This is a genomic window from Rhizobium sp. WSM1274 (genome assembly GCF_025200775.1).
Lineage (GTDB): Bacteria > Pseudomonadota > Alphaproteobacteria > Rhizobiales > Rhizobiaceae > Rhizobium > Rhizobium leguminosarum_I.
The window spans coordinates 458,598-689,283 of sequence record NZ_CP104139.1; the positions used below are offsets into that span (position 1 = coordinate 458,598).

Consider the following 230,686-nt stretch of genomic DNA (forward strand, 5'->3'; position numbering starts at 1 on the left):
CGGTCTTCGTCGTGTCTCAAATGTCTGGCGGCGATCGCCTGCGGGATACCGCTACCACCAGAATTTGGAAACAGCGTCGCCGCCAGATAGGCCGACAGCATAAATCCGGCCGGCGTCAGCACCAGCGGCAGCAGAAAAGCCCATTCGCCGGAAGAGGTGAGAGACCCAAAGCCCTTCTGCGCCAGATCCGCAAGCTTTGCGAACCCGACGCTGATCACCCCGATCGCCAATGCACCGCACCAGAAGACCAGCCTCGGCCGCCACAGGGAAAAGGAACCCCAGAGAACACGGGAGCGGCGAAGAAGCTTGGAATAGCGATAGGGAATGGGCATGATGGACTCAATACATGACGCAGATCAGGAACTCTTCTAATGCCAAATGCGCGGGAAGATCACCCCCTCATTTCCGAACATGTCGGATGTGGGTATGCCAAAGCGCGGAGAGTGTCATGTCCAACGCATTCGGGATAGGGTTGCCGTCCCTCGGGCGGGACGACGTCACCATGGTTCAAAGCCTGGTGAGGGAACACTGCCGGACGAATGCAATAAAACCGGACAGAAAAGAAGCGCATGACGTCGCGCGCGAACTGCGCAAATGGTTCAGGCCGGTGCGACCGACCGCAACCGTCTGCGCAAGCTCGTTGCTTCCCCGGACTGATACTGTCCTGACACCCTGCGCCGCCCGGGTTTCGAGGCTGGTCGCCTCCGTGCCGAGCCCGTCAGCACGAGGCCACGCAACCCACGGCGAGCGAAGCTAAAAAAGGATTCCGATTTTCTGTGAACTTGAGACGATGTCACTCGGAAGGCGGGCGCCGATGAAAGGCTCATCGTGGATCCCGATGTCGCTGCAGCATGGATATGGATCTGTCGAAAATCACAGTTTTACTGAACCGGGGCGATGTCCTGCCGACAACATCAGTGCTCGGCGCTGGAGACAAAGGTCACATCATCATGGTGATTGAGCGTCGACAGCCCGACAAAAACGATGGCCGACCAGATCAAAACACAGATCGAATAGGCGAACAAAAGGATTTTCAACCGTTTACTCATGGCAATTCTCCTCCCTATTGAAGTAGCGTTTGAAGATTCTGGTTCAATCGTCTCGGGTGTCGCTCTCGCCGAGTTAAAGGTGGTGGAATGAAGATCGAGACGAAGGCGGAGCAAGATACGGGAGGTTGACGAGGCTAAGAGCCTTGAGGAGCTCGTAGTTCTATATGGCAGAAGACCATGCACGAGCGGTTATGAAGACAGGCGCAATACTCGCGGCCGAACCGGCGAGGAGCAGCCTGTGCGCCTGCGGAATGTCGCTGCCCTGCGAGTTGGCGAAGAGCGCTTTTCGGTATGATGCGTCGAAAAGGGCCTGCCCGAAATCATTCCGGACAGGCCCGCTCCAGCACGACATCTCACCAAGTCGAGCCGAACATTTAGCTATCCGTCACGGGGCATTCGGCGAAGCAATATCCTTCATGTCAACCATCCGATGTGCATAGGTCTCCGCGGCGTTTGGAACCGTGTCAAATGGCGGCGATCGTTGTCCACCGCCGTCTTGAATAAGTTCAACCCGTTCCCTCGACGGGCAGAATTCCCGGCGATCGACCAGATCCAGAGCGTCTTGGAAGGTCGGTGGGCCCAGCCGTTGAGTCCTACACAGCTGTTCTCCTTGTTTCAATTGCATCATGGAATGATATAATAATTCACCCGAAACACAAGCCTGATCTGCTTTCATCGAAGGCGACCCAAATGCTCACCCTTGTTCCATCCGGGTCTCTGGGATTGGCCGGCCACGCCTTTGTATAGTTGGCAGAAACAGAAATTCGCCTACGCTCCCTCTGGTGGTTCCCACGGAATGACGGCTCCCAGGCGCGACGGCCACAAGTGACCGTTGTCGCGGACTCCAATGGGGCGTGCATCTCGTTGACGGAACAAAAGGGCGCGGTAGATCGCAGCTTCCAACGCTTGCTCGCACGGCTCTGGCACCCGCCCGTATGGAGTGAGGACGCCAGTCGTCCGGTCGCGATCGCCTCCTACACAGATAACGTGGCCTGGATATTTCGCGGCAGACACGTCGGAAACCAAATCAAATCGATACGCCGTCATTCTCTTTGTCCTGTCTAATGGTGTGGCAGTCACTATTAGAGCGGTTCCGTCACCAGATCGGTCGGCTGGATCGGCGGGACAGGCTGATCATTTTGGAGCGACAACGTGGCCTTAAGCTCCTCTATCGTGCCGCCATTAGCGCGCAACTCGATCATCCGTATCACAGCCGCCTTGGTCGTCGCATCGGCGTGATTATATCCATGTCTCTTGCACCATTTATCAAGCAACACGCTAAGGGCAACGAGCTCACCAGGGTCCATTGCCGATCTCTTTCGTTTAAGGAACTCGAGCACCGCTTTTCTCCGCTGCATGAGGGCATCCGCATTATGGAAGATGGGACCCAACGCTCACAACAATATCATGTCATGATATTATTCATCTAGATCGAATTGTGTCAATTATGAATATAGGATGAACAGACGCATAATCTGCGTCCGCAGCCGCAAATGAAAATTTCAGCCAGCAAGATAATGACTTAGCCCAGGCGGCGTCGCCGGAGAAGCACTTCAAAAAACCGTGATTGCTCTGCTCCAACGTCAAATTTGGATTCGAGAGAATTCCGAAGATTGTGGCGGGCTTGGCCACCTACGAGAAGGCTTTGGCTATGGCTGGCGATCTCCCGAACTCATGGGTTTGACCGCCTTTTCGACCGTCGGTTTGATCTGTCGGCGTTGAAGTTCCCGAAAGAAGTTCAATTAAAGTGGGAACACGTTGCCGTGAATTCCGGCCGCGACGCTTGCCGATGCCCTTTGGTCATCTATGTCACGTGATGATATAATGGGCATCCGCCTCGATGCGGCGGACATCAGTTCCAGCGCAGAGGAGTTCAAGCTTATGTTGCAATTCCGCTACTCCATGGGTCGCGGCAGCATTTTCGTGTTTGTCATCGCTCTCATCATTCTTCTGATAGGCTTAGTGCTTGCTGCGGGTGGCGCGTGGCTGGCGACGCTTGGGGGGAGCTGGTACTATGTGCTCAGCGGCCTCGGCTTGATCGCGACCGGCATTTTGCTTGCCGCGCACAGGCGCAGCAGCGTCTGGGTTTATGCACTCATCGTACTGGCAACGGTCGCATGGGCCTTTAACGAGGCCGGTTTGAATGGCTGGGCACTCGTTCCCCGCATTGTCGCGCCTCTCGTGCTTCTTGCCGTCCTGCTCCTGACATTGCCATATTTGCGCCCGGTCAGCAGCTGGCGTGCTGCGGTTCTCCTTCTTGCCGGATTGATCATGATCGCGGTCATGGGAGCTGCGGGAATTGCCTTGCTTGCGCCTCGTCAAGGCGCGAATCCTGTTACCGAGATGGCGGCTCGGCAGATGCCTGATCCCTCTCCTCTCCAGCCAGGAGCCGACTGGCCAGCTTACGGCGGCAGCTACAGTGCACGGCGCTACTCGCCGCTGGGGCAGATCATGCCGGCCAATGTCGGGCAGCTCAAGCGCGCTTGGATCGTTCATACCGGCGATTTGCCGAGTGAGCGCGCGAAGGGGACTTATGGGGCGGAAACTACCCCACTGAAAGTGGGAGATTCGCTTTATCTCTGCACGCCAAAGAACATCATCATCTCACTTGACCCCAGGACCGGAAAGGAGAACTGGCGCCACAATCCCGGAGTTCCCGACGAAAACATTCCCTATACGGCGGCTTGCCGCGGCCTCGCCTATTATAGCGTTCCAGGCGTGAACTCCGCACAGCTCTGCGCAAACCGCCTCCTTGAAGGGACTCTCGACGCGCGCTTGATCGCCATCGATGCCAATTCCGGACAACCTTGCCCCAACTTCGGCCGAGCAGGCACCGTCGATACCACGACCGGCATTGGTGAACACGATCCGGGCATGTTCTCCATAACCTCTGCGCCGACTATCGTGCGAGGAATTGTCGTGGTCGGCCATCAAGTGCTGGACGGGCAGAAGCGCGATGCGCCCTCGGGTGTCATTCAAGGCTATGACGCGGTTTCCGGCGAGCTTCGGTGGGCATGGGACATGGCGCGGCCTGACATCACCGTCCTGCCGCCAGAGCATGAAACTTATACGCGCGGCACTCCCAACATGTGGACGACGGCGTCAGCCGATGAGCAGCTCGGTCTGGTCTATTTGCCGCTCGGCGTGTCGGCCGTCGACTATTGGAGCGGCAGCCGTTCGCCGGCTGAAAAAGAGTTCGCGACCTCACTCGTGGCCCTTGACGTCACGACAGGAAAACCGGTGTGGCATTTCCAGACAGTTCACAATGACGTATGGGACTATGATCTCGGATCGCAGGCGACGTTGGTCGATTATCCGGCCGATCAGGGGCCTGTCCCTGCACTTGTCTTGCCGAGCAAGCGCGGCGACATTTTTGTGCTTGACCGCCGCACCGGCAAGCCGCTGACGCCGGTTGAGGAGCGCCCGGTGCCAAGCGGCGGTGTTGAGCCTGAACAACGCGCGCCGACCCAGCCTTTCTCTACCTTCCACACGTTGCGCAAACCCGACCTGACTGAGGCGATGATGTGGGGCATGTCGCCGATCGACCAGATGATCTGCCGCATTCAGTTCCGTCGGGCGAGCTACCAAGGTTTTTTCACGCCACCCACGAGCAACCGTCACAGCATTGAATATCCCGGCTATAATGGCGGCTCCGACTGGGGCGGGGTCGCAATGGATCCGCGCCTCGGCGTGTTGATCGCCAACTACAACGACATGCCGAATTACAACCGACTGGTTCCAAGGGCGGAGGCCGACAAGCTCGGCTGGGCGCCCCGCAATCAGGCACGCGGCAAGATTGGTGGTGCCGAAGGCGCCGGCGACCCACAAGCGGGCGCTCCTTATGCCATCGACGTCAATGCCGGATGGCGGCTGCCGTTCACAGGGCTTCTGTGCAAGCAGCCACCTTACGGCGGCATCCGTGCGATCGATTTGAAAACCGGAAAGACGCTTTGGGATCGTCCATTGGGACAAGCCCGCACAAATGGTCCCTTCGGCATTCCATCCATGCTGCCAATCACGATCGGGACACCCAACAATGGCGGGTCCGTTGTAACGGCTGGTGGATTGGTTTTCATCGCCGCAAGCACCGACAATCTGATCAGGGCCATTGACATCAAGACAGGGAGGACCCTCTGGACTGATCGTCTCCCAGCCGGAGGTCAGGCAACGCCAATGACCTACTCCGTCGATGGCAAGCAGTACGTCGTCATCATGGCTGGCGGTCATCATTTCATGGAGACCCCGGTAGGAGATACTCTCATCGCCTATGCGTTGCCTTAGGATCGGGTCAGGTCGGCCAGGTGGCAGTCATCAAGAGATTAGCGCAACCCAAAACCGCTGGCACTCTTGGATCCTGCTCTGGGCATGCTTGGACTTCCTCCGAATTTCTGCGATTGCAACCCACGCAGCGAACGCCCGGGGATGATTATGTTGCCTTCGGCCTGCGAACGGCCGCAACCACAGCCGGCGACGGCATCACTTGCCGGTTGTCCCGCTATCGTGGGATCTGTTCGACGGAAGATCGCCAGGCTTTATCACCGGCATAGTCCCGGTCGAAGGCGCCGGGGTAACGATCTCGTCGCCGATCTTCGGCGGCTTTAAGACGCCATTACAGTCGTCCAACTGGCCACTCAGGTTTTTCGCTCCCTCCGTGTCGGGCTTGACCCTGCAGTCTTTCGCGACCTCGTTGGTCTGCGCCATTGCCGAGCCAGACATGCCAAGGACCGAGAGCGCCAACACGAATCCGCAGAGCGACCCTGCCGACTTCGCAAAAATACACGTCGATTGCATTGTTGCCTCCTTCTAGCTTGTAAGAGCAAAGGCGGTTGTGGCCAGCTTGTTCCATGTGCGTTCCCGGCGTTATTGCAAAGGATGTGCGATCGTCGGCCTTGGTCGATGCTACGGGTTGCGGATCCGGCAAGAAAATGTGCGTCTGCAGCGACTGGAATTCCAACGGCTGCGAAAGCGGTCCCCAAGTTCAAAATTTCGTGAGGCTGAATCAGTGTTAATTCCCGCCGCTATTCTTTGCAGCGGAGTTGGACAAATAGCACCTGGATATCCACCCCAGCCATGCTTGCGCTCCGAGCGCGTTTATCGGTCATTCCTTGCGGACAACAAGTTGCCAAGGCCGCGCAGGCTTTCGACGTGCTCACAAAAAACGCTAACCGTGACTAGGAGCGGTACCGCCACCAGCATGCCGACAATGGACCACAGCCAAGCCCAGAAAGAAATTGCTACGAAAACCACCACCGTATTCAACCGCAGTCGCCTGCCGATAAAGTAGGGTGTTATGATCTGGCCTTCGATCGTCATGACCAAGAGATAAAGCGATGCGATCGCGACCGCAAACCCAACGCCGCTCGACGAAATCAGGGCGACGGCGCAGGCGGCCGTCATGCTTACCAGAGGTCCAAGATAAGGAACGAAATTGCATATGAACGCGAGCACTCCAAACAGCAACGGGTTAGGCATCCCGCTCAGCCAAAGGAGAGCCGCGATAACGCCACCGAGACACACATTGATCGTCGTGATGGTCAACAGGTAACGCGAAAGTTTACGCTCGATATCGTGCGAAATCTCGACGGCCCGGTTTTTGTCTTGCACCGTTGGCAAGATTTCAACCAGTCTCTCGTGAAGAATGTCTCCCGACGCCAGAAGAAACAACAACAAAACCAGCGTAAATAGCGTCTGCGCAATCAGCGCCGGAACGAAAAGCGCAGCGCTGGTGATCAGTCCGTTTCCACGCAGCTCGACCTGCTGAACATTTGCGGCATGGCTCCTCAAAAAGTCTGTCAGTCGTCTGCTGGCCTCGAACAGTCCTGATAGCGCCTGCGACATCCCTGCAAGCTTTTCCTGAATGGCTTGCTCTATCCTGGGCAAACTTTCGACATAGCCGCTCACCGGCACGATGATTGCACCTAGAATGATGGCAAGCGCCGCTATCAGCGCCCCGACGATGATCAGGGATGTGGCAACCGACGGCACACCCCTTTCATCGAGAAAGCGTCTGATCGGGCTAAAAACCAGGGCAAGCAGAAAGGAGAGCACGATCGGGACGAGGAATTCTCTGGCAAAGCTGAGAAAAAGTATGGATGCATAGATGAAGAGGGCAATGGCTGTCCATCGCGGAAGCACCGTCCCAAATGCGGACATAGCCTTCGCCTCGTTCTCCGGTGTTCGTTCGCCATGACGAAGATGGTCCAACGGATTGGTCCTCCACTCGCAACGTCAAACCCGGAACGGCGTGACCTCAAGAAGAGTTCCTCGATCTAGATCGCCATTGCGGCCCTTGAACTAAACAAGTCCCGAGCCAAGCTCCGCAAGTCGACCGAGACGCGCCAGCGATTCGACCAGAAGGGGTTCGTTGGCGAGCATCCCGTGCATATGGACCTTTGCCAAGGAGGTAAGAAGTTCGTCTCCAGCGGACGTCAGGGCGATCAGCACACTGCGTTTATCTTCCGACGACGGGACGCGCACTACCAGTCCCGCGGCTGCTAGTCTGTCTGCAAGCTGAACCGCGCCGTGATGCTGCAGGAGCAAGATGTCGGCAAGCTCACGGACCATCATCTGGCCAGAGGCGCTAGCCTTTATCGCCAGCATTGCTTGGTATTGCTGGGAGGTCACATCCCATTGCGAAAGCAGCGCTTCGCTAAAAGCCAGGAAGCGGCGCATGGCAAGCCTAATGCCGGCAAGGCTTTCGAAAACTCCTTGTGGAAGTTGGGAGCCCTCGTCGGTAACCGCGACACTCCTGATTGCTGACATGTTCAAATCCTCTGTTTTCATCATAACATGATATATCTCGTCTCGTCTACAAAGGAGGAGGTTCGCGAGCGCTTAGCGGGGGTCGTATTGCAATGCGCTCGCGACCACTGCGGATCTTTGCCAATAAAAAGCGGCATCTGTTGGACAACTGATTGTGAATGTAATGCCTTCTGCAACCGACAAAGTCTCACAATCGCTCGGCGCCAGCCCAGTCAAATGAGAGCGTCTGCTTTGCTGGCGCAATCGTACCGCGAGACTATTGCGACCACAGGCCAATCCGCGCGATCGAAATCGGCGTCCTTAAGGGCTTTTATTCAAGTCTTTCGACGGCCTTTATTTCTCCCTGATTTCTTGGCGCGCTTCATTCGCCAGCGATACCCGGGAGTGGGCTCCTAAATTGAACCCATTTAATTCGAGTTGCAAAAACTCGATCTCCCCGGCATATCTTTGAGCAACGGGCGATTGGGGGACGGCACTTGATGGACGATATCTCGGGCTTGAGAAACAGGTCTCGGCTACTCAACCGAAGCTTCAAAATACTCCTATTTTCCTTGTGTGCCACTTTGGCGGTTTGCTGCTTGCTTGTGTCGATGATGCGCCATTTCGGCCCGTTGGCGGTGGCGAGTCATATCTTAAACGAAAGGCAAATAGTGACATTGGTCGAGGAGTAGTGGCCCCGCATTCTCCTCTGCTTGCTGCAGACCTCCTCAGAGGGAATGCCGGGTCAGGCCGACTCCGAACGCTGCTTCAAAAAATACGATATATTGGTCTCGCAGCAGAGGAATGGTTTGTTTCGCTTGGCCCGCCGGCTCCCCTGACAACGAGACGTCCTGCGAACGACGATGAAGCGAATGCCACGCAACCACTGATACGCTGTAAAAGCTCACCACTGTATGCAAAAGCTGCAAGCGGCGGCGGCATGCCAGTCGCCGACGCCGCACTTGGCAGGGATGGCCTTCGTCCGCAACGCCCCGTAATCGCAATCAAACAACACCTGACTGGTCTGGCCGTAGCATGGGAGCATAGCAACTAGCTCACTGACATTTGGCGATACGCTTCAATGCTGCGGTGACGCCGCTGAGAGAAAAGCTGTATCGCGTTGCCGTCCCACGCTTGGACGTTGCACTCAAAACCATGTCACTGCCTGCTCGCATCGCATCGACCAGTTCCGGCTCGCGAGTTTCATTTTGCATCCAGGCGCGATTTCCCCTGCTGAACAGCCAAAAGGTTTTATCTCCGATGTCGAGTTTGATCCTTGAATCGTCTTTCAATTGGTAGCCCATTTGTGCCTGCGGCTCATATTTGATCAGAGGATCAGGGCCGGGACCGACAATGAAATAATTTTTGCCGTGATCCACATTGGGGGGCTCCGACGTCACCGGCGTGGTCAAAATGTAGCAGAGGGTCTTTGTGCCGTCTCGATATGAGTAGGCGCCCCAGTCGCCGAATTGCTTGAGCATAACCGGCTGAGCATTGGCTGTACCCGTCGTTAAATGGGTGAGAATAAGGGCGAACATCAATCGCTTCATTAGGTTAAATTCCCCGATGACAATGTTGAGAGGTGCTGGCCTTTCATCGGCCGGCGGCATATCCGAACATTCAAAAAGCTCGAGGTTACCGATATCTTAATGAAAGCTGTTTTTCTGAGCCAATCACAGCGACCTTGCTAGCGCAGCATTACCAAACGTTCTGACAGATCCTCAGTGCCGCTCGGCAGCAAAGGCCTGCAGGGTCGACGATCGGCCGCGAAGGGGAAGGCGGCGTGCTGGATCAGGATAAAAGCGGGGACCGACAAGCCGGACGCGTTTTCCGGACACGTCGGTGATATAAACAGGCTTGCCGACGTTGACATTGTCGACTTGGCGAGCGGCATCGAGCTTGGACTCTTTATTCGCAACTGGTCCCGGCGCTGCATCGGCGGCAAGTAGAAGACAAATTATCGCTGGCAAACTGCAGAGGAATATTTTCTCTGTCATCGACCGACCCATTGCTGAACCCGATCTGGCTTAACGCATTGCCAAAGTCCCGGGTTCCCGTCGATTTATCGAAACGCCGTCTAAGAGCATGACAGAGGTCCCGCCAATGGCTGCTCTGACGCGCACCCATTCCCAAATTTCCCTGAGTCATCGCACCAGTGAGATACATCATACTCAAGCTGATGATTCATCATCCGCCAGCGTTCTCGGCGTTCCTCGATTGGGTGGTCTGGCAAGCGAGTTAGCCGCGCCTTCGAATCGCAGAGATCATATCCAGCGCATCTTTCAACTCGCACCTCCCGAAGCCGGAGAGAGCCAGGATGGGAATCTTGTGCTGCGACATTCGCGACCGTGGTCATCCATGCGCAACGGCGTCATCGACCGGTTGCCGCAAAGCACGAGAGACTATCGCGCGCCAGGGTTCGAAGCCTGCAAACCTGATTCACAAAATTTTTCTTCTTTATTTATATCATGCCGTGATATATAGTACATGAACTTGGGAGGAGGTCCGCGATCGAGTTGAAGTCACTCGCTGTCATTATCGAATTTTTGCCAAGGGACGTCTGAAGCCCGTGCATTGAAGGATGAGTCGGTGAGTGTCTGTGATCGCGGACCTAGATCATAAGCACAGTTTTCGGGCGCAAAGGCCGTGACCGGTGGTATCGAGCGAAAGGAACTGAAATGGTGGATCTGGACATCAAGATAGACGGCTCAATAGCCTTTGAGCGGGATGTTCGTTTCTTTGGCACAATTACCGGCACCGTCACCGTCCGTCGTGGCCGCAGTTTCGAACTTTTTGGTGTCGTCGATCACGATTTGGTTGTTGAACCCGGAGCCGTCGCAGTTGTGCACGGGATCGTACGAGGCGCGTTGATCAATAAGGGCGGCGATGTTTTCGTCAGCGGCGTCGTTGGCACGGTCGATGATTGGAATGAATTGAAGCCCACCCAATCGTTGTCTGAGGCTAAATCGAAAATGTCGTAATCCGAAGGCGCCATCCGGGCTGTTTCCAGGTTGGTGGGAGTGCGTAATAGCCGCCGACTTCACAGCTGATTTTAGTAGGCGATTTTCATCACGGATCAGAATCCTTGAGGAAGGAAGAGGTATAAGCGTGTCTTACAGCGAACCGATTTTGAACGACGCGGTCGTTGCAGAACGATTCGGCCTTTCGATTTCGGACTATCGCAGATATCGAAAGCTGCAGTTGATTTCCGTCACGGTGGAGACTGGTTCGAAAGAGAACGACGGCCTCCGGAGGCTTTTGGTCTGTTTTGGCAATCGGGTCTGGCGAGCCGACCTCGGCGCAAACGATACTATCGTCCAAGAGGAGATGACATTCCTAAGAGGGAAGCTGTCGAGAGCGCTTCGCTAGGGGCAAAAGCTCGCAGCGGATACAAGGTGGCGGACGTCGCAAAGCATTGGTACCAGACTGGCTAGGCTCGAGAGTGGAGTGCCATTGCTGCGGACGACATTGGCATGCCGTCGGCTTCTATCGATAGCGGCGAGGAGCATTGTCACTGCTGGCCCACCCCAATGATCAGCACGGGCTCTTAGTCGTCGCTCTGCCCTTTTTACTCGAATACATTCAATCAACGACCTCCTGAGGGTAAACACCCCAGAGAGCGGACTTCTCGACGAAGCCGCTAATATGATCCTTGTTCAGGGCCACGTTGCACCACGAAAGCGTGCATGAAAGGATCTGAACGCGCACTCGGGATTCGAGTTCGGCTTTTGCGAAACTGTTCTGTCGTGCTTGTGCTCTCAGTGCTGTGGTCTCTTTGAGCCACGGACCGATGACGGCCGTGCGATTGCTGGAGAGCAGCGACTGGTGCATCCAACCGGAGACGCCATCGCTGTCGCGAACCTGTCGCCAGTTTCCATATTCTTCGGTGATCTCCAATGGCAAACCGGGTGCTTGGTAAAGCCATTTGACGGCGTATTCGAACGCTGGCCCGATCCGCATCCGCGCCCGGGTGGTCTTCAGTGATACAAATCGTGGAATGGGAAGGCCGGTTTCGCGTCCCTTTTTCATCCAAGTTGACGATGCAAGTGCGGAAGGTGCTGCGTTTGAAACACTGTGAAATGAGGCAATTGCGGCGCTGGACAGCAGGTATTTCAGGAGTATCTTGCCAAGCAGCATCGGTTTTCCCCTGAAACGCGTTGTATAGGACCTTGAACTACGTTGCGTGAGAGGGTCTGGATCGGTCGGTCTTAGATCGAGCATGCGCGATAGGACCTCGTCAGAGCGCTAGCCAACTGGTTTACATCGGCCAATTGATTCTCACCTCACCGCATCGCGCAGATTGTTGCGACGGAGATGCAGGAATGTCGGCAACGTGATTGCACAGCGATACCGAATATTGCTCGTGGACGGCAATTTTCCCATCTCCCATTCCCGTTTATGTCATGCTATGATATTTTATAAAATCGCGATGTTGTCAATTGTGAACGAGCGGAGCAGCCGGGCCACAGGAATTGAATGAGAGTAATGGACGATTGTGAGGTTCCAGAGCGCATCTAGAATTTTTTGGCGAGCCGGAGCCACGATGCCTTGCCTGCTCAGAGCGGAAATCGCGGTGCGGGTTGGTTAGCCAAACGATGTCTCAAGATTCAAGCGAGCATTTGTGCCCCTTGATTTAATGGTTTGGCACTTAATATGAAGCGTGTGTAGCCCTTGGCGCTGGCATCCTCGTCAGAAGGGCAATTGGGATCTTCCCCCAGTCGGAAAGTACTTGGGAACTAAACCGGGGCATCGGCGTTCGGGCGTGGGCGGATGCGCTAAGTTATCGCCGACCAAAAGGCTGAGCAAGGGGGCGAAGTGGCTCAAGTATTCACTGCTTCAGCTGACACACGCTTACGAGCTCTGATCTTAGCCGCCTTTCTCGTTTTCATGTTCATCCTGCTGGGAGCTTACGCAATGGAGGGAGCGGGGTTCAAAGTCGGCTGGGCGCTCGATCAGCCTGTGCCATTCAGCCACCAGCATCATGTCGGGGGACTTGGGCTGGACTGCCGCTATTGTCACACCTCTGTCGAAGTCAGCAGCAGGGCGGGACTGCCTCCGACCCACATCTGCATGAGTTGCCATTCGCAAATATGGACAAACGCTGACGCGCTGGCGCCGGTACGGAATAGTCTTGCTAACGGTCAACCCATTCCTTGGCAACGTGTCTCGCGCCTGCCGGACTATGTCTACTTTAACCATTCCGCCCACGTCGCCAAAGGCGTTCCCTGCGTTACCTGTCATGGACGGGTAGACGAGATGCCGCTTCTTGCTGCGGCGCATCCTTTCCAAATGGGGTGGTGCCTCGACTGCCATCGCAACCCGACACCGCAGCTTCGGCCGCCAGAAGAGGTAACACGAATGGACTGGACGGGATGGAAGCCGAGCCCATCTTCAGTGGGAGAGGTGGATAAGCTGAAACATGACGTCAAGTCGCGTCATCCACAAACGCTTACGGAATGTCATACTTGCCATAGGTAGAGAATGAACGCGCGTGATCCAAGACGACCAGATCCTCGCTTGCCGATCGGCGAGACGAGCGTCGACCGCCGAACGCTCCTGAAACTAATGGGCGCGTCGCTGGCAATGGCCGGCCTGGTCGGCTGCAAAGGCGAAGAAGACGAGGCTGCTCTTCCCTATGTCGTGCAGCCGGAGAATGTCGTACCTGGTATAGCAAAATGGTATGCGACCGCCGTTACTTTGTGCGGGTACGCGCAACCGGTTATCGGCAAGACCTTCACCGGCCGTCCGGTCAAGCTTGAAGGAAATCCAGATCATCCAGCATCCGCCGGGAAGTCGGATTCCTTTACCCAGGCGGCGCTGCTGAACCTTTATGATCCGAACCGCTCGCGCTCACCACTGCAACAAGGCAAACTCAGTACGTGGGACGCCTTTGAAGGCGCGATGGTTGATAATGCTGCGCGCCTTGACGGTCAAAAGGGGCGTGGGCTGTGTCTTGTGATCGGCGCCTCCACTTCGATCACGCTTGGACGCCAACTCGACGCCGTGAAAGCGCGTTGGCCGCAAGCTCTGATTCTCGGCATTGATCCCGCGCGACCTGGAGCCTCATCCAAGGCGGCACAGGCTCTTTTCGGTCGCTCCCTTGTTCCTCAGCCGCGATACGACGCAGCTGAGGTGATTGTCAGCTTTGACGATGATTTCCTGGGTGCTGGACCTTTTCAAACAAGGAATGGAGTGCTGTTCGGCAGATCCCGGCAGCGACGGCAGAGCGGACAGGGGCGATCTCTGCTGTTCGTCGCTGAAGCGGTTCCGAGTGCCACAGGCGCCATTTCCGACCGTCGGCTAGGCGTCGCGCCGCAGGCGCTAGACCCGCTCATGTGCGCGCTCGCAGCCGGAGTTGGGCTGGAGGTAAATGCAACCGATGACCTGTCACCGGCGGCACAGGACTGGCTGACTTCCGCCAGAGCGGCATTGCTTTCCGCAAGGGGACGTTCGCTCGTCACTGTCGGAGACTATCAACCGGAGCGCCTCCAGCGTCTGGCCATTCTCATCAATGAGCAGCTTGGCAATATTGGCAGTACGATTGGTTATATTGATCAACCGCCGCTGCTGAAGGGAGATCCGGAGCAGGCTTGGCGGCTGATGGCGCAAAGAATCGAAGCGGGTGAAGTCACGACGCTCGTCTGCCTCGGTTCCAATCCCGTCTATGCTGCGCCCGGGCGGCTCGCATTTGCCGACCTAGTCCGGAAGGTTCCGCTCGTTGTTCATGCAGGTCTTCATGTCGATGAAACTGCGCAAGCAGCCAACTGGCATGTGCCGCTCCAGCACGATCTGGAATCCTGGAGCGATGCAGTTGCCGTAGATGGTTCAATATGCATCCTGCAGCCGCTTGTCCGGCCGTTCTTTGACGTGCGTTCCCAGCATGCGGTGCTTGATCGCATGATGGGCGGGCAAATCGCTGAACGAACGCTGGTCGAAGACACATGGCGCGTGCGCTGGGGTGACGATTTCAACAGCAGGTGGCGCGAAGCGCTTTTGAAGGGAATTGTACCAGGTTCCAAACCTTCTCCGATTTCACCTCCGATACAAGATCGAAGCCTTCCACCTGCTCCACCGCAAGGCCCACAACCGACTGTCCTTGTTCGACCGGATCCGAGCGTCTGGGACGGAAGCTTCTCGGAAAATGCCTGGATGCAGGAGACGCCACGCCCCTTGAGCAAGATTGTCTGGGACAATGTCATCCAGATTTCGCCGGAGCTTGCGCACCGTGAGGCCATTCTTGATGGCGATGAAGTCACTCTCTCGGTTGGTGAGGCCGCGATCACGGGGGCCGCATGGATCGCCAAGGGGCAGGACCCCGATACCATCAGCCTGACCATGGGCTATGGCCGAACGGTGCTCGGCGGAATTTCGAGCGGCGCTGGGTACAACGTTGGGCCCATCCTAACCATGGATGCCGCGTGGGAGATAAGGGGTGCAAAACTCGCCAAGACTGGCGTTCGGCGGAAAATTGCCACGACCCAGCCGGATCACGACATGGGTGAGCATGATTTTTCCCGCGTGATAACGGCGAAAAAGCAAGTTGAACCGAAATCCGATCAGCCATCCTTCTATCCCGAAAAGCCGATGCCCGACCCCAGCTGGGGCATGGCGATCGATCTCGATCTTTGCATCGGCTGCAATGCCTGCATCACCGCATGCCAGGCAGAGAACAATATTCCAGTGGTGGGGCGTGACCTCGTTGCTGAAGGCCGCGAAATGCACTGGATGCGGGTTGATCATTATTTCGCCGAGAGTGGCGGCGAGCCCTCTTCGCGCTTCCAGCCAGTCCCCTGCATGCACTGCGAGCAGGCGCCATGCGAGATGGGGTGTCCTGTTAATGCCGCTGTCCACAGCACGGATGGATTGAACCTGCAGGTTTACAACCGTTGCATTGGCACACGAACCTGTTCGTCCTTCTGCCCCTACAAGGTGCGACGCTTCAACTGGTTCGATTTTACGGCCGACGGTCCTCAGTCTGTGCAAGCGATGCGCAACCCGGATGTGACGGTACGCAGCCGCGGCGTTATGGAAAAATGCACCTATTGCGTCCAGCGCATCGCGCAAGCGCGCATTACGGCTGACAAGGAGGGAAGGCAGATTGGTGAAGGTGAGGTGGTAACAGCCTGCCAGCAAGCCTGCCCGTCCGAAGCTATCGTCTTCGGGAATATTGCCGATCCCAACTCAGCCGTCAGCCGCAAAAAGGCTCAGTCGAGAGATTATGCACTCCTGGAGGAAGCCAATACCAGGCCTCGCACCACCTACCTCGCGCGCATCGGCCCCGATCTGGCGGAGGAGGATGGGAAAACATGACCGATCGCCTTGCAGATCCCGATCAGGAGATCACAAGTGAGATCGTGTCAATCCCGCTTGATTTCCCACGCCCGCGCGCCTGGTGGCTGCTCTTTGCAGTTTCGCTTCTGCTGCTAGGCTGTTTCGTCGTCGCGGTTGCCGTTCTGTTTTGGCGCGGTGTCGGCGTCTGGGGAAACAACATTCCCGTCAACTGGGGGCTGGCGATCTCCAACTATGTGTGGTTCCTCGGGATCGGACATGCAGGCACTCTGATTTCCGCACTGCTGTTGATCGTCAACGCCCACTGGCGCAATTCACTCAATCGGTTTGCCGAGGCGATGACACTTTTCGCCGTGTTATGCGCTGGGCTCTATCCGATCCTTCATCTCGGGCGGCCTTGGTTGTTCTACTGGATGGCCCCTTATCCTAACGCGATGCAGATCTGGCCGCAGTTCAAGAGCCCGCTGACCTGGGACTTTTTCGCCGTGCTCACCTATCTGACCGTCTCGGTGCTATTTTGGTACATCGGTATTATCCCGGATCTTGCCTCGGTACGCGACCGGGCAAAAACGAGGCGCAAGCAGGTTTTTTATGGTCTCTTTGCGCTTGGCTGGCGAGGCTCCGCGCGACACTGGGCAAAATGGCAGCAGGCCTATCGACTGACCGCCGCAATTGCCGTGCCCCTGGTGATCTCTGTCCATTCGGAGATCTCCCTTCTTTTCGCCGCAGGTCCGATTCCCGGCTGGAATTCAACCGTCTTTCCACCTTATTTTGTCATGGGCGCGGCTTTTTCCGGGTTCGCGGTCGTTATCATGATCGCCACGGTGATCCGCCATCCTCTCGGCCTCGACCAACTCGTTCGCTCGCGCCACCTCGATCTCCTCGCGGTCTTCCTGCTCGTGACCGGTCTGATGACCGCCTACGGCTACCTCGCCGAAATTTTCAATGCGCTGTATTCCAGCGACGTGCAGGAAATGGAAACCCTGCGCGACCGGATCGCGGGCGCTTATTCCTATAGCTATTGGGGCGCTGTGGTTTTGAATTTCGTGCCGCTGCAGCTTCTGTGGTTCCGGTCTAGCCGCCGATCGCCCATTGTAATCTTTCTGGTCGCCCTCTCAGTCACAGTCGGCATGTGGTATGAACGCTTCATGCTGCTGACCAGCGCGCTTTACCGCGACTGGCTCGTCTCGTCCTATGGCGAATATCATCCCAGTTTTTGGGAATGGTTGCTTTTCGTCGGGATGTTGGGCGTGTTCTTCGCGCCCTATCTCCTGTTTGTCCGCTTCCTTCCGGTCATCTCTGCCTTCGAAGTCAAGGAGGCCTATGAGGAAACGGGGAGCTTGGACCATGCGTGAACCCAGCGCAGACATTGAGCCTTTCGGTATCCTTGTGGAATTCGACGCGGCCGAGAGGTTAGTCGAGGCAGCAGGAAGGACCCGCGCAGAAGGCTTCTGCTCGCTGGATGCCTACTCGCCATTTCCCCTTCCAGGCCTGTCGGCGGCCCTGGACGTAGAAGACAACCGCGTACCTTGGATCACATTTCTGGGCGGCGCTTTCGGCGCGGCTGCAGGCTATGGAATGCAGATCTACACCAATTGGGATTTTCCGATCGATATCGGAGGACGCCCGCTTTTTGCATGGCAGCCTTTCATGCTGATTACCTTCGAAACCTGCGTGCTCTTTGCTGTGCTGGCCGCCGTATTGGGAATGCTTCTTCTCAATCGGCTACCCCGGTTGCACCACCCGGTGTTTGACATTGACAGGTTTAACCTCGTCAGCACTGACCGGTTCTTTCTGATCGTGTTCGGAAACGACCCGCGTTTTGACGTAGAGGCGACGGCAGAGTTCCTGCGTTCGCTGAATCCGGTGATGCTTTTCATCGTGGGCCAGACGGAGGAGCCGGAATGAAATGGATGCTGTTCGGCGCCGCCATCCTGCTGCTGTCGTCATGCGATAATATGGATCATCAGCCGCGCTATGATTCTTACGAGAAGAGCGGCCTTTTTGAAGATCGGAAGTCCTTGCAAGCGCCGCCAGATGGCGCAATTTCCCGGGATGACGATGCTTACCGCAATGCAGTGGAAGACAAGCCGCCAATGTCGCTCGCGCTGCTAAAGCGTGGCCAGCAGCGCTATATGATTTATTGCACGCCCTGCCATGATCCAGCTGGGTATGGAAACGGCCGGATCCCCTCCCGCGGGTTTCCCCATCCGCCGAGCTTTCACACCAAGAGGCTGAGAGATGCTTCCAGCGGCTATGTCGTAGACGTCATCACCCATGGGCATGGCGTCATGTATTCCTATGCCGATCGGGTGGAACCGCATGACCGGTGGGCGATTGCTGCTTACGTCAAGGCTCTGCAACTCAGCCAGAATGCTCCTCCGGCCACCTTGGCTGGGGTGCAGGTAGAGGGAAAGGTCGCGAAGCCATGAAACCCCGGATCGTCTTGGACCCGCAGCTGGGGCTGGGATCTGTCGCACTGGCGCTTGTCTTCGCTGCTTCGTTCGCTGCTCCTCGCGAGGCGCTTACCGGCTGGCTTGCTGCCTTCGTTCTCCAAAGCGCGCCTGTTCTCGGCGGGCTGTTTTTCTTGATGCTCGCCGACGTCATTCCCGGCTTCTGGCGCACGGTAATCAGGCCGCCGGCTAGCTTGCTTGCGGGGCTTATGCCGGTGCTGGCGCTTCTCGTTCTTCCTGTCCTTCTTGGCATGAAGGCCATCTTTCCCTGGTATTCAGGTGAGGGTCTTTCCGGTTTCCAGGCCGATTATCTGACGCCTCTGGGTCTTGCGGCAAGATTGGTGGTCTTCGTCGGGGGAGGCGTTTGGATCGCATTCCATCTTTCACGTGGGCAGCACAGGGCTTTGGCAATTGGCGGCCTCGTCTTCTTCGTTCTCCTGGATGGCTTCTTCGCCACCGATCTTGTGCTTTCCCTCGATCCTAAATTTCACTCGTCGGGTTTCGGGCTCTATTTCCTCGCCATACAGACGCTGACCGCGTTCGCTGCAATCGTCCTCATCCGGTGCTTGCGGTCGTCACCCGCTGCCAGCGAGCAATCTCTCCTTGGTTCATTGTTTCTGACGTTTCTGCTGTGCTGGGCCTATTTCGATTTCATGCAATATTTTATTCTCTGGTCGGGCAACCTTCCCGCACGGGCCGCCTGGTTTGCGCGCCGCTCCGAAGGCGCCTGGTATTGGCTGGTCCTGATCCTGCTCACGCTGAGACTGGTGCCGGCGTTTCTGCTGCTCTTCCCGCCGGTCCGACAGAATGGGCGTTGGCTGATATTTTTCGCGGCGCTTACGCTGGCCGGCACATTCCTGGAGATTGGCTGGCTCGTGCTCCCGGAACTGGACCGACCCGCCTGGGCATGGCCATCCTATGCAGCGGCCAGCGCGGGCATGGCCTTGGTGGTCTTCGGCCTCGGATCAGCTGGACGCGGAACCGCCCGACGTCAGGAACAAGACGCTCATGAAAGCACTTGAACATCTTCCTGCAGTCGAGACCAGAGACGTCGCCCCCCGGCGAGCCCTCTTTGCGCTTTTGCTCGTTTTTATACTCATGATCGCCTGCGTGGCAGTTGCCACGGCAGTCCTCGCTTGGGCAAGGCCTGCAAGCCAGGTGCCCCAGCAGGGTGAGCTTCGTCTTGGCGTGAGGCTCGAAGTCGATCCGCAAGCTGATAGTCACCGTATCGAATCCGAGGCGGCCGAACGCCTCGCACAAACAGGTTGGAATGACGAGGCTCGCAGTTCCGCGCATATTCCAATCGATGAAGCCATGAAGCTCCTGGCGCAGCGGGGGTGGCCGGACCTCGAACCAACCAGCAGGCAGGGAGCCCAACCATGATGGGTTTGCTCAAAGGCCTCCTGACGTCGCTGGTCGTAAGCCTGGTCCTTGGACCGACCTCGACGCAGGCTTTCGATCCCTTCATGCAGGCCGGCATAGATCAACATCCCGATGCACAGATTCCCCTGTCGAGCAGTTTTGTTGATGAAACGGGCCGCGACGTCAGCCTCGACAGCCTTGCTCGCGGGCGGCCGATGCTGCTTGTTCCTCTCCTTCACCGGTGCCCCAACATCTGCGGCGTAACCCTTTCCGGCCTCATGGATGCTATTCGCAGCCAGTCCTACCAACCTGGCGATGACTTTGCCGTCGTCGCAATGAGCATCGATCCGGCGGAAACACCAAGTGACGCTCAGCAATCGATGGTGGAACTTCGCAAGCGCTATCCCAATCTTGCACTTAAAGTTCATGCCTTGACCGGCAGCAGGAAAGCCATCGCAGGGGTGACCCAGGCACTCGGGTATCGCTACGCCTGGGACCCAGAAATCGGGCAATATGCGCACGTCGCTGCCACTGCAGTGGTGACGCCGGCGGGTCATCTTAGTCACTGGTTGTACGGACTGGCGCCGACGCCGGACGACCTCAAGCTGGCGCTAACGGAAGCGGGGCAGGGGCAGATAGGCTCATGGGCAAACCAGCTCCTTCTTCTCTGCTACCATTACGATCCTACGACCGGTCAGTATTCCCCAATCATCTGGGACGCGTTGCGTATCTTCGCCGGCGTGACGGCCGCACTATTGCTAGGATGGCTTGGCCTTTCCGTGATGCGCGAGCGGCGGAAGGAGGTGGAGCGTGATGGCTGACCTGTTTGCATTTCTGATGCCGGTCGAAAGCTCCACCTACAGCCAGCAGGTCGACATCTTCGCTATCGCTTTTTCCGCGCTCATCCTCGCCATGGCGGCGCCTGTCTTCATCCTTATCATCGTCTTTGCCATTAAGTATCGCCGTGGCAAACCAGCCAATCGCGTTCATCCGCCGAAACGAGATCTTCGGCTGGAATTGTCATGGTCTATCCTGCCTTTCCTATGCCTTCTCGGTTTTTTCGGCTGGTCGACAGCGCTTTTCGCTACACGCTATTTCCCGCCGGCGAATGCGCTCGATATCGACGTCGTCGCCAAGCAGTGGATGTGGAAATTTCAGCATCCTGAAGGGCAGGGTGAGATCAACGAGCTTCATGTGCCAGTAGACCAGCCGGTCAAGCTTACCATGGCCTCGCAAGACGTTATCCATAGCCTGTTCGTTCCCGCCCTACGTCTGAAGCAGGATGTGGTTCCGGGTCGTTACACGGTGATGTGGTTCACGCCCGACAAGGTCGGGACCTTCCGTCTAACCTGTGCCGAGTTCTGCGGCACTGATCATTCCGAAATGGGCGGCCAGATCATCGTCACCACACAGGCGCAGTATAGCCGGTGGCTGAGCCGTTTTTCCGTCGACCAAACATTGGCGGCTGCAGGCGCGGCGCTCTTTCGCAGTCACGGCTGTAGCGGCTGTCATGATCCCTCGGCGAGCGTGCACGCACCGAAGCTCGATGGCGTCTACGGTAGCCCGGTGCCCCTCTCAGACGGGACGACCGTAAAGGCGGATGATCAGTACATCCGCGACAGCATTCTGCTGCCGCAGAAGCAGCTCGCCGCCGGGTACCCGCCGATCATGCCGACGTTCCAGAACATCCTCTCGGAAGAGGAGGTGCTGAAGCTCGTCGCCTACATCAAGTCGATTGGAACAGGGGGCGCGGCCGATGCCACGCAATGATGCAACGCACTTAAACACCAATCTCCATCGCGAGGGGCTTTCCCAGACTCGGGAGGAGCGCGTCAGCTATTTGAGGGCAGGCCACAGTCTGCGCTCATGGCTTCTATCGACGGACCATAAGCGGGTCGCGATTCTTTATCTCATCGCAATTACGTTCTTCTTCTTCATCGGCGGCGTCGCCGCTGCCCTTTTGCGCGCGGATCTCCTGACACCGCAAGGAGATCTGCTCACCAATGAGGGCTACAATCGTGCCTTCACCCTCCACGGCGTGATCATGGTCTGGTTCTTCCTCATTCCGTCTATCCCGAACACGTTTGGCAATTTCCTGATCCCGCTGATGATCGGCGCGCGCGAGCTTGCGTTCCCGCGCCTTAATCTCCTGAGCTGGTATATCTTTGTACTGGCTGGCTTTTTCACATTGATCGTGGTGGTCACCGGCGGCGTCGATACCGGATGGACATTCTACACGCCGCTCTCCTCCATGTTTTCGAACGGAAACGTTGTTCTTGCAGCGACAGCGGTTTTCATTGCCGGGTTCTCGTCCATTCTGACCGGGCTGAACTTCATCGTCACGATCCACAAGCTTCGATGCCCGGGTATGACCTGGGGTCGTCTGCCGCTCTTTGTCTGGTCGCACTACGCGACATCGCTTGTTCTTGTCCTGGCGACGCCCGTTTTGTCGGTCACGCTGGTGCTGATCGTCGCTGAACGCTTTTTCCACCTCGGCGTCTTCGATCCTGCTCTGGGTGGCGATCCTCTGCTTTACCAGCACCTGTTCTGGTTCTACAGCCATCCTGCGGTTTATATCATGGTGCTCCCGGCACTCGGGGTGGTCAGCGAGCTGATAGCTGCGGCCGCCCGCAAACCCGTGTTTGGTTATCAGTTCGTGGCTGGGTCCTCCATGGCGATCGCCGCAATTGGCTTCCTTGTCTGGGGGCATCACATGTTCGTTTCCGGCCAGTCGATGTATGCCAGCGCCGCGTTCTCATTGCTGAGCTTGGCCGTCGCGGTTCCGTCAGGCATCAAGGTCTATAATTGGACCGCGACCCTCTATAAGGGCCACATAGGCCTCGATCCGCCGTTTCTCTTTGCCATGGGCTTCATCGGTCTGTTCGTCGTCGGCGGACTGACTGGGCTCATGCTCGCCATGCTGGCCATCGACCTCCACGTCCACGACACCTATTTCGTGGTGGCGCATTTTCACTACATCATGGTTGGCGGTACCGTATCCGCCTTCTTCGGCGCCCTGCATTATTGGTGGCCGAAGATCATCGGCCGCCGCTACAACCACATCTGGGGCAGCATTACTGCCATTTTCATTTTTCTTGGCTTCAACATGACTTTTTTCCCGCAGTTCCTGTTGGGTTACTGGGGCATGCCACGGCGCTATCATGTATACCCGCCCGAGTTCCAGACCCTGCACGTATTGTCGTCTGCCGGAGCGACCATCCTTGGCTTCGCCTACCTAACGCCCTTCGTCTACCTGTTCTATTCCATGCGTTATGGCCAACCTGCGGGCGATAACCCTTGGGATGCACGAGGACTGGAGTGGACGGTGCCATCGCCGCCGCCGAAGCACAACTTCGACCACCTGCCGGTCGTTAGCGGCCCCCCTTACGATTATCCGGTGGAGCGGGAGGGCGAACAATGACCGAAATCACCCGCGTGAGGGTTCCTTATGACGACCCTGACCGCCAGGTCGAAGCGGTGATGATGGGGGTCTACATCTTCATCGGCACCGAAACCTTGCTGTTCGGCGGCATTTTCCTGACGATCGCCTGGCTGCGGCTGGAGCATTCGGAGCAAGTCGTGGCTGCGTCGAAGACGATGCATTGGCTGCTGGCGGGCGTCAACACCGCCGTTTTATTGACATCCAGCGCTGCGATCGCGATGGCGGTGGAATGCGCCAAGCGCGGTCGGGAAAAGCGTACGGCATGGTGGGTGGCGTTGGCCGCTATCCTGGGTTTAGGATTTCTTGGTCTGAAGGCTTACGAATATTGGACGGAATACCAAGAGGGTCTGTTGCCGGTTTCCGGAAGCGGCGCAGCTTTGACTGAACCAACCCACCGCTTATTCATGGACCTTTATCTGATTTCCACGGGACTTCATGCGGTTCATTTGTCGCTCGGCCTGCTGCTTATGGCCGGTATCCTGATCAGGATATTCTTCCAAAAGCTAGTTTTGCCTCAGCGCAGCATCATCATCGTGGTCTTCGGGATTTACTGGCACTTCGTCGATGTCGTCTGGATCTTCCTCTATCCACTCCTCTATCTGGCGAGGTAGGGATGACAAAGGAATTCTCGATCCTAACCGTCTGGGCTCTCGTGCTCCTATTGCTTGGACTGACAATGATCTCAAGCACGGTGCTTTCCGGAGCAATCGGACTTGTCGTTGCATTAGGCATCGCTGTGGCCAAAAGCGCGCTCGTGGCCTGGCGCTACATGCATCTGGATGAGCAGCCTGCTCTGGCAAGGCTCTCGGCTTTGGGTGCGGTCGCCTGGCTCGCGATCCTGTTTACGATGACTGCTTTCGACTACTTGACCCGGTGAACGCCGAAATTGCTCTTCAGGCGGCGAAGGCGTGTTCGACTTCTGGTCCGCACACGGAGGTTCACCTGTCACGATCTCCGAGGGGTCCGGCGATGTGCTGCGCTCCGACGCCAGCCGAACCGGGCCTATCGAGCATCTCGTCCCCTATTTGACGCTTGCGCTTGGAGAACGCCCGGCTGCCCCTTTTGCCCAGCGGCTGATGCTTCCCGCCAGTAACGATACCTTGCCACGAGCCATGCGCAAGCAAGGGTTACCTCGGAGTAAATGCTTGCGTGGCTTGATCCTGAGGATCAACTCGGGTTCGCAGCAGGTGCGGTATATGCGCGACGCCGCGCTCTAACGTCGCTGTTCACGCTCAGGGCTCACGTGAGCCCATTCCGCAGCGCGCGGGAAGGGAATTTTGCAGTTTGCCGCTCGCCTGCGAACTTATCCTCGCGAACTGAGTTAGCTCTCTACGGGTAGAGAATGGCATGGCATGGTGGAAATTTTGAAACAAGAAGTGGTGGTGATAACTGGAGCGTCCGCAGGTGTTGGGCGGGCAACGGCTCGCGCATTCGCACGGCGCGGCGCAAAGCTAGGATTGATCGCCAGGGGTATCGAGGGGCTCGACGCGGCAAAGCGCGATGTGGAGGAGTTGGGCGGCCAGGCCATCGTCATTTCCTGCGACGTGGCTGACGCAAAAGCCGTGGAGCAGGCGGCAGAGCAAACGGAAGCTGCGTTCGGACCGATCGATATCTGGATCAATGCGGCTTTTGCCGGGGTCATGGCACCGTTCCTCGAAGTATCGCCCGAAGACTACAAGCGCGTGACGGAGGTTACCTATCTGGGCCAGGTCTACGGAACGATGGCCGCGGTGAAACGCATGACGCTACGCAACCGAGGCACCGTCGTTCTTGTTGGATCGGCGCTCGCCTATCGCGGCATTCCGCTACAGTCGGCCTACTGTGGGGCCAAGCATGCGATCCAGGGTTTCCAGGATTCACTGCGCAGCGAGCTGCTTCATGCCCGGAGCAAAGTGCACGTCTCGATGGTGCAGCTGCCAGCTGTAAACACGCCTCAGTTTGATTGGATCAAAACCACGTTGCCGCGCAAACCCAAACCCGCCAGCCCTCCCTATCAGCCCGAAGTTGCTGCCGACGCGATCTATTACGCGGCTCATTCGAGGCGCAAGTCAGTGGTGGTGGGTTTTCCGACGTTGAAAGCGATCTGGGGTGACCACCTGTTTTCCTCTCTGCTTGATCGTTACCTTGCCCGGACTGCCTTCAAAGGGCAGCAGGATAGGGAGACAATCGAACCCGGCAGGCAGAACAACCTCTATCAGCCGGTGCCTGGCGATCATGGTGCCCATGGTCGTTTCGACCGGATCGCCCGCAAACGTTCATTGCAGCTTCTCCTCGACAAGAACCGGTTGATCTTGGGCACCGCTGCCACGCTACTCGTCGCTCTGGCGCTCGATCGCTGGATGAACCGCGACGAGGAAGCCGGTGTTTTACAAAGGCGCAACTGGCCGGAATTTCGCCGTTAGCCATTCGCGGGGCGGCTGGCCAGCACTTGCGGCGCAACCGCGCCGAAAGAAAACAAAGACGAGCTTGCCTCAGTGCCAAGCACCAAGACGTGGATGGCTATAATGTTTCCCAGTTGGTTTGAAACTCTTTCCATCGCTTTCCTATCGCTGGGCGCCGTATCAGCACTTTTTATCGCTGCCGATGTTATTGCGCATCCACAGCGCATGGCTGTGATGAACATCGTTTGGCCTGTAACAGCCCTATTCGGTACATTGGCAGTGCTATGGGCCTACTACCGCTATGGAAGGCTGGCGACGCGGGAGACGATGCAAAAGTCGGACTCGCGGCACGAGGAACTCCAAGGCAAGAAAGGACCCCCGTTCCCTGTCATGGTGGCAAAGGGTGCGCTCCACTGCGGCAGCGGCTGCATGATAGGCGATGTCGCCGCAGAGTGGCTTGCCTTCGCGATGCCGATGATCGCCGTCTGGTTCGGCTGGCACTCGATATTCTCGGAGAAGATTTTCGCAGTATGGGTCCTTGATTTTGTCTTTGCTTTCGTCCTCGGCATAGTTTTTCAATATTTTGCAATCGTGCCGATGCAAAAGCTCTCGCCGCGGCAGGGCCTGATCGCCGCTTTGAAGGCAGATGCTCTCTCGCTTGTCGCATGGCAGGTGGGAATGTATGGGGCGATGGCTGTTCTTCAGTTCATTGTCTTTCCGCACATGTTCGGCGATCGGGCCCCAGTCGATAGTCCCGTGTTCTGGTTTGCAATGCAGATTGCTATGATCGCGGGGTTCATCACCAGCTATCCGGTGAATTGGTGGCTGATCTCTGCAGGCATCAAGGAGCGCATGTAAGCTGTTGCCATAACTGCCGCTCTGGCGAGCACCTGGCGAAGCGTCAACGGACTGGAGCTTAGCTGCGGCAATTTGTCCACGTCTGGGAACCCGGCGCCGCATAGGCGGTTCCATCTGGATAGCGCCAATCAGAATCCGTGGAGAACCGTCATGTCGATGACTGTGGGTGATTTCATTGTCCAGCGCCTGCATGCTTGGGGCGTGCGCAGAATTTTTGGTTATCCGGGTGACGGGATCAACGGAGTGTTCGGCGCGCTCAATCGCGCAAAGCAATCGTTGGAATTCATCCAGACGCGACATGAAGAGATGGCCGCTTTCATGGCATCCGCGCATGCGAAATTTACCGGACAGCTCGGCGTCTGCATCGCAACCTCAGGCCCTGGCGCTTCCCACCTGGTTACTGGACTCTACGACGCCAGGCTGGATCATCAACCCGTCCTGGCTATCACCGGCCAGCAAGCTCGGAGCGCGATAGGCGGTCACTATCAACAGGAAATCGATGTCGTCTCTCTGTTCAAGGATGTCGCTGGCGACTTCGTTCATCAGGCAAGCACGCCCGCGCAAGTCAGGCACCTGCTCGATCGTGCCATCAGAATCGCGCTCGCCAACCGCACCGTCACCGCACTCATCCTCCCCAACGACCTCCAGCAAATGCCCTACGAGGAGCCGCCGCGCCTGCATGGGACGATCCACTCCGGTCTCGGCTTCAAAGCACCGAAAACCATTCCCCATGCAGACGATCTTAGGCAGGCGGCCGACGTTCTGAACGCCGGAAAGAAGGTCGCGATACTGGTTGGCGCCGGCGCTTTGGGCGCGACTGATGAGGTGATCGCAGTCGCCGACCGGCTGGGAGCGGGTGCAGCCAAAGCGCTGCTCGGAAAGGCCGTCCTGCCGGACGATCTCCCCTGGGTCACTGGATCGATCGGTATGCTGGGCACCAATCCCTCATGGAAGCTGATGACCGGTTGCGACACGCTGTTGATGATCGGCTCGGGCTTTCCATATTCGGAATTCCTGCCGGAGGAAGGTCAGGCCAAGGCGGTTCAGATCGACATCAATCCCAACATGCTGTCGCTGCGCTACCCTATGAATGTCAATCTCGTCGGAGACGCTGCCGAGACGCTGAAGTCGCTGTTGCCGCTGCTCGAGCAGAAAAAAGACCACTGGCGCCGCGAAATCGGCAAGGAGATCGAGGAGTGGTGGGACACGCTCGATGAGCGGGCACAGGCGGAAGCCAATCCCATCAATCCCCAAAGGGTCACCTGGGAACTGTCGCCGCGCCTTCCGGAAGGCTGCATTCTCACCAGCGATTCAGGTTCCTGCGCCAACTGGTACGCTCGTGACCTCAAGATGAGACGCGGAATGAGCGCTTCACTGTCGGGCGGCCTCGCCTCCATGGGCGCCTGCGTTCCCTATGCGATCGCCGCCAAATTCGCCCATCCCGATCGTTCGGTGATCGGGCTCGTGGGCGACGGTGCCATGCAGATGAACAACATGGCGGAACTGATCACCGTCGCCAAATATTGGCAAAAATGGTCCACGCCCCATTTTGTCATCGGCGTCTTCAACAATGAAGACCTCAACCAGGTGACCTGGGAACAACGCGTGATGGAGGGGGATCCTAAATTCGACGCCTCGCAGCGCATCCCGAACGTGCCATACCATCGGTTCGCAGAGCTTATCGGTCTCAAGGGCATTTATGTCGACCGGGCAGACCAGGTGGGTGCGGCATGGGACGAGGCGCTGAAGGCCGACAGGCCCGTCGTCATTGAATTCAAGACCGACCCAGAAGTGCCACCATTGCCGCCGCACATTACTTTTGCGCAAATGCAACACCTGACGGAAGCGCTGGTGAAGGGCGACCCTCACGAGGGCGGCATCATTACCGGCACCGCCAGACAACTGCTCGGCGCGCTGATGCCGGGCGGAGGCGACAAGTGATCGTTGAAGCGCCGATCGACCACCTCGAATGTGCAGCCTACCGCATTCCAACCGATATGCCGGAAGGCGACGGCACGTTTGAGTGGAACGCAACAACAATGATCGTCGTCAATCTACACGCCGGCAACAGCGCGGGAATCGGCTACACGTATGCAGACGCCTCTGCCGCGCACCTGATTATCGACTCCCTGATGGACATAGTCGTCAGTTGCGACGCCCTCGACATCGACCGAACCGTACAGCGCATGTGGCGGCAAGTTCGTAATTCCGGCCGCTCGGGGATCGCCGCCTGCGCGATCTCAGCGGTCGATCTCGCTCTATGGGATCTGAAGGGGCGACTGCTTGATATCCCATTGTGCAGATTGCTCGGCCAGGTGCGGGATATTGTGCCGATCTATGGCAGCGGCGGCTTCACCACCTATTCTGACGATGTGCTTTGTCAGCAGTTATCCCGCTGGGTCCATGATGACGGCTGCCGTTTCGTCAAGATGAAGATTGGCGCAGAACCCGAGCGCGATCCCCAGCGCATCCGGGCGGTCAGGCCCGCGATCGGCGATGCGGAGCTATTCATCGACGCAAATGGTGCTTTCAAGCCATCTCAATCGGTGCGTATCGCCAACCAAATCCGCCAATATGACGTCCGGTGGTTCGAAGAACCTGTCTCCTCGGACGATGAAGCGGGTCTACGGTTCGTCCGGCTGTCGACACCCCCTTCAATGGAAGTGGCCGCTGGAGAGTATATTTTCAATCTCGACGACGCTCGCCGACTGCTCGACGCGGGCGCCGTCGACGTTCTCCAGGCAGATGCCACACGCTGCGGAGGCATAACCGGCTTTGTGAAGATTGCCGCGCTGGCCGAGGCCCATCACACCGATATCTCATGCCATTGCGGACCATGCGCACATTTGCACGTTGGGTGCGCGACGGCCGGTATGCGCCATATCGAATGGTTCCACGACCATGTGCGGATCGAGCAGATGCTGTTCGATGGGGCGCCGAAACCGCGGAATGGCGCCGTCAAGCCCGATCTTACACGGCCTGGCCACGGCCTGGAGTTCAAATCACGCGATGCCGAGAAATACACAATTTAGGGAAGAGAGCATGTCACTTGCCATGCGCGGAGTTGGGGATGTCAGCGGCGTGCACACCATCCTCGCCGACCTCGGAAGGCACGACAAGCTCTCTCGTTTGGCTGTTACTGCTCCAACAAGCAGACATCGCGACAACAATTTCCTCGATAGCGGCAGGCAGTTGAATGGCGCAGCCGCCATCCTCTCACTTTCGGTGCTTTGCGACAGCGCCATCGAACATTATCGCGGCAGCTTCCACAACCGCGCGATGTATGCGCCGCTGATCATCTCAGCGATGACACTAGCTGCAAGCCTTGAGGGAATCGCAAACAACAAGGCCGAGCAGCATCCCGGCCGCGATACGGTCTATGCGACAGCCGGCCTGGTCGGTCTCGCGGGCCTCGGCTTTCACGGCTACAACGTCATGAAGCGGCCGGGCGGGCTCTCGTGGCTCAATCTCTTCTATTCGGCGCCGGTCGGCGCGCCCACAGCCCTGGCATTAGCCGGAGCGCTCGGTCGATGTGCCGAGATCGTTCGCGGGACGGAGCCCGGCGCGACGGCAAAAATTCTGAGACACCCTGCTGGCGAGCTTCTGAGCGCATTTTCTGCGCTGGGCATCTGGGGCACTGTGGCGGAAGCCGCCCTGCTGCACTTCCGGGGATCGTTTCACAATCCGGCAATGTATCTTCCGATCAGCATTCCACCCGCCGCCGGTCTGTCGCTTTGGCGATGCATCCGGCGAGCCTCGGGTCCGCGGGTTCGCCTCGCCCGAACTGCACTGCGAGCCACCGCAATGCTCGGTTTTGCGGGATCGGCCTTTCATATCTACGGCGTCTCCCGCGGCATGGGCGGCTGGCGCAATTGGACGCAGAACCTTCTCAATGGCCCACCGATCCCCGCCCCACCCAGTTTCACCGGCCTTGCCCTCGCTGGCCTGGCGGCATTGCGCCTGCGCGAGAGGGAGCAAGGCCATGGCTGATCGCTATCCGGGCTATGAAGTAATGGCAAAACGCGACAGCGTCTCGTGGAACGACAAGACACGCGAGATCATCGACCAGCGTCTGGCGCAGGCGGCGGATCATAGGGGAACCCTGTCGGAAACCCGTTGGCATACGCTTACGGCACTCTGCGAATGCATCCTGCCTCAGGCCGGGCGAGACAGAAGGCCGATTCCGCTCGCCGCCGTCATTGCCGAAAAGATCAGTGAGGATTTTTCGGAAGGCTATCGTGATGCACGACTCCCAACGTTTCGCGAAGCATGGGAGCGCGGCTTGGACGCGTTGCAGGACGAGGCCTGCCGACGCAACGGAGTAGCGTTTGCCAGTCTCGCCGAGGCTCAGCAGCGAGCGCTTCTTTCTGACGTTTCCAAGGACGTAACCCTTTCGCCTCATTGGGACCATTTGCCGGCCAAGCAATTCTTCGCGAAGCGCGTGCTGCACGACCTGGTCAGCGGCTACTATGCCTTTCCGGCGGCGTGGAACGAGATCGGATTCGGTGGCCCGGCGAGCCCAAGAGGCTATGTCCGGCTCGGCTTTGATCGCCGTGACCCATGGGAAGCGGCCGAGGCGAAGCCCGGCCACGAAAAGCAGGCGAGAATGAAAAATGCCAGGCAGCGATGACCCAGAGGTCACACCGCGGGCCACGAAGGGACGCGCCCCCGATGTCTTCCGCGAAGAGGGATGGGTTCCGATGCGCCAGTACGATGACGCGGAGACCGTCGATTTCGCCATCGTTGGAACCGGCGCCGGTGGCGGAACCCTCGCCTGCCGGCTCGCCGAACATGGCTTTTCCGTCGTCGCCTTCGATGCAGGGCCATATTTCCGGCCGTTGGAGGATTTTGCATCAGACGAAAGCCATCAGTCAAAACTCTTCTGGACCGACGAACGGTTGGTCGACGGCGAAGATCCAATCCAGCTTGGCACAAACAATTCCGGCAGGGCGGTTGGAGGCTCGACCGTCCACTTCGCCATGGTGTCACTGCGCTTCCGTCCCGAATGGTTCAAGTCGCGCAGCCTTCTCGGCTATGGTGCCGACTGGCCACTCGACTGGCGGGAAATGTGGGCCTATTACAGTAAGGTCGAACAGGCGCTCTGTATTTCCGGCCCCGTACGTTATCCTTGGGGGCCACATAGGCCGCGTTATCCCTACCGCCCCCATGAGCTGAACGCGGCAGCTCTCGTCCTCGCCAAAGGCGCGGAGGCAATGGGAATCGACTGGTGCCCGACACCGCTTGCCACACTGTCGGCGCCCCGGGGGCTGGCCCACCCGTGCGTTTATCGCGGCATGTGCGTTATTGGCTGCGCCACCAATGCCAAGCAGAGCGTGCTTGTCACCTGGCTGCCGCGGGCGCTTTCGGCCGGAGCGGAAATCCGCGATCTTGCAATGGTCGGCCGGATTGAGCACGACAGCAATGGCTTGGCAAGTGGCCTGCACTATCACCGGGAAGGAAAGTGGCATTTCCAGAAAACCCGCAATGTCGTGGTCGCCGGCTACGCCATCGAGACGCCCCGATTGCTGCTCAATTCGGCCAGCCCGATGTTTCCCGACGGCCTCGCCAACAGTTCCGGGCTCGTCGGCAAGAACCTGATGGTGCAATCCAACCAAGCGGTCTGGGGGCGCATGGACCAAGAGGTGAGATCGTACAAAGGACCACCCTCCTTGGCGATCACCGAACACTGGAACTATACCGATGCCGGAAAGGACTTTTTTGGCGGCTATTGCTATATGAGCCAAGGTCCGCTGCCGATCGGCTGGGCCAAAACTCTTGCGAAACGCGGACTGTGGGGGCACGCTTTGCTTGACGCGATGGAGGACTTCAACCATCAAGTGGGCCTGAAAATTGTCGGCGAATGCCTGCCGCAAGAACGCAATGGCGTCGGCCTCGTCGAGGAGCGCGACCGCTACGGCCTGCCGATTGCCCGCGTGACTTATTCCTATTGTGACAACGACAAGCGTCTCATACGTCACGCCCTGAACTTCATGGGTGGCGCACTTGAGGCCGCCAGCGTGCAGGATATCTGGGAGGAGACGGATGATACCTGTCACCTGAACGGGACCGCGCGCATGGGAGACGATCCGCGATCGAGCGTGGTGAACGCCGATTGTCGGAGCTGGGACATGCCCAATCTCTGGATTTGCGACGGCTCCGTTTTTCCGACAGTCGGGGGAGCCAATCCGTCGCTGACGATCCAAGCAATAGCCTATCGTACGGCTGATCGCATCAAAGCGATGGCTCGTCGTGGTGAGCTATGAACAGCTCCCCATCATGCGGCCGCCGATTGAGCGAGCTGAGACTGGAGGCAGCCTTGGGCAGCTGGGAAGCTTCAATCGAGTCCATCTGGTTGCCGGTGCGGCCAACCATTTCGATTTCACTCCTGCAGCCCAGCAACCCTTTCTACCAGCGGACGCTGCAGCGACGACAAATTACCCAACACGCGGAAGGCCAAATTGCGCATGGTCACGACACCAGGTCCAGTGCACTGCGCAACGGCCAGAATGCGCTCGCTGAGCTTCATCCACCTCGCCCCGATGGGCGACCGCTCGCCGGTGTAACCGTCGAGGCCACTCCGGGCCAGCCGACTGGCAAAACACGCCGCATCCTCAATGCCGAGGTTCATGCCGCGCGCGCCCACGGGCGAGTGGACATGAGCAGCATCTCCCCCCAAAAAGACGCGACCGTCTTGATACCGCGGCGCTTGGCGCACCGGAATGTGAAAAGTGTCTGTGCGTAGAACCCGGTGTCGTCCGGGTATCCGAGCAAGCGCATCGTGAGTGTTGGAAACCACCCGGAACCGCTTGTCGCCGATTGGAATGGCAAACCCGAGATCGCCGCCGGCGTGAAGAAACAACTGCGCTACGTCTCGCTCGTAAGGCCAGTCGACGATCTCCGCGTCGGCGATACTCCATATCCGACTATGCGTATATCCATCGAAGCTGAGCCCGACAGCCTTGCGCACCGTACTGTCTACGCCATCGGCACCATATACGTAATCATAGTTCGCCTCAACTCGTCCTTCGGGCCCGTCCAGTGATACGTCAACCCGATCGCCAGCCTGCCTGAGGGCGACAAGCGCAGTGCGCCGTTTGACGTGAGTGCCCATCGTGCTCAAGACATGCATCATCGTCGTTTCAGTTTCGCTCTGTGGCAGCGAGAGCAGGAAATTGAACCGATGCGGAAGGATTGAAAAGTCGATCGTTGCAAGCTTGCGGTCTTCATACCAGGCATGTCCACGGGTCACCTTGATACCATCGGCAAGCAATCTCGGCGTCACTCCGGAAGGCTCCAAGACGTCAAGGCTGTGGGAGCTGATGCCGACTGCCTTGCTGAGTGGTGTCGGACCGTTGTCGCGATCAATGATATCGACCGCGATCCCGCGGCGTGCGAGCTCAAGAGCAGCGGTGAGCCCCGTCGGACCGGCGCCAACGATCAAGATCTTGTTCGTCATTGCCATTCTCCAGGTGCAATCGTCGTTCTGACTCTGTTTACGGACCAGATTCAACGCTTCGAACCGGGTTTCGATCCGGCATGCCAGCTGAATGGCCGTAAAGTGATGTCGCCTCCAACGGCTCCCAAGCCATCCGCGTTGCTGCTCCTATACCGGCTCTTTAAGTCGGCATAGGACTCACCGGTAATTTGCAGTGGTCTTTTGAAGTCGCGGGGGTATCCCGGCAGACAGCGAGGAGAGAGTGGCGTCCTCCCGCGGAAGCTCCAGGGATCACGATCATCTCTTGTTGGGTGCTTTTCGCGACGCCGTCCTATTTTTGTGTCTGTTCGAAAGCAAGCCCCGGATCGGAAGGATAAGTTCGCCGAGCAGGATCAGAAATGGGTTTGCCGCGTTATACCGTTTCTTGTTTCGAAATCAGGAAGCTCAACTGGTTTTGCCACATAGCCGCAAGGATTAAAAATGGCATTGCGCATCGAAGATTATGCGGTGATCGGAAACTGCGAGACTATGGCGCTCGTTGGCCGGGACGGTTCCATCGACTGGCTTTGTCTACCACGATTTGACAGCGACGCCTGCTTTGCCGCTTTGCTCGGGACAACGGAAAATGGACGCTGGTTGATTGCGCCGACCGTGCAACAAACAGCCGTCGGACGCCGCTATCTGGGAAACAGCCTCATTCTTGAAACGACGTTCCAAACCGAGACTGGCAGCGTGCAGGTGATCGATGGCCTTTCGCGTCGTGACGGCGTCACTGATCTGATGCGGGTCGTCAAGGGTGTAAGGGGGTCGGTTGAAATGTACACGGAGATCGTTCTCCGCTTCGACTATGGACGCTCGATTCCGTGGGCATCACGAAATGAGGACGGCAGGCTGGAATTCATATCAGGACCCAATCGCGTCGTTCTCGACACCTCCGTGGCTGTGCACGGAGAAGAAATGCGGACCGTCGGCAAGTTCGATGTGCACGCGGGCGAGGAGCATTGCTTTGCCATGAGCTGGACCTTGTCATTCCACCCTCTGCCGAACATCTTGAATCCAAAGGAGGTTCTCGATGAGGAGCGACGGGCGTGGGAGAGTTGGGCATCACAGTTCAGACAGATAAAACGCTGGTCCGAACCGGTCATTAGATCACTGCTGACCTTGAAGGCGCTGACACATCGCGAAACGGGCGGCATTGTTGCAGCTGCTACTACGTCGCTACCCGAGCAGATAGGCGGTTCAAGAAACTGGGACTACCGGTTCTGCTGGCTCAGGGATGCGACCTTCACCATCTATGCACTGATCAATGCTGGCTTTTTGGACGAGGCACGCCGATGGCGGGACTGGCTTCTGCGTGCAGTGGCCGGCAACCCGGAGGATCTGCAGATCATGTATGGCCTTGCCGGCGAACGGCGGCTCACCGAATACGAAATTCCATGGCTGGCAGGCTACGAGAACTCCAAGCCGGTCCGTTTGGGGAATAAGGCGGCAGGTCAGTTGCAGCTCGACGTGGTTGGTGAGCTTCTGGATACTCTATACGTGGCGCGCAAGGCCGGCCTTCCGCCAAGTGAGGCCACATGGCCCGTTGAGGCGACCTTGGTCGCCCACCTCGCTAATGTGTGGGATCAGCCCGACAGCGGCATTTGGGAAGTTCGAGGTGCAAAACGCCACTTTACTCATTCCAAGGTCATGGCCTGGGTCGCGTTCGACCGGGCGATCCGCATGATCGAGGAGTTCGGACTCGAAGGCCCGGTCACCGACTGGAGGCGCATCCGGGACGTCATTCACTGTCAGGTGTGCGAAAGGGGCTACGATGCACGAATGGGCTCTTTCGTCCAGTCCTATGGTTCATCTGCGCTCGACGCTAGCTTACTGCTCATCCCACTTGTCGGCTTCCTGCCGCCTGACGACCCGCGAGTCATCGGCACTGTCGAGGCGATCGAGCGCCGGCTCATGCGTGACGGTCTCTTGCTCCGTTATGAGGATGGCCGAGGTTCCGACGAGCTGCCGCCGGGGCAAGGAGCGTTTCTGGCATGCAGCTTCTGGCTGGTGGACAATTATGTGCTGCTCGGACGAGTGGACGATGCGCGCAGCATGTTCGAACGGCTGGTGGCCCTTTGCAACGATGTCGGGCTTCTGGCCGAGGAGTATGATGGCCGTACGTGTCGGCAGGTCGGCAACTTCCCACAAGCCTTTTCTCATCTTGCCCTGATCAACAGCGCTTACAACCTGATTGATCACAGGGGACCCGCCAACGACCGGTCGAAGACTTAAAGGTTTTCTTGCGAGCGCCGCACGAATTGCGATCTTTGATGCGCCGACTATGCCGCCTTTGCATCGCGGCGGATGAATTTGAAGTTGTGCGCAGGTCAGCATGCGATTGGGTGGCGCACCCGATGGCAACTTCCAGCCTGCTGGGCATGAGACAAACCAGCCTGCGGGCGTCATCATGATGACGGATCCGCTCTACGCAACTGCATCGGCGAACGTCAGTAAGGCTGTGCCCAGCGGCAGCCGACCACAGCAATCTTCCTGAGTTGATTGGAGCTGTCGTTCGACGCCTAGGCAGCAAGCCGCTGGTTCAAGCGGCGCTCTCACATATTAGAAAAGATGGCGCTAAGCGGGCGATTTCACATCGCCATCGCGCATGGTGTGTCCTATCTCGTCTATAGATTCCGCCAGCACGACTTCCTCCGGAAGCAGCGTCATGCCCGTGCGGATTTCTTCCGTGTGCCACCACATCGCAGCTCGTTTCAACGAGGGTTTTCACAGGTTGCTTCGGAAGCGAACGCGAGCGAAAATGCGGCGTTGCTGGGGTCAAATCTTCGGGCGATGGAGAGCGATGTGAGGCAGCGAGAGAATTTAGCGCGCGCGCCGGCGACCGTTGCGTTCATAGATATCGCGGGTTTCAGCGCGATCTCGGATGTTTACGGAGACGCCGCCGCGCTTGACGTGCTTCAAGTATTCGAGAGCATGGTCGGCGACGCCCTCAGCGACTACGAGCCGCCGATCAAATGGATCGGCGACGAGGCAATGCTATCGTTCCCCGAACCCGGCACGGCGATCCAGGTACTCGGACCGCTGCTGCAGGCCTGCCGTAAGGAGCCGCGGCTGCCGCTCACAAGGACCGGGCTGAACCACGGGCCGGTCGTCCGCAGAGCAGGCGATCTCTTTGGATCGACGGTCAACATTGCAGCACGAATTACGGCGCTCGCGTCACCCGGCCAGTTGCTCGCCACCCAGCCCGTTGCCGAGGCGGCCGCCGCCAGAGGCATCCTGGTGCGGGACCTCGGAATGGTGGCGCTTAGGTCGGTTGCAGGGGAAGTCGCTCTCTATGAGATCGAGCTTGCTCCGTCTGCGGACCCCGCCTGGATCGACCCGGTGTGCAAGATGCATGCGCCGTACTCGTCCTACAGCCGGGCTGCCCCCGAAGGGCCGTGGTTTTGCTCGCCGCAGTGTGAAGAAGCGTATCGCCGGTCGCCGCAGACTTATACGTTGCCGCGGTGACGGCGCCTCGGCTTTGGTGGGTAGCACCTGTCCTACCCGGTGCCCCCACCGGAAATCAAGCCTGTTTGAAACTGGCCGAATAGCCAGCTTTCTCGATGGCAGTTTGATCGCCTGGACCGCTCGTCGTGCCCGGCGCTCTCCCAGAACCGGCTCGTGTCCTTTCGGGCTATGGGAGGGACCGGGGGAGCCAGAAAGAGGTTCGAGGAGGCGCTCATCCGGCCGGTTTTCCACCCCGAAAGCCGGTATCTCCTGTCATGCCGGGCGATCGCCATTTTGCAGGAGGCTTAATGTCCGGTCTTTTTAACAGCTCTTCAGCGTCCTCTCGTCGGCCGCATTGCGGCTGCGCAATGCCGATGACTTCCCGCTGAGGACGCTGTTTTCTCCGGCAACTGGCCCGACGAGACGCGGGGTCGTCTCCTCGAACGCTTCCTCGCCGCAGCTCCTTCGGACTGCCCGGACCTTGAGGATGTTGCCCGCCGGCGAGTGGCTGGGCCGGACCACTATGCATTCAAGATCGGTAATTCCGGCCTTTGGACCGACTTTCTGCGCGAATTGGGCGTGAAGCGTGGGTTGCATCCTGTCCAAAGACCCGTGTCAGGAACACATCGCGGCCACACGCTCGATGGTTCGGCGTTCTGGCGCGGGCAGGGCCTGACCGAGGCCGCGGCGGTCGCGTGGAGGGCGGCGATTGCAAGTGCCAATCCCTCGCCACTCACTGTGAGCAGCACCTATTCCATAAGTGGCAGTCTACAATGGATGCCACATAAACGATCCCGCGTACAAGCGGATCCTCGGCGATCTCCGTTATACAGCTCGCTCGACGATACGGGCGTCGTACAGCACTCGGATGCGACCGCCATTGTTGCGCTATCCAAGCAGGATCGGCAGCTCCAGCGCATAGAGAGCACCGCAGCTGGCGCTCCTTGCTCGCCCCGAGTTCGAAAGATGCGAATTGCTTATCTGCGAAGAAAAGCGTCGGATGGAGCTGAGGCTGTGGTCAACGTTTCAAAGATTGGTCGCGACTATAGAATCGGATATGATTTTAAGATCATCTGTGCCATCCGTCCGTCCGAGATATCGACGGCGTAAGGCGTGAGGCATTTCTTATCTTCGACGTTCGTGACGCAACTTACCAGTGAATTTGAATGGGACACAAAGCGTCAATAGATTCGCGAGCTGGCTGAGTGGTGAAGGAGATGAAAGGGCATGGCTAGATGCACTGCACCAGTAAGGGGCCATCGCTCATCGGCCGCCGCAGCCGACTGTCCTGCATGCGGGAGTCGCTATAGCCGCTTCACCGGTTACGCCGGGTATGGCGGCGGAAGAAGCCAAGACTGCGTGAGGGATCAATGCTGAAGACAATCCGCGAGGCGACCGTCGGCATGGCAACGCTTCGTCTCGTCCAAACACAGAACGGCTACAGCGGCATCGTCTTTCTCGATGGTAAGCGCAAGGCTCTTGAGGAAGGCGACGACGCAGACGATGTCTGGCGTCGAATCCACGACGCTGCCGCGCGCTCGAGCCCGCACTTCTTCGGTTACGACGGTGCGCGGGCTCGGTTCCTGCACTTCTTTCCGCAAGGATTCGAGGGCGACGTCTACAGCGGCCACGAGCGCGCCTACAAGCTGAAAGCTAAGGCCAAGCTCGACGAGGCCGCTCCGATCGCGGACGCCGCCAAGGGACATGGTTTCGGCGAAGCGGTGCTATCAGCCTACCGCGCCACCAACCTCCTGTCTCCCTTCGAGAAGACGCGTCTTCAGCCGGTGCTGAGGAGCCAGGAGGCCGACGACTTTGTTCAGGCCGCGGCCGCCTTCGCCAACGGCGACATTCGGCGTGCCCTGGGCGCCATGGCCTCAGTCTTAAAACGACACGACAGTGCCAAATGGACGGTCGTTACCTATCTGCCCTTCCTGTGGAAGCCCGAGGAGAATGTTTTCCTGAAGCCGACCATGATCACTGCGTTTGCCCAGCGGGTCGGCCATCCCTTCGCCCACGCGTACAAACCGGAACTCGACCCCGCCGTCTACGAATCCCTGATCGACCTGGCGCGGACCACAAAGGAAAAGATCGCCGATCTCGGCCCCCTCGACATGATCGACGTGCAGAGCTTCATGTGGACGGCCGTCGAATACGCCGAGGAGGACAAGGCCGACTATTAGTAACTGGTCAGACCGCTGTGGGCGAATACACGTTGTTCAGGACAGGCCACACACCATGGATGAGGGCATAGCTGTTCAGCCAGGTGCGCTCCACCTTCTCCAGGGTTATGCACTCCAACCAGAAGAACCAGACGGCGCGCCCGTTGGCCGTGGCGGAGACCTTTTCCGGCGTATCAAGGTGCTGGCCGAACCTCCTCCGCAGGTTTCTAGCCAACCCCACATAGAGAATGTCCTCTTCGAAGGTTGCGAGCACGTAGCAGCCGGACTTTTGGCTCACGAAACGCATGTGGGCGCGTCGGAATGGCTCCTTCGCCGCCGGCCGGGGTGACAGATCGCCGACCTTCATACCTGGATCATTTCCGCCATCGATGCGCTGTTGAGCGCTCGCGTCATTTCCTGGGCCACAAGCCGCAGCGCGCCCGAATTGAGCCGGCCGGCTTGGCCGCCGGTCCGCCACCATTCAGGATGTCCAGCCCCCGCATACTCACCCTCCAGATTATCGAAGCAGGCCTGCAGAAGGGATCCCATGGTGTCTACCCTGTAATCCCCACCAGTCTGTAGCTTCAGAAAGAATGGGATTGAAAACTGACAAAACAGTTCGACGCCGCCGTACTTATAGAGGGTTTCGGAATCGCGATTCTCGTCCAGAATCGCAGCGATCGCCTTCCAGTAATTCAGGAATATTCGCCTCTCCCGGTCGAAATCCCTGATCGCCGTGATTGGGTTATTCGCCGTCAAAACGTATTTGACGATCGATTTAGCGAAGCTGCTCTGATTGATCAGGCCTGCACCGGAGTCGTCATTCGCCTTTCGAATGCGGTTGTGCCAGGGAGATTCGGGCTGGTCGTTCAGGTAATCGACGTAGCGAACTGCTTTCTCGACCTCACCTTTCTCCACCGTGTTCAGGATCCATTTGGGGAGGCTAGGCATCTCCTCGATGTCGAGAGCATCGGTCAGTCGCGCGATGATGCGCTGTTCCACCGACTTGTCGACGCTCTTCTGCGTCGTGTTCACGATCAGAAAATGGCACATCTGGTGGATGGTCGGCAGGTCGATCGCGATATTCACGGGCACCTCGAAGTCGAGGACCCGAGGATCCTTCTCGGCCGCGATTTTCAGTCCTTCCAAGCGATGCTGCCCGTCGACGACATTGAAGGGGCCAACTTCGCGTATATCGATCGCGACCGTGTTGGTGGACGGGTCGAAAGGTACAGACTTGTCCGTGGCGAGAAAGACAGAAGTGGGCAGGAATGCGTCACGCGAGTCCTGTCCTTTCACCACGTAATCGGCAAGCTTCTTTGCTCGTCCCTTGTTGAGGAGCCGTTGGTAGCCCCTATCGTCATCGTTCGCCGGATCGAGCGTTTCCACCGTATAGAAACCAGGCCGGATCAGATCGCTCACCTTCAGCGCAGTGGTATACAGGGTCAGGTCACCTTGCCGAACGCGAGCCGCTGGAATGTTTAGTACAGCCATGTCTTCAAAATCCCCCTTTATATGAATTGATGATGTCGAACTGGAGCGCCGCCAATTCGGAACATGGGCCTCAGAGCTACCGCCTACGGATAATCGCAGCGAGGCTTCGATAAAGCGCATTCCGTCATCGAGAGACGAAAGATCTTCAAAGCGAAGTTCCTTGTCGTGCTGCCACCCATTCTTGGCAGCATGGTCGATGTGATGGAGCAACCGCTTGGGATCGGGTGTGTCAGAAGCAAAGACCCGTACGAGTACGCGCTTTTTCTGCACTTTGACTTCCGCGAAGATCCGGTCAACAAGGTAGACGATTCGCTGGGCAGGAGTTGCCCTTTCCTGGATCCTTCCGTCCAACTGCATGATCCTTGACCTGAGTTCGCTCAGAACTGGCCTGATTTCGGGCTCCGCATATGAGATGTGTCGCTCGATCAGTGTCATTGCCATCCTTCCCCTTGCCCTATTTTAACATCATTCCAATAAACGAATTCTTGATAGAAGTTGAACAACGCTGTCGTTGGTAGAGCGGAAGGAAGACGAGCTCGCTTGAGATCCTACACACAATATATGCGGCAATATATACGGCAATCCGTCCACACCAGTCATGTCTACTTGTGAACAGGGGCGGCGCAGCCATCTACGATCGAAATGGTGCGCGAAGCGGAGATTGACTGCCGACTTCAAGGCGATTTCTAGCGGTGTTGCCGGAAAGGTCTGCGTTCAGGAAGCCGAGAAGCCGATCGATCTGTACGACCGAGATGAAGGCGCAATGCTATCGTTTGCATGGCGCGCCTTACGGGCCGGACTTGCGTCCAAGAGCCCTGCAGGCCTTGTTGCTTTGATGTTCACCCTTTAGGCCACGAAGATCGCATAATGGATCGAAGGGAACCGGCCTTGAGGCGAATAGAAAAAGTGCTGCTTGCAGAGCACACAGGAAATTCGCACTAGCGGCCCGCGAGCGAATCCATTCAAGACTCGAATAAGGTAGTCGGACGTTGCCCGTCGCTACAAAGCCTATCGGCCAATATGGATTTGGGCGACATTGAATAATCGGCAAAATCGTTCGACGTACCGTTGGAGGTTCATTCACCCCAGCCAATACCTCGCCCCCGGCCCTTTGCGTCCTGCCACGTCGGCAGGGTTCGCCAAGCTACATCGGTCGATCGATAGGCAGCCGCAACCGATGCATTCGCCAAGCCCAGACCGCAGGCGCTGTAACTCGGCTATGCGCTGGTCGATACGCTTTGCCCACGCGCTCGACAACCGCGACCAATCCCGACGTGACGGCACGCGATCGGCTGGCAACTTGGCAAGCTCGGCGCCGATCTCCTCAAGCGTCAGCCCAATCCGCTGTGCAAAGACGATAAAGGCGATTCGCCGCAATGCGGACCGGTGATAGCGTCGGTGTCCCGAGCCGGCGCGCTCGGATGCGATCAGCCCACGCTCCTCGTAGAAGCGCAGAGCTGATGAGGCAACGCCGCTGCGTCGTGACACGTCGGTGATAGTCAGCATCGGATCCATGCAGAAACAAAAGCACGAACCTCACTTGACTTCAAGTTAACTGGAACTTGTAGCAATTATTCGTACCCATTGAAGGAGCACCGCAATGCAGGCGAATATCGATCTTCAAGAACTTCGCGTAGGGATCACCGGCGGCACTTCCGGCCTCGGACTGGCGCTTGTGCGGCAGCTTGCCAAGAAGGGTGCGAGCATTGCCTTCGTCGCCCGCACCGCCGCGAATGTCGAATGCGTCGCAGCCGAGACGGGCGCGCATGGCATTGTCGCCGACATCGGCAAAAAGGAAGACATCTACCCGATCGCGATGCAGATCACTGCCAATCTTGGCGGGGTCGACGTCCTGATCAACAATGCATCGAGCCTAGGACCTGTGCCTCTGGCGCTTCTTGCCGATACGGAGTGCGAGGAGCTGGAAGCGGCGCTTGTAGTCAACGCTCTAGGCGCCTTCCGGCTGACGAAAGCCCTGTTCGGTGCGCTTGCCGCGTCCGCGCGCGAGGGCCGCGGCGCGCTGGTGATCAACATCTCCAGCGACGCGGCGGTCAACGCCTATCCCGGTTGGGGCGCATACGGCGCGAGCAAGGCAGCACTTACCCATCTGACGGCGATTTGGGACCAGGAGTCGAAAGGCGATGGAATACGGTTTCTTGCGCTCGACCCTGGCGATATGAACACCCCGCTGCACGCGCTGGCGCTACCGGACGCCGATCCGTCGACCTTGAAAGACCCGGAATTGGCCGCTGCCGAGATCCTCGAAAAGATGCTCGACGCGTTGCCGGGCCACGCTGCGCTTACCGCCGGAGCCCACGCGTGATCGCCGCCGATCGGCTCGATCGGCAATCGGCCAGGCTGTTCGTGGTTGAGGCGGATGGCACGATGCGCGACCTGCCGCGGGCTCACCTCGGGACGTTATTCGATCCTGGCGATCTAGTTGTCGGCAACGACGCCGCGACCTTGCCTGCCAGTCTGCACGGCACGCATCTCCAATGCGGAAAGACCATCGAGATCCGCTTAGCCGGCTGGCTGTCACCTTCCGCTCCAGTCCGCTTCGTGGCAATCGCCTTCGGCTCTGGCGGTCACCGCACCCGCACGGAAGATCGGCTCCCGCCCCCTGCGCTGTCATCAGGCGATCGCCTCCAGCTCGGTTCACTTGAAGCCAATGTCGAGCGCGTTCTCGACCACCCTCGCCTGCTCGAGCTGGGCTTCCAAGGCACCCGCGCAGCCATGTTTGCAGGACTGGCGCAGCATGGCAGACCGATCCAATACGCGCATGTTCCCGAGCCGTTGGCACTATGGGATGTTTGGACGAGAATTGCCGCCCGGCCGGTCGCGTTCGAGGCGCCATCGGCTTCCTTCGCGCTCGACTGGCGCACACTGCAAGATTGGCGTCGGCGCGAGATCGGTTTTGCAACACTCACGCATGCCGCCGGCATTTCTTCGACTGGCGATCCCGCACTCGACTCGCGCCTTCCCTTCGATGAGCCGTACCGCATCCCCGAATGTACCGTGGCGCAGATAGCGCGGGCGCAGCTCAGAGGCAGCCGCATCATCGCGATCGGCACCAGCGTCGTGCGCGCACTTGAAGCAGCCGCCAATCCCGATGGCAGCGTGCGTGCCGGAGATGGCATTGCGACAGGGCGTATCGCGCGGGGCACTCCGCTCCGCGTCGTCGATGCGGTCCTCACTGGCGTCCACCAGCCCGGCGAAAGCCATTTCGAGCTGTTGCGCGCCTTTGCCGACGACGGCCTCCTCGCCAGCGCCTCCGCAGCTCTCACTGCATGCCGCTACCGTGCGCATGAATTTGGCGATTCCATGCTGCTCAATCGTCAACCGCCACTTTATTGGCGCGAACCTTAGATGGATAGAGCAGTTTGCATCGCCGTTCCTTGGCTGGCCCGCCGACACTGAAGCGTCGCGTGAGGCCGTTTGGAACATCGGCTCGCTCGCGCAAGGTGGTGCTCGGCGCCATCGTGATCAATGGCAGGATTCAGCAGGAGGCCGACGTGGAACACCTGGTCGCTCAGTAGATCTTCGATCTCTCGGCCGATCTGTCGTCCTGCCGGGCGCGACAGTGAATTCTGGCCGCCGACCGGACGCCGCGGCGACGTGTTCGCGCACGGCTCTTCATGCAGCCCGGATTCTCGCGAACGGCTGGCGCCGGGGCTTCGGCTGAGGGATAAGTTTGTGCCGGACCTTTGATATCGATACCCTGAAGATCAAGGGCAGGAAATTTCAGTAGATTTGCTGCTGACTAATGGTAGCCACGGCGCAGCAGTGGTTCGATTCCCATCAAGGCGTGCGAATAAAAAGGCCGGATTTCAATAAACCAAGCTTTGCCTTCGCATCAGCGAAGCACACGCCAGACTGCCAAGTCCGCCGATCGCAACCACTACCCCCATCGGCCAGGGTGTCCCATTGGCAAAAGTCCCGGCGACTGCTGATCCGACCACGCCGCTCCCGTACTGGATGGCGCCCATCAGCGCGGACACGGCGCCGGCTCGCGTCGGGAAGTCGGCCAGCGCTCCGGAGATCGCATTGGCGGTGACGAGGCCGTTCATTGCGGTGAACAGCCACAGGCTTGCGGCCATTCCATAGACGCCCCCGAAATCCGTCGCGGTGACGAAAGCAAGAACCAGACCGCTGACAGCGGCGCCTGCCGCGCCTAGCTTCAGCATCCTATCGCTACCGTATCGCGCGACCAGTCGCGCGTTGGCGAAGTTCGTCGCCATCAGGCCGACCGTGCCGACTGCGAAGACCGCTCCAAAGAGCTGGGGCGAGAGATGATGGTAGTCGATATAGGCGAAGGACGAGCTGGAGATGCCGGCGAAGACACCGGCATAGTAGAAGCCAAGGGCTCCGGCATATGCCAGAAGCCGAGCGTTCAGTATCAGGCCGCCATAGGCGGCGAACGCCGCACCAAGGGATTCGTCGTTGCGTCGCTCCGCGGGAAGCGTCTCCGGAACGGTGAAGAGCGCGACCAGGGTGACGAGACCGATGCCGACGAGCGTCCAGAAGATTGCCTGCCAAGGTGCGACCCGGAGGATCAGGCCGCCGACGCTGGGACCGAGGAGCGGCGCGACCGCCATGACGGTCATCAGGGTCGAAAGGACGCTTGCCGAACGGTCGCGGCCATAGAGGTCACGCACCATGGCGCGGGCGAGCACGACCCCGGCGCATGCGCCGACCGCTTGCAGAACCCGGAAGGCGATCAGTTGGACGACGTCGGTTGACAGGGCGCAGCCCGCGCAGCCGGCCATGAAGAAGACGAGGCCGACAGCTACGGGTATGCGTCGACCGAACCGATCGCCCACCGGGCCCCAGATCAACTGGCCGACGCTGAACCCGATCAGATAGGCCGACACCGTGTATTGCAGACTTCCCTGACTGGTCTGCAACGCGGTAGCCATACCTGGCATTGCGGGCAGGTAAAGGTCCGTCGAAATCGACGCGAAGGCCAGCAGCGTCCCCAGCACGGCCATCAGCCAAATCTGTGATGCCGTCGAAGCGGGATGCGGCTTCACTGTGGCAACGTCGATTTCGCGTCTCATTCGACCGGGTCCTCCATGCGCTCGAGCATCGTCAACGCACCGTATAGCCACCGTCGACCGGCAGCGCATGTCCGATGACAAACGTCGAGGCCGGGCCGCACAGCCACAGGACGGCGTCGACGATCTCCTCGGCACGACCAAGACGGCCGATCGGAACGTCCTTCATCATGGCATCCATTGCCTCCGGCTGCGTCTCCAGCATGGTCGTGACCATAGGGGTGGCGATGATGCCGGGGCAAATGGCGTTGATCCGGATGCCCTTCGGCGCGTATTCAAGGCCGGCGCTTCTCGTCAGGCCGACCACGCCATGCTTGGAGGCATGGTAGATGCCGCGCTCGGCGATGCCGACCAGGCCGCCCAGCGACGAGTTATTGACGATCGTGCCGCTTCCTTGTTCGCGCATGTGCAGCAGTTCGTACTTCATGCAGTTCCAGATGCCACGAAGGTTGACGCCCATGACGAAATCGTAATCGCGAGGGTCGGCGAGGGCGGTTTCCGCGACGGGGCTTTGGACACCGGCATTGTTGAACGCGGCGTCGAGACCGCCGAAGGTGGCGATCGTCTCGGCGACCATCGCCTCGACCTCCTCCATGTTGACGACATCGCATCGGATGCTCCTGCGCCAAAACAGGTGTCGCGAGCATCAAGCTGGCGATAATATACAGAATTGGCCTCATGGCGTGCATCTTGAACTCCAACCGTAGGGACGATGGGTCATTGGCGGGTTCGTGGTTCACGGCGAACACCCGTGGACGGGATGTAGGCGCCGTGCCCCAAATGTTGAGCACGGGCCATATGAGACGTGGCTGTCATAAGGGGCCTCAAGGGGAAGAGGGGACCGAGTTCGAAGCGCTGCCTACAGTCAGAGCCTCCCAATTCTGGTGCGCAAACTTCAGTTTTTCGCCGCCGTCGAGAGAGAGCCCTTCGACAAACAGCCCGGCGTCGTTTCCTGGACGATACTGGTAGGGATAGTCAGTGGAGAACAAGATCCGATCGACGCCGACCGCATCAACGGCCTGGCGCAGATAGGCCTCATTATACATGCCGCTTGGGGTCAGATAGAGGTTGTTGCGTACGTAATGAATGAAGGGATGCTTCAATCCCGACACGCGATCGAGCATCACAAGGCGCTCGAGATAAAAGATGACAAGCTCGCCCCAGTGGCCAAGGATCACCTGTAGGTTGGGATGTCGGTCGAAGACGCCGGCCAGAACGATGCGAACGAACTGCATGCCGGCTTCATAATGCCAACCAAGTCCGAACGTCGAAAGCGCGAGGTCGACCGGCGCGCCGAAGCCTGAGTAGTAGGCTTCGCGAACACTCGATTGAGGGATTTGGGGGTGAATGAGCAGCGGGACACTGAGTTCGGCGGCGACGGCAAATGTCGGCCCGAAGATCGGGTGATCCATGCCCCTTTCTCCAACCCGGCCATACAAAATGGCTCCTTTACACCCGAGGTGCTCAACGCTGCGCTGCAATTCCCTCGCAGCGGCATCAGCGTCCGCAGATGGCAGCACCGACAGCGCCTGGAAGCGGGATGGATGGGTCGCAACGGCTTCGGCGAGCATGTCGTTCGTACGACGTGCGAGATCGATGCCGTGATCACCGAGATTGTTGAGACCCGGCGTCGTGACGGAGAGCACCTGCACATCGACCCCGGTCTCATCCATGAGCGCCAGCCGCTTTTCGCCGAGATCCGCGAGGCGTTCTTCGATAATGCCACGGTTCAGCCCTAAGGTTCCGTCGTCTGCGCCAGGGGTCGTGCTCCAGGCGTTTTTCACGTCATTTGGCAGCACATGCTCTTCTATGGCGATAATCTTCATAGTCGCTCCAATTGCTTTCGACGCCATTTTGCTTGGCGAGCGACGTTGGGGCGGCGATGCGTGAGCAATGTCGCCCCAACTATATGAGAACTCGGCCGATCAGCTTACGGCTGTGAGCTTATCGACGATTGCTTTGCCAACCCCATGTGCCGATGCTGGACTTTGGCCTGTGATCAGGCGGCCATCGGTGACGACGTTCTCAGACCAATTGGGTGCGGCCCGATGCAGCGCACCGCGTTCCTTGAGAGTGGTCGCGAGGAGATAAGGCACCACCTTCGTGTACTTGACCTCGGCTTCCTCGTCGTCGGTGAAGGCAGCAAGCTTCTTGCCGGCCACGAGATAGCTGCCGTCGGACAGTGTCGCGTTCACTAGCGCGGCCGGGCCGTGGCAGACCGCCGAGACGATGCCGCCGGCCTCCCAGATCTTGCGGATGACGTTCTGCACCGCTTCGCTGTCGGCGAAGTCCCACATCGTGCCGTGGCCGCCGGCGAAGAACACCGCCGAATAACGCGACGGATCGAGATCCTTCAGAATCAACGAGTCCGCCAGCGCGCTGCGGAAGTCCTGGTCCTTCCAGTAATGGGCGTTGGCCGCATCGGACAGATCGAAGAAGTCGATCGGCGGGTGACCGCCGCGGATCGAGGCAATCTCATAAGGAATCCCCGCCTTGTCAAAGACGTCGAGCGGATGGGTCAGTTCGACCATCGCGAAGCCGGTCGGCTCGCCGCTGTCGCCGCGGATCGGGTGGCTGGTCACCACACACAGGATAGGCTTGATCGTGAATGTCATGGATTCGGATTCCTCAGGATTTAAGCGAGGCCATGTCGATGACGAAGCGATACTTCACATCACTCTTCAACATGCGCTCGTAGGCTTCATTGATCTTCTGGATGGGAATGATCTCTATGTCCGACACGATGCTGTGCGCTCCGCAGAAATCCAGCATCTGCTGGGTTTCTGGCACACCGCCGATGAAGGAGCCCGAGATCGCCCGGCGGCCGCGCACGACACCCCCAGCATTTACCGGCGTACCGAGCGGACCGAGGTAGCCGACCAGGACAAGTACGCCTTCCAGCGCCAAGGTTGGCATGTAAGGATTGACGTCGTGATCATAGGGAACAGTGTCGATGATGACGTCGAAGCGGCCGGCAACGGCTTTCATCTGCTCCGCATCGCTCGACAACACGACATGGTCCGCGCCGAGGCGGAAGGCGTCTTCTTCCTTGCCGGCCGAGCGTGTGAACAGGGTGACATCGGCGCCAAGAGCTTTGGCGAGCTTCAGGGCCATGTGACCGAGCCCGCCCAGGCCGATCACCGCGACTTTGCTATCCTTGCCGACGTTCCAGCGGTGCAGCGGCGACCAGGTGGTGATGCCTGCGCACAACAGCGGAGCGGCGCCCGCCGGATCGAGCCCGTCTGGCAACGACAACACGAATTTGTCGCGCACGACGATGGACTCCGTATAGCCGCCATAGGTAGTACTGCCATCCTGCCGGTCGCTGCCGTTATAGGTAAAGGTCGGCCCCTCGACACAGTCCTGCTCCCAGCCCTTGAGGCAGGGCTTGCAGTGTTGGCAGGAATCGACCATGCAGCCGACCCCGACCATGTCTCCCGCCTTGAAGCGCGACACGCTAGTTCCAACCTCACGCACCCGGCCGATGATCTCGTGGCCCGGCACGATCGGGTAGGTTGTGAAGCCAAAGTGGTTACGAGCCAGATGGACGTCCGTATGGCAGACGCCGCAATAGAGTATGTCGATGACGACGTCATCCGGCCGTGGCGCGCGCCGTTCGAAGGCGAAACGTTCTAGTGGGCCAGTGGCCGATTGAGCGGCAAAGCCTAGTGCGTTCATGGTGGTTCTCCGTTCATGTCTGCTCCGCAGGCGTGATTGCCCAGGTCATGCCAAGACAGCGTGACCTGGGCTGCGAGCTGGAATCAGACGTTGCCGGGTGCAAAAAGGTCTTCCCAGTTTGCAAACGGGCCGAGCGGGATGACTTCCCAGTCGATGAGGCCGGCCTTGGCAAGCGGGAAGTCGGCAAGCGACGCCTTGGCTGCCTCAACGGACTCAGCTTCCGCGATGATGGCCACGCCTGGGCGGTCTTGTCGGAAATAGATGTCGCGGATGACGCCATCCTTGTACATCTTCCAGGAGTGCCGGACTTCATCCAACATGTGCGGCTGGTACTTCTCGAGGCTGGCGCCGGGCTGCGGAATATCAAGGCAAAGCAGTTTCATCTCAAGGATCCTTTTGTGTGTTATGCGGATTGGGTGGGTGCAAATCTCCGCGTGATCTCGGCCACGCGGCGGCCAAGATAGCGCGCGGTCCGAAGGTCGCACTCTGGCGGCGCCACATCCGGTGCCTGGTCAATGTTGGCGTGGGTCATCACACCGAGCCAGCTCCCAAGTCGATTGAGGTCGTCCCGGCTCGATGTGCTGCTGTTGTTTCCTGGCATCAGGTCGAGACCGACCCAGATCATGCCGTGCTGGGCGGCGAACAGCGCCATGGAGACAAGCGAATTCAGCTTGTCTCCATGCTGCGCGCCCGAATTGGTGAAGCCGGCGCTGATCTTGTTACGCCATTTGAGCTCAGTCCAGGCGGCCTTCGTGGACTCCTCGAAGAACTGCTTGAGCCGGGCGCTGATCATCCCATTGTAAGTCGGGGAGCCGAAGATGATCGCATCGCTCTTCTCGAGAGCTTCCCAGTCGATCGGCCGATCGGCGACGGGGATCAGCTCTACCTGAACATTGTCCACGTCGTCCACGTCTCTGGCACCTTCGGCGACTGCCTGGGCAACACGCGCCGTGTGTCCGTATCCGCTGTCAAATACGATCGAAACCAGCAATTGTCCGTCCTTCTTGATGATGAATGCCCGTGCTCTGGCGCGATCACCGATCTTGGGCGGTTCAAAACTTGTTTACCGGTTGGTTCTATCGTAGAATTTGTGTCAGCAGTGGCGATAGTTTTTCCGTTGCATGCTTCCTCATATTCTACATCAGAGGCAGAAATGGTTGGTTCAAAGTCGGTTCGCGACAGATTTGACGGTATCGAAGTATTCGTCGAGGCCGTCGAGGCAGGCGGATTCGCCAAGGCGGCAGACCGGCTGTCGCTGACACGCTCGGCGGTCGGCAAGTCGATAGCGCGACTGGAGGAACGGCTCGGCGTCCGCCTTTTTCAACGGACGACCAAAATGCAGTGCCTCACCGAAGACGGTCAGCAATATTATGAGCGGTGTCTGCGCGCTATTGAAGAACTACGTGCAGGAGAAGCGATGCTGGAGACCGGCCGTCAGGAAGTCGCCGGTCGACTCAGGGTGTCGGCTTCGGTCCTATTCGGGCGCTATTGCGTCGCCCCCATCTTGCGATCCTATGCTCGTCAACATCCCCGACTTGAACTCGAACTGAGTTTCAGCGACCGCCAGATTGACTTGATCGCCGATGGCTTTGATTTGGCGATACGCAACGGTGCGCTGGGTCATTCATCAGCCTTACGCGGACGCCGGTTGGGCAGCCAGCGCAAAGTCCTGTGTGCGTCGCCAAGCTATATTGCGACAAGAGGCGAGCCTCGTTCGATCGAGGACCTTACCAATCACGACCTGCTGGTCTACTGGAGAGGCGATCATGGGTTGGCTTGGCAATTACCCGACCAAACGGGCATACTCACAGACGTTGCGGTAACGGCGCGGCTGCGTGTCGACGATCTCGAGGTGATAGCGGACGCGGCCGTCGAAGGCATGGGCCTTTGCTGGCTGCCTTACTGGCTTCTTCGCGATCGGATAGGGCAGGGTGAGTTGGTCGAGATTTGGGCAGATCGCCCGAGCGCATCAATGGAATTCTACGCTGTATGGCCCGCAGCCCAGTATCTGCCACTTCGCTCCAGGCTGGCGATTGACGTGCTTGCCGCTGAACTACCCAAAAGCTTTGAAGGATAGGATAGGATTTTGGGCCATTGCCCAGACTCACGCCAACATCGCCATGAAGCAGGAGACGCCGAGGCGCAACTGCCGGTCTGTGTTAGTCGGTTAGCATAAGCGGCAGTTGGTAGGCGGCAAACACGACCCAATTGTACATTCTCGGAATGTCTGATAAAAAATCCTTGTCGAAAGAGTGCTGACCGGATGGTAGCCCGGTCGTCGTCTTAGTGGACGGCAACTCTTCCCCTCGGGGTATCCGCGACACCTGGACCGGCTTGCCGGTTGCAAAGGTGTGTCCGCTGATAACCCCACGTCATCGTCGGCGCACCTTCTCAATTCGTTAGAAGGAAGTACGCCTTTGAAACTTACAGGAAACACAATACTCATCACCGGCGGCGCAACGGGCATCGGCTTTGCGCTCGCGCATCGCTTTTCCGACAACGGCAACCAGGTCATTATCTGCGGCAGAAGCCAATCCGCGCTGGAGAAGGCGAAAGCCGAGGTGCCGGCAATAGTGACGCGCGTTTGCGATGTAGCCGACACAGATAGCCGCCGCGCGATGGTCGAATGGCTGAAAGCCGAATACCCGACCCTGAATGTCGTCATAAATAATGCAGGTGTTCAGGTGCGGCGTGACTTCACTGCCGATCCGGAGATCGGCACGCTCGACCAGGAAGTTGCGATTAATCTCACCGCCCCCATCCATCTGATCGCAGAGCTATTACCCACACTGAGACAGCAGGAGCAGGCGTGCATCATCAACGTCAGCTCTGGTCTGGCCTTCTCGCCGATGGCGGATGTTCCTGTCTACTGCGCAACAAAAGCCGCGGTACATTCCTTCACGCTCAGCCTGCGTCACCAATTAAAATCGACAGGCATCCGGGTGGTGGAAGTCGCACCACCGATTGTCGACACCGGGCTCGGTGGCAAGACCCGCAGTGGAGGCACAGCCAATCAAATGATGGTGACCCCTGAAGACTTCGCCACCGAGGCGCTTTCACAGCTCGAAGCGGATAAGGACGAAGTCTTGGTCGGTGTTTCCGCCAAGACACGCGAGCTAGGCGAAGCCATGTTCGAGCGCATGAACAGCCGCGCCTAAGGTATTGCGGATTGCTGCGATCGTCGCGGCAATCGTCTCTGCGTTTCGAGCTGCACCGGCTCGGAAGATAGTTCCGCCGAACAGTCAGATCAGGAGAACGATTTCATGAAAATATTGGTCGTGGGTGCCGTGGGCGAAACCGCCGGTCTCGTTGTCCCGGCACTCGTCGAGCGCGGCGTCGTTGTGCGTGGCCTTGTCCGCCACCCCAAACAGGTCCAGCTCGCAAAAGGCCGCGGCGCTAGCGAAGTGGTCGTGGGAGACCTTGCTGACCCTGAAAGCCTCGACGCCGCCTTGGCGGATGGCGTCGAGGGCGTGTTCCACATCGGTCCCGTCTTCGCGCCGAACGAAGCGCAACTCGGCCTTAACATCGTGGAGGCTGCACGGCGCGCGGGCGTTCGTAAGTTCGTGTTTTCGTCGGTGATCCACCCAATCCTCGACTTGCCCAACCACGAGGCCAAAGCGCCAGTCGAAAGGGCGCTCGTCAATTCGACGCTGGACTATACGATCCTCCACCCGACCATGTTCTTTCAGAACTATGCATCGTCATGGGCCACCATACTGGAAACTGGAGTCCTCGCCGAGCCCTGGGCGCCCGAAACCCGTTTCAGTCGCGTCGACTACCGCGATGTCGCCGAGGTGGCCGCGATCGCGTTCACCGAGGCTCGGCTCGCTTATGGTACCTTTGAACTTTGTGCGCCGGGTATTCACTCCCGCCCGGACCTGGCCAGGAAGCTGAGCGAGATTTTGGGCCGCGATATCGGTGTCGGAACAGTTGACCGTAGAGAACTTTCACAAGTCCCCAGCGATATGATCAAGATGTTCGCGCATTATGACCGTGGCGGCCTGCTCGGCAGCCCGCTTGTCTTACGGTCAATTCTTGGACGCGAGCCACGCACCCTCGATGCGTATTTCAAGGAGCTCGCTGCGGCTGGTGGGCGGATGCGATGAATGACCCGCTCAAAGGTGGCTATCTGTCCTGTTCCCGAGTGAGCGAAGCTGTGACCACTCGAAATTGGCAGTTCAAACGTCGCGAAAGTATGGTGCCAGAAATTGTCACGCAGATGTGCATATTGGTTTTCGACCAGAGCGAGACTCCACAACAAGTTTGCGGGGCTCGCGACATCTCGACGCGAAGGATGCTGGCGTGCAGGTAGGCACGCGGCCGCACGGAGATTGCGCTAGTTGCGCGATCAGGTCCCAGCACCACGGGTGTCGGAGCGCCTGCTTCAAAAAAAGGAAAATATATGAAAGCCGTTAAATTCAACGAATATGGTGGCACCGAAGTCCTGCGGGTCGTTGAGGTGGAGGCGCCGCACCCGGGCCCGGTCCGCAGGCGTCAATCCGATCGACTGGAAGCTGCGGGCAGGATATGTTCGCGACTTCATGCCGCTTACCTTTCCCGCGGGCGTTGGTTCCGAAGCGGCGGGCATCGTCGATGAGGTCGGGGTTGGCGTCTCGGGCGTCGCCATTGGTGATGCTGTTTTCGGTTACGGGCAGAATACGGTGGCCGAACAGGCGGTGTTGAGGGCCTGGGCACGCATACCGGACAACATGCCGATCGAGGTGGCCGGTGGCCTACCGGTCATCGTTGAGACGGCCACGCGCATTCTTGATCACGTTAATCTTAAGGCCGGTGAGACGCTGTTGATAGCAGGTGCCGCCGGCGGAGTGGGAACCGCCGCCATCCAGCTTGCGCGCCACCGTGGCGCCATTGTGATCGGTACGGCGAGCGAGCCGAAGCATGATTACATCGGCGAGCTAGGCGCTATCCCGACGACCTACGAACCCGGGCTGGCCGCGCGGATACGCGAATTGGCGCCTCAGGGCGTGGACGCGGCGCTCGACCTTGCTGGCGCCGGCGTCATCCCGGAACTCGTCGAGATTGTCGGCGATCCCGCGCGCGTCGTTTCCATTTCCGACGTCACGGCCCCGCAACATGGCGCGACCTTCTCGGGGCGATCGGCCGATCATCCCGAGCACGCCTTTGCCGAGGCGGCGCGGTTGTACGGCGAAGGAGCGCTTCATCTCCACATCGAGCAGACCTTCCCGATCGAGCAAATCGCCCTGGCACAGGAGGTTAGCGCTGCGGGGAGGGCGACCGGCAAGCTCGTCATCACAGTGGCCTGATCCGGCCTTCGGCCCGCGTGATGGTTGCAACTGTGGGCCGGAATGTTCAGTTTACTGGCCGCTTGCTGGCTACCGATCGCTCGCTACGATGGGAAAAACGACAGTTGCAACGAAAAACCCTCATCTTCCAAGGATCTAGAACCATGTCTAGTGTCGAGCCACTCGACCCGTCATTCCCGTTGACCCGCCAAATGAGCATTGACGCCGCCCGCATCGTGTTGGTCCATCTTTGCATCATGGCCGCCTGAAGATGAAGCATCGTTTATGGCCGCTTGGGCCGCTGATGCCGCCTTTATGAAGAGCCAGCCCGGCTTCATCTCGACGCAGCTTCACCGCGCGCTAGGAGACAGTCCAACCTACCTAAACTATGCGGTCTTTGAATCTGCAGCGACATGGCGCGCGGCCTTCAGGCATCCCGGTTTTCGGGAGATTACTAAGGCGCATCCGGCGTCGGCGGTCTTTCGGCCTCATCTCTTTCAGAAGGTCGCTGTAGCGAACTTGTGCACCGCATAGCGGAGAACAATCCGACGATCACGTTTTCGCGCGCTGACCAACACTTGATGCCCAATTCGAAGACCTTGCTGTGCGGACATGATCAATTCGTGTTTGAACGCTCACGAGCATGGTGACAGAAACTGTCACCATGCTCGTGTATTGTGACTTCACACAGAAATGTCCAACTCTTTTGTTCATGCCAGATAGGATTTGAAATTATGTCCAACCAGAGACCAACCAACATCTGTTCAGTCGTTTGCCCGAAGACACCGCCAGTTCGCCTGTATCGCGGCACTCCGATTTCCGATGCATGGCTTAAGGCACTCTGATGAAACGAATTCAATATAGCCGGTATGGCGGCCCGGAGCTGATGCGGGTCGAGGATTTCGAGTTGCCAGCGGTCGGGACAGGTGAGGTTGCCGTCCGGGTCAAGTTCGCGGCGATCAATCCGATCGACTGGAAGCTCCGCGCTGGCCAAATGAAGATCGTCACCGGCAGAACCTTTCCCCGCGCCATGGGAATGGATTTTTCTGGAATAGTCACTGCAAGGGGCTCGGACGTCTCCCGGTTTAAGATCGGCGATGCGGTATTCGGTCTTGCAAAGTTCAAGGAAAGCGGTGCATTCGGGCAGGCCGTCGTGACAAGAGAAACGTTCTTGGCTGTAAAGCCGGAGAACATCTCGTTCGAGGATGCTGCATGCCTCGGAACGCCGGGCGTTACGGCTTGGAACGGACTTATCGACAAGGCAAAGCTGCGGCCTGGCCAGCACGTGTTTATCAACGGCTGCGCAGGGGCGGTCGGCGAAGCGTCCGTGCAGATCGCGTTGCTGTTCGGCGCAACGGTTTCGGGAAGTTGCAGCGCACACGACATGGAGCGTGCCAGATCGCTTGGTGTAAAGACGGTCTATGACTATCGTACCACCGACCTGGCGAAGATCGCTGCTCGCTTCGACGTCGTCTACGATACGGCAGCCACACTGACAGTTTCCGTCGCGATGAATATGCTGAACAATGGAGGCGTATTCCTTGATTTGAACCCCGGACTTGGCAAGTTCGTGCGCGCAGTGTTCGATCGCCGGCTAAAGCCCATAATTGGTTCTCCTCGAGCCGAAATACTGGAAAAAGTTGGCGAAGCAGCGGGCGCAGGAAAATTTAGAATTCCGATCGGGAAAACTGTTGCCCTGGATAGCGCGATCTCACTAATTGGTGAGCTTGAGAGAGGCGGCAAACTTGGTGGCAAGGGCGTCGTGGCAATGGAGTAGAAATGGCAAGAAGTCATCGACTGTTTGACCTAATGCAAGTACTTCGCAGGCATCGCGCAACGGTGTCGGGGCAAACACTTGCCGATGAACTCGGCGTGTCTCTGCGTACGATACGCAGAGACGTGGCCACCCTGCAAGACATGGGTGCAGACATCGATGGTGAAGCCGGTGTCGGCTATATCTTGCAACCCGGCTTCTTGCTTCCACCGCTGTCCTTTACGGACGAGGAGATTCAAGCTCTGGTGATCGGCGCGCAGTGGGTAAGTCGCCAGACAGATGACTCGCTGGCGTTCGCCGTGAAGAATGCGCTGGCTAAGATCAATGCAGTTCTTCCGGCAGACATGCGATCCGCTCTCAACGAGGACATGATCTATGTCGGCCATCCGTTGAAAGGCACCGGCCCACTGGTTAGCGAAATCCGCAGGTCGCTGCGAGAGCAACGCAAGCTGCGCGTCACGCTGTCTCTCAAGCATGTCAACCTGGGAAGGGAGATCATCTGGCCCATCATGCTGGGGTTTATAGACTCAAAACGTTTTATTGCGGCTTGGTGCGAGCTGGACGAAAAGTTTCGTGTGATCGGATTGGAAGATATCGCTAGCGCAGAGGTTCTGGTCGAGCGGTATACACGCAGCCGCCGTCAGCTTGTCAAGGAATGGCGAGCGCAAGAAATCAGACCCTGTAACAGCCATGGCGACATTTGCTGACCAAACAAACGTCCGCAGTCTTTCCGGCGCAATCCCGGCGGGCATCAAGTCTTGTGAAGAAATTCATGCGGCAGAACGCGTTTTTTCTTCGGATGTCCATCGTATCGGGATCGGTCAGCCATTACGACAACACATAACGCGTCAAGGCAAATGACGACGCGAACCCGGCCGCCAGTCATTGATCGGGCAGCATGATCCTGGCCGCAAGCTCCGGCGCTCATTCGGTGCTTACACCTGCGTGAAGCCATGTTCGGAGCCTTCGTGTAGGTGGATGTGATCCCCTCAGACGTCGCTGCGCTGTCGCTCACATTACGTCAAAATCGATGACAGACCGCTCCGGCAGGAGAGCGTTGCGCTTTCACGCAAACTCTGCTTGCGCCCGTGTCCTTATTGAACTAGCATCTACGCAATCGATTGCACTGAGCATTGAGAAACTTCGTCCTGGGAGGAAACAAGGCCGATGAATGTTAAGGAGAGTAAGCTGCGCTCGCTGCAGCCGGGCACTTCACGTGCCGTTCCGGTGATCGTCTCCAAGGGGCTCACCGTGGGATACGAGCTCTTCCGTGAACGGCAGAGACTTACGGCGCTGAGCGACATCGATCTGACGATTAATCGTGGTGAGTTCATCGTACTGGTCGGGCCATCCGGCTGTGGGAAGACAACCTTTATCAACGCCATCTCGGGCTTGGTTAAACCGTGGGCGGGCAGCATCAGCGTTAATGGCCGGCAGGTAACCGGGCCGGGTCCTGACCGCGCCATGGTTTTTCAGGACTATGCGCTAATGCCGTGGCGGACAGTGGAATCGAATGTCCGCATGCCGTTCGAGTTTCAAAATCTCGGGCTTTCCCAGGAGGAGATGGACGAGCGTGTACGCCGATACATCAGTCTCGTCGATCTGACGGGTTTCGAAAAGTCCTTTCCTTATGAATTGTCGGGCGGGATGAAGCAGCGGGTCGGTATCGCTCGCGCACTGGTTTCCGAGCCGGACATTCTTCTGGCGGACGAGCCTTTTGCTGCCATCGACGCGATGACACGCGAAGCCATGCAAAGCGAGATGGAGCGTTTTGTCGCCAAGACGCAGCAGACAGTCGTTTTTATCACTCATTCGATTGACGAGGCAATCATGCTGGGCGACCGCGTCGTGGTGATCTCATATCGGCCCGGCCGAATTAAGGAAGTGGTTGACGTAAACCTTCCACGGCCGCGCTTCAACGACGACGTCAAGACACTGCCTGAATATACCAGGCTGCGCGATCACATCTGGCGGCTGGTCAAGGAAGAGGCAATACAGTCTTCTCGGGGAGGAAAGCGATGAGTGTGAGTGGAGAGGCTAAAACCGTGCTCTCAACCGATGCGCCGGATCGTATCACCAAGACGAAATGGTCGTTTCGCGAGTTGTGGAAGCGCTACGGCGCTTGGGGCATAACAGCTGTCAACCTAACCTGCTTTTTCCTCATTTGGGAAGCTTTCGTGAGGATGGGCTTTGTCAATGAGCTCTTCCTGCCCAAGGCGAGCGACATGTTCGTTGCGCTGTGGCAGGGGCTGACCACCTCAGCACCGCCGGGCGCCTCAGTGTCCGGGAGTATCCGCGATCACCTGTTCTTCACATTGGGAAATCTCGGCATCGGGCTTGTCATCGCATGCGTATTGGGCATCCCGGCGGGACTGCTCATGGGCGGTAACAAATATGTCGAGACCATCCTTAGTCCATACATCTGGGCGCTTGCCTCAGTTCCGCGGGTGGCGCTTGTACCGCTGTTCATCCTGTTGCTTGGTTTCACCGTGAAACTGCAGGTGACGATCGTCGTCCTGTCGGCGATCTTTCCCATCATCATCAATTCGTGGGCGGGAGTAAAAACGACGGACAAGTCGCTTTTGGCGGCCGCTAGGGTTTTCGGGGCAAACCGCTGGGAGCTGTATACCAAGGTCGTGCTCCCCTTTACGCTGCCGTTCATTATCGCCGGCGTCCAGCAGGGAATCGGTCGTGGGCTCGTGGGCGTCGTCATCGCCGAGATCTTTGGAGGCTCGAGCGGCCTCGGCTATTTGATCAAGCGCGCGGCCGATACGTTCAACTCGTCGCTGATGTACTCCGTCCTCTTCGTATTGGTGGTGGTCTCCCTGGGGCTTGTTCAGGCGACTCGCTGGTTGGAATCCTATGTTGCGCCATGGCGCCGGATCGACAGCCTCTGACGAGATTTTAAAACTAGAGAATGAATGGGAGGGTATGAAAATGTCAAAAATCAACGACAGCGAAATTCCGGGCGCGGTCTTGCGGCGCCGCGACGTGCTCCAGCGCGGTGGCTACAGCGCCCTCGGCGTCATGCTGGCCTTGGCCACTGGCCGCGGTGCACTTGCGCAGAGCATGGGGCCAAGCTTGGGCAATATAAAAGCCAACCTGAGCACGCTGCGCTACGGCGAGATAAGCCCGAACTATGCCGACGCTTGGCCAACGACGATCGGTACCGTGAAAGGATATTTCAAGGAGGTGGGCATAACCAATATGAAGGCCACCATGACCGAGGAATATATTGCCGGCCTGGTGAGCAACAGCCTCGACATGACCCACAGCGACACCGACAAGGCCCTGTCGGCCGCTGTCGCCAGCAATATGCCGATCAAGTTTATTGGCTGTTTCCGCCAGCGGGAGCGGTGGATTCTTGCGGCGCGCAAGGGCATCAACACACCGGCAGATCTGAAAGGTAAGAAGGTCTCTGGTGGTGCGCTCGATGGCCACAATACCTGGGTCCTGAAACAGATTCTGATCAAGATGGGTCTAGACCCCAACAAGGACGTCGAGATCGTTCCCATGACCGGCGCTTCAAACACCCGACAGATGGCCGTTATAACCGGCACTATCGACGCCGCGGTCTTGTTCCCGCGACATCGCGCCGGCGTCGAGGGTGCGGGCGGGAAATTCATCCATGACGAACTTGTTCCGGCACCATCGGAAGCAGTCATTGCACTGGAACCATGGCTTGCCGCGAACAAGGATACTGCTATTGCATGGATGGTCGCCGACATCCGCGCGAGGCAGTGGCTCTTTGATCCCGCCAACAAAGACGAAGCCTACAAGATCATGCGCAATGCCGGGTATGAGATCCCACCGGCGTTCGAGGCACAATACAAAGAAGAGCTCGACGTTATCAGCCCGGACGGAGGGTTTGACAGCGCCAAGGTTATGGACGCGTTCATCACGGAGTTGAAGGAGGCCGGGGACATCTCGGCAAAGATCAACTGGCGTGATCATATCGATCTAAAATACCTATGGGCAGCGCAAGACGCGCTCGGCTTGCCGCGGCGCCCCGCATCGCTTTAGTCAACTTGGCGCGCGGCGAACAGGCGCGCGCCAACGGACACATATTGGCCGGCCGAGTGGTAAGGTGCCGCGGCCGGCGTGACCGCCGAAAAGGAAGCCCGCTTCATGACCGATGCCTTCGTGCAAAACACCACACAGGGGTGGACTACGATTTATGATCATCCGGAAAGGGTGCAAAGTAAGTTCATTACGGTAGACGGCTATCGTACGCATTACCGCGAAACCGGTTCCGCCTCGAGCCGGCCGCTGGTGCTAGTCCACGGCGCGAACATACAGACCGGCTTGGGCAGTGACCGCTGGTTTCCAAACCTTATCCCCCTGGGCGAGCATTTCCATGTCTTCGCCATCGACGAACTGGGCGGCGGGGATACCGAAGCGCCGCGCAATATCGACGATATCGGGCACATTCGAGTGCGGGCAGACCATGTGCTCGCCTTCATTGAAGCCCTTGGCGTCGGGCCCGTTCATTTGCTAGGTCAATCTCAAGGCGCCTGGATTGCCGCCTATGTCGCCTTGCAGCGGCCCGATCTCGTCGACGAACTGATCCTGGTCGACAGCGCCAGCCTGGCTTTGCCGGCGGGTGGGATGGGCTCAAAGGGTGTCGACAACAAGTATACCGACGCTTTCGTGCCGGGCACGGCGGTCCGCAGGGGGCTTGAACCCACCCGGGACGGAATGCGCCGCTGGCTGGCCACCATGACCTACGACGCCGCAATCCTGCCAGATAACTTCCTCGATCGATGCGCCGAGCTTACTACGAAATGGATGCCGATCTGGCAGGAGCCCTGGAGCAGGTTCTGGACTGATGGGGGCAAGCGGAACATCGAGCAGTATGAGGTGGATGGCGTCCATATCAGTGAACACCTGGTCAATCTGACCAAGCAACCACTCGTCATCTGGGGCAACAACTCGGTCAAGGGCCTGGACAATGGCGTGTCGCTCTACAAGCGCATGCCCGGGGCCGAGTTCTACGTCTTTGACAAGGCAAACCATTTTCTCTGGATAGACCGGTGGCGCGATTTCAACAGTCTCGTCAAGTGGTTCCTGACCCGAAAGGACTAATCGGCGCGCTACACTATCGTGTGGATGGTACCTCGTGAAGGATGTTTAGGAAGGCGCAGTTCTGTCGCTTGAGGATCCGCGATAAACTCCCCACCGTCAGCCGGGCAACGTGCCGCCAGGAAGATCAGGCGAATATGTTGCTCGGCGGTCGGATGTCAAAGGAAGTCTGAACATTAGCGTGGCGGTACAGAGCTTTTGCGAAGTTTTACCCTTTGCCGCCTCGGGCTTGTGCACCAGTCACTTGGGGTCCGTATTTCATAAGTCCTGGACCCGCTATTCTGTAATGAAGACTGTCCTTCTTTGCAGCGGGCCGTGTGTGGCAAGATGTTGTCTGAAAGCAGATTCACTTTGGTGTCTTGGCAGTTGACTCACGAACGATCAGGGTCGGGCGCATTACGATCCTACTGCCGGGTGTCTCTTGTCCATTGATCAGAGCCACGAGTAGGCGCCCGGCCGCTTCGCCCATCTCGCGATGGCTAATCCTGATACTCGTTAGCGCGGGACTGACCATATCAACAAGCGGCATGTCGTTGTGACCGACCACCGAAACATCCTCTGGGCAGCGGCGCCCCTCCCTTTTCAGGGCTTCGTAGACACCCAAAGCCAGCAGATCGTTCGCCGCGACAATAGCAGTCGCATCCGGATTTCGCTTCAGAAGCTCCGCCGCAGCCGACGCCCCGGCTGCGCGCGTGAAGGCCGTGGACTCGACAATGGCATGGCGACCGAGGGAAAGCCCCGCAGCCTTCATCGCGGACTTGAAGCCCTTCCGTCGTAGAGATCCCGTGGATAGTGCCTTCGGACCTGCGAGATGGACAATGTGCTGATGTCCAAGGCCAATCAGATGCTCGACGGCCAGCTTCATGCCCTCGACATCGTCCGAGACAACCGACGGAGCACGGTCGCTTTCCTCGGCCCGGTTCACAAGCACGACAGGCACGCCCCGTCGAATACAGCGTTCGACAGCGTCGTCCTTCAGTGCAGCGGTGGCGAGCACCAACCCATCAACGCGACGCGCGGCAAGTGTCTCGATGATATCCACGCGGCTTTTCGCGTCGGGCGGTTGATCTGCCACGATCAGCGCATAGCCGACCTCGGCCAATGCATTCTCCAACCCCCCGATGATGGGCGAAAACACTGGATTGGCGATGTCCGGTACGATCACTCCGATCAACTTTGACCTGCCCCGGCGCAGCGTGGCGGCGGCGGCATCGGGTGTGTAGCCGAGCCGCTGCGCCGTTTCGATGACCCGTTGAACCACGTCCTTGCCAACGAGGGCTCGCTTTGCGGGGTCGAGGGCTCGTGAAACGGTGGATGGATGAACACCGAGTGCGTTCGCAACGTCCTTGATAGTGACTGCTTCGTTCATCAGGCGACAATATGCGATGGCTGTGATCAGTGCAATCTTCCCACTCTCCATCTTCGGTTGAACATTCGCGTATGTTCGGAGATGGATGCGATCACTGCACGGGCTCCTGCCTCATCGATGGATTTCGGGATCGGCTGACGGGAAAGGCGGCGCCATCACCTCAGCAATTTCACCAGTTGCCCACATAAGTTGTGAGCCGTGGATAAAAACAGTGCCCGAACGCTGCGCAGGAAGCAACAAACGCGCTTGCCTGCGACGCAGGATCCATGTACAACGCAATCGATTGCATAGCCTCGACAGACGCTGTGTATCGAGGAGCCGAACGACAGGACTGGAACTTTCTGAAGGCCGTGGCCGCAGTCGATGGTCGGAGGCTTTGAGCACCTGGCGCTTTGCCAGGGCCGCTCGAAGGCATGCGAAGTGACGACCGATGATCGTGACGGAGTACTAGGGCAAGAGAGGTAGCGCAATGGGTATCAAGCAGGCGACTGTTCCGCCTCGGAATAACTTGAACGTCATCACGGACGAAAGCTCGGTAACAAATGTCGTCCTCGACGCTATGGCTCGTACGCCTGACGCGCGGCTGCGTGAGGTGATGGTGTCTTTTGTCCGCCACATGCATGCATTCGCCCGAGAGGTTCGTCTCACGGAGGAAGAATTTCATCTTGGCATCGATGTATTGAACCGCATCGGACAAGCGAGCAACGCCTCCCACAATGAAGCGGTGCTCTTTTCCGATGCCATCGGTTTTTCCACTCTCGTTTGCCTTTTGAACAACGGAAAGAACGGTGCGACGGAGACGGCCGCTGCACTGCTTGGGCCATTCTGGCGCATGAACTCGCCCTTGACGCCAAACGGTGGGTCAATCGTCCGGTCTGACACCCCAGGACCGGCGCTTTTCGCGAATTGCCTCGTCACGGATACGCAGGGCCACCCGCTCGCCGAAGTAGAAGTCGACGTCTGGCAGGCCTCCCCAATCGGTCTTTATGAAAACCAGGATGCGAACCAGGCCGAGATGAACTTGCGCGGCAAGTTCACCACCGACTCCGATGGACGCTTCTGGTTCCGCTCGGTCAAGCCGGCGGGGTATCCTGTGCCTACGGACGGGCCCGTAGGAGATTTGCTTCGGGCTCAGGATCGTCATCCCTATCGCCCTGCCCATCTTCATTTTCTGTGCTTCAAGTCCAGCTACAAGACCCTGATCACACAAGTCTTCGTCAGCGGCGATCCTTATTTGAGCAGCGACGCAGTGTTTGGCGTCACCGAACACCTCATTGGCAACTACCGCCAAGGCGAGGGGGCGCCGCCAGCTGCTGACGTGACCGGACCGTGGTTCGTGTTTGATTACACGTTTCTGATGGAACGCGGCAAAGCCGAGCTCCCAAAGCCACCAATCAAATGACCGCATCTACGGTTTACAACGAGCGCAAGTATGCCGTACGCCGCCCTCTAAATCCCAGAAAACGCGCCGCGAGAGCCAGTCGCTCATCGTTTCCAAGTTCTCCCGCTCGCATTCATTCGATCGCTTCGGCATCGGGATACAGGACGCTGATCATGGAGGGTCTCGCTTGCGTTCTAAATAGCCGCTCTTCTCGGGAAGGACGAACTGAACAATGACCATGCAGTATTTCAATCGCCCACTTGAGGGCAAGGTCGCCATTGTCGTCGGGGGCTCTGGGGGAATTGGCCGAGAGACCTGCCGGATGCTGGCGGATGCCGGCGCGACTGTCGCCGTCGGCTATCGTTCGGACATGCAGCGAGCCGAGGAGGTTGTGAACGGGCTTGCGGGCGACGGCCATTTCGCCGCGCCGGTTTCGATCGAGAACACGGCAACAATCGAAAGCTTCAGGGACAAAGTGATAGAAAGTCTCGGGAGGTCAGACATTCTGGTCAATTCTGCGGGTGTCACCGAGCAGGTGGCTCATTCTGACCTTGACGGTCTTAGCGACGAAATAATCGACCGGATCTTTATCAACAATTGGCGCGGAGTTTTTGCCACGATTCGAGCGTTCGCGCCGGCGCTTAAGGCGAGCGGTGACGGGTTGATCGTCAACGTCTCATCTATCGCTGCGTTTACGGGTATCGGCTCCAACATCGCGTATTGCGGCGCAAAGGCCGGCATCGACATCATGACCAACTCGTTGGGCCGTGCATTGGCACCCACGGTTCGAGTGATGGCGGTATCACCGGGCGCAGTCGATACGCAATTCGTGCCTGGCCGCGGCAACGAATTCGCCGAAAAGGTTGCCGCGACGACTCCGCTCAAGCGGATTACCAGCGCGGCCGACGTCGCCGAGGCGATCGTCGCCTGCGCAACGCATCTGAAATTCTCGACCGGCAGCCGGATTGTCGTCGATGGAGGAAGGCACCTGTGATGCAGCCGAAAGTCATCATCACCTGTGCCGTGACCGGCAACCTGACGACACGGGAAAACCATCCCGGCCTGCCGGTCACTCCGGAGGAGATTGCGAATGCCTGCCTGGAGTCGGCGGATGCCGGGGCCGCTATCGCCCATATCCATGTGCGCGACCCCGAGACCGCCAAGCCATCGATGGAGTTGAAGCACTACCGCGAAGTGGTTGATAGGATCCGGGCCAAGAACACCGCTTTGATCCTCAACGTCACGACTGGTCCGGGAGGGCGCTACCATCCGAGCGATGAGAATCCGGCGGTGGCCGGCCCGCGCACGACGCTGATGCGGCCCGAAAAACGGGTCGAGCATATCGTCGCGCTGAAGCCGGACATCGCCACGCTCGACCTCAATACCATGACCTTCGGCAATGAAGTGGTAATCAACACACCCGGCAACGTGAAGATCATGGCCGACATCATCAACGAGGCCGGGTCCAAGCCGGAGCTCGAGGTCTTCGATACCGGCCATATCGTCCTGGCGCACGATCTGTTGAAGGCGGGCGTACTGAGTTCGCCGCCGATGTTCACCATCGTAACCGGCGTCAAATACGGCTTTCCCGCGACGACCGATGTCATGGCGACCGCCGCGCGCATGCTGCCAAACGATGCTGTTTGGACGGGTTTCGGCGTCGGCCGGATGTCGTTCCCGATGGCTGTTCAGGCCTATCTGCTCGGCGGGCATGTCCGCGTCGGCCTTGAGGACAATTCCTATCTCGCCAAGGGCGTACTGGCGAAGGGCAATGGCGAATTGGTCGAACGTGCCCGCGACCTCATTGAAAAACTAGGCGGACAGATTGCCGCCCCATCGGAAGCCAGAGAAATGCTGGGGCTTGCGGCCTGAGCGGCGCAGCGGGAGCAAAGGAGATTGAAGAATATGAACATTCAAGCAAACGCCAGGACCGGTAAGGCTCTTAGAGTTTCCGAAAAATCGCCGGATCTCGACAACCTTCTGATCGAGGTGGTCGAGATGCCGATACCGCGCCCGGGGCCGGGACAGGTTTTGATCGAGATTGTTGCAGCGGGCGTGAACCCCAGCGACGTCAAGGCGTCGCTGGGTCATATGCCGCATGCTGTCTGGCCTCGCATACCTGGACGTGATTTCGGTGGTATCGTCCGAGAGGGGCCGTCGCAGATGATCGGCATGGAGATCTGGGGCGGTGGCGGCGAGCTCGGCATCAGCCAGGATGGAAGTCACGGCAAATGGATGATTCTCGATCAGAAGGCAGTGCGCGCCAAGCCGAAGAATTTCACCATGGAAGAGGCCGGATCGGTCGGCGTGCCGTTCATCACCGCGTATGAGGGGCTACGTGAGGCCGGCGGTGCCCAGCCGACCGACGTCGTGCTGGTTTGCGGGGGCAACGGAAAAGTAGGGCAGGCGGCGATCCAGCTCGCGACGATGGCCGGAGCAAAGGTCTTCGCCGTCGAGTACAACGACCAGCCGTTTAGGGGCCACGCCAACGGACCGGTCACGATGCTGAACAGCGCGGTAGACGATGTTGCCGCGATCGTCGGCGACATGACCGACGGCCACGGCGCAGATATCGTCTTCAACACCGTCGGCAGCCCGTATTTCGAAATCGCAAACAAGGCGATGGCCAAGCAGGCGCGCCAGATCTTCATCTCGACATTCGACCGTGGCGTGCCCTTCGACATTTTCAATTTCTTCCGTGGCCGGCACAAATACATTGGTATCGATACGCTTGCTCTGTCCTCCGTCGACGGTGCGCGGATATTCGACAGGCTGAAGCTGAAGTTCGAGGAGGGGCTGCTCAAGCCGTTCCCGATCAATCCCGCCTGCTGCTACGGGCTTGAGGATGCCGCAAAGGCCTACGCCTCGGTATTACGCGGTACGCCCGAGCGAGTTCTGCTCAAGCCATAAAGGAGCGGTCATGCAGGTCACCCGCTACAATGAAGCCAAGCCCTATGAGGCGCCCGAACATTACGACATGCTTTGCCTGCGCCTGCAGGGCAAGGAGGCGACAGCGACAGATGCGATCTGGATCGGGCTGTCGCATCTTCTGCCGGGCGGTCGCACCTCTCTCAAGGAGGCAGCGGTCGAGAAGATCTATATCGTCGTCGCCGGGGAGGTGACCATCGAAACAGTCGATGTCGCCGTAACGCTCGGCGTGCTCGACAGTTGTCGCCTGGCACCAGGCGAGGCGCGCGCGCTGGTCAACCGCACCAACGCGCCGGCATCGATTCTTCTGGCGATGCCGACTTGAATTGATAAGAAATCAGAAAAGCGTTCGCTTTAACTTAAGGCGACCGATCTGCGACCAGCGACCCCCGAAGGGCATCACGAATGAGCGAGACAGAGAGCAGACTACTAAGCGTGGTGAAACACTGGTTGCCCCGGATTGAGGTCGCCGGTATTCCCTCTGCTACGGCTAAGGCGGTAATAGAAAAAGCGGGTGCTTGGGAAAATTGGCTCAAGGCCTGGAGCGATGAGGGCGACCGGCACGCCGAGATGGGCGAAGCAGCTCTTGCTCGGGGGCGACGGGTTACGGCTGGCGAAGCCTTCGCCCGTGCCAGTCTTTTTTATCATTTCGGACAGTTCATGGCCTTCGACGATCTCGAAGCAAAGTACGCTGCGGCGGCGCGCAAGGTCGCAGTCTTCAGAAAGGCGGCACCGCTGTTCGAACACCCCGCCGAATTGGTCGAAGTGCCGTTCGAGGACGGTTTCTTGCGGGCCTATCTCCGCCTGCCGCATGGGTTGGACCCGCACCCCCTTGCGATTATCGTCCCGGGCTCGGATTCCACCAAGGAGGAGTTTCCGGCGTTCGAACGGCATTTCCTGAGCCGCGGCATCGCAACGTTGTCGTTCGACGGGCCGGGACAGGGGGAGGGACGTTCGCACGGCCCGCTACGACCCAACATTGCTCCGGCACTTGCCGCGGCGATAGCGACAATCAAGGGCAAACCCGGCTTGTCGGACGCTGTCGGCCTGGTCGGAATGGCCTTCGGCGGCTTATTGGCGCTCCGCGCCGCGGCGGCGCTGGATGGGCTTGCCGCCGTCGTCTCCATCAACGGCTTTTATGATCTCGGCGCGCTCTGGCCGACACTACCAAGTGTCTATCAGGACAACATGACCTTTGCACTCGGCGGAACCGATGTCGTTGAGCAAGCTCACCGCTTTACTCTGCGCGGCTCTAATGGTCCGGCAGTCCCGGCGCTGATCGTGCACGGCGGTCGCGATACGATCTTTCCTCCATCAGAGGCGGAAAAATGTGCCAGCATGTGCAGGGCCGGCAGCGAACTGCATGTCATCGCGGCCGGAAACCATGTCTGCAACAACATTCCTTGGATGTATCGGCCACTGGTTGCAGACTGGCTGGCGGAGCAGTTCCAGGCATGACGATCACCAGCGAGATCCGTAAGCTATGCAGGACCGATACGTACATCTCTGCGATCGCAGCACAATATGAACCTTGAGTGGAAGGATCGTTTCGATGATCATTCGCGATGAGGAAACCGATCGAGCAATTTCTCCAGTGTGATCGGATATTGCCGCACCCGCACGCCGGTTGCGTTGTAGACCGCATTTGCGACGGCCGGCGCGACACCGGTCAGTCCCAGTTCCCCGACGCCTTTCGCTTTCACCGGCGATATGGCTGGATCTACTTCGTCGAGGAACACGGCCTCGAGATGAGGGATGTCGGCGTGGACCGGAACCTCGTAGCCGGCGAGATCGTGATTGACGAAGAAGCCGGATCTCTGATCGACCACCATCTCTTCCATCAGGGCCGCCCCGATCCCCATCGTCATCCCGCCGATCACCTGGCTGCGCGCGGTCTTGGGGTTGAGGATGCGGCCGGCGGCGCATACGGCGAGCATGCGGCGAACGCGGATTTCGCCGGTATAGACGTCGACGCCGACCTCGGAAAAATGCGCCCCGAAGGTCTGGATCGCGAAGCGCTTCGCCAGATCGCCGAATTCCATGATGTCTTCGGCGACGAGATCGCCGTCGGCGGCAGCGCTGGCGAGCAGCGCCCTTCGATTTCCAGACCGAACCTCACCGCCAATGAATTCTGACTCTGCGGTGTTGAAGCCCAGACGCTGGGCGACCACCGCCCGCAGCTTCGTGCAGGCAGCATAGACGCCTGCGGTGACGGAAGGCGCGCCCTGCTGTCCTCCAGATCCCGGTGTCTCCGGAAAGCTCGAATCCCCGAGCTTTGCCACCACGCGCTCGATCGGCAGACCCATCATCTCGGCCGCCGTCTGCTGCACAATCGTGTAGCTGCCGGTGCCAAGGTCCGTCATGTCGGTCTCAACCGTCAGCATGCCCTGGCGATCGAGCCGAACCCGCGCTCCGGCCTTTGAAATCGGCGCCCCACGGATCGCACCCGCCATGCCCATACCAATCAACCAGTCACCATCGCGGACTTGACCCGTCTCAGTTTTTCGCATGCTCCATCCGAAATTTTCGGCGCCCGTGCGGAGACATTCGACGAAGGGACGCGAGGAAAAAGGTCGATCGGCATTTTCCGGGTCGACCTGGGTATCGTTCAGGATGCGGAACTCGACCGGATCCATGCCGAGCTTCTCGGCCATCTCGTCCATGGCGATCTCGAGCGTCATCAAGCCGGGCGCCTCTCCCGGCGCACGCATGGCATTGCCCTCGGCCAGGTCGAGCGTCGCCAGCCGGACAGCGGTCATCCGGTTCGCTCCGGCGTAGAGCGACCGTGTCGAAAGGGTGGTCGGCTCGGTGCGGCCGCCGGCGAGATTGCCCGACCAGCTCTCATGCCCGACCGCCGTCAGCCTACCGTCGCGCGAGGCGCCGAGCTGGATCCTTTGGATGGTCTTCGGTCGATGGATCGTATTGTTGAACATTATCGGACGTTGAAGTGCGATCTTCACCGGTCGCCGCACCATTCGCGCGGCAACGGCCGCCAGCACCAGATCTGACTGCACCGTGCCCTTGCCGCCGAAGCCGCCGCCGATGAACGATGAAATCAGCCGAACGTTTTCGCGCGGAATGCCGAGAATGAGGCCGAGATCGCGGGTTCCCCAATTCATCTGCTGGATCGAAGTCCAGCACGTCACTCGATCGCCATCCCAGGTCGCGATCGTGGCATGCGGCTCCATCATGGCATGCGCCTGGTCGGGAACAGTATATGTCTCGTCGACCTTCACCTCTGCGGCTGCGAAAGCCTGATCGAAGTCTCCGACTTGCGTCTCGGTCGGTCCACCAAACTCCATCTGCGGTGCAACCGGGGCGCTGTCCAGTTGCTCGGCGAGATCGAAGCGGCCCGGGCTGCGCGCATAGTCGACGCGGATCAGCGAGGAAGCCGCGCGTGCCTGTTCGAAGGTTTCGGCCACCACGACTGCAACAGGCTGATGGTAGTGATCGACATCAGGGGCAGCCAACATGCGCTGGACATAAAATTTTCCAACACCAAGCGGACCGGCATTGCGGTGAGTAATGACAGCCATCACGCCGGGCGCAGCCTCGGCGCGCCGGGTGTCGATCGATGAGATCCGGCCCTTGGCAATTGCCGCGCCAAGGATATAGCCGTAGGCAGCGTTCGGTGCGACGCCGTGATATTCGTAGGCATAGGTCGCCGTCCCAGTCGTCTTGAGCTCTGCCTCGAAGCGGTCGTGAGGCTGGCCAACGACGGTCATCCGGTCAATCGGGTTCGGTCCTGCAGGTGTGTCGAACTTCATGGATCAGCCCTCGCTTGCGCTATCACGTTGCTGAGCGTCCGCTCTACCACCAACAGCTTGAACGGGTTCTTGACGTGGCTCCGCGCCCTCGGCAGTCCGTCAGCCGGAATAGTCGATGCTGGGACCGGTGATCAGGGGCGAAGCAGTGGATCGCTCGCGTGAGTAAATGGGTCACGCATCGGAAAGGATTACCGGCGTCAAATTGCAAGACCTTATGAGTCTGCCTCACGAAACGGGACCTTCCTGCCAGGATCAGGCGAGCAAGCGGCCTGCGGTGGGCGCTCCCAGTTCGCATGAGCGAACTTTACCCTGTCGGCGGCGCCGACTGGCGATCGATGCGCTTGCCACCGAATTGCCGAAGCGTTTCGTTGTCTGAAGCGGATCCCTTTGCGCTTCATTTCCCGCAAGAGCCGCGCAACGGTCCCTAAAGTGGCTCTCCACGGTGTCGTCGCAGCCGCTCACGTTGAATAACGCAACGCGTTCACGAGAAGGGAAAAAGCGGGCGAAGACTGGCGTCGGCTTGGGTAGTAGAGGTGGAAGCCCTCCCAATAGGGCGAAAAATCTTGCAGAAACCGGTGGAGGCGACCGGTTCCGAGATGGAGCTTGGCGATATCTTCCGGGACATAGGCAAAGCCGAAGCCGTCGAGAGCCGCCTCAAGAACGTTGTAGATCGTGTTGAAGACCAGCTGTCCGTCCACCCGAACCTTGATCTCGCGGCCGTTCTCTTCGAACTCCCAGGCATAGAGACCGCCATAGGTGGGCAGGCGCAGATTGATGCACCTGTGCTGCATGAGGTCCTTCGGATGTGTTGGAATATCGCGTGAGGCAAAGTAGGATTCTGCGGCGACGACCGCGAAGCGAACATCCGGCCCGATCCTCACCGAGATCATATCCTTGGCGATCTGCTCGCCGAAGCGCACGCCCGCGTCGTAGCCTTCGCTGACGATGTCCTGCAGACCGTAGTTCACATCCAGTTCGAGCCTGATGTCGGGATATTGTTGGAGAAAGGTTCGAAGCTTCGGCCATATGTAGCACTGGATCTGGTAGTCGCCGGCGGTCAGCCGGACGGTTCCAGCCGGCTGGTCCCGAAGAATGTTGAGCCCATCGAGCGCAGATCCGATCTCGTCGAAAAGCGGACCGATGCTCTGCAGCATCCGTTCGCCTGCCTCGGTCGGTGAGACGCTACGCGTCGTCCTCGTCAGCAGGCGCACGCCCAGCCGCTGCTCGAGCTGACGGAGCGTATGGCTCAGCGCCGACTGCGAGACGCCGAACTTGGCTGCGGCTTTGGTGAAACTGCGCTCCCTCGCAACCACCAGGAACACCATCAGGTCGTTGATATTCTGGCGCTCCACTGATGATTCCTCCTCATAGACCCATCATAAACGCCTGCCTATGAAATGGTAGCAATCAACTCTGGAGCAGCAAGCACGCCGGACCCCTTTGCGCCAGACCAGCGTGCTTTTGCTGCAGGCTGGAGCTTCACTTCACACGGCTACGCAACACCTCTCCGACAACCGACGATGCAGAGAAGGCGTTTGGCCAGCCGGCGTAGAAGGCCGTATGGGCAACGACCTCGCCGGCTTCGTCGGCGGTCAAGCCGTTATCCATGGCGCGGTTGAGGTGATAGGTGATCTGGGCGCTCTGGCCCGATGCGATCAGAGAGCTGACCGTCACAAGGCTGCGGTCTCGCGGTGGAAGATCCGGCCGTTGCCAGAGATCGAGGAACAGCGGGTCGGTCGTGAACTGCACCAGCCCCGGAGAGATCGGGCCGACATTCTTCTCGACGCCGGTGGCGCGTTGGCGCTCGACCTCTTCGTTGAGCGGCAGCAGTTGCGGAGCGGCCGCAGGCAGCTGGTCGGCCGTGATGCCCCGATCTTTGAAGACGTCCTTGGTCGCGGCGACTGCCGACATCGCGTTCGACCAGCCCGCGTAGAAAGCCAGATGCGTGATGATCTCGGAAGTCTCCGTCGGGGTCACCCCGTTATCGAGAGCGACGTCGAGGTAGTGCTTCAGATCAATCGCCTGGTTTCGGGCGATCAGGACGGCGAGGGTGACGATGCTGCGATCGCGGCGTGACAGTTGCGGCCGCTGCCACAGATTTCCGAGCACGTCCTCTTCAGCGTATCGGCCAAGAGCCGGGGCTACGGACTGGATGTCGCTGACCGACAATGATGAAGCACTTGCCGGCATGGCCCCGCCTCCACTTCCTTCCTGGGCCATGAGAGGCTCGCCCATCGTGAGCGAGATAGCCGTGGCCGCCAAAATTCGTTTCATGATGATATCCTTCCAACTTGGTTGTTCCGGCATCGCCTGGAATGGGCCTGTAACGGCGCAACGACGAAAGCTGCAAAGCGCCGTCGTCAGCGTCGAAGCGGGGTTCTGTGGTATCGGCTGCTGCAGAATGTGCCGTTAGAGACCGGATCGGCGCAGCATTTCTTCGGGGTAACGAGCTCCCTGAACGACGATGTTGGTCTGCTCGATCTCATCGAGATCGGCCTTGTCCAAGGTGACGTTCAGCGCCCCGATATTCTCCTCGAACCGTTCGAGCTTGCGCGTGCCGAACAGCGGAACAATCCAGGGCTTCTGCGCCAGCAGCCAGGCTAGCGCGACCTGCGCCGGCGTCGCGCCATGCTTCTCGCCGATCTTGCCGATCAGCTCCACCAGCTTCAGGTTGGCAAGACGCGCTGTCTCGGAGAAGCGGGGGATTCCCGCCCGGATATCGGAACTGTCGCGCCGCAAATCGCATGAACTTATGAGCATGAATCATCAATGCAGGCCGGTCGCAGGCGGAGGTTCGGCCTGCGATGCAGACCTTTTGCTCCTACGGCGCTCTGCTGGATAGGTGGCTGAAACGCACATCCGTCATCGCTCACGTCAACAGGCGACGTAACCCGGCGCAAGGGGGACATGGCGACTGATTGCGGTATGATCGGCATTCTGCTACGAACGGCCCGTCGAAAGAGTGCTGACCGGATGGTAGCCCGGTCGCCGTCTCAAGGGACGGCAATTCTCCCTCCAAGGGTATCCGCGACACCCGAGACCGCCTTGCCGGTCCCAAGGTGTGTCCGCTGATAACCACGTCATCGTCGGCGCACCTTCTCAATTTTTTGGAAGGATGGACGACCATGAAGCTCACGGGAAACACAATTCTCATCACTGGCGGCGCAACCGGCAGCGGCTTTGCGCTCGCACGAAGCCTTTCCGAAAAAGGCAATCACGTCATCATTTGCGGCAGAAGCGAAGCCGCGCTCCGCAAGGCACAGGAGGACGTGCCTGCGCTGATCACCCGCATTTGCGACGTTGCAGACGGCGAGAGCCGCCATTCAATGGTCGAATGGCTGAAGGCGGAGCATCCGGCACTCAACGCCGGCATTCAGCATCGGCGCGATTTCAGTACCGATCCGGCGATCGACACTCTCGACCAGGAAGTGGCGATCAATCTTACGACGCCGATCCATCTGATCCCCGAGCTGCTCGCCGCCTTGCGGCAGCAAGAACATGCGTTCATCATCAACGTCAGTTCGGGCCTCGCTTTCTCGCCCATGGCCGATGTGCCGGTCTATTGCGCCACGAAGGCCGCGATCCACTCCTTTACGCTCAGCCTGCGCCATCAGTTGAAATCCACAGCAATTCGGGTGATCGAGGTCGCACCGCCGATCGTCGATACCGCTCTCGGCGGTGATACGCGTAGCGAAGGCACAGCAAGCCGCATTATGGTCTCCTCGGAAGAGTTCGCTGCCGATGCGCTGGCGCAGCTTGAAGCGGGTAAGGATGAGGTCCTCGTCGGCATCTCCGCCGACACGCGCCGGACGGGCGAAGCACTGTTCGAGCGCATGAACAGCCGCTCCTGATGGGTGCGGATTGCCGTGACCGGTCGCGGCAATCCGATCCCCTCCGAAGATAAAAGAGCGGCCGAAGCCTATTCAGCCTCGCACACGCGACGAATAGCTGAAGCAGCTGCTCTCCCGGCTAGAAGCTCAGGTCTAGAGAGACGCATTCGCACTCGGCTCCGGGGATATTGTCGCCATATGTTCAATGGCGAGGGTGACCGCTTGGGGTGCCGGAGTCGACGCGGTCAGCCCAGCATAGAAAAGAAGGCCTGCAGCGTCGGCACTTCTCGCGGCGAGGCCTGTTGAAGGCGCGGATCGTCTTCCAACGTATAGGTCAGGCCGTCTCCTTCCCAAAGCCACCAATAGACGATTTCACCCTTCTTGCCGCGGATCGGCATCTTGAAGGTCGGGAACTTCTTGTCTGGTTTCGGGATTTCAGCCGTCCCGATCTTCGCGCCGTTGATCTTTCCATGTTCCAGGGCACCGCTGAGCGGTATCATCACTACGCTTCTGGTTTTTGCGGATGATACGGTTGCAAGTGCGGGACGTTCCTGATGGAAGCCGGGCAGGATGCGCACGACTTCCGGATAGGCGACATGCGTGTGGGTGACCTGCACATAGGCCAAACCCTCCGGGGTCGAAATCTCCACCACGTCGCCAGGGCTGAACTGCATCTCTTTCTCCTCGTCTCGTTGACGATCTGGCCCTACCTAAAGGCTGTAGGCTTCGGTCGTCGCCTGATGGAAAAGTTCGTCGGCCGAGACCAGGCGCGGCGACAGGCCCTGATCATAGTGATAGCGCAGAAACGCGTCCAGCACATGGCGGTTCGGCTGCAGGCCGTAGCTCCACATATCCGGTCCCATCAATGCACGGGCGCGGCTCAGAGTGTCTTCTACGAATGGCATGGTCATCTTAGTTGCTGACGTGTCCATCAATGCTTCTTCAGCAATGGATTTTGCTCGGCTGAAAGCCTTCAGTAAAGCTCCGGGAAGCCAGGGATGTGCATCGGCAAGCGACCGGCGCAGCCCAAGAACGTGCATGATCGGGAATATGCGGGTCTTACGAAAATAGGTTTCCGCTTCCGCGATCGTATCCGTGAAAAGTCGTCCGATTGCGAGATTGCCCTGATCGAAGCAGCGCGGCGAGCGGGGACCGACGAAGCCATCAATATCGCCCCTCTCCAGCATCGCATTCAGCGTGTCGCCATCCGGCGCATCGACGATCTTGATGTCGGACGGCAGGTCAACCCTGATCTTCTCCGGTCGGCCAGGCGTATCCATGCCTCCGCGAACCCAGGTGATTTCCGATGAATGCACGCCGTATTCGTCCTGGAGGATACCCCGGAACCAGACATTGGCCGACAGCTGGTATTCGGCAATACCGATCTTGCGGCCCCGCAAAGCCGCCGGGCTATCGATGCCGCGATCCTTGCGGATATACATCGACGTGTGACGGAAGGCCCGCGACAGAAAAACCGGCAGCGCGATGTAATGCGGCTCGCCGCGGGCGACGGAGATGGAGTAGGACGAAAGAGACAGTTCGCTGATGTCGAAAGCGGCATGGCGAAAGGCCCGGAAGAACATTTCCTCCGGCGACAGCAGCATGCAGGTCGGATCAACGCCGTCGATCTTGACGATCCCGTCATAGATAGCACGCGTGCGATCGTAATTTCCCATCGCCAGGGACAATTTAAGATCAGACATGGTCGTTCGCTCCCACTTGATGTTCCAGCCTTACCGGCGCTTTGTCCGCAGCCGATTTCAATATTGCCTGGCAAACTTCAAGGCTTGCCAGGCCCCAGCGGCCACTTTGCACCGGCGGGCGGTTCAATCGGACGGCGGAATGGATCGCCGCGGTCATCTCGGACCGGGAAAACCGGAAAGGCGGCGCTGGCCGAAATTCGCGCCGATCCTCCGCATAGACATGTAACCCCGCAGGGGTGAGCCGGAGATCGGCTTTCTCCAGCGACACGATGATCGGGCCGAAATGCTCATAGGATTCTGGAGTGGACGGCTTGTCGGGAAGGCCATAGGTGCGGGCTGCCTTCAATTCCATCTCGCTTGCGGCGCCGCGTGACTTGAGTGCACGCCGGGCGCTGCCATAGGCCTGCATGTTCTTGCGGGCTCCCAATTCGCCGAAGCCGTCCATCCATTCGTCGCTGTCGAAAAAACCATAGCCGGAGTAGGTGATCGAGGCGATGCATCCGTCGAAAGCGAGTTGAGCGATATAAGCCCCTTCTGTCGGGCGTTCCGGATCCCAACTGCCCGTGTAAGCTGATACTTGCCGAGCCAAGCCGCCGGCGAGCAGGCGGACGATGTCAATCTGGTGGACGCCCTGGGAGAAGACAACGCCGCCACCGCGCGCGGTATCGAGCTCTTCCGGACGACGGGGCCGATACAGGAAATCCGTATAATTGAATGCATTGATGAGCCGGAGGCGACCGAACTCGCCCTCTCTTATGATGGCACGGGCCATCTGAACCGGCATATCGAAGCTGTGGCTGGGGCCAATGAGGAGATGCACTCCGGCGCCGCTACAAGCCTCCGTCATCCGAATACCGTCGTCCAGCGAGATGGCGAGCGGCTTCTCGACCAGCACATGCTTGCCGGCCGCCGCAGCCTTGCAGACATGTTCGAAGTGGAATTCATGTGGTGTCGAGACGTAGACCAGTTCGACGTCGGCATCGCCACAGAGGTCATCGACCGTCTGATAAGCCTTGCCGCCGAATTCCTGAACGAAGGCCTTTTGCGACGCCTCTCGCGGCTCGGCTGCCGCGACAAGTCTGACCCTTGGGTCCTCCACGAAAGCTGCGCGACTGAGGACGAAAGCCCGCCCAAGTCCCGCGACGCCAACGCGCACTGGCGATACTGGGGCTTCATCAAAGGTCAAGGACCAGACCTCCGGTCTTCGCGCGCGAGACACAGATCATGACGAAGTCGTCTCTTTCATCGTCCATTAAGACCATGTCCCGGTGATCCGGATCCCCGTCTAGAAGCCGGCACTTGCAGGAGCCACAGGTGCCGCTTTCGCAGGAACTCGTCGTCCTGATGCCGCTTTCGCGGATCGCTTCGAGGATCGACTTGTCGGCCGGAACGGTAACTGTGCGGCCCGACCTGGCAAGCTCCACATCGAAGGCAACGTCGTCCACGCGGACGACCTCGACCGGCTTGAAGTCCTCGAAATTCACCCGGCCTTCTGGCCAGTGGCCGGAAATCGATAGGATCTCGTCCATGAGCGGCTTTGGACCGCAACAGTAGACGTGCATGTTCTTGATCTCGGCGAAATGGTCCCAAAAGTCGTAGGCTTTAGCAGGATCCCCATTATCATGGTGAACTTTCAGCCGCCGGCCGAAAGCCTCTTTCATTTCCGCCAGGTACGCAGCCTCCTCTACGCTACGCGAACAGTAGATGATGTCGAAATCCTTGCGGTCAGCCGCCAATCGCGATGCCATGGAGTAAATGGGCGTAACGCCGATACCGCCCGCGATCAGCAGGTATTTCGGGGCGGGCTTCAAGCTGAAATTATTTTCCGGCGGCTGGACCATGATGGTCTCGCCGACCTGTGCCTGTTCATGCATCGAGGACGATCCGCCACGCGATTCCCGTTCGCGCTTTACGGCGATCACATAGGTTTCCGGATCCAGGCCATCGCCAACGAGCGAATAGCGGCGCATCGCGCCCGACGGAGTCTCGACTGTGACATGTGCGCCAGGTCCGTAAGGCTCCAGCGGCGCTCCGTCCGTCGCGACCAGCGTGAACTCGGTGATGTAGGGAGTGAGATCGCGGCGGCCGGTTATTTTCAAAGCGCGCGCGTTTGTATGCTCAGTCATTCTTACGTCCTTGCCACGCCAAACCCAAAGTGGCTCTCCTCGCCGTTTACTTAGGTATCTAATTAATTTCTGTCAAGCGCTGGACGAAATGGCGATCACGGTGGTAAATTACTTAGGAAGCTAACTTGGAGGATTGATCTGTGCTAACCCCCGAAGAAAACGAAGTTCTGACGCAGGTATCGGCGGACAAGCCGATGGGCAAACTGATGCGCCAGCACTGGACGCCAGTTTGCCTGGTCGAGGAGGTCGCTGAACGTGACGGGACGCCTTTGCTGGTGGAAGTTCTCGGCGAACGTTATGTAGCCTTCCGCGATACGGACGGCAAACTCGGCCTGCTGGACGAACTATGTCCTCACCGGCGAGCTTCGCTGCTCTACGGCCGCAACGAGGAATGCGGTCTGCGCTGCCTCTATCACGGCTGGAAGATGGACGTTGAGGGCAATATCGTGGCGATGTCGTCCGAGCCGGAAGGCAGCCCGCTAATGAACAAGATCAAACACCGTTCCTATCCCGTCAAGGAATGGGGCGGCTTCGTCTGGGCATGGTTCGGAGACAAGGATCAGGTTCCGACATTCGATCCCCCGGCATTCGCTCCGACGAAGGATACGCAGGTTTCCATCCTGAAAATTCGGATCCCGTGCAATTGGGCCCAGATCCACGAGGGCCAAATTGACAGTGCGCACTCGTCCAGCCTTCATTCGTCGGACATGGTACCTGCGCGCGTTGAGGGCGCGGCCGCCGACGACAAATCCTGGTATCGCCCGTCTACCGACAAGTCGCCACGGATGCAGACGCAGACGACGAGCTACGGCTTCCATTACGCCGCCATTCGCAGACCCATCAAGGGCGCTGATACTCATAACTATCTGCGCATCACTCAATTCGTGGCTCCCTATTACTCCCTCATTCCGCCCAACAGCTCTTACAATGTCGCCAGCGTCATCGTCCCGATCGACGACGTCACGACGGCTTTCCACTTCATCGCCTGGGGGGGGCAAAGACTGCCCGAGCACCGAAGACTGGCGCAAGTTCAACCATGCACAGAAGGGCATTCATCTCAACGAGAAATGGGAGAGCTCCCGGACGAAGGAGAACAACTTCCTCCAGGACCGCCAGGCAATGAAGCTCGGCAATTTCACCGGTATCAAGGGCATTCCGAACCAGGACATAGCGATGTGGGTCGGGATGGGCCCGATCGTCAACCGAACAAATGACGTCCTAGGCGCATCCGACCTCGCCATCGTTGAGTTCCGGCGCCTAATGGTCGATGCGGCCCGCAATGTCGCGGCCGGAGGAAGCGCAATCGGTACCGAGGCACCGCGACTGCCACAGGCGCGTATCGCATCTCGCGAAGGCGTTTACCCCAAATCGGTAGACTGGCGCTCGCTGGTGGATCCGGATCAGGCAATCGCAGCGGAATAAGCAGAAACCGGTGCCGTCCGCGCTCATTCATCTTAACATTGAGCGAGCGTTGATGCGCAACCGGGGCCGTAGATGACACATGGGTAGGCCAGTGGATCGGCGATCCGAACATCAATATCGCCGCCATCGCCAGGCGCAGGATCTGGAAGACATTGGCCCGGTCAGCCGCTGGGAAGAACTCCCATCGGCCGTGAAAGCCGCGGTGGTCCGTGCTCGGGAGGGCAAGAGCGTCATCACAGACGCCGGCATCCCCCGGATACAATCACGCCATGACCTCGGGCCTGACTCGGGGGAACTACCGCGTCCTAAGCCTCGGTGTCCGGCTGGATTTTCGTCGCCATGTTTGCCTGAATGGCACCGAGAAATTGCATCAGCATCTGAATTTCCCTCTCCGTGAAGCCGGATGCGGCCGCATCGACAACGTCCTTGGCGATGGGCATCAACTCATCCTTTAATTGCTGGCCGCGCTCGGTGAGGAAGATATTGATCTTGCGCTTGTCGTCACTGTTGCGGCTGCGTTTGACCAGTCCGTTCAGCTCCATCGCCTTGATTGCGGACAGGGTGGTTGGCTCCATCGTCCCGACGATCAAAGACAGTTCCTTCTGCGTCAGCCCGTCCTCGTTCCAAAGGGCTCGAAGGAAATACCACATGCCCAGCGTAACGCCGTGAGGTTCAATTCTCTGCTGTAGATACTTCTGGATGAGCCTGTGCGTCAGGCGCACTTGATAGCCTAAGCTTTCGGCGAACGGCAGGGAGACATGTTCTCGTGCTTGGATATCGAGATAGGCGCTTCGAGCCGCATCAACTTTCATGTCTAAGGAACTCCATTTCTTCTCAATATCACATGGCTGGGAATCGATGGCAATGACAGGGTGCGGAAGGTCAGAGGGAAGTGCTTAGTGCACGAAGGAACTCCTGCTCCACGCTTTGCGACGGCCGGAGTGCCGGTTCAGAGCCGAAAAGCTTGAATTCTTGTCGGTCGAACCACGCTCTACCAAGCGAAATCGCTCCCAGGATTTTGCTCCCTTGACAAATACTAAGATACCTAAGAATTTATTGGTGGCCATTCGCAGAGGAGCGGAATGCTTCAGGCGGACGCCGTTGAGTTAAGGGAGGTTTGGTTTTGGGTCGGGTTCAGACTATCATCGCAGCATTGGCTTTTTCTGCATCGGTGAGCGCGCACGTCGCCCATGCGGAAACCCTCGACATCAATGTCGTTCTGCCGCTTACCGGTGGTGGCGCGTTTCTGGGCAAGGCCGAGCAACAGGCGCTGCAACTGTTTGAAAAGGCAGCCGCGGCCGATACAGTGCACGGCAAGCCGGTCAAGTTCGTCTTCCATGACGACCAGTCCAGCCCGCAGATCGCAGTCCAGCTCGTCAACAGCATCAAGGTCAGCGCCCCGCCGGTCATTATCGGTTCGGCTTTGTCGGGGCTGTGCAACGCCATGGGTCCGCTGGTTCGCAACGGCCCGGTTCTGTACTGTCTTTCGCCATCCATGAACCCGAAGCCCGGGGAATTCGTCTTCAGCTCGAGCGTTTCCACCAAGGGGCTTGCTGAAGGCCTGCTTCGCTATTTCCGCGATCGCGGCTGGAAAAATATTGGGCTGATCACCTCCACCGACGCAACCGGACAGGACGCCTACAAGAATATCACCGCTTCCGTGGGCAACGGTGATCTTGCCGACATCAAGATCGTCGCCGAGGCGCAGTTCAATCCCACCGAGGTGAGCGCAAGCGCTCTGGTGCAGAGGATCAAGGGTGCCAACCCCGATGCCGTCATCGCGTGGTCTACAGGCGCACCGATCGGAACCATCTTCAAGGCGATCCGCGATGCAGGTTTCGAAGTTCCGGTGGGAACGACCGACGGCAACATGACCTACGCGCAGATGGAGCAATATGCGTCCTTCCTTCCAAAGGAGCTATATATCCCCGCGCCGCAATGGCTGAAGTCAGAGAATGGCGATACGTCTCCCAAGGCAGCCGCGGCGAAGGCTTCGTTCTACAAGGCGTTCGAAGCCGCCGATGTAAAGCCTGACGGCCCATCGACGTTCGCCTGGGACCCCGCGCTGCTCGTGGTCAGTGCCTTGAAGGCCCTCCCTGAAAAGGCGGACGCGGACACCTTACGCAACCACCTGAATAATCTTCAGGAATTCGGTGGCATCAACGGCGTCTATGACTTCAAGCGGGATCCTCAGCGCGGCCTCGACAAGTCCAACGTCATCGTCACCCGTTGGGACACGTCCGCAGGGATCTGGATCCCCGTAAGTGACGTTGGCGGAGCCGCGCTGAAGTAATTCCAGTCGAACTTGGAGTCCATTCATGGCTGAGGTCCTACAAATTTCCGTAGGCGGCGTTCTGCTGGGCGCGATCTATGCATTGATCGCTCTCGGATTTTCGCTGATCTATCGCGTGACCGGTGTCGTGAACCTGTCTCAGGGCGGGTTTGCGGTGCTGGCAGCACTCGCTGGTTACACGTTCAGCCAACAGCTAGGGTTTCCTCTTCCCATCGCGCTTCTTTGCGCTGTGGCGGGAACCACGATCGCCGGACTGGCAATCGGATGGTTCACGTTCGTGCCGGCGCTGAAGAAATTGTCCAACGCCAACGTTCTGATGCTGAGTGTCGGTATCTTGACTCTGATCGAGGGATTTTCGCTTATCACATGGGGAAGCCAGCCCTATTCCGTTCCCGCATTTTCCGGCGAGCGGCCGCTGGAATTCTTGGGGCTGAGGATCACCACACAAACGTTCTGGATTCTCGGCACGGCCCTGGTCATTTTTCTGGCGGTTTGGTTCCTGATCGCACGCACGAAAATCGGCAAGGCCTTGCGGGCATGTTCGGAAAATCCATCTGCAGCGGCGCTGATGGGCATCAATGTCAAGCGGATGACGTTGCTGAGCTTCACGCTCGCGACGCTGATTGCGGCGATTGCAGGTGTGGTCGTCGCTCCGACGACGACGCTCCAGTTCAATACGGGGCAGTTGTTCACCATATCCGGCTTCATAGCCGTGGTCATCGGCGGCATTTCGTCGTTTCCCGGTGCGATCGTCGGGGGGCTGTTCCTCGGACTCGTCACCCAGTTCGCAACAGCTTATGTATCGTCGCTGTTCAGCAATGCGATCGCGTTGATCCTCCTGCTTTTCATCCTGATCTACGCACCAACAGGGCTTATCCCTTCCAAGACAATCCGCAGGCAGGACGTTCGCGAAGAACCGCGCGCCTGGAGTCATCTTACGCGGCTCACTCCGCGGACCGCCTGGACCGCCGCCAGTGTGGGCATCGCTATCGTCGTCATCCTGCCGATGCTGATCCCGGCCGCCTATATTTCCAGCCTCACGATCGCCGCGATCATATTCCTGGCCTTGATCGGTCTGGATCTGCTGATGGGTTATACCGGACAGGTCAGCCTCGGGCAGGCAGGCTTTATGGCGATTGGCGGTTATACCGCCGGATATCTTTCCATCAATTACGAGATAGAGCCGATCGTCGGGATAGCTGCCGGCATCGTGCTTTCGCTTCTTTCTGCACTCGTGCTGTCGATCGTGACATTACGGCTTCGTGGTTTGTACTTGGCTCTTGCGACATTGGCGTTCGGCTTGTTGATCGATTCCTGCGCCATCGGCTTCATCGACGTTACCGGGGGGCCGTCGGGTATGGTCGGCATACCGTCATTTTCGGTCGGATCCTTGTATTTCGATACACAAATGTCGATGTATTTCCTCGTCGTCGCGATCGACATCTTGGTCCTTTTTGCTCTCTTCGGCGCATTGCGGACAAGTTTCGGCCGTGCCTTGCAGTCGATCCGTTCGGATCAGATGGCTGCGAGTGCACTTGGCATCAACATTGTCCGCTACAAGCTTGCGGTGTTCATGATCAGCGCCGCCCTCGCGTCGGTCTCCGGCAGCCTGTTGGCCTATTCATTCAATTTCCTCGCACCTGAAATGGTCGGCACGGCGCGGTCGCTCGAACTGGTCTCTATGCTGGTCATCGGCGGGGAGGGAACGCTCGTCGGGCCTGTGCTCGGAAGCGTGCTCTTGACCATGCTGCCGACGATCTTCCAGCCGCTGGCGATCTACAAGACCTTCTTCAGCGGTGCGCTGTTGATCATCTGTTTCCTCTATCTGCCGCCCGGCATGTACGGCGTCATCGCAACGATGATGACCCGCATATCGAACGAGAAACCCGTCGCGAACGGCCACAAAGTGGCAGAAGGAGGCGCTCGATGAGCTACAATGCAATGCAGGGCCACGACGCAAATATTTTGAGGGTCACCGGCCTGTCCAAAAAGTTCGGCGGGTTGAAAGCAACAGAGGGCGTCAATTTTTCCGTGAAGGAGAATTCCATCACCGCGCTTATCGGTCCAAACGGTGCGGGGAAAACAACGGTATTCAATCTGCTCACCAACCTGTTCCCACCGGACGCAGGAACTGTCGCCTTCTTCGGCCAGGAGATCGTCGGCTGGAGTTCCATGGCCATCGCCAATCTCGGCCTGATCAGAACGTTCCAGTCAGCGCGTGTCTTCCCGGGCCTCACCGTTTTGGAAAATGTCATGGTCGGCCGCCATCGTCTGGTCAAGAGCGGCGGTCTCAGCCAGATGCTGTGGAGTTCCAGCAGTCGGCGCGAAGAAACTGCGATCCGAACGCAGGCCCTGGCGATACTGAAAATCGTCGGTCTCGACCGCTTCAAGGACTCACATGCCGTCGATCTGCCGATGGGCGCGCAGAAACTTCTGGAAGTGGTCCGGGCCGTCATGAGCAATCCCAGGCTTCTGTGCCTCGATGAGCCGGCCGCAGGGCTTAATGACACCGAAACGGAAGAACTCGCCGCTCTTCTGAGGGCGATCCGCGCCGCCGGAATCTCGATCCTCGTAGTGGAGCACAATATGTCGCTGGTCATGAACGTGGCAGATCATGTGGTCGTTCTCGACGCCGGCAAGGTGATCGCCGCAGGGCCGGCCGCTGAGGTCCAAAGGAACCCTCAGGTCATTGAAGCATATCTCGGGAGGGAACAGCATGCCGCTGCTTGAGTTGAAGAGCGTTTCCGCAGGATATACGAGCGCCAGCGTGCTGAGCAAAGTCAATCTGTCACTGGACGCCGGTGAAATCGTGACCCTCGTCGGGTCCAACGGTGCCGGCAAAAGCACCATCGCCAAAGTCATCTCAGGCATACTTTCACCGATGCAGGGCGAAGTGATTTTCGATGGAAAGGCGATCACGGGCCTCTCGGCATCCGAACGGTTGCGGCTTGGCATCGCACATGTTCCCGAAGGCAGGCAGATTTTTGGTGGCATGACCGTCTTAGAAAATCTGCGGCTCGGCGCCTACAGCGTTCCGTCGCACCGGTCGATGGATATCGAAAATCAGTTGGCCTTCGTCTGCACGTTCTTTCCGGTCCTGAAGGATCGGCTCGACGACGTGGCAGGGAATTTTTCGGGAGGACAACAACAGATGCTGGCGATCGCACGTGGCCTGATGTCCCGGCCGCGGCTTCTGATCCTCGATGAGCCGTCGCTCGGGGTGGCGCCGCTTTTGGTCAACGAGATCTTCCAACTGATCCAGCGTCTGCGAGGCGAGGGCATCACCATATTGCTCGCCGAGCAGAACGCACGCCAGGCACTGTCGATTGCCGACCGTGGCTACGTCATCGAAAACGGGCAGATCGTCATGTCGGGTGCTGCATCCGTGCTTGCCGGGTCCGCCGACATAGCTGAGCGCTATCTCGGAATAGGCACCTCTATCGGCGCCAATGTCGATAAGGACGCGCGCATGGCGAAGGAGCTTTTGAGTATCGTTGCATAGGCCGTCGCGCCGCAGGAGGGCACGGCAGGTCGTTAGCAAAATAGGCAGAAGATGCTTGCTGTCTTTGAGGAAGACCCTTTTCGCGTTGCTTTCTGCCTGTTTGACGACTGGGGCCAGCGCCGAAAGTAGATCGGCATCGTAGTTCCATAAATCTGCTTACGCCTCAAAAGCTGAGATGCGTCCGCACCTTAGGCGGTTCCTAAGGGAATCAAATATGGGTGTCGCAGGTTCATATCGGTTCAAGGCGATAGAGCCAGCATCCTATCTTGCGATCTATCCCCTCGACCGTTATACTGTTTTTGAAAAACAGTATAACACCGGATTCGAGCTTATGAAGTCCATCGACCTCATGTATCAAACGATGCTCGCCGAGTTAGGTCAGCGTTCGCTCGACGCCGCTTGGACGGCCGATTTCCCTCCGGAGGGTCGGTTCACCCCGGCGAACATCAAGGGGCGCAAGTACTGGTACTTCGACATCCCAGATGGACATGGTGGTACGAAACGTCGTTACGTCGGTTCTGCTGATGATCCGGATATCGCGCAGCGCGTAGCTGATCATAAGCGGGACAAGGATGACCTACGCGCTCGCAGGCGCTTGGTAAATACCTTGACCCGCGAAGGCGGGATGACCGCCCCTGACGCCACGTCGGGCGACATCGTCGAGGCTCTTGCCGATGGCGGTCTTTTTCGTCTCAGGGGTGTTCTTATCGGCACGGTGGCCTTTCAGTGCTATTCAGGACTGCTGGGCGTCCGCCTTCCCATGGCTGCGATCCTCACCGGCGATGCGGACATCGCCCAGGACTATGCCATCAGTCGGGAGGTTGAAGACAGTCTGCCTCCGATCGTTGAGCTGTTGCAGGGTGTCGACGCCAGCTTCCGGCCAGTTCCCCATCGATCGGGATCCGCGGCGTCGTCGGCGTTTCAGAATGCCGATGGCTACAGGGTTGAATTCCTGACGTCGAATCGTGGTTCGGATGACTACATCGACCAGCCGGCGAAGATGCCCGCCCTTGGTGGCGCCAGCGCGGATCCACTACGCTTTCTCGACTTCCTCATAAGGGAACCCGTCAGGACAATCCTGCTCCACCGAAGCGGTGTCCCAGTCGTCGTTCCTGATCCATCCCGTTATGCGGTCCACAAGCTCATAGTCGCCAGCCGCCGACACACTGACGGGCAGGGGCCGGCGAAGCGAGAGAAGGACGTTCGTCAAGCTGCACTGCTCTTTGAAGCCCTGCAGCAGACAAGGCGATCTGCCGACTTGGCGCTCGTCTACAACGAAGCATGGGAGCGCGGGCCTGCGTGGCAAGAAGGTATTCGAACCGGGGCAGGAATGCTGCCAGCACAAGATGCCGAGCGGCTCAAAACGGTCCTGATCGAGGGCGCAAAGAAAAACCGCGAAGAAATTGAACTTCCGATTGGAGAATAGACTGTCTTCCGCTTCGAAAGCCAAGCAGTTGAATTAATTCGAAGTTGCGAAGAGAAATATGGTGCCGAGAGTTCGAGTCCGCTCAAGACCTGGTGTAATCGGGCAGTTGCTCATCTGCGTTAGAGCCTTTTTAAGAGGAATACTCTTCTCCATCAACGAGATGACGGCAGGCGCAAAGGGTCAGGGCCATGACGGTGAGGGTGGTGCCGGCAACTCCACTGCCGGGGAAGGCGCTGGCGTCGGTGACGATGAGGTTAGGCGCGTCCCAAACTTGGTTGTAGCGATTGAGCACTGATGGATGTCTCCGGAGTCTCTCCCATCCGCGCGCTGCCCTTCTCGTGGATGGCAGCGCCCACGCACATGGTCTTGCGGAACCATGTCCGGAACATGAAGCGGGTGAAGGCTGGGTCAGCTCTCAGTGCAATTCACCAATATGAGGTCGCCTCCCTCAATGGAAATAGCCTCGACGGCAATGAGCACATCGCCCGGCCCGCAGGCAGGATCCGGCATATCGACATATTCAAGAACGGCCGGAACACCAGGGTTGCCATAGACTGCAGCCTTCATCTGTTCTTCCTTTTCCGTAACTGCACGGGCTAACTGTCATTCAACGATGAACCCAACTTGCAGCGCTCAGCCCAATCTGCTGAATTCCACTGATAAGGGGTTGCCCAGCGATTGCGGGGCCGGATCGCGGTCGTCCCGCCCGTGCTACCGGGCGCCATTTGCATTGCTAGAAGGCAAGACGCCTGTAAACGCTTCAGTCCTTCGATAGTTGCTATAGCGGCTGAGCTTCCCGCTTGAAGAAATAATGAAAGACGAAATGGCCTGGTGAAACGACCGCAACTAATTCCCACCCGGCGTCACCAAGTTCGTTCATCTGCTGGTTATCGAGTATCTTGTCCACAGTCAGGTATTCCCATTTCATGATGGACCTCGTTTATTGCTGTGACCGATTGCCTGGGACAGGGAAGTGCTTTTCAGGGCACCGCGGTCTGTGCTGTGTGGCTCTTCCAATAGGTGTCAATGATGTTGCGACAGTTCCGAATGACATGTTCGCCAACCTCCGGGTTTCCTCCCCGCAGCGTATCCGGATTGCCTCCGCAAAGGCGCACGAATGTTGCCTGCTGAACCGCGAACATGAAGTAGCCTTCACTGGTCGGTTCAAATTTCAAACCAGCGTCTTGCACGTTCCTCGTGACTTCGGCTGTCGCATCGGAGATGGCGCGCGACACCTTCTCAAGCATCGTCTGTTCGGCCGCTTGCTGGATGGCTAGGAAGGAGCGCTCCTGCGGTGTGGGAATGGGGCAACTGTCGGTGTTCATTACATTCTCCTTGGGAGGCTGAGATTCTGATCGCATTAAGGCGGTCACAGGCTTTGGCCATGGGTCGGTCGTTGCTAAACGCGACTAGCCTTTGCATCGTAATGCAGCCGTGGTAGGCGCCAGAGTCATTCCAGGATGGCAGTGACACGGATCTCAATTCGCATGGCGGGGAGCCCAAGGGCTTCCACACCGGTCTGCGTCCAGATCGGAGCTCGATCGGGCATGTACTCACGGAAAAGACCGGCAATCGTTTCGTTCACGATCGGTGGAAAGCCTCCGACGTGATAAGAGTTGACATGGACGACATCCTTCCAGTCCGCGCCAGCCGTGGCCAAGGTTCGCCGGACATTCTCAAATGCTCTCTCGATCTCGGTCACGATTGACTCCGGAATTTCGAGTTCATCGTTCCATCCGCCCTGGCCGGAGATCTCGATGCGATCACCAATCTTGAGCGCTTGTGAAAAGTGCAAAAGCTCATGGAATTTCTGCCCGTATCCGGCCGTGACGAAAAGTTCAGGCTTTGCCATTGAGGTCTCCTATTGTGAGGAAGGTATAAGCATGGAGATGGCGCCCACCGAAATGGTGTGTTGCCGGTTAGTCCGGGCGATCGAAAAGGTGGGCACCATCGCTCCATCAGAATCTTGCACGAGCAAGTCAGGCGATTGCACCGCCGTCTGCGGTGAGAATAGCGCCCGTGATGAACTTCGCGGCCGGGCTTGCGAGAAATACCACAGCGTTGGCAATCTCCCGCGGTTCGCCGTAGCGTCCCAAGGAGGTCAAGCTTTTCTGCACGTCTGCAGCCGGGCCGTCCGCCGGGTTGCTTTCAGTATCGGTTGCTCCGGGTTGCACGAGATTGACGGTGATACCACTTGGACCAAGTTCACGCGAAAGACCACGTGTGAAGGATGTGAGTGCTGCCTTGGACATTGCATAGAGTGTTATGCCGGGAAACGGTACCCGCTCGCCCAGAGCCGAGCCGATTGTGACGATGCGGCCGCCTTTGCCGAGATGCGGGATGACGGCTTTCGCGAACAGGACCGGAGCTCGTACATTGACATCCATCAAGGTCTGATACGCTGAGACATCCAGGTCGACGATCATGCCGTTGTGGCCAATCGCGGCGCTGTTCACAAGGATGTCCAGCCCGCCCAAAGCGGAGACGGCCTCGCTTACTGAGCTAGCAATTGCCTCGGGGTCGGCGCTGTCTGCTTGGATTGCAGCCACGCGACGCCCCATCTTTTCGATCGCTTCGGTTACCTTCGAGGCTTTTTCGGCGGAGCGTTGGTAGGTGAACGCGACATCCGCGCCGTTTTCTGCCAGCGCCAATGCGATCGCAGCACCAATGCCTCGCGACCCGCCAGTTACCAGTGCGCGTTTGCCTTCAAGATTGATCATGTATCTGTTCCTTTCCACCAGGATAAGTTGATCTGTTTCAAGTTATTTGCGAAGGACACCGTCGGATCCAACCGAACAAGCGAACACTATTTCGCGGGGATTGCTGGCATCCTGTAGGTGCCAGACGTGCAAAACTCCGTTGCTTGAACAGAACACTTGGAATAAGTCGTAAAACCCGTACCTGTCCTCCCCGTGAAGCTTCGCGATTGTCCGCTTTTCAGTGGCCACTTGAGCCAAGCCCGACGACGACAGTCGTATCGAGCTTAGACATGTCTGATCAGGAAGCTCCGAATGAACTGAGCGATCTCGTCTGCATGTGTTTCCAAGGCAAAATGGCCGGTATCGAGCAGATGGACCTCCGCGGTGGGCAGGTCACGCTTATAGGCCTCAGCACCCGCGGGTACGAATGCTGGGTCATGTCTGCCCCAGACCGCCAGGAACGGTGGCTGGTGATCCCGAAAATACGCCTGAAACTCCGGATACCGGTCGATGTTTGTTCTGTAGTCGAGGATTAGATCCAGTTGAATTGTCAAGCGAATCGAAGAATTGACCCCTTTGCCGAATTGAAGAACTGACCCCCTTCATTGGTTTGCGGTTTCGTTGGTTTCAAGCGCCGCTCCGGCCTTCTGCAGAAGGCCGGAGCGGCGCTTTTCGCGAAGCCGGTAGCTGTCGCCCCGGATGGTGATCACCGTCGAGTGGTGAAGCAGGCGGTCCAATATCGCCGTGGCGACCACGGGATCCCCAAAAACACTTCCCCATTCGCCCACGGAGCGATTTGAGGTGATCAGGATTGATCCCTTCTCGTAACGCCGCGAGACCAATTGGAAGAACAGATGGGCGGCGTTGGCCTCGAATGGCAGATAGCCCAACTCGTCAATAATCAGCAGTTTTGGTCGCGACAAGATCGTCAACTGCTTGTCGAGCGAGCCGTCGTTGTGAGCCTTCGCCAGCATCGCCACCAGGGTGGCCGCCGTGACGAACTGGACGTTGTAATTCTGCCGGATCGCTTCACGTCCCAGACTTACGGCCAGATGGGTTTTACCCGTTCCGGGCGGGCCGAGGAACAGGACCGTGTCGCCGTGAGCGATCCAGCGGCAAGTTGCCAATTCTCGTATCTGCCCCCGATCCAGCGACGGCTGCGCCTCGAAGTCGAAGCCGTCGAGCTCGCGCACGAACGGGAACTGCGCCAGCTTGCTTGACATGGAGATGCGCCGCTCGTCGCGCCGGGCGATCTCGCGCGACACCAGGAAGGCGAGAGCCTCACGTAATGTCATCTTCGAACGCGCTGCCTCGTCCAGCAAGGTGTCGAGCTGGTCGCGAATTGCCGTCAACTTCAGCCGGTCAAGCGTTGCGATCAGTAAATCATGATCCACGTTCGTCATCACCAGCCTCCTCCGACCACCGCCTCATATTCGGCAAGCGGCCGCAGCAAGACAGCGGGAGCGATCTCGATGGATTCTTTACGGACCGGCCCCTCGAAGCCGGCCACGCCAACAAAATGCGCCCGATCCTCGATCCGTTGTCGCCGCCCGCGGCAAAGGGGATGGTCGGCGACGACCTGGCCGGCGTGACGGATAATCACGCGGCCGGCCAGCACCACGACCTGAACGCTTTCGCCGATCAGGCGCCAAAGGACGGAGTAGCTGTTGGTGTCGAGGTCAATCGCGCAATCGGCTTGAACCTTGCGAACAAGATCCCGCAATTGTCCGAAGGGTGCCCGTCCGGCCAGCGGGCGGAGCGCCTTGGCTTCGTCGGCAAAACGTTCCGCCGGTTTGACACCGGTGGTGCCGTGTTCACGCTGATCGGCAACTTCGCGTGTCCATCGATCCAGGTGCGCTTCGAACTCGGCCCAGCTCTCGAAGCGCCGGCCGGCGATCGCGTTCTTCTTGACGTAGCCGACCCCGCGCTCGTCCTTTCCTTTCGTGCGGGCCCGATACGGTGCGCAGGCCCGCGGCGTGAAGCTCCAATATCGGGCAAAGGCATGCAGTCGCGCGTTGAACCTCACTTCCCGCGTTACCGCATCATGATGCTCAACGAGTGCCTTTGCGTTGTCGATCAAGACTTCCGCCGGAACCCCGCCAAACCGAAGGAAAGCACCTTCCATGCCTTCAAACCAATCTGCCTGCCTCTCTCTGAGCGACGCGCGAGTATGCATCCGCCGCGAATAACCAAGCGTTCCTACGAACAGGTGGATCCGAACCCGCTCGCCGCCGATCCACACCTTCGTGTCGCCGAAGTCGATCTGCATCTGATGGCCGGGTGCTGTCTCGAAGCGGACCGTCGCCCGCTTTTGTGCCTTTAGCTCTCGCCGCCACTGCCGTACTCGAAGCTCCACAGAACGCAGACCGATGATAATGCCGTGCTCGCTCGCCAACTCTTGGCGGATCACATCCGCATTGCCGTCATGCCGGAAAAAACGCTCGCGAAGCCAATCATCGAGCCCGTCGAACGCACTGCGCCGATCAGGCTTTTTAAACGGTGCAGCTCCGCCCTCTCGAAGGTATCGGCGAACCGTGTTGCGCGCGCATCCAAATTCCTTCGATAAACGTTTGGCACCCCAACCGAGCTCATGTAGCCGCAACATTGCCACCACCTCATCAGCCTGAAGCATATCCCCGCCCTGCATCGTTCGCGACAATGCAGGATGCAACGAAATCTCGATCGTCATCCATCACTCCTCGTGTTGATACGAGGGGTCAGTTCTTCGCTTCGTTAGGGGGTCAGTTTTTCATTTCGCCCGACATGAATGTCTTCAGCACCCGGCCGCGACATGAACGCGATATCAAGTTGATAACCATCGGGTGAAAGACGCTCCTTTGACGTCCCGGTGCGGTATTGCCAGTTCTCGATCACCCCAGGAGACAGAGATGCCCGACATGCCTCTCTGTTTTGAGCGGAGGGATCACGCCAATATGCCTCCCACGCCGTCCATGCATCACTGAACCCTTCGATATAGGCGTTGCCATTCTGGCTGATGATGGCGGAGATTCGGTCCGGATTGGTCGTCGCCATCCTGAACCCAATCGGTGCACCATAGTCGAAAACGTAAAGTGCATAGCGGCTGAGGCCGAGTGCCTCTGTGAAGCCCGTCATGACAGCGGCGAGTTTATCGAATGTGTAAGGGAATTCTCCACGTGCAGGTGAACTCGTTCGACCGAACCCGGGAAGGTCTGGTGCGATGACGCGGTATCGATCTGCCAACAGCGGCATCAGATCACGGAACATGTGGCTGGATGACGGAAAACCGTGGAGCAGAAGAAGGACTGGTGCTTCCTTTGAACCGTAAGCGGCAAGCCGAGGCCGTTCAGCCTGTGTAGTTCCACGGCATGAGTGCATCGATTTCGCTGCTGGGCCAGCTGTTGGCTATGCGCTCGAGGGTTTGGGTGAGCCAGGCCTGCGGATCGACGTTGTTCATCTTTGCTGTCTGAAGGAGCGTGGCGATTGTCGCCCAGGTCCTGCCCCCGCCGTCGCTGCCGGCGAAGAGGGAGTTCTTTCGCGTAATTGTCTGGGGCCTGATCGCGCGCTCAACGATGTTGGAGTCGAGCTCGATGCGACCGTCGGTGAGGAAGCGTTCGAAGATGGAGCGACGCGAGGTAGCATAGCGGATCGCCTCGGCAAGCTTCGATTTGCCGGAGATCCGCGGCAGGGTTCTTTGCCAAAGGTCGAAGAGCTCATTGACGACGGCAGCAGATGTCTGCTGACGCGCCGCGGCACGAGCGTCAGGGCTTTGCCCGCGGGCAGTTTCTTCGACCTGCCAGAGCTTTGCCATCAGCTCCACCGTTTCGGTGGCGATCTTTGAGCTTTCCGAGGCGTGGAGCTCGTAGAACTTGCGTCTGCTATGGGACCAGCAGCCGGCCAATATCACTCCGTCATTGCCGCCGTCAGATCGGGCAAGCTTGTTGTAGGCGCCATACCCGTCGACCTGAAGGATGCCACGATAGCCATTCAGATGCCGGGCGACACGATCGCCAGCGCGGCTATCTTCGAAGCGATAGGCGACCATCGGCGGGCCACTGCCGCCAAAGGGTCTGTCATCCCTGGCATAGGCCCACAGCCAGGCCGTCTTTGCCGATCCGGATCCCGGCGCGAGCGTTGGCAACGTCGTCTCATCAGCGAAGATACGCTCGGCCTTCTTGACCTCGGCGAGGATGTAATCGGCCAGAATGTCGAGCTCGAAGCCGAGCTTGCCCATCCATTGCGCCATCAGCTTGCGATCGAGATCGACCTTGTCGCGGGCATAGATTGCCTCCTGCCGATAGAGCGGAAGGCCATCGGCATACTTCGAGACCGCGATCTGGGCCAGAAGTGCTTCCGTCGGAATGCCACCCTCGATGATGTGCGCGGGCGCCGATGCCTGGACGACACCGTCTTCGTTTTTGAAGCCATACTTCGGCCGCCGGGTGACGATGACCCGGAACTTCGCCGGCACGACATCTAGCCGTTCAGAGATGTCTTCTCCGATCAGCACCTTCTGCTTGCCGGCATGCTCAGGCAGTTCATCCGGCTCGATCACCACTTCGACCCGCTCCAGATGAGGTGCGAAGCCCTTGCGCGGCCGCGGCTGACGTTTGCCATCCGGATGGGCTGCGCCCTTGGTGACCTGGGCCCGGATCGCGGCGATGCCGGTCTCAATCTCCTCAAAGACAAATGCCTGCTGTTCATCGTCGATGCCTGAAGGTCCAAGCTTTTCCGATCGTCGGCCAAAGCGAGCACGATCGAAGGCTTTCAGGATCTGGGTCAGTCGTTCGATGCGTTCATCAGCATGGGCGTTTCGCGCCTTCAGATCTGCGACCTCGCTCTCAAGAGCATCAGTCCGCGCCGCCTTGTCAGCCATGGCAAGGACCATGGCCTTCAGTGTCTCTACATCATCCGGGAGCTGCAGATCGGGCGGCGTCATGAGGCCTACCAGAGCATATTTTGCTCCGGATTTCCTGCCCTTTCAGGCGGTTGATTCACTTCGCCGCAGGCCTTTACCCAACAATCTCCGGTGGCTTCACCGCCACAGAGCGAACCCGTTTCCAGTCCATGCCGTCAACGAGCGCCATGAGCTGGGCATGATTGAGCTGCACCCGGTTGTGGCCGATCCGCGGCCAGCAGAACTGCGCCTTCTCTAGCCGCTTGGAATAGAGGCAGACCCCTGATCCATCCCACCAGACGATCTTGACCCGGTCTGCCCGTTTCGCCCGGAAGACATAAAGCGAGCCGTTGAACGGATCACTGCCGGCGTCGCGCACGAGCGACAGCAAACTGTCCGGCCCTTTGCGGAAGTCGATGGGATGACTGGCGAGGAATACCTTTACACCCGCGGGGATCATGCCGAACGAACCGCCCGGATGACGCGCTGCATATGCGCCTCGTCGACATGCCGGCCCACCCGCACGACGATATTGCCAATGATGATTTCCACGACGGGGTCGGATACAACGCTCTGTGGATCCACTGTCGCTGCAGCTTGCCCAAGCTCATCACTCCCCGACAGTTCTCTGCGCCAGCGATAGAGCTGAGACGGAAGGATCCCGATTTGCCGCGCAATTGCCGAGACGTTCACACCCGGCTGACAGGCTTGCTCGACCGCTGTGGCCTTGAACTCGTCAGACCAGAACCGCCGCAACTGTCGCGGCGAGCCGTCAAGACGATCGGGCACCGCCTCGATCATCCGCATCAATCCAAGGCTAGCCGCAGGCCTAGACATAGATCCTCACATTCAGAGAAGTCGTATGTCCGAAATACCCTGCCCAGCATCAGCAGCGCCAGATGGGGTCTCCTTGCCGCTTACTTTGAACCGGCCTCTCTGTAGAAAACCTCGACGTCTTGTACCTTTAGCGTTTGTAGCTTACGGCCATTTAGAACTCCTTCTCAAAGGACTCGACAAACCAACAGTCGCGAATGAAGGTAAAATACGACCGAACGGTCGGTTGTCAACCCTTTAGATTTCCTGTATCAAGTGCGGAGAACCCTGGCTCGGAGAAGACGTATGAAAGTCATGAGAGAAACGATCGTATCGACTGCGAGGGAGTTGTTTCGATCAAAAGGTTATGCAGGCGCGTCGATGAATGACCTCGCGGATGCCGTGGGCCTGAAGAAATCATCGCTGTACGTCCGCTTCCCCAATAAGGAAGCTCTCGTTCCGGCGGTACTTGATCTCACTTTGCAAGAGACATTCGGTCAAAGAGACTCAGCCTCCGGGCAATGGGATGATGAATTCGTCGAGGTCATCGAATTTATCGCGACCACTCTCACTGATCGCGGCAGATGCGTAGGTCTGCATCTAGCCTACGGCACAAGTGACGAGACCCCGATTGCGAAGCATGCCGTTCGAGCATTTTTTCAAGCGCATCGCGATCATCTGTCGAGCATCCTGTCCCGCGCCATGCCTGTCGATGTAGCTCGCGACATTGCGACTGACACGTTAGCCCGTTTGGAAGGTGCCACGGCTTTTGTTGCGATATTCGGCGAGAAGGATGCCATGAAACGAGCGGTTCGCCTTTCCATCGAAGAAGCTAAAAATGCAGCCGCTGCGAAGTCACTGTCTAGCCGATAACGCCTAAGCCGTGCCGGTTACCGTATCCGCTACCGCATTGAGAATACCCGTCCGTCCATCGGGAAGCTCATGGCAGCCCTGGAACTTTGACCTTACGCCAAGTACTAAGCTCAATCCCTTGAGGTGGAGGATAATAATGCCTGTTTGTGCTTACGTCGAAATGACCGATGGCTTGCAGCCGCATGGACCGGCGTGGGAGCAATTTGCCCAAGCTATTGGCAAGTGCAGGCCCGATATACTGTTGATGAATGAGATGCCTTTCGGTCAGTGGCTGGTTCGAAAGAATGATTTCGTAGTCGAGGACGCACAGCAAAGTGTTGAGATCCACGAAGCTGGAACCGCTGCTCTCGCTGCGCTGAACATTCCGGCCGTTATAACAAGCCGTCCAATGCTGCTCGCCGACCGCCTTGCCAATGAGGCGATCGTCATCGAGAACGGCGAGGTTCGCCCCCTGCATACGAAGACCTACCTTCCGCAGGAGCCTGGTTGGTCCGAGGTGTCCTGGTTCAGTCGAGGCGATGGGCGCTTCAACATCCAGAATATTTGCGGGCTAGGTGTAGGCGTCCTTTTGTGTACCGAACTCATGTTCAACGAACATGCCAGACAATACGGCCGATGCGGAGCCGATTTGATTGCCGTTCCTCGGGCGACCGGTTCTGCCCACGAAAGCTGGATAACTGCCGGCAAGATGGCCTCAATCGTCTCTGGGAGTTACGTCGTCAGTTCGAACAGGGTCGGGCATTCTACGGATGGTCCACGCTTCGGCGGAGGCGGCTTCGCCATCACCCCCGGGGGCGATCTGGCTGGGCGGACAGAAACCAGTTTTTCCATCATGCTAGTCGACATTGATGCGCAGGTTTCTGCCCGACAGCGGCAGGAATATCCCTGTTACGTGGACGAACTGCGTGACCCTGGCGGCATCGGGGTCTCTGATATCGATATTTAAATGTCAAAAAACCCAGTCACTGTAGTTCTCTGCAGGACTGCTACTACGTTGCACTGCCGTATTGCCGGTCCTCCCACTCTTGGGAGGACCTTGATCCTGCCTGTTCCTGCCAAAGACGGCTTCGTATCAGGCTTTGCCCGGCCGGTTGATCGCCAGGAAACGACGAACAACAGGCCTGTCGGGACCCGAGTGGTAGGCAAGTACCTTGGCCTGGAGGTCGGCATCGGCCTGCGAAACCTGTTTGTGCTGGCGCTGGTGCTTCGCCCAGGACTCGACCATGAACCATTCGACCTCTTTTGCGGATCGGCAGAATCCTCGGTCACGCCCCAGCCATAGGCGCCATCGCTCCTGCGAGAGGTGTGCAAGCGCATGCAGGATCAGGAGTTTTTTCGGCGTTGTTTTGCCGGAACTGACCGAAGTTTCGTTCAGTTCGCCTAGCGATTACTTGCTGCCCGAAACCTATTACATCAAGTTAGTGATCGTTGCCGCGAGGCAGACCTACATTCAGACAGTGATTTCGGACCCGTCTGGGTTCGCTTTGATGGAATACTCGCCGCCGTTTCTGAAACTGCGGACCGTTGCGAAAGTATCTTCCATAAACTGCACATAAGACAGCTTGCCGTTCTCACCGCGCGCCAGAACCGAAAAGGGCGACGTCACCGTATTGCCCAAAACGTTTGATGTGTAGGTGAACGTGCCGAAGATCGCTGCTCCGTTCTTATTTTCGAAGCTGTCCTGAATTTCGAAGTTGTCTGTCGTCCAGTAACGGCCGACATCGATAAAAGTCTGAACCAGCCCTTCGGTACCTTCGTTGGTACCGGCCCAAGGCATGATCCGCTTCAGCTCCGCGTGCTCATAGTTCAGCGAAACATAAATGAAATCGTCCGTCGTGAATTGTTTTACGAAATCCAGGTCAGTCGGGTTCGACAGGATCGACTGCAATACCCCCAACGGTGACGTGGGGGATGCAGGCTCGGCTTTAGACAACTTCTCAGCGTGCGCATTGATAGACATCGTATATTCCTCCTTCTAAGTGACTTTGGGAATTGAGGTGTCAGCGTTGCGCCAAGCCCGGCTTGAGCGCGATGTGCTTGTGTTCGATGAAATCGTCCAGCGCGGCCAGACCGTTCAAGCGGCCAACGCCAGACTGCTTGAATCCGCCCTCCTCGGTACCGTCGTAGACCTTCGCCCAGTCATTAATCCACACCGAGCCTGCTTCGAGCGCCTGCGCGACGCGCAAGGATCGATCTACATCGCGTGTCCAGATGCTGGCCGACAGTCCGTACTCATTGTCGTTGGCAAGACGGATCGCTTCCGCCTCGTCAGAGAACCGCTGAATCGTCAGCACTGGACCAAAAGTCTCCTCCTGTACGATAGCAAGACTGTTGTCGGAGACTTCCAGAAGGGCCGGGCGAAAGAAAGCGCCGTTTGCAAGGGGACCCACATTGATGGGGCCGCCACGCTCGACGACCTTCGCGCCGGCTGCGATAGCGGCCTCGACCACACCATCGACCCGCGCAACGTTAGCGCGGTCGATCAGCGGGCCCATATCGCTGGAGGGGTCGGCGGCGGGGCCAACCTTGACGTTGCGCAATCTCTCCGCCAAGCCGTTGCGCACGGCCTCATATTTTCCATCCTGCACGAGCAAGCGGGACCCCGTCATGCAGAACTGACCGCTGAAGACAGTCAGCGCCTGTTCCAGTACCGGCAAGGCGGCATCAAGGTCTGCATCGTCAAAGACGATCATCGGCGTCTTGCCGCCGAGCTCCATTCCGAAACGTTTGAGGTATCTCGCGCCGGCTGCTAATGGCTCGGCCGGTACGGGTAGATCCGGTGAAGCTGACGACTGGAACCTCCGGCGAGTCCACGAGATAAGCGGAGCCCTCAGGACCGCTTTCGAAAAACAGATTGATCACGCCATTCGGAAGATCCTCTGCTTCCGCCATAATCTCGGCCATGACGCTTGCCGTCTGTGCGACTTGTGCCGGGAGTTTGATGACGGTGGTGCAACCAGCAGCGAGCGCTGGGGCGAGTGATCGGATCGTCAGAATAACCGGAGAGTTCCAAGGTGCAATGACCGCCGCGACTCCCATCGGTTGCCGAAGGATCACGGAGATGCTCCCGGGCTTTGGTGTCAATGCCCGTCCACCTTCGACCAGGGCAGTGGCTGCCGAGTAGCGGAGTTTGCTCGCAACCATGTCCAGCTCGAATGCAGCTTCAGCCTTTACCTTGCCGTTCTCCAACGACAGAATTTCGAGTAGTCTGTCGCGATTGCGTTCGAAGGCGCATGCTAGTTGGTCGAGCACACGAGCCCGTAATTCATGATCATGCGCCCACATTGTTTCGCGAAAGGCTTTAGAGGCTGCTGCCACCGCAAATTTCGCTGCCTCAAGGCCGTAGTCGGGGTAATGGCCGATTACGTTATAAGTCGCTGGGTCTATTGACTGTTTCAACTGACCTTCTTGGCATTGAGATCCGCTGATCCAATTGAAGGCTTTGCGGCTCGGTATGTTGTCGAGGGGCATCGTCATATCTGTGGATCCTTCCGCTTTCGAGTATCCGTCCGGAAAGGACGAGGCTAGAGCCGGTTACGTGATTGCCACTGCACCATTACCTGTTCGATTTTGCCGACAATTGTCCTGACTGCGGGTTGGCTAACGTTGGTGACAATTGGCACAACCATGAGCGTTGCGCCGAGTACTCGCAGCGGCATTGGCCAATCCTGCATGCAGTCGCCTACAATCCAAATAATCAGAAGGACGCTTGGGTAGACGGCGAGCCACACCATCGCAGTCGTTTTCAGGCGTTCGAATATTACCTGCCGCAATCCTGTCATTGCTTGCTTGATCCTTTACCCGGCGCGTTGAATGATCAACGACGGGGGACACGAGCATGAGTGTGAGACATGATTACTTCCTCCCAATGCTTAGCTCGACGTTCTAGTAGCGGTCTGCGCGAACAGTTGCTGTTGATATTGGAGAATCGCGGCTGTTGACGGAATGGGGGTCTTCGTCGCATCATACCGGACATAATGTCTTCAATCGTCTCAATAGAATCCCTTAGCGGCCTCGTCGCGTTTTCAGTCGCCGTCGAAACCGGAAGTTTTGCGGCTGCGGGAAGGAAGCTTGGTCTATCTGCATCGGCCGTGGGAAAGGCGGTGGAGCGACTTGAGGCGCGTCTAGGCCTGCGATTGCTGAACCGTACGACCAGATCGCTAGCCGTGACCGGGGAAGGCGACATTCTATATCGATACGTCGCCCGCATATTGAAAGAACTGCATGACGCTGAGCAAGAGCTTCACTTGGTTCAAAAGGCACCCCGAGGCCGCATTAAGGTGAGTGTGCCCACAGTCTTAGGTCGCAAGATCATCATGCCGGCGCTCCTCGATTTTCGCATCCGCTTTCCAGATGTGACGACCGAGATCAGCCTCGATGACGTCAAGGTTGATATTATCAATGGTGGGTATGACGTGGTGCTGCGTCTAGGTGAGCTGGACGATTCGACCTTACGCGCACGGAGGATCGGACCACACACATTCATAACATGCGCCTCGCCGGAATATCTTGCACACCGCGGCACCCCGCAAACTCCGTCAGATCTCCATAATCACTGCTGTGTTTTTTATCGTTTTCCAACCACCGGTCGGCCGGAAGTTTGGGCGTTCAAAAATTCACTCCAACTAACGCCAATCAAGCCCTCTGTCGTTTTAAATGACGGCGAGGCACTTGCATCCGCCGCACTGGGTGGCTTGGGGATTATTCAGGCGCCGAGCTATCTCGTAAGCGAAGACATTGCGGCGGGACGGCTTCAAGCTGTCCTCGCAGATTACACGGACGAACGTGGCAGCGTTTCGCTCGTCTGGCCCCTATGTCGGCACGAGCGCCCAAAGTTCGCGCCTTCATTGATTTCATGGCCGAGCGCGTTTCCCAAAAGCTTTATTGAGTCGGCACCCAAGATTTCTGTCCACTGCTATGGGACAGTTTGCTGTTTAGGATCGGTCTCATGGGAAATGCTCTTTAATTCAAGCCACTTAACAGCAGAAGCGCAGGAGCCGAAGGTCGTATCCGTTCAAGACCAGCGATGCGCATCGCGGCGCCAACGGGCAGAATGAGCGATTTCTGATAGAAGGCCGATTAGCGTCGAGCCGGTTCCGTCCGCTGCGCGGCGCTCAAAGCGGGAAGCGGGCTTGGTCGCAATGGCCTTAGCCGAAGGTTTCTTGGACATGCATAAGGTCGGTGTATTCCCTTAGGCTCGCAATCTTTCCATCGCGGATCTTGAACAGAATAAAGTATTCGTTCTCGTAGATCTTGCCGGACTTCGTGGTTGCCTGCGATCGCGCCTCAGCAGCGATGCTATCTCCTTCGCCGATCAGGTTGATGACTTTCATATCAAGACCGTTCGAATAGGCCGTAAACATGTTGCGGAACATGCTTGCAGCTTCCGTTTTCGTCTTTGTCCCGGCCGACGGAAACAGGTGCGGCTTTCCGTTAACCCACCAAGTTGCGTCCTCTGTCATGCCATCAATTAGACCATCAGCATTTGATGTCTTAAAGTGATCACAAAACTCGCGCACGATGCGCTTGTTGTCTTCAACGCTCATATCCTTTTCATGAGCGTTGAGCGTAGACCGCCTCAGCTCCCATTCGATTGGCCACAAATTCTGCTCCCGGAATGGTGCGGTGGATCTGATATGAGCATGTCTATAGACTGGCAGTCCGCTAACCGTTATTGCGGGTATACCAGCATTTCACCAAACCATCCCGCGGATCCGCCAAGGCCCTCCTATATTGAAAAAAGTGCAACGCAGTTTTGCCGTCGAGTACAAAAGCGGCAGGCGAAAGCTTGATACCAGGTCGAACTCGATCTGGGGCAACATGGATCTAAAGTCCGTCGCTCGTGACCTGGAGGAAGAGGCATTGCCGTTTCTGTCGGGTAGCTCTCAGAGTGGCAAATCCAACAATGAGATGTCATTGCCGGAACCAGATCAAGCCGAGGCGTTGTTGACACCGCCTCTCGGGGCGTCAACAACTGCATCAGATACACAGGAGATGAGCTTGGCCGACGAGACTGATACGGCAAGCAGTGCCGATGCGCCGATCGTTGTTGAAATGCCTATCGCGCCGAAGAAACAGCGCAAACCCCGCGCCAAGAAAGCGGCGGCACTCGAGAGCCCGTCAGCGGACGCTATGGCAGAGCCAGCAGCTGCTCTGGCCGGGGCCGGTGGTGTGAAGAGGAGAGGGCGCAAGACAAAGGTGGTCGAAGCTGCGGCGAGTGCCAAACGCGCACCTGTGCGCCGTGCTCCAAAGGCTGTGCAGACAGCGCCGGCCGCGCCGATGACGGCGATCGATGAGATGGCGGATCTCTTGCAGTTGGAAGAGGAAAATCAGCGGCTGCGCAAGCTTCTGGCTGAAAAACTTCGCGCTGAAAATGCCGATCTGCGCAAGCGGCTCAAGCTCGTATAGGCAGCCGATCAACCGCCGGCCGCATTTCCATGCTTATCCAGGATACATTTTGGCGGCGGTGGATGCTGTTGCCGGAACTAAAACTCACTGCCTGCTTGCGGGATAAAGCGCGAGGTCGGATAGATGGCGTCTCCCTGGAAGATTCTTGCCCGACTGATCTCACCGGGGCGCGAACAGAAGCGAGAAAACGGCTCGACCGCGAAGGTTACGCCGGACGCGTCGACTATAGCCGGTCCGACTGAAGCGCCTGCCGAGGAGAGCGTGAATGGCACTGATCGACCGGCAAATGAAGAGCTACCTCGTCACGGTCAAGTCGCTGCAATTTCCGTCGAGCCTGTGCATTCCGGAGAAGCCGTAAACGGTGGCGGCGATAAGGTCGATCTCGAAGATACCAAACCCGTCGGGGCCGCTCATCCGGCTTTATCCGGCGGTACTGGCATCGACGTCACCGCTGCACATGATGATGCTACGCAGATCAGGCGAACTGTCAAAGTCGCACCGCGCAAGCAAAGAACTCGCCGCAAAGAAGCGGTGGGGATTTCGAACGGTTCCCAAACCTTCCAGATTGTGCACGCTGCAGATGAAATGAACCTGGATGAAGAGATCAGGGTGCTCAGAGGTCAGTTGGCCGGAAAGCTGAAGCTGCAAAATGCGCGGCTAAGAAAAATGCTGGAGCGGTTTGAACGGTGAAGATGTTGCGGTTCCTCGCCTTTTGAGCCAAGGATCGACTGCAAGCCTGTTGCAAGTGAACAATCTCAGATTTGAATAAGGTGTCGCCGGTTCGATTCTGTTCAAGGCGACCAGCGCTCATCGGCATCCCTACAGGAGGGCCGCAGGGCCGCCTCATGCGAAAGCCCGATGACATCGGAATGCGGCGAGCCTTGGCACAGCGTCTCGGAATGATCTGACGCGAAATTCCGCCGCAAGCGTGAAGAAGCGGCTTGAGCAGTGCGCTTCGTCGCTCGATCGGTGCACAAATAGCCTCAACGGAAACTTAAGCACTCTGTAATAATTCTAATCAACCACCTCGTCTCAAAGTGTGTGGAGACGTGTGTGAGTTCCGAATGCATGTGCCGCTGGAACATGCCTGTCCAGCTTGTTGACCGATTGCATCGCCCCGGAGCCTCGGCGGCCCCGTGCGACAGGAGTGAGACTATGCCATCCAAACTTTTCACCCGCATCAGTGCTAAACTGACCGCCATGTCAGCGGTCGGCATCTTCATGGTCTTAGCCTTGCTGGCGGCGGTCTGGTTTGGCGACGCCTCGGCCGGTAGAAGCGCCGATTTCGGACGGATGCAGCTGGTCATTTCCCGGGATCTGGTGGACGCAAAAGCATCGCTGCGCGGCATGATGATGGGAATGTTGGAATTACGTCTGGCGGAGACTTCCATCGATGCAACGAAAGCGCGCGAGTATGTTAGCAAACGGCATGAATCGGTGACCAAATACCTGGCGAGCGCAAGCGCGCACGTCACGCTCCAGGCTAACAAAGATCGGATAGCTAAAGTTGCCGAGCTGACGAGCCAGTGGATGACCGAATACGAAGGTCTGTCCAACTCGATAGACGCCAGATTAGGCAGCGCTAGCAACGGTTCGGAAGCGTCTGCTGAGGAAAAAACTGCACAGGGCAAGCTTTTGAACATTGCCGATCAGATCGGGTCGTTACTCGATGAGTGCGTGAATGCGGCCAAAAGCAAAGCGGAGGAAGCCGGGGTCCAGATGTCGTCCGCATCGAGCCTGGCGTTGCAAATCAGCCTTGGGATGGGATTCCTCGTGGTTGCAACGCTTGTCGCCTCGGCAATCTTTGGTTCGAAGGCGATCGCCCGCCCCATCGGTCAGTTGACATCGAGCATGAAACAGCTTGCCGACGGCGACCTCGAAACCGCAGTGCCGTTCGCAAGTCGAACCGACGAGATTGGCGAAATGGCTGGCGCTGTGGACGTGTTCAAGCAGAACGGCATTCGGATCCGCCAACTTAATGCCCAGGAGCGTGCCCTGCAGGAGAAGAACGCGGATTTGTCCTCGAATATCTCGACGGTCGTCGCTGCGGCCGTTGCTGGAGACTTTACCCAGCGAATTCAGAAAGCCTATGACAATCCCGATCTTGATCGTTTCGCGGCAAGCGTCAATGAGCTTGTAGCCTCCGTGCACCGTGGTGTTGGCGAAGCCCAACGCGTCATCGCGGCATTGGCGCATGGGGATCTCACGAACGAGATGCGGGGCGAATTTCAAGGCTCATTCGCAGAACTCAAACGCGACGTGAATGCGACAATGGACGGTTTGAGAACCGTGATGGCAGAAGTCCGCGCGGCGATAGACACGATCAATTCGGGCACCGGCGAGCTTAGCCACGCGTCTGGCGATCTTTCCAAGCGTACCGAGCAGCAGGCGGCTGCATTGGAGGAAACCGCCGCAAGTCTGGAGGAGATCACATCGGCGGTAAAGAGTTCGACGGAGCGCGCGGCTGAAGCCAGTCACATGGTCACCGAGGCGCGCAGAAGCACAGATCAATCGAGCGCAGTGGTCGCCGATGCCGTCGCGGCCATGGGACGTATCGAGAAGGCCTCCGGCGAGATCAGCCAGATCATCAACGTGATCGACGAGATTGCGTTTCAAACGAACCTGCTCGCGCTTAACGCCGGCGTCGAGGCAGCGCGCGCCGGAGAGGCGGGGAAAGGTTTTGCGGTCGTCGCCCAAGAAGTCCGCGAGCTTGCGCAGCGGTCTGCTCGCGCCGCCAAGGACATCAAGGATCTGATTACGCGCTCCGGAACCGAAGTGCAGAGCGGCGTGAGACTTGTGACCGCCACCGGCGAGGCACTGAGCCTGATCCAGGGTCAGGTAACCAGGATCAACGAACACGTCCAGTCGATCGCCACTGCGGCGAAGGAACAAACCACCGGTCTTTCAGAAGTCAATACAGCCATCAATCAGATGGATCAGGTCACGCAGCAGAATGCGGCCATGGTCGAGGAAGCCACCGCAAGCACCAGCCGACTGGCGGAAGAAGTCGTTTCTCTTTCGCGGTTGATTTCGCGGTTCAAGGTGCAGGCTGGCGGGCGGCCTACCCTTTCGCTCGCCGGTGCGGTCAGTCATCACTCGCCCTCAGCGTCACCAGCGCGTGCGCAGCGTGAGACGCTCGCAAACGCGATGGGCGCCAAGGCGGTCTAATCGTATCTTCCGGTCGTGGTGAGGGGTAATTTCCGGCCCGGATCCATCGCCAGCATGGTGAAGGCTTGGCCCACTTCCGGTGTGTCGCCCAGATGCCGGCGATGCAGAAGATCGGCTCATCCTTGGCGAACAGCTCCTTATCCTTGCCCCTTGGGGTCCTTCGGATCGGTGAACTCAAAAAAACCGTCGGCAATGATCAGGCAGCGGTTGGAAGTGAATTCCCGGCCCTCCGACACCGAAAATGATACGCCAGCCGCTTCTTCCGTCCAGGCCAGCTCCAGCGCCGCTGACCGAGCTCGGCATCATCTCTGGTGTCGCCGGTCGTCCTCAAGATGGGTCCGACGTCGGTGATTTTGATGTCCGCGCGTGGCTGCAGTCGCTCCTTCGCCGACACGGATCTTGATCATCAGGTTAGCTAAGTCCTGACGACGCCACCCGGCTTCACTGTGATCTGAGGCTCGAACTTGACGGAGTGTTGAAGTCCTCGGCAGTGATCAAGGGGCCGCCGCTTGATTCCCTCGACAAGAGATTGGCTGTCGAGGTCGGAGATCATCCGCCCGACCATGTAGGCACGGTCCCGAAAGGCAATATGGTGGCGGCACGGTGATGTTGTGGGACCGCGGCTCTCGGCTCCAGGTCCGTTTGTCAGCGCGGAACAACGCACTTTCCTCTGGCGTTACCGGCATGTGGCGTGTGGAGCGCCGATTTGGTTGATTTAGCGGAAACCAAGATGGACCTCGGGCTGACCAATAAACGTGTTCTCGTAACGGGAGGCAACTCTGGTCTGGGAGCCGCGATCGCAAAAGCCTTCGCCGCCGAGGATGCACGAGTTGCGATCAACTACCTGGTCAACCCAAGACAAGCCGATATCTTCGTTGAGGAAGTCACCGTCGCTGGTGGCGAAGCTCTGCAACTGAGGGCTGACATCAGCGATCCCGAAGCAGTCGAGGCGATGTTCAAAGCCATCGACGATGCCTGGGGCGGGATTGACATCTTGGTAAACAACGCCGGTATCGACGGCGAACGTGCGCTCGGATGGGAAGCCGACACCGACGCCTGGAGCAAGGTCGTCGACGTCAACTTGAAGGGAACATATCTGTGCGCGCGCGAAGCGCTGAGACGCATGGTCGCTCAGAGGTCGGGCGTTGTGCTCAACACCACCAGCGTTCATCAAGTGATCGCCTGGGCCGGCTACAGCGCATATACAGCCAGCAAGGCGGGCGTCTCAATGATGTCCAAGTCGCTAGCGCAGGAAGCGGCGCCGCATGGGGTTCGTGTACTTTGCATCGCGCCGGGGGCAATTCGCACGCCAATAAACCGGGCAGTCTGGCGGGATGCTGAGGGCTACAGAGACCTACTCACGAAGATCCCACTGCGCCGTATAGGCGAACCCGAGGATGTCGCGAACATCGCCATCATGCTGGCGTCTGATGCAGCCAGCTATGTCACCGCGACGACGATCTTTGTGGATGGCGGTATGACGGACTATCCCTCGTTTGCGCATGGTGGGTGATTGGGAAATGGCAACGCGGATCGAGGACTACGGACTAATTGGAAATATGCTGTCCGCGGCGCTCGTAGGTAAGGATGGATCGATCGATTGGCTATGCCTGCCGCGCTTCGATTCACCAGCTTGCTTCGCCGCACTTCTCGGCACCTCCGATAACGGCCGCTGGAAGATCGCACCAGTGGGAAAAACGGAAACAAGCCGGCGCTACCTTCCCGACACTGCAATTTTGGAAACGCGGTTCGAAACGGCGACCGGCGTCGTCACCCTCACCGATTTCATGCCGATCAACGAAGGCGACCGCCATGTTGATTTGATCCGCATCGTGACAGGCATCTCCGGCACTGTCGACATGGAGATGGAACTCGTGCTGAGGTTCGAAAATGGCCAAGCAGTGCCTTGGGTCCGGCGCAAGGATTATGGCCTCAGCGCGATTGCGGGACCAAACGCCGTCGAACTTCATACTGATTTAAAGCTCAAAGGCCGCAACATGAAGACGTGCGCGCGCTTTTCCGTGGCGGCCGGTGATGCGGTGCCGTTGACGATGTCGTACCATCCTTCGAACGATCAGCCGCACTTCGTCCGCGATCGCTTGGAAGAACTCGATCGAGCAACGACCTGGTGGCGGGAATGGGTAAAGCACGGCAGCTTTGAAGATATGCCGGAAGCTTGGCGCGCGCCGGTGGTCCGCTCGCTTATTACCCTCAAGATGCTAATTTACGCACCAACGGGCGGGATTGTGGCTGCGCCCACCACCTCGCTTCCCGAGAAGATCGGGGGCACGCGCAACTGGGACTATCGCTATTGCTGGCTGCGCGATTCAGCCCTGACGCTTTATGCGTTGCTGAATTCGGGATATCGCCAAGAAGCGGAGGATTGGCGTAAATGGCTGCTGCGCGCAGTAGCGGGTGCTCCGGAACAACTCCAGATCATGTATGGGATCGCGGGAGAGCGCTGGCTGCCCGAGTTCGAAGCGTCGTGGCTTAAGGGCTATGAAGGAAGCGTTCCCGTCAGGATCGGCAATGAGGCTGCCGGCCAGGTGCAGATCGACGTCTATGGCGAACTGATCGACACCCTGAACGCAGCGCGCGATGCCGAACTGCAGCCGCAAGAGGAGGCCTGGCGGCTGCAAAAGGTGCTGCTCGCTCACCTGGTGACTGCTTGGCAAACGCCGGATCGCGGCATTTGGGAAGTCCGCGGGCCGCCACGCGCATTCACCCACTCGCGCATGATGGCCTGGGTGGCATTCGACCGAGCCGTCATCTGCACCGAGCGGTACGGTCTTGAAGGCCCCGTGGCGAATTGGCGTGAGGTGCGCAAACAAATTCATGACGAAATCTGCTCCAAGGGTTTCGATGAGAAAAAGAACAGCTTTGTCCAATACTACGGCGGTGACACGCTAGATGCGAGCCTATTGCTGATGCCGCAGGTCGGTTTTCTGCCAGCCGAAGACCCGCGCGTGATTGGTACAATCGCGGCGGTGGAGCGGGAACTCCTGCAGGGCGGGCTTGTTATGCGCTACTCCACGAACGAGACCGACGATGGGATCAGGGGCGGCGAAGGTGCATTCCTGGCGTGCAGCTTTTGGCTGTCTGATGCTTATGTGCTCACCGGGCGGCGGCAGGATGCACAGGAGTTGTTCGATCGCTTGCTCGGCCTTCGCAACGACCTCGGCTTGCTCGCAGAAGAGTTCGACACCGTGGGCCGACGACTCCTCGGCAATTTCCCTCAAGCCTTTTCCCACATCGGATTGATCAACACCGCGCACAATCTTGTCAGTACAGGGGGGCCGGCGCGGCAGCGTGCTGAAAAGACCGCCCCGAGTAAGCCACACAAGGTTTCACCCCATGCGGTGCAGTCCTCGTCGAAACCGCAACTGAGGTAGTTGCCTTACGCATGGCATGGTGTTGTGTGAGACACCGGATTGCGGCGCTCGACTACAAGGGAGTCGGATGCTCGAGACGGATTGGAAGGGTATGGAAGAAAAGGGCGATCCCTGAGATCAGGGATACGAGGAAGAGGCCGGTTATGAATGGTGTGGCCCCGCCGGAAATTCTCCGATCAAAGCGATCAATGCTGCCGGCTACGCAGTTTTGCAGGGTCAGAAGTTCTCAAACGGCCTCGCCGTCCTGCAATAGGCAGGAGCCGCATCTCACTAGAAAGGGGCTGTCCGGCTAGTCGGAGGACGAGCGCAGCCGCTATATTGAAACTTGGCCATAATCAGAGCTCCCGCATCAGCTTCGCTACGTTATCGCGGTCGAATGGGATGTCGCAACCGTGAGCGCGAATATGGAGAACGATCCCGCGCGGGGTAGGGTCGATTGTTTTCAGGTAGTCGATTGCATCTTGCATGGTCGGGAACGTCTTTTCCTCGGTGAAAGATGCATCCCGGACGAATGTGATCGTGGTTGCGCACTCGCCATAGATGGCCAAGGTCTCTCTGGCGCTGAAGTTCTCGCTCATCTCGCCTGCTCCAGTTGGAGGCAAAGCCATCGGCCGCGGTGCCGGGCCGATCTGCTGCAGTTGTTGGCCGCACTCGTACGATCGGCGCACTTGGGCCGGTTCAGCCTAAACCTCTCCCGGCGTGAAGAAAGCCAGATACGCCACCGCAATGATTACCGCGACAACGAGGGTGGCCAGCACTTTGATCATGCCTTCCGTGGCTTTTTTCTCTGTGTTGCTCATGCGGACTACAACATCGATGAGGTGTGGAAGTTCCGGCCGCTGGGCATGCTAGCCGGTTAGCTGCTTGACGACTTCTTCGATCGTCTCTCTAACGGGATAATAGCTCGGCGAGGCGTCTTTCCCGAGCACGCTGACATAGACGTGGGTGCTGTTGGTGAACGCCCTGACAGCGACCACGTGCTCCGGATTTATGAAGATTATAGGATCGTCATTGCCCGCGTAGTGGAATGGCACCAGCGTCATCGTGTCCTCCTTCCATTGTTCGTCGGCTCTAACCAGAAAGCCTGCGGTTGGTTGCCGGCCGTTACCTCAACAAGGAGAACGTGGCCGCGCCCCCTGTGTCATCACGGTGTAATGACCTCGCCTGCGCGCCACGCGACATGGATCCCGTCATCGAGGAGCGCGTCGTGCTTGAGAAATGCCACGTTCGACGATGAATTGGTGTGCTCACATCATAGGAGGTGTTGAGGAAGTCGCTCGTCTTGTCGAAGGGCGGGTACCGCGCTCCAAGCCGGCGGACCGAACGAGAATTGCGCTCATATTACGGAGGCGGCGATTCAGGCCGGCCAAAGATCAGTAACGACTAGAGCCACCTATCATTTGACGTCGCAGCGCCTTTGCCGTCAGCGTGTAGTTCCAAACATGATCGCCATCCCACAGAGTCGAAATAGCGAAGCGTTCCAATCCCTTCAAGGCGTGGGTCGTAAGCTCGAGCAGGTAGACAAAGCAGAAGGTCGCCGGCCGCTTGAATCGAAGCTGGCATAAAGCCGATCGCCCGGTCGCTGTGCATGAACCCGAAGATCATGCTGTTCGACGAGCCGACCTCGGCACTCGATCCCGAAATGATCAAGGAAGTGCTCGACACCATGGTCGGGCTTGCCGAGGAAGGCAGGACCATACTCTGCGTCACCCACGAAATGGACCTCGCCCGTCAGGTCGCCAACCGCGTCATCTTCATGGACCAGGGCCAGATCGTCGAACAGAACTCTCCGAAGGAGTTCTTCGACAATCCGCAGCATGAGCGCACCAAGCTGTTCCTCAGCCAGATCCTGCACTGATTGATTACGTCGGCGGATTCAGCGATCGCATATGTCGCAGAAACTCCGGTGCCACAGGCCGGGCGCCCGGGGATCGCATCCCGAACTTTATGGCGTTACCCCCGGAAGAGAGGCTGCGTCGCCACATAATTCCTCAATTTTCCTCGATTGGCGAGCCTCTCGCTAGTTCGTCGTTTACTTCAGGCGGCCTATTGATCGACCGAGCATTGGTCGAGACGAAAGAGCCTATACCGGGGACGGCCACGATGATCCCCATCCCGGATAGCTCCTGTCTTGCCCGAGCGGCGATCATCTTGCGCACCTTAAACTGCGACATCAGCTCGGCCTCGGAGGGTTGTTTCTGGCTGGCGTGCTCGTCATGACGATCCCTCTCGTTGCGCTCGCGATCCCCGGCGTAAAGGAGTTCAGAGATCCGCGAATGTCCGAACCAAATCCATCGACGTAGCTCATCCCCATTCGAACACGGCTAACTCGACGCCATATTATGTCGGCGCAAGCGTGCCGAACCAGGCGACAAGCGCAAGGACGACCAAGCCCAGTACAACTTCGGCCAAGGTCGCCCGAACGATCGCTTCTCGCGCCCATGGCATGCCGCGCGACAGCCTGGGCACGAACAGGTAGCGATTGGCGATCGCCAAGGTCACCATGACGATGACCAGGACGATCTTGATCGACAGCATCACCTGATAGGGGAAAGACCAGTCGAGCGGCAAGCTGCCCAGGATCAGCATCATGTTGGCGATCCCGGTTAGGAGCACAATGGCCACTGCGGCGTGTCCGGCGTTCGAGAACCTTATAAGCGCGGTGCGTGCTTCAGGCGCCAGCTTGAGATCCGACAAAAGCGGCAGAAGCAGAAGCACCGGCAAAAGGGCGCCGAGCCAAGCGCCGCCGGAGAGCAGGTGTACGATATCATTCAGCTGATGCGCAAAGCCGATCCAGCCCTGGTTCATTGCCGCGTGGCCGGTGAAGGCCTGTGATGCAAGCAGCAATCCCGAAGAAACTGCAACTGCCGCCTGGCGCCGGTGAGCGGAAAGCAAACCGGAAAGCCCCAGCAGGGCAGCCGCGGCCGCCTGCAACTGCCAAACCCACCCGACATTGGTGTCGAACAGCACGGCGACGATCGTTAATGGATCAATGGCATCACTCCATCCTTCGCCAACGACCGCGGCTCTGAGCGGCAGGAGAACAGCTGTCGTCGCGACGACAACTGCGATCCCGAAGAATGCATAGATCTGAAGCCGGCCGCCTATCCGCCGTGCGAGATCCGTCGGCACGAGGGCGCTGAGATAAGCGAACGTACCCCAGAGCAGCATCGCCGCGCCGAAGAGCAGGAAGCGGCAGAGGACGAGAGCGGTCTGGGGCGTGATCATGGCCCCACGGTGAAACTGTAGGTCCCGTTGGTTTTATGCCCATCCGTCGACAGCACATGCCATTCCACCGTGTACTTGCCGGGTTCGAGCTTTTCGGACACCGGCACCATCAATGTCATGTCGCCATCCATCAGCGAGCCTCCGCCGGTCTTGACGGCCGCCTTGTCGGGGCCGGTGACCTTGACGCCGCTGAACTTGAGGTTCAGCCCTTCGGTGAAGGTGAGGTCGAGTTCCGACGGCGCCTGTTTCACCGTGCTGTCGCTCGCTGGCGCAGCCGACTTCAAATGAGCATGAGCGAAAGCCTGACTGGCGAAGGCAATACTGGCGGCAGCTGCGACACAAGCAAGCGTCTTGATCTGGGGCATGTTGATCTTCCTTTTGTTGGTGATCTGCAGGGAATCCTGATGATCGGGCAATGTCGGTTGGATGAAGTCCGGTTTTGCGTATGCTGTTGCGCCGAACCACAGGCACTCCGCACCGCAGGCGCTCTATAGGCTACTGGACGACATTACGGATTTTCTTCAATGCGACCTCCGTATCTTCGCCGTAGGAAATCGTGCCTCTGAAATTCCCCTTGGCATCGACGAGCACAACCGATGCGGTGTGGTCCATCGTGTAATCGCCATCTGGGGTCGGGACTTTCTTGGCGTAGATGCGCCAGCCCTTGACCGCCTTCTGCATCTCCACCGGGTCACCGGTAATCCCGGTAATCCGGTCGGTGAAGTTGGAGGTGTAACTGTGCATGATCTCGGCAGTATCCCGCTCAGGATCGACCGAGAAGAAATAAGCCTTCAACCCACCTGCGTCTGGCCCGAGCGTCTTGAACCAGCCGGCCATGTCGTAGAGCGTTGTCGGGCAGACATCCGGGCAGTGGGTATAGCCGAAATAGATCAGCGACGGATGTCCCTGCAGTGCGGCTTCGGTGATCGGTTGGCCGCGGTCGTCGGTCAGCTTGAAGGCTGCACCAAACGCGCTCTCGGCGGCCCCCGCGTCTTGAAACTTGGTCCAGGTAAACCACCCGATCCCGCCACAAGCAAGCAGCAAGATGGCTGCAAGGGCGGTGGCCAAAGTCCTTCCTCCCATCTTCATCTCGATGTCCTTCGCGTTAGAAGCTTCGAGTTTGGGTCACCTGAGACGTTTCTCACTTTGCGATCTCCTGATGAGTTCCTCTGCCACCGGCGACGGGCCCGACGGGAAAATGGACGGAGACTGTGCCAGCCTTCTCGAATCTCAGCGTCGACGTGACCATCTCGCCTTGCTTGAAGGGCTCACCGACCTTCATGAACATGATGTGATAGCCGCCCGGCTTCAGTTCGACGGTCTTGCCGGCGGGAATGGCCAGGCCGTCCGCAAGCTCCCGCATCACCATCACGTCCTTGTCCATCGTCATCTCATGGATCTGCATCGTTCCTGCGCGCGGCGAACTGGCGGCGATCAGCCGGTCGTCGGTGGTGCCGGTGTTGGTGATGGTCATGTAGCCGCCACCGACCGGCGCGCCGGGAACCATTGCCCTGACATAGGGCTCGGAAATCCTGAGGGCGCCAATGTTGATGTCTTCAGCCATAGCTGAGTTGGAGAAAAAGCAAGCAAAGGTTAAGGCGGCAATCAAGGAAACGCTTTTCGACATGGTCGATGTCCTCGTGAAGGAAATTGGGAGTGACGCTGCCTGAATAAAATTCCGGCCATCGTCAGAGCCGCCTTGAAACGCGCTCGGCTGCCGCTTTGGCGGCGTCGAGCGCTCCGGCCCGCCGGGAAAGCACAGAAGAGACTAATGCTTTCCCCGCCTTATCAGGTGATCCGGCGTTGAAAGGTGGCTGTGGGTCGTATTCGATCAACAGCTGGATGAACTTCGCCGTCTCCTCGCCACGGAGCCGGGCCGCGAGCGTCAGGCCGAAGTTGATGCCGGCCGTCACGGCAGCACCGGTGATGACATTGCCGTCTTCGACGACGCGTGCTTCAACCGGCGTCGCCCCAAAGAGCGGCAGCAGGTCCCGGGTGTACCAGTGCGATGTCGCGCGCTTTCCCTGCAGCAGGCCGGCGGCACCCAGCAGCAACGATCCCGTGCAGACACTCGTGACACATTTGGCCTTGGCGCCGCTCCGGCGGCCAACGCCAGCGAGGATGCGGCAAGCAGCGTGTTGAACTCCATTCGGTTCATCTCAGGCGTCCTTTGTGTGCTTGAGAAGAAGGCTGCGGATCTTGGCAAGCGCTGCTTTTCGATCCAAACCGTACGGGATCAGGCCCTTGAGGCGGCCATCGGCGCCGATCAGCAGCAACGAGACGGTATGGCTCATGTGATAGTCGCCATTCTCGCTCGGCAGCTTGGAGGCATGGACGAGCCAGCCGTCGGCTACTTTTTTCATTTCGTCTGGATTGCCTGTAATTCCCGTAATTCGCGGGCTGAAGGCGGTGACGTAATCATGCATCACCTCCCGTGTGTCGCGCTCAGGATCGATCGAGAAGAAATAGGCCTTCAGAGCCTTTCCCTGCTCCCCAAGCGTATCCAGCCAATCCGCCACCTCATAGAGCGCCGTCGGGCAGGCCTCGGGGCAATGCGTATAGCCGAAATAGACAAGCGCCGGGTGCCCCTTGAAGATCGACTGATCGACACGGCTACCCCTATCATCCATCAGGGTGAAGGAAACGTCGAACGGGCCGGTTCGCGGTTCCTCGATGTAGATCGAGACCATGACCGCAATCAATGCGGCGACAAACAGAGCACTCGCAGAGAGTGCTGTGATAGCGAGGGTTCTCGGCTTCATTTTGAGTGACCCTCATGACCAGCGTGTGCTCCGGCACTGGCGTCGTCGGCCATCATCACTGTGCCTTCGAAACTTGCAAAGAGTGCGAGAACCTTGGGGTCGATCGTCGTTTCGGCATCCCTCAGCTTTGCGGCAAGCGCCGCCGCGTCGTCTGTGGAAAGACCGATCTTCTGGAGAGATGCGGCGTCTTTGATGCCGTCACCGCTGCACAGGTGCACACGCCAGCCATGATGCCCTTTTTTGAGAAGCGCGCGGCCGCCACGTCCATCCTGTTGCCACCCGGCGATTGCCCAATCCGCCTGGACCACCACGGGTTCGACGGTCAGCGGTTTGTCCGCCGTCTCGAACATTGTCTTCAAGGTCTTAGGAATGGTCTGCTGCGGATCATCAGGCATCGGCATGGAACTCATATCCATGCCCTTCATGTCCATCGCCCGGGACTGGTCGTCGTCGGGACCGAGCGGCCCGGCGATCTTGCCGACAGCGAAGGTGACCGGGACCTCGCTTGCCTTTTCGAAGGTCAGCGTCGCCTCGATCTTCTCGCCCTGCTTGAATGGCTTTTCGACATTCATGAACATCAGATGGTAGTTCGGCTCCAGCTTGACGGTCTGCCCAGCAGGAATGCTGAGACCGCCCTTGAGCTCACCCTGGACGAGGCCGGCGCGTTGCGAACGTGCTGCGATCAGAGTGTCGGGTTGCTCGCCATTGTTGGTGATCGTCACGAACCCGTCACCGACCTTGGCGCCGGGCACCATGGCGTGGGACGCCGGATGGCTGATGATAAGGTTGCCGACCTTGTAATCCTCGGCAAAGGCCGCAGAGGCGATGAGCAGGCTCGCGGCGAATATGGCAAATGTCTTCATGGAAATTTTCCTCAGGCAAAGGCGCGCTTGAGCGGCGGCACGAAACGGACGACCAACTGATCGAAGGAGACCATCAGGAGGATCGCCAAACCGCTCAGGGGGAAGGCGATGGCGAATGCCGCGGCAATGACCCACAGCCCGAGATAGACCGATCTCTGCGGTGGCATCGGCGGCACGCCGAGACGCCCAGCGGGACGGCGTTTCCACCACATGACCACGCCAGTGATGCAGGAGAGGATGATCATCAGGCAGGTCGCCAGCATCAGGAATTGGTTGGCCCGTCCATATTCCTGGCCCTGATGGGTGTTGATGCCCCATTCGATCGCCTTACCGAGAACCGGATACTGATCATACGAGATATCCACCAGCGGTTTGCCGGAATACTGGTCGATATGGATCATCCGCTCTTTTGCAAGGTCGTCGGGGTAGATCGCGGCGGAATAGACGCCGGTTGCATCGGATGGAATGGCGACGTCGAAGCCCGGAGCCATCCCTGCCTGCTTCGCAACTTCGACGGCCCGATCCAGTCCCACAGGTTTCCTCGACTGTGCCGCGGCGATATGGGAGAGCGGCACGGGTGCCTTTTCGACCAACCATCCAACCTTCGGCAGGATGTCGGCGGTCACCTGCTGCGATTTCGGGACATCGTCCCAGAGCTGTGTCGGGTAGCCCAAGCCATGGCTGCCGAGCCAGGATTGAACATTTGATCCCCAGTAGCCGGACCACGGCATGCCGGTTATGGCGAGAAAGAAGATCAGGATGCCCGCGAATGCGCCGGTGACGGCGTGAATGTCCCGCCAGAAGACACGACGGGATGGTGTGCCGCGAACGCTGACGACGCCTCCTGTCTGGCGGCGTGGCCACCATAGATAGATGCCGGTCACGACCAGAACCATGACGAAGCCGCCGACGATCTCGATCATCCTGTTCGGAATGTCTCCAAAGTAGACGAGGCTGTGGATGTGCTTGACGACGGTGTTGAACTCCTGGGTCTTCTCGACCGTATCGAGCACCTTTCCATCATAGGGATTGACGAAAACCAGGCTTGAGCCTGCGCCCGACGACACGGTGACGATTGCCGAGCGATCAGATCCGGCCGGGTCCTTATAGGAGCTTGCGACTGATCCCGGAACGGCAGCTTCGGCTATCCCCGCAATCTTCTGCGGAGAAAGCGGCTCACCGGCCGGCGCGACGATGTAGCGATAGGCGAAGACCGTATCGTTGATCTCGTCCTTGAACAGGTAGATCGACCCAGTTACGGCAAGATTGAGCAGGAAGGGAATGACCAGCAGGCCGGCAAAGAAGTGCCAGCGCCAGATGGCGCGATAGAGCGAGACGCCAGCGGCGGCGTTCTCTGCCGGTTCAGCGGCAGTGATAGTAGACATGGGAACAAAATCCGAATTCTCGGCCGGCGGCGACGGCACGACCATGATGCAAGATGCATCACGGCCTCAGCCGAGATGCGGTTCAGGCAAGGATCGGATCAGTTGGTGGGGCGCGTGGGCCGGTGTTCGGCGGATAAAGTTGGCGGTGAAGAATTTCGACGCGACGTGGCAACTCCGTCGCAACCCTGAAGCCAATGCGCATACCGGTTTCATCGGCAGGCTGCGGTAGCAAGACGGTGGCGCTGACGCGACACGCCTCGCAAGGGTTGAGATGCCCGATCTTGCCGTGCTCCTTGCCGTTGTCGTCGACGATGGTGACGCAGAGGGTCGGCAGTGTGCCGTCCGGCAGCACATATTGTGCCAGCGCGGCGGGGCTGAGACTGTCCTCGGCAAGGGCCGGGACTTGGTGGGCGAAACCAACGAACAGCAGCGCGAGTGCGCAAACGACGCGCACTGCCCATTGATCGATCTGGTTTGCTCGCAGCTTCAAGTTTCCCCTCCGAGAGGCACGATCTTTTGTTAGCGGCATTTGAGGGGAAGCTCAATGCGGCAATTAAGACATCCTCCATTTCAACCGACCGCGTGACGAGACGACTTCTCGCCGACCCCTGAACAGGAACGCGGCGACATATGGAAGCGAGGCCGGCACCCACATCAACAACCCGGCCGTCAATGGCTGCCGAAGAAGCTGTGCAGCGTTTGCAGCACATGCTCTAACTGCTCATCGTCAACGTGCGGACCGATCGGCAGACCGAAAAGGCGCGAGCACGACCGCTCGGTCACGGGAAAGCTGTTTTCGCCCTTATTCATGGAGCGGTAGACAGGCTGCAGGTGCATCGGTGGGCTATAGGATAGGTTGGTCTGCACGCCGTTATTGGACAGATAAAGCCTTATCCGATCTCTGTCGTCATGCTCCAAGACGTAGTTGCGCCAGGCGTGCTCGAAGCCTTCGAGGCAGTTTGGTAGATCGAGAGGCAGGTTCCTCAGCGCCTGGCTGTATCGTGCGGCCTGGTTCCTCCTCGTACCTAAGGTCTGTGCGAAATCACGTAACTTGACGCGCAAAATCGCTGCCTGCAATTCGTCGAGTTGCTCGTTCGAGCCCTCCTCCTCGATGTAGAGACCCGTATTGCCTGCGACCGTTGTGTTGCTTCGGTGCCGGTGCCGGCTCTGCCCATAGGCCGAGAGCTTTCGCATGCGCTCGGCAAACGCGCCATTCCTGGTCAGGATGGCCCCTCCGGAGCCGTACGAACCCAAATGCTTCTTGGGGGCGAAACTGAAACAGGTGGCGGTGGCGAACCCGCCTACCTTACGCCCATCGATAGTCGCTCCGAGTGCCAGGCAGGCGTCTTCGATGACGACCAGACCCTGCTGGCTGGCTATGTCCATGATCTCGGGCATGTTCGCCGGATGGCCGAATAAGTCCACTGGCAGGATGGCCTTGGTGCGGTTCGTAATAGCGCGCCTCAGCGCCTGGGTGTCCATCGTGCGGCTCAGTGGCTCTATGTCGACCCAAACTACATCCGCTCCGGTGTGGCGGATGCCGGAGGAACTGGAGATATCCGTGTTGGGAACGGTGATAACCTCGTCACCTCTTCCGACATTTGCTGCCAGCAGTGCGATCTTGATTGCAGCCGTGCCGGAATTGACCGAGACGGCATGCTCTACGCCGTTCCAACTGGCAAACTCCTCCTCGAAAGCAGCGACTTCATCACCCCAGTCGAAAACCCCCTTTTCGATGACGCGCCGAACGGCATCATCGATCTCCTGCTTCTGCAACTGGTACAGCTTGCCATGCTCGTACATTGGGACACGCGACGGCACCGTCATCTGGACTCCTGCGTTATCTGATTGGCCAACCGCTTTACCGAGAGGATCTCTCGCCGGCTCACTGCAAAGCATCGCGCAATGCGGTGACGAAACCATCGAGCTCGCTCTTGAGCATGTAAATGTGGGGTGAAACCCTCAGGCCCTCGATGTGCTCGACCCTGCGATACTTTACATGGATCTGGTATTTCTCACGAAGATCCGCTTCCAGCTTTCTTAAATCCGCGCCGTCAACCGAGAACAGGCTTATCGCGCCAAGACTGTCCGCATCAATCGGTGTGTGGAGTTTGAAACCGGGGATGTCACGGGCAAGAGCAACCCAATATCGGGTCAGTTCGCGCAGCCGCCCGTGCATTCTGTCGGCGCCGATTTCCTTGTGAAATTCAATGGCAGGCGCGATCGCAGCCTGTATCGCTGAATTGTAGGTTCCGAGGTTCCAGTGGTCGAACTTGTCTATATGCGCAGCTGGTTGGTCAAAAGGCGCGAGCAAAGGCCACGTTCCGCCGATCTGGCGTTCATTGACAATCAGCATGCCGTTGCCGACGGGTGCACCAAGCCATTTGTGAAGGCTTGTGATGAAGAAGTCGCAATCGAGCTCGCGAAAGCTGACTGGCATTTGAGCAAATGTTTGTGCGCCATCGACAATCGTTATGATTTTGCGCTCCCGCGCTATCTCGCAAAGTCGTTTGACGGGAAGGACACGCCCATTCCAATGGTACATATGGGTCAGTTGCATGACGCGGGTTTGTGGCGTGATAGCTGCGCTATAAGCTTCGACGATGTCATCGTCGCTGTCCATTAGGCCGAAGCCACAGTTTATGACCTCGATGCCCTCGCGTTGCTGCCGCTGAAACCAGCCTGCACGGGCACTGGGATAGTCCCAGGTCGAGATCAGGACCTGATCGCCTTTCGTGAGCGGTATCCCGAAAATCGCTGTCGAAAGGCCCTCGGACGAATTCCGGTTGAGCGCGATCTCTTCGGGAGCACAATCAATAATTTCCGCCAATTCACGCTTGATTTTTGGCAGGGCGGTGTCGAGCCTGCTCCACATGTTGTAGTCGGGATTGTGGCTAATGAAACGATAGGCGTCGATCATCGCCTCTTCGACAATGATCGGTGGCGGGCTGACTGCGGCATTGTTCAAGTTCAGGAACGGCTCCTGCGTTGGATATGCTGCGCGAACCCGCTGCCACTTTCCTTCGTTTTCATCGTCGGCCGCCCGATCTGCTGCAACGAAATTCATGCCGGTCATCCTTTGGTGCGAGTTCGTCTGGTGCTCGACGATAAGCTGCTCGAGCCGGCGCGATCTGCCTATGTGGCAGCGCAGGACAGAACTTAATTGCGATTATTGGCCTTTCACGGATGCTTGCAAAAGGATGATAGACGGCAATCTGCCGGGGCGCCCGGTATTGCCTGAGCGGTGGCGTGATTGGACGGCAATCCGGGTAAGGTGGGCCAACCGTCCACTTAGCCACAAAGGCTTCCACATCCACGATCGATTAAAGTCCTTAGTCGCTTGCATATCCGACGATGCCCTTGATCTCAGTGAACTCATGGAGTCCGAATTTTCCGTACTCCCGGCCGTTGCCCGACTGCTTGTAACCGCCGAAAGGAGCGCCACCGTCCCACGCAGGGCCGTTCAGGCGAACAGTGCCAGTGCGCAATCTGCGTGCGAGCGTCCGCGCTTCCGACGCCGTGCCATGGATGAAGGACGCGAGGCCATATGGCGTGTCATTAGCAATCGCCACGGCATCGTCCTCGGTTTCGTAGCCTATGATCGAAAGTACCGGACCGAAGATTTCCTCGCGTGCGATCGTCATAGAATTGGTCACCCGCGAAAACACGGTCGGACGAACATAGAAACCCGAATTGAGATGCGACGGCCGACCGGGACCGCCGGCAACGAGCTCGGCTCCTTCTGCGATACCCTTCTCGATCAGCGCCTGGATTTTTTCGAACTGGGTGGCGCTGGCGACCGGTCCGATGTCGGTACGTGGATCTGATGAAGGACCCACGACGAGCGCTGCTGCTTGTAGCGCCGCGATAGCGCTTGCTTCATCCATCCGCTCTGCAGGGACGAGCATCCGCGTCGGCGCATTGCACGACTGACCAGAATTGGCAAAACACCGGCGAACGCCAGTCCTGACCGCGGTGGTAAGATCGGCACTCCGCATTATGATATTCGGCGACTTTCCGCCGAGTTCCTGGTGCACTCGTTTAACGGTCGGCGCTGCTGCCTGCGCAACGGCAATCCCGGCCCGCGTCGACCCGGTAAACGACACCATATCCACATCTGGATGGCTGGCGAGCACCATGCCGACGGTCGGGCCATCGCCCTGAACCAGGTTAAAGACACCTTTCGGGACGCCAGCTTCATGCATAATCTCAGCCAAAATGACGGCATTGAATGGAGCGATCTCAGAAGGCTTCAGCACCATTGTACAGCCAGTGGCGAGTGCAGGCGCCACCTTGCAAGCAATCTGGTTGATCGGCCAGTTCCAGGGTGTGATCATAGCTACGACTCCAATGGGTTCGTGAAGGATTCGGGTCGAGCCCTGCATATATTCGAAGTCGAATGTTTCGAAGGCGCGGATAGTCTCCTCGAAATGGGCAGCGCCTAGGCCCGCCTGTTCTGCCCGGGCCATGGTGAGCGGCGCCCCCATCTCTCGGGAGATGATGTCGCCTATCTCATCGTTGCGCCGCTTCAGGATCGTGACAATCCGCTTCAGCAGCGCCAGCCGATCCTGCTTAGTCGTCTCAGAAAAGTGAGCAAAGGCATTGCGCGCAGCTTTGATCGCTTTTTCTGCATCCGCAGCGCTGCCGATCGCAATCGTTCCTATCGCCCGTTCGGTCGACGGATCAATGACTTCGAGTTTTCTCAATAATTCGGGCTCGATCCATTCGCCGCCGATATAGAACCTGTGAGCGTTTTTCATGGGATTCTCCGAGGATGTGTAGAAGTCGCCTTGCGACTGATGACCTCGATCAACCCCTCAGCGGGTATGATCTCGGGGAACTGAATCGACATTGAACGCGGCTGGCGAATGGTCTCGTTCTTCAACTCCGGTTCACCACCCCAATGCGTTCAGAAATCAGCCACTTTACCCCACGCAGATGTTAAGAAGCGATCTGGATGGTAAGGCCGGGGGTCAACGATTGGCTCATTGCCGGTCACCAGATCGGCAATCAGGTGACCTGCGCCGGGACCGATCCCGAAACCGTGGCCGCTGAAGCCAGCGGCTAGAATGAAGCCGGGAACCGTCGCTACTTCGCCGACCCCTGGTACGCCATCGGGGGTGCTGTCGACATAGGCTGCCCAAGCCGCAACTATGCTAGTAGCGCTTAAGGCGGGCAAAAGCTCGAGCGCACGCGAATGGATGAGGCGAATAGTGCCTTTGTCGACCGCTGGGTCAAGGATTCGCATACGTTCCATCGGGGTCACCTCATCGAGACGCCAGCGCGCCAAGCTCTCATGGCCCGAGCGAAAACCCTCAAGTCCGCCTGGGGCGAGGCTGCGCCAGCGCCGCGCGAACATCGGCAGGAACTGGGGTGCGAAGCGCAACTGCTGTGGCGTCGGGTCGAGCCGACCGCGACCGCTGATAGCAAGCGTGTGGCCACCATCGCCGCGACGCGTCACGGAGACGGCCGTTGTATGCAACGCGTCAGGAAGGCCGATGGCCCCTGGTGAGACGGACAGTATCGACGAACGGATCGAGGCCTGCGGAAAGCGGATGCCCAGTTGCCGGCAGAAGGAGGAAGCCCAGGCTCCGCCCGCAAGGATCGCCGTTTTGGTGCGGATGGTGCCACGTTCCGTGACAACGCCGGAAACGCGCCCGCCTTCAGTTTCGATCCCGCGGGCGGCGCAAAATTGATGTATCGTGCCGCCAAGCTTGAGGATCGCGCGCGCGACGGCGGGTGCCGCGTTCGCCGGGTCGGCAGTCCCGTCCGATGGCGAAAAGACGCCGCCCTTCCATCTGGTGCCGGTGGCGCGGCCGCGCTCGGTCGCCTCGGCGCTGTCGAGCATATTCGTCGCAACGCCGACCGTTCGGGCGAAATCGCGCCAGCGCGCCCAGCCGCCCAATTCCTCTTCGCTATTGCTAAGATAGAGGAGACCGCAGCGCCGGAAGCCGGTATCCTCACCGCTCTCTAGGGCGAAACTTTCCCACAGATCGAGGCTCTTCGTCGCCATCGGCAATTCGCGGGCGTCGCGGTTCTGCTGGCGGCACCAGCCCCAATTGCGGCTCGATTGTTCTGCGCCGATCCGACCTTTTTCAACAAGCGCTATCTTCAATCCGCGCCTCGCCAAATAGTAAGCTGCAAAGACGCCGACGATACCACCGCCAATGATCACTGCGTCCGCAGCAGCGGTCAGCTCTGGGGTTGTGGCAACAACTTTCAGCGGTGCGGGCATGCTATCGTCTCCGTTTCGGACGCAGTCTAGCGGTTTCTCAATTGCTTCGCTGCCGGACACTTGCGGATCACAGCAGAAAATTCTGTCTTGCCTGATGTGCTCAGGTCTTTGTACTCGGGCAGATGAGCTAAAATGGAGCCGACACGACCGCGCTTTGTGCTAGCGTCGATGCAAAGTGCTTTGCAGCATAATATGCTGTGCGATTGGGTAAGACAGAGAATCGGAAGAGGTGCCGCATGAAGCTCGATAGGATCGACATCAAGATTCTCTCCGAACTGCAAAAGAACGGACGCATCACCAACGTGGAGCTTGCCGAGCTTATCGCTTTGTCGCCGAGCCCCTGCCTGATGCGGGTGAAGAAGCTGCAATCGGAGGGGTATATTGTCGGCTACTCTGCGCAGATCAATGTCGGCAAGCTCGGTCAGACGCTGACAGTATTCACGGAGATCACCCTGAAAAATCATCGGCAGGTAGACTTTTCCCGGTTTCTCGCCGCGATCGAGAAGATTGACAACGTGATCGAGTGCCATCTCGTATCAGGCGGATACGACTATCTGCTGAAATTCGTGACCGCCGGTATCGGCGAATACCAGACGATCATGGAACGCCTCACCGACATGGATGTCGGGATCGATAAATATTTCAGCTTCGTCGTGCTGAAGTCGCCGATCGTCAAGGTGCACCTGCCGCTGACCAGCCTGTTCCCTATATAAAGATAAGCCTGCGCCCTGGCGCGCCTTTGATTATTTCTTGTGAACGTCGACCGCGGGGGTATCAGTGCCGGCAATAGGCCCGAACCAGCTCCGCGTCTTGTTGGAGGTCGTCGAGCCAGGCAGGATCAAGCTTCGGTACCGAGGAAAAGAGCAATTGCGAATAGGGATGCTGTGGCGCCTTGAGGTTGGAAGGCGTGATTTCCTCAACTTTTTTGCCGCCATACATCACGACTATCTCGTCACAGATCGCCTCGACGACCGACAGGTCGTGGCTGATAAAGATATAGGACAGTCCAAGCTCGCGCTGCAATTCCTTGAGCAGGTCGATGACGGCAGCGGCAACCACCGTGTCGAGTGCCGAGGTGATCTCATCACACAGGATGAGCTTGGGATCAGCAGCAAGCGCCCGGGCGAAGTTCACGCGCTGTTTCTGCCCGCCGGAAAGTTCACCCGGCCGGCGATGGCGAAGATTGCGCGGCAGGCGCACCATATCAAGCAAGTCGTCGATACGTGCGCTTCGCGCTTTTCTATCCATCCCATGGTAAAAGACTAGGGGCCGATCCAAAATGTCTTCGACGGACTTTGCTGGGTTAAGGGCCGTATCGGCATATTGGAAAACGATTTGCATCTCGCGCAATTGCTCGCGCGACCGCGTGCGAGCGCTGCGACGCAGCTCCGTGCCGTCGAAGACGATACTGCCGACCGAGGCCGGCAGGATGCCGGCGATAGCCCGGGCGAGCGTCGACTTGCCGCAACCGGATTCGCCGATGATGCCGAGATTGCGGCCTTTTTCCACCTTCAGGCTCACGTGCTCGACCGCGCGAACGAGCGGCAGTCCGTCAGCCTGGCGCTGTCCATAACCCGCGACGAGATCTTCGATCCTCAGCAGTGGAGCGGTCGCGGGTTCGGCGGGGCCCACTGCGCCGCGCGGCTTTGGCTCAAAGGCAGCGAGCAGCTCCCTGGTATAGGGATGCTTGGCATGTTGGAGAATTCCTTGGGTCGTACCAACCTCCTGCGTCTCACCGCCTTTCAAGACCACGATGCGGTCGGCGATCTGGGCAACGACGGCGAGGTCGTGCGAGACATAGACGCCTGCTATGCCGCCCTTTTTCATCACCGACTTAAAAGCGCGCAGCACTTCGATCTGGGTCGTCACGTCGAGCGCTGTCGTCGGCTCGTCGAAGATGACGAGGGTCGGATCGCCGATCAGCGCCATGGCGGCGGCCAGACGCTGCAGCTGGCCACCGGAAACCTGATGCGGATAACGGCTGCCGATCGTATCCGGCTCAGGTAAGGAAAGTGCGCGGAAAAGCTCGACTGCGCGGATCCGCGCTTCGTCGGGAGACATCAGGTCATGGATGCGGGTAATTTCGATCACCTGGTCCATTATCGTGGCGGAGGGATTGAACGCAGCGGCCGCCGATTGCGGGACATAGGCGACTTCGGTGCCGCGCACCTTGGCGCGCTGCTTCTCGCTGAGCCTGACCATGTCCTTGCCGCCGACCGAAACGCTGCCGCCGGAGATGCGACAGCCCGTACGGGTATGGCCCATGAGGGTCAGGGCGATGGTGGTCTTGCCCGAGCCGCTTTCGCCGATCAGCGCGACGATCTCGCCTTCGGCAACGTCAAAACTGACGCCCTTGATGATTTCGACGCGTCGGCCGGAATCGGTGGTGGCTTCGACCGTCAGGTCACGGATTTCGACGAGGTTGGTCATCCTTCACTCCGATCGCGGATTTTCTGCGGCAGGTTGTCGATCAGGAGGTTGACGCTGATCGTCAGGCTGGCGATGGCAAGCGAGGGAAACATCACTGCCGGCGCACCGAATGGCAGGCCGCCGATGTTCTCGCGCACCAGCGCACCCCAATCGGCATAGGGCGGCTGGACGCCGAGACCGAGGAAGGAAAGCCCGGAGAGCAGCAGAACGATGAAGACGAAGCGGATGCCGAGATCGGCAAGCACCGGTCCGACGATGTTGGGCAGGATTTCCGAGCGAATGAGATAGAGGGTGCTTTCGCCGCGGATGCGCGCGACCGTGATGAAGTCCATCGCATTGATGTTGACGGCAAGTGCGCGTGCAAAGCGGTAGGAACCGGGGATGTAGACCACTGAGAGCGTCAAAATCAGCACCGGAATCGAGGAGCCGACGGCTGCGACAACCACAAGGCCGAAGAGCTTGCTCGGGATGGAATTTAGCGCGTCGAGGAAGCGGCTTAAAAACGTATCAAGCCAGCCGCCGGTGACGGCCGCGATCATGCCAAGGACCACGCCGCTGAAGCAGGCGATCGTCACCGCTGCGAGCGAAATGCCGACCGTATAGCGCGCACCCATCAGAATTCGCGAGAGCATGTCGCGGCCGAGATAGTCGGAGCCGAACCAGAGTTCCCGGCTCATCGGGCCGAAATAGTCGAGATCGACGATCTCGCCGACGGGGTAGGGGATGACCCATGGCGCGAAGATCGCGACGAGCGCCCATAAGAAGATGACGGTGAAGCCGATCGCGCCGACGATGTTGAAGCGATAGCCAAACCGGATTCCGGCTTTCCGAGAAAGAGCGGTCGAAGTGCCTGGGGTCGTTGTTGTCATCGGAGCCTCGGATTGGAAAGGATTGCGATAATGTCGGCGGCGGTGATCAAAAGAAGATAGCCGAGGCAGAAGATCATCGCGCAGCTTTGGATCAGCGGCAGGTCGCGGGTGGCGACGGCATCAACCATCAGCTTGGCGATACCAGGATAGTTGAAAATGGTCTCGACGATGATGACGCCTCCGAGCAGATAGGACAGCGAAAGCGCAACGGCATTGACGATCGGGCCGAGCGCATTCGGCAGCGCATGGCGAAAGACGATGCGCGGCCGGGAGGCGCCCTTGAGCAGCGCCATCTCGACATAGGGCGTATTGAGCGTGTCAATGACAGCCGCGCGCGTCATGCGGATCATCTGGGCCGCGACGACGAAAGTGAGCGTGATCACCGGCATCGCATAGACCCTTAGTAAATCGTGCAAGCTGTGGATCTCATTGGCGAGCGAAAGCGCCGGTAACCACTTGAGATAGACGGCGAAGACGAGCACGGCAGAGGTCGCGACCATGAACTCCGGCACCGAGATGACGCCGATGGTGATCACCGTGACGATCCGGTCGTAAAGCGAGCCGCGCAGCATCGCCGCGGTGATCCCGAGCGTCAGGGCGATAGGAACCGCGAACAAGGCGGTTACGCCGGCAAGCTTCATCGTATTGATGAAGCGACCGCCGATCAACTGACCGATCGGCATATCGTTGGCGTAGGAGATACCAAGATCGCCATGCAATAGGCCAACTAACCAGCGCAAGAAACGCAAGAGCGCCGGTTCGTCGAGATGCATGGCGGTGCGCAGGCCTGCGACGGCCTCGGGTGTGGCGGCTTGGCCGAGCAGGATCGTCGCCGTATCTCCCGGCAGCATTGTCGTCGCAAAAAAGACGGCGAAGGAGACGATCACCAGAGTGACCACGGCGACGAACAATCTGCTCAGGACAAGGGATAAGACCTGGCGGTTCATGGGCGTCTTCCCTTTGCGTTCGAGTTGAGTTCCATCAATGCAGATAGGAGGAACTGGGGCGCGGCTGCAGCCCCAGTCTGCTTTGCTGTATCAGGCTTCAAGCCAGACATATTCCGCGAAAGCGTATCCCATCTGGCCGCCGAGCGGGTTGGCTTCCAGGCCCTTGAGCTTGGCGGTCGTGGCATCGACGTTCGAGATATAGGCCGGAATGATTGTACCAGCTTCCTGGGCGACCATGCCCTGCATCTCGTTATAGATCGTCTTGCGCTTGTCTTGATCAAGAGAGCCGCGCGCCTCGATCAGCATCTTGTCGAACTTCTCCGACTTGTAATGGCTTTCGTTCCACGGAGCGTCCGAGGTGTAGAGCAGGGAGAAGAGGATATCAGGGGTCGGACGCGGGTTGATATTGCCGAAGTGGATCGGTGCCTTGAGCCAGTAATTGTCCCAGTAGCCGTCAGACGGTACCCGCTGGACGTCGAGCTTCATACCGATCTCGGCGCCGGAGGCCTGGATGATCATGGCCATGTCGATTGACGACGTCGCCGCATCGGAGGCGATGATCGGGATGGATTGGCCCAGAACGCCGGCCTTATCGAAGTGGAACTTGGCCTTTTCCGGATCGAACGCCCGCGCCTTCAGGTCGGCATTATGATAGAAGTTCGCCGGCGAAACGGGTTGATCGTTGCCGACTTCACCGAGACCGCGCAGCGCCGCTTTGACGATCTGTTCGCGGTTGACGAGATACTTCATGCCCTCGACGAAATCCCGCTTGTTGCCGGGCTCCATATCCAGCCGCATGTTGAGATTGGTATAATTGCCGGACGTCGTCTTCGACAGTATGAAACCGTCGCCCTGCGTCTCGACCAGGCGCATCGAGCGCGGATTGATCGAGGCTGCGAGGTGGATATCGCCCGAAAGCAGCGCATTGACGCGGGCATTGTCGTCGCTGATCGCGAAATATTCGAAGGAATCGACGTTCGGGCCGGATTTCCAGTAGTTCTTGTTCTTGATCCCGACCGAGCGAACGCCCGGCTCGAAGACTTCCTTGACGAACGCGCCGGTGCCGTTGGCCTTGGTGAAATCGGTCGTGCCGTCGGAAACGATCATGAAGTGATGCATCGACAGGATGGTCGGCAGGTCGGCATTCGGGCTGGCCAGCGTGATCTCGACGGTTTGTTTGTCGACCGCCTTGAACCCGGTCATCTGGGCGGCGATCTTGGCGACCTTCGAGCCGACGGACGGATCGAGATGGCGCTTCAGCGAGAAAACTACGTCATCGGCGGTCAGCGGCTTGCCGTCATGGAAAGTAACGCCGTTCTTCAGCTTGACCGTCCAGGTTTTTGCATCTTTGGACTCGATCGCATCGGCAAGCTCCATCTGTGGGGTGCCGCCTTGGTCGAGAAATGTCAGCCGATTGTAAAACGAGCAGCAGCGAACATAGTCCGTCGAGAGCGACGCTTTTGCGGGGTCCAGCGTATCGGCTGTGGAAGATGACCAGCCGGCCGCCTTGAGCGTGCCGCCGGAAACGGGCGTGGCGGCGAGCGCCTTGCCGGCGCGGCCAAGCACGAGCCCGCCGGATGATATGGCCACGCCGCCTGCAAGCATCATATGCAGCAACTCGCGACGAGTGGCGCCACGACGGATGGCGCTTTCGATCCTGGCGTCGTCGGATCTGGTCCAATTGGTGATCTTGTCGTTCATCTCATTCCCCTTTTCTTGTGTGGCGGGCTGCTCGTTGCGGGCAGGCCCGATCTGCTTTCAAAGTCAGGCGCGGGCGCGGCATCGGCGTGCCAAATTCCGAAAGGCTCTTGCTCACGTGAATTCCCCAGTGTTCTGCGCCCGTGGGAGCGCGGCTTCTCGAAGAAGAAAAATCTGTTCCGCTGGCGGGGTCATTGTCCCGCTCTTGTATGGAAGGCCCGCATCGCCGGGATCCAGGCCTTTTCTTGGTTTCAGTTTGTCACCTGCACCGCGCCGAAGTCTCTGAAAAGAGGTCGTGGGGCGGCATAAAATACTGAATATGACGGTTCCGCGATATATCGCAGCTCACGTCATCAGGACTTTAATGCCTGGCGGACATCGGGGTCCGCGAGTGTCTCGTCCAGCGTCTTGCGGGTGCGCTCGACGATCGCGTCGATCTCCGCGTCGGTGCAGCAGAGCGGCGGAGCATATCCTAGCACGCCGTTGGCGAAGGCGCGAATGACAAGACCGTTTTCCCAGGCGCGATCAAAGATGCGGCGGGCGGGTTCGGCAGATGCCGGCAACGGCGTTTTGTTCACCTTGTCGACCACGAGTTCGACGGCGGCCAGCATGCCGCGACCGCGGACGTCGCCCACCAGCGGATGATCCCTCAGCGATTCCAGGCCCTGCATCAGCCGTGCGCCGGCCCTGACGCCGTTTTCGAGAAGGCCGTTTTCATAGAGCTTCAGGACTTCGAGGCCGACCGCTGCGCTGACCGGATGGGCCGAATAGGTATAGCCATGGCCGACGGCGGCAGCACCGGCGCCCTCGGCAATCGTTTGATAGACGTGATCGGCCATCAAGACAGCGCCCATGGGGACGTAACCCGAGGTGAGGCCCTTGGCGGTCGTCATGAAGTCGGGCACGATCTCATCCTCGGTGCAGGCAAAAAGCGGGCCGGTGCGGCCAAAGCCGGTGATCACTTCGTCCGCCACGAAGAGGATGTCGCGCGCGCGACAGAATTCGCGTATGGCTTTCATCCAGCCTTTCGGCGGCACCAGAACGCCGCCCGAGCCCTGGATCGGCTCGACATAGAAAGCGGCAACACGTTCCGGCCCGATCGCCTCGACCTTGCTTTTCAGCGCCGCAAGCGAGGCGTCGATGATCGCCTGCGGATTGTCGCCCACCGGGTTGCGATAGGCGTAGTGAGACGGAATCTTATGCTGCCAATCGAATGGAACGCCGAAGCCGGCATGGAAGGCAGGCAGCGCGGTCAGGCCCGCGCCGACCGTCGATGAGCCATGATAGCCCTGTTCGACCGAGATGAACTGATCGCGCTCAGGCTGTCCTCGGGCATGCCAGTAGTAGCGGATGAAGCGGATCGTGCTGTCCACCGCATCGGAGCCGCCGAGTGTGAAATAGACATGGTTGAGATCGCCCGGTGCGCGGTCGGCGAGTTCGCTGGCAAGCCGGATCGCGGGCTCGGAGCCGAGGCCGAAATATGCCGTCGCATAGGGAAGCTCGCGCATCTGCCGGGCCGCCGCCTCGACGATGCTTTCGTGGCCGTAACCGGCATTGACGCACCAGAGGCCGGCGAAGCCGTCGATCAGTTGCTTGCCCGATGCGTCGGTGACGGTCGCGCCCTTGGCAGAGGCCAGCACGCGCACGCCGAGCTTTTCATGGCCGCGGTAGGAGGCGACCGGATGGATGAGGTGGGCGCGATCGAGTTCGATGAGGGAATTGCTGTACATGGAGATCTCCGGATCAGCCGAGTGCCTGGCTGGCGAGGGCAAAGGTTTTCGGCGCACTGCGGGTTGCGGCTTCAACGCTTGCCGTACGCATGGCGACACCGCCACCGACGTGGGCGAGGCCATGTGTGGCAAGCCAGGGCGAAATTCCGGTGTCGGCCGTCGTGTCGACACGCAGAAAGGCGCCGGGTCGGCTGGCCATAAAAAAGGAGATCAGCGCGCGGGCATCATCCGAGTTGGCGGCAATGACGGGACCGATCACCTCGCCACGCCCGAAAGCGCGAAGCGCTGCAAACCCATGAACCTGACCTGCTCGTCGAATCACCGCGAACCGGCCGACCGTTGCGATATAGTCGAGAAGGTTCTGCCGGTCGGCGCCGAAAGCCGCCCGGTCAAGCGCCGCGATCGTCTCGAGATCAGTTTCCTGTGCCGGTTCGACATTATCGGGCGTGGCGACCGTCGGCACATGTCCCTGATGCTGAAGCACGGAGCCGATCTCGCGGAAGCCAAGCTTCTGGTAGAGCGGCAAGCCGTCGCTGGTTGCAATCAGACGAAGCTGCCGGTTGCCCGCGACTACCAGGGCGGCATCCATCAGCTTGCGACCAAGCCCGCGGCCGCGAATCGCTTCGTCGACGATGACCATATTTATGGTTGCGCAATCTTTGCCATAGGATGTGACAAGCACTGTACCGACAACGCGACGTTCATCCTCGACAGCCACGACGCCGCTGCTCACCGCCAGCGCCATCTGCCAGTCTTCCGGTCGATGGGGCCAGCCCGCCTGCCGCGAGAGGTTGACGGCAGCATCGAGGTGTTCGGGGCGGAAATCCACAAGATCGATCTGACTTGCTTGCATTGGAAGTGTCCTTGGAAATGTCCTTCGTTTTCTGTCGACAAGTGTGGGGCAATATCGGCCGGAAGATCGCCTGAAGACGGCGGCCCGGACGGTATCTTATGGCTTTGCAGCCGCATACCGCCGCATCTTATGCTGGGAGCGATCCGCAAGAGCGAAAAACTATTCTCGAAAAACCGCAAACATTCCCGCGACGCACAACCTTCTGCCAAAGCCAGCTTTTGATACGAAAGAATCTGCTTTGATAGGTCGGATTTCAGTCGAGCGAGTGGATGAACCTCGGCCTATGATAGCCTCAGATGAAACCGCTACAGTTTAGGATTGGTCATGACCCACTTCCGCCCGAAATACATCACCTTCGACTGCTACGGCACGCTGACCAACTTTCAGATGGCGGAAGCGGCGCGCGATCTCTATGGCGAAGAGCTCGACGAGCCACGCATGGCGGAGTTCATCAAGAATTTCGCCGCCTATCGGCTCGACGAGATTATGGGTGACTGGAAACCCTATGCCGAGGTGGTGCACAATTCACTCGAGCGGACATGCAAGCGCAACGGCGTGACATTTCGCGACGAAGCCGCCCGGATAATCTATGAGCGGGTTCCGACCTGGGGGCCACATTCAGATGTCCCGGCCGGTCTCGCCAAGGTCGCCAAGGAAATCCCTTTGGTCATCCTCTCCAACGCCATGAATTCGCAGATCATGTCGAACGTCGAAAAACTGGGCGCGCCCTTCCACGCGGTCTATACCGCCGAGCAGGCGCAGTCCTACAAGCCACGCTTCAAGGGCTTTGAATATATGCTCGATATGCTGGGCTGCGGGCCGGAGGAGGTGCTGCATTGCTCGTCCTCCTTCCGCTATGACCTGATGTCGGCCCACGATCTCGGCATCAAGAACAAGGTTTGGGTCAATCGCGGCCATGAGCCTGCCAACCCCTATTACGGCTATGTCGAAATTCCTGACATCTCGGGCCTGCCTGGCGTCGTCGGGCTCTGACGGAGACGCGCAGATGCAATTCGAATCCTACTGGCACGACACGGCACCAGTCTTTGCCGGCGGCGCAGAAGGCCCTGTCGAAGGACATTATGACGTCGCCGTCATCGGCGCCGGCTTCACCGGGCTTGCCGCGGCGCGCCAGCTTGCGAAAGTCGGCGTCAAGGTCGTCGTGTTGGAGGCCGAACGGGTCGGCTGGGGAGCATCGGGACGCAATGGCGGCCACCTCAACAACGGCCTCGCCCATAGCTTCCTGTCCGCCAAATCAGCACTCGGCGTGGAGCGAGCCGTCGCCCTCTACAAAGCGTTCGACGATTCCATCGATACGATCGAGGCGATCATTGCCGAAGAGGGGATCGACTGCAATTTCCGCCGCGCCGGCAAGCTGAAGCTCGCCTCCAAGCCGCAGCATTTCGATGCCATTGCGCGCAATTTCGAGGCCGTTCATAGAGAGGTCGATCCGGACACCGCACTTCTGACGGCGAGTGACCTGAAAAGCGAGGTCGGTTCGCCCTTCCATGGCGCAATGCTCTCGAAGAAGAGTGCAATGATGCATATGGGCCGTTATGTCGCCGGGCTCGCCACGGCGGCCGCCCGCCATGGCGCCTTCATCTTTGAAAGCGCGGCTGTGACCACACACCGGCAGGGCAATGGTCGCCACAGCCTTACGACCGCACGGGGCACCGTCACCGCAGACCACGTCCTAGTCGCGACCGGCGCCTATACGCCGTCGCTCTTCAGCTATTTTCGCCGCCGGATCGTTTCCGTCGGCAGCTTCCTGATCGCCACCCGTCCGCTGACCGACGCCGAAATCGCGGCTACGATGCCGGGCAACCGGACCTGCGTGACGTCGATGAACATCGGTAATTATTTCCGGCTGTCGCCGGACAAGCGGCTGATCTTCGGCGGCCGCGCCCGCTTTTCCGCCACATCGGATCAGCGCTCGGACGCAAGGAGCGGCGACATTCTCCGCGCCAGCCTGGCTGAAATCTTCCCGCAGCTTGCCGGCGTCGAAATCGACTATTGCTGGGGCGGGCTCGTCGATATGACCAAGGACCGCTATCCGCGCGCCGGCTATGTCGATGGTGTCTGGTATGCCATGGGCTATTCCGGCCACGGCGCCCAGCTCTCCACCCATCTCGGCATGATCATGGCCGACGCCATCCTCGGCAAGGCCGATCGTAACCCGATCAAGGGGCTCGACTGGCCGGCCGTCCCGGGCCATTTCGGAAAACCGTGGTTCCTGCCGCTCGTCGGGCTTTATTACAAGACGCTCGACCGCTTCCAGTAAGGCAGACATGGATCAGCAAAAGGGCGCCGGGATGATTTCCCGGCGCTCTTTCGTTTTCCTGGCGGTCAGGAGAGCCCGCCGATGTGGAAGCTCTTCATTTCCAGATATTCGTCGATGCCGCATTGGGCGCCTTCACGGCCGAGGCCGGACTGCTTGACGCCGCCGAAGGGAGCGACTTCGGTCGAAATGGCGCCCGTGTTCAGGCCGAGCATCCCGAATTCGAGCGCTTCGGCGACACGCCAGGAGCGTTTCAGGCTTTCGGTGTAGAAATAGGCCGCAAGGCCGAAGGGCGTGGCGTTGGCGATGCGGATCGCCTCTTCCTCGTTGTCGAAACGGAAAAGCGGGGCAACGGGTCCGAAGGTCTCTTCGCTGGCAAGCTGCATCTCGGTCGTCGCGCCGCCGAGCACCATCGGCACCGCATATTGATCGCCTTCAGGCACGGAACCCGCGGTTGCGAGGATGCTTGCTCCCTTTTCCACCGCATCGTCGACATGACGCTTGATCTTCTCGATCGCCGCCTTGTTGATCATCGGTCCGATATCTGTGCCGGCATCCGTGCCGGCCCCGACCTTCATGGCCGATACGCGCGCGGAAAGTTTGGCGGCAAAGGCCTCGTAGACGCCGGACTGGACGAGAAGCCGGTTCGCGCAGACGCAGGTCTGTCCGCCATTGCGGAATTTCGATGCGATTGCGCCTTCCACGGCAAGATCGAGATCGGCGTCGTCGAAGACGATGAAGGGCGCGTTGCCGCCGAGTTCGAGGCTGAGCCGCTTGACGCTGTCGGCCGCGCCGCGCATCAGCAGCGAGCCGACGCGGGTCGATCCGGTGAAAGAGATCTTGCGGACGGTTTGGTTCGCCATCAGTTCGTCACCGATGCCAGCCGGCATGCCGGTGACGATATTGATCACGCCCTTGGGGATGCCGGCGCGCTCCGCCAAAACGCCGAGCGCCAGCGCCGAATAAGGGGTGAGGTCCGATGGTTTGACGACGACCGTACAGCCTGCGGCGAGCGCCGGCCCGACCTTGCGGGTGATCATCGCATTCGGAAAATTCCACGGCGTGATGATCGCCGACACGCCGACGGGCTCCTTCAGAACGACGATCCGCCGGTCCGCCGTCGGCGAGGGAATGGTCGTTCCGCCGATGCGGCGCGCCTCCTCGGAAAACCATTTGATGAAGGAGGCGCCGTAGCGGATTTCGCCGCGCGCTTCCGTCAGCGGCTTGCCCTGCTCACGGGTGAGGATCAGCGCCAGATCCTCGATATTGTCGAGCATCAGATCGTGCCAGGTTTCCAGCAACGCGCCGCGCTCGGCATTGGTCTTGGCGCGCCATGGACCGAAGGCCATTTCCGCCGCCGCGATTGCCGCTCTGGTATCGGCTCCGTCCATGTCGGGCACCGTGCCCAGCACATGCTGGGTCGCCGGATCGATCACCTCGATCGTACGTCCGGCTGCTGCCCCAAGCCATTCTCCGTCGATCAGCCCTTGCTCGCGAAGCAGACTGCTATCCCTTAATCCGTTCATTCTGTTCTCCATTGATCAGCCGAGTGCCGAAAGCACCGCTGCCGTGATCGCGTCGGTCTTGTCCTTGCCGGGAATTGCGCCGATGCCGCGTGCCGTCGTCGCCTCGATCGATGCCATCACCCTTGCGGCGGCAGCCGTTTCTCCCAAATGCTCCAGCATCATCGCGCCCGACCAGATGGCGGCGATCGGATTGGCGATGCCGCGATCAGCGATATCGGGCGCCGAGCCGTGGACCGGTTCGAACATCGATGGCGCCGAGCGATCGGGATTGATATTGGCGGAGGCTGCAAAGCCAAGCCCGCCCTGGATGGCGGCGCCGAGGTCGGTCAGGATGTCGCCGAACAGGTTGGAAGCGACCACGACGTCGAGACTATCAGGCGCCATGACCATGCGGGCGGCCATGGCGTCGATATGGTAGCTGGTCACCTCGACATCGGGATATTCCGCAGAGAGCCTCTGGGTGATCTCGTCCCAGAAGACCATCGAATATTTCTGGGCGTTGGACTTCGTCACCGAGGCAAGCTTGCCGCGTCGCGTCCGTGCCTGCTCGAAGCCGAAACGCAGGATGCGCTCGACCCCCGTGCGGGTGAAGATCGAGGTCTCCACCGCCACTTCATTGTCGGTGCCCTGGTGGACGCGGCCACCGGCGCCGGAATATTCGCCTTCGGTATTTTCACGAATGCAGAGGATGTCGAAACCATCGGACCGTAACGGCCCCTGCACACCCGGCAGCAGCCGGTGCGGGCGGATATTGGCATATTGCACGAAAGCCTTGCGGATCGGCAGCAGAAGCCCATGCAGCGACACGGAATCCGGCACTTTGCGAGGCCAGCCGACGGCGCCGAGCAGGATGGCATCGAAGGATCTGAGCGTTTCGATGCCATCCGCGGGCATCATGCTGCCGTTCTCCAGATAGTAGTCGCAGGACCAGGGATAGCTGGTCGCATGAAGAGAAAATCCGTTCAGGCCGGCTGCCTTCTCGAGCACGGCCCAGGCTGCAGCCGTCACGTCGGGGCCGATGCCGTCTCCGGGCAGAAGGGCGATCTTGTAGGTTTTCATCGCAGGTCCTCCAGGCTGATGAGCACACTCTTGCTCTTGCGGTTGGCGAGATAGGCGTCGCGGCCGAGATCCTTGCCGATGCCGGACTGCTTGTAGCCCCCGGTCGGCAGGATATGGTCGCGTGAGCGGCCGTAACGGTTGACCCAGACGGTGCCGGCCTGCAGGCGGCGGGTCACGCGGATGGCGCGTGAGAGATCGCGGGTGAAGAGGCCGGCGGCGAGCCCGTAAGTCGGATGGTCGGCCAGCGCCAGCGCCTCCTCCTCGTCTGAAAAAGTCTGGAGGGTAAGCACGGGGCCGAAGATTTCTTCCGTGATGGCTGGCGAGGACCCGTCGCGGACGGCGATGAGCGTCGGTTGATAAAAATAGCCCGGCGCATCCATCTGTCCGCCGCCGAACAGACATTCGTCTCCCGACGAAACAGCCGACTCGACTATGCCGTGAATGCGGTTCAATTGGCGCTGCGAGATGATGGGGGAATATTGCGCCGTCTCGTCCCAAGTCGGCGTCGCTTCCACCATCTTCATACGCGCAACGATCGCCTCGGCGAGAGAGGCCGCAATCGATTCCTCGACGATCAGCCGGGAACCGGCGACGCATGCCTGGCCGGCGTTGGAGAGTATGCCTTGAGAAATCGCCGAGGCGGCTTTATCGAGATCGGCGTCTGCGAAGACCACTTGTGGGCTCTTTCCGCCGAGCTCGAGCGTCATCGGTTTGATGCCTGTGCGGGCGATATTGGTCATAATGGCGGAGCCGGCTAAGGTCGAGCCGGTGAAGCTGACCTTGCCAATGTCTGGGTGGCCGGTGATAGCATTGCCTGTGACCTGTCCGTCGCCGAGGACGATGTTGATGAGGCCCGCCGGCAGGCCGGCCCGGATCGCCAACTCAGCGAGGTAGACGGCTGAAAAGGGCGTCATTTCGGATGGTTTCAGAACCACCGCGCTGCCGGCAGCAAGCGCGGGCCCAAGCTTCCAGCCGGCCATCGAAACCGGAAAATTCCAGGGGGTGATAGCCCCGACCACGCCATAGGGCTCGCTCATGATCATACCGAGATTTGCATCGTCGGTCGGCACCAGGTCGCTTGTCTCCTTATCCGCGAATTCTGCGAAGAAACGGATCTGCTCTGCGGTCACGGCAATGTCGCCGGCGACGAGATGGCCGACGGGACGCGTTGAGGAAAGCGCTTCGAGTTTCGCGAGGGTTTCGGCCTCGCTCTCGATGAGATCCGCCCAACGCTGCAGCACGACGGTGCGCTCGCGCGGGCGTACGCCGCCCCAGTTACTCACCTTCAACGCCTGCTTGGCGGTTTGGACGGCGCGGTCAACCAGGCTCTCGTCAGCGACCGGGCAGCCGGCATAGGCCTTGCCGTCGGAAGGACGACGCATTTCGATGACACCTTCGGCCGGTACCAACCGGTCGCCGATGAAGTGTCCGACGGGCAATGGAATTCTGTCCGGATCAAAGCTCAGTGTCATTACGCGTCCTCGCATGGGCCTGAAGGCGAGGTTAGCGCGATGACAGAAGCAGCATGCATCGACTGGCGATACCGGAACGGCGGAAAATTACGTTTTGGGCGACCCCACAGTCGAATCTTCGGCGGTGGCGCAGTCGCTAGATTGCGAAGCGTCGGCAAAAGCTTGCCTAAGGCAATCGGAGAACGCTGCTACGAAGCGTGACTGCGGCCGGGCTTCGTTGATCGTGAGCGACACCGGCGTCGGAACCGTTGGACGAAATGGGCGGGAGACGATCCCCTCGATCGGGTTCCACAGAGCAAGTCCGTCGACAAGTGCGATGCCAAGCCCCTGACGGACAAGAGGCAGAGCGCCGACCGACGAAGCGATCTGGATGGAGACGCTTCGCGCTTGTCCTGCCGATGCGAAGGCGTCGTCGAGCGCTGCGCCGAACTCGGCGTGGGAGCCGTAGGAGATCAGCGGGCGCCCAACAAGCGTGGATGGCGCGAGCGACGTTTCCGCGGCCAGTGGATCGCTCGCGGGCAGGATCGCCACGATCTCGGCGGAAAAGAGGGTCTCCACTCTGACTGTCGGCGCAAGGATTGGTGAGAGAGTGATGCCTATGTCAACGTCACCGAGCGATAACGCCTCTGCGATCTCGCGCTTCGGCAGCGTATGAAGATGGATTTTCACCTCGGGATGGCGTTTGCGGAAAGCGGCGAGTGCCACCGGCAGGACCGAATAGGCGAGCGGCAGGCTCGCACCAATGCGGATGAGCCCAATCTTGCTCGCGCCGATGTCGCGGGCAAGAGACGAAAGCGCCTCCAGCTGTCGAAAGACCCGGTCGGCGTCACCATAGAGCAGATGCGCCTCGGTTGTCGGCACGAGCCTGCCGGCAATCCTTTCAAACAAAGGATAGCCAAGTTGATCTTCGAGATAGGCGAGCAGCTTGCTGACTGCCGGCTGCGAAACGCCGAGCGAATTCGCGGCGGCAGTGATGGTGCCGTCGCGCATGATTGCCCGGAAGACTTCGAGCTGGCGGATGTTCATGGCACGGCGCCTCCGACGGGTTCTTCTCAGGTAAGAGCGTAGCGGATTCGCATCTCCTCAAACAGCATCCGCATCTCGTCGGCAACCGGGAGGCGATCACCGGCGACTTTCGCGACCGCCTCGAAGATCCGATGCTTCAGGAAATAGCGCCAGCCAACCGGTTGAGAGGCGAGGAAGGCGGTCAGGAGATTGTATCGCTCCATGTTCCAGATCGTTTCGAAGGCGCGCCGTTCGACGCCGTGGGTGATGACCTGTGGCACCGCGCACCTGCAGCCTGATCGGATGGTTGCGGTCGCTTCCTCCTCGACCTTACCGGCGCGAATGACGACTCCGTAATCCCGCTCGGCGCTGGCAGCGCTGACGGCGCCGCGGCGCACGTCTTTCAAAACCTTGTCCGACGGCCGAGAGAGGGGATCGCCATAGCCACCGGCGCCGGGGCCAATGACGAGGATCACGTCGCCGGGATCGCAATGGACGACATCAGTATTGCCGAGCGAGACCTCATCGGATCGGCCCGGATTGCGAAGGAACCGGGAAATGCTGCCGGCATGGGCGCCGTTCATGCCCCAGGCCGGCATGATCGAGCGATTGCGGTTGCGGGCCGTGATGATGGTTTCCGGCGCCGAGATTTCGAACTCCATGATTGCCGACAGGCCGCCGCGGTAGCGGCCAGGCGCGCCGGTGTCGGGTTCGAGCCCGTAGCGCAGGAACCGGATCGGCACCTCGGCCTCACTGATCTCGATCGGCGTGTTGCGCAGGAAGCCGGTAGCACCGCCGGCACCGTCGCTGCCGTCACCGAAAGGCGTACCGCCGCCGCCGCCGCCGACCGGGCCGATCGAGGCCATCACGGGACGGCCGTTACGACTGGCTGTCTTGATGTTCATTATAGCGTTGCCGCCGGGAGATGCGGCCGGCATAAGGTCGGGGAGCGCCTGGGCGAAGGCCCCGACCGTGACGATCTGGGTCATGGCGCAGGTCAGCGAGCGCATGCCGACGGCGGCCGGCTGGCTGCAGTTGACGACCGAGCCCTCGGGCAGGATCGCACGCGCGGGCCGTAAAGTGCCAGCGTTAAGGAGAAGGCTGTTGTCCAGCGTGTAAAGCACGTAGGTCAGTCCGACCATGACCAGGGGATGACGTTCGCGTCCGCCGGTCGGCATGTTGAGTGAAGAGCCAAGTTGCGGGTCGGAGCCGGTATAGTCGAGCACGACCTCGTCGCCGCGGATCTTAAGGGTTAGTGCGATCCTGCAGGGCTTGCCGCCGACGGAATCCTCGTCGGCGTAGTCGGCGAAGAAATAATCGCCGTCCGGTACGCGCGCGAGGATACTGCGCGCTTGCGCCTCCGCATAATCGAGAATTTGCGCAACGCCCGCGATGAAGGTCTCGAAACCGAAGCGGCGGATGATCTCCTGGATCTTGCGTTCGCCGACATTGACCGAGGCGATCTGCGCTTGAAGGTCGCCGAGGTTCTGCGCGGGCAGGCGAACATTGGCGCGGATCACATCGAGGACGAAACGGTTCATCTCGCCCTTCGAGACAAGTTTCGTGGGTGGGATGCGCAAGCCCTCCTGCTCGATCTCGCTCAAGGACCGCGACAGCGAGGCGGGGACAGCGCCGCCAACATCGGTGTTGTGGATATGGCCGACCACGAAGCAGGCAATTTCCCCCTCGAAGAAGACCGGCTTCCAGATGTGAATGTCTGGCGAATGGGTGGCAACGAAGCCGGAATAGGGATCGTTGGTGATGCAGATGTCGCCTTCCTCGTAGTCTTCGAAGGCCTCCAGCAGCGGCGCGTAGTCGATGCCGCTGTACCAGGGAGCACCGAACTGGCGTGGATTGGCGAAGGCGAGCCCCTCGCGCGTGACGATCTGGCAGGAGAAATCCTCCGTCTCCTTGACGAAGGCGGAATGGGCAGTGCGCATTAGCGTAAAGGCCATGGCATCGGCTGCGGCCGAGCAGAAGTTTGCGAGTACCTTCAGATTGCGACGATCGATGGCCATGATCAGAGCTCCGACTTGGTGATGACGAGATTGCCGAAGCGGTCGACGAGCACATTGAAGGCAGGTGGGACGACGGTGGTCGTGTCGTCCTGGGCGACGATCGCTGGTCCGCGAAACACGTGACCCGCGGCAAGGTCGGCGCGGTGATAGACCGCAGTTGTCAGGCTACGCCCCGAAAACCAGCCTTCGACTAGAAAGCGTGGTTCAGCAGGAGTTTCCGCGATCGCGATGGGGTTCAGCGGCGGCTTCGGCGTGGCGCCGCAAATGACGAGCCGCAGGCTCACCATCTGGACATCGGCTTTGCCGTCGGCGTGGCCGTAGAGCCGCTCGTGCTCGCGGTGAAAGGCTCGGCGCACCTGAGCGGCATCGCCCTCCCTCAGCCACGAAGCTTCGATCGGCGTTTCGATTTCGAAGGATTGGCCAAGGTAACGCATATCGGCGGAGAGACGAATGCTGCCGCGGCCGTGATAGTCCTGCGCCTCAAGCCAGGCGCGCGACTCATCTTCCAGCGCCTTGAGCGCTGGGCAAAGGCTGGTCAGCGCTTCGGCCGTTACTTCGCAATAGGTCGTGCGGATGAAATCGTTCTTGAGATCCGCGATCAGCCCGCCATAGGCGGAAACGACACCGGGGGTCGGTGGTACCACGACGCCCAGCATGTCGAGTTCCTTGGCGAGAAAACAAGCGAGCATGGCGCCTGCACCGCCGAAGGCAAAGAGATGGAATTCGCGCGGGTCGATGGCATAGCGCGAAACGAGGGCGCTCACCTCCGCATACATACCGGAAACGGAAATATCGATGATATCGCCGGCAATCTCCTCGACGCTGGTACCGAGCTGCTCGGCAAGCGGCACAAGGGCTGATTTGGCGGCGGCGTGATCGACGCTGACCGCGCCATAGCCGAGCGGCATATGGCCAATGAGATTGGCGGCCGCCATCGCGTCCGTGATCGTCGGCGTGGTACCGCCGCGCCCGTAGCAGACGGGGCCTGGTGTCGAGCCGGCGCTCTCGGGCCCGACATGAAGGAGCCCGAGTGGATCGATCCAGGCGACTGAACCACCTCCTTGGCCGACCGAGCTTACAGATACTGACGGTACATGGATCTGGAAATCGCCGATCAGTTCGCCGGTACCGTATTGTGCCTCGCCATCGACAATGACGGCAACATCGGCGCTGGTACCGCCGATGTCGAGGCTCATGATGCGATCAAAGCCACTCGCCTTGGCGAGATAGCCGGCGCCAATGACGCCCGAGGCCGTGCCTGACAAGATCATCTGGACGCATTCGGCGCGAGCCTGATCGATGCCCATGACACCGCCATTGGTCTTGGTGATCAAGAGGGGGCAGGCAACGCCGCGTTCGCGCAGCACCTGCTCGAAGCGGTTAAGATAATTGGCGACGCGCGGCTGTACATAGCCGCTGATGACCGCGGTGATGGTACGTTCGTATTCGCGGATGATTGGCCAGGTCGCGGCGGAGGAGACGACCGGGAGCTGCGGCGCGAGCCGCTCGATCATCGCTTTGACGGCATTCTCGTTGGCCGGATTGCGATAGGAATGCAAGAAGGCGAGTACGATGCCCTTGCTGCCGGCTTCGAGTGCCGCCCGGACGGCGCGCTCCACATCCTCCTGATTGGGCGCCTTGAAGATCTCGCCGGTCGCGAGCGTGCGCTCTTCTATGCCGAAGACCCGATCGCGGCTGATGAGCGGTTCCGGACGGACGGAATAGAGATTGTGAATCTCGGGGATCTTGAGGCGGGCGACCTGAAGCACATCTTCGAAATTCTTCGTGGTGAAGAGGGCGATGTCGTGGCCATTGCGTTGGATGACAGTATTGACCCCGACGGTCGTTCCGTGGGTGAAATACGAGACCTCGCTCGGCTCAATTCCGTCGCGCCCGGAAAGAATGTCGAGAGCAGCAAGAATCTCCTCACCTGGCGCGTCGGGCCGCGAGAAGACCTTCAGTGTGGTGAGGTTTTTGGTGCCCGTGTCGAACGCGGCAAAATCCGTAAAGGACCCGCCGACGTCGACGCCAATGCGATAGGTCATGGAACTTCTCCTTGTCTGATCAAGGATAGGATGCGCGGAAGCGATAACTGAGGCCACGAAATATATGGGAGGAATCCATAACCGACGGTTATGGCTCGCGCGGCTCTGTGTCGCTTGGCTTTGGAACGGTCATGTAATATTCGGGATGCGGAGCGGGACGGTAGCCCGCCTTTTCGTAGACGGCATGCGCGTCACGGGTCGCCAGCATCCAACTGGTGACACTGGCAAGCTCTGGATGGTTGCGGATCTCTTTGGCGAGCCAGCAGGCGAGCCCCTTGCCACGGTGGGCCGGCAGCGTAAAGACATCACGTAGATAGGCGAAGACGGCATAGTCGGTGACGACGCGGCCGAAGGCGGCGGGGCTGCCGTCCTCGGCGTAGATGCCGATGGGCAGCGAATGTTCCAGCGCTCGCTGCAGCTGGTCTAGTGTCATGCCGTGCGCCCAGTAGGAATCGTCTGTCAGGAACCGATGGACCGTTGCCAGATCGAGGCGGGCACGGTCAGTGCTGAGGCGGTAGCCGTTCCGGGAGGCCTCGAAGACGATAGGGACGCGCGGCATGAGACTACATCACCGTCACGTAGATCTTGCGCACCGTCTCGATCGTCTTCCAGACACCAACGAAGCCCGGCTTCATGACGAAGCTGTCGCCGGCTTTGTAGACCACCGGTTCGCCGCCTTCCGGCGTGAGTTCGACCAGGCCGGAAAGGATATGGCAGAACTCGAACGTCTCGCCCTTGATCGAGCGCGTCTCGCCGGGTGTCGCTTCCCACACGCCGCTATGAACCGTCTCGCCACGGGCGACATCCTGCGCCCAGGTCTTGAAGGCCGGATTGCCCGAGATCAGCCGTTCTGGGAGGGGACCCGACTCACGCGGCGCGAAGGATGGGTTGGTGTCGATCGTCTTGAGGAGGGACATGATTTTGCTTCCTAGGTTGAGAACTCAGTAGCCGCGGCTGCGATCGATCAGCCCGATCGGATCGAGGCCTGTCTGGTGCCGTTTGATATTGCCGATCACGGCCGCCGCGGCGGTTTCAGCTTGGGTGACGCTCGCAATGTGCGGCGTCAGCAGGATCTTTGGATGGTCCCAGAAAGCATGGTCCGCAGGAAGCGGTTCCGGATCGGTGACGTCGACGACGGCGCCGGAAAGATGCCCGGCGTCGAGCGCGGCAACGAGCGCCTGATGGTCGAGTTGAGCGCCGCGGCCGACATGGACGAGTGCTGCGCCGGCCGGAAGTCCGGCAAAAAGCTCGGCATTCAGGAAACCGCGCGTCTCATCCGTCAGCGGCAGCAGGCAGACGAGAATGTCGGTGGTTGCAAGCAGAGTATCGAGGCCGTCGCGGCCGCTCAGGCATCGGATGCCGTCGATCTCGCGCGGGCTGCGGCTCCATCCCGAAAGCGGAAAGCCGAAGGGCTGCAACCGTTCGAGCACGGCGCTGCCAAGCATGCCGAGGCCGAGCACGCCGATGCGGCGTTCCGAGGCCTGTCTAGACGCGATCGTATGCCAGGTCCGGCGCCGCTGCTGGTCGAGATAGGCCGGCAAGTCGCGATGGAGCGCAAGGACTGCCAGCGTCACATATTCCTGCATCATCCTGATAATGCCGTCCTCGACCATGCGCACGACCTTCACCGAAGCAGGCACCGCCTCGATGCGGAATTGGTCAATACCCGCGCCGATCGAAAAGAGGATTTCGAGATTGCGATAGCGCGCGAGGTCCTCCGGCACGGTCCAGGTGATCAGGTAGCGTACGGCGTCCGGTTCGACCGACTGGGGATCCATGGAAAAAGCAGTGTCGGGAAGTTCGCGCGCGAAGGCTTCGGCGAAGAACGCGCCGCGTTTCGCATCGGAATTGAAGAGAAAGGTCATCGAATAGGCTCCTCGATCATGTCAGGCGGCGCAACGGCGGCCGAGTGCCTCGATGATCGCCTGGCAGGCCGAAAGTTCACTAGCGAGGATGAATTCGTCCGGCTTGTGGGCGCGGCCGATGTCGCCCGGTCCGCAGATGATCGCATCGATGCCGGCGCGCTGGAAAAGCCCGGCCTCGGTGCCGTAGCTGACGGCAGCGAGCGGCTCGGCGCCGGTCAGTTCGCCAAGCAGCGCCGCAAGCGGCGCATCGGCGGCAAGCGAGAGCGCCGGATAGGCGCTGAGTTCGCGCCATTCCACCTGAAAGCCGCGCTGCGATAGCCCCTCGGCCGCCGCGCGGAGCGGCGCCAGCAGCGTAATCGGATCGACGCCGGAAATGGCGCGGGCTTCGAACTCCGCCTCGCAACTGTCGGGAATGATGTTGACCGCCCGGCCGCCCTTCAGCGTGCCGACCTGAAGCGAGGAGTAGGGCGGTTCGAAGACAGGCTCGAATGGGCCGGAGGCGAGCCGTTCGGCTTCGGCTCGAGCGCAAGCCAGGACGTCGGTAATGGCATGGATTGCGTTCAGTCCCTGGTCCGGACGCGAGGAATGGCCGGACCGGCCCTTGACCGTCAGCCGGGCGGCGGCCTTGCCCTTGTGGGCGCGGATTGCCCGCATGCCGCTCGGCTCGCCGATGATCGCGCCAAGCGGAGTTGCGCAGAGCTCCGGCAGGCGGGCGATCATGTGCGGCACGCCGCGGCAGCCGGCCTCCTCGTCATAGGAAAAGGCAAGGTGGACGGGCTGGCGAAGTGGCACGGCAGCAAGCGAGGGGACGGCGGCGAGAGCGGCGGCCAGGAAGCCCTTCATGTCGCTGGCGCCGCGACCGTAGAGGCGGTCCGCTTCGGCGCGCAGGCGGAACGGATCGCTGGTCCAGCCGCCTTCGGCGGCGGGGACCACGTCCATATGGCCTGAGAGGATATAGCCCGGCGTTTCCTTCGGGCCGATCGTGGCGAAGAGGTTCGACCGGTCTCCCTCCGGGCCGGGAAGCTCCGTGACGACAGCGCCGTGGCTTTGCAGGTAGTGCCGGATCCACGCGACGATCTCGCCGTTGGGCGTACCGACGACCGAGGGGAAGCCAATGAGCCTGTCGAGAATTTCAATGGCCTGCATTTTTATGGTCCTCACAGCATACCCGGCTTGCCGAGGTCGGTGCCGTCGATCATGCGTTCGTAACGGTAGGGTGCCGGATCGACGCATGGCGCGTCACCCCGGATGAGGTCAGCAGCCAGGCGCCCGGCCGCGGGACCGATGCCGAAGCCGTGACCGCTGAAGCCGGAGGCGATGAAGAGGCCGGGCTGAGCCTTGACCGGAGCAATGACCGGGATCGCGTCCGGGGTCGAATCCACCATGCCACCCCAGGCTTGCGCGACCTTGAGGCCGGCGAGCTGCGGATAGATGTTCCGCAATCTTTCGAGCCCCTTGTTGATCAGGCGCCAGTCGGGTGCCGGGTCGAGGATACGGACACGTTCGAAGGGCGAGACACCATCGGCTCGCCAGCGGGAAAGCGCCTCCGGTCCTTCGAAAAACTGACGTCCGATCGCAAAGGTCAGCCCCTTGCGGCGCATTTTGAACGTCGGCCAGAAGTCCTTCGACTGCAGCAGGCCCCAAGGGGTGATCTGCAATTCACCCTGGCCGCTCAGGCCCACCGTATAGCCGCCGTCCAGGCGACGGCGCAGCGCGACATTCTGCATCGAAATACTGCCTTCGGTCACGGCCGGGGCTGGCTCCGTGTAGAAGCACGTGGATTTCACCGAGGCCTGCAGGAAGCGGACGCCCTGATGGCGCAGCAACATGCCGCTCCAGGCACCTCCAGCGACGAGCACGGACGAGCAGCGGATCGGGCCTTGTTCCGTCACCACGCCCGATACGCGACCGGCCTCGGTCTCGAAAGTGCGTACGGCGCAGTTCTGCACGATGACGGCGCCGGAGCGCTGGGCGGCGCGGGCGAGAGCGGCAACTGCAAGCTGCGGCTCTGCGCGGCCGTCCGTCGGCGAATGCACGCCGCCGAGCCAGTTGCGACTGTTTCCAGGCAAGAGGGTAGCCGCCTCGGCGCCAGTCAGCATGCGAGTATCAACGCCAAACTCGCGGGCGATACTCCCCCACTTCTCCCAGCTGGCAATATCCGCGGGATTGTTGGTCGCGTAGGCAAGCCCCGAGCGGCGGAAGCCGGTTTCCTCACCAATCTCCGCATTCAGATCGGCCCAGATACGCATGGCTAGCTGTGCGAGCGGAAGTTCGCGCCGGTCACGGTTCTGCTGGCGACACCATCCCCAATTGCGGCTCGATTGCTCGCCTGAAACCAGGCCTTTCTCGATGATAGCGACAGAGGTTCCTCGGCGCGCGAGCTCATAGCCGGCTGCCACGCCGGCCATTCCGCCACCGATGATGACGACATCGGCATGGGACGGGATCGTGGAGGAACTGGAAACGGGGCTAACCGGAGGCGACATCTCTGATCTCTCAACTTGGACGGCGTCGTCGCCGGCTCGAGCCTGATCCGTAGAGTCTAGACATCCACTCAGATGTTACATGCCGAAATCAGGGTGGATTTGGTTCATTGTTGGGTTTGCGGTAGCGTCACAAGCAATTTCTATCGGTTGCCTTAGCATACCTTTAGATCGACCTGTCGATGCGTGGTATCGCGTTCGGCGTGAAGATCGGTGTTCTGGAGAAACGCACGTGGTCCCGAGGGAATCAAGAATTGTCGACAGCTTCGAGATGCGCATAGCCGATCTCAACGCCACAGATCTCGACCAGCTGCATGCGTTATCGATCTCTGTCGGATGGCCTCATCGCGCCGAAGACTGGCAGTTCGTGCGGGAAGTCGGCGAGGGCATCGTTGCGATGGATGAAATCGGTCGCATACAGGGCTCTGCGATGTGGTTTCCCTATGGTGTGCGTTTTGCCACGATCGGTATGGTGATTACCTCTCCCCGCCTTCAATCCAACGGTGCCGGGCAATGGCTGATGGGCCATGTTTTGGATCGTGTTGCAGGACGGGACCTTGGACTTAACGCCACGCGAGCCGCGCGACGCCTGTACCACACCCTGAACTTCAGCCGAGAGGCGTGTGTTTACCAGTGCAACGGTGAAGCAATTGCTCCGCCGGAACTCGATCGACCTGCCGGCAGCGTGCTGCGGGTGTTGGAGCTCGGGGATCTGGATGCCATCGTCGAATTGGACGAGGCCGCCTTCGGTGCAGATCGCAGCAAATTGCTGGGCCGACTGCTGACATGCTCTGAAGGCATTGGGTTAATACGCGGTGGTAAGATCGAGGCATTCTCGCTTTGTCGGCGGTTTGGCCGTGGCCACGTAATCGGGCCGGTTGTCGCCATGAACGACGAGGACGCAATCGCCGTCGTTCATCCGCACGCTCACCGACATGCCGCCACCTTCCTGCGTCTCGACACCCGCGAGAAGGAGGGGAGTTTTTCCAATTTTCTGTTCCGATGCGGTCTTGCCGTTTACGACACCGTCACAACCATGTCGCGAGGGCGGCGTTGGCTCACAATACGTGAGGGTGATGCGCCACACAAACCAAGAACCTACGCGCTCGCCAGCCAGGCACTCGGCTGATGCAAATCAATCTGCCCTGCATGGGAAGGAAGCATCCATGACCTTCATCCCGCTCTGCGAATCTCTTGAACAATCCTCAGTGCGCATCGAGCACGATCTGCTCGGGGATTTCGCCTTGCCGGCTGACGCCTATTACGGCGTACAGACGGCGCGTGCTTTAGAGAATTTCCGCATAACAGGGATCACGCTTTCCCATTTTCCGCATCTTGTTGCCGCATTGGCGATGGTGAAAAAGGCTGCTGCGCGTGCCAATCGCAAGTTCGGCATTTTGAGCGATGCGCACGAGCAGGCGATTTCCGAGGCCTGCGACGAGATCATTGCTGGAAGGCTGCATGATCAGTTCGCGGTCGACATGATCCAGGGGGGTGCCGGCACATCGACCAACATGAATGCCAACGAGGTTATTGCCAACCGTGCTCTCGAACTTCTAGGCTACGGCAAAGGCGAATACTCTGCGCTCCATCCGAACAATCATGTGAATCTGTCCCAATCGACCAATGACGTCTATCCGACGGCAGTTCGGCTTTGCATTCTTCGCAGCTATGGTGATCTGCGGCAGCGCATGGACGAGCTCAGGCTTGCTATGCGAGCCAAGGGCGAAGAGTTCCAGCATATCGTAAAAATGGGCCGCACCCAGCTTCAGGACGCCGTTCCGATGACGCTTGGCCAGGAATTCTCGGGCTTTGCGACGACGATCGGTGAGGATATCGCCCGCCTTGATGAGGCCGCTCGCCTCTTCCGCGAGGTAAATATGGGCGCCACGGCCATCGGAACAGGCATCAACAGTCCGATCGGCTATTCCGAGATAGTGGTTCGAGAGTTGTCAGAGCTGAGCGGCGAAAAGCTCGTCCCTTGCCCCGACCTCATCGAAGCGACGTCCGATACCGGCGCGTTTGTAACGTTCTCAAGCGTCCTCAAGCGCATTGCAGTCAAACTATCAAAGATCTGCAACGACTTGCGTCTGCTTTCGAGCGGACCACGAACCGGACTGGGCGAAATTCGGCTGCCAGCGGTGCAACCCGGGTCGTCCATCATGCCGGGCAAGGTCAATCCGGTTATTCCCGAGATGGTCAACCAGGTGGCTTATCAGGTTATTGGGCACGACCTGACAGTGACATTTGCTGCCGAGGCAGGGCAGCTTCAGCTGAATGCTTTCGAGCCAGTGATCGCTTTCGACATATTGCAGTCTGTCCGGATGCTAGCGCACGCGATTGAAGCACTGACAGAACGATGCGTTAAGGGCATCACCGCGGATGAACAACATTGCCACGGCCTCGTTAAAAACGGTTTGGCGATCGTCACGGCCCTCAATCCGCGGATCGGTTATGAAAACGCCACCCGCGTCGCAAAGCTTGCCCAGGCATTGGGGCATTCGATCGCGGAAGTGGTCCTGGCGGAAGGTTTGTTGAGTGCTAGTGAACTTGGCGAATTGCTTGATCCGAAAAGCATGATCCGGGGCCAAAGCTTGCACTGCGAGACCTTAAACAAAGCGTAGGCGGGTCGCCTCTCGATTGCAGCGTGCAGCCAAATCAGACAATCCGAGGAGTTAGTCGTGGAATCCCATCGTTACCCTGTACTGGAGTCCGCAAAAGTACGAACGCTGATCGACAATGAAACTTATCGCGAATGGTATAAGCAAAGCGTTGAAAATCCCGATGCGTTCTGGGGCAAGCACGGCAAGCGGATCGACTGGTTCAAGCCCTATACCAAGGTCAAGAACACATCCTTCGAAGGCGATGTCTCGATCAGGTGGTTTGAGGACGGCGAAACTAACGTCTCCTATAATTGTGTCGACCGCCATCTGAAAACGAATGGCGACCAGGTAGCGATCATCTGGGAGGGCGACAACCCCTATATCGACAAGAAGGTCACCTACAACGAGCTCTACGAGCACGTCTGCCGGATGGCGAACGTGTTGAAGAAGCACGGCGTCAAGAAGGGCGATCGCGTCACCATATATATGCCGATGATCCCGGAAGCGGCCTATGCGATGCTCGCCTGCGCCCGCATCGGCGCGGTGCATTCGGTCGTCTTCGGCGGTTTCTCGCCCGAGGCGCTGGCCGGGCGCATCGTCGACTGCGAATCCACCTTCGTCATTACCTGCGACGAAGGCCTGCGCGGTGGCAAGCCGGTGCCGTTGAAGAACAATACCGATACCGCAATTGACATTGCGGCACGCCAGCACGTGATCGTGGAGAAGGTTCTGGTCGTTCGCCGCACCGGTGGCAAGACCGGCTGGGCGCCCGGCCGCGATCTCTGGTATCACCAGGAAATTGCCACGGTGAAGGCGGAATGCCCGCCGGTGAAGATGAAGGCGGAGGATCCGCTCTTCATTCTTTATACGTCAGGCTCGACAGGCAAGCCGAAGGGCGTGCTGCATACGACCGGGGGTTACCTCGTCTATGCCGCGATGACGCATGAATATGTCTTCGATTATCACCACGGCGACGTCTACTGGTGTACGGCCGATGTCGGCTGGGTCACCGGCCACTCCTATATCGTCTATGGGCCACTTGCGAACTGCGCGACGACGCTGATGTTCGAGGGCGTGCCGAACTTCCCGGATCAGGGCCGTTTCTGGGAAGTCATCGACAAGCACAAGGTCAACATTTTCTATACGGCGCCGACGGCGATCCGCTCGCTGATGGGTGCCGGCGACGACTTTGTCACGCGCTCCTCGCGCTCTTCGCTGCGGCTGCTCGGCACGGTCGGCGAACCGATCAATCCGGAGGCCTGGGAGTGGTATTACAATGTCGTCGGCGACAAGCGCTGCCCGGTCATCGATACGTGGTGGCAGACGGAAACCGGCGGCCATATGATCACGCCGCTGCCCGGCGCCACCGATCTGAAGCCCGGCTCGGCGACGACGCCGTTCTTCGGCGTCAAGCCTGAGCTGGTCGACAATGAAGGCACGGTGCTGGAAGGCCCGGCCGACGGCAATCTCTGCATCACCGACAGCTGGCCGGGCCAGATGCGCACGGTCTATGGCGATCACGAGCGCTTCATCCAGACCTATTTTTCTACCTACAAGGGCAAGTATTTCACCGGCGATGGCTGCCGGCGCGATGCGGACGGTTATTACTGGATCACCGGCCGCGTCGACGACGTGCTGAACGTCTCCGGCCACCGGCTCGGCACGGCGGAGGTGGAATCCGCGCTCGTCTCGCACAATCAGGTTTCGGAAGCCGCGGTCGTCGGTTATCCGCATCCGATCAAGGGCCAGGGCATCTATTGCTACGTGACGCTGATGGCCGGTCACGAGGGATCGGATACGCTTCGCCAGGAACTGGTAAAGCATGTGCGGGCCGAAATCGGCCCGATCGCTTCGCCCGACAAGATCCAGTTTGCGCCCGGACTGCCGAAGACACGCTCCGGCAAGATCATGCGCCGCATCCTGCGCAAGATTGCCGAAGACGATTTCGGTGCTCTCGGCGACACGTCGACGCTTGCCGACCCGGCAGTCGTCGACGATCTGATCGCCAACCGGCAGAACCGAGCATAGCGCCGGGACAAGCCTGGGGATACGGGATCATCATCGGGCCCGAGAGACCGACCCGTCGGCTCACAAGACGGCCGAGCTCTTTCGGTTTGGTGTAGCTGTCCGGAATGACGTAGCGCTTCAGGAACGAGCCTTTAAGCCTGCGCCGAATATTTGTACCTGACGGTGAAGTACTTGGAGGAATGATGCATTCGCGACAGGAACCTATGGCAACTTCAAAAGCTGGTCGCCCGCGAGATCGCAGTTATCCATAAGCTGGACGGGGTATGGCCCGAGCATCCGGCGTCTGCCAATATCCCGTCGGAGCGGGACACCGGAATGTTCGACCATTGAATGATATCGCGGTTCAGGGCGCGATGCGTACGATCAGCTTTCCGAAATTCCTTCCCTCTAGCAAACCGAGAAAAGCCTCCGGAGTGTTTTCAAGTCCGTCAACGATATCTTCCTTGTACTTGAGCCTGCCCTCGGAGATCCATGCTGCGGCCTCGCGATAGAAGTCGGGACGCCGGTCGGTGAATTCGCGTTGTATGAAGCCCCGTATCGTGACGCTTTTGCACAGGATGGCACGCATCACGGTCGGGAGCTGATCCTGTCCGCTCGAGGCAGATGTGCCTTCGTTGTAATGCGCGATCAGCCCGCAAACCGGAACCCGCGCGAAGTCGTTCAGCAGTGGAATCACCGCGCTCCAGACGTGGCCACCGACATTCTCGAATTTAACATCGATTCCGTTCGGGCAGGCGGCCGCGAGCTGTGCGGGAAAATCTTTCGAACGATGGTCTAGCGGACGGACCGGACGCCAAATGAGGCCGCTCTCCGAGGCTGAAAATGCGGAGTTTCGTCCGGTTCGGTTTGTCCTTACCGATATTGATGAAACACTGACACATCACGGAAGACTATCCGCTGCGACCAACGATGCGCTGGAGCGCCTGCAGACAAATGGAGTGAAAGTCATTCCAGTAACCGCTGCTCCCGCCGGCTGGTGCGACCAGATGGCACGCATGTGGCCTGTGGACGGTGTGATCGGGGAAAACGGCGGCTTTTTCTTCCGACGACAAACCCAAGGACACGGCCTGGAGCGGCACTTTTGGCATTTGTCAGCCGACGAGGTATCCACCCGCGATCGCCTTAAGGAGATCGCCGACATTGTTCGTACCAAGTGTGGCACGGCCGGGATCGGCGCCGGACCCGGAAACGATTGCGCTGCATGGCGGCAATTTCCGCTTCGACCCGGCAACCGGTGCTTGACGTTCGTCGCAAACATACATACCTACCAGAAGGTATGTAGCAAAGGAGTTGATTTGTGGCAAGGCGAAGATTCACTAGGGAACAAATGATTTTCGCAGCGCGCGAGATTGCCCTGCAACGAGGCGCGGGCCGCGTAACGCTCGAAGCCGTTGCGGAAACTATCGGCTCCACCAAAGGTGCCGTTCTGCATGCCTTTCCGAACAAGCCGGCGCTCCTAGAGGAGTTGCTGCGGACCATGTGCGAAGAATGGGACCGCCGCTTCGACGAGGTCCAGGCGAAAGGAAACGCGAGTCCCCTGTCTGCCTATATCGAGACGTGGGAGCAGAGCGACCCGCAAGGGCCGTCATATCTTGAGGCAGTCGCTGTCGCGAAGGCCGAAGATCCGCGATTGCTTGAGCCCGTCAGGGGTGCATACCAGCGCTATGCCAAGCTTATAGCTCCTGGAGGCGCCGCCTCGGTGGACACGATGGTGGCGTGGATGGCCTGTGAAGGCCTGGTCCTGCTCGAGCTTCTTGGCCTGCACCGGTTCGATCAGGACACCAAAGCTGCATTCTTTTCCCGCCTTCACACAATGGCGAAAGCCGAAGTCACCTAATATGAGCGGCGCGTTCTTAGGCTAGTTGCTTATCCCGACCCTCATGGCTGCGATGCCGTTCATGAGGGGGTTTTCGACCCTACGGACACTCTGTCCCTCTCCAAGGTTTATTTTTCCATAACGAGGCTCTTCTGAGAGACGGCAAGATCGTGTCTTTCATCACTTCAGGCAACTATGGCCATTACCTGGGCGGCGCAATCGGCATGGGTTATGTGCCGTGCCAAGGTCAGAGCGAACACGAAATATTGAGCTCGAACTATGAAGTCGAGGTGGCAGACGAGCGGTATCCTGTCGAGGCTTCAATGAAGCCAATGTACGATCCCAAGTCCGAGCGCACGAGACTTTAAACTCCCTCGGGCGTTGGGAGACAGCGGTCCGAGCATCAAGCTCGGACCGAAATACAGATCCATTTTCAACGCATTGCGTGTCGCGGCTCAAAGCTTCATCAACAGTTGCAGCGATTTGACTAGTTCGGAAGAGATCCGATCGCCAAGGTCGGCTCTCAGTTTTCTATCGTACTCGTTCGCGCGGTGGCCGAGATCGCGGAAGGCTGTCCTTCCTTTTTCCGTGAGGTTCAGTATCTCCGCGCGACGGTCATCTTCACTTGGGTTGCGACGCAGGAATCCCGCAGATTCAAGCGCTGAGACAGCACGACTGACCTTTGTTTTTTCGATGTGAGAAATGAGGCATATGTCTCTTGCCGTCATTGCACCAAATTTGCCTAGGTTGGCCATCACTCGCCATTGGGTGCGCGTCATGCCATAGAGGTCGCGATAGACCGCCTGAAAGGAGCGTGACGTGACCTCCGCTGCCTGATTCAGCATATAGGGGAGGAATTGCTCGAGATCGAAATCCGGGTCGGTGTTCTGCTCTATCATTCTGTTATCCAAACTCCTGTGACGCGAACCTGCCACAGGATGGATGATAAGTCACGGTTGGGCGCGAGCCATGTCAGGATGTGCCGCGGCGAAGGCCGGGATGACTTCAAGACGGGAAGCGATAGCGGCAGTTGTTGGAAAGCGGTTCATGTCTACGCCCCAGCGTCTGGCGTTATAGATCTGTGGCACAAGACAAATATCAGCGAGGCTAACGCTGCTTCCATGGCAGTACCAGCTGCCCGATCCGCTCGCGAGCATGGCCTCGAAGTCGGCAACGCCTTCTTCAATAAAGTGCTTCATCCAGTTGTCGATCGTTGTGCCACCAAGTGAAACAGCATACCGCGCGACCCGGAGGTTGCATATCGGATGAATTTCCATAGCTATGGCATAACTTAATGCTCGTACTTTCGCCCGCCCCGTGACGTCGACGGGTAGCCAACCAGCGGATCGCGTTTCGTTCAAATATTCGAGAATTGCAAGAGATTGAGTGATTTCCACCCCATCAATCGCGAGCGTTGGCACGAGGCCTTGAGGGTTGCGCGCAAGATTTTCCTCGCTTCGTTGCAGACCTGAGAGAAGGTCAACGGGCCGGCTTTCGTAGCGTAGCCCAAGCAGATTAAGGCCGATGCGCACGCGATAAGACGCGGAGGATCGCCAGTAGTCAAACAGTATCATGTCACAATGGCCCATCGCCCGATCCCAAGTTTGCTCTCCGTTAAACTTTATCTTGACAAAGTTGCGAATGCAACTAATTAGTCGAGGCCGCAGATGACATGCGCCCCTCAGGAGGAGACGATGAATCAACATCCGCTTGCACCCGGTATGACCCAGGCAATAAGCAATATTGGCCCTCATGACGGCTATATGCCCGGTTTCGGCAACGACTTTGAAACGGAGGCCTTGCCGGGAGCGCTTCCGCAGGGGCAGAATTCGCCGCAAAAATGCAACTACGGCCTCTATGCCGAGCAACTGTCCGGTACCGCGTTCACGGCTCCTCGCGGCCAAAACGAACGCACCTGGTGCTATCGCATTCGTCCAAGCGTCAAACACACGACCAGATTTAGCAAGATCGATATCCCGCATTGGAAGGCGGCGCCGCACATCCTTCCTGATGTCACCTCGCTTGGACAGTACCGCTGGGATCCGATCCCGCATGCCGACGAGGGTTTGACGTGGGTTACCGGCATGAAAACAGTCACCACTGCCGGCGACGTGAATACTCAAACCGGCATGGCCGCCCATGTCTACCTCGTCACTGAATCCATGGTGAATGAATATTTTTACTCCGCTGATGGTGAGCTGCTGGTCGTACCGCAAGAAGGAAAGTTGCGCTTCTGCACAGAACTTGGCGTGATCGATCTCGAGCCGAAAGAAATTGCTATTTTGCCGCGCGGCCTTGTTTATCGCGTTGAGGTATTGGAAGGCCCGTGCCGCGGCTTCGTATGTGAGAACTACGGTCAAAAGTTCGACCTGCCCAATCGGGGCCCGATCGGGGCAAATTGCCTGGCCAATCCACGTGATTTCAAATGCCCTGTTGCGGCATTCGAGGATCGCGAGGTTCCTTCACGCGTCATCCTGAAATGGTGCGGGCAGTTCCACGAGACGAGGATCGACCACTCGCCGCTGGATATTGTGGCCTGGCACGGCAACTACTGTGCCTACAAATACGACCTGCGCACCTATTCGCCGGTCGGCGCTATCCTTTTCGACCATCCCGATCCGTCGATCTTCACCGTGCTGACCGCTCCGTCCGGGCAGGAAGGGACAGCAAACATTGATTTCGTGCTGTTCCGCGACCGATGGATGGTCGCCGAACATTCTTTCCGCCCGCCTTGGTATCACAAGAACATCATGTCGGAGCTCATGGGCAATATCTATGGCGTGTATGATGCCAAGCCGCAGGGCTTCGCACCGGGCGGCATGAGTCTTCACAATTGCATGTTGCCACACGGACCGGACCGAAATGCGTTCGAACATGGATCGAACGAGCCGATGGTGCCCCAGTTTCAAGCCGAAACTATGAGCTTCATGTTCGAGACCCGCTTTCCGCAGCATTTGACTGAATGGGCGGTGAGAAACGCGCCGCTGCAGGACGATTACATCGATTGTTGGGACAGCCTTGAAAAAAAGTTCGATGGAACCCCTGGCATCAAGCCTTAACCGGGCCCCGCGTTCAAAGTGCAACTTCCGAAAATGGAAATGAACAATGCCGCTAGTACGAAGCTGGGTTGATAGTGCCAATACCGCGGAATGCCCGTTCCCGCTTAACAACCTGCCATGTGGTGTCTTTACCGCGAGCGACGGGGAGAAGCGTTGTGGAGTGGCGATCGGTGATCGCATTGTCGATGTGTCGGCGCTGGAGGCAGCGGGCTTGATCGTATTTCACGGAGGACCTCTTCTCGATCATCCAGGCTGGAACAGGCTGATGGCCGCGGGTCCCGAGGTTTGGTCGTCCCTGCGGGCGCAGTTGACCGAGCTGTTGGAAGAGGGTGCGGCACGCCGCAGCGCGGTCGAACGCCATCTGGTGACGCTTGCCGGGGCCCAGTTGCATCTTCCATTCCAGGTCGTCGAGTACACCGATTTCTATGCGGGCCGCCATCATGCCTTAAACGTGGGCACTATGTTTCGAGGGGCGGAAAACGCGCTGCCGCCCAACTGGCTGCATATTCCGATCGGCTATAATGGCCGCGCCTCCTCGGTGGTGGTCTCTGGCACTGACGTGCGTCGTCCTTGGGGACAATTAAAAGGCCCCGATGATGTGGTGCCGCGATTTGCTCCGTCGCAGCGCTTCGATATCGAACTGGAAATTGGCGCGGTGGTTGGCCTGCCCTCTAAAAGTGGGCAACCCGTCACCGTGGCCGAAGCGGATGCGATGATTTTTGGATACGTGCTGCTGAACGATTGGTCGGCGCGTGACATCCAGGCATGGGAATACCAGCCGCTCGGACCATTCCAATCGAAGGCGACCGCCACGACAATCTCGCCCTGGATCGTGATGAAGGCGGCGCTTGAGACATTCCGGGTGTCGACACCGGCACGCGAAGTTCCGCTTCTGCCACATTTGGCGGAACCGGGGCCGCTGCTCTACGATATCGCGCTCGAAGTCGGTCTTACGCCTGAAGACGCTGCCGAAACGATCCTCAGCCGCACCAATTACCGGGAAATGTATTACTCGGCAGCCCAGCAGCTCGCCCATCATACAACCGCCGGCTCCCCGATGAACACCGGCGATCTTCTCGGCTCCGGTACGATTTCCGGACCGCTGAAGGAAAATCGCGGCTCCCTGCTCGAGCTCAGTTGGGGTGGCAAGGAGCCGCTCACGCTTGAGAACGGAGAGACGCGCAGCTTCCTTCACGACAACGACATCGTCACCCTGCGCGGAGTAGCGAAGGGAGACGGCTACATCATCGGTTTTGGCGATTGTACGGGACGCATTCTTCCGGCACTCGCCGACCCTTACTCACGACAAGGATAGTTCCATGGCCAAAGCATTTGCTTCGCAAGGCGACCTCGCCGACAAGACGATCAGCTTCACAGAAGTCGGGGAGGGACTCTATGCCTTTACCGCCGAAGGCGATCCTAATTCGGGCGTCATCATCGGTGATGACAGCGTGATGATCGTGGAAGCTCAGGCCACTCCGCGTCTGGCGCAGAAGGTGATCGACTGCGTCCGCACCGTCACCGACAAACCGATCAGCCATGTCGTACTGACGCACTATCATGCGGTGCGGGTGCTCGGGGCCAGTGCCTTCAACGCCGGCCAGGTGATCATGTCGGATGCCGCCCGCAAGATGGTGGTCGAGCGCGGGCAGGAGGACTGGGAAAGTGAATTTCAGCGCTTCCCGCGCCTGTTCCAGGGACATGAGTCCATTCCGGGTCTGACTTGGCCTACAACGACCTTCAATGGCAAGATGTCTGTTTTTCTGGGTAAGCGCCGCGTCGATATCATGCAAGTCGGCCGCGCTCACACTGCCGGCGACGCCGTCATTCACGTGCCGGACCAGAATGTCATGTTCACCGGCGATATCGTCGAGGCGCATTCGGCCTGCTATTGCGGCGACGGGCATTTTGCCGAATGGGGTGCGACCCTGGAGGCAATCCGCGCCTATGACCTCGCGGCTATCGCACCGGGCCGTGGCGGTGCAGTGATCGGCCGTGATGCGGTGAATGGCGCGCTCGACCGAACCAGGGATTTCGTGGACTCAACCTACAAGCCGGTGGTGCGCATTGCCGCACGTGGGGGCTCGCTCCGCGAGGCATGGGACGCTGTTCGTTCCGAGTGCGATCCGAAGTTCAAGGATTATGCCATCTACGAACATTGCCTGCCGTTCAATGTGGCGCGGGCCTATGACGAGGCGCGCGGTATCGACCATCCACGTATCTGGACAGCCGAGCGCGACATGCAGATGTGGGCAGACCTTCAAGGCTAACCGTTTCCCGGAGGAGGGATCATGAGAACTCCCGTCACGGAGCGCTACCCGCTAGCGTTCCGACTGTATCCTTACGTCAAGTCACCGGACCAGACCGCCGTAACGCCGATCAGGCACAAGGTGGTCGTCGCTGGCGGCGGGCCAGTGGGGCTTGCAACCGCCCTCGATCTTGGTCTGCGCGGCGTTCCGGTTCTCGTTTGTGACGACCAGGAGGGAGTGGGGCTCGGCAGCCGGGCCATCTGCTTTGCCAAGCGAACGCTGGAAATATGCGATCGCCTTGGCGCGGGTGTGTCTATGCTGGCGAAAGGCGTGCAATGGAACATTGGAAAGGTCTTTCACGACAACAGGCTGCTCTATGAGTTCAATTTGTTGCCGGAAGACGGTCATGCCTTTCCCGCCTTTATCAATCTCCAGCAGCCGCTGTTTGAGAAGTTCCTCCATGAGGCCATCGTCAAGGCGCAGAGCCGGGGCGCGCCGATCGAGATTCGCGGCAGCACCCGTATCGACGCCGTGGTGCGGCATGAGGATCACGTAACGATCGATGTTATGACACCGGACGGTCCTTATGTGTTGGAGGCGGATTGGCTAGTCGCATGTGATGGCGCTCGCTCTCCCATACGTGCCATGCTGGGTCATGGCTTTGACGGACGCGTGTTCGAGGACAACTTCCTGATTGCCGACGTAAAGATGAAGGCGAATTTTCCGACCGAGCGCTGGTTCTGGTTCGAGCCGCATTTCAAGTCGGGCGACAGCGCCCTTCTTCACAAGCAACCCGATGACATCTGGCGCATCGATTTCCAGCTTGGCTGGAATATCGATCGGCAAAAGGAACTCAAGCCGGAGAATATCAGAGCGCGCGTGAGCGCAATGCTCGGGCCAGATGTGGACTACGAGCTGGACTGGTGCTCGATCTATACATTCCAGTGTCGCCGCATGGAGAAGTTCCGCCACGGGCCGGTTCTCTTTGCTGGGGACTCGGCGCATCAGGTCTCGCCCTTTGGCGCACGCGGCGCGAATTCAGGCGTGCAGGACGCCGACAATCTCGGCTGGAAGCTTGCCCTCGTGGTGCAGGGACTTGCGCCTGATACGCTGCTCGATAGCTACGACAGCGAGCGGGTCTACGGAGCGGACGAGAATATCGCGAACTCGACGAGGGCGACGGATTTCATTACCCCGAAATCAGCCATTTCAAAGCTTTTCCGCGACGCCGTGCTCCAACTCGCCGAGACCGTTCCCTTCGCGCGAACGGTCGTCAATTCCGGTCGTCTGTCCATGCCTTGTACCTACGATGGTTCTCCACTAAATGGTCCTGACGTGGCGAGCTTTCCTGCGCGAACGCGACCCGGGAGCCCCTGCCCGGACGCGCCTATCGGCGCTGACTGGTTGCTTCGCCTGCTTGGCGGCAATTTCACCCTTCTTGCTATCGATGCCGATGTTCCGACGACATTTTCCGCCTGTGGCATCCCGTTGAGCGTACTCTCGGTCTCAGGCCGTGACAACAAGGCCCTTGGCGAACGCTATCTCGGGAATGCGACGAGCGCTGTTTACCTTATACGCCCGGATCAGCATGTGGCCGCGCGCTTCAAGCATTTCGATGAAGAGGTCGTCGCCGCCGCCGTCGGCCGCGCCATTGCAAAGGATGTCGTGGATGCTTGAGACTAGGCCCAATTTCGACCGGCCCGACGAATCCTATGCGCTTTTGATCAAGGCGCATGAGGGCCTTTCGGAAGCCGAGAGCCACGCCATGAACGCCCGTCTGATCCTCATCCTGATGAACCAGATCGGTGATCATGCCGTCATCGCCGAGGCACTCGCCCTTGCACGAAACGTGCGTGCCGCGACCTGACGGTGTTACCGGCCTTATCTGTCGGATCGGCACATTAAGCGGGGGCGTGGTGGCTTTGCGAGGAAGCGACCACGCCAACAGAGTGCGTTCGGTCGAAGTGAGTTGGCTACTATCCGGCCCGTCATTCGCACTATCGTTTGGCACTGCCACCCCTGGCATGGCGGCGTGATGCCGGCGAACAAAGCGGAAATGATAGGCTGGCGGCCCCCAAGGCCGCGGCCGTTTTTTGGAGAGGATCGTGTGATGGAGGGAAACATGGCGCTGCATTTTACGCCGAATAAAACGCGCATTGAAGAGGCGGAGATCACCCGCTTTCGCCTTTGGTGCGCAGAAAGGTTCGGCGTTTCCCTGCCATCCCATGACGCATTTCACCAATGGTCCGTCCGCCAGCGTGGCTCTTTTTGGTCGGGGCTCTGGGACTATTGCGGCGTGCAGGGCAATAAGGGTGGGACGGCGTTACTTGAAACAGGCAAAATACTGGAGGACACGTTTTTCCCAGGGGCCAGACTGAACTTCGCGGAAAACCTGCTCGCAAAGCGCGGCGTCGACGATGCGTTGATCTTTCGCGGTGAAGATAAAGTGGCAAGCCGTTGGAGCTGGGACAGGCTCACTGAGACCGTCTCGCGTGTTCAGCAGGCCTACCGTTCACTCGGCATTGGACCGGGCGACCGCATCGCCGCCATGTTACCAAACGTGCCAGAAACGGTAGCCTGCATGCTCGCGGCAGCGTCGATTGGGGCCATCTGGTCGTCCTGTTCTCCTGATTTTGGCGAACAGGGTGTGATGGACCGTTTCGGCCAGATCGAGCCAAAACTATTCCTAGCCTGCGACGGCTACTGGTATAACGGCAAACGCATCGATGTCGGCGAGAAGGTGACGGCGCTGGAGCCACGGCTCGGCGTTCCGGTCGTTATCGTGGAGTATTGTGGCGGAGCGGAAAGCCTTGCCGTTACGCTGTCGAATGGGCGTACACTTGAGGCTTTCATGTCCTCCCATGACGCGCGCGAACCCGTGTTCGAGCAATTGCCATTTTCCCATCCGCTGATCATCCTGTTTTCATCGGGGACGACGGGCGTGCCGAAATGCATTGTCCACTCAGCCGGGGGAACGCTGCTCCAGCATCTGAAGGAACACCGATTCCATTGCAATATCGGGGTCGGAGACCGACTCTTCTACTATACGACCTGTGGCTGGATGATGTGGAACTGGCTGGTTTCCGGTCTGGCGAGCGGGGCCACGCTTTGCCTCTACGATGGCTCTCCCTTTTCGCCCGATGCAAAGGTCTTATGGGATTATGCCGAAGAGGAGCAGTTTTCCTTCTTCGGCACCTCGGCTAAGTATCTCGATGCCCTTGCCAAGGCAGATCTAAAACCGCGCGAAAGTCATCGGCTGGACCATCTGACAGCTGTACTGTCAACCGGCTCGCCCTTGTCGCCCGCCAGTTTCGACTATGTATACCGAGACATAAAGCCCGACGTGAGCCTCGCCTCGATGTCAGGCGGCACCGATATCGTTTCCTGCTTCGTGCTTGGCAATCCGGTGAAGCCGGTTTGGTCCGGCGAAATCCAGGGGCCGGGATTGGGCATGGCAGTCGAGGTTTTCGACGACCTCGGCCAGCCGCTGGCGAGCGGCAAGGGCGAACTGGTTTGCACCTGTGCATTCCCTGCGATGCCAATCGGCTTCTGGAACGACCCGGACCGCTCGCGCTTCCGCTCTGCATATTTCGAGCGCTTCGAAGATAACTGGTGCCATGGGGATTTTGCGGAATGGACCGGCCATGGCGGCATCGTGATCCATGGTCGCTCGGATGCAACGCTGAACCCCGGCGGTGTCCGGATTGGCACGGCCGAGATTTACAACCAGGTTGAGCGGATCACCGAGATCGAAAGCGCCGTCTGCATCGGCCAGGATTGGGACAACGACGTTCGCGTCGTCCTCTTCGTCAAGCTTCGCAGCGGCGTGACGCTCGACGTGCTCCTGACGCAAAAAATCAAGCAGAAGATCAGAACCGGGGCCTCACCACGGCACGTGCCAGCAAAGATAATCGCCGTTGCCGATATTCCGATGACCAAAACCGGCAAGGTGGTCGAGCTTGCGGTGCGTGAGGTTGTGCACGGGCGGCCAGTCAAAAATGAGGAAGCGCTGGCTAATCCGCAGGCCCTTCTCCTCTTCGCCGGTCTGGCGGAGCTGGCAGGCTGAGCCCTGAGGTGATCGCCTGCTGCGGCTCGCGGTGCGTTTGTCTCTTAGACCGAGGCTCGTGCTCCTAAGGCTTGATTTCGAAGCCCTGCTTTCCGTGGCGCATGCCTTAGAATTTCTTTGATAACCCGGTGACCGGGAGGTCCAGCCTCCCGGTCACCGAGAATGATCAGTTCTGCGCGGACTTCAGCCCTGCGTCGAGAGCGTCAAGAATGCGCGCGACATCGGCCTTCGAAATGATCAGCGTAGGCGACAAGATGATGTTGTTGCCCGACGTGCGGATCATCACGCCGGCGTCATAGGCCCCCTTGTAAACCTTCCCCACGACATCTTTCCCAGCCGGTGTCTTGTCATCTCTGTTGGCGACCAGTTCGAGTGCGCACATCAGACCCTTGCCGCGCACATCGCCGATGATCGGGTGACGAGCCTGCAGATCATTCAGGCCATCGAGCAATTCCACACCGCGCGCTGCGGCATTCGTGGGCAGATCCTGCTTGATCGTTTCGGTAAGGCAGGCGAGGGCAGCTGCCGCTCCAACAGGGTGACCGGAGTAGGTATAGCCATGACCGATGCTCCCCATTGCAGTACGGTCAGCTTCGAAAGCGTCCGCGATGCGACTGCCGATCATGACAGCGCCGAAAGGGAAGTAGCCATTGGTGATGGCCTTCGCCGTGCACATCATGTCCGGCTGAACGTCCCAGAGCCGACTTCCAGACCACGCACCGGTGCGGCCGAAGGCAGTGATGACCTCATCGGCGATCAGCAGGATCCCGTTTTTGTCACAGAGCGTGCGCAGCCCAGGCATCAGACTCTCATGTGGAACGATGACGCCTCCGGCGCCAAGTACTGGCTCCATGATGAGGGCAGCAATAGTGTCCGCGCCATTAAAGGCGATCTCGTCGGCGAACTGCCGGATAATGGCGTCTGCGATCAGCTTCGGGTCATCGGTATTGAATGGGTTGCGATAGGCATACGGTGCTGCCAGATGGATAGTGCCCGGCAGGAGCGGCTCATAGGCGCGACGGAAATTTTGATTTCCATTGACACTCGCCCCGCCAAAATGTGTGCCGTGATAGCCTTTCTTTAACGATACAAATTTCGTCCGCTCCGGTTGGCCATTGATTTTGTGGAACTGCCGGGCAAGGCGAAGCGCTGTTTCAACGCTGTCGGATCCACCCGATGTAAAGAAGCTGCGTACCATGCCATCGGGGCCGAAAAATTCGGCAAGAGCTACGGATAGTTCTATTAAAGGCCCGTTGGTGGTGCCGCGGAAAGCTGAGTAATACGGCAACTCGTTCAGTTGCGTCGTGATCGCATGTTTGACCGCATCGCAGGAATAGCCGAGGTTGACATTCCAAAGGCCTCCCACGCCATCGAGCAACCGTTTGCCGTCTATATCAATGATTTCCGCCCCTTCCCCACCAGTTATGATCGTCGGAGGATTGGCCCGCATTTCTGCTGGATGTGCCATTGGATGCCAGACATGGCGGGCGTTGTGCTCGGTCAGGAAGTTGCTATCGGCCATCGTATCGTACTCCTTGGAATCGGTTTTGTTCAGGCGGAAAGAAGCGAGAGGGCGCGCTCATAGCTAGTGCCTGGGCGGGTTACATCGAAATGCACGCAGGACATCCCAACGGCCTCACCACCACGAATGTTCTTCAACTGATCATCGACAAAAACGCAGTCGCCGGCGGCTATGGAAAGGCCGTTGGTAATAAAGGCGAAAGCGCGTGGGTCGGGCTTCAGGATCTCGGTATAGGTGGCATCGACGATCACATCGAAATCGGCGAGGAACGGCAGCTTGGCGCGGAACTCCTTGCCATAGAAGAGATCGAGTTCATTGGACAAAATGGCCAATCGATGGCCCGCACGCTTTGCTGCGCCGATCGCTTCAAGCGCTTCGGGACGGATGACCTCCGATGGATCGTTGCCGCGAACGGCGGTCAGGAACGGCGGCAGTGTGTCCCAATCCCTGCCCACAAGCCTACCGGTCTCGCGCGCACGCGTCGTCCAGTAGTCACGCTCGGTGATGACGCCGGCCTGCATGTCGCGCCAGAGCGGATCCGTGTCGACGTCAAAAGGGCCACGCCAGGTCAAAGTACCAGCGGCAAGGTCGAGCGCCCTTTCGCTCAGGTCATGCGTCTCGAAGAGGGTTTTCGATATCACCCCTCCAAAATCCAGCACCAGTGCTCTTCGCGTCATTTATGCATTCTCCCTGATCTTCATGAGAAAGGCTTTAGGCGACTCTCCACCCATCGCCCGCGTTGCCCTGACCGATGCCCGCAGCACGGCACTTTCAATTTCGCGTTCCAGCTCTGGTGTGATGCGCGTGGAGATGCACGCCGCTGAGATCGTCGCCTGGATCTTGCCGTGCCAATTGAAAATGGGAGCGGCGATGCCAGTGACATCATCTTCAAAACTCCTGCTGGAGATCGCGCAGCCATTCTTCCGGATCTTATCCAGACGCTGTCGAAGCTCGATCTCAGACTTGACGGTGCTATCGGTATAGGTTGTCGGGACATTGAGGCGCCGCAGCGCTTCATTGACGATCGCATCGTCGGCGTAGGCTAGAAAGACCAGGCCGGAGGCTGTGGCGTGGATGGGAAGAGGCTGTGCCGGATCGATAAATACCCTCGTGGACCGGTGCGGCTCGGCAATAGCGATTGTCGTCATGCCCTTGCCGGAGAACAAGCATGCATGCGTCGATTCCCCCACCTCCTCGGTTAGGGATTCGAGTATCGGCTGTAGTACCGCAATCACCGGAAAACTTGCCTCACGGATGCGGGCGAGGCGCAAGACTGCGGTGCCCAAACGGTACCGCCGGGTTTCCGGGTGCTGTTCGACAAAGCCGCTAGCAACGAGCGAGGCGAGGATTCGCATTGTCGTTACCTTGTCCATGTCAGCTGCCCGCGCAAGATCACTCAATCGGTATTCCGGCGTTTCAGGCGAGAAAAAGCCCAACAAAAACATAGCTTTGTCGATCGTCTTCATCGTTGAGCCAGGGCGTCTATCTGTGCTCTCGGTCATTTTTTGATCCTCGCGATTTTAGATACTTGACATAAACTAGTCGCGGATGCAACATGTTTGAAACAGCGTAGATAATAATGGAACAGTACGCAACTCAACTGGAGGCATCGAATGAAGAATTTCCTGAAGGGCGCACTCATTGCGCTCATGGCAACGACCGGAATGGTCGGAACCGCTCTCGCCGAATACCCGCAGCGGCCTATCACCATCGTCGAACCCTGGCCTCCTGGAGACGTGGATGATCAGCTTGTTCGGATAATCGCTGAAGAATTCACTAAGCAAACCGGCGTTCCGGCAAAGGTTGTTAATCGGCCCGGCGGATACGGTGTTGAAGGCGCCCAGTCAGTGCTGAGCTCAGCCGCCGACGGATATACGATCGGCAACTTTCTGATCGACATACCGACGAGCTACATCGTGCAGGGCATTACGCCCTATGCGCGAGGAGACATGGAAGTCATCGGCCTCAATATGAACTTCCCCTTCATCCTCGCCGCAAAGAAGGATGCGCCGTACAATAATCTTGCCGAACTGGCGGAGTACGCGAAGAAAAACCCGGTCAAGCTCGCGCATTTCGGCTTCGAGACCATTCCCGCACAGCAGACGTTTGAGGCCGCGCGCCAACTCGGGTTCAAGTTCTCAACCGAAACCGGCTACGACGTGACAGACTGCACGACGCTTGCCAACGGCGACGCGGACGTCATGAACTCCACCGTCGGGCTGGTGCTGGCCTGTAAGGACGATATCAAGGTTATCGCGGCCTACACTGAGAAGCCCATTTCGGTCTTTCCTGAAGCGCCTCTGCTGCGGGACCAGATCACGGGTCCAACCTTCTCTCTGTGGTCTGGGCTTTTTGTTCCGAAGGGCACGCCCCAAGACGTAAAGGACAAGCTTGCCGCAATCGCGGAAAAGGCCATGATGTCCGAGCAGGCAAAGCAAATCTCCGCTACAAGCGGCGCCGAAGTCTATTGGCAGGGCTCTGCCGAGGCGCAGGCACGTATCGACAAGGACTTCGAAGCGGTCAAGGACCTTTTCTCGAAGATGAAGAAATAAGGTTTCGCATCGGTCGGGCCCCTCCGGGAAAGCCCGACCGTCCTCGCTCTACAACGTGTCAGGATATCGCGCCATGACTGCACATGTCGATCACATCCCAACGGCTGCGGATGCGGAAACGCCGCAGTTCGAGGATGACGTCACTCCCGAAGCCGCATCGGTTGCGGGGACCCTTTTGTTGCTCTTCGCAGGACTGGCGCTCATCGTTCTGCCCTTTGCAACAGTCGCAGGCAAACGTCCACTCGGCTGGATCCAGGAGCCGTGGTCCTGGCCCTTTATCGTGCTGATAGTCGCCCTTCTTGGCGGCGGCGGCCTGCTCTTCGATTATCTCAGGCTGCGCCGGAACCCGGGATTTTCTGCGAAGGCAAACGAAGCCTTCGTCGGGATGGGACGCTCGTTCGCCTATGCAGCCGCCTTCTTGGCCTTCATCGGTGGGGTAGGGCTGATTGGGTTCACGTTGGCCTCCATCCTCTTCATGCAGATCCTCTATTACATGTCTGGCCTTCGGGGTGCGAAGTGGAGCCTTATCGGGCTCGCTGTGACCGTGGCGATCGTTCTCGCCTTCCGCGTCGGCCTCGGCATCTGGTTCCCACTCCCCCCTATCATGCTTCTTTTCCCTGACTGGGTCGGCAACGCGCTTGGAGAATATCTATGATGGATTCGATCATCCTCGGCTTCCAGGAAGTCGCACACTGGCAGGTGATCGCTGCGCTCCTGATCGGTGCCATCGCCGGCATTCTGGTTGGCGCAATTCCAGGCATGGAGCCCGCCGGCGCGATGGCTATTGCCCTGCCGTTCACACTGACCATGGAGCCGCTTCCAGGCATCATCCTGCTGCTCGGTTGCTATGGTGGTGCATGGTATGGCGGCGCCATTCCGGCAATCCTGATCAGAGTACCCGGAACACCAGTTAACGTCCTGACGACCTATGACGGCTACCCACTGGCCCAGAAGGGCCATCCAATGCGGGCTCTGTCGCTTGCCTACTCATCGTCCTTCGTCGGTGGTATAATCTCGATCCTCGCATTGATTTTCCTGGCTCCCTTCATGGCTAAGATTGCTGCGAAATTCGGTCCACCGGAATTCGCGGCGGTCATGATCCTCGCATCGGTTTCGGTCGTTCTTGCGCATCACCAGAACATCCGTGGCGCGATCTTGACGTTCGGCATCGGAATGTTCCTCGGAACCATCGGCTTCGAGAGCCCGCACCATACGCTACGCTACACCTTCGACCAGACTTGGCTGTTGGGCGGCATTCCAATGGTGCCTATGGTCATTGGTCTCTTTGCGCTGAGCCAAGCCTTCATTTTGCTCGAAACGAAGTCGCCGCCAAAAGTACCAGAAAACCTCTCGTCGACCGGACGGTTCGTTGGTCTATTCGAAGTTTTCAAATACCGCGCGACTGTGATCCGGTCATCGCTCATCGGGCTCGTTATGGGGCTGCTTCCAGGCGTCGGCGAATTCGGGGCACAATTTCTATCCTATTCGCTCGCCCGCCGCTTCTCGAAGAAGCCGGAGGAGTTTGGGAAGGGCTCGCCAGAAGGTCTGGTGGCGTCCGAAGTTTCTATCAACGCCTGCACCTCTACCGTTCTCGTGCCGCTGCTTTCGTTGGGCATCCCAGCCGATCCGCTGATGGCTATGCTTCTGGCGGTTTTCATGGTTCACAATATCGTGCCCGGGCCGCAACTTTTTGTTGAACATGCGGACTTCATTTCTGGCCTCTACATTTCACTGTTCCTGCTCAACATCTTCGTGATGATCTTCCTGCTGATCTTCACCAAGTACATTGTGCGTCTGTCATCGATATCGCCACGTGTTATCGGCGCGGCCATCATGATCCTCGGCTTTATCGGCACTTATACTCAGAACTTCCGTATCACAGACGGTTTGATCACACTGGCATTCGCGATTGTTGGCCGATTCATGCTGAAGAATGGAGTGCCGGCTTTTCCGATGGTAGTGGGTCTCGTGCTTGGACCAATGATGGAAGGCCGGATCAAGCAGGCGCTCAGCATCTCCGGCGGAGATCCCACTATTTTCCTCACGCGTCCTCTTGCCGCGGCGTTTCTCACGCTAGCTGTGATCGCCGTCGTCACGTTCAGCTGGAACCACTTCAGGAACAAAACTGTGGAGGCGCACTGATGCAGAACGAGATCAATGCGATGCGGGGGGATCACATCCCGCCGCAAAGGCTTCTTGTTGACGGCAAGTTTCGCTCCGCTTTTTCCGGTCAAGAACTTGATGTTCTCTCGCCGCTTGACGGCACGCGGCTGACGACCCTTGCTGATGCGGGTCGCGAAGATGTCAATCTCGCCTGCCAGTCGGCCCGCGCTGCCTTCGAGGCGGGAGTCTGGTCGCGGACGGCGCCTAGCCACCGGAAGAAGGTGCTGCTGAAGCTGGCCGACCTCATCGAGAAAGAAGCCCTGAAGATCTCGGTCCTTGGCGTGCGCGACAACGGCACCGAAATCGCCATGGCGTTGAAGGCCGAACCCATGAGTGCGGCTTCGACTTTCCGGTACTATGCGGAACTGATCGATAAGACATACGGCGAGATTGCGCCGACCCAGAGCGATGTGCTCGCGCTGGTTCACAGGCACCCGGTTGGTGTGGTGGCTGTCATTGTGCCCTGGAACTTCCCACTGATGATCGGCGCCTGGAAAATTGCACCGGCACTCGCAGCCGGCAACAGTGTCGTGCTGAAGCCTGCGGAGACCGCCTCGCTCACATTGCTGCGGATTGCCGAACTGGCGCTCGAAGCCGGCGTTCCGCCTGGTGTCTTCAATGTCGTAACGGGACAGGGGGCTGTCGCCGGCGAAGCACTTGGCCTGTCGATGGACGTCGACGTGATGGCCTTCACGGGCTCCGGTGGCGTCGGGCGAAAACTTCTCGAATATTCTGCCCGTTCCAACCTGAAGCGGGTCTATCTCGAACTCGGTGGCAAGAGCCCGAACATTGTCTTTGCCGACGCGCCCGACTTGGACAAGGCTGCGAAGGTGGCCGCTTACGGCATCTTCCGCAATTCCGGCCAGGTCTGCATTGCAGGCTCGCGTCTGCTGGTCGAGGCGTCGATCGCCGACCACTTCGCAGAAAAGGTTGCAGCGATTGCGGCGTCCATGAAGGTCGGAGATCCGCTTGATCTTACGACCGAAGCCGGCGCCCTCAACTCTGAGACACATCTGGACCGTAGTCTCGGCTTTGCCGCGCGGGCTCAAATGGAAGGTGCTGAACTTCTAACCGGCGGCAACCGCATCCTGCAGGAGACGGGAGGGTGGTTCATGGCGCCGACCGTCCTGTCGAATGTTCGTCCGGAAATGGAAGTTTCGCGGAACGAGGTCTTTGGCCCTGTCCTCGCTGTTACGCCCTTTGCCGACGAAGCGGATGCCATCCGGATGGCAAATGACACCGATTTCGGCCTGGCGTCTGCGGTTTGGACCTCCAATCTTTCGCGGGCGCATCGAATGGTGGAGAGCCTTCGCGCTGGCTTGGTACACGTCAACACATATGGCGGCTCGGACCTCACAGTGCCGCTTGGTGGTGTCAAGCAGTCTGGCAACGGCCATGACAAGTCCCCGCACGCACTCGACAAGTATCTCGACCTCAAGACTGCATGGATACAGCTGTGACCGTGACCAAAACTCTTCCGCCATCCGCACCGGCCGTCATTATTGGCGGCGGTATCATCGGTGTCTCGACCCTTTATCACCTTGCGAAGAAAGGGATGGAAGGAGCCGCCCTCGTGGAACGCAAGCAGCTTGCGTCCGGCACCACGTGGCATGCGGCGGGCATTGTCGGCCAGTTGCGTGAAAGCTCGGCGCAAACCGAGCTTTCGAAATACACTGCGCGCCTGTTCACAGAACTGGAAGTCGAAACAGGGCAGGCAACTGGCTACAAGCAGAACGGCACCCTGCATCTGGCGTTGTCGGATATCCGCGCCGAGCAACTGCTCCGCAACCAGGATCATGCGGCCCGCATGAAGATCGAAAGTCGCATTCTCTCGGTCGAGGAGATAAACGAGCTTTGGCCCCTCGTTGATACGTCCGACGTGCATTGCGGCTTCCTTGTTCCCTCGAACGGGCAGGTTAATCCACTCGACGTGACCCAGGCGCTGGCAAAAGGCGCCAAGGCGCGAGGCGCACAAATCTTCGAGAACACGAAGGCCATTCGTATCCTGACACGGAACGGCAAAGTGGTCGGCGTCGAGACAGATCAGGGCGTTATTGCAACGGAGAAGGTTCTTCTGGCGGCGGGCATGTGGTCGCTGCGTTTTGCCGCCGAGCATGGCGTGACCGTTCCGCTCCACGCGGCCGAACATTTCTACATCCTCACCGAAGCCATTCCCGACCTGCCGCGCACATTGCCTGGTCTCGTCGTACTTGAGGAACGGCTCTACACCAAGGAGGATGCCGGCAAGCTTCTGATCGGTGGCTTCGAAGCGCGCGGCAAAGCCTGGGGGCGTCAGGGCATCCCGAAGAGTTTCGAGTTCGACGAGCTGCCCTTCGACATGGATCATGTGGAGCCGGTGCTGGAGAAATTCTTCACCCGTTTCCCGGCTCTTGAAACGATGGGTATCCAGACCTTCTTCAATGGACCGGAGAGCTTCACACCGGACGGACGGCCATACATCGGTCCCGCTCCGGAGATGCACGGGCTCTTCATCGCCGCCGGCATGAACTCGAACGGCATCCTCAATTCCGGTGGTGTCGGGCTCACCATGGCAGCCTGGATGACCGAGGGCCAACCACCGCGCGCTGTCGCCTCGATGCTGGCCGCACGAGCGCATCCTTTCCAGAAGAACATGGCCTACAATGCCGAGCGTGTGACCGAAGGCGTCGGTCTTCATTGGGGCTTGCATTGGCCGGGCCGGCAGATCGAGACAGCGCGCGGCGTTCGCCGGGTACCGCTGCATGACCGTCTACTTGCGGCCGGGGCCGTTATGGCCGAGCGTATCGGCTGGGAAGTGCCGATGTACTTCGACCTCGAAAACCCGAGCTGGACTGAGCGTGCAAGTCTGGGTTGGCAGGACTGGTCGGAACGGGTCAAGGCAGAGTGTTTTGCAGCACGCGATCATGCGGTGCTCATTGACCAGTCGATGTACGGAAAGATCCTCGTGCAGGGACCGGATGCCGTCAAGGCTCTGAACCGTGTCTCCGGCGCCGAAATCGATGTTGCGGTCGGCACCTCGGTCTACACGCAGTTCCTCAACGAGAGGGGCGGGATCGAGGCGGATGTCACCGTGACCCGCATCGCCGCGGAACAGTTCATGGTCGTCACCGGTCATCCAAGCCAGATCCGCGACCAAACCCACATTCGCGCCCATGCAGAACCCGCCTGGCGCTTCGAGATTTTCGACGCGACCTCGGCCTATGGTCTTTTGACCATACATGGCCCGCAGTCCCGTGCGATCCTCCAGCAGCTTTCGGCGGACGACCTGTCCAATGAGGCATTCCCGTTCGGCGCGGCGCGCGAGATTGACCTTGGCTTCGCGCGCGTCTGGGCCATCCGCCGCTCGTTCCTGGGCGAGCTCGGTTATGAGTTGATGATTTCGAGCGAGTTCACGGCGCACGTATACGACGAAATCATGCGTGCCGGCGCTCCATTAAGTCTACGCCACGCGGGCATGTTTGCACTCGGCGCTTGCCGCCTCGAAAAGGGCTTCCGGCACTTCGGCCACGATATCGGTGAGGAAGACACGCCAATCGAAACCGGCCTCGGCTTTGCTGTGAAGCTCGCTAAGGAAGGCTTTGTCGGCCGTGAGGCGCTGATGCGCCAGAAGGAGGCGCATGGTGCGGGCACGCCGCATCGCACCGTTTCCCTGTTGGTGGAGGGCGCGTCCGCCGAGACAGGACCTTATCTCATTCACAACGAGCCGGTCTTCAAGGATGCCGCACTCGTCGGTCATGTCACGTCCGGCGGCTGGGGCTGGAGACTGAACGCGATGATTGGACTTGCTTCTCTTAACCGCGAGAACGGCGTCACCAAGGATTGGATCGATGAAGGTCGCTTCGAGGTGCAGGTGGCAGGCAAGCTTTATCCGCTCCGCGTCCAACTCGGCGCTTTTTATGATCCAGCCGGGACGATCATGCGGGGCTGATTCACACAAAAAAAGGGGAATTGAAGATGAGCGCAATAAAAACAATCCTCGTGATTGGCACTTACGACACGAAGGATCAGGAGCTCAACTACGTCGCTGATTGCATCAAGAAGCTGGGTGGAAACGTGATCTCGATGGACGTCAGCGTGCTTGGGGATCCGTCGCAACCAACGGATATTTCCAAGCACGAGGTCACGGCCGCAATTGGCAAGACGATCAATGACGCATCGAATGCCGGTGACGAGAATTTGGCCATGCAAATCATGGCTTCTGGTGCGTCCACGCTTTGCGCCAGACTCTATGCCGAAGGTCGCATAGACGGCATGATTGCGCTTGGTGGCACCATGGGTACCGACCTAGCGCTGGATTGCGCCCGTGCGCTGCCGATCGGCGTGCCGAAATATGTTGTCTCGACGATCGCGTTTTCACCGTTGATTGCGCCGGATAGGCTTTCCGCGGATATCCAGATGATCCTGTGGGCTGGCGGTCTCTACGGCCTCAACGACATCTGCAAGGCGACGCTCAGCCAGGCGGCCGGCGCCATCTATGGCGCGGCGCTCGCAGTGGAGCCGCCGGACCCGGACCGGCCAGTCATCGGTATGGTGAGCTTCGGCTCTTCCGCGCTTCACTATATGGTTCATCTGCGTCAGCCGTTGATCGACCGCGGCTTTTCTGTCGCAGTCTTTCATGGCACGGGCATGGGGGGCATGGCTTTGGAAAGCCTTGCGGAGCAAGGTTACTTCGCGGCAGTGCTGGAGCTCGCGGTGGCCGAGATCGGCAATCTTATGGTCGGTTCTGTCGTCAACGCCGGCGCCAACCGCATGACGGCTGCCGGCCGCTTGGGCACACCGATCATTGCCGCACCCGCCTTTGGCGACATGATCGACTTCGCGACATGGCAGCCCGTGCCCGAACGGTTCCGGGATCGGCCCTATCATGCTCACAACCGCCTGCTCGCCTCTGCCTCGCTGACTGCGGACGAACGCCGCGAACTTGCTCGTGAAGTGGCTCACCGACTGCAGCAGTCCTCGGGGCCGGTCCATTTCGTGCTTCCGACGCAGGGCATTCATGCCTGGGACGTTGAGGGCATGCCCGCGCATGATCCGGAAGCGCTTGCCGAAATGGTAGACGAGTATCGGAAGGTGATGGTCGATCCGATCGAGCTTTCGGTGCTCGATTGCCACATCAACGATTTGGCCTTCTCAGAAAAGGTGCTCGAGGTCATCGATCGGTGGATAGCTGACGGCACCATCAAGATGACGCGGTAAAGATGTGATGGATCCGCGCTATTCAATACTTTTCGAGCCGCTGAAGATCGGGCCGGTCACCGCGCCAAACCGCTTCGTATCGATGCCGCATGCAATCGGCCACAGCTATCTGATGCCGAATGGAGCAATTGGTATCCGCGAAACCCGTGCCGAAGGTGGTTGGGGCATTGTTGCAATGCAGCTGAGCGAAATAGATCCCACTTCTGATCTCGCCGGCTTGCCATATGAGCGGCTTTGGGACGAGGGCGACGTTGCCGCGCATGCGCGATCTGTCGAGCGTATTCATGCCCATGGAGCGCTCGCCTCGATTGAGCTTGCGCATACGGGTATTCGTTCGCGGGGGATATCGACAGGATATCCGGCGATGGGGCCATCCGTCGTGCCTATCCTGAAGCCGGACATGCCCTTCATGGCAAAGGCTATGGACAAAGACGATATCCGTAATCTGCGACAGATGTACCGCGCGGCAACGCGACGGGCAAAGGCCGCAGGCTATGATATCGTCTATGTCTATGCCTCGCACGAAGCCTCGATTTTGTGGCACTTCCTGTCTCCTGCTTACAACTTCCGGACAGATGAGTATGGCGGCAGCTTTGAAAACCGGTTGCGACTTTTCCGCGAAGTGCTGGAGGAAACCAAGGAGGAAGCGGGTGACGACATGGCGGTTGCTGTGCGTTTTGCCGTGCATGAGCTTTCCGGCCCGAAGCGTATCCTGAATAGCGGCGAGGGCAGGGATGTCATTGAGGCGCTCGCCGACCTACCTGACCTTTGGGATGTGAATGTCTCGTCCTGGAGCCGAGACAGCGGCACGGCTCGCTATGATGCCGAAGGTTTCCAGGAGGAATTTACCAGCTTTGTGAAGCAGGTAACCGGCAAACCGGTCCTGGGCGTCGGGCGCTTCACCTCTCCGGATGCGATGGTCAGCCAGATCAGGCGTGGTGTCCTCGATCTCATCGGTGCAGCCCGTCCGTCTATTGCGGATCCATTCCTGCCTGCAAAAGTCCGTGAGGGCCGGATCGAAGACATCCGAGAGTGCATTGGCTGCAACATTTGCGTCGCCGTCGAGACGATCGGGGTGGAACTGCGATGCACGCAAAATCCGACGATTTCCGAGGAATGGCGTCGCGGTTGGCACCCTGAGAAAATCCCTGCGGCCGGCAATGCAAAGACCGTACTGATCGTGGGCTCTGGACCTGCGGGTCTTGAGGCGGCGCTCGTTCTTGCCAAGGCCGGCCACGAGGTGACGGTGGCCGAACGCGCCGACGAGATGGGTGGCCGCTCGGCTCGCGAGGCCCGCATTAAAGGGCTCGCATCCTGGGGGCGGGTTAAGGACTATCGGCTGTATCAGCTTCAGCAGATGCCCAACGTCAATCTCTATCCCGGTAGCGAGCTGGATGCCGGTGGCATTGCTGAGTTCGGGGCTGACCATGTCCTCCTCGCAACCGGTGCTCCATGGCGCGGCGATGGGGCTGGGCGAACCCGCCTTACTCCAATACCTGGTTTCGCGGGTGCAGCTCTGACGCCCGACGATGTCATGGACGGGGCTGCGATAGCCCATTCAGTCGTCATCTACGACGACGATCACTATTACATGGCCAATGCGCTGGCGGCGGATCTGGCTGCCAGGGGACACGCCGTGCACCTGGTAACTCCCATGCCATCGCTTTCGGCCTGGATGGGGCATACGCTCGAGCAACCCCGCATGCTGGCCGAGATGAAAGCCGCCGGTGTGCGTATGTATCCGAACAGCGTCGCAACCGGCTGGAGCGGGAAAGGGCTTGCTGTCAGCCGAGGTGACACGGGAGAGGCGCTACCGGCAATTGCGGGTGCGACGTTGGTCGCCGTGGGCACACGGCTGCCTGACACGCGTCTTGGCGAGGCGCTCACCGCACAAGGCTTGCCTTACCGGACCATCGGCGATGCAGAATGTCCGGGCATCATTCAGGGCGCAGTTTATTCCGGCCATCGTCATGCGCGCGAACTGCTTGGCACGGAGCCCGATGACCGCGTTTTCAAGCGCGAGCGCCCAACACTTTTTCTCTGAGATCGAAGGGATCGACAATCATGACCGCAAAACGGACACCGCTTTATCACGCCTTCAAGGCGCGCAATGCAGAGATGGCCGAGAAGGCCCATTTTCTCACCGCCAACGTCTTTACGGATGCGAAATCAGAACATGAGGCCGTGCGAAACGCGGCAGGCCTGTTCGAGATTTTCGGGCAGTTTCTTGTCGAAGTCGCAGGCGCAAAAGCCGAGACATTTCTGAACGAGACGTTCGTGGCGGATATGTCAAAGGTCGCTCCGGGAAGGGGCATCTATGGCGGCATCCTGAACGAAAATGGCGGTTTCATCGACGACGTCATCACGTATCGACCCGCGCAGGACCTGTTTTGGGTCGTTCCTGCGCCCCATCGTGTCGAAAAGGTCGAAGCTTACCTCAAGGAGCGCGGAAAGCCATACGGCGTGCACGTTGTTTCGCTCGGATATCGTTATGTTTCGCTCTCCCTGCAGGGGCCGCAGTCGCGTGCCTGCCTTGAGCGCGTCACTAGTCAGGATCTTTCCGGGGAGGCGCTTCCAGGTTTCGGGATGGTCAAGACGACGGTAGCCGGCGTGGACGGCGTCGTCGTGACCCGAACGGGTTTCACCGGCGAACTTGGTTACGAACTCTGGGTGCCGACTGAGCACATCGAGAGCTTCTATGACACCGTACTTGAAGCTGGCAAGCTGCTGGGGCTCGTACCATGCGGGGCCGGGTCGATGGGCTCGCTTCGCATCGAGAAACGTTACCCGATCTGGGGTCGGGATATCGGTGAGGACACGACACCCGTTGAAGCGGGATTGGGTTGGACGGTGAAACCGAAGAATGCGTCCTATCCCGGCAAGGCGGTTGTCGAACGACAGAAGCAGGACGGAGTAGAACGCGCGCTCGTTCTTCTCGAATTGCCTTTTGGTACTGTTCTTCCCGCCATCGGTACGGTGGTGAAGTTCGGCGGCGACCCCATCGGAAAAGTCACCTCGGCTGCCCATGGACACACTGTCGGGTGCGGACTTGCCTTGGCTTACGTCCAGATCGGCTGCGCAGGCGACGGACAAGTTCTCACACTGGAAGATGGGACAGGCGTTACGGTTCGCAGGGCCGCCGTCTACGACCCAAAGTCCGTCCGTTCGCGTGCTTAAGCAGGAGGATCGTTCATGAAAATTCTGGTCACCGTAAAGCGTGTCGTCGACTACAACGTGAAGATTCGCGTCAAGCCGGATGGTTCCGGCGTCGAACTCGCCAATGTGAAGATGTCGATGAACCCCTTCGACGAAATCTCCGTCGAGGAAGCGCTCCGCCTCCGGGAATCCGGCAAGGCGACCGAAGTCGTCGTCGTGTCCGTGGGGCCTGCCAAGGCTGAAGAGACCTTGCGCACCGCGCTCGCAATGGGTGCCGATCGGGCAATCCTGGTCGAGACCGACGATCAGGTCGAGCCGCTCGCCATCGCCAAGATCATCAAGGGTGTGGCTGAAGCAGAACAGCCGGGGCTGATCATCGTCGGCAAGCAGGCGATCGATGATGACTCCAACCAGACCGGCCAGATGCTGTCGGCTCTGCTCGGCTGGGCGCAGGGCACGTTTGCCTCCAAGGTCGAAATCGGTGACGGCAAAGCGCAGGTTACCCGCGAAGTCGATGGCGGTCTGCAGACCATCGAGATCAAGCTTCCGGCGGTTGTCACAACAGACCTGCGCCTCAACGAACCGCGCTATGCTTCGCTGCCCAACATCATGAAGGCCAAGAAGAAGCCGCTCGATAAGAAGACGCCGGTTGATTTCGGTGTCGATACGAGCCCGCGCCTGAAAGTTCTGAAGACCGAAGAGCCCTCGGGGCGCAAGGCTGGCATCAAGGTCAGGTCGGTCGCTGAATTGGTCGACAAGCTGAAAAACGAAGCCGGCGTGCTGTGAAATCCGTGAGGCTCGCCTGCAAACGGCGGGCGGCTGCGCTTCCGGTGCTCACGTACCTTTAAGTACGCGGCGCGCCGGTTCTCGCACCCCACCGTTTTCGGCAGGGCCTGACGGATTTCAGGAACCAACACTTTAAGAGGAACAAACATCATGGCCATTCTTCTTCTGGCTGATCACGACAACGCAACCCTGTCCGACCAAACCGCCAAGACGCTGACGGCAGCGTCCAAGATTGGCGGCGACGTGCATGTGCTGGTCGCCGGCAAGGGCGCCCAGGGTGCTGCCGATGCCGCCGCAAAACTGTCCGGCGTTTCCAAGGTCCTGCTCGCCGAAAGCGACGACCTTGCCAACAACCTCGCAGAACCGCTCGCAGCGCTGATCGTCTCGCTGGCCGGCTCCTACGACACGATCCTTTCGGCGGCGACATCCGTCGGTAAGAACGTGCTGCCGCGCGTCGCAGCTTTGCTCGACATCGTCCAGATATCTGAAATCACCGAGGTTGTTTCGGCCGAAACCTTCAAGCGCCCGATCTATGCCGGCAACGCCATCCAGACGGTGCAGTCGTCCGAGGCCAAGAAGGTGATCACCGTGCGTACGGCTTCCTTTGCCTCCGCGGCTGAAGGCGGCTCGGCTTCTGTCGAGAACGTATCGGCTGCCGCCAATCCCGGCCTGTCCACCTTCGTCAAGGACGCACTGTCCTCATCGGATCGTCCGGAACTGACATCGGCCAAGATCATCATTTCAGGTGGTCGTGCACTTGGCTCGTCGGAGCAATTCCAGGAGGTCATCCTGCCGGTGGCCGACAAGCTCGATGCCGCCGTCGGTGCATCGCGCGCTGCCGTCGATGCCGGCTACGCTCCGAACGACTGGCAGGTCGGCCAGACCGGCAAGGTCGTCGCCCCGCAGCTCTACATCGCGGTCGGTATTTCCGGCGCGATCCAGCATCTCGCCGGCATGAAGGACTCGAAAGTCATCGTCGCTATCAACAAGGACGAGGAAGCCCCGATCTTTCAGGTCGCCGACTACGGCCTCGTCGGCGATCTCTTCGTCATCCTGCCGGAACTCGAAAAGGCACTCTAGTCAACATAGGGCCAAATGGATCTGAATATGAAAACGTACATTCTGAACGTATCATGCGTGTCAACGCGCGGCATCGTAGCCGCGATCACCGGTTTTCTGGCAGACAAAGGCTGCAATATCGTCGACTCCTCGCAGTTCGACGATCTGGACACAGGCATGTTCTTCATGCGGCTTACCTTCACGAGCGAGGAGGGCGCAATAATTGGCGACATTGCCGCCGGCTTCGAGACGATCAAGAAGAAATTCGACATGGTCAGCGAGTTCCACGATGGGGGCACCAAAATGAAGGTGCTCCTGATGGTCTCGCGCTTCGGTCACTGCCTCAATGACTTGCTATACCGCTGGAAGATCGGCGCGCTTCCAATCGACATCGTCGCCGTCGTCTCCAATCACTTCGACTACCAGAAGGTGGTCGTCAACCACGACATCCCCTTCCACCATATTCCGGTGACCAAAGCCAACAAGCCGCAGGCCGAGGCCCGAATCATGGACGTAGTCGAGCAGACCGGCGCGGAGCTGATCGTGCTCGCCCGCTATATGCAGGTGCTGTCCGATGCCGTCTGCCAGAAGATGTCGGGCCGTATCATTAACATTCACCATTCCTTCCTTCCTTCCTTCAAAGGGGCAAATCCTTACAAGCAGGCCTATGAGCGCGGCGTGAAGCTTATCGGGGCGACGGCGCATTACGTCACCGCTGATTTAGACGAGGGGCCGATCATCGAGCAGGACGTGGCCCGCATCACGCACTCGCAGTCGGCATCTGACTATGTCTCCATCGGCCGTGACGTAGAGAGCCAGGTGCTGGCTCGTGCCATCCACGCCCATATCCACCATCGGGTATTCCTCAACGGCAACAAGACCATCGTATTCCCGGCAAGCCCAGGCTCTTACGTGTCAGAAAGGATGGGCTGAGGGATGGCGACAAAAATCGATGGGAAGCAAGTTGCCGCCTCGATAAATGACGCCGTGAAATCAGCGACGTTGGCGCTCGAAAAGGATACCGGGGTCAAGCCGGGTCTTGCCGTAGTCATTGTTGGCGAGGATCCGGCAAGCCACGCCTATGTCGGAGCGAAAAGCCGGATGGCAAGAGAATGCGGCTTCAATTCGATTCAGCACACTCTGCCCGAAGGAGCAACCCAAGAAGAGCTTGCGACAATCGTCGAGGCGCTCAACGCCGATGAGACCATCCACGGCATCCTCGTCCAATTGCCGCTGCCGAGGCACCTCAACTCCGACTCGATCATTCAGTCGATCAGGCCGGAGAAGGATGTTGACGGCCTGCACATTGTAAATGCCGGCAAGTTGGCGACTGGCGATCTTGATGGAGGCCTCGTCTCCTGCACGCCGGCCGGAGCGATGATCCTCGTGCGCCGCACCCATGGCGAAGACCTCTCTGGGCTCAGCGCCGTTGTGATAGGCCGCTCCAACCTCTTCGGAAAGCCGATGTCGGCGCTGCTGCTTGCCGCCAATGCGACTGTGACGACTGCTCATTCGCGCACCGAGAATCTTTCCGGGATCTGCCGCAATGCAGATATTCTCGTTGCCGCGGTCGGCCGTCCGGAAATGGTCAGGGCGAGCTGGGTAAAGTCGGGAGCGACCGTAATTGATGTCGGCATCAACCGCATTGCCGCCTCTGAGAGAGGCGAGGGCACGTACCGCCTAGTTGGCGATGTCGCCTTCGATGAATGTGTGGAGGTCGCCGGCGTCATTACGCCGGTTCCGGGTGGGGTAGGCCCTATGACGATTGCCATGCTGATGGCAAACACCGTTATCGCGGCCCACCGTAAGGCGGGCAAGACGCCACCAAAATTTTCGTAGATAGTGAGGCTGAAGCTAAATGAGAGAGATGCCTGAACGCGAAAGCATGGAATTCGACGTGGTGATCGTCGGTGCCGGGCCTGCCGGTCTTTCGGCGGCGATCCGGTTGAAGCAGGTCAATCCGGATCTCTCCGTCGTCGTGCTGGAGAAGGGCGCGGAAGTCGGCGCGCATATCCTCTCTGGCGCCGTGGTCGATCCGATCGGCATTGACCGGCTGCTGCCCGGCTGGCGCGACGAGGCCGACCAACCGTTCAAGACCAAGGTCACGGCCGATCACTTCCTGCTGCTCGGTCCCGCCGGCTCTGTTCGCCTGCCGAATGTGCTGATGCCGCCATTGATGAACAATCACGGCAACTACATCGTCTCGCTCGGAAATGTCTGTCGCTGGCTGGCGACCAAGGCCGAAGAACTCGGCGTCGAGATCTATCCCGGCTTTGCCGCCACCGAAGTGCTCTACAATGACCAGGGTGCGGTCATCGGGGTCGCCACCGGCGATATGGGCATCGAGAAGAATGGCGAGCCCGGCCCGAACTATACCCGCGGCATGGAACTGCTCGGCAAATATGTGCTGATCGGCGAGGGCGTGCGCGGCTCGCTCGCCAAGCAGCTGATTGCCAAGTTCGATCTTTCGAAAGACCGCGAACCGCAGAAATTCGGCATCGGCCTCAAGGAACTCTGGCAGGTAAAGCCGGAAAACCACAGGCCGGGCCTGGTGCAGCACTCCTTCGGCTGGCCGCTCGGCATGAAGACCGGCGGCGGCTCCTTCCTCTATCACCTGGAAGACAATCTGGTCGCCGTCGGCTTCGTCGTTCACCTCAATTACAAGAACCCCTATCTCTATCCCTTCGAGGAATTCCAGCGCTTCAAGACGCACCCGGCGATCCGCACCACCTTCGAGGGCGGCAAGCGGCTGTCCTATGGGGCGCGTGCCATCACCGAGGGCGGCTACCAGTCGGTGCCGAAACTCTCCTTCCCCGGCGGGGCGCTAATCGGCTGTTCGGCCGGTCTCGTCAACGTGCCGCGCATCAAGGGCAGCCACAATGCGGTGCTGTCGGGCATGCTGGCCGCCGAGAAGATCGTCGCCGCGATCGCGACCGGCCGCAGCCATGACGAGGTGGCCGAGATCGAGAATGAATGGCGCAAGGGCGACATCGGCAAGGATTTGAAGCGGGTGCGCAACGTCAAGCCGCTATGGTCGAAGTTCGGCACCGCACTCGGCGTGGCGCTCGGCGGCTTCGACATGTGGACCAACCAGCTGTTCGGCTTCTCCGTCTTCGGCACGCTGAAGCATGGCAAGACCGATGCTGAGAGCCTGGAGCCGGCGTCGCAGCACAAGCCGATCGCCTATCCCAAACCCGATGGCGTCTTGACCTTCGATCGCCTCTCCTCGGTGTTCCTGTCGAACACGAATCACGAGGAAGACCAGCCGGTGCATCTGCAGGTCAAGGACATGGCGCTGCAGAAGCGTTCGGAACACGACATCTATGCCGGTCCGTCGACACGTTACTGTCCGGCCGGCGTCTATGAATGGGTGGAAAGGGACGGCGAAGAGGTCTTCGTCATCAACGCCCAGAACTGCGTGCACTGCAAGACCTGCGACATCAAGGATCCCAACCAGAACATCAACTGGGTTCCGCCGCAGGGTGGCCAGGGGCCGGTCTATCCGAATATGTGACCACAGCTCCATAAATAGGCGTTATGCCTCAAAGTCAGTCCCTGCAACGGCTTAACCCATCATGTGGGGTGCCGCCGGTTCGTATCCTTCAAGATTGCACATTGCAGGCCATCTACTCCGCTTGAGCTTCAATGGTGGACAATCTAGCTTATGGCGCTGTTTTCGCTAGTCGAGCCGGAAGACGTCGGCATTGTCCTGTCGTTCTCGCAAGCCCTTGTACGACGGATGACGGAGTTTCCCGTCCGACGTCCAGGCACGAAACTCGATCTCGGCGATCAGTGTCGGTTCGACCCAGACAATATCGGCGCTTCCGGAATAGGGCAGGGGCGGCTGCTTTCGCTTCCATCGCAGCGTGTCCAGCATTTTGCGCAATCTGATGATCTCGGCTTGCCTGAATCCCGTGCCGACGCTTCCGACGTGGATGAGCTCATCACCACGATACGCAGCGAGCACCAAAGAGCCGAAGCCGGCCGTGGACGCTGCCGACCTCTCATAACCGACGATGAAGAAGGCCTCGCTCTGGATGCATTTGACTTTCACCCAGTCCCCGGTCCGGCCGGAACGATAGGGCCGATCGAGGTGCTTGCCGACGATGCCCTCCAGGCCGAGGCGGCAGACATGCTCAAGCAGGACAGCTGGTTCGCCATCGAGTGTTTCCGATAGCCTGATGGCGCCGACCTGGTCATTCGTTGGGCCGTTCAACGTGTCCTCGAGAAGGTGTCGGCGGGACCGGTATTCGACACCGCGCAGATCGTGGCCATCAAGGTAGATAAGATCGAAAGCGTAAAGGACGGCGTCGGAGGCACGGTTGCCAGCTTGTTTGCCGGATGCGCCCAGCGATTGCTGCAGCAGCCCGAAATCCGGCCGGCCCTCTTCGTCGAGCACGACGGCTTCGCCGTCGATGATCATCGTCGCCGGCCCGAGCGCTCGGGCGGCCTGCTCTATCGCTGGAAACCGGTGCGTCCAGTCATGGCCGCCGCGGGTGAGGATCCGGATGCCTTGGGGCTCGATATGAACGGCAAGGCGATAGCCATCCCATTTCAGCTCCCAGCTCCACTCGCTACCCTTTGGGGGATGGGACTTCAGTTGCGCCAGCGCAGGCTCGACGCGCTCGGGCATGGCATCGAACAGCAGCTGCGGTTGGGCGGGATTTCGTTTCCTGCGCGGCCGGGAACGGATCGGGGCCTCGGTGTCATGAAGGAGGGGTTTTGATCTCGGAGGCTTCTTCATCGCTCCAGTTCAGCAGAAAAATCTTAAAGACACTGTGACGATGCCGACTTATCCCCGCAATTCACACAAAGGGATTAGCGCTCGCAAACGCTCGGAAAAAAATCCGCGGGCCGCTATTCCGCTGATTCCCTTCGGTATTCTGCTGATTTCTAATGTTCAGGATAATATTCCTATCCCTCCGGTTGCTTGACTCTTTTATTGCCTCGGAACAGAAAGAGAACATCCGCATTTTGTTCGACATGATGTCGGCCGCCAACACGACCTTGAAGGGAGCCGTGAACGATGACTGCTGCCCGTCAAAGGGTGATTTCCGATTTGCGCGAGCGCATTGCCTCGCTGGAGGGCGTGTCAGCCAAAAAGGCTGGCTGTCTGTCCTTCGGCGTGCCGGAAATCGATTCAGTCCTGCCGGGCGGTGGTCTGGCCTATGGCGCCCTGCATGAATTTGCCGGCGGCGGGTCGGGTACGGTGGATGGTGCGGCGGCAGCCCTCTGTGCCGCAGGCATCGCGGCCCGCACCAAAGGCCCGATCGTCTGGTGCCTGACGCGGCCAGACCTGTTCTTTCCCGCGCTCGCTCAGGTCGGCCTCCATCCCGACCGGGTGATCTTTGTCGAATCCGACAGGGAGGAGGAGGTCCTCGCAAATATGGAGGAAGGGCTTTCCTTTGGTGGGCTCGGCGCCGTCGTCGGTGAACTCGTTCGCCTGCCGATGGTCGGCTCGCGCCGGCTGCAGCTGGCGGCTGAGCGAACGGGCACGATGGCACTTGCCGTCCGACGCTGGCGGCGGCAGACGGAGGCCAATGATTTCGGGCAGCCGACGGCGTCGACCACGCGGTGGCGGGTGAGCGTGATGCCGTCGGAGGAATTGCCGGTGCCGGGTGTCGGGAGGGCCCAATGGTTGCTGGAACTGATGCGCGTGAAAGCGGGTGAATGTGCTGAGTTTCTCGTGAGGGCGTGTGATGACAAGGGTTGTCTCGATCTATCTTCCGGATCTGCCGACGGATCGCATTCGTCGCGCCGATCCCTCCATTCCGCCTGAACAGGCGATCGCGGTGATCGCCAGGAGCGGCTCGAAACGCTGGGTGTCGGCGGCCGACGCGGCCGCGAGGAAAGCCGGGATGCATGTCGGCATGCCGGCGGCCAAAGCACAGGCGCTGTTCCGCGGCCTGATGCTGATCGATGCGGATCCTGCAAACGATGCCGAAGCACTTGAACGGATTACCCTTTGGGCGCTGACGCTCTATTCGCCGATCGTCGCCGTCGATGGGATCGACGGGATCGTCATGGACACCGAGGGTGCCGATCACCTGCAGGGCGGCGAGCTTTCCATGGTGACGAAGATCGCCAATCAGTTTCTGGGCAAGAAGCTCACTCCGCGGGTCGCTATCGCCGACACCTGGGGTGCGGCCAACGCCTGCGCCCGTGCTATCAGCCGTGAGACGGTTATCGTGCCTTCAGGCGAGACCGTCCGCGCCGTCGAAAAGCTGCCGATATCGTTGCTGCGCCTTCCCGGGAAGGTCGCGAGCGATCTGCGCACGCTTGGCTTCCAGACGATCGGCGAATTGGCCAACACGCCGCGCGCGCCACTGACGCTTCGTTTCGGTCCGGAGATCGGCCGGCGGCTCGACCAGATGTTCGGCCGCATCCCCGAACCGATCGATCCGATCCGCACCGCCGAGCTCGTTGAGGTGAGCCGCGCCTTTGCCGAACCGATCGGTGCTGCCGAGACCATCGACAAATATGTTGGCCTGCTGGTCGTGCAACTGATCGAGGAGCTGCAGAGGCGCGGCCTTGGTGTTCGGCGCGCCGACCTGATCGTCGAGAAGGTTGACGGGACGCGGCAGGCAATCCGCGCCGGCACGGTGAAGCCGGTGCGCGATGTCGCCTGGCTGACGAAGCTGTTTCGCGACCGGACGGAAAAGATCGAGCCCGGCTTCGGGATCGAGAAGCTGACCTTGGTTGCGGTGATGGCGGAGCCGCTGGAGGAGCGCCAGAGGTCGTCATCGCTGGTCGAGGAGGAAGTGAAGGACGTGACGCCATTGATCGATATCTACGGCAACCGCGGCCAGCGTGTTTATCGGGTGGCACCCGTTGCCTCCGATGTGCCCGAGCGCTCCGTCCAGCGGATCAGTCCTGCTGCCGATCCGGTCGAGGTCACCTGGGTCAGTCATTGGCGCCGGCCGGTCCGGCTGCTGGCCCGTCCCGAACTGATCGAGGCCATCGCCTTGCTGCCGGACCGGCCGCCGGTCTCGATCACCTGGCGCGGCAAGCGGCGAAAGGTCAAGCGCGCCGATGGTCCGGAACGGATCTTTGGCGAGTGGTGGCAGCGCGACGCCGAGATGGAGGCGGTGCGGGATTATTTCGTCATCGAAGACGAGGCCGGCGAGCGTCTCTGGGTGTTTCGCTCCGGTGATGGCATCGATCCTGAAACCGGAAGCCACCGCTGGTTCTGCCATGGGATCTTCGCATGAGCTATGCCGAGCTGCAGGTCACGACCCATTTTTCCTTCCTGCGCGGTGCAAGCTCGGCGCAGGAACTGTTCGAAACCGCCAAGGCTCTCGGCATCGAAGCCCTCGGCGTTGTCGATCGCAATTCGCTTGCCGGGATTGTCCGGGCGCTTGAAGCATCGCGCGCCACCGGCTTACGTCTCGTTGTCGGTTGCCGGCTCGATCTGCAAGACGGCATGTCGTTGCTGGTCTACCCGACCGATCGGGCTGCCTATTCCCGGCTGACCCGCCTCATCACGCTCGGCAAATCACGCGGCGGCAAGAACAACTGCATCCTGCATTGGGATGATGTCGTCGCGTACACCGACGGCATGATCGGCATTCTGGTGCCGGACCTGCCGGATGATGTCTGCGCGATCCAGCTGCGCAAGATGGCCGAGCTGTTTGGTGATCGGGCCTATGTCTCGCTTTGTCTGCGGCGCCGGCAGAACGACCAGTTGCGGCTGCATGAGATTTCCAATCTCGCCACCCGGTTCAAGGTGCGGACGGTCGTCACCAATGACGTCCTTTTCCACGAGCCAGGTCGCCGACAGTTGCAGGACATCGTCACCTGCATCCGGACCCGCACGACGATCGACGAGGTCGGTTTCGAGCGCGAGCGACACGCCGACCGCTATCTGAAGCCGCCGGAAGAAATGGAGCGCCTATTTCCACGATATCCCGAGGCCCTGGCACGAACCATGGAGATCGTCCGTCGCTGCACTTTCTCGCTCGAGGAACTCACCTACCAATATCCGGAGGAGGCGATCGTACCGGGCAAGGACGCTCAGGCTTCGCTGGAGCATTATGTCTGGCAATGCGTGCCCGATCGCTATCCCGAAGGTCTGCCGCCCGATGTGTTGAAGGTCGTGCGGCACGAACTCGATCTCATCCGCACCATGAAATACGCGCCCTATTTTCTGACCGTCTTCTCGATCGTGCGCTATGCGCGGTCTGAAGGTATTCTTTGCCAGGGCAGGGGCTCCGCCGCCAACAGTGCCGTCTGCTACATTCTCGGCATCACCAGTATCGATCCCTCGACAAACGATCTTCTGTTCGAGCGTTTTGTATCCCAGGAGCGCGACGAACCGCCGGATATCGATGTGGATTTCGAGCACGAGCGGCGCGAAGAAGTGATCCAGTGGATTTACCAGACCTATACCAGAGAAAAGGCAGCGCTCTGCGCCACCGTGACGCGCTACCGGGCGCGCGGCGCGATCCGCGATGTCGGCAAGGCGCTCGGCTTGCCGGAGGACGTGATCAAGGCCTTGTCGTCGGGCATGTGGGCCTGGTCGGAGGAGGTCTGCGATCGCAATGTCCGCGAGCTCAATCTCAATCCGGACGACCGGCGTCTTGTGCTGACCTTGAAGCTTGCGCAGCAATTGATGGGCGCGCCACGGCACCTCGGCCAACACCCCGGCGGGTTTGTCCTCACCCACGAACGGCTCGACGATCTCGTGCCGATCGAACCGGCGACGATGAAGGACCGTCAGATCATCGAATGGGACAAGGACGACGTCGAGGCGTTGAAGTTTATGAAGGTAGACGTTTTGGCGCTTGGCATGCTGACCTGCATGGCCAAGGCCTTCGATCTGATCCGCGAGCACAAGGATCGGGATCTCGACCTGTCTGACATCGAGCAAGAGGATCCTGTGACCTACGCGATGATCCGCAAGGCCGATACGCTCGGCACCTTCCAGATCGAAAGCCGCGCACAGATGGCGATGCTGCCGCGGCTGAAACCCCGGACCTTCTACGACCTCGTGGTGCAAGTCGCCATTGTCCGACCGGGTCCGATCCAGGGCGACATGGTGCATCCCTATCTGCGACGGCGCGAAGGCAAGGAGGCGGTCGAATACCCGACGCCCGAGCTTGAGGCGGTGCTCGGCAAGACGCTCGGCGTGCCGCTGTTTCAGGAGTCGGCGATGCGGGTGGCGATGGTCTGCGCCGGCTTTACCGGCGGCGAGGCCGACCAGCTGCGCAAGTCGATGGCGACCTTCAAGTTCACCGGTGGCGTCTCGCGCTTCAAGGACAAGCTTGTATCGGGAATGGTGAGGAATGGCTACACGCCGGAATTCGCCGAGAAGACGTTCTCCCAGCTCGAAGGCTTTGGTTCCTATGGTTTTCCGGAGAGCCATGCGGCATCCTTCGCGCTGATCGCCTATGCGTCGAGCTACATCAAGTGCCATTATCCGGAAGCCTTCTGCGCCGCGCTCATCAATTCGCAGCCGATGGGTTTTTACGCGCCGGCGCAGATTGTCGGCGATGCGAGAGCCCACGGCGTCGAGGTGCGGCCGGTCTGCATCAATCGGTCCCGATGGGACTGTACGCTGGAGCGGATCGGCAATTCTGGCCGCCACGCTGTACGGCTCGGTTTCCGGCAGGTGAAAGGATTGGCGGTCGCTGACGCGGCGCGCATCGTCGCGGCACGAATGGACAATGCCTTTGCCTCGGTTGATGATATGTGGCGCCGATCCGGCGTGCCATCGGAGGCGCTCGTCCAGCTTGCCAAGGCCGATGCCTTTCTGCCGTCGCTGAAGCTTGAGCGCCGCGACGCGCTCTGGGCGATCAAGGCGCTGCGCGATGAACCACTGCCGCTGTTTGCGGCGGCTGCCGAACGGGAGATGGCTGCGATTGCCGAGCAGCAGGAGCCGGAGGTGGCACTTCGGCAGATGACGGACGGGCATAACGTCATCGAGGACTACAGCCATACCGGTCTGACATTGCGGCAGCATCCGATCGCCTTCCTGCGCAAGGATTTATCAGTGCGCAACATCATCACCTGCGCCGAGGCGATGAATTCGAGGGACGGGCGTTCGGTGTATACCGCCGGTCTTGTTCTGGTGCGGCAAAAGCCTGGATCAGCGAAGGGCGTCATGTTCATTACCATCGAGGACGAGACTGGGCCTGCCAATCTCGTTGTCTGGCCGACGCTGTTCGAAAAACGCCGGCGGGTTGTTCTTGGATCTTCGATGATGGCGATCAACGGCCGGATTCAGCGGGAGGGGGAGGTCGTCCATCTTGTTGCCCAGCAGCTGTTCGACTTGTCAGGCGATCTGGCCGGCCTTGCCGATCGTGATGAAGAGTTCAAGCTTCCGGCCGGCCGTGGTGATGAATTCGCCAGAGGCGGAGGGCCTGATCCACGGGACAAGCCAAAGCCGATTGTCGCCGCGCGCGACATGTTCGTTCCTGACCTTCATATCGATACGCTGCAGGTGAAGAGCAGGAATTTTCATTGACGGCCTGGTTTTTGGCCTGAACGCGCAAAAAGCAGCACCTCTTTCCCATAGTGGTGAGTGGAGACGACGAACTCATGGCGGCCGAGCGTCGTTCCCGAGAAGGCATTGACAAACGTGCCGGCATGTCGCCACCTCGTTTCAACGCATGGAGAGTTGCGACTGGCATCGTTGAGAATTACACTGAGCGTATGAGTTCCCTAGCCCCACGAGAACATGTTCCTTGCGCAGCGCTAACGGTCCTCTGGCTTTTCTAGGTCATCGTTCCGTCGCTTCGAGGTGCCCCTCTTCTTTGGCGCGAGGAACGTCATCTCGAGGAAATTGGGCGGCTCGGCGACGATAAGACATCGCACGAACTCTGCAATCACGGGAGAGGGCCAAATACGTCCTTGCGAAAAGCCAACCAAAAGTTTTCTAGCCGCCGTCGGCAGAATGCCCCGTAGTTTGACAACGCGCTATTGGACACCTTTATGACCGATATCCAATGTCCGATTCCGGCAAGGCGCTTGCGCCCACCGGAACCTTGCGAGCCACGATAAACTCCGGCAATTCGATTCTGCAAGCCGGAGCGCTGAATCTTCCGTCATACGATAGGTACAGCGGAAGTCGCAGTGGTCTGACCGTTCGCCCGGACGGATCTACCAGCCGACCGGTTGGGCATCACCAGTCGGTCCGAATTCATGCATTCTCCAAAGCCCTTCTCGTGCTTATTGCGGTGATGTCGGCCAGAATCCCCATGAACATACGGTCTAAGGCGCCGGAGCGTCGCGGCGCGAAACTAGGATCATCATGTGGCGAAGGCAATGGTGATTGCGATGAGCCGTATAACATCGGCTGGGGCGCCGCCAGCAACTGGCTGTGAGATGGTGGTAGGCATAGACATGGCGTAGCCCCTGATGCCACGCCTTGTCAGTTCATGCGCACTCGCCGGCCAATGTGCGACAAAATCCGTAGGGTGCATTTGAACGCACAGCTTTAAATCACCCGTATTCCAAAGATCGTGGAGTGCCCGAACCAGGCCGATGTTATCTACTGGCGTGCTCCCTACAACAACTTCGATGTGCTGTCGGTTCAGGCGAGTGCGCACAGCTTTTAGCGAAAACAATGATCGCGCACGTAGCGTCGGTCTTCGGACCTTCTCCGTCAATCGCGACGGAGCCTCGGCGAGGAACGCCCGGTCTGCTCGTGCTGCCCCTTGCCCGCGAAATTATTGATGTTTCGCCGGTTATGTGCGGGGACTAACTGTTCGTCAACGTTTGCGCGTCGCCCCTGCAGACTCGGCTTGCAATGTTGCCAGCAGATGCAATGCTCGGTCAGCTAAGCCCGCCGGCACAAAAATGTGGTCGTGGTGATATGCTGCCACCATGTTGCACGGAATGCCCGCGTCTGCGAGACAGGCAGCGACCCCCGCCGTAAGGCCGACGCCATCAAGCGCAGAATTCACGTTGAGGGTGATCTGGCGCATCGCAAGCGAAGTTTCGAACCCCGCTTCGTGGGCTTCTCCTTTCTCAAGGACTAGTGTCAAGCCTTCCCTTTCTTGGAATGTCGCAATCGGATTCAGATCGTGAACTTTGCTCCCATCATAAGGTATCGAGCAGAACACATACTCGCCGTCTATGAGCGAGGGCGTCATGTTCGACAGCATTTCGAACTTGTCTCGCAAAACAGTAGTCATTTTTGGCGGCCTCCTTGTCTATCATCATGATGTCTTAGCTCTTCATTGTGTAAGGCACCAATTGAATCAGCAACATCCAGCCTCTCGATCCGAGCGGTAAAATATGCTGTTCTTGATCCATGACGATAACGGCGGCCGAACTTCCGGATGACCTGAACGCGCTGAAAGCGATGGTGCTTTCGCGCGAGGCGGAGAATGCCCGGCTGCGGCAGATCATCAAGGAATTACAGCGTCACCGCTTTGGTCGACGGGCAGAGACGCTTCCCGAGGACCAGCTTCTGCTTGGGCTTGAAGAAGCCGAACAGATCGAGGCTGCCGGGCTGGAAGAGAAGGAACAGGGCTCGACCGCTCTGCGCCAGGCGCAGGTCGCCAAACGGCGCACCAACCGGGGTTCGCTGCCAGCGCATCTGCCGCGCGTGGAGATCGTGGTCGGGACGGATTGACCCGCTTCATCGACGATGGCCGGATCGAGATCGACTCCAACGTCGTCGAACGGTCAATCAGGCCAATTGCCCTCAATCGGAAAAATGCACTCTTCGCAGGGTCGGATGCCGGCAAGGGGCCGGTGGTGACGGTTGGGGTGGCTGCGATATTCATGATTTGATGCTCCAAATTTCGATTGGAGAACCAGTCCTCAGCCGGAATGATGAGAAGACGCCGAAAAGGATTCCACGCGTGAATCCACTGCTTTTGAGCGCTTGCACCGTCCCTACGCCAGTATGAACTGGATCAGGTTCAACGGGTCACTGCGCGCGATAGCAGTATCTCAGCCCCTTGCCGGGACACCCCTGGTGAATGCAAAAAAGGGTAGAGGCCCTGGCCGAGGGGACTGTCAAGCGACAATCTGCGATGGCTCGGGGCCTAGTTACACTCAGGCTGCGTGGTCGCCGCGATCAAACGAATGGACAAAAGCAATCGTTCGACCGGCACGCTTCCGCAAGACAGACGCCGCTGTCGTATGCATTGGCTGTCGATTTATCCCGAGCAGTTCGCCAATTGTACCGAGATACCGAAGCGCTATTGGGAAAGCAGGCGCGGAACTGGAAAGTCTAGTATTTTGTCCGTGTAGCTTTCGACCAAGGCGCTAAACGGCGTGCCGTCTCGAAGTTTCAGTACGGCACGATGTTCGAGCAGGAACGGCGGCAGGCTAAGGGAACTTGTTTCATGCGCTATTGAGCCGTCCATGTCCCAGCCTTCAGATAGAGGAGACCAGAGCAACTTGGCAGATAGGTTTGTGCGAGTGAAATTGAGAGCCTGAACGGCTCTGCCAAACGCGATATCGCTGGTATTCAACGCCTGATTCATTTCTGCAGTTAATTTTGCAGGGACATACCAGTTGTCGGCTTCGGACAAGACGCGGTCGCCGCAGACCAGACGGACGCGGCGATAAGCGATCAACTCACCGGGTCCGACGGTCAGAAGTTCACGGATGTGCTCATCGGCCGGTTTGACTTGCCCGCCCACACGCTGAGCTACGATCTTGGAACCTTCCGGTGCGAGCTTATGCGCGGCGCACCAACGGTCAAGGGTCAACGTAGCACTGGCGTTACTCAGGAGATTGGCATTCAAGGTCTGGAGGACCGCAAGCGCTTCCACTCGAGATGCCGGAGTGTTCAGCCACTGAGATCCTGTAGACGGCTCTTGCGCAATTACGATCTTGCTGCCCAGCACGATGGCGGCCGCTGCAAGTGCGGCGATGCGAATGCGTTTCGAAGAACAAAATGACACGGAGAACGAATCCTTTCTGCAGTAAATTTGATGAGCGAACCCTTCGCGTCAAATTTCCTTGATTTTGAGGCGAGCTCGCGTTGTCAGCTTATTTGATGCAGGCCGCTAGATTTGAACTGCACCTTGCGTGTACCGCTTAACGGTTGGGTCCCTGATGGACTTTCTTACCATCTTCCGATGTTGCTGCCGTGCTAGTCCGTACCTGTTGAAGCCGTGTCCCGACCCGTCCTTTGCTTGCGTCGCATCAACGTCGTCCATGACAATCTCCATCCGCTCGCCGACCTGTTGTTGGAGTTTGTAAGCGTTGGCGACTGAGCCGGCGCTTCCATCCTGGAATATGGAAACCCGATAGACGTGGATTTCAAATGAGGAACGTGGCGGCCGGTCCGAATTCCCCTAATCATATATCGTAACTCTCGCTTAACGGTTTAGCGCCTTTGTCGCCCCCTCCCTCGTTGCGGAATGTTCATATAGCTGGAGCGGATAAAATAGCTCGCAACCGAAAGCAAACTCGAGGAGCAATTGTTGGAAAAACGTCTTCTTCGGCGACGCAGAGCCCTCCTTCAGGTCGAGTGACAATTGTAGACCAGGCAGCGACATGCCGTCGATGGTTGCCAACCGCAGATGCGAGTAGTCAAGACGCTTAGCTGATTTCTTTTGGTGATTCATGTCGTCGTGCTCCTTGTGCAAGCCTCCCGACGATGACGTCGCCGGCAAGATTTCAGGATTCATCGGAAAGAATTTTCCTGTTGCACTATCGTAACTCATAACGGGACACTTTATGAAAACGACGAACAACGCAACAGATGTGTGGGATATATGTTAAAGTATATTTCTTGAAATTTGTCAGCTCTTACTTTCCGTTTTGAAAACGCGTAAGTTACGGAATACGTTATAATATATGTTACTTATATCGCGCTTCATATCTTGGCGGCCGGATGAAATGGCAGATCTCTAAGAACCCTGACTCGAAAAGGTTTCAACGATATCGGTATCTTGCCAAGCGTCGTGTCAGGACGCGGATGTGGGCGACAGTGATCCATGCTTCGGCTGAAGCGAGGGACTTTTCCCAATCCTTGGCCAAACGTCGGCATCTGCCAAGCCACGCGAAGGTGCGCTCCACGACCCAGCGACGTGGCAGAACCTCGAAGCTTTTTGCCTTGTCGGTCCGCTTGACGATCTGGAGAGTGAACTTTGCGATTTTTTCCAGTGCGCCCTTCAGCTTCGGTCCGGCATAACCACCGTCGGCGAAGATATGTCTCAGCCACGGCCAGCGCTTGAGAATGGTTTTGAGGACCGCAGGTGCACCATCGCGATCCTGAATATCGGCGCTGTGAACCACCAGGCCGACCATCAGTCCAAGCGTGTCGACGACGATATGACGCTTGCGTCCCTTGATCTTCTTGCCCGCGTCATAGCCCGAAATGCCGCCGCTTTCCGTGGTTTTTACCTTTGACTGTCGATCACGCCCGCAGACGGCGAGGCTTCCCGGCCTTCCAATTCACGCGCCTCCATCACAAGATGATGGTTGATCCGACCCATAACCCTGTCGCTCGCCATTCATAGAAATAGGACTGCACCGTTGTAAAAGGCGGAAAATCCTTGGGCATCATCCGCGATTGGCACCCAGTCGTGGCGATGTAAAGCAACGCATTCACGACCTCGCGAAGATCGGTGCTACGCGGCCTGCCCAGTCGCCTCGGTTCGGGCAGGCAAGGCGAGATCAATCCCCATTCCCGGTCCGTCAGATCGCTTGCATACCGCATTGCGCCTCGGGCATATTGCCGACGGGTGAAATCAGTCCAGCCCATTGTGGTCTCCGTTCGTCCTATGCAAACAAACAGAACCACAACTGACTGATTTCACTCAACTCTTTTTCAGTCAGGCTCTAACGGGTACGGCAAACGCTCGCTGGTCGAAACGGCACGATACAAGTCCATCATCGGGCGGCGTCTGCGGGCGAGGTCGCGGCCTGGTCAGCAGACGAAGGCGTCATCGGCTGCGCCGTTCTCAACCCATGCTTGACTGCGCACGCCCAAGTCCGTGGGCCGCAAGGCACCACGGTATGATCAGCCGTTTCAAAAGACCGGCAAGGGATATGAGCAAGGTCGTCGTGGGCGGCGTCGACGCCACGCAGGACGCGGAGTTTGCTCGCATCCTGTGTGGCGTTCGAAGTTCCACAATCTCCAAGGTGCCATGACTATGAACGACCCCTGAGCTCAGGCCGCGCTTGATCCCGATGCGTCGTTCTTCAGCAATCTCGTCAAGACGACGGCCGGTCAGCAGCGCCCGGCAAGTTTCTCACACGCTCTGGGGTGGGGAGAAAACATGGGAACCGAACAGCTGTTACGATTGATCGTCCAGTAAGCTTCTTGAAGGACTCGCTTAATAGGAATGAATGACGTGATGATAGTTGACGACTTGATCGTGATTGCCACTCGCATGGGGGCGGCCTCCGGGTAGTGTCAGCAGATGCGTGCCGCCGATGAAGACGTCGAGGCGATCGTCGAACAGACACACCCGCAGCCGGTGGCCGATCAGGCGGGAAGGCACGGTGTAGAAGACCTTGCGCAACGCGAAGCCGCCAGTGCTCAATACGGTGACGATGACCTCTTCGAAGTCGGTGGTGCGACGATCGGGAAGAGCTTGCAGATGCGTGCGCTCGGCATCGATGCGCTTGCCATGTGCGGCATTGCGACGGCTGACGATCTCATCGATGAAGGCGCGATAGGATCCGAGGTCGCCAGAGTCCCTGGTTCCGCGCATCAGCAGAGCATCGCGGATCGCATTCTTGGGATGGCCGTGGGAACTTTCGATCGAGCCGTTCTCGTGCGCGACGCCCTTGTTGTTGCGCGTCGGTGTCATGCGGCAATGAGCGCACAGTTCCTCGTAGCGCTGCGTCAGATCGACCTTGGCGTCGGCATCGAGGTTGCGGAAGGCGGCCGATAAGCTGTCGCTGCGATGATAGAGCGGCGAACCGCTAACCGACCACAGGGCGTTCTGCAGCCCCTCGGCCAGAGCGACGAAGCTCTCTCCATCCAGGATGACATAGGCATGCTCGAAGCCCGACCAGACCAGCCGGAAGTGATAAAGCAGATGATCGAGCCATTGGCCGGCGATCGTCACACCGAGGCTGCCCATGTCGGTAAAACCCGACAGTCCTAACCGACCGGGTTCGTGCATCTGACGGAAGATCACTTCCTGCTCCTGACCGTGAACAGCCCGCCATGATCGAATACGACGCTCAATCGTACGGCGAACAGCTTCTGACAGCTCTGGATGACGCCGCAGCATCTCGTTGTAAACGGCAATTGCTCGGATGCCGGGCGCGGCCTTGAGAAGCGGAACAATCTCGGCGTCGAAGATGTGCTCAAGGGGATCGGGCGACGCCGGTCGCGCGGCGGCTTGGTCTGCGATGGGAGCCGCGCATCCTTCTCGATGCGGTAAGCCGTCGCCCGACTGATCGACACCTTCGCGGCAGCGACCTCAGTCGGGTTGCGTTGTCGGTACTTCATAAAAAGCCTCGTCTGATGATCGGTTAAATGGCGACCCGGCACAAAGGTGATTCTCCATTCTCAGAAAATCACCGACGCTACCGGGCCAACCGCGATCATGAGACGGCGAAAAATTGCACCGCGGCGGGGGTGTAACTCCGGTCGGGCTATGCCCTCCCTTCGTCACACCCCCGCCGCCGAGTCTCATCCTGATTGACGCTGAGTCTCAACTTGTTTGTCGCAGCGCAGTCTGCTGCGCGCTAGACTGTCATGGAAGCGTTCCTGTCAAATTCCAGACCGTCCCGCTGTCCATGCTCTGACGGAGCACCGAGATGGTGCCGTTGGCCGCTCCCCTTTGATTGGCGGGATCCGTCGTCTGTTGCACGGAATTGAAGATCATTGCAGCAGCGACGGTACGTCCACCCATCTGGACTTGGATGTTCGCATCACCCGCCGCGGTTCGTCCCTGTATGTCGACACGGGCAACGCCCACGGTATGCAGTGTGCCAGCCCCACGTCCCAGATCGGCGAAAGTGATTTGTGCAATGGCAGCGCTACAGTCATTCCGCTGCTCATGGTTCGGGGTAACTCCTCCCCGAATTGCGTTGTTGGTGTTCGTCTTGGTCAACGGCATGATGAACTCCTTCGTGCTTCCTGATGATGTATGACGGCAACGAAACACTTAGGTTCTGTTTTGGACATCTTTAATCTCCAGATCGCCTCGAGCTCAGAAAGCCTTGGCCGTGCGTGAAGCATGATACGTCTTCGGCGCCGCTCCGACATCGACATCCTCGTCGCGGATGCCGGCGAGCACGTCCACCCCCTTTTGGGACTTGCCGACATTCTCGGCGAGTTGCCAGTTCCGCCACTTCCCGCCATAGTTTGTGTCCCTTCATGTGTTCAGCCCAATGAGGTTATCCCGCAACGCGGATGCCGCGGCCGTTCCGCTGCCTCGCAATAGCTCTCAAGATTCGTGCCAACCAGGATGATACAGCCGACGAACAATAAATTGCTGCTATTTCAACTTCCTAGCGGAAAATACGTGATTGGGCGAAGACGAATGCGTTTCGCGAAGCCGACAAAGGTGACGACAATGTCGTAAGTTGGACGTGGAGAATCTCGGTTAATCGGGCCGTCCGGGACTGCGACTTACGGTCCGTGCAGAAGAAATTGAGCGGAGATCGCATTGTCTTGAATTTTCTAGGGGGAGGCCGATTGCTGATTTTTGTTGCAAAGCAGGAGCATCTGACGCGGCAACCACCGGCGTGCTTCCCCAGCTTTTCTTTCAAAGATCACCCGCAAGTACCCGGATTTCCGCAAGCGGCTCGGCCGGTCGATACCGCCCGAATAAATCGCGCTCGGCGTCTGAGGATCAGAGTACGCCTGCGGATCATCGTCTGATAAATGCGCCGCGGCGTAACTCCATTCATCACATCTCTGCACGCCGTGCCACACCCTGACTGACGCTGAGGGTCACCCGTTCATCGTCGACAACGTTGGCTCCCACAAAAGCGACAGGCTAATCAATTGGTCAAAGAAAAAAAGCGCCCGGCTCCTCGTCTTGCCCGCCATTCGCCCGACCTCAATCCAATCGAAATCGGTTTTCCAAGTTCAAGGGTCTTGCTGCAACGAGTAGCCCGAATTTTTGAATCCATCACCTAAGACCTCGGTGGGGTCGTCAGCCTCTTCTCGATGCAATCGCTCGCCATGTGGGTCGTAGAGAGTTGTGCACTTCGTGCCACGAGTGCCGGGGCCGGCGAAAACGCGAAGTAGTCACAAGAATCAGTCACAGTGAGCGGCGTCAACGGAACTAAATCCGACGGCTGCGATTCGATCGTTTTGTCACGGTTGCGTCCATAAGTGGTTTTCTGCGATTGGAGCCGCGTGTGAGCCGAATACTTAAAAAGGATAGACCGAATGGACGGCAGTCGTTATCTGAAAGGCTTGTTGCGATGGCTGAAGACGTCGCTGAAAAATTACCACAGACACCAGAGGCTTCTTTAAAGTGAAAAAAGTGCAGCGCAGCTTTGCCGTGGAGTTCAAATCAGGTCGGCGAAAACTGAATTCCAAACCGAACTCGATTTGGGGAGACACCGATCTCAAGTCCGTTGCTCAAGATCTGCAGGACGAGGCAATGCCATTTATGTCACTAGCTCCTCACGCAAAAAGTAGCGAGATGCTTGTATCCGGAGAAGAACAGGCCGGGCCGTTATTGACACTGCCGATTGAGCAGGAGAAAAATGCATCGGCTTTACAGGAGACCATAATGGCCGACGAAAACGATACGATGACCAATGCTAACACGCCGGCCGCCGCGGCGCCCGATGTACCGAAGAAGGTGCGCAAACCTCGCGCCAAGAAGGTGGTCCCTGCAACGGCCCCAGTCACCGTTTCGGCGGAACCGGCAGTTGCTTCGGGTGCCGCAGTTGGAAAACAAAAAAGAGGACGTAAGGCAAAGCCTGACGAAGGTACGCCGAGTGCCAAGCGCGCGCCTGTCAAACGTGCTCCGAAGGCTGTGTCGACAGCGGCGGCACCGTCGGTGGCGGCAGTTGATGAGATCGCGGATCTTCTGCAGCTCGAAGAGGAAAACCAGAGACTGCGCAAGCTGCTGGCGGAAAAGCTCCGCGCTGAAAATGCCGATCTGCGAAAGCGACTGAACCTCGGTTGATCGGCAGCAGACGGTCACGCGCTGGCCGCACTCTCATGCTTATTGAAGTGAATATTTTGGCGGCGGATCCTTCTGCCGCCGACGTTTTTGCTCGCAGTTTGCATACGCAGTAGAATTCGAGGTCGAATAAAATGGCGTCTCCATGGAAACTTCTTGCTGGGCTGGTGTCACGGCGACGCCAGCAGAAGCAAGAACGCGGCTCGACCGATGATGTGAAGCCGGACGTATCATCCATCGCCGAGCTGACTGAAGCGCCGGCCGACAATCGGTTGAGCGCCGACAATCGGTTGAGCGCCGTGGATCGTGCGGCCAACGAAAAGCCCTTCATTCACGAAGAACGCGAGGCGCTGTCAGTGGACCCGCATCATGCCGAGGAAGCGGTAAGCATTGTTGACGATACCGCAGATGTCGAAAGCGCCAGGCCCGTGGAAGCGGCTGACCCGGCTTTGTCCAATGAGGCCGATACAGCCGCGCATGCAGCACCAAAAGTCTTTCGAGTTGGCGAAGGTCAAACGCGAAAGCGCATGCGGGGCAAGAAACCGGAAACTATTGCAGTCGTTGTCCCACCCGCTCCCACCGCTTTCGGCGATGCAATCAATCTCGACGAAGAAATCAGGCTTCTCCGGTACCAGTTGGCACGCAAGCTTCAAATGCAAAATGCACAATTGAAGAGGATGCTGGAACGTTTCGAACGCTGAACCTGTCATAAACCCATGCTCCGGACCTTGGGCATGAGCGGCGTGTCAAACGCATTTCCTAGCTTGGCCACAAACGCACTTGGAGGGAAAGCCCAAAGGGGCGTTTATCGCGGTTCAGCGGCGCCTCGTCCTCGGTCAGACATTCGTATGGAACATTTGCGTAGCCGAACACGGAGACCGACGCATTGCGGCAGCAGCAGCTCCCGCGATCTTGGCAAGGGACTCAGAAGCCGGCGAGCTTGGCGAGTGCCCGCTTCTCGCGGCGGCGCTGGACCGAAGAGGCGATGTTCATTGCCTCCCTGTATTTCGCAACCGTGCGGCGGGCGAGATCAACGCCGCCCTTCTTCAGCATGTCGACGATATCGTCATCGGAAAGCACCGCCTCCGGGCTCTCCTGCAGGATCAGCGCACGGATCTTGTGACGCACGGCCTCGGCCGAATGACTGTCGCCGCCCGCGACCGCGCTGATCGAGACAGTGAAGAAATATTTGAGTTCGAAGAGGCCGCGCGGCGTCAGCATATATTTGTTCGACGTGACGCGGCTGACGGTGGATTCATGCATCTTGATCGCCTCGGCGACCGTTTTCAGGTTCAGCGGGCGCAGGCAATCGACGCCATGCAGCAGGAAGGCGTCCTGCTGGCGGACGATTTCACTGGCCACCTTCATGATGGTTTTTGCCCGCTGGTCGAGGCTGCGCGTCAGCCAGTTGGCGCTCTGCAGGCAATCGGAGAGGAAGGCGTGGTCCTCGCCGTTCTTCGTCACACGGGAAAAATAGGACTGGTTGACCAGCACGCGCGGCAGCGTATCCGGATTGAGCTCGACCAGCCAGCCGCCGTCCGAAGAGGCTCTGACGACCACATCCGGCATGATCGCTTCGGAAACACCTGCCTCGAAACCGCGCTGCCAGGCTTCGGATTGAGCTGACGGATCTCGCCGAGCATGTCGAGAAGATCTTCCTCGTCGACGCCGCAGAGCCGCTTCAACGTGGCGAAATCACGCCGCGCCAGGAGTTCGAGGTTTTCGACCAGAGCCTGCATGGCGGGGTCATACCGGTCCTTCTGCCTGAGCTGGATCGCCAGGCATTCGCAGATAACCGCAGTCGTCGAGCTGATCGACGAAATTCTGCGCGATCAGCCGGTCGGCCATGTCAGGCAGGACGAAGGGGATCTGCTGGGCGAGATGATCACGCAGCGACACCTGGCCGGCGACGAAATCGTCGAGATCGTAATCGGCACCCTCGCCGCTGCCCGGCATCGATTTCCACTGGCTGACGAGCTCCGGCGCATCGAGGCGCTGCGGGGCACCGTCATCAGGAAAGATATTGGTGTAATTGGCGTCGAGTTCGTCGTTCAGCCGGCTCGTGCTGGCGCTGCCGCCATTGTCATACCAGTCGCTGGAGAGCGCCTCGGTGCGGTTGTCGTAACCGTCATCCGACCCGGCATCCTCGGGCTGATGAGCGTACTCTCCATCTTCGGATTCGCCGCGCTCGCCGGCCGCCTCGCCGTCATTCGACGGAAATTCGAGCAGCGGGTTCTTCTCGACTTCCTGGGCGATGAACTGGGTGAGTTCAAAATGCGTCATCTGCAGCAACTGGATGGATTGCATCAGTTGCGGTGTCATCACCCAGGGACTGGGTCTGGCGCAGGAAAAGATTGGCGGATTGTTTCACAATAAAGTTTCACTTAATTCGCGAGGCCATGCCCGATCTTCTCAAGTCGCGACAGTTGCTTTCGGCGACGCTGAGAAATCACCTTACTTTCGGAGAGGTAGGTCGCGGCTTGATGCACACTTCAATGTCTCCTCTCTCTGATCGTCGGCTTTCGACGTGGTGTTTCCAGTAACCACTGCCTCCGAAGCAGATCGGGTACCCCAGAAGGATCTTCGCGTCGCATTTTCCGGATTTACTTTCACGCAAAACTGCCATGCTACCTTCTCCGCGCGTTCGACCGATGCGGTTGTCTCGCACTGGACCGCGCCGGGGGCTTATACCGCTCGGAACGGAATTCAAGATTCGAGCACTGAACGATGATCGACGGCGATATGAGTCTGGCAGTTCTTGGGGCAGACGCGGCCGCACGCTCCGCAGCCGATACAGCGTCCGGGATAATCAATGACCATGATCACGCGACTGAGCTCACCATTAAAGTCGTCTTCGCCATCGCAAACACCGAGCATGTCACCTGCCTCATCGATGCCGTGGGGATGCATGACCTCGCGTGAGCAAACCTTGAAGCAGCGACCGCAGCCGATGCACATCGCAGGGTTGATCGAATTCAGATATTCCGGCATCCATCGGGACCCGTCGCGAGTGAAGGATGAGCTTTTCATAGATTCCTCCGATTTATCGTGTTCTGCCGATGACAAAAGCGCTGAGGATGGCACGCCAATTGTCAGACAAACGCGAGTTGGCAGCTGTCTAACGCCGCAATCTTTACCCCAGTGCAGTCCTCCACCTTCGCTTCTGTCTCTTCCGATCTTGTATTTTCGAACCCAGCGGCTTGCACGAAGGTCCTCGAGTTGCATGTCGCGTCAAATCGTCTGACCGATTCAAACTGCGCTGTCAGTCCCTTCATATCTTGTGTGGCGATGGCTATTCGCGAAGTGCCCACCTGCCTTTTCGTCTGCGTTGATAGTCCGCTTGAAGAGCGAGACGCGACGAATTGATCTCATTATTGCGTTTCCCGGCTGTCGGTTGAGTCAATTGGGCCAGGGGTTCGGAGGGTGATTAGCCTGAATGATGTTCGCGAAGTCGAAGATCAAGTCGCGGGTTCCCCGGTATAACACTGTAAGCTTGTGCTGGCTGCCGAAGCGGTCGAACATGGGGAAACCCACCCGCATCAGCGGAACGCCGAGACGTCTGGCAGCTTCTCGGCCGTGCGAGTGTGTGACGATAAGATCGGCCATTGCGGCGACACTTTCCAGATCACTGAGATCGCCGACTTTGACGGTTTTCGCCGGTACCATCTCGAGCGCCTTCGAAGTGCCGGTCGTGGTGACCGCGGCCGCAATTTCCGCACCCATGGCAGTAAAAAAGTTGGAGAGCTGGAAAAGTTGATCGGGCTCCGAAGCGATTGCGATCTTCTTGCCTGCCATATGGGAATGTCCGTCGAGCATGGCATCCTGCAACTGCATTCGGTTGCGGCGGACATTGAGCGGTGTCTGTTTGCGTGACATAGCGGCAAGCACGCGAATGAAGCGATCGACGTTTTCTAGGCCCGTCAGCGATCTAAACAGCACGTACGGCACACCGGTCAGTCTCTGCAGCGCTTCAGCCGGTCGCCGCATATGCTCACCGATTGCGATACACTGCATCGTCGCACCGAGATCGCGGATCTCCTGCAATTTCGTGCCGCCATTCGTTATCGGCATCCATTCTTCGGGGATGGAGCCGTCGAGCGCTCCGGATACGTCGGGCAGAATAACCGGGTCGAGGCTGAAACTTACGGCCGTTTCGCGCAGATGTTCTATGTCAGCAACCGTTAAGTTCCAGCCAGGCAGTATCGCGATCTTCCTCCGATTGCGATACTGCTTGTCAGGTCGCGCTATTGCCTCGATCACGGCGGTAACAGCTTTAGACCAACCCTCCTCTATGGCGCCGTCAAAGTCAGGCGTGTTGGCGACTACCACTTCGGTGCCCACAAGTTCTATCGCCCGCCTGCGTTTGATGTTTTCGACGTCACCGACGACATCCTCGTCGCGGGCCTCTACCGATGCGGTCGTGCATATCCCGATCAGTCGTGGCCTTGTGCGGGCTTTGAGGCTGAGAATTGCCTCTTCGAGACGATCCGCGCCGCCGACGATTATCGCGGCTTCGTTCATCGCCGTGGTTTGCAGCGGGATCGCTTCATTGAAGTGCCTCACGAGCAGTGCGAGCGCGAAGCTCGTACATCCCTGGCTGCCATGGAGCAGAGGTATTGCGCCGTCGACGCCCAGATAGGCGAAGGCAGCACCAAGCGGCTGAGACGACTTCAGGGGGTTGACCGCCGCCGACTTGGTTTGAGATACGACGCGTGCCATAGTACGACCTCAACATTTTTTGCGAGTGATCTCGCGGTTTTGGTTCGACGCGCTTACGCTTCCCTTTTCGCTCGCTTTTCAACGACCAAGGCCGGCTCCCATGGCGCCGGCTCGCGCACCTGCGGCCATACCGGATTGTGGATTGCCAGGTCAATTTGTCGAGCAAGTTGCACCATACCCTCATAGCCAGCGTAAGCGTGATGACGCTCCTGGTTGATGTCAAGCCAGGGCAGTTTTGCCTTTAGCGCTATATACTGGGTGCGTCCGCCCGACAACATGATGTCAGCCTTTCTCTCGAGTAGAAGCGAGAAAAGCTCGCGCGGCGACATCGACTCGAACAGGAGGTTCTCCTCCTTCAGGGTCTGTTTCACTCGCTCCCTATCTTCGAGCGTCGATTTCTTGACTGATGTGCCGACGATCTCCATGCCGATCTCCATCAAGGCATGGACGACCGACCAGGATTTCACGCCGCCTGTATTTAGAAGCACGCGCTTGCCCTCAAGGCGAGGTCGGTAGGCTTCCAGCCTCTTCCACACCTTTTCCTCTTCTTCCGCTACTAGGATTTCCGTGCGATGCAAAAGCGAGGGGTCAGCACCCTTCTTTACAAGCAGATCGGCGATCCGCCGGAGCGCCTCCGAGGTGCCGGAGATGCCATAGAAGGAGCCCTCGAAAAACGGAATGTCCCAGCGTTCCTGCATCTTACGTGCCAACGTAACGAACGCTGTCGAACACACCGTCATCGCCGCGCGTGAGCGGTGGGCGGAGGCGACTTGCAGATATCGCGCGTCTCCGGGAATACAGGCGCGGACGCGGATGCCGAGCCTATGCAAGAGCGGCTTCACCTGCCAGAACTCACCCGAGAGGTTAAATTCGCCCAGTATGTTGATGTCGCAAAGGCCCGGTTCATCGGGCTCAACCGTACCTATGACATGCTTGAGCAGCGCCTCGCCCGCTAGCTTGTTGCCGAGGTTTTTAGATCCGACAAAACCTGGTGCATTGACCGGCACCACCGGTAAAGCAAATTCGTCCGTCGCTCGCTTGCAAACAACGTCGATGTCGTCACCGATCATCGCTGTAACGCAGGTTGAATAGACGAAGATTGCCGCGGGCGCATACCCATCCTTGATTTCCCGGATCGCTTTAAAGAGCTTCCGTTCACTGCGTCCCATTACAATGTCGATTTCCGTAAGATCAGTCGTGAAGCTCGTGCGCCAAAGTGTTGGACCTGACGACGCAGCGCCACGGTTGTCCCAGGAATTTCCCTCGCAGGCGAGCGGACCGTGAATCAGATGTGCGACATCGGTGATCGGCTGCAGTGCGACCTTGGCGCCGTCGAAAGCGCAACCGCCGACGGCCGTTCCCGGGGCCATTGGCCCCGCGCAATTCCTTCGGCGCTCCTTAGGACCCTTGCTGCCGCTCCTTTCACTCGCTAGTTCGTGGAAGGCATCTTTGATTTTGGCGTTGAGCGCGGACATTCGTCTGCCTTCATATCTGGTTGAGTGAAAGGCCTGACCGGCCGCCTCTCTTAGCGAGTGAGGTCATACGAATAGTCTGTCACACCCGCGTGAATTGTTTCGCGATCGAGGTTGTCGAAGATCTTGTCGAGGATCGCCGTTAAAAGACGCAGTCCGCCCTGGTAGCCCATGAGGGGGAATCGATGATGATGGTGCCGGTCAAAAATTGGAAACGTCAGCCGAACCAGTGGGGTACCGGTGTCCCGTTCGAGATACTTCCCATAAGAATTGCCGATCAGGAGATCCACGGGCTCAGTGAAAAGTAGCGAGCGCATTGCCCAGAGATCTTTGCCTGGCCAAACCTGTGCATTCTTCCCGAAGGGCGAGGATGCGAGGAGTTCCTTCATCTCGGCTTCCCAAGCCGAGGTGCCGTTTGTGGCGAGGCAGTGGGTTGGCTCGCCGCCGGTCTCCATGATGAAGCGCGCCATCGCATAAACGAAATCTGGATCGCCGTAAATCGCGTATTTTTTTCCATATAGCCAAGCTTGGCTGTCCGCCATCGCATCGATGAGTCGACCGCGCTCCAGGCGGATCGCCTCGGGAATTTCTCTGCTGGAAATCTCCGATATCAACATCAGAAGTTCGTCGGTAGCTTCGACGCCGAGAGGGTAGCGGAAGGAGATCGTCGCTTGTCCAACATCTCTGCAGTAATCTAACGTCTTGCGAGTGTTGTAATGCTGCAGGGACAATGTCCACTCCGCGTCCAACGCCGCCTTCACGTCATTGATTTTGGTCCCGCCATCATACATCCGAAATTCGCCATCGGAGGGCGTATCAAACTGATCTGATGCGTCCTGGATAAACATGTAAGTCACTTGCATCAAGTCGAGCAGGCGTTTTAATTCGCGATTGTTCCCAACGCAGAAGCCATCAAATCCAGGAATGATGTTGATAGAAGCGGTGGCTTCACTTCGCGCGGCGCCCTTCCAGAAATTCTCCAGCACACCTTTTACCATGCTGTCGTAGCCATCGACATGGCTGCCGACAAAGGCAGGCGTGTGGGCGAAGGGGACATCGAAATCGCGCGGGACCGAACCTTCACTTTTGGCGTTTTCGATAAAACCATGCAGATCATCTCCGATGACCTCGGCCATACATGTGGTCGACACCGCGATCATCTTCGGGTTATAGAGTTTGTATGTGTTGGCGAGACCGTCGACCATGTTTTTCAAGCCGCCAAATACAGCGGCGTCTTCCGTCATCGATGACGAGACCACCGATGACGGCTCCTTGAAATGGCGCGATAGGTGCGATCTGTAGTAGGCAACGCAACCTTGGCTGCCATGGACGAACGACATCGTTCGCTCGAATCCCGCCGCTGCGAAGACCGCGCCGAGGGGCTGGCAGGCTTTGGCTGGATTGACGACAAGGGCTTGGCGGGCCAAGTTTTTCTCGCGGTATTCCCAGCTCTTCGTGAATTCGCGCTGGTCCGACACGACCTGATCCGGGTGTGGGCACTCGAATTTCAGCTTTTTTTTGGCCAACATCTTCCTGTATTCCGGCTCGCAGAATAGGGGCGCGTGGTCGAGAGTTTTCTCAGCTGACTGCGGCATAGGGTCACCTCTTTCGATCTGGCCGCGGCTCAAGGGCGGTCCAGAAACATGCGTCGCTTAAGCCGTTGCGCGTTTTTTACGCGCGAACGCTATGTTCTCACCCAGCAACCGCCGCCAAAGCGCGGTCATTTTTCCAGGGCGCGTCGTAGAGACCCCAAACTGGATTGTTGATGGCCATGTCCATGTCCCGAGCGAAAATCGCGAAGCCGTCATAACCGTGATACGGACCAGAATAGTCCCATGAGTGCATCTGACGGAATGGAATGCCCATTTTCTGCACCGGGTATTTTTCTTTAACGCCGGACCCGACGAGATCGGGCCGAATTCCCTCAATGAATTTCTCAAGTTCATAGCCAGTCACATCGTCGTAGATCAGCGTGCCTTCTTTTACATAATGGCCAGTGCGCTGATAGTCGTCGCCGTGACCGAATTCGTAGCCGGTTCCTACGATTTCCATCCCGAGGTCCTCATAGGCGGTGACGACGTGACGAGGACGCAATCCCCCGACGTAGAGCATCACCCGTTTGCCGGAAAGGCGCTGCCAGTATTTGTCGATTACGGCCCAAACGAGGGGTTGGTATTTGGCTATGACCTTTTCGGCTTTTTCTTGGATCTCCGGCCCGAAGTGCTTGGCTATGTCGCGCAGCGAGGCATCGATTTGGGAGTGTCCAAAGAAATTGTACTCCATCCAAGGGATGCCATATTTTTCCTCCATGTGCCTGGAGATATAATTCATCGACCGATAGCAGTGAATGAGGTTGAGTGCCGCTCTCGGCGCGCGCTCCACTTCGGCGAGAGTTGCATCTCCGGACCAGTTGCCGACCACGCGCAATCCGATCTCCTCGAGCAGGATGCGCGAGGCCCATGCGTCGCCGCCAATGTTATAGTCGCCTATGACATTTACGTCGTAGGGACTTGGATCGAATTTTATGTCTTTCTTGTCGAAGACCCAATCTCGAATTGCGTCGTTGGCGATGTGGTGGCCAAGCGATTGCGACACGCCACGGAAGCCTTCGCAGCGTACCGGCACGACGGTCGTCGCGTGTTCTTTGGCCTTTTTTCGCGCTACGGCCTCGATATCGTCGCCAATCAGGCCGATCGGACATTCTGATTGCAGGGTGACGCCATTGCTTAGCGGAAAAAGTTCAGCGATCTCATCGATGACCTTTTCCAATTTCTTGTCACCACCGAAAACAATGTCCTTTTCCTGAAAATCGGATGTAAATTGCATCGTTACGAACGTGTCGATGCCCGTCAGGCCGACGTAATAGTTGCGACGTTGCGACCAGGAATATTGACCGCAACCCACAGGCCCGTGTGAAATGTGAACCATATCCTTGATTGGTCCCCAGACGACACCTTTCGAACCGGCATAGGCGCAGCCGCGGATCGTCATCACGCCTGGAACAGACTTGATATTCGACTTTACCTCGCATTCGCTAATCGCGTTTGGTTCCTCGCCGGCGTCCTTTTCGCTCGTTGCCAGGCTAAGGTGTTTACTTCGGCGTTTCGCTGCTTTGTCCGGATATTGCGACAGCACATCCGCTATAAGCTTCGCATGTAAATCACTGTCATTGGCGTATTTGAAGGTCATTAACCCAACCCCTTGGAAAATCCGGCTGAAGCCACATCGGCGAAACCTCCCTCACGGGATGGCGGGCGCCTTGCGTGTCGCTGCGCGTCAGTGTGATCACTGGGCAGCTATCAACTTGGCATCCCTGGCTTGAAGTTCGGCAAGCATCTGCTCATCGGTTTTCATGATCCCGAAATCGAGAAGCATGTCCTCAAGTTCTTCCATGGTGATGGGGGTCGGGATGGTGCCTTTGCCCGAATTGTCATGTATTCTTTGGGCAAGTGTCCGGTACTCGGCCGCTTGCTGAGAGTCCGGCGCATATTGGATCACCGTCATCTTTCTAAGCTCGGCGTGTTGGACAATGTTGTCGCGTGGCACGAAATGAATGAGCTTAGAATTGAGTTTGGCAGCCAGCGCTTCGGCGAGGTCGAGTTCGCGATCGGTTTGACGCTCGTTACAAATGAGGCCGCCCAGGCGTACGCTGCCGCCTGCAGCATATTTCAGGATGCCCCTGGCGATATTGTTGGCGGCATAGAGCGCCATCATCTCGCCGGACATGACGATATAAATTTCCTGAGCTTTGTTTTCACGGATCGGCATCGCGAAGCCGCCGCACACAACGTCACCGAGCACGTCATAAGACACGTAGTCGACATCGTTGTAGGCGCCGTTCTCCTCGAGAAAGTTGATCGACGTGATAACGCCGCGTCCCGCGCAGCCGACGCCTGGCTCCGGGCCGCCAGACTCCACGCATTTGATACCTTTATAGCCTACCTTGAGCACGTCTTCGAGTTCAAGATCTTCAACCGAACCTCTCGTTGCAGCGAGATCAAGAACCGTATCCTGGGCCTTCGAGTTCAAGATCAGGCGCGTAGAATCGGCCTTAGGGTCACAGCCGACGATGAGGATCTTCTGCCCATGGTCCACAAGGGCGGCTAGCGTGTTTTGGGATGTAGTGGACTTGCCAATGCCGCCCTTTCCATAGAATGCGATCTGACGCAGAGCTGCCATGTTTGGCGTTCCTTCATGTGTTCGAGGCAATGCGGTTATCCCGCAACGTGGATGCGGAGGCCGTTCCGCTGCCTCGCTATAGCTCACAAGATTCGTGCCAAGCAGGCCGATAGAGATGACGAACAATAATTTACTGCGATTCCAGTTATGTGGGCGCAAAGATGCGGGATTGAGAACAGGAACGCTTGTCACGTAACCGACAAAGGTGATGACAATGTCGAATATCTGACCAGCCGACAAGATGTCTCATTTATCCATGTGTAGCTTCTAGGACCATTGTTCGAACAGCCTGTATCCCATCACCAGACCAGCAGTAACGAATTCTGATCGCTTGCCGCAAAGGGCTGTTTCCGGCGATGATCAAGCGTCATGTCACTCGACTACGCCACGGCTAGCGATCCACTTCACGAGGAAGATGTCATTGACGCGGCGTCTGGGCGCGAGCGATGGCAAATGTTCATATAAGTCTCGCTCCAGAAGCACGACATTTCAAAGTGGCAGCGAACCCATCGGCCTCGTTCCGCGGCGATGCACGGGTTACCAATTCCAGGCGTGTTGAGGTCCCCGCTGCGTTAGCGGGTGATCTCCTTCAAGTTCCGTCAATTCGCCGAAGCATGTGTTCAACGTTAATTGCGTGGAAGATAAAGCCGAGCTCGCCAAGCGGAGAATCGTATCGGATGTCGTCTATTGTGGCGATCAGGCGGTCAGCATCGATCAGTCCCAGTTCATGCAGCAGGCAACGGCGGGATAATTGACTAGTGATCTCGCTAGCACCGATAGTCAGCGAGCCGGTCAGATAGTGTTCGAAATTTTCTCTTGTAGAAACTCCGAAGAACCGTTTTGGATATCCAAGCCGTTCCAACATCCGGCGATGCAGCGCCTTTTCGTGCCTCCAGGCCAAAGGCAAACTCCGATAAAATCGTACGGCTTCTGGCTGGGCGAATGGGCTAATTGGCCATATGCCATGGCTCGCAAACAAAGGAGCCCGCGCGGCGTGTGCCTCCAGTACCGAGATCGGCAGAATAGGAAAGGGTGCCCGATCGCAGCTTGCTGCATAGTCGGGCAATTGGTTTTTGAGCACCAGCGTCATGGCGGAGGGAAAGATCGCAGGAAGGAATGCATCGCTAACATTACGAGCGAACTGCTCGTGATTTTGCTCGAAAGCATGGGCCATTAGCAACTCATCACCGCCTGTACCGGTTGCGACCGCCCGCGGGGCTGAGGCAGTTGCGAGCGACTTCAATAGTTGATGGAGAGGCCGCTGCAGATCGGCATTGTAGGGAGCGGGGACGTAGTCGCTACTCACTTCGAACCCACACGGAACCATTGGTATCGTGTCAACACGCAGCGTTTGGTCGCGAAAGCCGAAGTGCTCGATTGCTATTTCGCGCCGCGAAGTCTGTTGACTACGAGCTGGTCCCTCGACCTCCAAGGCATAGGTTTGCAGGGCGTCAGGATGCTGCCCCGCCAAAATGGCGGCAACGACCGCCGAATCCAATCCTCCGCTGAATTCGCTAGCCGTGAGAGCGGGCGTGAGCGGCCAGCGACGCAGCAGGGTGTCGATCAAATGGCATGCTGCGGCGGCAACATCGGCCCCATCCACAAGTGGGGTCGGAATGAAATACGGTGCCGGAGGGGGATATTTCGTCTCCACGGCTCCCATCCTGTCGATGCAAAGTGACGCGCGCTCCGTCAGCATGAAAACACCGCGAAACATCGTGGTTGTTGCATAGGGGAGCGTCCCCACAAGACGCAGGCCAGCTCGGTCCGTGTCGACGTCGGCGAGAGTCATGCCCGAATAAAAGTCCGCTATCGACCAGGAGAGATCAATGCGCTCGCCGCTGACCTTCATATAAAGTGGCGCAACACCCCCATGTCCGGCGCTGAAGGTCACCGTGCCGGAATGGCGATTGATCGAAATTGTCTGATAGTCCAATGGCCATCGCCCAAAAGCACAGAAATCATGCGCTCGTTCTATCGGCCAATCCCTGAGTGCCACAACCTGCCCATTCGCTTCGGCGGAACGCTCGCGACAGATCAGGACGATTTGATCAGTGGTGTCCCACCGGAAGCTCTCGAGCAAAGGATGGTCTAGGATCTTGATAGAGATGTTGGGGTAGGGCAGCGAGTCCATCGGGGGCTCAGCCACGCACTCGAGATGACCTCGGTCAATCGTTCCCTTGAACATGAGTGATCGCTTATTTGATGAAAATCTAAAGGGGCAGTGACCGCCGCCTTGGCGACGGTCACACGGACGAAACTTAAACGTCCAGTTTGTCCATGTCGCCTGGCTTGCCCCCCTTGATCATGGCAGCAATTTCTGTAGTCGAAGGGGTCGATCCGACGCGCGGCGTCTTGGCAAAGACGCTCAACTCGCTGCCGATTGGATCAATTGGCTTGCGGGTAGTTATCGTTTCCATGTTATGACTCTCCTTTGGTTTTCCTCGCCGTCCCCCTAAGGGGCCAATGACGCGATTGACTGAGGTACACTGTCGCATGCCGTTCTAGGGTGGCATGGACTGCGAAATTATTTGGCTGCAATCGATCCGGGCGGCTACGCGGTTGGCTCTCTGACCTAAGCATTGAGCGTACGACAATCGCCCGGTAAAGAAGCGGGTCTGATTGTGATGTGGCGCCGCTTGTACAACAGAAATCCAGGCAGGGACTCGTGCTCGCTTATGAGCCGGACTGGCGGCGAATTGGTGACCAAAACTTCCTGAGCCGTAAGGTTCAAACATCGAGCGGAATTCCCTATGCTAGCTAATTGCATAAAACGTCTGCGGAGAGGACGATGGGATGACTTCGAGCGGCACGACTAATTCTTTTTCGAAAATGCTAGGCTCTGAGAGGATGTGTGTTCGCCACCCATTGGTGCGCAACGAGTTTATCAGCTTTGGGTGCGTTTCGCCGATGAGCGAGGTGATTCCGGCAGCACGGCAAAACTCCATCAACCCGATCATCAGAACACGCGATATTGGAATCCCGTCAATCTTTTCGTCACCGCTTGCAATCGCCCACCGCGTCCATTCGAAAACGTCGTGCGACCTTGGCCACTTTTGACCTCGCATGATTTGCGGGTAGACGGTTGATAGAAGATGTGGCTGCACAGTAGGAAGGAGCCGAGAATACCCGATCACCGCATCGTTCTTGAGAACGCTAAAATGAATAGCGCAATCGTGATCAAACTGATCTATTTCCCGTCTGTCACTCTTGCGTAACGCCTCCCACCCACGTCGTTCCACAAATTGCTGGTGTCGAAATCGCCAGATTTTCTCCATGATTACGGCGTTAGCCCGAGAGTGCCCAATGCAAATCTTGATCATCGCTCGCTGACCCCCGGATCACTATGCACGATCTTACTGTCCTCCAAAATGAGTAGAAATACTCATCTCTGCGCCAGGTCGCGGAACCATAGTTTGAAATCAGACAATCCGCGCGGCATGGGAAATGGCGGTAACGGAAAGATCGCCAAAACGGGCTCAAGAATGCCATCATCTCGTACCGCTAGAGTAAATTTGCAGAGCATATGGTGTGCGTCAAAGACGCCAGGGACTCGATCAAGCCGCCTCTCAGGCCGCTTTTCGTTGATGGGATCACGTTAGAAAGCCATCTCGGCCGGTGCTTATCTGCTACCGACCAAATAGACTTCGGCCGCTCTTACCGTCCCGGGTTTCGGGGGCATGCCTATGGGTTAATCGTGGTCTGTCAGGGAGTAAATCTACTCATTTACGTCACCCGGAAATGATTATAGCTGAATTGGTGTCTCCAATAACACTCGCCTCAGTTGGAGCTGGGCCAAGAAGCGGTCCAAGCGATTGGACCAGTCCTGGCGTGAAGACAGAAAATCAATGGAAAGGGAGAGTTAAATGTCCTTGCATGTCAGCTACGTAGACAAGGAAATGACGGATCATGCCCGTGCATCACAGCCGGGAAGCGCAGCGCTTGCCCAAGGAACGCAATATTCGTTATTGCTGAAGAATCAATCGGCGCAACCTTGGACCTTCTATGTCTATCAAAAGATGCCTCAACCTGTTGCCAATGTCTTCTCCTTGGCATGGTTCTGCTCTCCGTATCAAATTCGGGTTGGCAATCAAATCAAGTTCACTTGGGAGCTCGCCTATAATTTCGTCTGGAGCGACACGGGACAACTGATTCCTGGCGTGGACTTTTTTGCCTCCGGGGTGGAGGACTGCAGCCCCAGCGGGAGAAACACCACTACTTTTTCATTAAGCGATGGACCTGGCCTGACCGCGCCGATCAAGGGGGATCCTGCAGGATCACTGGTCATCAACGATGCTGGCAATGTGCCAAACAACCGGTTCTCCGTGGGCATCGGCATGTCCGGAACAGGGACTTATGTTGCACAAGCGGGCACCAATCTGCTCCACACGTTCACGCCAACTCCGAGCTATTGGATTGCGGCGGGAACGAATGTCACTATCGGGTCGGTGCTCAGCATCGACACGATCACCCAGACCAGGGAAGCCAAGTTTCCCTCTGCCGTCTTCAATCTCGTAGGCGTGCTCCAAGAGGACAATACCTGGGACGTCAACCCGGCTTGATGGCAGGGTGAATTGGCTTCAGCTCCGCCCGTCAGGGCGGAACTAATACATGGGAGTGCCTGTTGTTGCTGATAATTGGCACTCCTTTCCTCACACATCAATATTGCCCGAGGAACCAACGATGTTTGCAGGGCCTCCAATCGGTGCGATTTGTCCCTTTGCAGGGCAAGTTGCCCCTATCTCGAGCTCGGTCAATACGATCTGGAGCAACACACCCTGCGCAAGCTCTGGCGTGGCTGCGGGTACAAATGCGGAAGCTCCTATCAGCTACGTCGAAGCCCAGGGATGGATACTTTGCGATGGGCGCTATCTCAAGGCAGCCGCCTATCCAGAACTCTACGCCGTTCTCGGTGGACTCTATGGAGAGCGGAATTCTACGGCCGATCTGGAATTTCGGATTCCAGACTACCGTGGACTGTTCCTGCGCGGTTTCGATGCCGGTGCCGGTATGGACCCCGACGCGAAACGACGGCTAGATCCAACTGGCAATAATGTTGCAAATGTTGTTGGATCACTCCAATGCGATGCTCTGCAAATTCATTCGCATCCCTATGAGATAACGACGCCGTCGGGAATTTCGCAACAGGGCAGTGCCGCGGGAACTTCCATTTCAAGCAAATCGACAGGCGCGCCGGAAAGTCCGGCACGCACCGCTCTTGAGACGCGTCCCAAGAACGTGGCCGTGAACTACCTGATCAAATTTCGGTAACTTGAAAGGGGCGCAGGTCCTTTCATTCGATTCAGAGACATCGGTCCGGAAGCGACATCTTGCCGGCCGGCAAAAGAGGAGAAGTTTTAATGACTGCTACTTTGAGAGCTTTCGGATGCCTAGCTGCTTTCGCTCTGACGGTCACCTTCGCGCAGGCGGCCGCGGCTGAGGAGCATCAAAAAGGCAAGGTCGCAGCGAAGCCCGTAGAAACTGGCATTGTGATCCGCGGCGTCACGCTTGCCGGCCCGGTTGGAAATCCGGGAACGTCAACCGGGAAAACATGCGACTTCAGCGGTGAGCCCGTGGATCCATCCGGACGTTTGGAGGGGGCAAGCGTCAACTGCAGACCAAATGGTAACCTGGCGAATACATTGCCAGGGCTACCCGCACGCTTTAACGCGTATTGCATGATAAATGCGCCGGTCAAAAGTGCGCGGCTAATCCAAGATGCCCGACCAGAAAATGCCAACCACTGCGATCTGTCGGGGATCACCCCAAAAGACGCGACTGGTCAATTCGGGGGGGCCGTCTGGCGGTAGGTGGTCATTGGACGACTTCTGAGGAAACAAATTCAAAGCACGTCCTCGCAGCCACCCAATGGATGCTCTCTGCTCGAGCCACCGAAAACTGTGTTGCGCCTGTCTATCAATTCAGGCGCAAATTTAGCTCTGCATTTCAACGGGGCTACTATCTGATCATGATGGTTGTCGTGATCCAACAGGCCCGATCTTTGAAGTGCCCGAATCTGCATATGTTTCAGCGAATGATTCTGAGACGAAAGCTTTCGGCAATCATCTGAGGTGTATTAACCACATTGAGCTTTCGCTGGATGTTCAAAATGACATTTTGAATGGTTCGATGGGATCGTCCGAGAATCGTTGCGATCTCTGTTGCTGTTTTGCCTGCGGCACACCAATGGATGATTTCGCGCTCTCGCGTTGTGATCATGGGTAAGGCCTGAATCTTTCGACTGGCATCATTCCCAATTTGGGCGCGGAGCAAGCTGTGCGCGTAAGCCGCCATCAGATAGAGCGCGCTTCGGTCGCAGGTTGAGAGCTCTACCCTTTCCGCTCCAAAACTGACAATCGATTGAAACCCGGCGGCAGTGTGTAAAGGAACGCTAAAGCCGTCAATCAACCTGAATTCGCGTGCCTCATTCATGACACGACGGCTCTGCCGAGCGAGTTTTTGATCTCGCAGAGCTTCCGACCAAACAAATGCGTGATCACATGTCTTGCTAAGCTGCACTATGGGGTCGGCGTGGACATAGTTGTTTTCACGATAGCGATCAAACCACCCGGCTGACCAATTGCCCAATACGAAATAGGGATCAATTCGCTCCGGAGGCGAGGGGATGCCGGATATCGCGAAATAACTAAACCCGAAATATTGTGAAATTTTTCCAAGTAGGAGTAACACATCGTCTTTGCTCTTTGCACTGGCTGACTCTGACAGGAAATCGAACACCAGATTCGAGACCGCTGAGGATTCTTCCTTCACGACAACCTCCCGGTTCGGCGCAAGATTAACTTCGTCACATCTAAGCAGTAAGTGCCCAGTTCGGTGGGCGGCTAACTCTGAAAACCATATTAGATACCCTTGATATATACAACCAAAAAGCGCATCTTCCAGACGGGATCGTCGTCGGCAACCGTTTGGCGCCGCTCGTCTGAAAAACAATTCGAGCCGTCAATTTTAACCGAGTGCGTCAGCCCGATCGCTATAGCTTGGCATTGACTCGGAACCGTACGGCAGATGACTGACAACTTCGAAGCAGGGCCTGTGGCAAATTTGGGCGCTTAACGGTATGTGGACCATGGGACGAGAGATTGTCCCTCCAAAAGTTGTGGAGCGAGCCGACGATTCTGAATGCGATTACCGAAAAGCTGAAGCGGCAACCGATAGAAGATTTCAAGGGCCGGCATTTCGAGGCATGGCCGATCGTGCGGGCGGTTGCCTGGTGTTTGCGTTTGCTCAAGGCTTCAGACGAGTTCGTCAGAAGCGAAAGTTAAGGCCCGCCTCAATTACATTATCGTTGAGGTCGGACTTCGAGCTGATGCCTCCGCTCGTGGTCGGGACGGCGTTGTTAATGACGTAGTTGTACTCGATCTTTGCCGACACGCCGCCCGAAAACGCGTGCTCGGCGCCGCCACCGAAGAGGTAGCCCTGTTTCCAGCTATCCGGCCCGGATTTCCGTTTGTCCGATCCGGATACGAGGCGGCGGCCCTCGAACTCGGTCGTTGTGACGCCCGCGGTGCCGTAGACGAAAGTGCGATCAAAGCCCAAGCCAGCCTTCGCTTTCGCGCCGCCGCGGAAGCGGCTTTCCACGTTGCCGCCGGGCACACGCACTTCGTTGTTCAAGTAAGAGCCTTCCAGTTCGGCGCCGAAAACGCCCGATCCAGCCTGGAAATTGTAACCTACCTGAGCGCCCACCGCTGGGGCGCGACCATTGTTGAACGGGTTGAATTTGGAGGCTGCGACACCTCCATGAAGACCGGCGTAAGCCCCGGCCCACGAGAAGGTTCCCGGTGCGTCATAAGAGGGGGCGCTCGGAACGCTGTGGTCAGCTAGATCGGCCGCCGACGCGCCGCATGCCATTAGCGTCAAGACACCTACGGAGAAGATTTTTCTTTTAATTAGCGACATATGTAACTCCATAACGAGCGAAACTAACATCCGGTGCTGGGCTGGACGCCCAAAGTCTGCAGGCCCCGCCTTACCCGCGGAGAGGGCATCATCAGCTTCCATGAGAAAAGCCAAATCGCTCGACTGGATCAAGTTTCGCATCGCGTCCGCTGGGTCTTGGGTCGACCCGACGCTCTTTGGGACATAGGAGGCGTTGTCCCTGCTGTGCTGGAGCCTTCCTCCTGGACCATAGCCGACGTTCCTCCCTGCGACAGCCCTTCGCCTGTTGAATATTTCAGCATTGTCAAACCTCTTTCATAAGCAGACTCTCTACAATTACCTGATTTAAGACAAGAGACGCAGAGGATATATTTAAGAATATATTCGTTTATGTTATATCAAAAACGGGAATGGATTGATACTTCACCGTTTAAAGGAAAATATACGACAATATATCTTCATATATATTATGGTTTATTTTCCAGCTGGTGGCACAAGCATTTGCCGCGCCAACAAAATTAGGCTCGCACAACGAAAGCGCGACTGTAGCTGAGCTTATGCCACGACAGAATTCACGACGCTCGTCCGGGCGGCCAGATCCGCAGAGCGTCCCTGCCACTCCTGGTCCAGGAGCCTGTAATCCGCAGCGAGTCCAGGAGCCTGTATTTCGCAGTGATATGATCGTCGGTCAGCCACTGGGTGGGGCCGAGCGGCTGCCGACCCTGCGGTGCCATGCCCGATCCCGAGGCCGGCTCTGCCGTCTGGGCAACTCGCGAGTGATGGGTGAGACGCCCGTCCGACTCCCACCCAGCCGTGTTGGGCTCACCGTGGTGGAGAAGCGTGTCATAGGGACGCGTCGGGTCGGCTTGAGGATATTCACAACATTGACGGCGTCGTCGAGACCAGTATCTCGGCGCTGTTCCTGCTGGTGATCAGCATCGCCAATTTGTTCTTCCTGAACCGTTGCGGAAGCCCAGATCGTTACCGCCGAAGCGAAGATACTCAACGCGCTCAAACTTACAGAGCACGGGCTTGATAGCCACTGGCGCAACGCCCGCACCCATACTCTGCACGACCCGGTCCGCTGGAAGTACGCCATTTTGGGTAAGTATTTCCTGAATGGCGAGAAGCCACCGCTCCATGCCTGGAGCTGACGTTTTCGACCTGCAAAGCACCCTGAGATCAGGTGCTCTGCAGATTTGTCTGCAGCGTATACGAGGGAGGAAGTTTCGCCTTCGCCACGAGGCGTCTCGGACAGTGTTGCCACTGCTTGGCCGCCGATTGTCATTGCCCCAAGTCTTTTTCATATTCCCGGCCATCCACGAAGAGCGCACCGTTCGGCCGAGATAAACATTGCGGCATCCGTCATTCAAATCGTTCATATCAAAACAATGGATTTCACTAAATCGCTCTTGGAAAAGATAAGGGGCACAGGCGGCACCCGTTGCCTCATAAGGAGTATTTGAGATGATGATCAAAGGCACTGATAACAGCCCCTTTATTAACGGATCCGATGACGACGACACAATCTATGCACGCAATCTTAATGACTGGATCAAAGCCGGTGGCGGCGATGATCGGATTGTGGCTCGAAGCGGCCACGACACGATCGAGGCCGGTGACGGCCATGACATTGTCTATGCGGGGGATGGCTCAGACATAGTCCATGCTGGTCCTGGTGACGACCTCCTGTATAGCGACGGCTCAATCGAAGCCTTCAACCCCTTCGAAGTGCGCCGCGTAATACCACATAGCGGCGAGAGCGACGACAGGCTCGACGCCGGTAAGGGAAGGGATACCCTGGTGGCCGGCGACGGCGCAGATGTTCTGACTGGCGGCGAAGACGGCGACGCCTTCGTGTTCCGGTTCCACGATCCTATGGTTGGAACAACGCACTGGTATACGACTGTGACGGATTTCGACCCGAAGCAAGACCGTTTTGTCATGGACGCCGGTGACTTCGGCAAAGGGGATCTGTTTGGCGCAAATTTCATCAACCACTCGAAGGGTTTCCCAGGCGAATTTGTGGACACTTTCTACAATGGCGAGGCCGCGAAAGCGCACGGTCAGCACGTCGTGGTAATCACGGATCGAGGGTTCACGTCTGGCTCTGCCGCCGCGACCGCTATTCACGACGAAGTCCCCGGTGACATCATTGTCTACCATGACGAAAAAACTCTCGGTCAAGATGGCAAAACTCACGGTGCGACACTAGCCTATGTCGATTCTGCGAACCACGCGCATGCCTTCGCTCATGTCGACAATCTGCACGACATGTCGGATCTTACCTCGCTTACGGCGGAAAATTTCGGCTTCATTTAATTCGAAGATCCGAGGAGCGTTCCACCCTTGGGGCGCTTCTCTTTCCCAACGTGGCGCAGGGAACTGAAAATAGAAACGACGTGATTTATTGATCGACTGCACCAGTAAAGGTACGCCATTGAAACAAGTTCTCGTCGCCGATGACGACGGCGCCATGCGCCACCTGCATCCTGGGGCGGTTGCGCAAGCTGACTTTCTTCTCGCTGGCTGAGGCCAATGCCGCTATTGGCACTTGATCGCATCAACGATCACCTCATGCGTCGATTGGGTGTTACCCGGCGGCAAGTATTTGAACGTGTCGAACGTGCTGCGCTCGCTAGCCTCCCGGGTGAAACTACGAATTCGCCGAATGGCGTCTGGTCCGTGTCTCGACCGATTATCACGTCGAGTTCAAAAGCTTCCTTTATTCCGTCCCCCATGCCCTCATTCGCCAGCAGGTCGATCTTAGAGCAACGGCGCGAACCATCGAGATCTTTTACCGCGGCAAGCGCATCGCCGTCCATCAGCGCCGCTATGGCGGCTGTCGTCATGGAACCGACCCAGATCACATGCCCAGTTCCCACCGGCGATACGCTGAGTGGATACCAGATCGCTTTCGGCGCTGGGGCGCATCCATCGGTCAAAGCATGCCGCGAGGATTTCTCCGTTGCATACCACCGCGTTGCCCGGCTGTTCGCCACGCTCGCGCTTGCAAGGGGTGACGGGCGATACGGCAGAATCCCCAAATCTATCGCTAAGACCGACCTGCTGATCCTCGATGACTGGGACCGGAAAAACTCAGCGATGATCAGCGCCGCGATCTTCTCGAGATCATCGAAGACCGCTACGAGCGTCGCTCGACGATCGTCACAAGCCAGGTGCCCCTGGATCGCTGGTGGGAAATTATTTCAAACCCAACGCCGCCGATGCGATACTGGATCGCCTCGTTCACAACGCCGAGGCATCGATCTCATTGGCGAAAGTATGCGCAAACAGCGTTCACCGATGGCGCTTGAAACACAGCAAAGCTTGACGTGGCACAAAACCCGATCCAAACATCAAACAGACCCAGGATCAGCCCGAAAAATGGCCGGCTTCAAATCGGAATCGGTGGCCGGTTTCATCGGAATACGCACCCAATGCAACATCTGAAGATCGACCTGATCGGCTTGCTTAATGCCAACGAAGCGCATCGTCGGTCGCCTTGCAGCTTCTGCGATCGCCGCAGCATCGATGATGTCATTCTTGTTCGATTTTACATAGACTTCACTGCGCCGGGATGATGCGGACGGAATGCCCCATCGTCTGCAACTTGGCGCAAGCCATTGGGAACCCGGACGGGATTCCATTCGACAAGCGTTCTGTTCGCTCGTTCGAAGAACTGCAGTAGCGTCTCGCGCCGGAACTATCCAGGCCGACCACGTGGAAGAGGTTCTTTCCGATATCGATGCCGAAGACGGCGCATTGGCGCAGTTGGTTGCGATCCATAATTTCAGCCCTCCTTTGCCCACCTCCGTTATGCTCTCGGGAGACAGGGCGGACCATCCCATTAGCTCTAAGCCCTGCTCGTAAGCGGGAGGTGGTGAAGGGCATGTGCCGCGATTGGACGACCTCCCGGCCGGCGCCAATACAACTCAGGCGCTGGCGCGCTAATGACGTGATCAGGTTAAACCATCCCGCATCCAGCGCTCGGCTATTGCGAATGTGCGGATTGGATGTTTGCATTTGCGGCTGCAACCGTCGAGGCCTCCCTGGGTGACGCGACTTTGGGAGCCGCAAAACCACCGCGGATTGCTACATTCAACCGCACGTGATCCTTGGCCAGTTGTTGGATCGCCGCAGCGAGGCTCGCCTGAGCGCTGGACACCTGCCTTTGCGCTTCGAGAACATCGAGGAGAGAAGAGGCGCCATCCATGTACGAGGCCGTCGAAAGCTTCAGTGCTTCTTCGATCGTTTCTACTTGCCTGCGACGTGAGTTCTCTGTGTGAACGTCGCGTCGGACGGCTGTCAAAGCGTCCTCGACTTCCTGCACAGCTGTCAGGACGGTTAATTTCCAGCTTATGTAGGCTGCTGCGGCGTCCGATTTAGAAGTCTCCACGTTTGCCCGCAAACGGCCGCCGTCCAGAATTGGTAGGTCGAGGCTCGGCCCGAAGGACCATTTCAAGATACCCCCGTGACGGCCGCGCTGCTTGGTATAGGAAGGGGTGATCGAGCCGGAGAGCGTTATCGCGGGGTAAAGCTGTGCTTCCGCCACGCCGATCTGTGCAGTCGCGGCGGCGAGATCCCGTTCAGCCTGGCGAATATCGAATCGATTGCGAATAAGATCGGCGGGAATGCCGGCATTGATCTTTCCGCGATAGACCGGCTGCCCTTCACTTTTCTGCAGTTGCTTGATCACTGTTTCCGACGGCAAAGCGAGGAGGGCCGCAATGTGATGCGCCGACACGCGAAAATTCAGTTCTAGCCTTGGTATTTCGGCAATCGTCGATCGGACAAGTCCTTCGGCTTGCAAGACATCCAGCCGGGAAGCCGCTCCCGCTTCGACTTGAAAATTCGTGAAATCGTAGGTCTCCTGGCGCGACTTCAGGTTCGCTCGGGAAATCGAGATGCGCCGCTGGTAGTACCGGGCGTCGATGTAGGAGGAAACAAGATCTTTGATTAGAGCTAGCTTTGCGGCGTCGACAGCCGCATGCGCAGAATCAAGAGAAGCCAGTGCGCTTTCAGTGCTGCGCCGGTACTGACCGAATACGTCCAGCAGCCAGGTCAACGATAGTTGCACGCTCGAGACATTCTGTGTGCTCGTGACATCTCCCCCTTTGCCGATCTCGCCGCTTGTCGTGTGTGATGCCTTGGGAAGGCCCCCGGCGCCAGCGATGGTGACGTCCGCGGCGGCGGCATTAACCCTTTCGAGCGCCTGCTGAACACTGAGGTTCTCATCCAGGCCGGAGGCAACGTACTGGTCGAGCGTACGATCTGAAAACGAATCCCACCACGCCGACACCGCAACATCGCCGGCGCTCTGTTTTGCACCCTCGGAAAACTTCTCCGGTAAAGGCGTTTCCGGCGGTGCATGGTCGGGCCCGAGCATGCAAGATGACAAAAGTAGCGGCAACACCGCAGCGGCCAGACGGAACGAATGCAATCAATCAGCCTCTATTACAGCGAAATTCAAGTCAAACCCGTTTCGCCTGCCCGAAGGATGATGCCAGCGCGCAATTACCGACGCAGCAGATCGAGAATTCCGGCGTGACACTACAAAATCGCGTGCAGCCAAAACAACAAGTCGACACCCGCTGGCGCGAGCTGGCGTCAAATCCCTTTAGGCCTGTCGTTCGGATCAAACTGAATGATAGTGATCCAATTAGCGGTGAGTGCCGGTCGGTTCTCGTTCTCGATCTCGACCGTCACCTCGTAAGTGGTCACCAGCATGCTTGCGCCGCGAAATTGACATTCAGAGAGAACGAAGCGACCGCGCACACGGCTGCCGGTCTTAACCGGTGACATGAAACGTACCCGGTCTAAGCCGTAGTTAAGGCCCAAGGTTTGCTCGCGGATCCTTGGCATGCCGCTGAAGTTCATCGCCGACAGAAGCGAGAGTGTCAGGAAGCCATGAGCGATGGTGCCACCAAACGGGGTTTCGACTGCCGCGCGTTCCGGGTGCACGTGGATGAATTGATGATCGTGTGTCGCATCGGCAAAGAGATCGATTGTAGTTTGATCGACGGTGATCCATTCGGACTTACCGAGTTCCTGGCCAATTCGCGACGGCACGTCGGCGAGCGAAAGTTCGTGCATACGACCTCACTTATTTGATGTCTGATCAAGTCGTGGATTTTCTCGGAGGCGATTTGCGATCTAACCAATCGTCACAATCATTCGACTGTGACTGATTTAGCGAGATTCCGCGGCTGGTCCACATCTGCCCCCATAACGACCGCGGTATGATACGCAAGAAGCTGCAGCGGCAGAGAAAAGATCATCGGCGCGATAATCTCCGCAACATCGGGTAATACGATAGTGTGCATGGTGGGAAGCTTTGACATCGAAGCTCCCGTCTCGTCGGTGATCAGAATGATGCGGCCGCCGCGCGCGGCCACTTCCTGCATATTGGAGACAGTTTTATCGAAGAACCGATCATGTGGCGCGATGACGATGACTGGCATATTTTCATCGATCAGGGCGATCGGACCGTGTTTTAATTCTCCTGCCGCATAACCTTCAGCATGAATATAGGAAACCTCCTTGAGCTTCAGCGCACCTTCCATGGCCAATGGGAAACTCGTGCCGCGGCCGAGATAGAGCACGTCGCGGTAATTCGACAATTCCCGTGACAAGAGGTCGATCCCCGGCTTGATGTCGTTCAGCACCTGTCGCATAACGCTCGGCAACGTCGCCAAACTTTGGACGAGCACTTGTTCCTCGTCGACTGTGATTGTGCCCCGCGCCTTGCCTGCGCCGATGGCTAACGCCGCGAGAACAGCAAGCTGGCAAGTGAATGCCTTGGTAGAAGCAACGCCGATCTCTGGCCCGGCGAGGATCCGAAAGATGGCATCTGCCTCGCGGGCAATAGTTGATTCTCGGGTATTGACGATAGCGCCTATTCTCAGACCCTGTGCTTTGCAATAGCGCAGCGATGCAAGCGTGTCAGCCGTCTCACCAGACTGAGAGATGAAGAGAGCTGCTGACCGCGGCGACAACGGGATTTCTCGATAACGGAATTCAGAGGCGACATCAATTTCAACCATTAAGCGTGCGTAGCGCTCGAACCAATATTTGCCAATCAACCCCGCAAGATATGCCGTGCCGCAGGCGGCGATCGCGAGGCTCTCAACCCCGGCGAAATCGATGTCGGTTGAAGGCGTTGTGACATGACTATCGTTGACATTGATGTAGTGACCAAGAGCACGGGCAATGACCTCCGGTTGCTCGTAGATTTCCTTCTCCATAAAGTGCCGGTGATTGCCCTTGCAGACCAGGTCGGCGGTAGCAATCGATCTGTGCCGCGGGCGCGTAACGACTTTGCCTTCGATATCGAAAACCTGGACACTCGTTTTGCCTACAACAGCCCAATCGCCATCGTTCAGATATGTGATGTCATTGGTGAACGGAGCAAGAGCGATCGCGTCGGAGCCTAGAAACATCTCACCATCGCCATGGCCTATCACTAATGGTGGTCCATTGCGCGCTACCATAATGGTCGCGGGATCATCCTCAAACAGGATGGCAAGAGCGAAGGCGCCCTTAACGCACTTCAGCATGGCATGCATGGCCTCAAGGCATCCCATGCCATCCCGACGGAATTTTGTCAGGAGATGCGCAATCACCTCGGTATCCGTGTCGGTCTGGAACTTGGCCCCTACCTCTGCCAATCCGTCCTTCAGCTCGGAGAAATTTTCGATGATGCCGTTATGAACAACGGCAACGCCATCGGCAAAATGCGGGTGTGCGTTGCATTCTGTCGGTGCGCCATGGGTCGCCCAGCGCGTGTGGGCGATGCCGACGGTGCCGCTCAGGGGCTCTTTTTTCAATCTCGTTTTAAGGTTCACGAGCTTGCCTTCTGCGCGGCGTCGGTGCAATTCTCTCTCGAAGATCGTAGCAACGCCGGCTGAATCATAGCCACGGTATTCCAGTCGCTCCAAGGCTTCGATCAGCCGCTCCGACACGGGCTTCCGTCCCACTATGCCAACAATCCCACACATGCTCGTCACCCAAGTCCCAAGAGCCCCCGACCGGTAATCAGGAAGGCGGACGCCGCTCGGTGCGTGTCCTCCAGCGGGTGCTATTAAATCCAACCAGATTAGTAAAATTGATTGTTGCGATAGCTATCATCCACGATCTGGATGTCGCGCACTCGGGTTGCGTCGGTTAGACGCTGTGGGCAGCGAACGATGCCTTCTGCAAAGTGTCGACTGATAAGCTACGCGCGGGGTGTTGGGCGCCTGCCTCTGAAAATGTTCGCGCCAACAGGAATTGCTATTTGCCGACGACATGCCGCCAATTGTCTTTCGTCGGCGCACGGACTGAAAGGCAATTCGTCTTTCTGCAGGTGAAGCGGTATGTGTCTGCGGGCTGACCCTAAGGCGTAGTTGCCGCTTTGCATGCAAACGTGATCACGAATCGGTCAGCAGGACTGCCCAGCCGCATTTGCAAAGAGGGCGTCAGAGTGAAAGTGCCGACAGTTGGAATCGAAAGGGCCATGGCGGCCAGAAGTCCGTTCGCAGAAGCAAAGAAGCTACCCCTTTACCGCCGGATTTACCCCAACGCCTGCTTTTATGATTTCGGCAAGCGTCCACCAGCCTTGACCCGAGCTGGATTTCCCATGGCCGTGCTTCCTGCAGGAACATCTCGCGTGACCACACTACCAGCGCCAATGACAGCGTGATCGCCAATTGTCACGCCCGGGAGAATGATTGCTCCACCGCCAATCCAGGCGTGCCTGCCAATGCTGACAGGTCGTCCCAACTGCAGTCCAGCCTGGCGCTGCTCTGGATCATGTGGATGGTCCGCGGTGTAAATCTGCACAGCAGGCCCTATTGCGGTTCCGTCACCGATAGTTACCGCTGCCACGTCAAGAATGACGCAGTTGTAATTGATGTAAACCCAAGCTCCGATCCGGATGTTAAACCCGTAATCGCAGTGGAACGGAGGACGAATAACCGCTCCAAGCCCGACTGCCCCCAGTCGTTCTAAAAGGAGCCCATTCCACCGCTCGGCGGAGTCGCCCAGCGTGTCATTATACCGCTTCAACCAAGCCCCGGTGAGGAGCAGCTCGGCTTGGATCTCGGGGTCCGCTGCGTTGTACATTTCGCCTGCCAGCATCTTCTCTTTTTGGCTGCGTGTCATCGTCACTTCTCACATCTTGTTCGCGGGAGGACGGTACTTGAATGCGACTACTTCGCGATCAAGCTAGCTAGCACCTGGCACGATATCGGGCGGAGGCGGAGGTGGAATTCATAGTAACACTCCTTGTTCGTGGCAGAAAGGATGAGGCGTCAACTTTAGTCGACCGGCGAGCCGAGTGAGAACTCCCGCGACGAGAATAGTCAGGCTCCAGCTCCCCCGCGACACGTGAAAGCTGAATAACGTGGCTGAGCGGAGGACCATTTTTCAGATGCGCGAGTATCTGGGGAATTGGAGCTAGATCTTGCTGACGGGAATCGGGGGTGCCTGCTTCAAGCATGTGCCGCTGGTCTTACAACGGTTAGTCGTGACGGTCTTCACTTCATTGCACCTGCTTGAACGCAAGGACAGCATTCATGCCTCCCATGGCGAAAGCGTTGCTCATGGCCACGCGCACCCTGCGCTCCCGGGGCACATTTGGCGTGATGTCCAAATCGCAATCGGGGTCTGGTTCGCGATAGTTGGCGGTCGGCGGCACGACACCTTCTTGGATCGCCATCACGCAGGCTATCATTTCGAGCGCACTTGCTGCCCCGAGGCAGTGAGCGTGAGTGGATTTGGTAGAAGAGATGGACATCGATCGAGCATGGTCACCAAAAACGCGCTTAATCGCCGTCGTTTCGATCTGATCGTTGGCCTTGGTGCCGGTGCCATGGGCGTTGAGGTAGTCTACATCCTCGGCATTTAAACCCCCATCGACAAGGCAGGCGCGCATCGCCGCCTCCGGCCCATGTACAGCTGGTGCAGCTATGTGGTAGGCATCGGCGGAAAGGCCGATGCCGGCGACCTCGGCAAGCATCGTTGCACCGCGGGCGGCAGCATGCTCATAGCTTTCCAGCACGGCCATGCCCGCACCCTCGCCTAAAACTAGTCCTTTCCTGTCGGCGGAGAATGGCCGGCAAGTATCTGGAGCGAGTACCCGCATTGCTTCCCATGCCTTAAGCACGATCCACACGAGTGGCGCGTCGCTTCCTCCAGCTAGCATAACGTCCGCCCTACCGAGCTTGATCTGATCTACCGCTGAAGCGATCGCATGGTTGGCCGAGGCGCAGGCAGAGGTGGCACCGAAGACTGGCCCCCGCAGCCCGAGGTTCATGCTTACCTGACAGGCAGCCGCGCTAGGCATTGCCTTTACCCCAGTGAATAGCTCAGTGCGGGTCGCGCCGCCCAACAGGAGGGTGCGGTAGGCCTTCTCGGTAGCGTCCCAGCCGCCAAAGCCAACGCCCACTGTCGCGCCGAAACGGTGGGCATTTCCTTCATCGCACGAAACGCCGGCCTGTCGCATGGCTTCTTTAGCTGCAAGCACGGCAAGCAGGCTGAAGCGGTCCATGGAGATGAGCTGCTTGCGATCAATGTCGTGTTGAGGCAGCACCTTGATCTCGGTCCCGATCATCCCCTTCAGCTCATGAATCTCTGAGTTTGAGATCGGTCCGATGGCGGAGCGGCCTTCGCGCATCTCCGTCCAGATAGAGGAAGCATCGGTGCCCAGTCCGCACAGTCCGCCCAATCCGGTGATAACGACGCGCCTGTCCATTCAGACCTCCTTGGTGAGCAAGCCACGGACGGCTTCCACCACGTCGCCGATATTGTTGAGGTTCGACCAGGCATCGGCCGTATTCATCTCGATCTTAATGCCGTAGATTTGCTCCAGATCCCAAAGGACATCGGCCAAACCCAGCGAATCGATGCCAAGCGAAGTCAACTCAGTGTCAGTCGTTATTTCGCCGAGCGCTACGGTCGTTCTCTCGCCGTTTTCAGCTTTGACGAGCTTATTGATCGCACTGATAATTTCCAGTGTGAGTTGATCAGCCATTTGTATTCCTTTCCATCATGCCTAATTTCGACAAGCCGACGGCCTTGCGAGAAGGCTCGATCTAATTTCTGCTAACATCGGAAGATGCTCCGGCTCGTCTGCGAAGTGACGAGAGATACCGATAAACTTACCGGAACGTCATCGCGCGGTTACCCTGCTATGGATCATACGGAATGATTGGTAAAATTGATTGTGTGGATCAAAAGCATCCACGCTATGGATTTAGCTCGGGCTTTGCCGCAGTTGAATTCATGCGCCAGCGCAGTTGCTAATCCTCGAGGAAAAGCGTGATTACGCGGTTCGAAAGCATTGAGCTTTGGCCGCTTTCCCGCGCCAGCGCGTTGTCAGTGCGGCGCAGGAAGCATGTGCGGGAGGTCGGGGAAGTCGCCGCGACGTGAT

188 protein-coding genes, 31 pseudogenes and 1 riboswitch (1 of these 220 running past the window's edge) are annotated in these 230,686 nt (G+C 58.6%); of the genes and pseudogenes, 107 read left to right on the forward strand and 112 right to left on the reverse strand.

The window, feature by feature from the left end; all coding sequences use genetic code 11:
• The 4 genes from N2600_RS26275 to N2600_RS26290 form a co-directional block, all read right to left on the reverse strand.
• Positions 1–332: the 5' end (the start) of a chloride channel protein gene (locus N2600_RS26275; RefSeq protein WP_260299364.1), read on the reverse strand. It extends 1,012 nt beyond the left edge of the window; 332 of the gene's 1,344 nt are visible here — the first part of the coding sequence; the start codon lies at positions 330–332; its stop codon lies beyond the left edge, outside the window.
• Between the two features lie 582 nt (positions 333–914).
• Positions 915–1,049, reverse strand: coding sequence for a hypothetical protein (locus tag N2600_RS26280; RefSeq protein ID WP_260299365.1), 135 nt, complete (start codon positions 1,047–1,049; stop codon positions 915–917).
• A gap of 385 nt (positions 1,050–1,434) precedes the next feature.
• A complete protein-coding gene (locus N2600_RS26285; protein WP_260299366.1) occupies positions 1,435–1,725 on the reverse strand; it encodes a hypothetical protein in 291 nt (96 codons plus the stop codon).
• A gap of 406 nt (positions 1,726–2,131) precedes the next feature.
• A complete protein-coding gene (locus N2600_RS26290; protein ID WP_260299367.1) occupies positions 2,132–2,407 on the reverse strand; it encodes a hypothetical protein in 276 nt (91 codons plus the stop codon).
• 523 nt (positions 2,408–2,930) lie between these two features.
• Here N2600_RS26290 and N2600_RS26295 point away from each other — a divergent pair.
• Positions 2,931–5,330 (forward strand): membrane-bound PQQ-dependent dehydrogenase, glucose/quinate/shikimate family, encoded by a 2,400-nt coding sequence (locus N2600_RS26295; protein WP_260299489.1) that lies wholly within the window; start codon positions 2,931–2,933, stop codon positions 5,328–5,330.
• Positions 5,331–5,525: 195 nt separating this feature from the next.
• On the opposite strand, the gene N2600_RS26300 is transcribed toward N2600_RS26295, so the two are convergent.
• The 4 genes from N2600_RS26300 to N2600_RS26315 form a co-directional block, all read right to left on the reverse strand.
• Positions 5,526–5,840 carry a hypothetical protein gene (locus tag N2600_RS26300; protein WP_260299368.1) on the reverse strand — a complete coding sequence of 105 codons (315 nt, stop codon included), beginning with the start codon at positions 5,838–5,840 and terminating at the stop codon, positions 5,526–5,528.
• Between the two features lie 300 nt (positions 5,841–6,140).
• Complete coding sequence (locus tag N2600_RS26305) at positions 6,141–7,253, reverse strand: AI-2E family transporter (protein WP_260299369.1); 1,113 nt, start codon at positions 7,251–7,253, stop codon at positions 6,141–6,143.
• A 90-nt stretch (positions 7,254–7,343) separates the two neighbouring features.
• Complete coding sequence (locus N2600_RS26310; RefSeq protein ID WP_260299370.1) at positions 7,344–7,835, reverse strand: MarR family winged helix-turn-helix transcriptional regulator; 492 nt, start codon at positions 7,833–7,835, stop codon at positions 7,344–7,346.
• Positions 7,836–8,845: 1,010 nt separating this feature from the next.
• On the reverse strand, positions 8,846–9,340 hold the full coding sequence (locus N2600_RS26315) for an invasion associated locus B family protein (protein WP_130679677.1): 495 nt from the start codon (positions 9,338–9,340) through the stop codon (positions 8,846–8,848).
• Positions 9,341–10,468: 1,128 nt separating this feature from the next.
• Between N2600_RS26315 and N2600_RS26320 the strand changes: the two genes are divergently transcribed.
• A complete protein-coding gene (locus N2600_RS26320) occupies positions 10,469–10,771 on the forward strand; it encodes a hypothetical protein (RefSeq protein WP_130679675.1) in 303 nt (100 codons plus the stop codon).
• 601 nt (positions 10,772–11,372) lie between these two features.
• Here N2600_RS26320 and N2600_RS26325 read toward each other — a convergent pair.
• On the reverse strand, positions 11,373–11,927 hold the full coding sequence (locus N2600_RS26325) for an SH3 domain-containing protein (RefSeq protein WP_260299371.1): 555 nt from the start codon (positions 11,925–11,927) through the stop codon (positions 11,373–11,375).
• Positions 11,928–12,605: 678 nt separating this feature from the next.
• On the opposite strand from N2600_RS26325, the gene N2600_RS34665 reads away from it, so the two are divergent.
• The 19 genes from N2600_RS34665 (at position 12,606) to N2600_RS26420 (ending at position 32,838) form a co-directional block, all read left to right on the forward strand.
• Positions 12,606–13,268 (forward strand): cytochrome c3 family protein, encoded by a 663-nt coding sequence (locus N2600_RS34665; RefSeq protein WP_260299372.1) that lies wholly within the window; start codon positions 12,606–12,608, stop codon positions 13,266–13,268.
• A gap of 39 nt (positions 13,269–13,307) precedes the next feature.
• Complete coding sequence (locus N2600_RS26335) at positions 13,308–16,100, forward strand: 4Fe-4S dicluster domain-containing protein (protein WP_260299373.1); 2,793 nt, start codon at positions 13,308–13,310, stop codon at positions 16,098–16,100.
• Entirely contained in the window at positions 16,097–17,434 is a 1,338-nt protein-coding gene (gene nrfD, locus N2600_RS26340; RefSeq protein WP_260299374.1) for an NrfD/PsrC family molybdoenzyme membrane anchor subunit, read from the forward strand. The genes N2600_RS26335 and nrfD overlap by 4 nt, the downstream gene beginning before the upstream one ends.
• Positions 17,427–17,987, forward strand: coding sequence for a DUF3341 domain-containing protein (locus N2600_RS26345; RefSeq protein ID WP_260299375.1), 561 nt, complete (start codon positions 17,427–17,429; stop codon positions 17,985–17,987). The genes nrfD and N2600_RS26345 overlap by 8 nt, the downstream gene beginning before the upstream one ends.
• Positions 17,984–18,511 carry a c-type cytochrome gene (locus N2600_RS26350; protein ID WP_260299376.1) on the forward strand — a complete coding sequence of 176 codons (528 nt, stop codon included), beginning with the start codon at positions 17,984–17,986 and terminating at the stop codon, positions 18,509–18,511. The genes N2600_RS26345 and N2600_RS26350 overlap by 4 nt, the downstream gene beginning before the upstream one ends.
• Before the next feature lie 230 nt (positions 18,512–18,741).
• Entirely contained in the window at positions 18,742–19,554 is an 813-nt protein-coding gene (locus tag N2600_RS26355; RefSeq protein WP_260299377.1) for a hypothetical protein, read from the forward strand.
• Positions 19,541–19,915 (forward strand): hypothetical protein, encoded by a 375-nt coding sequence (locus N2600_RS26360; RefSeq protein ID WP_260299378.1) that lies wholly within the window; start codon positions 19,541–19,543, stop codon positions 19,913–19,915. The genes N2600_RS26355 and N2600_RS26360 overlap by 14 nt, the downstream gene beginning before the upstream one ends.
• Entirely contained in the window at positions 19,912–20,715 is an 804-nt protein-coding gene (locus N2600_RS26365; RefSeq protein WP_260299379.1) for an SCO family protein, read from the forward strand. The genes N2600_RS26360 and N2600_RS26365 overlap by 4 nt, the downstream gene beginning before the upstream one ends.
• On the forward strand, positions 20,708–21,664 hold the full coding sequence (coxB, locus tag N2600_RS26370; RefSeq protein ID WP_222281894.1) for a cytochrome c oxidase subunit II: 957 nt from the start codon (positions 20,708–20,710) through the stop codon (positions 21,662–21,664). The genes N2600_RS26365 and coxB overlap by 8 nt, the downstream gene beginning before the upstream one ends.
• The gene (locus tag N2600_RS26375) at positions 21,651–23,315 is read left to right on the forward strand and encodes a cytochrome c oxidase subunit I (protein WP_260299380.1); all 1,665 of its coding nucleotides are present in this window, start codon (positions 21,651–21,653) and stop codon (positions 23,313–23,315) included. The genes coxB and N2600_RS26375 overlap by 14 nt, the downstream gene beginning before the upstream one ends.
• Positions 23,312–23,947 (forward strand): cytochrome c oxidase subunit 3, encoded by a 636-nt coding sequence (locus N2600_RS26380; RefSeq protein WP_260299381.1) that lies wholly within the window; start codon positions 23,312–23,314, stop codon positions 23,945–23,947. Before N2600_RS26375 ends, N2600_RS26380 begins: the two co-directional genes overlap by 4 nt.
• A 2-nt stretch (positions 23,948–23,949) precedes the next feature.
• Positions 23,950–24,213: a cytochrome C oxidase subunit IV family protein gene (locus N2600_RS26385; protein ID WP_222281891.1), complete on the forward strand. Its 264-nt coding sequence runs from the start codon at positions 23,950–23,952 to the stop codon at positions 24,211–24,213.
• Positions 24,214–24,688: 475 nt separating this feature from the next.
• A complete protein-coding gene (locus N2600_RS26390) occupies positions 24,689–25,738 on the forward strand; it encodes an SDR family oxidoreductase (protein WP_260299382.1) in 1,050 nt (349 codons plus the stop codon).
• A gap of 102 nt (positions 25,739–25,840) precedes the next feature.
• Positions 25,841–26,575 (forward strand): DUF4396 domain-containing protein, encoded by a 735-nt coding sequence (locus N2600_RS26395; RefSeq protein ID WP_260299383.1) that lies wholly within the window; start codon positions 25,841–25,843, stop codon positions 26,573–26,575.
• A gap of 150 nt (positions 26,576–26,725) precedes the next feature.
• Positions 26,726–28,516: a thiamine pyrophosphate-requiring protein gene (locus N2600_RS26400; RefSeq protein WP_222281888.1), complete on the forward strand. Its 1,791-nt coding sequence runs from the start codon at positions 26,726–26,728 to the stop codon at positions 28,514–28,516.
• Between the two features lie 56 nt (positions 28,517–28,572).
• Positions 28,573–29,607 (forward strand): enolase C-terminal domain-like protein, encoded by a 1,035-nt coding sequence (locus N2600_RS26405; protein WP_260299490.1) that lies wholly within the window; start codon positions 28,573–28,575, stop codon positions 29,605–29,607.
• A 10-nt stretch (positions 29,608–29,617) separates the two neighbouring features.
• Complete coding sequence (locus tag N2600_RS26410) at positions 29,618–30,565, forward strand: hypothetical protein (RefSeq protein WP_260299384.1); 948 nt, start codon at positions 29,618–29,620, stop codon at positions 30,563–30,565.
• Positions 30,558–31,205, forward strand: a complete 648-nt coding sequence (locus N2600_RS26415) for a gluconate 2-dehydrogenase subunit 3 family protein (protein WP_260299385.1) — start codon at positions 30,558–30,560, stop codon at positions 31,203–31,205. Before N2600_RS26410 ends, N2600_RS26415 begins: the two co-directional genes overlap by 8 nt.
• Positions 31,189–32,838 carry a GMC family oxidoreductase gene (locus N2600_RS26420; RefSeq protein ID WP_260299386.1) on the forward strand — a complete coding sequence of 550 codons (1,650 nt, stop codon included), beginning with the start codon at positions 31,189–31,191 and terminating at the stop codon, positions 32,836–32,838. Before N2600_RS26415 ends, N2600_RS26420 begins: the two co-directional genes overlap by 17 nt.
• Before the next feature lie 116 nt (positions 32,839–32,954).
• On the opposite strand, the gene N2600_RS26425 is transcribed toward N2600_RS26420, so the two are convergent.
• On the reverse strand, positions 32,955–34,031 hold the full coding sequence (locus N2600_RS26425) for an FAD-dependent oxidoreductase (RefSeq protein ID WP_260299387.1): 1,077 nt from the start codon (positions 34,029–34,031) through the stop codon (positions 32,955–32,957).
• Between the two features lie 459 nt (positions 34,032–34,490).
• Between N2600_RS26425 and N2600_RS26430 the strand changes: the two genes are divergently transcribed.
• The 4 genes and pseudogenes from N2600_RS26430 (at position 34,491) to N2600_RS26445 (ending at position 39,676) form a co-directional block, all read left to right on the forward strand.
• Entirely contained in the window at positions 34,491–36,284 is a 1,794-nt protein-coding gene (locus tag N2600_RS26430) for a glycoside hydrolase family 15 protein (RefSeq protein ID WP_222281884.1), read from the forward strand.
• A gap of 336 nt (positions 36,285–36,620) precedes the next feature.
• On the forward strand, positions 36,621–37,517 hold the full coding sequence (locus tag N2600_RS26435) for an adenylate/guanylate cyclase domain-containing protein (RefSeq protein ID WP_260299388.1): 897 nt from the start codon (positions 36,621–36,623) through the stop codon (positions 37,515–37,517).
• Positions 37,518–38,723: 1,206 nt separating this feature from the next.
• Positions 38,724–38,843: pseudogene (locus N2600_RS26440) on the forward strand (toll/interleukin-1 receptor domain-containing protein); the annotation flags it as partial.
• Between the two features lie 23 nt (positions 38,844–38,866).
• Positions 38,867–39,676: a hypothetical protein gene (locus N2600_RS26445; protein WP_260299389.1), complete on the forward strand. Its 810-nt coding sequence runs from the start codon at positions 38,867–38,869 to the stop codon at positions 39,674–39,676.
• Between the two features lie 7 nt (positions 39,677–39,683).
• Here the strand turns inward: N2600_RS26445 and N2600_RS26450 are convergent, their stop codons facing one another.
• The 3 genes from N2600_RS26450 to soxR form a co-directional block, all read right to left on the reverse strand.
• Positions 39,684–40,022 carry a GIY-YIG nuclease family protein gene (locus tag N2600_RS26450; RefSeq protein WP_260299390.1) on the reverse strand — a complete coding sequence of 113 codons (339 nt, stop codon included), beginning with the start codon at positions 40,020–40,022 and terminating at the stop codon, positions 39,684–39,686.
• Positions 40,019–41,584 carry a DGQHR domain-containing protein gene (locus tag N2600_RS26455; RefSeq protein ID WP_260299391.1) on the reverse strand — a complete coding sequence of 522 codons (1,566 nt, stop codon included), beginning with the start codon at positions 41,582–41,584 and terminating at the stop codon, positions 40,019–40,021. Before N2600_RS26455 ends, N2600_RS26450 begins: the two co-directional genes overlap by 4 nt.
• Before the next feature lie 645 nt (positions 41,585–42,229).
• Positions 42,230–42,664: a redox-sensitive transcriptional activator SoxR gene (gene soxR / locus N2600_RS26460; protein ID WP_222295880.1), complete on the reverse strand. Its 435-nt coding sequence runs from the start codon at positions 42,662–42,664 to the stop codon at positions 42,230–42,232.
• 85 nt (positions 42,665–42,749) lie between these two features.
• Between soxR and N2600_RS26465 the strand changes: the two genes are divergently transcribed.
• From N2600_RS26465 to N2600_RS34515, 3 genes and pseudogenes are all read left to right on the forward strand, one after another.
• Positions 42,750–43,472, forward strand: coding sequence for an SDR family NAD(P)-dependent oxidoreductase (locus N2600_RS26465; RefSeq protein ID WP_260299392.1), 723 nt, complete (start codon positions 42,750–42,752; stop codon positions 43,470–43,472).
• Positions 43,469–44,515 (forward strand): S-adenosylmethionine:tRNA ribosyltransferase-isomerase, encoded by a 1,047-nt coding sequence (locus tag N2600_RS26470; RefSeq protein WP_260299393.1) that lies wholly within the window; start codon positions 43,469–43,471, stop codon positions 44,513–44,515. The genes N2600_RS26465 and N2600_RS26470 overlap by 4 nt, the downstream gene beginning before the upstream one ends.
• Before the next feature lie 83 nt (positions 44,516–44,598).
• Positions 44,599–44,897, forward strand: a pseudogene (locus N2600_RS34515) (hypothetical protein); the annotation flags it as partial.
• 79 nt (positions 44,898–44,976) lie between these two features.
• Here the strand turns inward: N2600_RS34515 and N2600_RS26475 are convergent.
• The 7 genes and pseudogenes from N2600_RS26475 to N2600_RS26505 form a co-directional block, all read right to left on the reverse strand.
• Entirely contained in the window at positions 44,977–46,206 is a 1,230-nt protein-coding gene (locus N2600_RS26475; RefSeq protein WP_260299394.1) for a multidrug effflux MFS transporter, read from the reverse strand.
• 31 nt (positions 46,207–46,237) lie between these two features.
• A pseudogene (locus tag N2600_RS26480) lies at positions 46,238–46,819 on the reverse strand (SDR family oxidoreductase); the annotation flags it as partial.
• 208 nt (positions 46,820–47,027) lie between these two features.
• Positions 47,028–48,029, reverse strand: coding sequence for an amidohydrolase family protein (locus tag N2600_RS26485; protein WP_260299395.1), 1,002 nt, complete (start codon positions 48,027–48,029; stop codon positions 47,028–47,030).
• A gap of 99 nt (positions 48,030–48,128) precedes the next feature.
• On the reverse strand, positions 48,129–48,818 hold the full coding sequence (locus N2600_RS26490) for a type 1 glutamine amidotransferase domain-containing protein (RefSeq protein WP_260299396.1): 690 nt from the start codon (positions 48,816–48,818) through the stop codon (positions 48,129–48,131).
• Positions 48,819–48,831: 13 nt separating this feature from the next.
• Entirely contained in the window at positions 48,832–49,881 is a 1,050-nt protein-coding gene (locus N2600_RS26495) for an NAD(P)-dependent alcohol dehydrogenase (RefSeq protein ID WP_260299397.1), read from the reverse strand.
• 83 nt (positions 49,882–49,964) lie between these two features.
• Positions 49,965–50,264 carry a superoxide dismutase gene (locus N2600_RS26500; protein ID WP_260299398.1) on the reverse strand — a complete coding sequence of 100 codons (300 nt, stop codon included), beginning with the start codon at positions 50,262–50,264 and terminating at the stop codon, positions 49,965–49,967.
• Positions 50,265–50,284: 20 nt separating this feature from the next.
• The gene (locus N2600_RS26505; protein WP_260299399.1) at positions 50,285–50,872 is read right to left on the reverse strand and encodes a flavodoxin family protein; all 588 of its coding nucleotides are present in this window, start codon (positions 50,870–50,872) and stop codon (positions 50,285–50,287) included.
• Positions 50,873–51,034: 162 nt separating this feature from the next.
• On the opposite strand from N2600_RS26505, the gene N2600_RS26510 reads away from it, so the two are divergent.
• The 11 genes and pseudogenes from N2600_RS26510 to N2600_RS26560 all read left to right on the forward strand — a co-directional run bounded on the left by N2600_RS26510 (position 51,035) and on the right by N2600_RS26560 (position 62,004).
• Positions 51,035–51,958 carry a LysR family transcriptional regulator gene (locus N2600_RS26510; RefSeq protein WP_260299400.1) on the forward strand — a complete coding sequence of 308 codons (924 nt, stop codon included), beginning with the start codon at positions 51,035–51,037 and terminating at the stop codon, positions 51,956–51,958.
• A 340-nt stretch (positions 51,959–52,298) separates the two neighbouring features.
• Positions 52,299–53,039: an SDR family oxidoreductase gene (locus N2600_RS26515; RefSeq protein ID WP_260299401.1), complete on the forward strand. Its 741-nt coding sequence runs from the start codon at positions 52,299–52,301 to the stop codon at positions 53,037–53,039.
• A gap of 105 nt (positions 53,040–53,144) precedes the next feature.
• Positions 53,145–53,987, forward strand: a complete 843-nt coding sequence (locus N2600_RS26520) for an NmrA family NAD(P)-binding protein (protein WP_260299402.1) — start codon at positions 53,145–53,147, stop codon at positions 53,985–53,987.
• Between the two features lie 296 nt (positions 53,988–54,283).
• Positions 54,284–55,166 (forward strand): annotated as a pseudogene (locus tag N2600_RS26525) (NADP-dependent oxidoreductase).
• A 143-nt stretch (positions 55,167–55,309) separates the two neighbouring features.
• Positions 55,310–55,679: pseudogene (locus N2600_RS26530) on the forward strand (antibiotic biosynthesis monooxygenase family protein).
• A gap of 310 nt (positions 55,680–55,989) precedes the next feature.
• Positions 55,990–56,922 (forward strand): NAD(P)-dependent alcohol dehydrogenase, encoded by a 933-nt coding sequence (locus N2600_RS26535; protein WP_260299403.1) that lies wholly within the window; start codon positions 55,990–55,992, stop codon positions 56,920–56,922.
• 2 nt (positions 56,923–56,924) lie between these two features.
• Positions 56,925–57,626, forward strand: a complete 702-nt coding sequence (locus N2600_RS26540; protein WP_260299404.1) for a helix-turn-helix transcriptional regulator — start codon at positions 56,925–56,927, stop codon at positions 57,624–57,626.
• Between the two features lie 460 nt (positions 57,627–58,086).
• The gene (locus N2600_RS26545; RefSeq protein WP_130809962.1) at positions 58,087–58,941 is read left to right on the forward strand and encodes an ABC transporter ATP-binding protein; all 855 of its coding nucleotides are present in this window, start codon (positions 58,087–58,089) and stop codon (positions 58,939–58,941) included.
• Positions 58,938–59,816: an ABC transporter permease gene (locus tag N2600_RS26550; protein ID WP_130809961.1), complete on the forward strand. Its 879-nt coding sequence runs from the start codon at positions 58,938–58,940 to the stop codon at positions 59,814–59,816. Before N2600_RS26545 ends, N2600_RS26550 begins: the two co-directional genes overlap by 4 nt.
• A gap of 40 nt (positions 59,817–59,856) precedes the next feature.
• Positions 59,857–60,942, forward strand: a complete 1,086-nt coding sequence (locus N2600_RS26555) for an ABC transporter substrate-binding protein (protein ID WP_260299405.1) — start codon at positions 59,857–59,859, stop codon at positions 60,940–60,942.
• Positions 60,943–61,047: 105 nt separating this feature from the next.
• Positions 61,048–62,004, forward strand: a complete 957-nt coding sequence (locus N2600_RS26560) for an alpha/beta fold hydrolase (RefSeq protein ID WP_260299406.1) — start codon at positions 61,048–61,050, stop codon at positions 62,002–62,004.
• Positions 62,005–62,347: 343 nt separating this feature from the next.
• On the opposite strand, the gene N2600_RS26565 is transcribed toward N2600_RS26560, so the two are convergent.
• A complete protein-coding gene (locus N2600_RS26565) occupies positions 62,348–63,370 on the reverse strand; it encodes a LacI family DNA-binding transcriptional regulator (protein WP_260299407.1) in 1,023 nt (340 codons plus the stop codon).
• Positions 63,371–63,839: 469 nt separating this feature from the next.
• Here N2600_RS26565 and N2600_RS26570 point away from each other — a divergent pair, with 469 nt between their 5' ends.
• The 6 genes from N2600_RS26570 (at position 63,840) to N2600_RS26595 (ending at position 69,137) form a co-directional block, all read left to right on the forward strand.
• Entirely contained in the window at positions 63,840–64,772 is a 933-nt protein-coding gene (locus N2600_RS26570) for a dioxygenase family protein (RefSeq protein ID WP_260299408.1), read from the forward strand.
• A 211-nt stretch (positions 64,773–64,983) separates the two neighbouring features.
• Complete coding sequence (locus tag N2600_RS26575; protein WP_260299409.1) at positions 64,984–65,745, forward strand: SDR family NAD(P)-dependent oxidoreductase; 762 nt, start codon at positions 64,984–64,986, stop codon at positions 65,743–65,745.
• On the forward strand, positions 65,745–66,623 hold the full coding sequence (locus N2600_RS26580) for a 3-keto-5-aminohexanoate cleavage protein (protein ID WP_260299410.1): 879 nt from the start codon (positions 65,745–65,747) through the stop codon (positions 66,621–66,623). Before N2600_RS26575 ends, N2600_RS26580 begins: the two co-directional genes overlap by 1 nt.
• A 33-nt stretch (positions 66,624–66,656) precedes the next feature.
• Positions 66,657–67,661 (forward strand): quinone oxidoreductase family protein, encoded by a 1,005-nt coding sequence (locus N2600_RS26585; protein ID WP_260299411.1) that lies wholly within the window; start codon positions 66,657–66,659, stop codon positions 67,659–67,661.
• Between the two features lie 10 nt (positions 67,662–67,671).
• Entirely contained in the window at positions 67,672–68,004 is a 333-nt protein-coding gene (locus N2600_RS26590) for a cupin domain-containing protein (protein ID WP_260299412.1), read from the forward strand.
• Positions 68,005–68,084: 80 nt separating this feature from the next.
• On the forward strand, positions 68,085–69,137 hold the full coding sequence (locus N2600_RS26595) for an alpha/beta hydrolase family protein (RefSeq protein ID WP_260299413.1): 1,053 nt from the start codon (positions 68,085–68,087) through the stop codon (positions 69,135–69,137).
• A gap of 98 nt (positions 69,138–69,235) precedes the next feature.
• Here the strand turns inward: N2600_RS26595 and paoC are convergent, their stop codons facing one another.
• The 4 genes and pseudogenes from paoC to N2600_RS26615 form a co-directional block, all read right to left on the reverse strand.
• Positions 69,236–71,446 (reverse strand): aldehyde oxidoreductase molybdenum-binding subunit PaoC, encoded by a 2,211-nt coding sequence (gene paoC, locus N2600_RS26600; protein WP_260299414.1) that lies wholly within the window; start codon positions 71,444–71,446, stop codon positions 69,236–69,238.
• A 458-nt stretch (positions 71,447–71,904) separates the two neighbouring features.
• Positions 71,905–72,798: a LysR family transcriptional regulator gene (locus tag N2600_RS26605; RefSeq protein WP_260299415.1), complete on the reverse strand. Its 894-nt coding sequence runs from the start codon at positions 72,796–72,798 to the stop codon at positions 71,905–71,907.
• A gap of 127 nt (positions 72,799–72,925) precedes the next feature.
• Positions 72,926–73,720 carry a carboxymuconolactone decarboxylase family protein gene (locus tag N2600_RS26610; RefSeq protein ID WP_260299416.1) on the reverse strand — a complete coding sequence of 265 codons (795 nt, stop codon included), beginning with the start codon at positions 73,718–73,720 and terminating at the stop codon, positions 72,926–72,928.
• A 135-nt stretch (positions 73,721–73,855) separates the two neighbouring features.
• Positions 73,856–74,176, reverse strand: a pseudogene (locus N2600_RS26615) (aldo/keto reductase); the annotation flags it as partial.
• 395 nt (positions 74,177–74,571) lie between these two features.
• Between N2600_RS26615 and N2600_RS26620 the strand changes: the two are divergent.
• Entirely contained in the window at positions 74,572–75,297 is a 726-nt protein-coding gene (locus tag N2600_RS26620; RefSeq protein WP_260299417.1) for an SDR family oxidoreductase, read from the forward strand.
• A 224-nt stretch (positions 75,298–75,521) separates the two neighbouring features.
• On the opposite strand, the gene N2600_RS26625 is transcribed toward N2600_RS26620, so the two are convergent.
• From N2600_RS26625 to N2600_RS26640, 4 genes are read right to left on the reverse strand one after another with little or no spacing between them, the layout of a single operon-like run.
• On the reverse strand, positions 75,522–75,950 hold the full coding sequence (locus N2600_RS26625; protein WP_260299418.1) for a hypothetical protein: 429 nt from the start codon (positions 75,948–75,950) through the stop codon (positions 75,522–75,524).
• 36 nt (positions 75,951–75,986) lie between these two features.
• On the reverse strand, positions 75,987–76,979 hold the full coding sequence (locus tag N2600_RS26630; protein ID WP_260299419.1) for an ABC transporter substrate-binding protein: 993 nt from the start codon (positions 76,977–76,979) through the stop codon (positions 75,987–75,989).
• Positions 76,972–78,165, reverse strand: a complete 1,194-nt coding sequence (locus N2600_RS26635) for a Gfo/Idh/MocA family oxidoreductase (protein ID WP_260299420.1) — start codon at positions 78,163–78,165, stop codon at positions 76,972–76,974. Before N2600_RS26635 ends, N2600_RS26630 begins: the two co-directional genes overlap by 8 nt.
• Positions 78,155–79,105 (reverse strand): PDR/VanB family oxidoreductase, encoded by a 951-nt coding sequence (locus N2600_RS26640; protein ID WP_260299421.1) that lies wholly within the window; start codon positions 79,103–79,105, stop codon positions 78,155–78,157. Before N2600_RS26640 ends, N2600_RS26635 begins: the two co-directional genes overlap by 11 nt.
• A gap of 140 nt (positions 79,106–79,245) precedes the next feature.
• On the opposite strand from N2600_RS26640, the pseudogene N2600_RS26645 reads away from it, so the two are divergent.
• A pseudogene (locus N2600_RS26645) lies at positions 79,246–80,527 on the forward strand (Rieske 2Fe-2S domain-containing protein).
• A gap of 305 nt (positions 80,528–80,832) precedes the next feature.
• On the opposite strand, the gene N2600_RS26650 reads toward N2600_RS26645, so the two are convergent.
• A complete protein-coding gene (locus N2600_RS26650) occupies positions 80,833–81,339 on the reverse strand; it encodes a MarR family winged helix-turn-helix transcriptional regulator (protein WP_113548183.1) in 507 nt (168 codons plus the stop codon).
• Positions 81,340–81,650: 311 nt separating this feature from the next.
• On the opposite strand from N2600_RS26650, the gene N2600_RS26655 reads away from it, so the two are divergent.
• The 5 genes from N2600_RS26655 to N2600_RS26675 all read left to right on the forward strand — a co-directional run bounded on the left by N2600_RS26655 (position 81,651) and on the right by N2600_RS26675 (position 87,748).
• Positions 81,651–82,820, forward strand: a complete 1,170-nt coding sequence (locus N2600_RS26655) for an ABC transporter substrate-binding protein (RefSeq protein ID WP_260299422.1) — start codon at positions 81,651–81,653, stop codon at positions 82,818–82,820.
• Between the two features lie 25 nt (positions 82,821–82,845).
• On the forward strand, positions 82,846–84,750 hold the full coding sequence (locus N2600_RS26660) for an ABC transporter permease (RefSeq protein ID WP_260299423.1): 1,905 nt from the start codon (positions 82,846–82,848) through the stop codon (positions 84,748–84,750).
• On the forward strand, positions 84,747–85,550 hold the full coding sequence (locus N2600_RS26665) for an ABC transporter ATP-binding protein (protein ID WP_260299424.1): 804 nt from the start codon (positions 84,747–84,749) through the stop codon (positions 85,548–85,550). The genes N2600_RS26660 and N2600_RS26665 overlap by 4 nt, the downstream gene beginning before the upstream one ends.
• Positions 85,537–86,322, forward strand: a complete 786-nt coding sequence (locus N2600_RS26670) for an ABC transporter ATP-binding protein (RefSeq protein ID WP_260299425.1) — start codon at positions 85,537–85,539, stop codon at positions 86,320–86,322. Before N2600_RS26665 ends, N2600_RS26670 begins: the two co-directional genes overlap by 14 nt.
• Positions 86,323–86,653: 331 nt before the next feature.
• Entirely contained in the window at positions 86,654–87,748 is a 1,095-nt protein-coding gene (locus N2600_RS26675) for a nucleotidyltransferase family protein (RefSeq protein WP_260299491.1), read from the forward strand.
• 130 nt (positions 87,749–87,878) lie between these two features.
• On the opposite strand, the pseudogene N2600_RS26680 reads toward N2600_RS26675, so the two are convergent.
• From N2600_RS26680 to N2600_RS26740, 13 genes and pseudogenes are all read right to left on the reverse strand, one after another.
• A pseudogene (locus N2600_RS26680) lies at positions 87,879–88,152 on the reverse strand (GMC oxidoreductase); the annotation flags it as partial.
• A gap of 28 nt (positions 88,153–88,180) precedes the next feature.
• Positions 88,181–88,315, reverse strand: a pseudogene (locus N2600_RS26685) (quinone oxidoreductase family protein); the annotation flags it as partial.
• Positions 88,316–88,526: 211 nt separating this feature from the next.
• Positions 88,527–88,676 (reverse strand): hypothetical protein, encoded by a 150-nt coding sequence (locus N2600_RS26690; RefSeq protein ID WP_260299426.1) that lies wholly within the window; start codon positions 88,674–88,676, stop codon positions 88,527–88,529.
• A 52-nt stretch (positions 88,677–88,728) separates the two neighbouring features.
• The gene (locus tag N2600_RS26695; protein ID WP_260299427.1) at positions 88,729–89,073 is read right to left on the reverse strand and encodes a hypothetical protein; all 345 of its coding nucleotides are present in this window, start codon (positions 89,071–89,073) and stop codon (positions 88,729–88,731) included.
• Positions 89,074–89,198: 125 nt separating this feature from the next.
• Positions 89,199–89,600 (reverse strand): RidA family protein, encoded by a 402-nt coding sequence (locus tag N2600_RS26700; RefSeq protein ID WP_128406154.1) that lies wholly within the window; start codon positions 89,598–89,600, stop codon positions 89,199–89,201.
• 127 nt (positions 89,601–89,727) lie between these two features.
• Complete coding sequence (locus N2600_RS26705) at positions 89,728–90,468, reverse strand: SDR family NAD(P)-dependent oxidoreductase (RefSeq protein WP_260299428.1); 741 nt, start codon at positions 90,466–90,468, stop codon at positions 89,728–89,730.
• Between the two features lie 263 nt (positions 90,469–90,731).
• Positions 90,732–90,995: pseudogene (locus tag N2600_RS26710) on the reverse strand (alpha/beta fold hydrolase); the annotation flags it as partial.
• Between the two features lie 54 nt (positions 90,996–91,049).
• Positions 91,050–91,850, reverse strand: coding sequence for an IS21-like element ISSme2 family helper ATPase IstB (gene istB, locus N2600_RS26715; protein ID WP_162119685.1), 801 nt, complete (start codon positions 91,848–91,850; stop codon positions 91,050–91,052).
• On the reverse strand, positions 91,850–93,136 hold the full coding sequence (gene istA / locus N2600_RS26720; RefSeq protein ID WP_260299429.1) for an IS21 family transposase: 1,287 nt from the start codon (positions 93,134–93,136) through the stop codon (positions 91,850–91,852). The genes istB and istA (N2600_RS26720) overlap by 1 nt, the downstream gene beginning before the upstream one ends.
• A 71-nt stretch (positions 93,137–93,207) precedes the next feature.
• Positions 93,208–93,804, reverse strand: a pseudogene (locus tag N2600_RS26725) (alpha/beta fold hydrolase); the annotation flags it as partial.
• Positions 93,773–95,365, reverse strand: coding sequence for an IS66 family transposase (gene tnpC / locus N2600_RS26730; RefSeq protein WP_260297203.1), 1,593 nt, complete (start codon positions 95,363–95,365; stop codon positions 93,773–93,775). The gene tnpC and the pseudogene N2600_RS26725, both read right to left, overlap by 32 nt.
• A 73-nt stretch (positions 95,366–95,438) precedes the next feature.
• Complete coding sequence (gene tnpB, locus N2600_RS26735) at positions 95,439–95,783, reverse strand: IS66 family insertion sequence element accessory protein TnpB (RefSeq protein ID WP_011053349.1); 345 nt, start codon at positions 95,781–95,783, stop codon at positions 95,439–95,441.
• On the reverse strand, positions 95,780–96,124 hold the full coding sequence (locus N2600_RS26740) for a transposase (RefSeq protein WP_163856647.1): 345 nt from the start codon (positions 96,122–96,124) through the stop codon (positions 95,780–95,782). The genes tnpB and N2600_RS26740 overlap by 4 nt, the downstream gene beginning before the upstream one ends.
• Before the next feature lie 318 nt (positions 96,125–96,442).
• On the opposite strand from N2600_RS26740, the gene N2600_RS26745 reads away from it, so the two are divergent.
• Positions 96,443–97,009, forward strand: coding sequence for a TetR/AcrR family transcriptional regulator (locus N2600_RS26745; protein ID WP_017957028.1), 567 nt, complete (start codon positions 96,443–96,445; stop codon positions 97,007–97,009).
• 136 nt (positions 97,010–97,145) lie between these two features.
• Positions 97,146–97,955 carry a carbon-nitrogen hydrolase family protein gene (locus tag N2600_RS26750; RefSeq protein ID WP_260299430.1) on the forward strand — a complete coding sequence of 270 codons (810 nt, stop codon included), beginning with the start codon at positions 97,146–97,148 and terminating at the stop codon, positions 97,953–97,955.
• Positions 97,956–98,081: 126 nt separating this feature from the next.
• On the opposite strand, the pseudogene N2600_RS26755 reads toward N2600_RS26750, so the two are convergent.
• From N2600_RS26755 to N2600_RS26765, 3 genes and pseudogenes are all read right to left on the reverse strand, one after another.
• Positions 98,082–98,320: pseudogene (locus N2600_RS26755) on the reverse strand (MFS transporter); the annotation flags it as partial.
• Positions 98,321–98,459: 139 nt separating this feature from the next.
• Positions 98,460–98,969, reverse strand: a complete 510-nt coding sequence (locus tag N2600_RS26760) for a nuclear transport factor 2 family protein (RefSeq protein ID WP_260299431.1) — start codon at positions 98,967–98,969, stop codon at positions 98,460–98,462.
• A 40-nt stretch (positions 98,970–99,009) separates the two neighbouring features.
• Positions 99,010–100,480: pseudogene (locus N2600_RS26765) on the reverse strand (aldehyde dehydrogenase family protein).
• A 506-nt stretch (positions 100,481–100,986) separates the two neighbouring features.
• On the opposite strand from N2600_RS26765, the gene N2600_RS26770 reads away from it, so the two are divergent.
• Positions 100,987–102,066 carry a LysR family transcriptional regulator gene (locus N2600_RS26770; protein WP_260299432.1) on the forward strand — a complete coding sequence of 360 codons (1,080 nt, stop codon included), beginning with the start codon at positions 100,987–100,989 and terminating at the stop codon, positions 102,064–102,066.
• 90 nt (positions 102,067–102,156) lie between these two features.
• Here N2600_RS26770 and N2600_RS26775 read toward each other — a convergent pair whose 3' ends face one another.
• Entirely contained in the window at positions 102,157–102,555 is a 399-nt protein-coding gene (locus N2600_RS26775; protein WP_260299433.1) for a nuclear transport factor 2 family protein, read from the reverse strand.
• Positions 102,556–102,742: 187 nt separating this feature from the next.
• Here N2600_RS26775 and N2600_RS26780 point away from each other — a divergent pair, with 187 nt between their 5' ends.
• The 3 genes from N2600_RS26780 (at position 102,743) to N2600_RS26790 (ending at position 106,585) form a co-directional block, all read left to right on the forward strand.
• Positions 102,743–103,417 (forward strand): transcriptional regulator, encoded by a 675-nt coding sequence (locus N2600_RS26780; RefSeq protein ID WP_260299434.1) that lies wholly within the window; start codon positions 102,743–102,745, stop codon positions 103,415–103,417.
• Positions 103,418–103,540: 123 nt separating this feature from the next.
• Complete coding sequence (locus tag N2600_RS26785; RefSeq protein ID WP_260299435.1) at positions 103,541–104,107, forward strand: hypothetical protein; 567 nt, start codon at positions 103,541–103,543, stop codon at positions 104,105–104,107.
• A 465-nt stretch (positions 104,108–104,572) separates the two neighbouring features.
• Positions 104,573–106,585, forward strand: coding sequence for a methyl-accepting chemotaxis protein (locus N2600_RS26790; protein ID WP_260299436.1), 2,013 nt, complete (start codon positions 104,573–104,575; stop codon positions 106,583–106,585).
• A 3-nt stretch (positions 106,586–106,588) separates the two neighbouring features.
• Here the strand turns inward: N2600_RS26790 and N2600_RS26795 are convergent.
• A pseudogene (locus tag N2600_RS26795) lies at positions 106,589–106,995 on the reverse strand (SOS response-associated peptidase family protein); the annotation flags it as partial.
• Positions 106,996–107,012: 17 nt separating this feature from the next.
• On the opposite strand from N2600_RS26795, the pseudogene N2600_RS26800 reads away from it, so the two are divergent.
• The 3 genes and pseudogenes from N2600_RS26800 to N2600_RS26810 all read left to right on the forward strand — a co-directional run.
• Positions 107,013–107,209, forward strand: a pseudogene (locus N2600_RS26800) (DNA polymerase ligase N-terminal domain-containing protein); the annotation flags it as partial.
• A gap of 106 nt (positions 107,210–107,315) precedes the next feature.
• Complete coding sequence (locus N2600_RS26805) at positions 107,316–108,098, forward strand: glucose 1-dehydrogenase (RefSeq protein WP_260299437.1); 783 nt, start codon at positions 107,316–107,318, stop codon at positions 108,096–108,098.
• A gap of 7 nt (positions 108,099–108,105) precedes the next feature.
• Entirely contained in the window at positions 108,106–109,977 is a 1,872-nt protein-coding gene (locus tag N2600_RS26810; RefSeq protein ID WP_260299438.1) for a glycoside hydrolase family 15 protein, read from the forward strand.
• 335 nt (positions 109,978–110,312) lie between these two features.
• Here N2600_RS26810 and N2600_RS26815 read toward each other — a convergent pair whose 3' ends face one another.
• Together N2600_RS26815 and N2600_RS26820 are read right to left on the reverse strand one after the other, a co-directional pair.
• Complete coding sequence (locus N2600_RS26815) at positions 110,313–110,555, reverse strand: hypothetical protein (RefSeq protein WP_260299439.1); 243 nt, start codon at positions 110,553–110,555, stop codon at positions 110,313–110,315.
• Positions 110,556–110,825: 270 nt separating this feature from the next.
• Positions 110,826–111,020 (reverse strand): hypothetical protein, encoded by a 195-nt coding sequence (locus tag N2600_RS26820; RefSeq protein WP_260299440.1) that lies wholly within the window; start codon positions 111,018–111,020, stop codon positions 110,826–110,828.
• A 527-nt stretch (positions 111,021–111,547) separates the two neighbouring features.
• Between N2600_RS26820 and N2600_RS26825 the strand changes: the two are divergent.
• Positions 111,548–111,835: pseudogene (locus tag N2600_RS26825) on the forward strand (AAA family ATPase); the annotation flags it as partial.
• A 482-nt stretch (positions 111,836–112,317) separates the two neighbouring features.
• Here N2600_RS26825 and copD read toward each other — a convergent pair.
• The 13 genes from copD to N2600_RS26890 form a co-directional block, all read right to left on the reverse strand.
• Positions 112,318–113,205: a copper homeostasis membrane protein CopD gene (gene copD, locus N2600_RS26830; protein ID WP_260299441.1), complete on the reverse strand. Its 888-nt coding sequence runs from the start codon at positions 113,203–113,205 to the stop codon at positions 112,318–112,320.
• Positions 113,202–113,570, reverse strand: a complete 369-nt coding sequence (copC, locus tag N2600_RS26835) for a copper homeostasis periplasmic binding protein CopC (RefSeq protein ID WP_260299442.1) — start codon at positions 113,568–113,570, stop codon at positions 113,202–113,204. Before copC ends, copD begins: the two co-directional genes overlap by 4 nt.
• 130 nt (positions 113,571–113,700) lie before the next feature.
• On the reverse strand, positions 113,701–114,294 hold the full coding sequence (locus N2600_RS26840; RefSeq protein WP_311319308.1) for an SCO family protein: 594 nt from the start codon (positions 114,292–114,294) through the stop codon (positions 113,701–113,703).
• A 52-nt stretch (positions 114,295–114,346) separates the two neighbouring features.
• Positions 114,347–114,832: a copper chaperone PCu(A)C gene (locus tag N2600_RS26845; RefSeq protein ID WP_260299443.1), complete on the reverse strand. Its 486-nt coding sequence runs from the start codon at positions 114,830–114,832 to the stop codon at positions 114,347–114,349.
• A gap of 61 nt (positions 114,833–114,893) precedes the next feature.
• A complete protein-coding gene (locus N2600_RS26850) occupies positions 114,894–115,259 on the reverse strand; it encodes a DJ-1/PfpI family protein (protein WP_445944953.1) in 366 nt (121 codons plus the stop codon).
• 105 nt (positions 115,260–115,364) lie between these two features.
• Positions 115,365–115,967: an SCO family protein gene (locus tag N2600_RS26855; protein ID WP_260299444.1), complete on the reverse strand. Its 603-nt coding sequence runs from the start codon at positions 115,965–115,967 to the stop codon at positions 115,365–115,367.
• Positions 115,964–116,830, reverse strand: a complete 867-nt coding sequence (locus N2600_RS26860; protein ID WP_260299445.1) for a copper uptake system-associated protein — start codon at positions 116,828–116,830, stop codon at positions 115,964–115,966. The genes N2600_RS26855 and N2600_RS26860 overlap by 4 nt, the downstream gene beginning before the upstream one ends.
• A gap of 11 nt (positions 116,831–116,841) precedes the next feature.
• A complete protein-coding gene (locus N2600_RS26865) occupies positions 116,842–118,215 on the reverse strand; it encodes a PepSY-associated TM helix domain-containing protein (protein WP_260299446.1) in 1,374 nt (457 codons plus the stop codon).
• Between the two features lie 82 nt (positions 118,216–118,297).
• The gene (locus tag N2600_RS26870) at positions 118,298–118,744 is read right to left on the reverse strand and encodes a hypothetical protein (RefSeq protein WP_445944954.1); all 447 of its coding nucleotides are present in this window, start codon (positions 118,742–118,744) and stop codon (positions 118,298–118,300) included.
• A 140-nt stretch (positions 118,745–118,884) separates the two neighbouring features.
• The gene (locus N2600_RS26875) at positions 118,885–120,042 is read right to left on the reverse strand and encodes a DegT/DnrJ/EryC1/StrS family aminotransferase (RefSeq protein WP_260299448.1); all 1,158 of its coding nucleotides are present in this window, start codon (positions 120,040–120,042) and stop codon (positions 118,885–118,887) included.
• Between the two features lie 58 nt (positions 120,043–120,100).
• Positions 120,101–121,282, reverse strand: coding sequence for an aminotransferase class V-fold PLP-dependent enzyme (locus N2600_RS26880; RefSeq protein ID WP_260299449.1), 1,182 nt, complete (start codon positions 121,280–121,282; stop codon positions 120,101–120,103).
• A 265-nt stretch (positions 121,283–121,547) separates the two neighbouring features.
• Complete coding sequence (locus tag N2600_RS26885) at positions 121,548–122,975, reverse strand: aldehyde dehydrogenase family protein (protein WP_260299450.1); 1,428 nt, start codon at positions 122,973–122,975, stop codon at positions 121,548–121,550.
• 149 nt (positions 122,976–123,124) lie between these two features.
• A complete protein-coding gene (locus N2600_RS26890; RefSeq protein ID WP_260299451.1) occupies positions 123,125–124,450 on the reverse strand; it encodes an NAD(P)/FAD-dependent oxidoreductase in 1,326 nt (441 codons plus the stop codon).
• 236 nt (positions 124,451–124,686) lie between these two features.
• Between N2600_RS26890 and N2600_RS26895 the strand changes: the two genes are divergently transcribed.
• Positions 124,687–125,163, forward strand: a complete 477-nt coding sequence (locus tag N2600_RS26895; protein ID WP_260299452.1) for an Lrp/AsnC family transcriptional regulator — start codon at positions 124,687–124,689, stop codon at positions 125,161–125,163.
• Between the two features lie 61 nt (positions 125,164–125,224).
• Here N2600_RS26895 and N2600_RS26900 read toward each other — a convergent pair whose 3' ends face one another.
• The 6 genes from N2600_RS26900 to N2600_RS26925 form a co-directional block, all read right to left on the reverse strand.
• Entirely contained in the window at positions 125,225–126,880 is a 1,656-nt protein-coding gene (locus N2600_RS26900) for an ABC transporter ATP-binding protein (RefSeq protein WP_260299453.1), read from the reverse strand.
• Positions 126,877–127,749 (reverse strand): ABC transporter permease, encoded by an 873-nt coding sequence (locus N2600_RS26905; RefSeq protein WP_260299454.1) that lies wholly within the window; start codon positions 127,747–127,749, stop codon positions 126,877–126,879. The genes N2600_RS26900 and N2600_RS26905 overlap by 4 nt, the downstream gene beginning before the upstream one ends.
• Entirely contained in the window at positions 127,746–128,696 is a 951-nt protein-coding gene (locus tag N2600_RS26910) for an ABC transporter permease (protein ID WP_260299455.1), read from the reverse strand. Before N2600_RS26910 ends, N2600_RS26905 begins: the two co-directional genes overlap by 4 nt.
• Positions 128,697–128,786: 90 nt before the next feature.
• Entirely contained in the window at positions 128,787–130,397 is a 1,611-nt protein-coding gene (locus tag N2600_RS26915) for an ABC transporter substrate-binding protein (RefSeq protein WP_260299456.1), read from the reverse strand.
• A gap of 350 nt (positions 130,398–130,747) precedes the next feature.
• On the reverse strand, positions 130,748–132,124 hold the full coding sequence (locus N2600_RS26920) for an aspartate aminotransferase family protein (protein WP_260299457.1): 1,377 nt from the start codon (positions 132,122–132,124) through the stop codon (positions 130,748–130,750).
• A 13-nt stretch (positions 132,125–132,137) separates the two neighbouring features.
• Positions 132,138–132,977: a GNAT family N-acetyltransferase gene (locus tag N2600_RS26925; protein ID WP_260298905.1), complete on the reverse strand. Its 840-nt coding sequence runs from the start codon at positions 132,975–132,977 to the stop codon at positions 132,138–132,140.
• Positions 132,978–133,301: 324 nt separating this feature from the next.
• On the opposite strand from N2600_RS26925, the gene N2600_RS26930 reads away from it, so the two are divergent.
• Entirely contained in the window at positions 133,302–133,970 is a 669-nt protein-coding gene (locus N2600_RS26930; protein WP_260298906.1) for a haloacid dehalogenase type II, read from the forward strand.
• Between the two features lie 13 nt (positions 133,971–133,983).
• Entirely contained in the window at positions 133,984–135,258 is a 1,275-nt protein-coding gene (locus N2600_RS26935; protein ID WP_260298907.1) for an NAD(P)/FAD-dependent oxidoreductase, read from the forward strand.
• Positions 135,259–135,323: 65 nt separating this feature from the next.
• On the opposite strand, the gene N2600_RS26940 is transcribed toward N2600_RS26935, so the two are convergent.
• The 11 genes from N2600_RS26940 to N2600_RS26990 all read right to left on the reverse strand — a co-directional run bounded on the left by N2600_RS26940 (position 135,324) and on the right by N2600_RS26990 (position 148,731).
• Positions 135,324–136,781, reverse strand: coding sequence for an NAD-dependent succinate-semialdehyde dehydrogenase (locus N2600_RS26940; RefSeq protein WP_260298908.1), 1,458 nt, complete (start codon positions 136,779–136,781; stop codon positions 135,324–135,326).
• Positions 136,782–136,796: 15 nt separating this feature from the next.
• Positions 136,797–137,840, reverse strand: coding sequence for a tartrate dehydrogenase (locus tag N2600_RS26945; RefSeq protein ID WP_260298909.1), 1,044 nt, complete (start codon positions 137,838–137,840; stop codon positions 136,797–136,799).
• On the reverse strand, positions 137,837–139,312 hold the full coding sequence (locus N2600_RS26950) for an aldehyde dehydrogenase family protein (RefSeq protein WP_260298910.1): 1,476 nt from the start codon (positions 139,310–139,312) through the stop codon (positions 137,837–137,839). The genes N2600_RS26945 and N2600_RS26950 overlap by 4 nt, the downstream gene beginning before the upstream one ends.
• Before the next feature lie 87 nt (positions 139,313–139,399).
• Positions 139,400–140,338 carry a LysR family transcriptional regulator gene (locus N2600_RS26955; RefSeq protein WP_260298911.1) on the reverse strand — a complete coding sequence of 313 codons (939 nt, stop codon included), beginning with the start codon at positions 140,336–140,338 and terminating at the stop codon, positions 139,400–139,402.
• 26 nt (positions 140,339–140,364) lie between these two features.
• Positions 140,365–142,335: a hydantoinase B/oxoprolinase family protein gene (locus N2600_RS26960; RefSeq protein WP_260298912.1), complete on the reverse strand. Its 1,971-nt coding sequence runs from the start codon at positions 142,333–142,335 to the stop codon at positions 140,365–140,367.
• 2 nt (positions 142,336–142,337) lie between these two features.
• On the reverse strand, positions 142,338–144,380 hold the full coding sequence (locus tag N2600_RS26965; RefSeq protein WP_260298913.1) for a hydantoinase/oxoprolinase family protein: 2,043 nt from the start codon (positions 144,378–144,380) through the stop codon (positions 142,338–142,340).
• A gap of 88 nt (positions 144,381–144,468) precedes the next feature.
• Positions 144,469–144,939, reverse strand: a complete 471-nt coding sequence (locus tag N2600_RS26970) for a GNAT family N-acetyltransferase (RefSeq protein WP_260298914.1) — start codon at positions 144,937–144,939, stop codon at positions 144,469–144,471.
• Positions 144,940–144,943: 4 nt separating this feature from the next.
• The gene (locus N2600_RS26975) at positions 144,944–145,297 is read right to left on the reverse strand and encodes a cupin domain-containing protein (RefSeq protein WP_260298916.1); all 354 of its coding nucleotides are present in this window, start codon (positions 145,295–145,297) and stop codon (positions 144,944–144,946) included.
• A gap of 24 nt (positions 145,298–145,321) precedes the next feature.
• Entirely contained in the window at positions 145,322–146,245 is a 924-nt protein-coding gene (locus N2600_RS26980; RefSeq protein WP_260298917.1) for a 2-hydroxyacid dehydrogenase, read from the reverse strand.
• A gap of 21 nt (positions 146,246–146,266) precedes the next feature.
• Positions 146,267–147,391, reverse strand: a complete 1,125-nt coding sequence (gene argE, locus N2600_RS26985; RefSeq protein WP_260298918.1) for an acetylornithine deacetylase — start codon at positions 147,389–147,391, stop codon at positions 146,267–146,269.
• Between the two features lie 11 nt (positions 147,392–147,402).
• A complete protein-coding gene (locus N2600_RS26990) occupies positions 147,403–148,731 on the reverse strand; it encodes an NAD(P)/FAD-dependent oxidoreductase (protein ID WP_260298919.1) in 1,329 nt (442 codons plus the stop codon).
• A gap of 268 nt (positions 148,732–148,999) precedes the next feature.
• Here N2600_RS26990 and N2600_RS26995 point away from each other — a divergent pair, with 268 nt between their 5' ends.
• From N2600_RS26995 to N2600_RS27010, 4 genes and pseudogenes are all read left to right on the forward strand, one after another.
• Entirely contained in the window at positions 149,000–149,857 is an 858-nt protein-coding gene (locus N2600_RS26995; protein ID WP_260299493.1) for a GNAT family N-acetyltransferase, read from the forward strand.
• 37 nt (positions 149,858–149,894) lie between these two features.
• Entirely contained in the window at positions 149,895–151,352 is a 1,458-nt protein-coding gene (locus N2600_RS27000) for an aspartate ammonia-lyase (protein WP_260298920.1), read from the forward strand.
• Between the two features lie 57 nt (positions 151,353–151,409).
• Positions 151,410–153,359 carry an acetate--CoA ligase gene (gene acs, locus N2600_RS27005; RefSeq protein ID WP_260298921.1) on the forward strand — a complete coding sequence of 650 codons (1,950 nt, stop codon included), beginning with the start codon at positions 151,410–151,412 and terminating at the stop codon, positions 153,357–153,359.
• A 135-nt stretch (positions 153,360–153,494) separates the two neighbouring features.
• Positions 153,495–153,689, forward strand: a pseudogene (locus tag N2600_RS27010) (hypothetical protein); the annotation flags it as partial.
• A gap of 13 nt (positions 153,690–153,702) precedes the next feature.
• Here the strand turns inward: N2600_RS27010 and N2600_RS27015 are convergent.
• Positions 153,703–154,137: pseudogene (locus N2600_RS27015) on the reverse strand (zinc-binding dehydrogenase); the annotation flags it as partial.
• Positions 154,138–154,156: 19 nt separating this feature from the next.
• On the opposite strand from N2600_RS27015, the pseudogene N2600_RS27020 reads away from it, so the two are divergent.
• The 3 genes and pseudogenes from N2600_RS27020 to N2600_RS27030 all read left to right on the forward strand — a co-directional run.
• Positions 154,157–154,504, forward strand: a pseudogene (locus N2600_RS27020) (HAD family hydrolase); the annotation flags it as partial.
• 182 nt (positions 154,505–154,686) lie between these two features.
• Positions 154,687–155,196, forward strand: a complete 510-nt coding sequence (locus tag N2600_RS27025; protein ID WP_260298922.1) for a TetR/AcrR family transcriptional regulator — start codon at positions 154,687–154,689, stop codon at positions 155,194–155,196.
• Positions 155,197–155,297: 101 nt separating this feature from the next.
• Positions 155,298–155,543, forward strand: a pseudogene (locus N2600_RS27030) (glycine cleavage T C-terminal barrel domain-containing protein); the annotation flags it as partial.
• A gap of 87 nt (positions 155,544–155,630) precedes the next feature.
• Here the strand turns inward: N2600_RS27030 and N2600_RS27035 are convergent.
• Positions 155,631–156,074 carry a MarR family winged helix-turn-helix transcriptional regulator gene (locus N2600_RS27035; protein ID WP_260298923.1) on the reverse strand — a complete coding sequence of 148 codons (444 nt, stop codon included), beginning with the start codon at positions 156,072–156,074 and terminating at the stop codon, positions 155,631–155,633.
• 51 nt (positions 156,075–156,125) lie between these two features.
• Positions 156,126–156,749 carry a maleylacetoacetate isomerase gene (maiA, locus tag N2600_RS27040; protein WP_260298924.1) on the reverse strand — a complete coding sequence of 208 codons (624 nt, stop codon included), beginning with the start codon at positions 156,747–156,749 and terminating at the stop codon, positions 156,126–156,128.
• Positions 156,750–156,869: 120 nt separating this feature from the next.
• On the opposite strand from maiA, the gene hmgA reads away from it, so the two are divergent.
• From hmgA to N2600_RS27070, 6 genes are all read left to right on the forward strand, one after another.
• Positions 156,870–158,234 (forward strand): homogentisate 1,2-dioxygenase, encoded by a 1,365-nt coding sequence (hmgA, locus tag N2600_RS27045; protein ID WP_260298925.1) that lies wholly within the window; start codon positions 156,870–156,872, stop codon positions 158,232–158,234.
• Positions 158,235–158,280: 46 nt separating this feature from the next.
• Positions 158,281–159,549 carry a fumarylacetoacetase gene (gene fahA / locus N2600_RS27050; RefSeq protein WP_260298926.1) on the forward strand — a complete coding sequence of 423 codons (1,269 nt, stop codon included), beginning with the start codon at positions 158,281–158,283 and terminating at the stop codon, positions 159,547–159,549.
• Between the two features lie 4 nt (positions 159,550–159,553).
• Positions 159,554–160,504: an MBL fold metallo-hydrolase gene (locus N2600_RS27055; protein ID WP_260298927.1), complete on the forward strand. Its 951-nt coding sequence runs from the start codon at positions 159,554–159,556 to the stop codon at positions 160,502–160,504.
• Between the two features lie 21 nt (positions 160,505–160,525).
• Positions 160,526–162,160, forward strand: coding sequence for an FAD-dependent oxidoreductase (locus N2600_RS27060; protein ID WP_260298928.1), 1,635 nt, complete (start codon positions 160,526–160,528; stop codon positions 162,158–162,160).
• Positions 162,153–162,350 (forward strand): DUF2783 domain-containing protein, encoded by a 198-nt coding sequence (locus N2600_RS27065; RefSeq protein WP_018326293.1) that lies wholly within the window; start codon positions 162,153–162,155, stop codon positions 162,348–162,350. The genes N2600_RS27060 and N2600_RS27065 overlap by 8 nt, the downstream gene beginning before the upstream one ends.
• Positions 162,351–162,605: 255 nt before the next feature.
• Positions 162,606–164,549 carry an acetoacetate--CoA ligase gene (locus N2600_RS27070; RefSeq protein WP_445944945.1) on the forward strand — a complete coding sequence of 648 codons (1,944 nt, stop codon included), beginning with the start codon at positions 162,606–162,608 and terminating at the stop codon, positions 164,547–164,549.
• Between the two features lie 166 nt (positions 164,550–164,715).
• Here the strand turns inward: N2600_RS27070 and N2600_RS27075 are convergent, their stop codons facing one another.
• The 3 genes from N2600_RS27075 to N2600_RS27085 are packed head-to-tail and all read right to left on the reverse strand — an operon-like array spanning position 164,716 to position 167,573.
• Positions 164,716–166,071 (reverse strand): aspartate aminotransferase family protein, encoded by a 1,356-nt coding sequence (locus N2600_RS27075; protein WP_260298929.1) that lies wholly within the window; start codon positions 166,069–166,071, stop codon positions 164,716–164,718.
• Positions 166,072–166,100: 29 nt separating this feature from the next.
• The gene (locus N2600_RS27080; RefSeq protein ID WP_260298930.1) at positions 166,101–166,748 is read right to left on the reverse strand and encodes an HAD-IA family hydrolase; all 648 of its coding nucleotides are present in this window, start codon (positions 166,746–166,748) and stop codon (positions 166,101–166,103) included.
• The gene (locus N2600_RS27085) at positions 166,749–167,573 is read right to left on the reverse strand and encodes an IclR family transcriptional regulator (RefSeq protein ID WP_260298931.1); all 825 of its coding nucleotides are present in this window, start codon (positions 167,571–167,573) and stop codon (positions 166,749–166,751) included.
• A 111-nt stretch (positions 167,574–167,684) separates the two neighbouring features.
• On the opposite strand from N2600_RS27085, the gene N2600_RS27090 reads away from it, so the two are divergent.
• The 13 genes from N2600_RS27090 to N2600_RS27150 all read left to right on the forward strand — a co-directional run bounded on the left by N2600_RS27090 (position 167,685) and on the right by N2600_RS27150 (position 184,497).
• Entirely contained in the window at positions 167,685–168,623 is a 939-nt protein-coding gene (locus tag N2600_RS27090; RefSeq protein WP_260298932.1) for a tripartite tricarboxylate transporter substrate binding protein, read from the forward strand.
• A gap of 73 nt (positions 168,624–168,696) precedes the next feature.
• Positions 168,697–169,278, forward strand: coding sequence for a tripartite tricarboxylate transporter TctB family protein (locus N2600_RS27095; protein WP_260298933.1), 582 nt, complete (start codon positions 168,697–168,699; stop codon positions 169,276–169,278).
• Positions 169,278–170,765 carry a tripartite tricarboxylate transporter permease gene (locus N2600_RS27100; protein ID WP_260298934.1) on the forward strand — a complete coding sequence of 496 codons (1,488 nt, stop codon included), beginning with the start codon at positions 169,278–169,280 and terminating at the stop codon, positions 170,763–170,765. The genes N2600_RS27095 and N2600_RS27100 overlap by 1 nt, the downstream gene beginning before the upstream one ends.
• Complete coding sequence (locus N2600_RS27105) at positions 170,765–172,246, forward strand: aldehyde dehydrogenase (RefSeq protein WP_260298935.1); 1,482 nt, start codon at positions 170,765–170,767, stop codon at positions 172,244–172,246. The genes N2600_RS27100 and N2600_RS27105 overlap by 1 nt, the downstream gene beginning before the upstream one ends.
• The gene (locus N2600_RS27110; protein WP_260298936.1) at positions 172,243–174,714 is read left to right on the forward strand and encodes an FAD-dependent oxidoreductase; all 2,472 of its coding nucleotides are present in this window, start codon (positions 172,243–172,245) and stop codon (positions 174,712–174,714) included. Before N2600_RS27105 ends, N2600_RS27110 begins: the two co-directional genes overlap by 4 nt.
• 26 nt (positions 174,715–174,740) lie before the next feature.
• The gene (locus N2600_RS27115; RefSeq protein WP_260298937.1) at positions 174,741–175,982 is read left to right on the forward strand and encodes a Tm-1-like ATP-binding domain-containing protein; all 1,242 of its coding nucleotides are present in this window, start codon (positions 174,741–174,743) and stop codon (positions 175,980–175,982) included.
• Positions 175,983–175,989: 7 nt separating this feature from the next.
• Positions 175,990–178,026, forward strand: coding sequence for an oxidoreductase (locus tag N2600_RS27120; protein WP_260298938.1), 2,037 nt, complete (start codon positions 175,990–175,992; stop codon positions 178,024–178,026).
• 74 nt (positions 178,027–178,100) lie between these two features.
• Positions 178,101–179,159 carry an aminomethyltransferase family protein gene (locus N2600_RS27125; RefSeq protein WP_246655166.1) on the forward strand — a complete coding sequence of 353 codons (1,059 nt, stop codon included), beginning with the start codon at positions 178,101–178,103 and terminating at the stop codon, positions 179,157–179,159.
• A 15-nt stretch (positions 179,160–179,174) separates the two neighbouring features.
• Complete coding sequence (locus N2600_RS27130; RefSeq protein ID WP_077980408.1) at positions 179,175–179,924, forward strand: electron transfer flavoprotein subunit beta/FixA family protein; 750 nt, start codon at positions 179,175–179,177, stop codon at positions 179,922–179,924.
• A gap of 150 nt (positions 179,925–180,074) precedes the next feature.
• Positions 180,075–181,004, forward strand: a complete 930-nt coding sequence (locus N2600_RS27135; RefSeq protein WP_077980407.1) for an electron transfer flavoprotein subunit alpha/FixB family protein — start codon at positions 180,075–180,077, stop codon at positions 181,002–181,004.
• A gap of 27 nt (positions 181,005–181,031) precedes the next feature.
• Entirely contained in the window at positions 181,032–181,916 is an 885-nt protein-coding gene (gene purU, locus N2600_RS27140; RefSeq protein WP_077980740.1) for a formyltetrahydrofolate deformylase, read from the forward strand.
• 3 nt (positions 181,917–181,919) lie between these two features.
• Positions 181,920–182,822, forward strand: a complete 903-nt coding sequence (gene folD, locus N2600_RS27145) for a bifunctional methylenetetrahydrofolate dehydrogenase/methenyltetrahydrofolate cyclohydrolase FolD (protein WP_077980406.1) — start codon at positions 181,920–181,922, stop codon at positions 182,820–182,822.
• 19 nt (positions 182,823–182,841) lie between these two features.
• Positions 182,842–184,497, forward strand: coding sequence for an electron transfer flavoprotein-ubiquinone oxidoreductase (locus N2600_RS27150; RefSeq protein WP_260298939.1), 1,656 nt, complete (start codon positions 182,842–182,844; stop codon positions 184,495–184,497).
• Positions 184,498–184,662: 165 nt separating this feature from the next.
• Here the strand turns inward: N2600_RS27150 and ligD are convergent, their stop codons facing one another.
• Positions 184,663–185,727 (reverse strand): non-homologous end-joining DNA ligase, encoded by a 1,065-nt coding sequence (gene ligD / locus N2600_RS27155; RefSeq protein WP_221986947.1) that lies wholly within the window; start codon positions 185,725–185,727, stop codon positions 184,663–184,665.
• Positions 185,728–186,009: 282 nt separating this feature from the next.
• Between ligD and N2600_RS27160 the strand changes: the two genes are divergently transcribed.
• Genes N2600_RS27160 through N2600_RS27170 form a run of 3 tightly spaced genes read left to right on the forward strand, consistent with a single transcriptional unit; the run spans position 186,010 to position 191,448 of the window.
• Complete coding sequence (locus N2600_RS27160) at positions 186,010–186,762, forward strand: ImuA family protein (protein ID WP_260298940.1); 753 nt, start codon at positions 186,010–186,012, stop codon at positions 186,760–186,762.
• Complete coding sequence (locus N2600_RS27165; protein WP_260298941.1) at positions 186,683–188,194, forward strand: Y-family DNA polymerase; 1,512 nt, start codon at positions 186,683–186,685, stop codon at positions 188,192–188,194. The genes N2600_RS27160 and N2600_RS27165 overlap by 80 nt, the downstream gene beginning before the upstream one ends.
• Positions 188,191–191,448, forward strand: a complete 3,258-nt coding sequence (locus tag N2600_RS27170) for an error-prone DNA polymerase (protein ID WP_260298942.1) — start codon at positions 188,191–188,193, stop codon at positions 191,446–191,448. The genes N2600_RS27165 and N2600_RS27170 overlap by 4 nt, the downstream gene beginning before the upstream one ends.
• A gap of 1,246 nt (positions 191,449–192,694) precedes the next feature.
• On the opposite strand, the gene N2600_RS27175 is transcribed toward N2600_RS27170, so the two are convergent.
• Entirely contained in the window at positions 192,695–193,120 is a 426-nt protein-coding gene (locus N2600_RS27175) for an ACT domain-containing protein (RefSeq protein WP_260059733.1), read from the reverse strand.
• A gap of 119 nt (positions 193,121–193,239) precedes the next feature.
• Here N2600_RS27175 and N2600_RS27180 point away from each other — a divergent pair.
• Both N2600_RS27180 and N2600_RS27185 read left to right on the forward strand, forming a co-directional pair.
• Positions 193,240–193,551 (forward strand): annotated as a pseudogene (locus N2600_RS27180) (transposase domain-containing protein); the annotation flags it as partial.
• A gap of 2 nt (positions 193,552–193,553) precedes the next feature.
• A pseudogene (locus N2600_RS27185) lies at positions 193,554–193,676 on the forward strand (IS66 family transposase); the annotation flags it as partial.
• Positions 193,677–193,808: 132 nt separating this feature from the next.
• Positions 193,809–193,920, reverse strand: a riboswitch (TPP riboswitch).
• 217 nt (positions 193,921–194,137) lie between these two features.
• On the opposite strand, the gene N2600_RS27190 reads toward N2600_RS27185, so the two are convergent.
• From N2600_RS27190 to N2600_RS27200, 3 genes and pseudogenes are all read right to left on the reverse strand, one after another.
• Positions 194,138–194,848 (reverse strand): hypothetical protein, encoded by a 711-nt coding sequence (locus N2600_RS27190; protein ID WP_131586672.1) that lies wholly within the window; start codon positions 194,846–194,848, stop codon positions 194,138–194,140.
• Between the two features lie 420 nt (positions 194,849–195,268).
• On the reverse strand, positions 195,269–195,580 hold the full coding sequence (locus N2600_RS27195; protein WP_131586692.1) for a hypothetical protein: 312 nt from the start codon (positions 195,578–195,580) through the stop codon (positions 195,269–195,271).
• A 247-nt stretch (positions 195,581–195,827) separates the two neighbouring features.
• A pseudogene (locus N2600_RS27200) lies at positions 195,828–196,659 on the reverse strand (IS5 family transposase).
• Positions 196,660–196,735: 76 nt separating this feature from the next.
• Here N2600_RS27200 and N2600_RS27205 point away from each other — a divergent pair.
• A pseudogene (locus tag N2600_RS27205) lies at positions 196,736–196,886 on the forward strand (IS5/IS1182 family transposase); the annotation flags it as partial.
• Between the two features lie 353 nt (positions 196,887–197,239).
• Here the strand turns inward: N2600_RS27205 and istA (N2600_RS27210) are convergent.
• A pseudogene (istA, locus tag N2600_RS27210) lies at positions 197,240–198,405 on the reverse strand (IS21 family transposase); the annotation flags it as partial.
• Between the two features lie 205 nt (positions 198,406–198,610).
• Positions 198,611–198,976: a hypothetical protein gene (locus N2600_RS27215; RefSeq protein ID WP_003551739.1), complete on the reverse strand. Its 366-nt coding sequence runs from the start codon at positions 198,974–198,976 to the stop codon at positions 198,611–198,613.
• Positions 198,977–200,347: 1,371 nt separating this feature from the next.
• On the opposite strand from N2600_RS27215, the gene N2600_RS27220 reads away from it, so the two are divergent.
• A complete protein-coding gene (locus N2600_RS27220) occupies positions 200,348–201,010 on the forward strand; it encodes a transcriptional regulator (protein WP_017991538.1) in 663 nt (220 codons plus the stop codon).
• A 131-nt stretch (positions 201,011–201,141) separates the two neighbouring features.
• A complete protein-coding gene (locus N2600_RS27225; protein ID WP_260298943.1) occupies positions 201,142–201,708 on the forward strand; it encodes a hypothetical protein in 567 nt (188 codons plus the stop codon).
• Positions 201,709–201,931: 223 nt separating this feature from the next.
• Here the strand turns inward: N2600_RS27225 and rpoN are convergent.
• The 10 genes and pseudogenes from rpoN to N2600_RS27275 all read right to left on the reverse strand — a co-directional run bounded on the left by rpoN (position 201,932) and on the right by N2600_RS27275 (position 214,700).
• Positions 201,932–203,378 (reverse strand): annotated as a pseudogene (gene rpoN, locus N2600_RS27230) (RNA polymerase factor sigma-54).
• A gap of 335 nt (positions 203,379–203,713) precedes the next feature.
• Positions 203,714–204,037 carry a ferredoxin III, nif-specific gene (fdxB, locus tag N2600_RS27235; RefSeq protein WP_003551748.1) on the reverse strand — a complete coding sequence of 108 codons (324 nt, stop codon included), beginning with the start codon at positions 204,035–204,037 and terminating at the stop codon, positions 203,714–203,716.
• A 369-nt stretch (positions 204,038–204,406) separates the two neighbouring features.
• Complete coding sequence (gene nifN, locus N2600_RS27240; RefSeq protein WP_260298944.1) at positions 204,407–205,726, reverse strand: nitrogenase iron-molybdenum cofactor biosynthesis protein NifN; 1,320 nt, start codon at positions 205,724–205,726, stop codon at positions 204,407–204,409.
• 53 nt (positions 205,727–205,779) lie between these two features.
• A complete protein-coding gene (gene nifE, locus N2600_RS27245; protein WP_003551751.1) occupies positions 205,780–207,201 on the reverse strand; it encodes a nitrogenase iron-molybdenum cofactor biosynthesis protein NifE in 1,422 nt (473 codons plus the stop codon).
• Positions 207,202–207,251: 50 nt separating this feature from the next.
• Positions 207,252–208,793: a nitrogenase molybdenum-iron protein subunit beta gene (gene nifK / locus N2600_RS27250; RefSeq protein ID WP_168283874.1), complete on the reverse strand. Its 1,542-nt coding sequence runs from the start codon at positions 208,791–208,793 to the stop codon at positions 207,252–207,254.
• Positions 208,794–208,890: 97 nt separating this feature from the next.
• A complete protein-coding gene (gene nifD, locus N2600_RS27255) occupies positions 208,891–210,387 on the reverse strand; it encodes a nitrogenase molybdenum-iron protein alpha chain (protein ID WP_131586657.1) in 1,497 nt (498 codons plus the stop codon).
• Positions 210,388–210,483: 96 nt separating this feature from the next.
• Entirely contained in the window at positions 210,484–211,377 is an 894-nt protein-coding gene (gene nifH / locus N2600_RS27260; protein WP_003551759.1) for a nitrogenase iron protein, read from the reverse strand.
• A gap of 589 nt (positions 211,378–211,966) precedes the next feature.
• Positions 211,967–213,565: an asparagine synthase-related protein gene (locus N2600_RS27265; protein ID WP_131586655.1), complete on the reverse strand. Its 1,599-nt coding sequence runs from the start codon at positions 213,563–213,565 to the stop codon at positions 211,967–211,969.
• A gap of 73 nt (positions 213,566–213,638) precedes the next feature.
• Positions 213,639–213,797 carry a hypothetical protein gene (locus N2600_RS27270; protein WP_003551761.1) on the reverse strand — a complete coding sequence of 53 codons (159 nt, stop codon included), beginning with the start codon at positions 213,795–213,797 and terminating at the stop codon, positions 213,639–213,641.
• Between the two features lie 336 nt (positions 213,798–214,133).
• The gene (locus N2600_RS27275) at positions 214,134–214,700 is read right to left on the reverse strand and encodes an acyl-homoserine-lactone synthase (protein WP_131586653.1); all 567 of its coding nucleotides are present in this window, start codon (positions 214,698–214,700) and stop codon (positions 214,134–214,136) included.
• Positions 214,701–215,243: 543 nt separating this feature from the next.
• On the opposite strand from N2600_RS27275, the gene N2600_RS27280 reads away from it, so the two are divergent.
• The 3 genes from N2600_RS27280 to N2600_RS27290 all read left to right on the forward strand — a co-directional run bounded on the left by N2600_RS27280 (position 215,244) and on the right by N2600_RS27290 (position 217,187).
• Complete coding sequence (locus tag N2600_RS27280; protein WP_003551764.1) at positions 215,244–215,939, forward strand: protein RhiA; 696 nt, start codon at positions 215,244–215,246, stop codon at positions 215,937–215,939.
• Positions 215,940–216,060: 121 nt separating this feature from the next.
• Positions 216,061–216,648 carry a phage tail protein gene (locus N2600_RS27285; RefSeq protein WP_260298945.1) on the forward strand — a complete coding sequence of 196 codons (588 nt, stop codon included), beginning with the start codon at positions 216,061–216,063 and terminating at the stop codon, positions 216,646–216,648.
• 89 nt (positions 216,649–216,737) lie between these two features.
• Positions 216,738–217,187, forward strand: a complete 450-nt coding sequence (locus N2600_RS27290) for a protein rhiC (protein WP_260298946.1) — start codon at positions 216,738–216,740, stop codon at positions 217,185–217,187.
• Positions 217,188–217,404: 217 nt separating this feature from the next.
• On the opposite strand, the gene N2600_RS27295 is transcribed toward N2600_RS27290, so the two are convergent.
• A complete protein-coding gene (locus tag N2600_RS27295; RefSeq protein ID WP_131586647.1) occupies positions 217,405–218,148 on the reverse strand; it encodes a helix-turn-helix transcriptional regulator in 744 nt (247 codons plus the stop codon).
• 362 nt (positions 218,149–218,510) lie between these two features.
• On the opposite strand from N2600_RS27295, the pseudogene N2600_RS27300 reads away from it, so the two are divergent.
• Positions 218,511–218,618: pseudogene (locus N2600_RS27300) on the forward strand (IS6 family transposase); the annotation flags it as partial.
• A gap of 25 nt (positions 218,619–218,643) precedes the next feature.
• Here N2600_RS27300 and N2600_RS27305 read toward each other — a convergent pair.
• Positions 218,644–219,294, reverse strand: a complete 651-nt coding sequence (locus N2600_RS27305) for an outer membrane protein (protein ID WP_260299458.1) — start codon at positions 219,292–219,294, stop codon at positions 218,644–218,646.
• Positions 219,295–220,232: 938 nt separating this feature from the next.
• On the opposite strand from N2600_RS27305, the pseudogene N2600_RS27310 reads away from it, so the two are divergent.
• The 4 genes and pseudogenes from N2600_RS27310 to N2600_RS27325 form a co-directional block, all read left to right on the forward strand.
• Positions 220,233–220,427 (forward strand): annotated as a pseudogene (locus N2600_RS27310) (SfnB family sulfur acquisition oxidoreductase); the annotation flags it as partial.
• 313 nt (positions 220,428–220,740) lie between these two features.
• The gene (locus N2600_RS27315) at positions 220,741–221,595 is read left to right on the forward strand and encodes a calcium-binding protein (RefSeq protein WP_003551775.1); all 855 of its coding nucleotides are present in this window, start codon (positions 220,741–220,743) and stop codon (positions 221,593–221,595) included.
• Between the two features lie 161 nt (positions 221,596–221,756).
• Positions 221,757–222,216 (forward strand): annotated as a pseudogene (locus N2600_RS27320) (Mu transposase domain-containing protein); the annotation flags it as partial.
• Positions 222,217–222,570 (forward strand): annotated as a pseudogene (locus tag N2600_RS27325) (ATP-binding protein); the annotation flags it as partial.
• 134 nt (positions 222,571–222,704) lie between these two features.
• On the opposite strand, the pseudogene N2600_RS34670 reads toward N2600_RS27325, so the two are convergent.
• The 7 genes and pseudogenes from N2600_RS34670 to N2600_RS27360 all read right to left on the reverse strand — a co-directional run.
• Positions 222,705–223,062: pseudogene (locus N2600_RS34670) on the reverse strand (IS110 family transposase); the annotation flags it as partial.
• 205 nt (positions 223,063–223,267) lie between these two features.
• The gene (locus tag N2600_RS27335; protein WP_131586645.1) at positions 223,268–224,716 is read right to left on the reverse strand and encodes an efflux transporter outer membrane subunit; all 1,449 of its coding nucleotides are present in this window, start codon (positions 224,714–224,716) and stop codon (positions 223,268–223,270) included.
• A gap of 167 nt (positions 224,717–224,883) precedes the next feature.
• Positions 224,884–225,369 carry a MaoC family dehydratase gene (locus tag N2600_RS27340; protein ID WP_003551781.1) on the reverse strand — a complete coding sequence of 162 codons (486 nt, stop codon included), beginning with the start codon at positions 225,367–225,369 and terminating at the stop codon, positions 224,884–224,886.
• 77 nt (positions 225,370–225,446) lie between these two features.
• A complete protein-coding gene (gene glmS, locus N2600_RS27345; RefSeq protein ID WP_131586643.1) occupies positions 225,447–227,273 on the reverse strand; it encodes a glutamine--fructose-6-phosphate transaminase (isomerizing) in 1,827 nt (608 codons plus the stop codon).
• A 571-nt stretch (positions 227,274–227,844) separates the two neighbouring features.
• Positions 227,845–228,417, reverse strand: a complete 573-nt coding sequence (gene nodL / locus N2600_RS27350) for a nodulation O-acetyltransferase NodL (protein WP_003551796.1) — start codon at positions 228,415–228,417, stop codon at positions 227,845–227,847.
• Between the two features lie 379 nt (positions 228,418–228,796).
• Entirely contained in the window at positions 228,797–230,008 is a 1,212-nt protein-coding gene (locus tag N2600_RS27355) for a beta-ketoacyl-[acyl-carrier-protein] synthase family protein (RefSeq protein ID WP_131586641.1), read from the reverse strand.
• Entirely contained in the window at positions 230,009–230,287 is a 279-nt protein-coding gene (locus N2600_RS27360; protein ID WP_077988156.1) for an acyl carrier protein, read from the reverse strand.
• Positions 230,288–230,686 lie beyond the last annotated feature (399 nt).

Excerpts from the sequence above, each read along its gene's own strand:
- N2600_RS26280 (WP_260299365.1), bottom strand. The coding sequence starts at position 1,049 with ATGAGTAAACGGTTGAAAATCCTTTTGTTCGCCTATTCGATCTGTGTT.
- N2600_RS26285 (WP_260299366.1), bottom strand. The coding sequence starts at position 1,725 with ATGAAAGCAGATCAGGCTTGTGTTTCGGGTGAATTATTATATCATTCC.
- N2600_RS26290 (WP_260299367.1), bottom strand. The coding sequence starts at position 2,407 with ATGCAGCGGAGAAAAGCGGTGCTCGAGTTCCTTAAACGAAAGAGATCG.
- N2600_RS26295 (WP_260299489.1), top strand. The coding sequence starts at position 2,931 with ATGTTGCAATTCCGCTACTCCATGGGTCGCGGCAGCATTTTCGTGTTT.
- N2600_RS26300 (WP_260299368.1), bottom strand. The coding sequence starts at position 5,840 with ATGCAATCGACGTGTATTTTTGCGAAGTCGGCAGGGTCGCTCTGCGGA.
- N2600_RS26310 (WP_260299370.1), bottom strand. The coding sequence starts at position 7,835 with ATGATGAAAACAGAGGATTTGAACATGTCAGCAATCAGGAGTGTCGCG.
- N2600_RS26315 (WP_130679677.1), bottom strand. The coding sequence starts at position 9,340 with ATGAAGCGATTGATGTTCGCCCTTATTCTCACCCATTTAACGACGGGT.
- N2600_RS26320 (WP_130679675.1), top strand. The coding sequence starts at position 10,469 with ATGGTGGATCTGGACATCAAGATAGACGGCTCAATAGCCTTTGAGCGG.
- N2600_RS26325 (WP_260299371.1), bottom strand. The coding sequence starts at position 11,927 with ATGCTGCTTGGCAAGATACTCCTGAAATACCTGCTGTCCAGCGCCGCA.
- nrfD (WP_260299374.1), top strand. The coding sequence starts at position 16,097 with ATGACCGATCGCCTTGCAGATCCCGATCAGGAGATCACAAGTGAGATC.
- N2600_RS26345 (WP_260299375.1), top strand. The coding sequence starts at position 17,427 with ATGCGTGAACCCAGCGCAGACATTGAGCCTTTCGGTATCCTTGTGGAA.
- N2600_RS26350 (WP_260299376.1), top strand. The coding sequence starts at position 17,984 with ATGAAATGGATGCTGTTCGGCGCCGCCATCCTGCTGCTGTCGTCATGC.
- N2600_RS26355 (WP_260299377.1), top strand. The coding sequence starts at position 18,742 with ATGCCGGTGCTGGCGCTTCTCGTTCTTCCTGTCCTTCTTGGCATGAAG.
- N2600_RS26360 (WP_260299378.1), top strand. The coding sequence starts at position 19,541 with ATGAAAGCACTTGAACATCTTCCTGCAGTCGAGACCAGAGACGTCGCC.
- N2600_RS26365 (WP_260299379.1), top strand. The coding sequence starts at position 19,912 with ATGATGGGTTTGCTCAAAGGCCTCCTGACGTCGCTGGTCGTAAGCCTG.
- coxB (WP_222281894.1), top strand. The coding sequence starts at position 20,708 with ATGGCTGACCTGTTTGCATTTCTGATGCCGGTCGAAAGCTCCACCTAC.
- N2600_RS26375 (WP_260299380.1), top strand. The coding sequence starts at position 21,651 with ATGCCACGCAATGATGCAACGCACTTAAACACCAATCTCCATCGCGAG.
- N2600_RS26380 (WP_260299381.1), top strand. The coding sequence starts at position 23,312 with ATGACCGAAATCACCCGCGTGAGGGTTCCTTATGACGACCCTGACCGC.
- N2600_RS26385 (WP_222281891.1), top strand. The coding sequence starts at position 23,950 with ATGACAAAGGAATTCTCGATCCTAACCGTCTGGGCTCTCGTGCTCCTA.
- N2600_RS26390 (WP_260299382.1), top strand. The coding sequence starts at position 24,689 with ATGGTGGAAATTTTGAAACAAGAAGTGGTGGTGATAACTGGAGCGTCC.
- N2600_RS26395 (WP_260299383.1), top strand. The coding sequence starts at position 25,841 with ATGTTTCCCAGTTGGTTTGAAACTCTTTCCATCGCTTTCCTATCGCTG.
- N2600_RS26400 (WP_222281888.1), top strand. The coding sequence starts at position 26,726 with ATGTCGATGACTGTGGGTGATTTCATTGTCCAGCGCCTGCATGCTTGG.
- N2600_RS26405 (WP_260299490.1), top strand. The coding sequence starts at position 28,573 with ATGCCGGAAGGCGACGGCACGTTTGAGTGGAACGCAACAACAATGATC.
- N2600_RS26410 (WP_260299384.1), top strand. The coding sequence starts at position 29,618 with ATGTCACTTGCCATGCGCGGAGTTGGGGATGTCAGCGGCGTGCACACC.
- N2600_RS26415 (WP_260299385.1), top strand. The coding sequence starts at position 30,558 with ATGGCTGATCGCTATCCGGGCTATGAAGTAATGGCAAAACGCGACAGC.
- N2600_RS26420 (WP_260299386.1), top strand. The coding sequence starts at position 31,189 with ATGCCAGGCAGCGATGACCCAGAGGTCACACCGCGGGCCACGAAGGGA.
- N2600_RS26425 (WP_260299387.1), bottom strand. The coding sequence starts at position 34,031 with ATGACGAACAAGATCTTGATCGTTGGCGCCGGTCCGACGGGGCTCACC.
- N2600_RS26430 (WP_222281884.1), top strand. The coding sequence starts at position 34,491 with ATGGCATTGCGCATCGAAGATTATGCGGTGATCGGAAACTGCGAGACT.
- N2600_RS26435 (WP_260299388.1), top strand. The coding sequence starts at position 36,621 with ATGGCGCTAAGCGGGCGATTTCACATCGCCATCGCGCATGGTGTGTCC.
- N2600_RS26445 (WP_260299389.1), top strand. The coding sequence starts at position 38,867 with ATGCTGAAGACAATCCGCGAGGCGACCGTCGGCATGGCAACGCTTCGT.
- N2600_RS26450 (WP_260299390.1), bottom strand. The coding sequence starts at position 40,022 with ATGAAGGTCGGCGATCTGTCACCCCGGCCGGCGGCGAAGGAGCCATTC.
- N2600_RS26455 (WP_260299391.1), bottom strand. The coding sequence starts at position 41,584 with ATGACACTGATCGAGCGACACATCTCATATGCGGAGCCCGAAATCAGG.
- soxR (WP_222295880.1), bottom strand. The coding sequence starts at position 42,664 with ATGGATCCGATGCTGACTATCACCGACGTGTCACGACGCAGCGGCGTT.
- N2600_RS26465 (WP_260299392.1), top strand. The coding sequence starts at position 42,750 with ATGCAGGCGAATATCGATCTTCAAGAACTTCGCGTAGGGATCACCGGC.
- N2600_RS26475 (WP_260299394.1), bottom strand. The coding sequence starts at position 46,206 with ATGAGACGCGAAATCGACGTTGCCACAGTGAAGCCGCATCCCGCTTCG.
- N2600_RS26485 (WP_260299395.1), bottom strand. The coding sequence starts at position 48,029 with ATGAAGATTATCGCCATAGAAGAGCATGTGCTGCCAAATGACGTGAAA.
- N2600_RS26490 (WP_260299396.1), bottom strand. The coding sequence starts at position 48,818 with ATGACATTCACGATCAAGCCTATCCTGTGTGTGGTGACCAGCCACCCG.
- N2600_RS26495 (WP_260299397.1), bottom strand. The coding sequence starts at position 49,881 with ATGAACGCACTAGGCTTTGCCGCTCAATCGGCCACTGGCCCACTAGAA.
- N2600_RS26500 (WP_260299398.1), bottom strand. The coding sequence starts at position 50,264 with ATGAAACTGCTTTGCCTTGATATTCCGCAGCCCGGCGCCAGCCTCGAG.
- N2600_RS26510 (WP_260299400.1), top strand. The coding sequence starts at position 51,035 with ATGGTTGGTTCAAAGTCGGTTCGCGACAGATTTGACGGTATCGAAGTA.
- N2600_RS26520 (WP_260299402.1), top strand. The coding sequence starts at position 53,145 with ATGAAAATATTGGTCGTGGGTGCCGTGGGCGAAACCGCCGGTCTCGTT.
- N2600_RS26535 (WP_260299403.1), top strand. The coding sequence starts at position 55,990 with ATGAAACGAATTCAATATAGCCGGTATGGCGGCCCGGAGCTGATGCGG.
- N2600_RS26540 (WP_260299404.1), top strand. The coding sequence starts at position 56,925 with ATGGCAAGAAGTCATCGACTGTTTGACCTAATGCAAGTACTTCGCAGG.
- N2600_RS26545 (WP_130809962.1), top strand. The coding sequence starts at position 58,087 with ATGAATGTTAAGGAGAGTAAGCTGCGCTCGCTGCAGCCGGGCACTTCA.
- N2600_RS26550 (WP_130809961.1), top strand. The coding sequence starts at position 58,938 with ATGAGTGTGAGTGGAGAGGCTAAAACCGTGCTCTCAACCGATGCGCCG.
- N2600_RS26555 (WP_260299405.1), top strand. The coding sequence starts at position 59,857 with ATGTCAAAAATCAACGACAGCGAAATTCCGGGCGCGGTCTTGCGGCGC.
- N2600_RS26560 (WP_260299406.1), top strand. The coding sequence starts at position 61,048 with ATGACCGATGCCTTCGTGCAAAACACCACACAGGGGTGGACTACGATT.
- N2600_RS26565 (WP_260299407.1), bottom strand. The coding sequence starts at position 63,370 with ATGAACGAAGCAGTCACTATCAAGGACGTTGCGAACGCACTCGGTGTT.
- N2600_RS26570 (WP_260299408.1), top strand. The coding sequence starts at position 63,840 with ATGGGTATCAAGCAGGCGACTGTTCCGCCTCGGAATAACTTGAACGTC.
- N2600_RS26575 (WP_260299409.1), top strand. The coding sequence starts at position 64,984 with ATGACCATGCAGTATTTCAATCGCCCACTTGAGGGCAAGGTCGCCATT.
- N2600_RS26580 (WP_260299410.1), top strand. The coding sequence starts at position 65,745 with ATGCAGCCGAAAGTCATCATCACCTGTGCCGTGACCGGCAACCTGACG.
- N2600_RS26585 (WP_260299411.1), top strand. The coding sequence starts at position 66,657 with ATGAACATTCAAGCAAACGCCAGGACCGGTAAGGCTCTTAGAGTTTCC.
- N2600_RS26590 (WP_260299412.1), top strand. The coding sequence starts at position 67,672 with ATGCAGGTCACCCGCTACAATGAAGCCAAGCCCTATGAGGCGCCCGAA.
- N2600_RS26595 (WP_260299413.1), top strand. The coding sequence starts at position 68,085 with ATGAGCGAGACAGAGAGCAGACTACTAAGCGTGGTGAAACACTGGTTG.
- paoC (WP_260299414.1), bottom strand. The coding sequence starts at position 71,446 with ATGAAGTTCGACACACCTGCAGGACCGAACCCGATTGACCGGATGACC.
- N2600_RS26610 (WP_260299416.1), bottom strand. The coding sequence starts at position 73,720 with ATGAAACGAATTTTGGCGGCCACGGCTATCTCGCTCACGATGGGCGAG.
- N2600_RS26620 (WP_260299417.1), top strand. The coding sequence starts at position 74,572 with ATGAAGCTCACGGGAAACACAATTCTCATCACTGGCGGCGCAACCGGC.
- N2600_RS26625 (WP_260299418.1), bottom strand. The coding sequence starts at position 75,950 with ATGCAGTTCAGCCCTGGCGACGTGGTGGAGATTTCGACCCCGGAGGGT.
- N2600_RS26630 (WP_260299419.1), bottom strand. The coding sequence starts at position 76,979 with ATGTCTGATCTTAAATTGTCCCTGGCGATGGGAAATTACGATCGCACG.
- N2600_RS26640 (WP_260299421.1), bottom strand. The coding sequence starts at position 79,105 with ATGACTGAGCATACAAACGCGCGCGCTTTGAAAATAACCGGCCGCCGC.
- N2600_RS26650 (WP_113548183.1), bottom strand. The coding sequence starts at position 81,339 with ATGAAAGTTGATGCGGCTCGAAGCGCCTATCTCGATATCCAAGCACGA.
- N2600_RS26660 (WP_260299423.1), top strand. The coding sequence starts at position 82,846 with ATGGCTGAGGTCCTACAAATTTCCGTAGGCGGCGTTCTGCTGGGCGCG.
- N2600_RS26665 (WP_260299424.1), top strand. The coding sequence starts at position 84,747 with ATGAGCTACAATGCAATGCAGGGCCACGACGCAAATATTTTGAGGGTC.
- N2600_RS26670 (WP_260299425.1), top strand. The coding sequence starts at position 85,537 with ATGCCGCTGCTTGAGTTGAAGAGCGTTTCCGCAGGATATACGAGCGCC.
- N2600_RS26675 (WP_260299491.1), top strand. The coding sequence starts at position 86,654 with ATGAAGTCCATCGACCTCATGTATCAAACGATGCTCGCCGAGTTAGGT.
- N2600_RS26690 (WP_260299426.1), bottom strand. The coding sequence starts at position 88,676 with ATGAAATGGGAATACCTGACTGTGGACAAGATACTCGATAACCAGCAG.
- N2600_RS26695 (WP_260299427.1), bottom strand. The coding sequence starts at position 89,073 with ATGAACACCGACAGTTGCCCCATTCCCACACCGCAGGAGCGCTCCTTC.
- N2600_RS26700 (WP_128406154.1), bottom strand. The coding sequence starts at position 89,600 with ATGGCAAAGCCTGAACTTTTCGTCACGGCCGGATACGGGCAGAAATTC.
- N2600_RS26705 (WP_260299428.1), bottom strand. The coding sequence starts at position 90,468 with ATGATCAATCTTGAAGGCAAACGCGCACTGGTAACTGGCGGGTCGCGA.
- istB (WP_162119685.1), bottom strand. The coding sequence starts at position 91,850 with ATGACGAACGTGGATCATGATTTACTGATCGCAACGCTTGACCGGCTG.
- istA (WP_260299429.1), bottom strand. The coding sequence starts at position 93,136 with ATGACGATCGAGATTTCGTTGCATCCTGCATTGTCGCGAACGATGCAG.
- tnpC (WP_260297203.1), bottom strand. The coding sequence starts at position 95,365 with ATGACGCCGCCCGATCTGCAGCTCCCGGATGATGTAGAGACACTGAAG.
- tnpB (WP_011053349.1), bottom strand. The coding sequence starts at position 95,783 with ATGATCCCCGCGGGTGTAAAGGTATTCCTCGCCAGTCATCCCATCGAC.
- N2600_RS26740 (WP_163856647.1), bottom strand. The coding sequence starts at position 96,124 with ATGATCGAGGCGGTGCCCGATCGTCTTGACGGCTCGCCGCGACAGTTG.
- N2600_RS26745 (WP_017957028.1), top strand. The coding sequence starts at position 96,443 with ATGAAAGTCATGAGAGAAACGATCGTATCGACTGCGAGGGAGTTGTTT.
- N2600_RS26750 (WP_260299430.1), top strand. The coding sequence starts at position 97,146 with ATGCCTGTTTGTGCTTACGTCGAAATGACCGATGGCTTGCAGCCGCAT.
- N2600_RS26760 (WP_260299431.1), bottom strand. The coding sequence starts at position 98,969 with ATGTCTATCAATGCGCACGCTGAGAAGTTGTCTAAAGCCGAGCCTGCA.
- N2600_RS26770 (WP_260299432.1), top strand. The coding sequence starts at position 100,987 with ATGTCTTCAATCGTCTCAATAGAATCCCTTAGCGGCCTCGTCGCGTTT.
- N2600_RS26775 (WP_260299433.1), bottom strand. The coding sequence starts at position 102,555 with ATGAGCGTTGAAGACAACAAGCGCATCGTGCGCGAGTTTTGTGATCAC.
- N2600_RS26785 (WP_260299435.1), top strand. The coding sequence starts at position 103,541 with ATGGCGTCTCCCTGGAAGATTCTTGCCCGACTGATCTCACCGGGGCGC.
- N2600_RS26790 (WP_260299436.1), top strand. The coding sequence starts at position 104,573 with ATGCCATCCAAACTTTTCACCCGCATCAGTGCTAAACTGACCGCCATG.
- N2600_RS26805 (WP_260299437.1), top strand. The coding sequence starts at position 107,316 with ATGGACCTCGGGCTGACCAATAAACGTGTTCTCGTAACGGGAGGCAAC.
- N2600_RS26810 (WP_260299438.1), top strand. The coding sequence starts at position 108,106 with ATGGCAACGCGGATCGAGGACTACGGACTAATTGGAAATATGCTGTCC.
- N2600_RS26815 (WP_260299439.1), bottom strand. The coding sequence starts at position 110,555 with ATGAGCGAGAACTTCAGCGCCAGAGAGACCTTGGCCATCTATGGCGAG.
- N2600_RS26820 (WP_260299440.1), bottom strand. The coding sequence starts at position 111,020 with ATGACGCTGGTGCCATTCCACTACGCGGGCAATGACGATCCTATAATC.
- copD (WP_260299441.1), bottom strand. The coding sequence starts at position 113,205 with ATGATCACGCCCCAGACCGCTCTCGTCCTCTGCCGCTTCCTGCTCTTC.
- copC (WP_260299442.1), bottom strand. The coding sequence starts at position 113,570 with ATGCCCCAGATCAAGACGCTTGCTTGTGTCGCAGCTGCCGCCAGTATT.
- N2600_RS26840 (WP_311319308.1), bottom strand. The coding sequence starts at position 114,294 with ATGAAGATGGGAGGAAGGACTTTGGCCACCGCCCTTGCAGCCATCTTG.
- N2600_RS26845 (WP_260299443.1), bottom strand. The coding sequence starts at position 114,832 with ATGTCGAAAAGCGTTTCCTTGATTGCCGCCTTAACCTTTGCTTGCTTT.
- N2600_RS26855 (WP_260299444.1), bottom strand. The coding sequence starts at position 115,967 with ATGAAGCCGAGAACCCTCGCTATCACAGCACTCTCTGCGAGTGCTCTG.
- N2600_RS26860 (WP_260299445.1), bottom strand. The coding sequence starts at position 116,830 with ATGAAGACATTTGCCATATTCGCCGCGAGCCTGCTCATCGCCTCTGCG.
- N2600_RS26865 (WP_260299446.1), bottom strand. The coding sequence starts at position 118,215 with ATGTCTACTATCACTGCCGCTGAACCGGCAGAGAACGCCGCCGCTGGC.
- N2600_RS26870 (WP_445944954.1), bottom strand. The coding sequence starts at position 118,744 with ATGCCGCTAACAAAAGATCGTGCCTCTCGGAGGGGAAACTTGAAGCTG.
- N2600_RS26875 (WP_260299448.1), bottom strand. The coding sequence starts at position 120,042 with ATGACGGTGCCGTCGCGTGTCCCAATGTACGAGCATGGCAAGCTGTAC.
- N2600_RS26880 (WP_260299449.1), bottom strand. The coding sequence starts at position 121,282 with ATGAATTTCGTTGCAGCAGATCGGGCGGCCGACGATGAAAACGAAGGA.
- N2600_RS26885 (WP_260299450.1), bottom strand. The coding sequence starts at position 122,975 with ATGAAAAACGCTCACAGGTTCTATATCGGCGGCGAATGGATCGAGCCC.
- N2600_RS26890 (WP_260299451.1), bottom strand. The coding sequence starts at position 124,450 with ATGCCCGCACCGCTGAAAGTTGTTGCCACAACCCCAGAGCTGACCGCT.
- N2600_RS26895 (WP_260299452.1), top strand. The coding sequence starts at position 124,687 with ATGAAGCTCGATAGGATCGACATCAAGATTCTCTCCGAACTGCAAAAG.
- N2600_RS26900 (WP_260299453.1), bottom strand. The coding sequence starts at position 126,880 with ATGACCAACCTCGTCGAAATCCGTGACCTGACGGTCGAAGCCACCACC.
- N2600_RS26905 (WP_260299454.1), bottom strand. The coding sequence starts at position 127,749 with ATGACAACAACGACCCCAGGCACTTCGACCGCTCTTTCTCGGAAAGCC.
- N2600_RS26910 (WP_260299455.1), bottom strand. The coding sequence starts at position 128,696 with ATGAACCGCCAGGTCTTATCCCTTGTCCTGAGCAGATTGTTCGTCGCC.
- N2600_RS26915 (WP_260299456.1), bottom strand. The coding sequence starts at position 130,397 with ATGAACGACAAGATCACCAATTGGACCAGATCCGACGACGCCAGGATC.
- N2600_RS26920 (WP_260299457.1), bottom strand. The coding sequence starts at position 132,124 with ATGTACAGCAATTCCCTCATCGAACTCGATCGCGCCCACCTCATCCAT.
- N2600_RS26925 (WP_260298905.1), bottom strand. The coding sequence starts at position 132,977 with ATGCAAGCAAGTCAGATCGATCTTGTGGATTTCCGCCCCGAACACCTC.
- N2600_RS26930 (WP_260298906.1), top strand. The coding sequence starts at position 133,302 with ATGACCCACTTCCGCCCGAAATACATCACCTTCGACTGCTACGGCACG.
- N2600_RS26935 (WP_260298907.1), top strand. The coding sequence starts at position 133,984 with ATGCAATTCGAATCCTACTGGCACGACACGGCACCAGTCTTTGCCGGC.
- N2600_RS26940 (WP_260298908.1), bottom strand. The coding sequence starts at position 136,781 with ATGAACGGATTAAGGGATAGCAGTCTGCTTCGCGAGCAAGGGCTGATC.
- N2600_RS26945 (WP_260298909.1), bottom strand. The coding sequence starts at position 137,840 with ATGAAAACCTACAAGATCGCCCTTCTGCCCGGAGACGGCATCGGCCCC.
- N2600_RS26950 (WP_260298910.1), bottom strand. The coding sequence starts at position 139,312 with ATGACACTGAGCTTTGATCCGGACAGAATTCCATTGCCCGTCGGACAC.
- N2600_RS26955 (WP_260298911.1), bottom strand. The coding sequence starts at position 140,338 with ATGAACATCCGCCAGCTCGAAGTCTTCCGGGCAATCATGCGCGACGGC.
- N2600_RS26960 (WP_260298912.1), bottom strand. The coding sequence starts at position 142,335 with ATGGCCATCGATCGTCGCAATCTGAAGGTACTCGCAAACTTCTGCTCG.
- N2600_RS26965 (WP_260298913.1), bottom strand. The coding sequence starts at position 144,380 with ATGACCTATCGCATTGGCGTCGACGTCGGCGGGTCCTTTACGGATTTT.
- N2600_RS26970 (WP_260298914.1), bottom strand. The coding sequence starts at position 144,939 with ATGCCGCGCGTCCCTATCGTCTTCGAGGCCTCCCGGAACGGCTACCGC.
- N2600_RS26975 (WP_260298916.1), bottom strand. The coding sequence starts at position 145,297 with ATGTCCCTCCTCAAGACGATCGACACCAACCCATCCTTCGCGCCGCGT.
- N2600_RS26980 (WP_260298917.1), bottom strand. The coding sequence starts at position 146,245 with ATGACCTTTCTCTTCAATTCCGATGCGAAACGCGGCGCGTTCTTCGCC.
- argE (WP_260298918.1), bottom strand. The coding sequence starts at position 147,391 with ATGCAGGCCATTGAAATTCTCGACAGGCTCATTGGCTTCCCCTCGGTC.
- N2600_RS26990 (WP_260298919.1), bottom strand. The coding sequence starts at position 148,731 with ATGTCGCCTCCGGTTAGCCCCGTTTCCAGTTCCTCCACGATCCCGTCC.
- N2600_RS26995 (WP_260299493.1), top strand. The coding sequence starts at position 149,000 with ATGCGCATAGCCGATCTCAACGCCACAGATCTCGACCAGCTGCATGCG.
- N2600_RS27000 (WP_260298920.1), top strand. The coding sequence starts at position 149,895 with ATGACCTTCATCCCGCTCTGCGAATCTCTTGAACAATCCTCAGTGCGC.
- N2600_RS27025 (WP_260298922.1), top strand. The coding sequence starts at position 154,687 with ATGATTTTCGCAGCGCGCGAGATTGCCCTGCAACGAGGCGCGGGCCGC.
- N2600_RS27035 (WP_260298923.1), bottom strand. The coding sequence starts at position 156,074 with ATGATAGAGCAGAACACCGACCCGGATTTCGATCTCGAGCAATTCCTC.
- maiA (WP_260298924.1), bottom strand. The coding sequence starts at position 156,749 with ATGATACTGTTTGACTACTGGCGATCCTCCGCGTCTTATCGCGTGCGC.
- hmgA (WP_260298925.1), top strand. The coding sequence starts at position 156,870 with ATGAATCAACATCCGCTTGCACCCGGTATGACCCAGGCAATAAGCAAT.
- fahA (WP_260298926.1), top strand. The coding sequence starts at position 158,281 with ATGCCGCTAGTACGAAGCTGGGTTGATAGTGCCAATACCGCGGAATGC.
- N2600_RS27055 (WP_260298927.1), top strand. The coding sequence starts at position 159,554 with ATGGCCAAAGCATTTGCTTCGCAAGGCGACCTCGCCGACAAGACGATC.
- N2600_RS27060 (WP_260298928.1), top strand. The coding sequence starts at position 160,526 with ATGAGAACTCCCGTCACGGAGCGCTACCCGCTAGCGTTCCGACTGTAT.
- N2600_RS27065 (WP_018326293.1), top strand. The coding sequence starts at position 162,153 with ATGCTTGAGACTAGGCCCAATTTCGACCGGCCCGACGAATCCTATGCG.
- N2600_RS27070 (WP_445944945.1), top strand. The coding sequence starts at position 162,606 with ATGGCGCTGCATTTTACGCCGAATAAAACGCGCATTGAAGAGGCGGAG.
- N2600_RS27075 (WP_260298929.1), bottom strand. The coding sequence starts at position 166,071 with ATGGCCGATAGCAACTTCCTGACCGAGCACAACGCCCGCCATGTCTGG.
- N2600_RS27080 (WP_260298930.1), bottom strand. The coding sequence starts at position 166,748 with ATGACGCGAAGAGCACTGGTGCTGGATTTTGGAGGGGTGATATCGAAA.
- N2600_RS27085 (WP_260298931.1), bottom strand. The coding sequence starts at position 167,573 with ATGACCGAGAGCACAGATAGACGCCCTGGCTCAACGATGAAGACGATC.
- N2600_RS27090 (WP_260298932.1), top strand. The coding sequence starts at position 167,685 with ATGAAGAATTTCCTGAAGGGCGCACTCATTGCGCTCATGGCAACGACC.
- N2600_RS27095 (WP_260298933.1), top strand. The coding sequence starts at position 168,697 with ATGACTGCACATGTCGATCACATCCCAACGGCTGCGGATGCGGAAACG.
- N2600_RS27100 (WP_260298934.1), top strand. The coding sequence starts at position 169,278 with ATGGATTCGATCATCCTCGGCTTCCAGGAAGTCGCACACTGGCAGGTG.
- N2600_RS27105 (WP_260298935.1), top strand. The coding sequence starts at position 170,765 with ATGCAGAACGAGATCAATGCGATGCGGGGGGATCACATCCCGCCGCAA.
- N2600_RS27115 (WP_260298937.1), top strand. The coding sequence starts at position 174,741 with ATGAGCGCAATAAAAACAATCCTCGTGATTGGCACTTACGACACGAAG.
- N2600_RS27120 (WP_260298938.1), top strand. The coding sequence starts at position 175,990 with ATGGATCCGCGCTATTCAATACTTTTCGAGCCGCTGAAGATCGGGCCG.
- N2600_RS27125 (WP_246655166.1), top strand. The coding sequence starts at position 178,101 with ATGGCCGAGAAGGCCCATTTTCTCACCGCCAACGTCTTTACGGATGCG.
- N2600_RS27130 (WP_077980408.1), top strand. The coding sequence starts at position 179,175 with ATGAAAATTCTGGTCACCGTAAAGCGTGTCGTCGACTACAACGTGAAG.
- N2600_RS27135 (WP_077980407.1), top strand. The coding sequence starts at position 180,075 with ATGGCCATTCTTCTTCTGGCTGATCACGACAACGCAACCCTGTCCGAC.
- purU (WP_077980740.1), top strand. The coding sequence starts at position 181,032 with ATGAAAACGTACATTCTGAACGTATCATGCGTGTCAACGCGCGGCATC.
- folD (WP_077980406.1), top strand. The coding sequence starts at position 181,920 with ATGGCGACAAAAATCGATGGGAAGCAAGTTGCCGCCTCGATAAATGAC.
- N2600_RS27150 (WP_260298939.1), top strand. The coding sequence starts at position 182,842 with ATGAGAGAGATGCCTGAACGCGAAAGCATGGAATTCGACGTGGTGATC.
- ligD (WP_221986947.1), bottom strand. The coding sequence starts at position 185,727 with ATGAAGAAGCCTCCGAGATCAAAACCCCTCCTTCATGACACCGAGGCC.
- N2600_RS27160 (WP_260298940.1), top strand. The coding sequence starts at position 186,010 with ATGACTGCTGCCCGTCAAAGGGTGATTTCCGATTTGCGCGAGCGCATT.
- N2600_RS27165 (WP_260298941.1), top strand. The coding sequence starts at position 186,683 with ATGACAAGGGTTGTCTCGATCTATCTTCCGGATCTGCCGACGGATCGC.
- N2600_RS27170 (WP_260298942.1), top strand. The coding sequence starts at position 188,191 with ATGAGCTATGCCGAGCTGCAGGTCACGACCCATTTTTCCTTCCTGCGC.
- N2600_RS27175 (WP_260059733.1), bottom strand. The coding sequence starts at position 193,120 with ATGACTACTGTTTTGCGAGACAAGTTCGAAATGCTGTCGAACATGACG.
- N2600_RS27195 (WP_131586692.1), bottom strand. The coding sequence starts at position 195,580 with ATGAATCCTGAAATCTTGCCGGCGACGTCATCGTCGGGAGGCTTGCAC.
- N2600_RS27215 (WP_003551739.1), bottom strand. The coding sequence starts at position 198,976 with ATGCCGTTGACCAAGACGAACACCAACAACGCAATTCGGGGAGGAGTT.
- N2600_RS27225 (WP_260298943.1), top strand. The coding sequence starts at position 201,142 with ATGGCGTCTCCATGGAAACTTCTTGCTGGGCTGGTGTCACGGCGACGC.
- fdxB (WP_003551748.1), bottom strand. The coding sequence starts at position 204,037 with ATGAAAAGCTCATCCTTCACTCGCGACGGGTCCCGATGGATGCCGGAA.
- nifN (WP_260298944.1), bottom strand. The coding sequence starts at position 205,726 with ATGGCACGCGTCGTATCTCAAACCAAGTCGGCGGCGGTCAACCCCCTG.
- nifE (WP_003551751.1), bottom strand. The coding sequence starts at position 207,201 with ATGTCCGCGCTCAACGCCAAAATCAAAGATGCCTTCCACGAACTAGCG.
- nifK (WP_168283874.1), bottom strand. The coding sequence starts at position 208,793 with ATGCCGCAGTCAGCTGAGAAAACTCTCGACCACGCGCCCCTATTCTGC.
- nifD (WP_131586657.1), bottom strand. The coding sequence starts at position 210,387 with ATGACCTTCAAATACGCCAATGACAGTGATTTACATGCGAAGCTTATA.
- nifH (WP_003551759.1), bottom strand. The coding sequence starts at position 211,377 with ATGGCAGCTCTGCGTCAGATCGCATTCTATGGAAAGGGCGGCATTGGC.
- N2600_RS27265 (WP_131586655.1), bottom strand. The coding sequence starts at position 213,565 with ATGTTCAAGGGAACGATTGACCGAGGTCATCTCGAGTGCGTGGCTGAG.
- N2600_RS27270 (WP_003551761.1), bottom strand. The coding sequence starts at position 213,797 with ATGGAAACGATAACTACCCGCAAGCCAATTGATCCAATCGGCAGCGAG.
- N2600_RS27275 (WP_131586653.1), bottom strand. The coding sequence starts at position 214,700 with ATGATCAAGATTTGCATTGGGCACTCTCGGGCTAACGCCGTAATCATG.
- N2600_RS27280 (WP_003551764.1), top strand. The coding sequence starts at position 215,244 with ATGTCCTTGCATGTCAGCTACGTAGACAAGGAAATGACGGATCATGCC.
- N2600_RS27285 (WP_260298945.1), top strand. The coding sequence starts at position 216,061 with ATGTTTGCAGGGCCTCCAATCGGTGCGATTTGTCCCTTTGCAGGGCAA.
- N2600_RS27290 (WP_260298946.1), top strand. The coding sequence starts at position 216,738 with ATGACTGCTACTTTGAGAGCTTTCGGATGCCTAGCTGCTTTCGCTCTG.
- N2600_RS27305 (WP_260299458.1), bottom strand. The coding sequence starts at position 219,294 with ATGTCGCTAATTAAAAGAAAAATCTTCTCCGTAGGTGTCTTGACGCTA.
- N2600_RS27315 (WP_003551775.1), top strand. The coding sequence starts at position 220,741 with ATGATGATCAAAGGCACTGATAACAGCCCCTTTATTAACGGATCCGAT.
- N2600_RS27340 (WP_003551781.1), bottom strand. The coding sequence starts at position 225,369 with ATGCACGAACTTTCGCTCGCCGACGTGCCGTCGCGAATTGGCCAGGAA.
- glmS (WP_131586643.1), bottom strand. The coding sequence starts at position 227,273 with ATGTGTGGGATTGTTGGCATAGTGGGACGGAAGCCCGTGTCGGAGCGG.
- nodL (WP_003551796.1), bottom strand. The coding sequence starts at position 228,417 with ATGACACGCAGCCAAAAAGAGAAGATGCTGGCAGGCGAAATGTACAAC.
- N2600_RS27355 (WP_131586641.1), bottom strand. The coding sequence starts at position 230,008 with ATGGACAGGCGCGTCGTTATCACCGGATTGGGCGGACTGTGCGGACTG.
- N2600_RS27360 (WP_077988156.1), bottom strand. The coding sequence starts at position 230,287 with ATGGCTGATCAACTCACACTGGAAATTATCAGTGCGATCAATAAGCTC.